The following is a 230,686-nucleotide window of genomic DNA, read 5'->3' as shown; positions in this document are numbered from 1 at the left end:
ACGGAAATTATCTCCCTTATTGACATGTGGCAGAAGGTCCTTGATATATAGCACACCCTTGATATTATCCCGCGAACCGGAATAAATAGGGATACGTGAATAAGCATTTTCAATGATACACTGCATCACTTCTTTGAAAGGGGTACGGACATCCAGATCGACCATATCAAGACGAGATGTCATCACCTCTTTCACAGTCTCACCACCGAAGCGGATAATTCCTTCCAAAATATTATTTTCCTCAGAAATTTCAGCTTTGTCCGTCAATTCCAATGCATGAGAAAGTTCATCCACAGAAATATTATGATTCTTCTTGGCAAAGTGCTTATTCAGAAAAGTGGTAGAACGCACCAGCATAGAAGCAACCGGATGAAACAGTTTTTCCAGAAAATAGATGCCCGGAGCGGAGAAACGGCAAAATGCCAATGTCTTTTGTGCTGAATAAATCTTCGGCATGATCTCTCCGAACAACAATAACAGGAAAGTCAGGATTACAGTCAGTATAATGAACTCCGCCAATGGAGAGTGAAACACGAATACATTCATGAAGAAGAAGTTGCAGAGCATGATAATGGTCACATTCACAAAATTGTTAGTGATCAGTATCGTAGCCAGAAGCCGTTCGGAATCTCCAAGGAGTGCGCTAATCTTTTCGTCAGCAGGATGATTGTGTTCGTCAATATCATTCAGGTCCGAAGGAGAGAGTGAGAAAAAAGCTATTTCAGAAGCCGAAGCAAAGCCGGAAGCAAGCAGGAGCACACCTGCCAGTACTATGGCGATAATAGCAGAGATTGAAGGAGTGTTTACGGTAATACCGTTGAAAATTTCAGCCAATTGGCTTAAATAACCATCTGAGTCCAAAGAGTATGTATTTTAGTTAAACAAAAGATAATGTGCCAATCAGCCATCAGCCTATTGACACATTATCACAGTATCTAAAACGGCAAGTCATCTGCCGGATTATCTTGTATCGGCTGTGCCTGTGACGGCTGCGCCTGTTGTTGCGGCTGTTGCATCTGCTGCGGCTGCTGAGCCTGTGTTGCAGACGGTTGAGGAGCCCCCGCACCTGTATTAGCCCCTTTCGGAGACAACATTTCCATATTGTCCACAAAAATCTCAGTGATATAACGCATAGCGCCCGACTGATCACTATATGAACGGGTTCTTATTTTCCCTTCCAGATACAGTTTGTCACCTTTGTGTACATATTTGTCCACAATCTCAGCCAAACGGTTGGATGCAACAATATTATGCCATTCCGTTCTTTCGGGAATCTGGGTTCCATTGGCCAATGTATAGCCACGATCAGTAGTAGCCAAAGGAAAAGTTGCCACTGCCGAACCTGTATCGAAATATTTCACCCTAGGATCTTGTCCTACGTTTCCTATCAATATCACTTTATTTACTGACATACATATATCAAGTTTATGATTCTATTATTTAAATCTGCTGCCAAAATTAAACAGAATAACAATAGTATGCAAGTATTTTAAGTAATAAGTAAAAAGTAGGTAATAAGTAATAGGTAATAAGCTGCGCTATAAACCGAATGGTTAATACCTATTACCTATTACCTGAATTAAGATCTGCACCAACTTAGAAATCGCATACTTGTCCAATTCTTCCAATCGTATTTTCTGAAAGTTAGCGAAGGACTTCGTGTCTTCGGGCAAAGCCACTTCATACAGGTTGGCATAGATGACCCGATGTGATAACACGTGCTTCACATCCCGGCAGACTAAGCGTATCACCGGATTCTCACCCGATACTATTAATGACCTGAATTCCGGCAATGCAAGGAACTCCTCTTCGGACAACGCAACCGGAGTTTCTATCAGTGGCAGTTCAAACAAGTTCTTCCATATATCGTTTGCCGTCCGCTTATTTATATAGGTATGCGCGCCCGCACGTACATAGATATAATTAAAGTAACGGTTCGTTGTCTTTGTCTTGTGTTGTTTCACCGGAAGCTGAGTCACCCTTCCTGTTGAAAGTGCCGAACAACTATCCGCCAATGGGCAAAACAAACAATCGGGTGACTGTGGAGTACACTGTATTGCTCCGAAGTCCATAATACCCTGATTATAAAGAGCCGGCTGTTTCTTATCCAGCATTTCATCCGCCAGAGCAGCAAACAGTTTCTTTCCTTCCGTCGAGTCAATCGGAGTATCAATGCCGAAATAACGGGAAAGTACCCGATACACATTTCCGTCTACCACCGCATAAGGCATACCGTAGGCAAAAGAACAGATAGCTGCCGCCGTATACTCCCCTACTCCTTTCAGCGCCAGCACTTCGGGGTATGTTTCCGGAAAAACTCCATTCATACTTTTGGCCGCAGCATGCAGGTTGCGGGCACGAGAATAATATCCCAGTCCCTGCCAGTATTTCATCACCTCATCCTCGTCAGCGTCTGCCAATGCCTTCACATCAGGAAAACGTTTGATAAACCGGAGAAAGTAATCATATCCCTGCGCCACCCGTGTCTGCTGGAGAATAATCTCCGATATCCAGATCCGATACGGGTCCGACGATTCTCTCCAAGGCAAATCACGCTTGTATTCTTTATACCATTCAACTATAGCCTCACTAAAAATATTCATTCCTGATTTCGATCTATCATCTAACATTTATCTCGTATATACTATCCAAAAGCAGTACAAAAGTAACTCTTTTGTCTCTAAGAAAACTTAATGCCTCCACTTTTTTAGAAAAATGTGCAGAATATATTTTTTTAGGAGACCAAAAAGCTATATATTTGCAGTCCAAAAAATTAGCAAGAACCTAGTAATAATATTTTTTTTAAGGAAAAATGACTAAAGCAGATATTGTAAACGAGATTACAAAGAAAACCGGTATTGATAAGACAACAGTTCTTACAACAGTTGAAGCATTTATGGAAGCTGTTAAAGACTCATTGTCTAACGATGAGAATGTATACCTTCGCGGGTTTGGTAGCTTCGTAGTTAAGAAAAGAGCTCAAAAGACAGCTCGTAATATTTCTAAGAATACTACTATCATCATTCCAGAGCACAACATTCCGGCCTTCAAACCGGCTAAGACATTTACAATTTCAGTAAAGAAATAATAAACAAGAGTATTAACCCATAAAATGTGAAGCTATGCCAAGCGGAAAAAAGAAAAAAAGACATAAAATGTCTACGCACAAGCGTAAAAAAAGACTAAGAAAGAACAGACATAAAAGCAAAAAATAATTTTTAAGTCTGATCAAACAGAATAAAGAACAAACTTGCGAAGCTACATGTCTTTCAAGTTTGTTCTTTGTTTAAGTAGCTAACCCTAAATGAACATTTTGTCAAAAAAGTTGTTCATATAAATGAGATTCAATCAATAATAAGAAAGCAAAACAGTGACAAGTGAAATTGTAATAGACGTACAGCCCAAAGAGGTCTCCATCGCCCTTCTCGAAGACAAGAGTCTGGTGGAACTTCAAAGCGAAGGAAGAAACATTTCTTTCTCAGTGGGCAATATGTATTTGGGACGTATCAAGAAATTGATGCCCGGACTGAATGCATGCTTTGTAGACGTCGGTTACGAGAAAGACGCTTTTCTTCATTATCTTGACCTGGGTCCTCAATTTAACTCACTCGAAAAGTTTGTAAAGCAGACTTTAAGCGACAAAAAGAAGCTGAACTCCATCAGTAAAGCAACCCTACTTCCTGACCTGGACAAGGATGGCACAGTGGCCAATACATTAAAGGTCGGACAAGAAGTGGTGGTGCAAATCGTTAAGGAGCCTATCTCTACCAAGGGACCGCGACTGACGTCCGAAATTTCGTTTGCCGGACGCTATCTGGTACTGATCCCTTTTAATGATAAGGTTTCCGTTTCGCAAAAGATTAAATCGAGCGAAGAACGTGCCCGCCTGAAACAACTGTTGATGAGCATCAAACCGAAAAACTTCGGTGTGATTGTCCGCACAGTGGCCGAAGGCAAACGCGTGGCCGAACTCGACGGAGAGCTTAAAGTCCTGATCAAGCATTGGGAAGATGCAATGGCGAAAGTACAGAAAGCCACCAAGTATCCGACGTTGATTTATGAAGAGACCAGCCGCGCCGTAGGTTTGTTGCGCGACCTCTTCAACCCTTCTTTTGAGAATATTCACGTCAACGACGAGGCTGTGTACAATGAAATCAAAGACTACGTGACACTGATCGCACCCGACCGGGCAAACATCGTGAAACTGTACAAAGGCCAGCTTCCCATTTACGACAATTTCGGTATCACCAAGCAGATTAAATCATCGTTTGGTAAAACAGTCTCTTACAAGAGTGGTGCCTATCTGATTATTGAGCACACTGAGGCGCTTCACGTAGTAGACGTGAACAGCGGTAACCGCACCAAGAATGCCAACGGGCAGGAAGGTAACGCACTCGAAGTAAATCTGGGAGCCGCCGACGAACTGGCTCGCCAACTGCGATTAAGAGATATGGGTGGTATCATCGTCGTGGACTTCATCGATATGAATGAAGCCGAAAACCGTCAGAAGCTTTATGAACGAATGTGTGCCAACATGCAGAAAGACAGGGCACGGCATAATATTCTGCCGCTCAGCAAATTCGGGCTGATGCAGATTACCCGCCAACGCGTGCGTCCGGCAATGGACGTCAACACGACCGAAATCTGCCCTACCTGCTTCGGAAAAGGTACTATCAAATCGTCCATTCTCTTTACGGACACTTTAGAGAGTAAAATTGATTATCTGGTCAACAAACTGAAGGTAAAGAAATTCTCGTTACACGTCCATCCGTATGTCGCCGCCTTCATCAATCAGGGACTCGTTTCCCTCAGACGGAAGTGGCAGATGAAATACGGATTCGGTATCAAGATCATTCCAAGTCAGAAACTCGCTTTCCTGCAATATGTGTTCTACGATACACATGGAGAGGAAATCGATATGAAGGAGGAAATCGAGATTAAATAACAGAAAAGGCGGCCCATTCAGTATGAGTCGCCTTTTTGTATAAAAGAGGATGTCCGTGGGAAAAAGGGAGACATCCTCCAACAGGAAATAGGTAAGAGAAAGGAGTACTTTCGCAAGCACCACCTTTCCAACTATTCCCCAATGTAATCTTCACATTTAAGTGAAGAAAGGGTTATTATTGCAGAAGTACGGACTTTCACAAGTACGGACCTCTTAAGATTCTCAGAGAGAACACCTTATATAAATGATATATATAAAGAAGTGGGGAAAACTCTCTCATGAGAAATAGGGAAATTTTAAATTCTTAATAGCCTTTGTGTGCCATATTTACTCAGCAATACAGATACTTACCCGATTTTCTTCAGGAGTATTATATGGCTGAACAGTATCACCTTTATAAGCAACTGTAATTCTATCGGCAGCAATACCTTTTGCTTTCAAAGCTTCCACTACATTATTCGCACGTTTTTCCGATAATTTGCTGTTGATTCTGGCATTACCAGTTCCTTTGTCTGCATATCCTGTCACGCTCACTTTAGCAGTAGCATTCTTCTCTAAATATTCTACCAGAGAAGCAATCTTGGCTTGCTGATCGTCCTGAATCTTTGCAGAGTTTATGGCAAAGAAAATATTCTGCTTCAACGGTTCAATCACCACTTCCTTTTTGGGTTGCGGTTGTTCTACTACAGGAGCCGGTTTGGGTTGTTCCGTCACTACCGGTTCCGGTTCGTAATAGACCGGAGCGGTTTTAGTGTAGCTTTTACCCAGTCTGATACTTACACCGACAAGGGCATTCAGTTGCCAGTCACAGTTACCGGCCTTCTTGGAGTTGAACTTATCAGACAAGGCGTTGGCATTCGCTTCGATGTTAATAGACAAGCGGTCATTCAAACGAAGGTCGCAACCAAGACCGAAACGTCCGGCAACGAGAAACTTACCTTCCTGCCAGAGATATTCCATCTCATAAGTACGGGTATCGAGCGCATTTGCTTCATCGTTGTCAAAACCACGGTTCAGCCCTGCTCCGGCAAAAAGATAGCCATTGAACACACGCTTCGGATTGAAACCACAGAACAAAGTACTGAGATCCGCCATGATGTCTACATTTCCTTGCAGATATTTATATTGGTAGGTCTGTTGCGGATTCACCCATCCCCCCTTTGCCTGCCAGCCACTTACACCAACACGTGCACCGAATGCGGGAGCAAACTTATAACCGACATTAAGAGCTGCTGCCGGAGAAATAAGATCAGTGAATTTTGCTTCACCTACGGTATGGGCTGCTCCTATTTGTGCTTGAATGAACCAATGAGGTTTGAAAGTAATCTTGCCTTCTTCCTTTATACGTGAAGATTGAGATTCGCTCTGTCCAAAAGTAGCCATCGTACTCAAACACAGAACAGCCAGGACCAAATTTCTTTTTAGTTTCATCTCGTTCGTTATATTTAAATTGTATATTAACTATTATGAAAAAAGGAGAGCGTGTCCTTCTTGTCACACTCTCCTTTTCCACACTTATATTTTCTCACAATAATGAGAATGCAACCTCTTTCTATACAGTATTTAGCTGCATTAAAAAAAGAGAGTAAGAGGTTGTGCATAAATCACAACCTCATTACTTCTTAGTCCAAATTATTTTGTAGCTTTAACCTGTACTTCAATTGTTTCCTCGATAGTACCCCATGTGTAAGTAATAGTCAAAGGAATGTAAAGCTTGTAGTCTTTAATCTCAACTCTGCTACTCTTGATATAAGATGCAGTACCAAAGTCAGGAACAGCAGTTACCTCAGCAGTAGTATAAGTAACATTCTTAGAAGTAATTGTTATAATCTGACTAGCCAATTCAGCACCAAATGCTTCCTTCAGTGTTTTTCTTGTTCCAGTCCAGTCTGTTTCAACTACATCTGCTATATTACCCTTACATTCAATCTTAGTTACACCATAATATCTATAGTAATCCAAATTAGCGGCGAAGCTATTCAGCGGAGAATCTTTTCTCCAGTCTGTAAAGGTAACAAGTTCACCTAACTTCAAGGTATTAGCAGGATCACCTTCGTTCAAACCGTCAGTAAAGAACTTGCTTGCATCAGAAGAAACATTAACCGGACGGATAAAGGCAAGGTTGAATTCACCGTTAGTAACTGGTACTGTCATGTCACAACCATTTTCATAAACGATGTCCATAACTGCATAGAAGCTATCAGCACCGCGGGCTTCTTTATTCAACAGATTCTTAGCAACAGCAGTATTCGCAAATGTAACATCATTATTATTAGCATCAGACAAGCTTGCTACCAAATTATCTGCAGTTATTGCACTAGCAACAGCAGTACCGGTCAAGTCTTTACCAACAGCATGCAATTCAGTCTTGTCAGCGTTCAACGCCAATTGATATTGTGTACCATCAACACCTGTTACCAAACCACGTGTAGCTTTCAAGTTCTTTTCAGAGAACACGAATGTATACTCCATATTATCAGCTACGAAGCTCGGGAACTTCCCAGCATCAAATGAGCTGGAATAATCGAACTGAACTTTACCGCCTACGAAGAGTTCATTCAAATCACCGATAATCTGCGTTGTGTTAGTAGTACCAGGAGTCTGACAATAGATAGAAGCTGTATTACCATTCCAAGCATTGGGCGCTTTCTCTTTAGCAGTTGCAGTAAAGTTGATAGGATCTACTTTTACAACATGCTTAATAGCAACATATTTCGGATACATTCCACCATTTGCAATAGAAACGATAACATCAGCATCTGTTGTTTTCTCATATACAGCATAAGCCACATAAGTTTTAGCCTCCAACGGTGCAGTTGTCAATTCGAATTTAGCTCCACGGTTAGCCTTATTATCACCAGCTGTCAGGATTTCTGTTACATTCCAAGTACCTACGTTATCAAATCCAACAACAGGAGCAGCAGCATATCCATAGAGTGTATGGAATTGTTCTTTACTCAATGCTGTCAATTTTTCATTTGTACTGAATGTATACACCTGAGTACTCATGAACTCGTCATTAGTTGACCAAGTGTAAGCAGAATTGTTGCAATCAATGCCAATAGTAGCATTTTCAGTGATAGTGATATCCGGTTCCGGTTTAGCAGCAGCGTCACCCACAATCAGTAATTTGATATAGGCAGCAGCAACGATTGCATTTCCATTATGTGAATCTGTCAATTTAGCCAGTACCATCGGAGCTTTACCAATACAGCTTTCATTCACATTACCATAGTTTACAGCCTTGAATGTTACACCATCTAAGCTCATATAGCGCTCTTGCGGAGTTTCATTAACTTTATAAGCAACAGCTTCAAAAGACAATGTGAGATCAGGATACTTAGTATAGTCAAAGAACTTATGACCAGCAGCATCCTTTACATTACATGCAGAAACAAGTTCTGTCAAGTTGATACCAGCAATAGCCTCAGAATAAGTAACATTCTGAACTAAAGCAGCATTTCCTGTCATCGGCATATTCTTATCATCAATCTTAGCCACCTGAGCTTCAGCATCAGCCTTGGTAATAGCAAAGTGATTAGCATCATCTCCCGGATTAGTAGCTGTTACAGCTTTATCAGTCAAGACAACATCAATCTCAGCATCTTTGTTGATAACACCTACATATTCAGTGGTAACTTTATTTTTTGCAGTTGTTTCAAACTGGAGAGCAATCATGTCCAATTTATCTGCTTCATCTTCAAATAAAGCAGGGTCAGCTTCCAGAGACACAGTCATTATGCCATTTTCTATTGTAGTTTTCTTCCAGTCAATAAATACACCCGGAGTTCTTGTTACCTGTTCTACAGTCTGTTTCAAAATCTGAGCTTTACCTTCTTCTGTCAATTGAGCAAGCGTAGCACTCGACGGATTAACTCGATATTGAGGAGCAGCTACATTTGACATATATAAAGTAGCAGTTGCAGATGTTTTAACTTCGTTAGCTACAATCGTTTTCTGTTTGTATGAGTTTTCTTCAAACACAATTACTCTTTCACCCCATCCGGCCAAAATCTTCGTTGGGATATATTCAAAGCTTGTGATTGGCAGTACATCCTGAATAAGCAACTTAGTTGAGAGAGGTTGATTATCTACTAAGATTTCCCATCCTACTACAACACCAGTCTCATCTTTATACTGAACAACACTTACAGTCGTTTTATCATGTTGCGGTTGTTTTGGAACAGCTACTCCTGTTTTAATAGAGTTTTCTTTATCATCCTTTGTTCCATACCACATCACACCTTCTGAGTCCATCCAGAACTTAGTAGGATCTAATTTAGTGTCTTGAGTTACTGTATCGTTATCAGTGATTGTAAATGTTTTGACGATCTTAGAATTGTCAGATCCTGTCAGAGTAACAGTAACAGTAGTCACATTTCCTTCTCTACTGCTAGTTACATCCAAAGTGTACGTAGTATTCGTATCGTTATCAGGGATCGTATAAGTAGTAGGAGTCCCCGATTGATCTGTTACTGTCAATACACCATTAGCAAAGGATACCGATTTCACATAAGCCAATGCTCCGAACTTGGTATTCAAGTCAGCTAATGTTTTTTCGACTGCATCCACACGTTCGCTCAGACCATTGATGTCGTCATCGTAGTCTTTACAAGATGTAAATGTGCCCGTCGAAGACGCTAATAACGCTCCAAACAGGACTGCATTTAAAAACTTTTTGTTCATAATAAAAAAACTTTTAATTTATAAATTAAATAATAAAAATATAATCTCTCGATGTCGATTCAATAATCCCATGTGTTGTCCCCATTCATTTTTAGTGTAACCTCCTTTTCTTTTTTTGTTTTACCTGTGTCCATGCTCCATAGAGGATGAACAAGAAACTTACTCCCAATACTTTTTGCCCGTTACTTCATAGGTAACGGGCAAACCTTTGTCCTGGCTCTCATGAAGCCTTCTTTATGAAAAACTGTATGATTTAGTAATGAAACTTATTTACCCCTGCTTCAAAGAGGAGGCAGAGGGGAGGGAAATCTTTGAATATAATTAGAAGGTTATAAAGGTCTAATAAAAAGAAATCCGCCGTTTTATCGTGTTATTTCTCTTTTTTTAGTAGTTTATCAGAAAAAATATCTTTTTTGTTTGCATGTTTTCCAAAATATCTCCATCTTTGCAACGCTGTTTAGCTCCGTTACCTATGAAGTAACAGGCTTAAATTCAACACATTGCTATTGAAATTGAGCGCTTTATAAAATCCACCACCTTTTTATTGGCTTCATCTATTTTCTTATTCCGAAAGGGCTTGAGATATGTCTCGGTCACTGTGATCGAAGAGTGTCCCATAGCTTCAGAAATAACGCCCGGATGAATTTCGCAATAGTAAGCTGTCGTTGCCCAAGTGTGACGCGCTGTATATGAACTAAGTTTATCCCCCAGTCCTAACATTTCACCTAGCAACATCAGCTGTCTATTAAAGTTGCGGAGAGCCAACTGGTATTCGTGATAAGCCTCCTTTGTCCCTTCCCGGCTATTTAATAACGGAAATAGATAAGGAGAAGAACTGTCACGGTTCATATACCTCTTTAATATGGCCATCGCTTCCGGAGTTAAAGTCACTGACAAAGGACGCCCGGTCTTCCGCCTGCGGTAAGTGATCACATTGTCGTGCAAATCACTTTTACGTAAATAGGCAAGATCGACAAAAGGCAGACCACGGAGCAGAAACATCAAAACGAACAGTTCCTGCGTACGACGCATGTCAGATGTCACGACGGACGACTGCGGCAATTTGGTGAATACTTTCTGCATGTCTTCAGTATCCAATGCACGCTTACGGTCCGCACGCGTGCCAGTATATACAGAACGAAACAGATGCGGTACATAAACAGCCCCACGACAATCTACCGCACGATTATAGACCGCACGAAATGTGCGTAAATAAGTAGATACAGTATTCCAACTGCATCCCCGGCCACGAAGGTGAATCTCGAAGCCCTTTAACCACTCAGGGGTTACCTCATGAAATGTAAAATCCCCTTTCCCACGATAAGCAATGATGGCATTGAGACTGCTACGGTAGACGTGCGCAGTACCAAAGTTTCCCTCCATCTGTAGTCCCTTGGCTACTTGCTTCATAAATGCTACTACTTTTAACATTTTAATCACTATTAAATAAATTATGCGATAAATATAAGGGTATTTTAGCATCTCTCCAAAATACCCTTCAGACATATACTCATTCATCGGCAGAATGATCCGACCAACAAATTTCCCCATGCGTCTGAGAGTAAAACAACAAAAAAAGAAACCGCTATGTTTTTTTCATAAAGTTTTCGCCACAAATAAATGGTTATTATAATTAACAAATATACCTAATTACAAATTTAAGGAAGTAGGTACATACATATAAATTTACAGATGTAAAAACGAAAAATAAAACTAAATAATTTTATACTATTCAATCAATTTATTTTTCATAACTTTGCGGAAAATAAACCACAAACAGTGGCTTATAAAAACTAAATACAAGAATATGATAAAAGTTGAAAAAGAAGTATCCAATGATTACATCATTAAGGGATTTAAACATTTTACCCAATTAGCTACGGAATACTTCCAAGGACATCCGGACTGCAATGCAGCCCGAAAAAGAATGCGCGACACAATAGATGCCAACTTGCAGCTCAAAGCAGAGCTCACCGCAGCAAGTTACACCGAACACACGACTTTGCTAAGTCCGAAGATGCAGCAAATCATCTGGGCGCACTGGGGACCACCCATCATTTCACTGTCGGAAAACCACGCAAACGAATCGGACAACAAACGAGTTTGAACGCCCAAAAAGCGAAAATCGAACTATATATTTTTAAATATATAATTTATTAGTTATCCCTTATTATGGTTCCGCCCTGCGTTTCAAAAGATTTTTCTCAACAGACATAATTCACTAGATGTCAGAAGATTACCTCACTCTCCAGAGTGTTCCGCTGTGCGTTCCACAAAAATGCCCTTTTTCCACCCTCAAACAGAGGCTCCAAAATGACCGAACAGAGGCTTCGTTTACTATAAACAGAGGCTCTGTTCGCATCAAACGAAGCCTCTGTTTCACAATCTTCCCCCAACGTGTAGCGCACAAAAACAACACATGCCAAAAGCAGCTATTTACGTCCCCGCAAGGAATATTACATCCCAACACGTCCAAACACGCACATCCGTTTAGGATTCCGGCAACGATCAACCTACTTTTGGACAAAATTTTAAAAACAGAATATCATATGCAAAAAATGGATTGTCAAGCCATCGGATATGGCTACATCATTATCCCCAAAGCTCTGCTGAAAGAGCAACTTATAGACTGCAGCCCACATGAAGGAGAAATAGAGGCTTTCCTGAAACTTCTTGTAAAAGTCAACTACTCGGAAACAAAGCTCACCGACCACCAAAGACGCACCATCGTGTGCAAAAGAGGTGAAAGCCTGCACAGCTACCGCAGCTGGAGCGCCATTTTCCACTGGCCAACGAGCAGAACCTACCGCTTCATACAACAACTGAAAACAAACGGGATCATCGAAATCATCCCTCACAACGACACCACCGCCCTGCATATCCGAGTGGTCAACTACGAAAACTGGACAAACATCTCGGCACTCCTCAACGAGAAAAAAGAAAACACACAAAAAGCCAGCAACGAAAAGTTCCGCCTCTTCTGGGACGACTACCACAACATCCTGCAGCTCCCCAAAGAGAACATCGCCAAGGCGCAGCGTATCTGGAAAAAGCTGAGCGAAAAAGAACAGCAACTCGCCATCGACCATATCGAAGAATATTATTATCATCAGACAAACATGAAATTCACGTTACATGCCTGCAGTTATTTATCCAATAAAGCCTTTCTGAATGAATATGAATACTGACAACAGAGTTTCTCCGCAGGCTCCGGAAATAGAAGAAGCCATACTGGGCGCCTGCCTGATAGAACAGGAAGCCATGCCGCTCGTAGCCGACACGCTGCGTCCGGAAATGTTCTACAGCATGCGTCACCAAGTGATCTACGCCGCCCTGCTGGCCATGTACCAGGCAGGAATGAAGATCGACATCCTCACCGTAAAAGAAGAACTTGCCCACCGGGGCAAGCTCGAAGAAGCCGGCGGAGCATTCGGTATCACGCAACTGAGCAGCAAAGTAGCCACCTCGGCACACATCGAATATCACATGCAGATCGTACACGAGAAATACCTGCGGCGGGAAATGATACTGGGACTCAACAAACTCCTCGCCTGCTCCCTGGACGAAACAATGGACATAGCCGATACGCTGATAGATGCGCACAACCTGCTCGACCGCCTGGAAGGTGAATTCGGCCACAACGACCACATGCGCGACATGGACGCACTGATGACCGACACAATGGAAGAAGCCGAACAGCGTATCGCCAAAAGCGTAAACGGAATTACCGGCATCCCCACCGGCCTGACGGACCTGAACCGCATGACGTCCGGACTGCAAAACGGAGAACTCATTGCCATCGCCGCGCGCCCCTCGGTCGGAAAGACCGCCTTCGCCCTCCATCTGGCGCGGCAGGCTGCCATGCAGGGACATGCCGTCGCCGTCTACAGCCTTGAGATGCAAGGAGAACGACTTGCCGACCGCTGGCTGTTGTCCGCCAGCGACATCAACCCTTACCGCTGGCGCACAGGCATCCCCAACCCGCACGAAGTAGCGGAAGCGCACACCACCGCCGCAGAACTGGCACGGCTACCGATACACGTAGACGACAGCACATCGATCAGTATGGACCATGTACGTTCCAGCGCACGGCTCCTTAAAAGCAAGAGTGCATGCGATCTGATCATCATCGACTACCTGCAACTTTGCGACATGAACACCGGACAGAAGAACCGCAACCGTGAACAGGAAGTGGCACAAGCCACCCGCAAGGCTAAATTGCTCGCCAAGGAACTGAACGTTCCCGTCGTATTGCTTTGCCAGCTAAACCGCGAGTCGGAAGGCCGTCCCGGTGGCCGGCCGGAACTATTCCATCTACGCGAAAGCGGCGCCATCGAGCAAGACGCGGATGTAGTGATGCTGCTCTACCGCCCTGCACTGGCACGGCTCACTACCGACCGGGAAAGCGGTTATCCGACCGAAGGACTGGGGGTAGTCATCGTAGCCAAACAACGCAATGGAGAGACAGGGAACGCATACTTCAGCCACAATCCTTCTCTAACGAAAATTACGGACTATACACCACCATTGGAAGTATTACTGAAACAAGCAAAATAAAAACATAATTAAAACAATATTATATTACATAATATTATTTCTAATATTTTCCGATTTTATTTCATATTTGCAATGAAATAAATGGCATAATGCTTGACTTCGCCTCTTATATTTCGTATATTTGTAATGTCATAGAGAAACAAAATAATTATTACTTAAACCTTAACTTTTTAAATTTATGAATGTTTCAGTAGAACGCTATCAGCGAAGAAAGTACGTAAGTCAGGAGAATTCCCCGATGCTGTATTACGTACGTCAGAAATCGGGTACAGTAAGAGTGATGGACGTCGAAAAACTGGCAGATGCCATCGAAGCCAACTCTTCACTCACAGCAGGAGATGTAAAACATGCTATCGAAGCTTTTGTAGAGCAACTCCGCCTGTCACTCACCCAAGGTGACAAAGTGAAGATCGACGGTCTGGGTACGTTTCACATCACACTGTGCAGCGAGGGGACAGAGAAGGAAAAAGATTGCACGGTCCGAAGCATCCGCAAGGTGAATGTCCGGTTTGTAGCGGATAAAGCACTGCATCTGGTGAACGCAAGTCACACCAGCACACGAAGCGAAAACAACGTGGAATTCGTACTAGCAAGCAAAGGTGACACGGAAGGCGGAAATGCCGGCGGAGGAAACACCGGAGGCGGAGGAAATAGCGAAGGCGGAGGAAACAGCGGAGGCGATGAAGAAGCTCCGGACCCGACAGTTTAACAGGACTTTTTTGGGAAAGAGCAGTACAAAACACTGGAGCAGCCCTCCCAATTGAAACTGACTAAGAAGTCAATAGTATCTCAATTCCCCTCCCTTTGGGAAGGAGGGGTGGCTGAAAGCCGGGGTGGTAGGTAAAACAAGGTTTATTCCTATTCTATTGTAAATAACAGAGTTATGCATTCACCTACCACCTCCCCCTACGGGGACTCCTCCTTCCCGAAGGAGGAGAATTAAGATACTACCGACTTTTAGTCAGTCTCAGGTTCGTCGCTTCGCTCAGAATGAGAGATACTATATCGAACTAACCTTAATGTACAACTCCCCCCATTATCAATTATCCATTATCAATTATCCATTAAAAAAAATGCTAGATAAAATTATCGAGATTATTATGACTATCCTCCCTTTCCTGGGTAATCGTAAAAAGCGTAAAGCGATGGCGCAAGACGTCAAAGAATTCAGCGAACTGGTGAAAGACCAGTATACCTTCCTGATGGAACAGCTGGAAAAGGTACTGAAAGATTATTTCGACCTGAGCGCGAGAGTGAAAGAAATGCACACCGAAATCTTTTCGTTGAGAGAACAACTGGCACAAGCTGCCACATTACAGTGCGTAAACAAAGAGTGCCTACAGCGTACACAAAGCGAGGCATCCATCTCTGAAGCTTAATGCCGGACAGATTATGAGAACGATCAACTTAATCGTAATTCACTGCTCCGCCACACGCGAAGACAAGGATTTCACGGAATATGACCTGGACGTCTGCCATCGCCGACGCGGATTCAACGGAGCGGGTTATCATTTTTATATCCGCAAAAACGGGGATATAAAGTCTACCCGACCGATAGAAAAGGTCGGTGCCCACGCCAAAGGTTTCAACAGAGAAAGTATCGGTATCTGCTATGAAGGCGGGCTCGACAGCAAAGGTCGCCCCAAAGATACCCGGACCGAATGGCAGAAACATTCACTGCGGGTACTGGTTCTTACTTTACTGAAAGATTATCCGGAATGCCGCGTATGCGGTCACCGTGACCTTAGTCCCGACCGGAATGAGAACGGAGAGATAGAACCGGAAGAATGGGTGAAAGCGTGCCCTTGCTTCGATGCGGAAAATAACTGGAAAGCATGAGGCAGAAATCAAGAAAAGTTTTAATTGAATAGCCTATAAACAAGAAAACTCCAATTGCCCGACCAAACTAAGTCGAAGCAGTTGGAGTTTCTACCTTTATAAAATAGATCATCAGGATATCTCCTCTGAAGGAAATCAATCAACAAGCCTATTATAATGCAATAAACCGAAGTACTGATGCTGTAAATAGTGGTATCTTCATTGACTTCATGCTACAAGAAATATACGAAACACTAAAGAAACGGCAAGGCGATCCTATAGTAACAATGAAAGCGACAAAGGATGTCGGTATAAATGTCGGTATAAACGAACAAAAAGTTCTGGAACTTTTGAGAAAAAACAATCAAATTACCGCCAAAGAAATCGCCGGACTTCTAGGTATCAGCCTAAGGCATAGCGAACGTCTGATCACATCATTAAAGCAAAAAGGTATGATTCAGCGAGTTGGATCAAATAAAAACGGATACTGGGAAATTATAGTAAAATAAGGCTACTTTTTATTTCCAACCTTCATCAAAGCAAGCCCTATCACAATCCAGACCATCTCACGCACGCGAGTGATCAATGCCGCATAGACTCCATAAGCTCCGGAAAGGGAAAGCCCGCCTACCGCAAGGGCAAATCCTCCCTCACGGCCACCCAACTGCATAGGCAAGAAGAACAAAAGATTGGCTAGTAAAGAAGAGAAGGCAGCAATCAGGCAGCAATCTGCAAAACTGACACTCCTTGTCAGCACATTGAGGATCAGCCAGATTTCCAGACAACTGACCACACGTGCCGTATATTCCAAGAATAAAGCCGCATAAAAAGCTCCCTTCTTCTGTTGATGAAGCAAGGCTATCTGTTTATCTATGTTCTCCAACTGTTCCCGATGGGAGTCGGCAAAACGGATTACTTTCTTTTTCAGAAAAGGAAGATGACTGCCCAGACGAACGAAAGTAACTGCCATCCCATGCTGATAGCCTTTTACAAACAACATAGCTACCAGCAGGCAGAAGACGGTGATCGTACCCAAAATGGTTCCCATCACCCACCCTACCGGATAAAGGCAAAGGTATAGCAAGACAGAACTCAGCCAAAAGCAGAAATGAGAAAAGATGTGCATCATCACGTAGAGAATCACCGAAGAAGTGGCTCTCTCCACTCCTATATACGGTTTCAGTTCCATGATGCGATACGGCTCACCGCCCATCAGTCCGACGGGAGTTACGTAATTCAGGGCAAAACCCGTAACGGTAAACTTATAAAGCCGGGCAAATGAAAACCCCGGCTTCCCTCCGCTACGTATAATGATGTACCACGATGTAGTATTAATCAGATAAACGAACAGCCACAGCAATAATACCAAAGGCAAATATACTCCTGCCCTTTTCAAGTTTGCCCAAAGTTCCTGATAATCCATATCGAAAGTGAATATCATGATCAGGACGGCGACAATGCCAAAAGCCAGGAATATATTGCGGTATTTGTTCTTCACTATTTAATATACTGATAATATCGGTCAAAGAAGTTTCTGAATCCGCGAATCTTCATCAGTCCGTACTCAAAGAACAGCCAGCCGAGCAGTGCACAGGAGATTCCAAGGAGTACATCTATAATATAGTGATGACAAGAGTAGATCGCTGTTCCCCAGATGCCTGCCATGATAACAGAGAAAAGGGCTATCACATACCATCTGCATTTGCCGATAATGGCATACACCAATGCCACAACCATATATGCCGCATGAAGGGAAGGAACGGCAGCAAAGACATTTGCGTTTCTTCCATAAATGGAGTCGAAGATAGTCACGCCAAAAATCTCGTCGAAGCGACCGAGACCCGCCACGTTACCCGGAGTATTCAGTATCGGTTCGAAACCGTAGTTGATAGCATACCAGGGGGGAGCAGCCGGATGGATATAATAGCCGGCAAAGCCGATTAAGTTGACAAACAAAAAGACTAATGCAAAGCGAAGATAAGTTTTTCTCTCTTTCTTAAAGTACAGGCAGAGCCCGAACAGGATAGGCACAGGGACCCAGCAAAGATAGAAGATGCCGGCGAAGACATCCGCCACCGCCCAATGATGCACGGCAAAGTATTCACAAGGAGTAACCAGCACACCATTATCCATCACTCCGAACAACGACTTTTCGAGATTATAAAGTCCGGCTACATCAATCGGATTTACTTCGTAATTGGGGCAGATACGCATCCAGTCATACGAGATCCCGAAAATGGCGAAAGGCAGTAAGGCCACTGCCAGCTTCCGGGTAGGTAGTCCGGCAAAAAATAAAACCAGATAGAGTGCCGCCATCAGCAGATGTTCGGAACGGAGTCCGATACAGGCAGCTGTCAGCAGAAGAAAAAGAGCCATGATGACAATAACGGTCAAGGTTTCTTTCTTCGACGGCATTTGAATTGTTTTTATCATTAAGGATGTTATTTTAATTAGTCATTCTTCTTTTCGTTCGCTGTCATCACCTTATAGCAATGTCTCACGCGTGCGAAAGCTGTGATATTGGCGAACACAGCAACGATTGTCAAAGGCACCATCAATATCAGCATCGGATCAAAAGCGGTAATATCCTTGAATACACCGCAGAACAAGGCTCCGAGACTTGTCAGAACCACACGCTCCGGACGTTGCATAAATCCAACCTTGCACTCAATACCCAGACCTTCGGCACGGGCACGAACATAGCTCACCATCAACGAACCGAGCAAAGCAAAGTATGCAATGATAGCGTAAATGAAATAATCTTTGACTGACAAATAGTAACAGATACCGAAGAAAGTCATCAACTCACTGTAACGGTCGAGCACAGAATCGTAGAGGGCACCGAATTTGGAACTCATGTTTCCCAGACGTGCCACACGCCCGTCCATCATATCGAACAATCCGGCAAAAAGGATCACACCTCCTGCCCATCCAAGGATGGACAAATCATTCTGTCCGCTATAAATACCGGCATAAACAAACATACCTGCCGCCACTACATTCAATATAAATCCGGTAGTAGTGATGAAGTTGGGGGTGATTCCTATTTTAATCATTCCATGTATCAAAGGATTGATAATCTTATAAATCACTTGTTGTAAGTAATCTCTGTAATTCATATACCTAAATCTGTTTTTATCTAAATCTTCTGTTTTCTTTCAATTTCTTTTGAACAAGCTTCTTATATCTATATTCCGGTAAACAAAGAAACGCTGCATATTATAATTCCAGAACAACGCCACAATGACCGCCACCACCACTTTAGGGATGATGAAGAAGTCACCGAAATATTGGCTGAGTGTATCACGTACCCACGGAATTTTCGCTAACGATTCCGTCAGAGTGTACGTCCCCCACGTATTCAGCCAAATACTGCAAACCCACACTATTATGAATTTTACAGCAACATGCGTTTTTTTCCCTTTCGATTTAAAAGTCCATTTATAATTGATAATGCAATTGATAATTCCTCCATAGATAGCGCCCGCCAAGGTAGCATATACATAGTAGACATCAAATAGCCTTACCAGAAGGATAGTCACCAGAAAGTCTGCAATAGTCGCCATTTGAGCCGAAAGCTGCGCCCTTAAAAACATAAAGACTCCACCCTTCTGCGAAATCATCCGTGCAACTCTTTTCAGCCAATCACCCATCGTACCACCGCTATCAAGATAAAACTATATACACCCGCCAGTACATCATCCATCATTACCCCTACTCCACCTTTAAAGCTCTCCATCTTGCGTACTCCCAATGGCTTTACGATATCAAAAATACGGAACAGAGCAAAAGCCGCTATCACGTACCAATACCACCGGTCATTATCGGGAACTGCCAGCAACGGAATCCACACACCTACCATTTCATCGACTACCACACGTGACGGGTCTTCGCCCCAAGAAGACTCCAACTTATTGGCAGCCCAAATACCTGCAAAGGTAAAAAGAACCACCAAAGCAGCAGTCGTCCATAATAAAGCAGTGAAAGGAAGCAGGAAGTAAAGTGCAATCCAGATGATAGAAGCCAGCAATGCCCCGGCCGTACCGGGAGCAAAAGGAGAAAAACCAGAGCCAAAGCCCGTGCCTATTAAAACAGGTAGAAAGGAAGGTCTCTTCATTAATAGTTGAGAGTTGAGAGTTGAAAATTGAGAGTGGAGGATGATTGGATGTGCTCCAAAATAAAAGTTGAAAGTTAAAAGTTGTCTAATGCCGCAATTACATTGCAACCACTTTCAACTCTCAACTTTCAACTCTCCACTTATTTAATTAAGCTAAATAATCAGGTTCTTTTTCACCAACCATGTTACGCAATGTCTGTTTTACCATTCTCCATTGTGTGAACAGGTCGTGTTCCGGCTGATGTTCGAAATCATGCATCGGGCTCTTGCAGAAGAATGACAACCAAGTCTGGATGCCACACATACCTGCACGCATAGCCAAGTCACTGAACAATACCAGGTCAAGTGCAATAGGAGCAGCGAGGATAGAGTCACGGCAAAGGAAGTTTACCTTGATTTCCATCGGATAACCCATCCATCCGAAGATGTCGATGTTATCCCATGCTTCTTTGTTGTCCTTGCGGGGAGGATAGTAGTTGATGCGTACTTTGTGGTAAACGTCTCCATAGAGATCCGGATATTTTTCCGGTTCGAAGATGGTGTCGATTACAGACAGCTTACTAACTTCTTTTGTCTTAAAGTTGTCCGGATCATCCAGCACTTCACCGTCACGGTTACCGAGGATGTTGGTAGAGAACCAACCGTTCACACCCAGCATACGAGTCTTGAACATCGGAGCCAATACGGTTTTCATCAGTGTCTGACCGCTCTTGAAGTCTTTACCGGAGATAGGAACATTCTTCTGTTTAGAGAATTCCCACATGGCCGGAGTATCCACACACAAGTTAGGAGCACCCATCACAAACGGAGCATCTTCTGCGATAGCAGCGTATGCATAACACATACTCGGAGAGATAACTTCTGTGTTGTTATCTTTCATTGCTTTCTCCAAAGCAGCGAGTGACATGTGTTCGTCTGATAACGGAATGTAGATTTCGGTACTTGCAGCCCACAGTACAACAACGCGTTCGCAGTTGTTGGCAGCCTTAAAGTCGCGGATGTCCTGACGGAGTTGTTCTACCATTTCCCAACGGGTAGCAGCCTTCTTGATATGTGTACCATTCAGACGTTTTGCCCAGTTGTGATCGAAAGCTGCCGGCATCGGCTTGATAGCTTCCAGTTCATCTTTCACACCGTTCAGGTCTTTTTCTTTCAAAACCTCGGCATACATAGCAGCTTCATATGCGTTGTCCGGGAAGATATCCCATCCACCGAAAACAATGTCGTTCAAATCAGTCAAGGGCACAACGTCCTTGATGAGTTTTTCTTCGTTGTTTTCCATGCGCATTGTGGCTAACTGTGTAATAGATCCTATCGGTTTTGCCAGTCCCTTGCGAGAGGCTAGTGTACCTACTATCATTGTGGTGGCAACCGCACCACCTACTCCAACTACCAACACGCCAAGACGTCCAGTAGCGGGTTTAATTTCTTGTTTCATTTCTATTCTATTAAAATTAAACTAAAATTGATGCAAAAATAAGATTAATTAATTACTAAAGCGACCTTTGTTTGCTATATAAACATTGCAATTAGCAGGATTTAACTTTTAGAAGGTCATGTGAAGACTTATTCTCAGGCCGGACTTGTCAATATCGGGCGAATCCCTATATGTGAGCCGCCAGACGTAGTCTAAACGTAATACCTTGAAAATGTTTTCAATACCCACACCCGCCTCCACGTAAGGTGTTTTTCCCATTGTACGGGTACTTGCTATCGGAAAAGCGAACAAACCCTGTGTCATATCCGGATTATTCTTATCACTCAAATGCCCATAAAGTCCACGACAGGAAACTATTTCCCTCCATTTCAGTTTTCTCAACAATGGGATACGATTGAACAGCCATCCGTTAAGGAAGTAGGTGACGTCCCACGAAAAGTATTCATCATTCATAAACTCCATAGCATTCATTAACGAATAAGATTCCGGCTGAATGGTGTAGGAAAGGTTCGCATTCGGCATAATGAGCAACGGAAAGGGAACTTTATCCCATACCTTCCCCGCTTTCAGGATAATATCCGTATAGCCGAAAGCGGAAAACCAGAAACGTTTCTGTATACCCGCTTCGGTATGATTATAGGTGTAATCACTTCCCAGCACTCCTTTTCCGGCAATGGTATGCGACAGCGTAAACACCGGAGCATCCAGCGATACGGGGAAGCGGTTCCATTGTGTCTGAAAGAATTTCTCGTTCGGGGCATAGCGCAGCTTCAACTCCGCCGCACTGGTAGAGAAGTCTTTGACCGGAGAGTAAACCTCACCGTCTTTCCGCAGAAAAGGAATCAGGTAGCTCGATTCATCCGTCCGCCTGCGTGCCGTGAGCTGGAAGGAGAAGCCGGAATAAAACTCATTGGTATAGGTCATTTCCGCTTGCCGGTAATAGCCGATACGATCATCCTTCTCACGCTTCAAGGCAAGGAAGACATTGTCTTTGCTTGTGTACAGATAGTTTTGTCCGTATTGATTAACGTCCGATTCATAACGTACTTTCAGTGAATGGATGGGAAATTCATTGGCATATTCCTTTTTCTTCTTGAAAGAGTATTCTACTTCCGCCAGTCCTTTCAGCCTTTCGTCTTTGAAGCCATAAGCGATATAGCCTTTGCCGAACAGATGAGGGTTGAGCCATGCGGTCGTCATTCCACCGGCACGGATACGCGGTCCTTCCAGCGTATTCCCGCTGATGGTGGCATTCATGGGACCGATATAGAAAAGAGGGGCTTCTTTGGAGGTCGGGATGTATCCGGTGAAGAGAATGGATAGCACCTTTTCCGTCCAATAATAGACCGGATAGCCACGCAGTTGCGCCATCAGGCGGTCTACGGAGTTCTCCTGTTGCGAGATGGCTGCTTGCGGACGATTCTCCGCCCAGAAAGTTTCGGGTCGGGACAGCGCTTCGGTTTCTTCGATGATACGTTCCGGTTTGGTGAAGGCTTTATCGGCTTCCTCGGTCGGAAGGAAAGAATAACGACTGTAATCCGCCACCCGACGGGCAAAGATACCATCCTGCCCTTCGGTCAGTTTGAATTCTACGGTGATACTTTCATGGTCGAGCAGACGGGTACCGTCTTCTGCCCGCTTAAACTCCTGTTCAAGCAGCATATAATCGACAAAGTTCAGATTGATCTTCTTCGGGAAGTTAAGCACGGCACGTTTGACAAAGTAGGTAGAGTCGAGCGTGACATACAAGTGCCCGTTAAAGCCGAAAGATTCGGAATTAAAGGGGGTGAAAGCAAGGTCCGCACAGGTTTCACCACCGATCTGCAAGGTATCCATCAGATAATATTTGTAGAATCCTGTCCCGATGCGGGATAAGGGGCTGACGAACTTATTGGTGAACAGGGAGATGTTGTTCTCGTAAATGTCCACGTCTTTAAAGACTTCATTAATAGCAGCCTGCATACCTTGTTTGGAAAGGAAATCATCGACTCCTGCCTGCTTGCGTCCCTTCACCCACTGCTTTTCGGAATGAGGAGATTTGCGGTAGTAGTCCGTAGCAAGAAGTTCACGGGCAGATACGGTCAGTATCGGTTTTCCGGTGACGGCAGAGGTGTCTACATATTCTGTCAGGAAATCAAATTTGCGGTATAGCCATTTCTTCTGTTTCTCTTCGTCGAAGTTGTTCAGCGCAAAGGTAGTCTTCTCATAACGGTCGCGCTGCCAGAAGTCTTTCTCATTAGGAGAATGGTCGTCACGATGTTCTATCATCCGACGGACAAACTCTACGGCGGGATTGTCTTTCTTACGGTAATGTTCGCGTTTAGGCTTCACCAATACTTCGTTGAGCGCGTATGTAGCGGGAGAAAGTGCTACTTTATACGAAAGATTACGTGCCGGATGGATCAGCCGGCTATATTCATTATAGCCTACGGTTGAGATCACAAGCACTCCTTCGGAGCGATGAGTTTTGAAATAAAAGCGTCCGTCACTTCCGGTAGTCGTTCCTTCGGTCGTGTTTTTCAGACGTACAGATACATAAGATAAGGGTTCTCTGGTCAGAGAATCAGTCACCACACCCTGCACTATGTATTGGGCACTTAGCGGAATACTGATAGCCAATAAAAGAAAGAGCGCTACTGCACCTTTAATTATTAATCTCATATCTTATACCTTAACATCCTATTGAATTGAGCGGGGCAAAGGTAGGAGGGATTTCAGAACAAAAAAAGGTCTATATAGCGGAAGAACTGTTCTCGTTTGACATTTGATCAGGGAAAAAGAATACGGAATCTGGTCAATCCGTCGGCATAAGTCCGCAGAGAGAAAGTGCAGCCGTGACGCATCAGAACCTCCCGGATAAAGATCAGTCCGATTCCCTGACCATTGGGCTTGGTGGAGAAGAACGGGCTGAACAGCTTCGCTTCCACCTCTTTGCTGATTCCCTTACCGTTGTCCACCACTTCGATAGTGGCAGGAGAAAGGGTGCGGACGATAATCTCGCCATCCTTTTCGATGCTTTCCGCAGCATTCTTAATGATGTTTACCAGTACCTGTTCGAAAAGGGAGGCATCCATTTTTACCTCTTTCAACGTTTCGTCTATCTCCAGACGAAGTTTTATGTTCCGGTCGGCACACATACCTTCCATAAAACGCTTGCAGGTAAATGCGAGGTCATTCAGGTCGACAGGCGTGAGCGTCGGTTCGGGAATCTTCACTACATCGGCAAAACGGGTGATGAAACGGCTCATAGAGAAACAGCGTTCGATACATACACGCATGACATCGCAAATATCATCCATACCTTCTTCAGTGGAAAGCGCCTGTTCTACTGTATCCAGTGTGGAGGTTATTCCGGCGGTAGTGTTATTCACTTCGTGGGCAATCATGCGGATTACTTTCTCGTAGGCTTTCTTCTCGGCCTTCATCACTTCGTCCGTCAGACTTTCTATCAGGAAGAAGGGGTGCTGAAATCCACGGTCAATAAAAGAGGAATGCGTACATCTATAAATATTCGAATCATTCAGACGGACGGTAGCCGTTTCTCCTTTCGGCACATTTGCCAACTCGGCGGCAAGCGGAGAATCTATCTCGTTCATCTTTTTGCCCAAGACATCTTCCTGACGGACACCCAGCATTTTCTGCGCCATCGGGTTCAGCTCGGAAAGGTCCTCGTCCAATGTGGTGAGGATGACTCCCATCGGAGAGGCTTTAATCAGCAGGTCAAGGAAGTTATTCTGTTCGCGAAGACGGAGACGTTCATTCTTTAGTTGCTCCATCATCCGGTTGAAGACGTTCACAATACGGTCGGCTTCATATTGCCCCACGGGACTTAACCGGCTGCTGAAATCCTGTTCGCGCAACAGTTCCATACCGCTTCCGATAGAGTTCAGCGGTTTCACAATCTTACGATAGAAAAACGGGAGATAACACAGGATAAAAAGGACTAACCCCTCTCCTATATAGAAATAGATCAGGTTCAACCGGCTTGAAAGGAAAAGCAATCCACCCCCCAAGACCAGAAGCAGGAAAACGAGTATACCAAAGAATCCTTTTATACGCATAATAATAGTAAGGTCTATCTGCTAAACACTGATTCCAAACTTCTCCAAACGACGGTAAAGGGCGGCACGACTGATGCCAAGCGCTGTAGCTACCTGACTCAAATTTCCCTTATGACGCTCCAAAGCCTGCAAAATCGTCTGCCGTTCTATTTCATCCAGAGTCATACCAGCAAAGGATGCGCCTTCGGCGACTTTCTGATCTTCGTGACGGATATACTGAGCATCAAAGTCGGCGGCATCAAGCGTCGGCTTTCCATTGACCAGAATCGTACGTTCTACCAGATTCTTTAATTCACGGATATTTCCCGGATAAGGTAAGCGACTCAGAAACTGCAAAGCATCCGCTGAAAATTCGGTGCGAGGAAAACCGTTGGCCTCTGCCTGACGATCGGCAAAGTGACGTACCAGCAAGGGAATATCCTCCCGGCGCTCACGCAAAGCCGGCAGTCTGACGGTAATCAGATTAATACGGTAAAACAAATCTTCGCGGAAAGTACGTTCGCCCACCATCTTGCGTAAATCGGCATTGGTAGCGGAGACGACACGAATATCCGTCTTACGGGGACGGCTGTCTCCCAATACTTCAAACGTCTGATCTTGTAACACCCGCAAGAGCTTCACTTGACAAGAAGGGTCGAGATCACCGATCTCGTCCAGAAAGATGGTTCCTTTGTTCGCCATCTCAAAGCGTCCGATACGGTCGGAGGAAGCATCCGTAAAAGCTCCTTTCTTATGGCCGAACATTTCACTTTCGAACAGACTTTGGGAGATTCCTCCCAAGTTCACTTTGACAAAAGGCTGTTTGGCACGCTGGCTGTTGATGTGTATCGCCTCGGCTATCAGCTCCTTGCCCGTCCCACTTTCTCCGGTGATCAGTACGGAAGCATTCGTCTTTGCTATACGGGCAATGGTATTCAGTACTTCTGTCAGTCCCTGACTACGGCCGATGATATGACGACGGTCGAAAGCGTCATTCTGTTCCTGCGTTGTCTCTTTGGGAGAGCCTGCCAGTTCCAAAGCCGTCTCGATACGTTGCAACAATGCCGCATTATTCCAAGGTTTGGTGATAAAATCGAAGGCTCCTGCCTGCATACCTTGCACGGCAAGCTGTATGCTTCCCCAGGCGGTCATCAGTATCACCGGAGTTTCCGGACGGAATATTTTCACTTGCCTGAGCAAAGTCAGCCCTTCTTCTCCTGTAGTAGAAAGGGTGAAGTTCATATCCATTAAGATTAAATCCGGTGCTACGGAACGCACCACCTCCATAGCTTCCCGGGGACCGGAAACCGTTTGTGCCTCATATCCAGCCCGTTTCAGCATAAAACTGAGTGAAGAGCGTACTGCGTTGTCGTCGTCTATTATTAAAATCATAGCTTAAATTACTTATGACAAAGATATTGTAAATACTCAATACAAGCAACAAATAACCCGATTAATCCCTATTGCCGCACTATTTCATCAAAATCTGCTTCCAACTCCGTGTTAGCCTGGAAATCCCAGAGAGTCAGACTACGGATCTGATAAAAGTAATACCAGTAATAATAAAGCTCGGAGATGTGTTTCCGGCGCGCCTCGTCTTTGGAGTTCTGGGCGTCATTCAAATCCAGTGTATTGATTTTACCAATCAGAAAGGTTTCAATACTTGTTTTGTAACGTTGCTGCGCTATGCCATCCGCCTCTTTGGCTATCTCCAATTGCTGTGCCTGATTATTGAAATGCTCTACCAGCAAGAATATGTCCTGATTGAAGTTGATCTGTTCCTGCCGTATCTTCGAAAGTACTACATCGCGATTGCTTTTTGCTACCCGTACCTTCCCGCGTCTCTTTCCCCAGTCCAGAATCGGAATCTGAACGCCTACCTGCACAATCTGATTATCCTGCAAGTTCCTGTAAACACTGGAAAGTTCACGACTCTCTCCCGTATATCCTACGCTGGCAAACAAATTAATGCTACGCAGATTACCACGCGCCGTAGCTACCGCATAATCGGCCTCCAACTGACGGCGACGAATATTCTGGGCAAAAGAGTTACGTTCCAGCGCTTTATTCAATACCATATTATATTCCATCTTACCACAATCTACTGATTCGGGAACGACAGGACGGAGGATTTCATCCTCTCCCACTCCCAGAAAGGCACGAAGCTGAAACATCTTGGCATTCAGATCACTTTCGGCTTCGGTCAACGCAGCCTTTGCATTCAATGCCGAAAGTTTTAACTGGAGAAGTTCATTTTCCGAAATCTGTCCCATCTTGCGTTTAGCTATAGCCACTTCGTAAAGCTGATTAGCATTCGTTAAATTCTGACGGGCAGTTCCAAGAGTCTCTTTCGCCAACAGCAGATCAAAGTAATAGGTAATAGCCCGCATCGTCACTTCTTCGGTAGCTGTGATAAATTCCGCTTTCGCTTCGGCATATCGCACAGGTTCTATACGCCTGTTCCACTTCACATTATTCACACCAAGAATAGGTTGGGTCAGTTTTAAAGTAACAGGAACGGACATCAGATGGCGGTCACCGCTATTACCCAGTTGCTTTAGGTAGTCGAGAGAAGACGTCAGTGAAAGTTGTCCACCGGTAAGCCAGATATTCTGGTCGATGGAAAGTTCACCGGAAAGACCTAAGGCGCTGTTGCGGACAAAGCTGTAAGAACCGTCCGGATTCTGATAGGAGCCGTAAGATTTATTGTAATTAGGCAGTGTTCCTTTCAGATTGATTTCCGGAAGAAGATCGGCACGGAATGTGCGATATTCCCAATAAGATGTTTTCAACTCATTCAAGGCAACAGCAGCGTCAACAGACTGCATACGCGCCATAGCGATAGCTTCGTTCAAGGTGATTTCCCTCTCTTTCTGTGCCGATACTGCCAAAGGCAGACAGATTGCAGCCAGAACAAACAATATACTTTTCTTTTTCATTATACACGGTATTTTCCAGTCAGATAGAATCAAACCATGTGCCAAAAGAATAATACATTTACTATCAACCGGTTAGAGAAATGTATCAGTGTTCATTTTCGGACACTATGCACAGAAATGAACGTTCAGTCTTATTCGCAGAAATTCGGGATACGTACAGTAAAGCGGGTTCCCCTGCCTACTTCGGAGGTCACAAAGATCGTTCCTCTCAAACGTTCGACAATCGTCTGGCAGATACTTAATCCAAGACCGGCTCCCTGTGTAAAGTTATCCACCTTATAGAATCGTTCGAAGATATGACGGATACCTTCTTCCGAAATACCGACTCCCGTATCTTCCACAAAGATTCGGGTATATCCGGGGTCTTCATCTTCCTCATATCCGAAAGTAATGGAACCGTAAGTCGTAAACTTGGCAGCATTATTGATCAGATTATTGACGACTTGTTGGAGACGGACATTATCTGTCACCAGGTATTTTTTCTCATTATCGGGCATACGAAGCAGTAGTTCCACTCTCGGAGGCATATTCAGTTGTTGAGAATCATGTACTGTCTTCAGCAGCAGAGGCAAATTATGATTGGCAAACATAAATTCCATTGTTCCTGACTCGATACGAGACAAATCGAGAATATCATTAATCAATGCAAGTAACAATCCGCAATTCTTATTGATCGTTGCTATAAACTGTGCTACTTCTTCTTCGGAAAAGCCGCTTGTATCGCTCAGCAAGTCGGAGAAACCGACAATAGCATTCAGTGGTGTACGGATTTCGTGACTCATATTGGCAAGGAAAGCAGATTTCAGTTTGTCAGCCTGAAGTGCTTTATCACGCGCCTCTCTCATTTCCTGTTCTGCCGTCTTATAGCGTTGGATGCTTTGGCATACACCTAATATATTATATAACGAATCTCTCGTCAGACCGGAAATAACAGAGGAACGGTATTCCCACCATTCATATTCACCATTGGCATTGCGCTGACGGAAATTCAAACGGGTATTGGTTTCTTTTCCCGCCAATGTTTTATCAAAGAGAATACGCATTTCCTTCAAATCCTCCGGATAAACCATACGATCCATTTCGTCGCGGGTGATGGAAGTAATCGACTCATCATAGCCAAAGCGGACAAGGAACCCTTGCGGGAAAATGAAGCTATTACTCTCCACATCAAACTGCCAGGGATATATGGAACTCTCCTCCACAGCCATATCAAAGAAACGTTTCTGCATTTCTTCATCCGATACGTTGCGTGCCGAAAGTGCCATACCGGTAATCTGTCCGCCGGAATGAATCGGAACAATTTCTCCGGAAACCGGGAAATAATGTTCGCTATGCACTTCTTTCATAAAAGCTCCATCGGGAATAATGACACTTTGCCCGGTTTCTCCCACCTTCTTCAATATCTTGTAAAGGATATCCTGACCGTTATAGTATATTTTGAAAATACTGCCTGCCATCATTCCTTCATAATTCCGTCCGCCCGATTCTGAGGGTAAATGAAGGATCTTCAACAGAGAACGGTTGGTAAAGTGAATATGAAGATCAGTATCATACGTGATCACCCCGTCGCGTATAGAGTGGAAGATATTATCAAACTCATTCCGCTGTTCCACCAGTTTATTCTGTACCAACAAGCGGGTCTGGGCATGTATCCGTCGTTTGGCTTCGCGACGGTTGACACGAATGAGCCACACGATAGAGACGATCAACAATGCCAGGATAGATGGATAAAGAAGAATAAACAATAATTTATATCTTTCCCAATACGGCTGATTAACGATAATACCACTGGAGGAAACCTTATCCGGATCTATATGGAAGAAGTCCAGCTGTTTGTAATCGTAAATAAATCCCTGTTCCGTCTCCGTCACACCCAGTTTCAAGGGAGATTCACCCTTCAACACTCGCGACGCTTTCTTTGCAGCAGACATCGCAGAGGTATAGGCGTCTGCGTCATAAGCAGCAAACACACCGTTCATCAGCCCCACATTCTGACTGGAGAAGACCGGTGCTTTAGAGTTCTTGCCTACAAACGAAAGGAACGGTGACCATTTGGGAGCGACCACAACCCGCGCGTAGCTATTGCGGGGATAACAGATAGCCGCAATAATATGATTGGTTGATTCATGCTGGGTATTGTAGAGCTTCATCTTGTAATCCGGATTCTCTTCCTGAAAAAGCTGCCATTCTTGTTTGAAGTCCTCACGTCCCTTGTTACTCAGAAAACTGTTGTCAATCACACATATCACTTCTTTCCGTTGGGGAAATACCTTTTGTGCCTGCTTTAAGATCACATAAAAATCGGGATTAGCGGTGAATCCGCATACATTAGGAAGACTTGCTATAAGTTCTTTATCGGGATATTTGATTCCGAAAAACACAACCGGAACCTGATAAGGCAACGAATCGCCGGAAGAGAAAAGAGTATAGAAAGCCTCATCGCTTGATGTGATAATCATATCCGTCTTCCTGTCGCGGGCACGCTGACAAAAACGCCGCATAATCACCTTCTCCGAATTGAATGACCAGAAATCCGCATCCAGATATTCAGTAGTAATATTTACTGTCAGTCCATTCTCCTTGAACCCCTTTGCCAACCCCTCATTCAGGTCGTTGTGCCAGGGAGTTTGCGAGGTATACGATTGGATAAAAAGTATATTGTATGTATGTTCTGCTGCAGCCGCCCGGGCAAAAACAACGAAGAACAAAACTACTAACAAACAGTAATATTGTCGGTTCATAAGCAAAAAACAGCATTGTTTTCAACATTTAGCCCACAAAGATAAGTTATTATATTGAAAACAATGCAAATAGCCTCAGTTTTTTATTCCTCACGCAAGGCTTCTGCCGGCTGCACGCGGATAGCCTGCCGGGCAGGGAACCAGATGCCTATGAGTATCATCAAAGCCATCAAAAGACTTGTCACACAGAATGTGATAAGAAAACGAATGGTACTCCACTCTATACTACCTTCCGTCAGTTCCAGATAACCAATATTATAACAAAGAACAGCAGCGGGCAAAGCGGCCAGTGTCAGCAGCAACAATCCTTCTTTGTTAAGACGGTGCCAGAGCCCCATGCGGGTGGAACCGACTGCAACACGAAGTCCGAGTTCTCCACGACGATGCTGGGTACGAAACCAGAATGTACCGACTATTCCCAACAGGATATTCACCAACAAAAAGCCCATCATCCAAAACCGCGTCTGCATATGATTGACATTGGTACGATTGTAATCCTCACGTATCATCTCGTAATCGTGTACCTTCAGTATAAAAAGATTTCCCACACTGAACTGGGTATCCGACTGTTCCATCAGACGCTCCGGAAAGCCGGGAGCCGTATTCGGCTTTACACGCAGGCAAACTTCTGTATTGAGCGGATACAGGTCATCATTAATCTCGGCCAATTGTGCTTCCGTAAGAGGAATAGCCATATATCGGTCGCTGTAATTTGGCCAAAAATCATTGTAACGTACCTTAGTCGATACGGCAGCTATTTTATAGACGTCTGTAGAATCATCCACATTCACGACTTCTTTTCCCAGCAACGTGCGGTCACCTTTATAATCGTCGGGCCATATATTCTCGCTGAGAACCGCATTTCCGTTTTTTATAGCCTGCATTAAAGGCTGATATCCCTGTCCATCCGCACTTTGATAACGGAACACCTGAAAAAACTCCGGTGTTACCGGACGTCTCAACGGACTGCGCACCAGCGTATCAAGGCGAAAACGGATACCGGAATTGCTTCCTATATACGGACGTGCATTCACTGATATCGAGACAGCCTCCACTTCCGGCAAACGACGGAGACGGTTAGTCAGTTCGACAATGTCTTGTCCCGTCGTCGTTTCTTTCTGCCCCTTCGGAATATAAGAATCACTCTTATTGTTTTTCAGACTGAGTTCCAGATAGTAAGTATTGGTGATGTCATATCCCAGCGGTTCGTAATAAGTACGCGCTGTTGCATACGTCCAATCGACAATGTACCACAGCACCACGAAAACAATCAGCAATTCTGCCCACAGCCACCCGTTCGAGCGACGTTCGTTCCATATTTGTTTTAACAGTTGCATCTTCTTAAAAATTAGTTTGTTGAATGTTTCGGTTATCTCTCATTGATGGCATCCACAATATTTGTCCGTGTCACTCTCCATGCCGGAATAGCAGCACTCAATAAATTAAGTGCAAAGCAGGCAAAAAATGCGAGCAAGAACACAACCGGGTCAAACAGCAGATCCATACACATGGTCCGCAAATCCGTCACACCATTACCCATAAAGTCAATGGAAAACAGCATACTTCCCAAGAAGAAAGTTGCGCCATAACTCAGAATTAATCCGAGCACTCCACCCAACAGTGAATAAAGCATATTCTCAGAAAGTACCTGTATCATCAGTTCGCGTCTGGGCGCACCGAAAGCTTTTCGAACACCGATTTCAGAAAGGCGTTTGCGCATACGCGACAATGTCAGTCCGGAAAGGTTGACAGCAGGTACGATCAACAGAATGATTAACGTTATTATATACTGACGGACAGCCTGCTTCACAGCCGGAGGATTATTGGCTGAATATCGTTGCGCCGCCACAAAATAAGTATCCGGCTGGTCACGATAGAGCAATTCATAATCCGGATAACCTTCCATATATCTGTCCCTGAGACGTTCAGCTTCCATACGGATTGCCGGAAAGTCATCCTGAGATTTAGCCAGAATGTAGACACTCACCATTCCCATAATTCCATATTCACCCCAACTGGCGGTAAACGCATCTGTTGAACTTAAAGGAATCCAAATCTGGGCATAAGCATACCGTGCCAGTTTGGATACGGGACGCACAACTCCACAAATCATATAAGCGGAGTGATTTAAAAGGAATGTTTTTCCGACTACATCCGATGTTCCGAACAATTGCCGGGCTATATCCTCAGATATTACTGCTTTGGTTGCACCGGCATCAAAAGTAGCCTTATCAAACGGATATCCCGAAAGGAAATCGAACTTAAATACTTTCCAGAAATCATCATCCACCTGCAATACACTGCAACTAACCTTCTCTCCCGCTGGCTTGGCAGCCAGCATCGTTTCCGAGAAACTGCTGGTTATAGTAACTGCTTCAGGGGCAGCCATTTCTTTAAAACAGGCTTTCGCTGTCTTATAAGAAACAGGTCCGTTACTCTGCCAGTTCTCGTTTGTTTTATACTGAAATCCCGCATACCTGAAAATCAACATACGGTCACGATAGCTTTCCGGAGCAAAGGGTGCAATAGTAGCACGCAATGTGATCACAATCACCATAATCATAGCAATAGCCAATGCCGTACCAATGATAGAGATAGAAGAAAGTAACTTATTCTCCTTCAACAGGTGAAATGCTTGTTTGAAATAGAGTTTTATCATTGTAATCTCATTATCTTCTCATTCATTTTCATACTTATCAGAATCCCCAGCCTTTCGTGCTCACATCCGGGCATTTCAGGCCTTTATGATTGATTCTGCCTACTCCGTCACGCTTCAGAGAAGCTCTGTCTGCCTTGCCGGACAATTTGATATTTCCGACTCCATCCACTTTGGCTTTCACAGTATTGCAGTTTACATTGACATTCATATTCCCGACCCCGTCTACCATTAATTCCAACTCATCACAATGGAGCTTTTTCACCTCACAGTTTCCCACTCCATCGAGTTTGAAAGTTACATTTTTCAGTTTCAGGGTTTCTTTAGCATTGAAGTTGCCGACACCATCGATCTTTACACTCTTCAAATCAGGGGCTGTGATATAGAACGTCAGGTTCTTAACGTTTTTTACATTCTTCTGCTTATATTCGATAACCAATGTTTCTCCTTTTACCGTTACTTTTGTTTTATCGACATATTCAAAAGGACCTTCCATCCGACAGGAATAAGTATCGGACTGAGTGAAAATAATGTTACCTACCGACCGCAGATTGATAGCGGAAAATTCGCCTACTTTACAATCTTCACTCACATTTTGTGCCCAAAGCGGGCAAAGGGCTACACTTAATAATACCGCAACAGCAGTTATAAAAATATTCTTTGTCATGATTAGCTTTTTTAGAGTTTAAAAGGGGATTACTGTACCTGACGGCCATCGAAGAAACGGATAGTTCTTGAAGTCTGTTTCGCCTGTTCTTCATTATGCGTCACCATAACGATAGTTCGGCCGTCTTCCTTATTCAGCCGATGGAGAAGTTCCATGACTTCGGCACCCATCTTAGAATCCAGATTACCGGTAGGTTCATCGGCCAGAATTATCTCCGGATGACCGATAATTGCACGCGCTATGGCCACACGCTGACACTGACCACCGGAAAGCTGTGTCGGAAAGTGATTCATACGATGACTCAATCCGACTTTTTCCAGTACCTCCTTCGCCAAACGCTTGCGTTCACCGCTGCTGATACGACGATAGAGTAACGGTAACTCAACGTTATCCATCACATTAAGTGAATTAATCAGATGGAAAGACTGGAATACAAAGCCCAGTGTTTTGTTACGGAAAGCCGCCAGTTGCTTATCTTTCATTCCCTCAGTGTGCGTACCGTTAATTTCAACAGTTCCTGTTGTGGGTGCATCAAGCAGTCCCATAATATTCAACAAAGTAGATTTGCCACATCCGGACGGCCCCATAATGCTTAGAAATTCTCCGCGGTCTACGGTCAGATTCACGTTTTCCAGTGCTACCGTTTCAATCTCGTCCGTACGGTAAATCTTAGAGAGAGAAGTCAATGTTATCATAACTATAAGTATTTAATTTAGATCGTTTTTATCTCATTTTCAGCTTATTCTTGTTCTTATAAGAGCTCATATCACTGACTACCACTACATCTCCCGGTTGTAAGCCACTCACCACTTCCACATATTCAAAGTTGGAATCGCCCAGCTGTACTTTACGTTTCACCAGTTCGTCATCAGATGTCCGGACAAAAAGATCATACTCACCACGTCCCACATAGAAAGAAGCGTTTGCCATCCGCATCACATCTTCCTTTACGGCATTCATCACATAAACGTCCGTTTTCAGTCCCGAACGTAAACGGTGGTTATTATCGTCTTTCAACTGCACTGTAAAAGAAATGACTCCGTTTTTAGACAGGGGTGTCACACTGCTGACCGTTCCTTCCAGTTTGTCATTGCCTATCTTTACAACCGCTTTTCCTCCGGCAGCTACCCGGTCACCGTAGGTATCGGCTATTTCACCTTCTACCTTAAAATGGCTTAAGTCTGAGATGATGGCCACCTGTCCGCCTTGCGAAATCTGAGCACCGATCTGATTATTAATGTAGGTAAGAATCGCTTTACGCGGAGACCGAATCTGGGCATCGTCCAGTGTACGCTTCATTTCGGCAAGACTTTTACGGAAGATATTGAAATCCAGTTCCTGCACTTTCAGTTCGGCAGCCGCTACTTCTTTTTCGTTCTTATATTGTTGTTGGAGCTGTTCGTATTCCAGTTGTGCTACGTTATAGCTCAATTCTGCCTGACGCACTTTATCTGTTGTTCCCGCTCCCAGACTGTCCAGATAGTGTTCGTTCCGAAGTTCCACTTTCATGCGGCTCAATTTCATGGCAGAGACCTTAATCTGCATCGCCATATCGGAAAGTTTCGTCTGATTATTGACGCGAAGCTGATCCAGCTTATAGCAGCGCATCTGTTCTTCGTCAAGCAGTTTTTTATATTCCGTTTCCGTGCTCTGAAGGTCGAGTTTCAGAATCGGAGTGCCGATTTCCACACTATCCCCTCCTTTTCTGTATACCTCAACGATACGACTGTTAATGGGAGAATTGATGATTTCTTCAAATGCAGGGACTACCTTACCGGAGGCGCTGACACTAACTTCAATCATTCCCTTATCAACTGTAGAAAGTACCAGATCCTTCTTTTCCACTCCTGTCCGCATGACAGATATAAGTACACCGATAACAACTATACCGGCCACTCCTATCGATGAATAACGGATGATCTTTTTATTGCGTTCTTTGTTACGCACTTCTTTGGGTATTTCTCTGTCCATATCTAAGTATTTACAATTTCACTTTCAGTTGTTTTACCTTTTATTATACCAAATCTATGCCAAAAGCATAATCAACTGATTAACAGAGAATAATAAAAAAGAGAAGGTGTCCGATATCGGACACCTTGTACGAATTTACCGTTCAAAAAAACATGGTGTCACTATACTGTTGTTATAGTGTCACTATCTCCTTGTAATAGTGTCACTATACCGACCGGATAGTGACACCATCGCAAAACGGTGCTATACTATTTCTTTTGAGTTTGGTTGCGGTTCTTGTTTGGCCGGTTGCGGCTCCTGCATGAGGTCTTTCCCCCAATGGGTAGTTGCCTCAATTGCTTCCCGGTCACGGATCTCTTTCGCCTTGCGGGCATAGACAATCATTCTCATGGACTGATCATAGGTGAAGTAATTCCATACCCAGTTCAACAACACCACTACTTTATTGCGTACTCCCAGAATAGAGCGCAGATGCACTACCAGCCACATTACCCAAGCAAACCATCCCTGCATCTTCACCTTGCTGAATTCCGCTACGGCACGATTACGCCCGACAGTCGCCATCGACCCCAAGTTACGATAATGAAAAGGCTTCATCTCTTTTCCTTTTTCCAAGCGAATCAGATTCTTTGCCAGCAATTCCCCTTGCTGGATGGCAACTTGTGCCAGTTGAGGATGTCCGTTCGGATAATCTTCGTCACCGGAAAGAATACATAAGTCACCAATGGCAAACACATTATTCGTTCCTTCTACCCGATTGAAGGCATCTACTTTGATACGGCCTCCACGACCGATTACGGACGTATTCATATTCCCAAAAGAAACTCCGGTCACTCCACTTACCCAAATAAAAGTACGGGTAGCAATCTCACTGCCGTCTTCAAGTGTCACCTTATGGTCACGGTAATCCGTGACACGCTTATTTAAAAGAATGTTGACTCCCATTTCACGGAGGAACTGTTCTGCATGGCTCGATGAGTCTTCGGACATTCCGGCAAGTAGCCGCGGACCCGCTTCTATCAGATAAATATGCATCAGACTGCTGGGCATATCGGGATAATCATTCGGCAATACAAATTTCTTCATTTCCGAAAGTACTCCCGCCACTTCCACTCCCGTGGCACCACCACCTACGACAACGATATTCAGCAACTCCTGCTGTTCCTGTTTGTTGGAGCAGGTCACAGCACGCTCCAAGTTGGCGAGAAGCGCATTTCTGAGCCCCATAGCTTCGGACACGTTTTTCATTGGCATGGCCTCCTCTTCGATATGTTTATTACCGAAGAAATTGGTCGTCGTACCTGCGGCAAGAACCAGATAGTCGTATTCCGCCTTCCCTATGGAAGTCTGTATCATATTCTTTTCGGGGAAAACAGCACGTACTTCCGCCATACGGAAATAAAAATCTTTCCGATGCTGGAATATCTTGCGGAAAGGGAAGGAAATGGAAGTCGGTTCCATACCTGCCGAGGCCACCTGATAAATTAACGGAGGGAACTGATGATAGTTGTTCTTATCTATCAACACAACTTGAAAGCCTGATTTTTTCAGCTTATTAGCCAACTTCAAGCCACCGAAACCACCGCCTACAATGACGACCCGTTTCTTACTGTCCTTTGCAATATTTAGACTCATACTATTAATCATGTTTTATCATACATAATAACACATGAGTATGGCATAAAGTTTTCTAACGCAGACGCAAACGATCTCCTACCTCCGGAATATATTCTCCGTCCTTACGATTCATCTTGTACAGATTCTTGAGACGGATACCATATTTCTGCGAGATGGCATGCATAGAATCACCATCTTTCACAATATATACAGTATGAGGCTTGGATGCTTTCTTCTTTTTGCTCTTCAGATAGATGATATCTCCGGCTACTAAAGTATAATCACGCTGCAAGTCGTTATACTTCACCAACTTCTTCCAGCTGATATCAAATTCCTTACCCAAATCCTTGAAAGTATCCCCGCTGCGGGCCACGATATAAGCGATATCATTGGCGATATACACCGGATGCGGACTCAGCAGCCACGGGTTCTTTCGCAACTTGCGTTCCGAGTAGACACCTTTGCTGTCATATTTATACAGGTCGTAATCTTCGATAATCGTAATCAGTCGATTGGCATAAGAAAGGTCGGTGGCATATCCTGCCTTTTTCAATCCGCGGGCCCATCCTTTGTAATCGGTGATATCGAGTTTGAAAAGGAAGGCATAGCGGGCCCCCCTTTTCAGAAAGTCGGAATGATCTTCGTACGATTCGCGGGGATGCTTGTAGGCACGGAAACATTCATTGCGGGCATCGTCATCATGACGTACCGAACGTCCGCGCCAACTGCCGCCACACTTAATACCGAAGTGATTATTACTCTTGCGTGCCAACTGGCTGTTTCCGGCTCCGCTTTCAAGCAATCCCTGTGCCAGAGTGATGCTTGCGGGAATTTTGTGAAGCTTCATCTGCTCCACAGCCAAGTCACTATACTTATTTATATATTCTACATAACGTGCATTCCGTCTTTGTGCCTGTACTCCTACGGCAAAGAAGATAATGGCAGTTAGAAAGACTAGTCTATACAATTTGTTCTCCATTTTAACTTATATGTGGATTATCGGACACAAAAATCTGAAAAATAATTGGGATTATCAATCTCTTTTCTAACTTTGTAACATTAATAATGTAGAACTAACCTATTTACCGATATGAAGGACCTCACAATTACCGCTATAATCAAAGTATATCAATACGATGAACTGAACGAAGCTGACCGGTCATTAATGAAAACAGCCATGGAAGCAACCGCCCGCAGCTACGCTCCTTATTCGCATTTCTCAGTAGGCGCCGCCGCACTGCTGAACAACGGAACCATTGTGACGGGAACCAATCAGGAGAACGCAGCTTACCCGTCGGGACTTTGTGCGGAACGTACTACCCTGTTCTATGCCAACTCGCAGTATCCCGACCAACCGATAAATACCCTCGCTATCGCAGCAAGAACCGAAAAGGACTTTATAGAAACTCCTATTCCTCCTTGTGGCGCCTGCCGCCAAGTGATTCTGGAAACGGAAAAACGTTACGGCCAGCCTATCCGTATTCTGCTATACGGCAGAGAATGTATCTACGAAGTAAAAAGTATCGGCGATTTACTACCGCTGTCATTTGACGCATCAGCCATGGAGGAATAAATTATGTTACAACAGTATCACACCAAACTAAAAGGAACACTCGCTCTCACAGATTCTTATCTGACAGAGAAAGCTTTGCAAAAAGAAAAAGGACTCTATAAGTTTATATGGGTCCGCCAAGGAAGCATTACAGTAGAAATCGACCATCAAGAGATGGTACTTTCAAAAGACGACGTTATCTCACTGACTCATCTGCAGCATCTTGAATTTAAGTCCATAGATGGTGAATATATGACTTTGCTGTTCAACAGCAACTTCTATTGTATCTATGGAAACGACCACGAAGTGTCGTGCAGCGGCTTCCTTTTCAACGGTTCATCCCACCTTGTCCGCTTCACACTAAACGAAGCAGAGCGCCGGCAACTGGACCAGATTACCGAAGCCATGGAAAACGAGTTCACCGTTTCCGACAGCCTGCAGGAAGAAATGCTGCGTATCCTGCTGAAGCGTTTCATCATCCAATGCACCCGAATCGCCCGTCAGCGACTGGATATCACGCGCGAAAAGGAATCCGGCTTCGAGATTGTCCGCCAGTATTACAATCTGGTAGACGAGCATTACCGGACCAAAAAACAGGTACAGGACTATGCCGATATGCTTCACAAGTCACCGAAGACACTTTCGAACATTTTCTCAACATGTAAGCTGCCTTCTCCGCTAAGGGTCATCCACGAACGGGTGGAAGCGGAAGCCAAACGCCTCCTGCTCTACAGCAATAAGAGCGCGAAAGAAATTGCCGATATTCTGGGATTTGAAGACCAGGCTTCTTTCAGCCGTTTTTTCAAAAACATGACAGGACAGAGTGCCGTACAGTTCAGAAATACGGAAGTTGGGAAGAATTGATAAGTGAAGCGGAAGTATTGCCATTTCGGAGGTATGCAGAAAGCACGACCTTTGCGGTATAAAGTTAAACCCATAAAAAGACCGCAAAATGAAAGAGAAATTTATTGCTTTGCTTACCTTCACTTCCAGCTTGAAGAATTTCGGAATTAAGTTTATCCGTGTAGCTATCTTAGTCGTATTCGTATGGATCGGTGGACTGAAATATTTCCACTACGAAGCCGACGGAATTGTTCCTTTCGTAGCCAACAGTCCCTTCATGAGCTTCTTCTATGCGAAAGATGCTCCTGAATACAAAGACCACAAAAATCCGGAAGGAGCCTTCGTTCCGGAAAACCGCGCCTGGCACGAAGCCAATCGCACTTATACTTTCTCCTATGGATTAGGAGCGCTCATCATGAGTATCGGTATTCTGGTATTCCTGGGCATTTTCTTCCCGAAAGTAGCGCTGATAGGTGACACGCTCGCCATCATTATGACGTTAGGCACACTATCCTTTCTTGTCACCACGCCCGAAGTCTGGGTTCCGAATCTGGGTGGAGATGAATTTGGCTTCCCGCTATTGTCCGGTGCCGGAAGACTGGTTATCAAAGATATCGTTATTCTCGCAGGAGCCGTAGTGCTTCTTTCAGACTCGTCACAACGCGTACTCAAAACACTGAAAAAAAGTTGATTCTGTCCGCTACGGACACCTTTGCTTCCCGGATATGACGCAAAACAAATATACTCTTCATGTGTTATAATAGCTGAGTATAAATCGTTAATGAAAGGAAGTTATGAAACAATATGATGCAATTATTATAGGGTTCGGCAAGGCAGGAAAAACACTGGCTGCCGAACTTTCCAACAGAGGATGGCAGGTCGCTGTCGTCGAACAGTCCGATGAAATGTACGGAGGGGCTTGCCCTAACGTAGCCTGTATACCAACCAAAACTTTGATTCACGAATCAGAGATTTCCACCCTGCTTTATCACAATGATTTTGATAAGCAGAGTAACATGTATAGGCAGGCGATTGCCAGAAAAAACAAACTTACCTCTTTTTTAAGAGAAAATAACTACGAGAAATTAAGCAAACGCCCTAATGTGACTATTTACACAGGTAAAGGGTCTCTCGTTTCAGCCAATACGGTGAAAGTTGCTCTTCCCGAAGAAGAAATCGAACTGCAGGGAAAAGAGATTTTTATCAATACCGGCTCTACACCTATTATTCCCAATATAGAGGGTATTCAGCAAAGTCGAAATGTGTACACCAGTACCACTCTTCTGGAGTTGGATATTCTGCCAAAACACCTGATTATTGTAGGCGGAGGCTATATCGGACTGGAGTTTGCTTCGATGTACGCTGGCTTCGGAAGTAAAGTGACTCTTCTCGAAGCAGGAAACAGATTCATGCCCCGCAATGATTCGGATATTGCAAAAAGCGTTCGGGAAGTGATGGAGAAGAAAGGAGTCGAGATTCGTCTGAATGTCCGTACTCAATCGATCCATGATATACACGACGGGGTAACTCTGACTTATTCGGATACTTCGGACGGCACTCCTTACTTTGTAGACGGTGATGCGATCCTTATTGCCACAGGCCGCAAACCAATGATTGAAGGACTGAACCTGCAAGCAGCTGGTGTAGAAGTCGATGCGCACGGGGCAATTGTAGTCAATGACCAATTACATACCAATGCCCCTCATATATGGGCAATGGGAGATGTAAAAGGAGGAGCGCAATTTACCTATGTCTCACTGGATGATTTTCGTATTATCCGGGATCAGCTTTTCGGGGACAAGAAACGTGACATCAACGACAGAGATCCTCTGCCTTATGCTGTATTTATCGATCCGCCATTGGCACATATCGGAATTACGGAAGAGGAGGCACTGAGAAAGGGGTATTCTTTCAAAGTCTCCCGACTGCCGGCAACCTCCATTGTCCGTTCGCGTACCTTGCAACAGACTGATGGGATGCTGAAAGCTATTATCAATAGCCATAGCGGTAAGATTATGGGATGTACCCTATTCTGTACCGATGCTCCGGAACTGATCAATATGGTTGCAATGGCTATGCAGACAGGACAGACTTCTACGTTCCTGCGTGACTTCATCTTCACACATCCGAGTATGAGCGAGGGGTTGAATCAATTATTCGACGTATAAAATTAATAATAAACAGAGCCTGCAAATCTAGTAAACAGAGGCTCTATTAGTACTAAACAGAGCCTCTAAACTAAGAGAATAGAGTCTCTAAAATCATAGACTGTAATTCCCGGATTCCATATTTTTATTTATTTACGCAAGAATCTAAAGATAATCTTGTATATTTGTTAAATGGAATCTAATAGAATGCAGTATAATGGTATATAGAATATTCTGGCTACTTCTTATTACAACAACTTTATTAATGTTTCCCGTCCATGCACAAGATCGTCTGAAGAATTTAGAATTCAAACAATTCTCAACTCCGGACGGATTACCCAACAGTATGGTTCATCAGGTCTATCAAGATCGGGACGGTTACATCTGGATTCCCACCTTCTATGGATTATTCCGGTATGATGGTTATGAAGTCAGAACATATAAATCAAATCTTTACACTCCGGGACTACTGACCAATAATAATGTACTTTGCGTAGAAGAAGACTATTCCCACAGACTATGGATAGGAACTCATGAAGGTCTCTGTGTACTCGATAAGCAAACGGGACAAATGAGAAAAATGCAACTGGAAGGAATCAACAAACATCGTTTGAACGAAATCCACGTAACCAAAGAGAACAAAGTCTATCTGGGATATATCCGTGGAATGGCATATTATGATGCAGGACAGGATACATTGGTCTTGATGACACACAAGAATTGTAAAGGCGAAGTACCCGAACAAAAGAATGTTCAAACCATACTTGAAGATGAAAATGGTGATTTACTGATTGGTACCTGGCAAGACGGGCTCTACCGTTATCACATAAAAGAGAATAAGTTCACCCATTACCCTCCATTGAGCGAAAACAATTCCGTTTTGTCATTATTTCAGGATTCCAGAGGAGTTCTATGGGTGGGAACAAGCGGGTATGGTCTTTATAAGGTTAATTTCTCTTCGGACAAGCAGACATTGTCTATTGAAAAAAATTACAGATACGATCCTCTGAATATTTCCTCTATCCCTTCTGATTATATTTATTCTATCCATGAAGACTTGCAGACACATTCGTTATGGCTGGGAAGCCGGGATGGAATTGGCATTATGAATATGGCTAACGAAGGGACGTTCATCAATTACAAAGAATCGAACCCAGAACATTATTTGCCCGTACGCGAAGTGAACACCGTTTTTCGAGATAAAAACGGATTGATGTGGATTGGAACAAAAGGAACAGGAGTTTTTCATACAGATACACACGCACGTTCTTTTGATGTCCTCTACCCACGTGGTAACGAGAAGTTCTTTACTGATTTGATCTCTACCTTATATATAGAAGAGAATGGAGCTTCCTGGATTGGTTTCGGATATGGAGTGGATTACCAGTCGAGAGACAAGAAGATATCTTTAATACCCTCCAAACGTCCCTATCACATTTCCTACAGCCCTACTTCCCAAGAAGTGCTGCTCGCCATTCATGATGGCGGAGTGATGGCTTGTCAGAATGGAAAGATTATCCACCAATATAAGACTTCAAATTGTGGTTTCATTCCTCATGATCTGGTATATTGGGTACATGAAGACCATAAGGGGAATTGGTGGCTAGGCACCTATAAGGGAGTTGGAGTCCGATATAAGGATGGTCGTGAATATTGTTTCAATCGTATGCCTGGCATTGATGCCTTACTCTCTAAAGAAATTACCTGCATAATGGAAGATAATGACGGCTCCTTGTGGCTGGCAACCAACAATAATGGTATAGTTCATGTAACTGGAAATATGGAGCAACCGGAAACATTACATTGCCAAAACTACTGTATGGAGAACAAACTGTTACCGGTCAATACTCCCCTTTGTTTTCTATTGGATAAAAGCGGCAGAATATGGGTAGGCACAGAAGGAAGCGGACTTTGTCTGTATAATGTACAAGATGATTGTTTTGAATCCGTCCATCAAGCATACAATTTACCGGGAGATATGGTAGGCAGTATGGAAGAAGATAATCATGGAAACCTTTGGTTAGGCACTAATCAAGGATTGGCAAGATTGACTATCACCGGAGAGGAAAAAGGAAGAGTACGGACTTTTACTGTTGCAGATGGATTAGCAGATAACTTCTTTAATCAAAATGCATCTTTTTATCGCAATGGAACTTTCTATTTCGGATGTAGCCGCGGAATAGTTACTTTTGACTCCGAAATGATGAAAGAGAAACACTCTGATATTTCTTTGCGCATAACGGATATATTAATAGACGGCAAATCATTGGAACAAATACCGGAACAGCAAAAAAGCAAGATATCCTCTTTTACTGCCGATTATACAAAGACTCTCATCATCCCGTCAGCATATACCAATTTTACTATCCGCTTTGCATCGCTCACTTACAACCAGCCCCAACTGAACAAGTACGCATACAGGCTGCAAGGTTTTGACACAGACTGGCACTATGTGAATGCCGCCAACCGTAATGCATATTATTCTCAATTACCTGCGGGAGAGTATGTATTTGAATTACGAGCCACCAATGAGAATGGAGACTGGGGAGAAATGCGGACAATGGAAATCCTTATCGAACCTCCTTTCTGGGCTACCTGGTGGGCATATCTTATTTACGCTTTACTAACTGCATCTTTTTTAGGATTGATATGGTGGGAAATACGCCGAAGACTTATGTTGCGTAATCGGAAGTATCTGCAAAAAGGAGAAACAGACAAAGTACACCATATCAAACTACAATTCTTTTCGAATATTACTTCAGATGATGAGAAATTCCTCCAGGATGCCATTGACTGTGTAAACCGACATCTGGATGATCCTGAGTTTGACGTAACTCAATTTGTCAATGAGATGGCAACAAGTCGTACCACACTTCACAAAAAGATGAAATCACTCACAGGACTCAATACAACCAGTTTTGTACGGAGCATTCGTTTGAAAGCAGCCTGCAAAATCATGGATGAGAATAAGAATATCCGCATCTCTGATCTGGCATACAAAGTGGGGTTCAACGATCCTAAATATTTTTCGATCTGTTTCAAGAAAGAATTCGGTATGCAACCTACAGAATACTCGATGAAATCGGCAAAAAACACTTAATTGAATTCTAAAGAAAGAGAGTTGAAAGATGTTCCGAAAAGGTAGAAGGAACATCTTTCAACCTTATCGGGCAATGCCTCCCCCCTTTAATACTGACAGCCGGTTACCTTTGTGACATTAAAACTCTAATGTCTAATTTAAAAAGGTTGGCTTATGAAATCTAATTTTTATGGAAACAGAAAGTCGCTTATAGCGATATGCTTCTGTTCAGTTTTTCTTTTCGGAAATCGGATTGTTTGCATCGCAGCAAATCACAACGAGGGTGAGTTTGTCTGGTATAATGGAAAACAAGCAATAACCTATTCCGTATCCAAATCCGTATCTCCTGTGGTGACAGTTGCACTGGATATGTTTACCGGTGACATGAAACAAGTGACAGGAGTATTACCTCAAAAAACTCATACAGGAAATACAGCTATTAAGATTGTACAATTGGATAAGAATAGATCTGCACTGAAAGAACTTCTTAAACAGGATGTTCCTGTAGATAGCCTTATGAGTAAAAAGGATGCTTTTTTTATCAAAGTTACCGAAAGCTCCAATAAGAAACAATTGCTGGTGGTAGGCAGTGATGGCAGAGGGACTGCCTATGGAATACTCGAATTGTCCCGTTTAGCCGGTGTGTCTCCATGGGTATGGTGGGGAGACGTCACACCCATAAAGAAAAATCAATTAACATTGCCTGCCGATTATACAACCTTTCAAAGCCCCTCAGTAGAGTATCGTGGAATCTTTTTGAATGACGAAGACTGGAGTTTACAACCTTGGAGTTGGAAAAACTTCGAACCGTCTGACACAAAAGGACGAATCGGTGCCCGTACTTATAAAGAGATTTTCAAGCTGCTGATGCGTCTTCGTGCCAACGCCATCTGGCCGGGTATGCACGGAATTACGACTCCTTTCTACTTTGTACCAGGAGCCAAAGAGGCTGCCGATAGCTGCGGTATCGTTATCGGCACTTCTCATTGTGAACCTTTGATGCGTAATAATGTAGGTGAATGGAAAGTCAGCGAACGAGGCGAGTATAATTATATTACGAATCGTGAAAGTGTACAGTCCTATTGGACAGAACGCTTGAAAGAAGCCGGACGCTATGAAAACTTCTATACGATAGGCATGAGAGGTATTCACGACAGCGGTATGGAAGGAGTAAAAACTCTTCAGGAAAAAACCGATGCTTTGCAGCAAGTTATAAATGACCAACGCACCTTATTATCTAAATATGTAAAAAAGGATGTAGCGAAAATCCCACAGGCTTTTGTTCCCTATAAAGAAGTACTTCAGATTATGGAGAACGGTTTACAGGTACCCGATGATATTACACTCATATGGTGTGACGACAATTATGGCTACATGACTCGCCTGAGTGACCAGGAACAACAAAAACGCAGCGGTGGTGCCGGTGTATATTATCATCTCAGTTATTGGGGGCGTCCGCATGATTATATGTGGCTATGCACTACCCAACCGGGGTTGGTCTATAGTGAAATGAAACAAGCCTATGATTGCAATGCCCGTCGTCTGTGGATTGTCAATGTGCATGATTTAAAACCTGCAGCCTATGACCTGGAGCTTTTTCTGGATATGGCATGGGACATCAACTCTGTATCTCCCTCTACCCTCGTACAGCATCAGAAAAATTGGCTTTGCCGCGAATTCGGTACAGAAGCGGGAGAAAAGTTATTGCCGGCCATGCTGGAATTTTATCGTCTGTGCGGTATCCGCAAGCCAGAGTTTATGGGCTGGAACCAAGTAGAACTGGATAAAAAGAAATATATAAAAGGATGGTCTCCAATCAAAAACACAGATTTCAGTCTCACTGAATTCGGTGGAGAACTAGACCGTTATCTGGAATCTTATGAGTCAATAAAAAGAATCCTGTCCGAAGTAGAACCGATCATTCCTCAAGAGAGAAAAGACGCTTTCTTTGCACAAATTAAATATCCTGTATTCGGTGCAGCAGCTATGAGTACTAAAATGCTGGAAGCACAAAGGGCGCGCTGCATTTTTCCGGGAAGTTGTGATACTAACTTGTGGACTCGTGAAAGCCAATTGATGAATGCTTGTGCAAAAAGTATCAAAGCCTATCAGGAAATTCGTGACTTGACAGATTATTATAATCATAAATTAGCCGGTGGTAAATGGAAATATTCCATGTGTTACAATCCACGTGATTTATACGTATTTTATCCGCCTACCCTCCCTATATGGTTAACTGATCAGGAAATTGAGCAATATACTTTTCCTGAAAGTACCAAGTCGCTCCCCCTGAAAGAGGTATCAAAAGACAAATGTATTGTTGCCAATGCTTGCAACTATACCAAAGCAACAGACGGGGTGATCGTCATTCAGTCATTGGGACACAGCATGAACGCTGTATCCCTACCAAAAGGAAAAACAATCACCTTTGATTTTGAAAGTGCATGGGAAGGAGAAGCTATTCTGCGTACAGCCGTCATCCCGACACAGCCGAACGATAAAGGAGATATTCGCTTTAGTGTCAGCATAGATGGTGAAACGCCTCAGATATGTTCCTTTAAAGAAGGTTTTCGTACCGAATCCTGGAAGCAGAATGTTCTTCGCGGACAAGCAGTAAGAAATACCAAGCACAGACTGACAAAAGGAATGCACACTCTATCCATTACTGCTTTAGACAATCATGTATTAATAGACCAATGGATGATTGATTTCAAACCGGAAAGACAGTTTTATGTATTCCCTATAGAACCAACCTATCAATATTAAAGAATGAACCTATATGAAAACATTTATTTTTATAATCTTAAGTTGTTTATTCTCCTTAGCTGTAAATGCACAGACTACGGAAATCCAATATCTGTCGGGAAGCGGATATCAAGACACAAAGACATGGGAGTTTTATTGTTCCGCAGGCATGAACAGTGGCAAATGGAGCAAGATAGAGATCCCTTCGCAATGGGAATTACAAGGGTTTGGCGAATACACTTACGGACGTTTCTATTTGAATAAAGGAGCTAAACCCAGCGATGAAACCGGGCTATACCGATATCAGTTCAAGGTACCCGCTAAATGGAAAGATATGCAAGTCAGTATTGTTTTTGAAGGAGTAATGACAGATACTGAAGTGAAAATAAACGACATACCGGCAGGCGACATTCACCAAGGCGGTTTCTATCGTTTTAGCTATGACATAACAGATAAACTAAATTTTGGAAAAAAGAATAATCTGGAAGTAAAGGTATGGAAAGAATCTGCCAATAAATCAGTGAATGCTGCCGAACGACGTGCAGACTGGTGGCTCTATGGCGGTATTTATCGGCCCGTATACCTCAAAGCCATGCCCCAAACACATATCGAACGTATCGCAGTAAACGCGATGGCAAATGGAAAACTAGCAACAGAGCTACATCTGAGAAATATTTCCCAAGACTATTCAGTAGCGGCAACAATTACTCCTGTAGACAGTAAGACAAGTATTGGCAGGCAAATCATTTCACTGAACAGTGATGAAATACAAACTATAACTACAGAATGGAAAGGCATTCAGACATGGGACTGTGAAAACCCCAATCTTTACACTTTAAAGCTGGAACTTATCAATCCTCAGAAGCAAATTGTCCACATCCATGAAGAGCGTATCGGATTCCGTACCATTGAGTTCCGCCCCAAGGACGGCATTTATGTCAATGGAACCAAAATTATAGTAAAGGGAACCAACCGTCATAGTTTTCATCCTGATGGCGGACGTACAACAAACCGTGAACTCAGCCTGCAAGATGCCTTATTAATTAAAGAAATGAATATGAATGCCGTACGTTCTCATTATCCTCCCGACAAACATTTCCTGGAAATATGTGACTCGCTTGGCATATTCTATCTGAACGAACTTGCCGGCTGGCAGAATAGCTATGACACGGAAACAGGATTAAAATTACTGTCTGAGATGATAAACCGTGATGTAAACCATCCCTGTATCTTTATGTGGAGTAATGGAAACGAAGGAGGATGGAATAAAAATATAGATGCCCACTTTGCAGATTATGATCCGCAGAAACGTCATGTCATCCATCCGTGGGCTGATTTCAACGGGCTTGATACTCATCACTATCCAGCTTATCAAACAGGTCCTTACCGCTTGGCAAACGGATATAATGTATTTATGCCTACCGAATTTCTACATGGACTTTATGATCGCGGACAAGGAGCCGGCCTGGATGATTTTTGGGATAGCTATAAGTCTAATCCCTTATTTGCAGGAGGATTTTTATGGACATACGTTGATGAAGCCGTTAAAAGGACCGACCAAGGAGGGCGTCTGGACTCGGATGGTCCTAACGGTCCGGATGGCATTGTAGGCCCCAGACGGGAAAAAGAAGGAAGTTTTTATACCGTCCGTGAAGTCTGGGCACCTATACAATTCCAGAACCTCTTTATCACCCCATCTTTTAAAGGAGATTTCATGATAAGTAACAACTATCTTTTTACGAATCTGAAAGAGTGCAGTATGAAATATCGAGTCTATTCCCTTTCATCACCTTTAAAGAAGGGGACACAAACGCTGCTTTCCGAAGGTACAGTGCCCCTTCCGGATATTGCTCCGGGTGAAACCGGCAAGGTACATATGAAATTACCTGCTGTTTTTTTCCAAGGGGATGTGCTGGAACTGGAAGCTTATGATAAACAGGGGCATTCTATCTGCAATTGGACTTGGCCAATCAAATATGCCAATGAATATTTTGCAATGCAATATAATAAACATATTAGTACTTCATCCGCAAGTATTAAAAAGCAGAATGGAGAGGTCACTTTGTTTGCTAATGGTATCTCTGCCACCTTTAGAAATGGGATACTTATCGAAATAAAACAGAAGGATGAAATCATCCCGTTAAATAACGGTCCATTACCTGTCGGTATGAAAGCTAATTTTAAAGAAGGCTATGAGTACATGCAAGGTAATGACGCCTGTTACATTGCCAAATATGAAGGAGGAATAGATTCAATTGTCTGGCGTATGTCCGGAGACGGATTATTAGGTATGGAAGCTGTACTGCTGAATGATCCTAAAGGTCATGGTTTTGAGGGAGCCTTCTTTGATAAGAAAATATATAATCTCGGGCTCACTTTCTCTTTTCCGGAAAAAGAAGTGAAAGGCATGAAATGGATGGGACGTGGCCCTTACCGTGTATGGAAGAATCGTATAAAAGGTACCAATTATGGCATTTGGGAGAAAGAATACAATAATACCATAACCGGTGAAAGTTTTGATCATTTAATCTATCCGGAATTCAAAGGTTATCATGCCAATGTTTATTGGGCAACATTAGAATCAGATCGCGTACCTTTCACTGTTTACTCTGAAAGTGATGGCTTGTTCTTCCGTGTATTTACTCCGCTGGAACCTGTCCATCGACGTAATGGTGAAAACACAATGTGGGAATTCCCGGAAGGTGACATCTCTTTTCTTTATGATATTCCCGCCATGCGTTCCGGAAAATCCATTCCTGAACTTGGTCCCCACAGTCAGCCAAGCAGTATTCGCATTAAAAAAGGGGATGACGGTTTTAAAATGAAATTATGGTTTGATTTTCGAGTGAGAAAGATGTAATAAGTTAATAAAGTAGTTAGTGAAAATGAAGAGCGGGCCGTTTTTTAATTGTAGTTTCTGCTCTTCATTTTTTTATTCCACATTCTGAATAAGTTCAAAGAATCCATTTTTCCAGCCAAAACCAAACAATATTATAAAAGAAAGTACTATCTTTGCACCCAAGTTAAACTATATACTTACCGCAATGAGAATTTCTAAGTAAGACAACACTTCTAGTAAACATCACTTTTCATCCATGCTTTTTCTTTATCGTTAAGCATCACGAAATTCGTGTTGTTTAGCCAGTATTGTGTTTGTCGTTCCCCTGTCCCGTGATAATCCTCACCCAGTTTTCAACCTCAAACCCAATAGACCATCATGCCTATTAGTATTCAACAAATCAGCTATATCCATCCGGATAAAGAAGTATTATTCAGTGACCTTAACTTTGCCATCAGTAAAGGGCAGAAGTTAGGATTAGTCGGCAACAACGGCTGTGGCAAATCTACCCTGCTGCAAATTATTGCCGGACAACTAGCACCCTCTTCCGGCGTCATCGTCCGACCGGACGACCTCTATTATATTCCCCAACATTTCGGGCAATATGATTCGTTGACCATCGCGCAAGCCTTACAGATAGACCACAAGCAGAAAGCACTACATGCTATCCTTGCGGGAAATGCCTCAATCGAAAATTTCAGCATATTGAACGACGACTGGAATATAGAAGAACGTTCCGTCGCCGCCCTCGATTCGTGGGGATTGGGACAATTCCCACTATCCTACCCGATGAATCTGCTCAGCGGAGGAGAAAAGACACGCGTATTCCTCGCAGGTATGGACATTCATAATCCGTCCGTCATACTGATGGATGAACCGACCAATCATCTCGATTCGTCAGGCAGACAACGTCTGTATGACTGGGTGGAAAAATGGCGTTCCACGCTGTTAGTAGTAAGCCATGACCGTACACTGCTGAATCTTCTTCCCGAAATATGTGAACTGGAAAAGCATCAGATCAGCTATTACGGTGGAAACTATGAATTTTACAAAGAACAAAAAACACTGATGCAAGAAGCCCTGCAACAACGCATCGAAGAAAAAGAGAAAGCGCTCCGCACTGCCCGCAAGGTAGCCCGCGAAACAGCTGAACGGAGGGATAAACAGAATGTACGTGGTGAAAAAAGAAACCTGAAAAAAGGTGTTCCGCGTATTGTACTGAACGGTTTGCAAAGCAAATCGGAAAAGAGCACTGCCAAACTAACCGGTGCCCATCAGGAGAAAGCCGAGAAGTTTACTGACGAGCGTAACCAACTCCGAAGCTCACTCTCGCCGACAGCTGCACTAAAGACTGACTTTAACAGTTCCGGACTTCATACCGGTAAAATACTGGTTACGGCAGAGGAGATTAACTTCGGTTATCATCCCGATCAGCCACAACTTTGGCAAGCTCCTCTCAGCTTCCAGCTGAAAAGCGGGGACCGCCTTCGTATAGAAGGAGGCAACGGCAGCGGAAAAACAACTCTGCTGAAAATCATAACCGGGCAACTTCAACCACAGGAAGGTACACTCATACGGGCAGATTTCACCTATGTATATCTGAATCAGGAATATTCGATCATCAATGATCGAAACAGTATTCTGGAACAAGCCTATGCTTTCAATGGTCGCAACCTGCCGGAGCACGAAATAAAGATTATTCTGAACCGATATTTATTCCCGGCCTCCGAATGGGATAAATCTTGCCGGAAGCTAAGCGGCGGAGAGAAAATGAGACTTGCCTTTTGTTGCCTGATGATCAGTAATAATATGCCCGATATGTTTATACTGGACGAACCGACCAACAACCTGGATATACAAAGCATCGAAATTATTACTGCAACCATCAAAAACTACGCAGGTACTGTGATAGCCATCTCACACGATCATTATTTCATTCAGGAGATTGGAGTCGGACAGAGTATCCTGCTGAGTTAAAAATAAGGCAAAAAGACGGTAGTACCTTAAATCTCCTCCTTCGGGGAGGGGATTTAGAGATACTATTGCCTTTTTAGTCAACCCCATTTGTTCTCCGTCATATCATTCTCTTACACTTTCGGGGAAAGGTTTACTTATGGTATTTTCCTGTAGTTTCAACAGGAGTGATTTCGATAATACTTGTTGCCTGTATCATTTTCTCCGGAAAATTCAAATGAGATAACTGTGGCGTATATTTAATAACGATGGCGTGTAATATCTCTTCTTTCCGGTCTACCTCTTCTATCATCCTGGCAGTGCCTAAGATAATGACACTTCTATATTTGGTATTAGTGCCGCAAGAGTTCTCATAATCCGGCACGATTGCTCCCATTTCGTCTACTTCAAAACCTACTTTATCGTTTTTGAGCAGATTGGAAATCTTTTGCCCCTTGATAAGGCCGTGTATATACACCTTTTCTTCATAAACTACAAAGTGAACTGGAACTACGTAAGGATATCCATTTTCATTGTACGTAGCTATCCGACCTACCTGCGCATTTCTCAATACGTCATTCATTTCCTTTTCTGTCAACTGATGTTGTTTCATTCTTCCCTGCATATTTCTAATTTTTAAGTGATGATATTGCAAAAGTACGGGTTGTTTGGTCTACCTTTGTGATTCAGTTTCAACAAAAACAGATAGACCAGATGAACACCTCTTGGTTATTACAAATCAAAATTGATAAGTCCGCATCCAAAGCTGTCTATATGCAGATTGCAGATGAAATTATTCAATCAATCAAAAGCGGACAGTTAAAGGCCGGGGTTACTTTACCCGGCACGCGGCAGTTAGCTGTTGAATTGAAAGTAAACAGAAATACAATCATTCAGGCTTTAGAGATTTTAACCATCGAAGGATGGCTCATCTCGGAAGAAAGGAAGCGAGTGTATGTTTCTGACAAACTTTCCATATCGGCTCCCGTGCCAATAAAAGAGAACCGCCAGGAAACAACGGAGATTTTCAGACGCGACCTCATCTTTTTCGATGACGGACTGCCCGATACGGCGTGTACCCCTATGACAGAATTGGCAAGGGCGTATCGACGCATATTCAATAAAAAGGCACATTGGCAAATCATGAATCTTGCCAGTGAGTTCGGAGATGACAAATTCAGAGAAACCATCTCAAATATGCTCAATCAGAACAGGGGAATGCGAACTTCCCTCTCCGAAATCTGCATTACAAGAGGCAGTCAAATGGCTTTGTTCCTGACGGCACACTGCCTGTTGGAAAAGGGAGATGTCGTTTTAGTCGAGAATCCCGGTTTCAAACCTGCATGGGAGGCCTTCAGACACGCCGGAGCAACACTAATCCCTATAACAGTAGATCGTGAGGGAATTGATATTGACAAGATTGAACGTCTGGTCAGCAAGACAGCCGTCAAAGCCATCTATCTGACGCCTCATCACCAATATCCGACTACCGTAACTCTGAGTTTATCCCGCCGGCTGAAGTTGATCGAACTGTCCAATCAGTATCACTTCACTATCATTGAAGACGATTATGACAACGAGTTCCATTTCGGACAACGTCCTGTGATACCGATTTCGGCTCATGAAGGAATCAACAACTATGTTTATATCGGAACACTGAGCAAACTGATCGCACCTGCCATCAGAATAGGTTATGTAGTCAGTTCCGCTGAGTTTATCAATAAGATAGGCAAACTACGTAAAATTATAGATATGCAGGGAGACACCATCATGGAACAGTCTATATTAGACCTGATTATCTCGGGAGACATCCGCAGACATCAGAAAAGAATGTTGAGCCATTATGAGCAGAAAAGAGATTTCTTCGACAGCCTCCTGCAGCATTACTTAAAAGACAAAGTGATTTATAAAAAGCCGGACGGCGGACTTGCCTTCTGGCTAAAACCGACGGAAGAGATCGATTTATTTCAACTGAAACAGAAAGTAAACACCAAGTTAATCAGTTTTTATACTCCGGACAGATTCAGTTATGAGAATGATATAACAGGAATAAGGCTGGGATATGCCTCACTCTCGGAAGCGCAACTGGAGAAAGGAATAAAAGTGTTAAGTGAGTATTTATAATAATCTATTGATATTTTATCCAGTAAACCCTACATATATCGATACAGTTTTTATAACTTCGCAGCGCGAAGAAAATAGAAAAATATAAAATGAATCAAACAGCTGAATCCCTGTGGTTTGTCTTTTACAAAGACGAACTACTACTTGAAAAGGAGGGGAACGGTACATTTGCCATTCCCAGCGGAGAAATTCCTCCTATCCTGATCAAAGACAAGACTACAGTACACAATATCACCACACTGGAAGAAAGAAACTGCAAAGCCTATTCCGTGTCCCAACCTATTGAAGAGACAGAGCAATATGCAATGATAGGGCTTCGCGCTTCTTACGAATATCTTCCGCTGGGACATTATCAGGCAGCAGGCAAAGCCCACGAAATACTGCATTGGGACAGAAACAGTCTGTTCTGCTCGGCTTGCGGCACTGCGATGGAACAAAAGGAATCTATCATGAAACGCTGTCCGAACTGTGGCCGTGAAGTATATCCGGCTATCTCGACAGCCATCCTTGTTTTAGTGCGCAAAGGCGACTCCATACTTCTCGTTCATGCCCGCAACTTTAAAGGCAGATTCAACAGCCTTGTAGCCGGATTCCTCGAAACAGGCGAAACACTGGAAGAATGTGTAGCCCGCGAAGTGAAAGAGGAAACCGGACTGGACGTGAAGAACATCACTTATTTCGGCAACCAGCCCTGGCCCTACCCCAGCGGATTAATGGTAGGATTCATTGCCGATTATGCCGGAGGAGAAATCAAATTGCAAGAAGAGGAATTAAGCTCCGGTGATTTCTATACAAGAGATAATTTGCCGGAACTTCCACGAAAACTGAGCCTGGCACGGAAAATGATCGACTGGTGGCTGGAATGCTCCCACAAATAAACAGACATGGAGAACATCATCAAAGGAATCCGCAGATATTATCCGGTATCTGACAGCTCACTGGAAATGCTTTTCAGCCACATGAAAAAGCTGGAATTGCCAAAGAAACACTTACTGATACACGGCGGAGTATCAGATCGTCACGTCTACTTTATTGAGAAAGGATTTTGCCGCTCCTATTGCCTGCGTGACGGTGAAGAAATCACGATCTGGTTCTCACGCGAAGGCGATATCACTTTTGCGATGAAAGACTTATACCACAACCAACCGGGATACGAATATGTAGAATTACTGGAAGATTGTAAACTATATGCCATACGCATTGATGAATTAAATCAGATTTATGAAACAAATATCGAGATTGCCAACTGGGGACGCGTTATCCATCAGGAATGTCTGCTCTACATGGACATACACCACATAAACCGACTATATCTACCGGCCAAAGAACGCTACGAACAACTTCTACGCGAACAGCCGGATGTAATTCACCGTGCCCAACTGGGATATATAGCTTCCTTTCTTGGGATGACTCCACAACATTTAAGCCGCCTGCGCTCCGAATCCTGAGTTCTTTTTAATCTATGTGAATTTTTATATCACAGAAAAACTGTACTTTTACAGCCGAATACAAAAAAGAAACAGATAAACGTCGTGATCAACACATTAACATCTTTACGAATATTCTTTGCCTTGATGGTATTCGGAGCACATTGCTATGTTCTGGATACAAGTTTCGATGCCCACTTCTTTAAAGAAGGATTTGTTGGAGTCAGTTTCTTTTTTGTCCTCAGCGGGTTTATTATTGCCTACAATTATCAGGAAAAACTGCTGACAAAAACGACTACTAAACGCACGTTCTGGGTAGCACGCATTGCCCGCATTTATCCCCTGCATCTACTTACACTATTAATAGCCGCATGTATAGGAGGATATGTTCAATATAGCGATACGACGGACTGGATCAAACACTTTGTCGCCTCTACCTTTCTGTTACAACCCTTCTTCCCCTCTGCCGATTATTTCTTCTCTTTCAACAGTCCTTCATGGAGTTTGGGGTGCGAACAGTTATTTTATTTCTGCTTTCCTTTCGTGATTCCTTTCTTAAACAGCAGGCGAAAACTATTGGTTATACTCTCAATCTGTCTTCCGGTCATGCTGGCAGGTATGTATCTGACTGCCGACGAACAAATCAAGGCATATTGGTATGTCAATCCCATCACCCGCCTGCCGGACTTTTTTGTGGGAGTATTACTTTATCAGATCTATCAGGCATTACATAATAAAAAGATTTCTTATTCCACGGGAACATTGTCAGAAGTAGCATCCGTCGCTTTATTTCTTCTTTTTTATCTTTGTGCCGCAGATATACCTAAAGTATACCGTTATTCTTGCTATTACTGGTTACCTGTTTCTCTGATGATACTGATCTTTGCCTTTCAGAAGGGAGGTATATCCCGGCTATTATCCAATCGGTTTCTGATAATAGGTGGAGAAATCAGCTATAGTTTCTACCTGATACATTTGTTTATTATACTCACATATACGAAAATGGCAGCGCTCTATCAATGGCAGGTGTCGTGGATGATCAGTGTTCCCCTTATTTTCGGTATCACCATTACACTTAGTTTACTTTCTTACTATTATTTCGAAAAGCCCGCCAATAAATGGGTAAAACGAATACTAACTAAAAAACAATCATAAATCAGCCCCATGGAATTATTAAAAAAGACACCACGAATTGAAGTGGTAGATGCCCTCAGAGGATTTGCAGTTATGGCCATCCTCTTGGTACACAATCTGGAACATTTCATTTTCCCTGTTTATCCGGAGAGTTCTCCCGAATGGCTTAGCGTTTTAGATGCCGGAGTGTTTAATGCAATATTCTCATTGTTTGCCGGAAAATCTTATGCCATATTCGCCTTGCTTTTCGGATTTACTTTCTATATCCAATCGCATAATCAGCAGTTGAAAGGAAAAGATTTCGGCTACCGTTTTTTATGGAGACTGGTTTTACTTGCCGGTTTTGCCACTCTTAACGCGGCTTTCTTTCCGGCTGGAGATGTTTTGCTTCTGTTTGTTGTTGTCGGTATCATACTATTTATTGTACGCAAATGGAGCGATAAGGCTATTTTAATCACCGCTATCTTATTCTCATTACAGCCTATTGAATGGTTCCATTATATAATGAGTCTGTTCAATCCTGCCTATACCCTGCCCGATCTGAATGTCGGAGCCATGTATAGCGAAGTGGCAGATTACACCAAAAACGGAACTTTTTGGGAATTCCTCATTGGCAATGTCACATTAGGACAGAAAGCGAGCTTGTTCTGGGCCATTGGTGCCGGACGTTTCTTACAGACTGCCGGACTTTTCCTGTTCGGTCTGTACATCGGACGCAAAGAACTGTTCGTCACTTCAGAGTCTCATCTGAAATTCTGGACCAAAGCACTGATCATTGCAGCTATCAGTTTCGCTCCGCTTTACTCTTTGAAAGAGCAGATCATGCAAAGTGACAGCAGCCTGATTCAACAGACCGTAGGGACAGCTTTCGATATGTGGCAGAAATTCGCATTCACCATTGTACTGATTGCCTCCTTCATCTTACTTTATCAGAAGGCTAAGTTCCAGAAAACCGTTTCCAACCTGCGCTTTTACGGAAAAATGAGTCTGACTAACTACATCACACAATCTATTATGGGAGCTATCATCTACTTCCCATTCGGATTTTATCTGGCTCCCTATTGCGGATATACGCTCAGTCTGATTATCGGAATCATTCTTTTCCTATTACAGGTACAGTTCTGTAAATGGTGGCTGTCGAAGCACAAACAAGGACCATTGGAAACCATCTGGCACAAATGGACTTGGTTGGGAGCTAAGAAATAATGAAGAAAGCAGGCCACGAAGTACACACAAACTACAAACGAACAACTTATGAAAATGAAACGTTACGTATCACTCTAAAGCATCAACAAAACCGTGTATCCCCGTAGCCTGCATGTTTAAATTGAGATGATTTAGATAGAACAAGATTTCCATAAGAAGGATTAGCAAGGGAACTTAAAGAATGCAAAGGAAATGAAAGACCGATGAAAAGGCGGTTACATAAAAGAAACGCCTCCATAATCTTCGAGACTATGGAGGCGTTATTTATTGTTTCTCTATTCTGAAATATCAGAAGAAGAACGGAATCAAATACCTAATGACTTCTTTACTGCTTCAATCTTTTCCATTGCAGCAGCATCAGCAGAAGCGAAACAGTTGCGACAACCCATTTCTCCTTGTACTTCCATATAGAATTTGATCTTCGGTTCTGTTCCCGACGGGCGAACTGAAACTTTGCTTCCGTCTTCAGTGAAGTACTGGAGCACATTAGATGTTTCCGGCATATCAAGGTCAGTCACCTTGCCTTCTGCATCTGTCTGTTTCAGCGTCTTATAGTCTTTGCTCAGGATCACCTTGGAGCCACCCAGTTCTTTCGGAGGATTAGCACGGAAGTTTTCCATCATAGCTTTGATTTCTTCAGCACCGCTCTTGCCCGGTTTCACTACGTTCACTGTGAATTCTTTGGAGAATCCATATTCTACATAGATATCCAGCAACAACTGGTACAATGACTTACCGTTATCTTTTGCCCAAGCAGCTACTTCTGCAATCAGACAGCAAGCTGATACGGCATCTTTATCACGTACGAAGTCTTCGGCAAGGAAACCGTAGCTCTCTTCACCACCACCGATATATTTCTTTTTGCCTTCACGCAGACGGATTTCACGTGCGATCCACTTGAATCCGGTGTAGCAGTCGAGCATTTCGATGTTATTCTTATCAGCAATCTTCTTGATAAGTTCGGTAGTAACGATAGTCTTCACACAGAACTCATTACCCTTGATCTTACCCAATTGTTTGTACTGAGTCAGAATATAGTAAAGATACATCATACAAGTCTGGTTACCGTTGATCAGTACCCATTCTCCCTTGTCGTCCTTGCAGGCGATACCTACACGGTCGGCATCCGGATCGGAAGCCATCACAAGATCGGCATCAATTTCTTTAGCCAGATTGACAGCCATAGAAAGCGCTTCGGCATTTTCCGGATTCGGAGATATTACTGTCGGGAAGTTACCGTCTTTGATCATCTGTTCGGGAACAGTAAATACATTTTCGAATCCCCACATCTTCAAAGCGCGCGGAATCAACATCATACCTGTACCGTGAATCGGAGTATAAACGATCTTCATATCCTTATGACGGGCGATAGCTTCCGGATCAATAGAAACTGTCTTCACCATATCGAGGTAAATCTTGTCAATATCTTCACCGATGATCTGAATCAGATCCGGGTTCCCCTTGAACTTGATATCAGCAGCGGAAGCGATATTATTCACTTCATCAATGATACCAGCATCGTGCGGAGCCAGTACTTGCGCACCATCATCCCAGTATGCTTTGTAACCGTTGTATTCTTTCGGATTGTGAGAAGCAGTCAGGATAATACCGCTCTGGCAACCGAGGTGACGGATTGCGAAAGACATCTCCGGAGTCGGACGCATATCATCAAACAGATATACTTTGATGCCATTAGCTGAGAAAATGTTGGCTGAAGTTTCAGCGAACAGACGGCTGTTGTTACGACAGTCGTGACCAACCACTACAGAAATCTGAGGCAGATCTTTGAAGTTCTTCTTCAGATAGTTGGAAAGGCCCTGTGTAGCAGCACCTACCGTATAGATATTCATGCGGTTGCTACCTACTCCCATGATACCACGCAAACCACCCGTTCCAAATTCAAGATCTTTGTAGAATGCTTCGATCAATTCGGTTTTATCTTCGTTCTCCAACATGCGTTTCACTTCAGCCTGAGTTTCGGCATCATAAGCCGGGGTCAGCCATTTTTCGGCTTTCTCAGTGACCTGCTTGATAAGTTCCTGATTTTCCATTTCGATTATTGTTTATTGGTTAATGATTATTTCTCTATTCTCTGTCAATCCTTGAATATATGCCAAGTCTTGAGCACACAAATGTAAAAGAATAAGTTTATAAATCCTAGTTATTTAATGAATAATTGACAACTATTTCACCAAATATCTCTCTCCTGTCTGCTTCACATATTCCTCCAGAAACTCCTTCGGATATCCCGGACGAATGACACCGGCAGGCTGTCCGATAGAATTCCGTTCAAATTGTCCGTCCTTCACGCGCTTCACTACTCCGTCGTTGTACTTCACAATCAGGAAAGTGCCCAGTTGCTTCCAAGTATCAAAAGTACTCTGGGCGGTCATATTAGTATAGTTAGTCAGGAAAGCGATTGCGGCATTCTTATCTTTTGCCAGCAATTTGGCAGCCATTTCTTCAATACCTTCCTGCGCATTATTAAAGGTCGTTTCCATCTCTTTCTGAGTTGCACGCACGTCACCGATCATCAGATCATAACGTGGATAGACCATATTAGACACCCAGTTGAAAATCCAGAAAGCGGAATTCCAGGAGAAAGTGATGTAATCTGCGCCATCTACACGTGTATAGCATAACGGAGCTTTCGTCGTACAGCAATAAACAGGAGTAAATACGGCCATATTCGCATCGTCCACTCCAAACCAAAGAACTCCGCCTATGGGGTCCGGCTTGTTGGCACGCATTTGTGCAACAAATACGAAGCCACTTTGTTGAGTCGAAATCGGACGTTCGTTAAAATACTCCTTATCACCTACCTTGAAATTCAGTGGAGAAAGGCGGTACGGGGTTTTATAAGGACCGGCACCGAAATCATTGGAAATATCAAGCGGTGTTCCTTCGTAGTGGTCACGCATCATATCTTTCACGTCCTGTACGGAAAGTTTACGGTTCGGCTTTACGAAAAGAGGCATCGGAGTATCTGTCTTTCCTTCGATATAAGGAAGATAGTCATTTCCATGGTCAGTATATTTATTGAAATAGCTCCACACACGGGCTTCGCAGAAGCGACGGGCACCGAAATCAAGGGGCGCATAAGCCTCAGCAAAGCTGAAATCCTTGTTCACTCCATTGAAGTAACCTTTCTCGCGAGCGAAGGAAATCACATCCGGAGAAGTGATACAGTTTTCTTTGTCGTTCATGTCAAACTGATGAATACGGGATTGATTGGCATGAGCCGAAATACAGTCATCCGGTACACGTACAGCCACCCAGACGGCACCACGTACCCCCGGCCCCTTACCGATCATTTCCATAATCCAGATTTCATTCGGATCGGCAATCGTAAACGATTCCCCTCCACTATAATAGCCATATTGCTGTACCAAATCAGTCATGATACGGATCGCCTCGCGAGCAGAACGTGAACGTTGCAATCCGATATAAATCAGACTTCCGTAGTCGATGATTCCGGTAGAATCTGCCAGTTCCGGACGTCCGCCGAAGGTGGTTTCACCGATAGTCACTTGAAATTCATTCATATTGCCAGTCACATTATAAGTCTGGCGTGCCTGTTCGATTTCGCCCAAATACTTACCCGTATCCCATTCATAGACTTTCAACATCGTCCCTTTGGGATATGTAGCAGCCGGATAATGATAAAGCTCACCAAACAGGCCATACGAGTCGGCCGAATAGGAAACAATAGTCGAACCGTCAGTCGAAGCATTTTTGCCGACAATCAGGTTCGTACAAGCGAAAGAATTCGCCAAAGCCGCCAAAAACAGGACAGCAGATAGAATGATTCTTTTCTTCATATATAATACATTTTAATAGTTTACCAAACAAAGGTTTCCTTCGAAACGGTCTGATTTCCACAAGCATCCGTGACAGTCATTTCTACGGTATGCTTGCCGCCTTTCTTCACATGTTTCGGGTCAAGCACACATTCCCAGTAAGACTTTACAATATTGGGACGACCGAAAAGTGCATATTCACCGTCAATCGTTCCCCGATAGGAAGCGATACCTGCTCCTTCATCTTTCAGCCGATAGACAATCTTTCCGTTTCGTCCCCACAAGTTCTTGTTAACAGGTATAATTTCCGGAGGAACAGTGTCCAAAGCAACCGTATATGTGCCCAGTTCACGAATAGATGCTTTCATAAATCCATCTTCGTACTTCCCTCCTACGCTGTATTTAGTCCCTTTAGGGGTCACTCGCGCCACGTAATATTTCGTAGTGTCCGCCACTGGTTTGCGCCGCAATCCGATTCGCAATTCACAGCTTGCATGTAGCGGGACCGGCTTATCATTCAACTGATAGGTAAATGCGACCGCTCCGCTATCCGCTTTTATCTGATATTGAAGAGGTACATTATCATATAGCATTCCCTTCGGAACAACCAGACTCAACCCCGGTTCCTGCAGATAATTCGTCTTATCCCAGGCAAAGAAGTATTTTTCCCGATGATTCAATGGTTCAATCGGCTGTTTCTTGCCACGTACCGTAAAGTGATAGCGGGAAGTATTGCCAAAAGCATCTTTCAATGTATATTGAAACTGATAATCCCGTTCTTCGTCAATCGTTACCAAACCACGGTTATCGTTCGAGGCTTTCAACAACCGTAATGTATTTCCGGGATCAATAAAGGATTTCATGTACTGCCCATACGTCCAGGAGTTTATCATTCGGTTTTCTTCCTGCGAAAAGCGGTCTACGGTGCTACGGAACACTTCTGTACCATCTACTGTAAGTACTACGGAATACACTCCATAATGATTATTTACCCCGTCCATGTAGTCATACGCTTTGATACCTGTGCCGATTACCCCCCATGCTTCCACCGGATGTTCACTGTTCGGCAGAATCGTTTTATTTTCCTGACTTCCACTGACCACTCCTTTGCCAAGCTGCGGAAAAAGCATGATTCCATCCGCTTTCGGGGCACGTGTATCTTTCAGATTCTTTTTAAAGAAAGGCATAGGATCGATATAGTCTCCCGTCTCCGTCTCGAACACATCCAGATGAAGATGCGGTCCGAATGAGTATCCGGTATTCCCACTCAACGCAATCCGCTGTCCGGCTTTCACCGGATATTCATCGGGTTCGGGGATGATTTCTACTTCCCAGTTCTCATTTTCATATTGAAGTTTCTTTACCCTTTCGGCAATAGGAGACAGAAAAGCGCTCAAATGGCGGTTGATAGTGGAATAGCCGTTGTGATAGCAGACGTCAAGCACATACCCCGAACCATTGGTAACACGTATACGTGAGATATACCCGTCAGCAAGTGCCCGAACCGGTTTGCCGATTGTTCCTCCCGTCTTAAAATCTAATCCGCCATGAAAGTGATTGGAACGAATTTCTCCGAAGTTTCCACTCAATGTAAGGGGAAAGTCGAAAGGTGGCACAAAGGCAGCCTGCTTTTTTTCCTGTGCATACCCCTCCACGCAACAGGCCAATAATAAAGCAGCAATATATCTTTTCATTATCTTCTTCACTTTTTTACTCCTGCAAATGTACATTATTCCAACTAGATTACGAAATATCCGGGAAGAATGATAGCAGATGAACCTAGTTAATAATTCCTTTTATTATTATATTCGCAACTAAACTGTAATCATTATATTATTAATATTATTACTTTTGCGGCTGTTTTTAATAATAATTAAAAGTAAAAGGACTTAATGAGAATGTATGTAAAGGTAATGGCAGCGGTCATTGCATGTATATTGCTGAGTGGAGAAGCGTACTCAGCACTTGCAACTACCCCTGCTACAGAAAATCTGAGTTGGTTCAAAAAGAAAAAGAAAAAAAATTCAGAAGAAGAGAGAGTAAAAAGCGACTACGAGAAATTAGTGGAAGGCAGCAGTGTTAAAAAAGGGATGTTTGCCGTTTATCAAAAAAAGAACGATTATTATTTTGAGGTTCCCACATCATTGCTAGGGCGCGATTTACTTGTTGTCAACAAGTTACAACGAGTACCGGCTGAATTGAACGATGCTGGAGTAAACCGGGGTGTAAATTATGAAAATCAAATGATTTGCATGGAATGGGACAAAGCAACCGGGAAACTGATGTTCCGCCAACAACGCCCGTTACCTCTGGCTCCTCAGACGGATGCTATTTTCCGTTCGGTTAAGGACAATTTTATATCACCGCTTATTGCCGCATTCAAGATAGAGGCTGTCAATCAGGACTCTACAGCATTGGTGATCAAGATCAACGACATCTATGACGGTACGGAAACCAGCATTAATAATGTATTTACCAATATCAATCTGGGAACATCGGCTATTAAAAATCTATCACGTATCTTATCCGTGAAATCCTTTCCGAACAATGTAGTTGCCACTTCCGAGCTAACTACTAAAGTGACGGAAGGAACAACAAGCGTATATGTAACGGTAGAAGTCAGTTCTTCTATCCTTCTGCTACCTGAAACTCCAATGATGGGACGTTTTGATAATCAGAAAATAGGTTATTTCACCAATCCGCTATTGAGTTTCAGCGATGCACAGCAAAGAACGGATAAAAAGCAGTTTATCACCCGTTGGCGTATGGAACCCAAACCGGAAGACCGGGAGGCTTACCTGAAAGGAAAGGTGGTAGAACCCGCCAAACCAATCGTATTCTATATTGACAATTCCACACCTTATCAATGGCGCAAATATATAAAAAGAGGTATTGAAGACTGGCAGATCGCTTTTGAAAAAGCCGGATTCAAGAATGCAATCATCGCCATTGAAGTTACCGATAGTATGGAAATAGATATGGATGACGTGAACTATTCCGTACTGACCTACGCAGCTTCGGAAAAGAAGAATGCGATGGGACCTTCTTTGTTAGACCCCCGTTCCGGAGAGATTCTGGAAGCAGACATCATGTGGTGGCACAATGTGCTCTCTATGGTAAGCGAATGGATTACAGTACAGACCGGAACTGTTTGCCCGGAAGCACGCAGCGTGCAGTTGCCGGATTCACTATTGGGCGATGCTATCCGCTTTGTTGCCTGCCACGAGGTAGGGCACTCTTTGGGATTGCGTCACAACATGATGGGATCGGCAGCGTTCCCAACTGATTCCTTACGTTCCGCAACGTTCACTTCCCGATTAAATTCCACCGCTTCTTCTATTATGGACTATGCCCGCTTCAACTACATAGCCCAACCGGGAGATGGCGTGAAGGTTCTTTCCCCGCATATCGGTCCTTACGATATCTTTGCCATCGAATATGGATATCGCTGGTACGGAAAAAATAGTCCGGAAGAAGAAAAAGATATCTTATTTGATTTCCTGAGCAAGCATACCGACCGTCTTTATAAATATAGTGAAGCACAGGATGTACGTGATGCCGTTGATCCACGTGCACAGAATGAAGATTTAGGCGATGATCCTGTCCGTTCTTCCTTACTTGGCATTGACAACCTGAAACGCATCGTTCCGCAAATCCTTCAATGGACTACTACCGGAGAAAAAGGGCAGACTTACGAAGAAGCCTCACGCCTCTATTACGCAATTATCAATCAATGGAACAACTATCTGTATCACGTACTGGCCAACATTGGTGGCATCTATATCGAAAATACAGTCATAGGAGATGGTGTCCAGACCTACACATTCGTTGAGAAAGAGAAGCAACAGGCTTCCTTGAAGTTTCTGACAGATGAAGTACTGACTTATCCTAAATGGTTGTTCGATACGGAAGTAGGAAAATATACCTATTTGCTCCGTAACACCCCGGTTGGACAACAAGAAAACGCCCCGACGCAGATACTAAAGAATGCACAAGCCTACATCCTTTGGGACTTGCTTGGCAACACCCGTCTGATGCGTATGATTGAAAATGAATCAGTCAATGGAAAAAAAGCGTTTACCGTAGTGGAACTAATGGACGGACTCCACAAGAATATTTTCGGCATTACCGAACGAGGAGGTATTCCCAATGTGATGGAACGCTCTTTGCAAAAAAACTTTCTGGATGCATTACTCACAGCTGCCGCAGAGCCCGAAGCTGTGAAAATCAATAAAAAGATTGCAGACGATCATTTCTTGCTCGATCATGCCACTCCTTTCTGTAGCTGCTATGCGGCCGAACAACGTTCGCTCCGACAAGAAGATAAAATGGGAGCTCACCGAGTTCTCAACTTCTACGGCAGCCAACTGAATCGTATCTCGGATGCAATATCCGTAAAACGCGGAGAGTTACTGCGGATTAAGAAATTATTGCAGAGCCGCCTCGGAACGTCTGATACAGCAACACGTTATCATTACGAAGATATGATTTTACGTATCAATACAGCTTTAGGTATTAAATAATTCGATTCAATCACTTACGTTTATTTGCAATTAATGAATAAAAAACATCTTTGCATTATTATATGCTTCCTTGTTAACGCACTGGCAATGGCCAGTGCGGCTAATCGTACTATCACCGGGGTAGTAATCTCTGGTGAAGATAACGAACCGTTGATTGGTGCTTCGGTCTACGTTCATACGGATGAACTGAAAAAGGCAGGAGCATCCCAGACATCGCTAGGTACTATTACAGATATCGATGGTAAATTCTCTCTTTCCGTTCCGGATAAAGTAACCCGTATTCATTGTAGCTACATCGGATTTGAAGAACAAGTTATAGTTCTTCAGAGCGACAAAAAAAGCTACCGAATCGTACTTCAAACTTCAGCACATACATTGGGAGATGTAGTTGTAACAGGATATCAAACCCTAGAACGTAGAAAATTAACAGCTGCGATCTCTAAAGTTGAAGTTTCGGATGCTATGGTAGGTGCTGCAAAAAGTATTGACCAGGCGCTGACAGGACAAATTGCCGGTGTATCCGTGACAAACACTTCCGGTGCACCAGGATCACCTGCCAAAATTCGTATTCGTGGTACTGCATCAATGAACGGAACACAAGACCCATTGTGGGTATTGGATGGAATTCCTCTGGAAGGAACAGATATTCCCAAAATGGACAATAAATCTTCTGACAATGATATTGTCAACATCGGTCAATCATCTATCGCCGGATTAAGTCCAAACGATATCGAAAGCATTACCATACTGAAAGATGCAGCAGCAACCGCCATTTATGGTGCTCGCGCTGCTAATGGTGTAATTGTAGTTACTACAAAAAGAGGTAGAACAGGAAAGCCTGTTGTCAATTTTAATACTAAATTAACCTATACTCCTAATTTGGAAACCTCCCGCCTTAATCTCCTAAATTCTGAGGAAAAAGTAAACTTGGAACTTCAAATGATGAAAGAAGCACCTTTCAATAAATGGGGATTTTATCCGATACCTGTATATTCAGAAAAAGGAGGAGTAGCCGCTATATTAAAACAATACAATCTAATGGATATTTATCGGGAGAAAGGCTGGGAAGGGCTTACTTCTGAAGCTCAAAACGCAATCAACCGTTTAAAAAGTATTAATACTGATTGGAATGATATACTATTCAGAGATGCCATTACTCAAGAATATAATATCAGCATTTCCGGAGGTAGCGAAAAGGTGACTTATTATAACTCCCTTGGCTACACTCTCGAAAACGGGAATATTCCGGGAGTAAGCTTAAGTCGTTTTAATCTGACGAGCAAAACCTCTTATCAGATCAATAAATTACTGAAAGTAGGTGTTTCTATTTTTGCAAATAGACGTAAAAACACCACCTTTCTGACAGATACCTATGGGCTTACTAATCCTGTCTATTATTCCCGTATTGCCAATCCTTATTTCGAACCATTCGACAATAATAACAATTACTTGTATGATTATGATGTCGTAACAGGTAGCATGCCCGATCTTTTACAAGGATATAATATTCTGGAAGAACGTGAAAATACCAGTAATAAATCAATTACTACCGCTATTAATAGTATTTTCGATATAGAACTTCGCTTTAACGACCAATGGAAAGTTACTTCACAAGTCGGTGTACAATGGGATCAACTATCCCGGGAAGAATATGCCGGTACTAACAGTTTCAATCTGCGTAACCAACGTGAAAACTCTGCATATTACAAAGGAAACGACCGTATATATCTCATACCGGAAGGCGGGATGCTCAAATCGACCAATTCTACGACTTCCCAAATTACATGGAAAGTTCAGGGCGAATACAAGAACACATTCAATGACATCCACAACATACAAATAATGGCGGGATCAGAAATCCGTAAAAATTGGTACGAGAATCAAGCATCTACCGGATATGGATATGACCCCAAAACATTAACGTTCAAAAACCTGGAATTCAGAGATTCCAAACAAGCCAATGAATGGAAACTAAAGACTAAAAGTTTTAAGGAAAATGCTTTTGCGTCTTTCTACGCCAATGGTTCTTACACACTGATGGATCGCTACACTCTGGGAGGTAGCGTCCGCATGGATGGCTCCGATCTCTTCGGTGTAGATAAAAAATATCGTTATTTACCTATTTACTCAGTCAGTGGACTGTGGCGTATCTCAAACGAACCGTTAATTAATCAGTTCAAATGGATTGATAACCTTGCTCTCCGTTTGTCTTATGGTTTACAAGGGAACATTGACAAAAACACTTCACCCTTTATCGTTGGTACTTATGGAAATATAAGTATCTTGCCCGGTTCAAATGAAGAGAGCATCACTATCAATAGTGCTCCGAACAGTAAATTACGCTGGGAAAAAACAGCCTCTTATAATACCGGAATAGATTTCTCTGTATTTAATCAGGCTATCAACCTAAGTGTAGACTATTATTACAGAAAAGGCACCGATCTCATTGGTAACAAAATGCTACCATTGGAAAATGGATTTACCAGTATGGCTGTCAACTGGGCAAGTATGAAGAATCAAGGTATCGAAATAAACTTGCAAACACGTAACATTGCAACTAAAGATTTCTCATGGTATACTTCATTTAACTTTGCATACAACCAAAATAAGGTTTTGAAAGTGATGACTGAAAAGGATCAAGTAACTCCAAGTCTGGAAGGGTATCCGGTTGGCGCTATTTTCACCCTAAAAACCAAAGGGATAAAATCAGAGACAGGACAGATATACATTGAAAATAAAGATGGAGAAGCTGTCACTATTGAGGAACTATTCCAAATGGCAGACAAAGGAAATTTAGACGGAGAATACAGCATTGGCGTAGATAAAGAAACAGAGAGAGGTTTTTATAGTTATGCCGGAACGTCCGATGCTCCCTACACCGGAGGATTCATGAATACATTTAATTACCGTAACTGGGAACTGAACTTAAATTTCTCTTATAACTTAGGTGCACATGTAAAAACAGATCCTACTTATTACATAGCAGATCCCGATCCGGGACGCAATATGAATAGGGATATATTAGATAGATGGACACCAGAAAATAAAAATGGAAAGTTTCCTGCATTAACTAGCCTAAATACTAATCCGGCTGACTATTATTTATTCAGCACTCGGAGAGATCTCTACAAATCGCTGGATATATGGGTCAAAAAGTTAAGTTACATACGTTTACAGAACATACGCCTGGCCTATCATTTTCCTTCCGAGTGGCTGCATAAACTAAACATCGGTGGAGCAACTGTAGGTTTGGAAGCACGAAATCTCTTTGTTTTTGGTTCCAGTTACAAAAACTACATGGATCCGGAGTCAATGAGCAATCTTTATTCAACACCTGTTCCTAAATCAGTTACTTTCAATCTAAGTCTTAACTTTTAAACAAGAAAAATATATATGATCAAAAAAATATATTTCATAATGGTTGTCATAGGAAGCATCCTGCTATCTTCATGTGACAGCTACCTGGATATTCAACCTGTAGGACAAGTAATCCCTACTACACTAACAGAATATCGTGCTTTACTGACTACCGCTTACGGACTAAAACTCATCGACAAATCCGTCACTGAATTTCGCACAGACATAGCTATGGTAACAGATAACAGTAATTCTCAAAATTTCTACTCAGAGATTGAAAAGTGGAATGATATGAGTCCCAAAGATGGAACCCGGGAATTTGGCTGGGCAGTATATTATAGTGTGATTTATTATGCAAATGCTATAATAGCAAATAAAGATAATATAAAAGAAGGCAGTCAGGAAGACATTGATCAACTCGTTGGAGAAGCTTATTTATTAAGAGGTTACATGCACTTTATTCTTGCTAACCTATATGGACAACCTTATACTAAAGAGGGAGCACCAGAGACCAAATCCATTCCCATAAAATGGGACCTTGATCTAGAAGTGGTACTGCCACGAAACACCGTAAAAGAGGTCTATACTGCTATTCTATCCGACATAGAATCGGCCCGCGGCTTAATGCATCAAAAAGAATGGGAAGCCGTATATGCTTACCGCTTCTCCACCCTATCTGTGGATGCAATGGAATCACGTGTACGCCTGTACATGGGAAACTGGAAAGAAGCCTATGATGCGGCAGAACGCATATTAGTTCAAAAATCCACATTAGAAGACCTCAATGATCCGGAAGCCAAACTTCCCAATAATTATACATCAGCAGAAATGATTACTGCTTATGAGTTTTTCAATGATGACGTTACTTCAGCATCCATATTGATACCTGCGTTCATGGAAAAATATGATGCTAATAAGGATCTCCGCCGGAACAAATACTATAGTTTAAGTGGAGATAAGTACATCTCGAAAAAAAGCGGAAAAGCAGAGCATAACTGTACTTTCCGTACAGGAGAAATTTATTTAAACGCTGCCGAAGCAGCTGCACAAATGAATAAATTGCCCGAAGCTCGTACCCGCCTGCTACAATTGATGGAAAAGCGATACACTCCGGAAGGTTATGCAGAAAAGAAAAAAGCTGTGGACGCTATGAATCAAGTAGATTTAATTAAAGAAATTCTGGAAGAACGGGCTCTTGAACTTGCTTTCGAAGGTCATCGTTGGTTCGATCTACGTCGTACCACCCGTCCACGAATTGAAAAAGTGTTGAACGGACAAGCTTATCTATTAGAACAAGATGATTCACGTTATACACTACGCATTCCACAAAGTGCTATTGCTGCAAATCCGGGTTTATTAAATTGACCGAATTATATATAAGCATTCTGCTCTTAAACATCCCCTTGCGAATAACAACGTAAGGGGATTTTTCGTACATTGGTCCATGTTAAACCTTTAATATATAACAATATGATCATCGGAGTACCCAAAGAAATCAAGAACAACGAGAACCGGGTAGGCATGACACCTTCCGGAGTTGCCGAAGTTGTGAAGCAAGGTCACCAAGTATATATCCAGCATACGGCAGGTATCAATAGTGGTTTTCCGGATGAAGCATATCTGTCCGTCGGTGCACAGGTGCTTCCGACAATAGAAGATGTCTATGCCACAGCAGATATGATTGTAAAGGTTAAAGAGCCTATCGCGCCCGAATACCATCTGATCAGAAAAGAACAGTTATTGTTCACTTACTTCCATTTTGCTTCCGATAAGGAACTGACTCTTGCCATGATTGACAATAAGTCGATCTGTCTGGCATACGAAACCGTAGAAAAGGAAGACCATTCATTACCCCTGCTTATCCCTATGAGTGAGGTAGCCGGACGCATGTCCATTCAGGAAGGAGTACGCTTTTTGGAAAAGCCGCAAGGAGGAAAAGGTATCCTTCTGGGAGGAGTCCCCGGTGTGAAGCCTGCCAAAGTATTGATTCTCGGAGGCGGTATTGTCGGAAGTAATGCAGCGCAGATGGCTGCGGGAATGGGTGCGGATGTTACAGTTGCAGATATTAATCTGTCACGCCTGCGCTATCTCAGCGAGACATTACCGAAAAATGTCAAGACGCTGTACGCATCCGAATTAAGGATAAAAAAGGAATTGCCGGATGTTGATCTGGTCATCGGTTCCGTGCTGATTCCGGGGGATAAAGCGCCTCATCTGATTACCCGAAATATGCTTGCAATGATGCAGCCCGGTACGGTACTTGTGGATGTAGCAATAGATCAGGGAGGATGTTTCGAAACGTCACACCCCACGACCCACAGTGCGCCTACCTATGTGATAGACGGTATCGTTCATTATGCCGTAGCCAATATTCCGGGAGCTGTACCTTATACTTCTACGCTGGCTTTGACCAATGCTACTCTCCCTTATGTCATTGCTTTAGCAAATAAAGGATGGAAAAAAGCTTGTAAAGATGACCCGGCACTAGCACTCGGCTTGAATGTAGTGGAAGGAAAAGTGGTATATAAAGCAGTAGCGGATGTATTCGATCTAAAATATGAAAATATAAACCTATAAATTGATTAAGCAGCCAACTTTCTGAAGTAGTAAAGTTCTGAAGTAGTCAGGTTTTCCAAACCCGCTACTTCGGAACTTGTTTTTTTACCAATATTTCTTCTCCGCTGCCCGCTGCATAGCCTCCACCAATTCATTCATGACTTCCGCTACTGACTGCTGACGGGAAACAATAGCCGACACCTGCCCTATCTCCAGTTCGCCTTCTTCCAGATCCCCTTCAAAGATACCTTTCTTCGCACGACCTCTCCCAAGAAGAGTCCGCAATTCTTCGGCAGAAGCACCGCCATCCTCAGCCCTCTCCACAGCATCCCGGAAATTATTCCGCACTAAACGTGTCGGAGCCAGTTTCTTCAATAATAATTTAGTATCTCCTTCTCCCAAACCCAGACAATATTCTTTGAAGACCGGGCTGGCTGAACTTTCATCCGTCAACGCAAAGCGAGTACCGATTTGTACCCCTTCTGCTCCCAGCACCATGGCAGCAAAGATACCTTCTCCCGTACCGATACCTCCTGCAGCGATCAAAGGCAAAGTGGTCGCATTGCGTACCGCAGGAATCAAGCAGAAAGTGGTAGTTTCCTCACGCCCGTTATGTCCGCCGGCTTCGAAACCTTCAGCGACTACCGCATCTACTCCCGCCTCTTCACACTTCATCGCGAAACGGGAAGAGGAAACGACATGAGCCACGATAATACCACGTTCGTGTAGCCATCCGGTCCATGCTTTAGGATTTCCGGCAGAAGTGAAAACGATCTTGACGCCCTCTTCGGCAACAATCGCCATGATTTCTTCAATCTGAGGATACATCAAGGGAATATTGACTCCAAAGGGACGGTCTGTAGCCGCACGGCATTTCCGGATATGTTCACGAAGAGTCTCCGGATGCATAGAGCCTGCGCCAAGCAGTCCCAATCCTCCCGCATTACTTACTGCGGAAGCCAGACGCCATCCGCTACACCACACCATGCCACCTTGAATAATAGGATACTGAATACCGAAAAGAGAAGTAATTCTGTTCATAAATTAATCGTTTTTCAATGTGCTAATCTGATAACATGAAACATGAGACATGTCCATATTTAATAAAACAGTTTCAGCGGGCAATCTGTTCAATGGGGCGATTGATCAGTACAGTCGTCGAATCGCCATAGGTTCTCAACACTTCCAACGTACGCTCCCGACGTTCTTTTCCTTTTTTATCCCAGAAGTTTTTGGTAAAAACCGCCATCAGATCAAGTCCTCCGATAGTTCCTCCATTGATGTACACGCCGCTGCCTCCAAACAAAGGAATCGGGCTATCCATCACTACCGAATTAACCATCATTCCATTCGCCCGTTCGCTCAACTGACGGAAACGTACCCCGCTCGCCCGTATCTCCTCCAATGATTTGCGGACTCCTCCCGCCATCGGATTATGCGCCCAGTTGCTGTACGACCTTTGATGACGCATTTCGTAATGCGGATCTCCACGCCAGGTATTCTTATCCATTCTTATTTTCTTCTGAAAAACGGGGTCCCAATTATAAGGAGTATTTGCCTTATAGGGCATCAGACTCAATACCACTTTCGGTTTAGGCAATGCTTCGGGAAGCGACTCATCGGGCAGCATCCACTTCTTTTCCACCGACATGCGGGGAGTACCGACAGCGCTGCCGAAATCAATCTGCCTGACTGCATCCTGATTCAAATTCAGCTCCTGATCACTGTCCAGCAACTTTCTCAGACGCAAGGAATCCTCCTTCGTCCATTCCTGCGCATGTACCAGCAAAGCTGTCAAGCACAGTGTCATAGCTGTTATCAAACGTTTTATCAATTCACTCATCTTTCTACCTCTGTTTTCTATATTCCTCAAGTACCCCCATCGTACGTGTGCGCATTCGTTTCTTCCTGAACTGCCAGAACTCTCTCGTAAAGACCTGCAGTAAATCCAAACCGCTAAACGTACCTCCGTTCACTCTTACTCCATTCCCTAAAGATATTCCTTCGGGGGGAGGGAGCTTAAACTCCATCGCAATTTTCAATGTATCCAATGGCAAGTGAGCATAAACAGGCTTGTACACTTCAAGCATTTGAAGAGGAAGTTTCCCACCTGTTATCCTCCGTTTATCGTACAAAGTATCCGATTCGACCACAGCAGAAGGAGAAATCACACGCGGAAGCGACTCATCAAAACGCATCCATCGTTTCTCCTCATACACACGCGGATTGGCTGCTCCTGCATTCAAATCAATCTGTCTGACGGCTTCCTTATTCAGCTTCAGCTCTTCGCCCTCCTTCAGTGATTTCTTCAATCGCAGAGAATCTTCCTTCGTCCATTGGGCATAGCACGCCCCTGTCAGCAGTACAAAGACTGCTGATACAAATAAACGTTGCCTCATGTTTTTTAGTTTTTATGCCCCGAAGGATTTTTCTTTTTTTACCACCATCGGTATCCTGAGCCACAAAGCGGCTCGTCATAGCACGGATCAATCGTCCAGGTCGTCTTCGGATATTTCCGCCCTTCCCACCATCGACGATAGCAGGCTGCCGCGTCGAGCACTTCGTCGTCGGTCAGGAAATAGATGGCTTCGTAATTTTCGGCATTCGCCAGTACCATCCTGCAACCTAACGACGGGGCTGTTCCCTGACGGATCGATTCTATCACCCAAAGCATACATTCACCTAAACGGATTTTACCGTTATTCGTATTGTAGACTGACGGGAAAGAAGGAATAATAGTCAGATCTTCCGCATATTTCAATAGTTCGGGAATGTCCTCTTCAGTGAAATGAGGAACTTCCACGACCCCTTTTTCATTCTTCATATTATAGGTACCCGCTTTCAGCTGTTTCACAAAAACGGTTACATCGGGATTCTCATAGTCCATTTCTTCGCTGCTGCATCCCACCAGGGATACCATCAGGCTAACAGCCATCCACAGCATCATAAGTGTTTTTTTCATTTTCATAAGGATTAATACGTCATGCGAAGTCCGCAAAGTAAATTAAAATTAGTCGGCCGTTTCGTGCGTACCGTAGCCAGTTTCGAATCCGTCTTGAAATGATGGGAAACACCCGGCTCGGCAAAAACCGCCAATCGGTCATTAATTTTGTAAGTGATTCCGATACCGGCAGTAACTGCCAGTTGGATAGGTTCTTCTTTAAAACTGTTGTCCGGCGCACCGGCTATACATTTGTCCGCCACTCCGCCTACCGTAGCGTAGAGGTCGATTTTCTTTGTATCCATCAAGGTAATATTCGCTTTCAACGGGATGCCCAGATAATGCAGGTGCTGTCCTTCCGAGCGCAGATTCGAATAAAGCAGTCCGGTCTCTATTCCGAGATAGTCATTCAGTTTCCTCTCTACAGTGACTCCTGCGGAGATCGGCATCTTGTAGGCACCGTCCTCTGCCGGAAGTGCCGTCCCCATCTGCGCTTTCAGAGCCCAGCGATGTTTTTTTACGTTTTCCACCGGAGCAGGTGTACCGGTAGTATATTTTTCTTCTTGTGCGGCGGATGGTTCTGTGTTACCATTATTCGCCTGCCAATAACCGTTGCGACCTTGGTTGCCATATCGGTTGCCATTTCCCGTGGTGGTAGTTGCCGAGAAAGAGAAAGACATGGAGAAGGAAATGGAAACCGAGTCTCCCTCTTCCGGATACTGCGATAATAATCCAAATGATTTAGGTGCCGGTTTCGGCAATACAGGTTCCATTGCCGTCGGCAACTGATTAGCGCGTACACCATCTCCATCCATTCTTCCGCTGTTCGCCACCACGATTTTGGTAAACGCCTCCTCCATCTCTTCTTTCGGAGAGAGATACCAGAAAGTAGCTGAGGATGCAGCCAATACCAGCAACACAGATGCTGCCGCTGCCACACGGAAGAATATCAACCGACGGCGATGCTGGCAAGCCACAGGGATATCCTGCGAAAGCTCTTCCCAAAAGCCATCCCGAACAGTCATCCCGGCATCAGCGAGACGAGTGCGAAACAGATCGGTTATTTCATCATTTTCTTTCTTCATGATTTCTATATTCTTTTATTCTTTTTGCTAACAAATACTTGGCTCTGTGTAACTGCGAAGTAGACGAATGTTCTTTAATGTGAAGCATCCCGGCTATCTCCTTGTGCGATTTCTCTTCAAACACATAAAGGTTGAAAACGGTTCGGCAACCATCCGGCAATTCGGCGACAAACGCCATTAATTGTTCTTCGGAGATCCCTGCTCCTCCTCCCGACGACGAAATATCCGGTATGTCGGGAAGCTGCTCTTCATGCACTACCAACTGATTGACTCGTTTCTCCCGTCTCAGATAGTCCAGTGACTGTGTCACCATCACCCGTGTGATCCACGTACAAAGCGAGGATTCACCCCGGAACGAGAAGTTGGTAAAAATCTTGATGAAACCGTCATGCAGTACATCGTGCGCCGCATCCATATCGCCCGTATAGCGGTAGCATACCGCCAACATTTGTTTGGCATAGAGGGTGTAAAGTTCCTTTCGGGCTGAATCCTGTCCTGCCCGACAGCCCTTTATCAGTTCTATCTCGTTTTCCAATGCCAATTGTCTTTTTTAAATCGAACGTATGTCTGCGCCGTTTTTATCCTTTAGACGCAAGTATTTGAGGAATGCTGCAAAGAGTTTTGCTAAAAGAAGTTAAAGAAATGATGATTCGTAAATAATAAACGGTGAACAGCTGCAGCACGATAGCAACAGCACTGTTCACCGTTTATTTATTATCAGTTCATCACTTATAGATTCAGCATGCTTTGAAACTCATGTCAAGTCCTTTCACCGAATGAGTCAGAGCTCCTACAGAGATAAAGTCTACGCCACATTCGGCATAGTCGCGAAGGGTATCGAAAGTGATACCGCCGGAAGATTCTGTTTCGTATTTGCCGGCTACCATATCGACTGCCTTCTTAGTCATTTCGGGTGTAAAGTTGTCGAACATGATGCGGTCTACGCCACCCAAGTCAAGCACTTGCTGCAATTCGTCGAAGTTGCGTACTTCGATTTCAATCTTCAGGTCCTTGCCCTTTTCCTTGCAGTAATCCTTGGCACGGTTGATCGCTTTGTCGATGCCTCCAGCAAAATCCACGTGATTGTCTTTCAGCAGAATCATGTCGAACAGACCGATACGATGGTTTACACCGCCACCGATTTTGACTGCCATCTTTTCGAGGATACGCATTCCCGGAGTTGTCTTGCGGGTATCCAGCACGCGGGTGTGAGTGCCTTCCAGTACCTTTGCATACTTGCGGGTCATGGTTGCGATACCGCTCATACGCTGCATGACGTTCAGCATCAGGCGTTCGGTCTGGAGCAAGGATTGTACTTTTCCTTCTACGATCATAGCTACGTCGCCCGGTTTCACTTCAGTACCGTCATTGATAAACACTTCCACTTTCATGGAGGGGTCGAAACGGTTGAAGATTTCTTTGGCAACTTCGATTCCGGCCAGTACACCGGCTTCTTTGATCAGTAGTTTTGATTTTCCCATTGCAGTAGCGGGAATACACGAAAGGGTGGTATGGTCACCATCACCTATATCTTCTGCAAAAGCAAGATCGATCAGTTTGTCGATCAGTTCTTTTTCCTTATTCATTGATCTTGTCAATTCTTATTTGGTGTATTAAATATTGAGTCTGCACTTTTTTCAGGAAGCAGTTCACACGGAATTTCCCTTTTGTAGTCGTCAGCGTACCTATGACAAAACTGGATTCATCCCGTTTTCCCTGATGATTCACGTCAAATGCGTTGACCTTGTTTTCCGTGAAAAACTCTTGCATCATTGCTGTTGCTTTCTTCTTGTCAACGTTTGCCGAGCTGCCTTGGAGAACAAGGTTTACCTTGTCTCCCATATACTTACTCAGTTCCTGCGAGCTTCCCCGCTTAAATGCCGTAATCACTCCTGCCGGTATCTCCTGCGCCATCAGCAATGAGACAGAAAGAAGCAAAGAGGCCATTCCTAAAAGCACTCGTTTCTTCATAAATCCAAGCTTTTGGGTTGAAGTTTAAAGGCTTAAACTTTCAACTAATGATAGGCAAAGGTAAGCATTAATTGCAGAATAACATAAAAAATGCCTATTTTTGTGCTCGAATCAGAATATCAGACGCATGAAAACAACTTTGCTCGTCGTTGGACGAACCGTAGAACAACACTATATTACAGCTATTAATGACTATATTCAGCGTACCAAACGCTTCATCACTTTTGATATGGAAGTGATCCCCGAACTGAAGAACACCAAGAGCCTTTCGATGGAACAGCAGAAGGAGAAAGAAGGGGAACTGATATTGAAAGCGTTGCAACCGGGGGATGTGATCGTACTGCTCGATGAGCACGGGAAGGAAATGCGTTCACTCGAATTTGCCGATTACATGAAGCGGAAGATGAATACAGTGAATAAGCGGTTGGTATTTATCATCGGTGGTCCTTACGGATTTTCGGAGAAGGTGTATCAGGTAGCTAATGAAAAGATTTCAATGTCGAAGATGACGTTTTCACATCAGATGATACGGCTGATCTTCGTGGAACAGATTTATCGGGCGATGACGATATTGAATGGAGGGCCGTATCATCATGAATAACATGCCTCCATTCAACAGCAAACTCTCCTTATCCTGCTGAGTTTTCCGCTAAATATAATTTATCAAATACGGTCCGCAGTTCTTCCTCATTCTCCATCAACTGACGCAACTCCGCCAACCGTCCGGCATTATCAGACTGGGGTATCCATAACTTCAGATACCCTCCTTCTGCATATTTATCGGCAAGATGTTTCCGGAAGCGTTCATACTGCTGCTCTTTATCCATCTCCGGATAATGAGACAAACCATACTGTACGGTACGCCGCAGTGTTACTTCCGGATCAATAATCCGGTCTGCCTCAGCCACTATTTTCCCGTAGATACTTCGCGGAGCATCTCGGTTGGAGGCACGATGATCCTCTATCGCTTCCTTCATCTGCAGCATTTGTTCATCGGTAAACCACTGACGCAAAGTTTCATCCGCCAACAATATTTTGCCCGAAACGATATGATGAAATTCACGTCCCTCGCATAAACCCAAGTCGTGATAAGCGGCAACCGTATAAACCATTGCAGAATCGACTTCATAATGAAGAGCCAGCTTCAGACTTTCTTCGATCACTTTTTCTGCATGGTCAATCTGATGTGCTTTATCAAAGCCGGCATATTGCGGGATAATCCTTTCCTGCACGTATCTCTGCAATTCAATAGGTATATTATGAGTCATATTCTGCTCGTATTATTATTTTTATATCTGGTTATTCCCGATTCATCAACCGGTGCTCTGCCATCTGTTCGAACTTCGTTCCCGGACGGCCATAATTGGCATACGGATAAATCGAAATACCGCCACGTGGAGTAAAGATACCCGTAACCTCGATATATTTGGGATTCATCAGTTTTATCAAATCTTTCATGATGATGTTCACACAGTCTTCATGAAATGCACCATGATTACGGAAGCTGAACAGATAAAGTTTCAAACTCTTGCTTTCCACCATCTTAATGTCGGGGATGTAGCTGATACGTATTTCTGCAAAGTCAGGTTGTCCGGTTATGGGGCACAGGCTTGTAAATTCGGGACAGTTGAAACGTACCCAGTAATCATTTTCCGGATGCTTATTATCGAAAGCCTCCAATACTTCAGGAGCATAGTCTTGTTTATACTCCGTTTTTCTTCCTAATAAGGAAAGTTGGTCTTTTAATTCAGCCATTGTTTAATATAGTTTTAAACTCTCTTCATATAGAAAAAAACGCAAAACATCTTTCACCTGTCACCATATTCTCTGAAACGGCTTATCCATCGATGGTTCAGCGGTGAAAGATTGATTATTGCAATCTTTCACCGATCTTTCATCTTTCACCATCCGGTATTCCTATTATCATCCGGTACTCCTATTATCAAAACGACCGTTGCTTTTAGTCGTTTCCTATAAAGGAATGAAGTGTTTCACTATGATGGAACTCTAGTTTCAAAGCCTTGAAACTAAAAGTTTCGAGCGTATGAAACTATGGTTTCAAGTAATAGAAACTAAAGTTTCAAGCCTATGGAACTAAGGTTTCAAACCTATGGAACCAAAGTTTCAACCGCTTGAAACTTCTTGAAACAACCGGCAATGACTTCTTTACCCTTGCACATCCCGAAATGAAACGAACACCAATAATAGAATGGCAAGCAGCTGTCAGCAACAATAAAGGTGACAATAAAAAAGCATTTATCGGTTATTATCACCCTATTATCACCATCTATTATCACCCTTTATTCATTCGTAATCAAGGAGTTAATCTTCAAAAGTGACAAGTGACAATAAAAAACACGTTTTTAGTCTCTATGTAGAGATATTATTGATTCTTCTTTTTTAAATACTTCTCCAGTCCTTCACGACGCAGCGTACAGGCGGGACAATGCCCACAACCATCCCCCTGAATGCCATTATAGCATGTCAAAGTCTCGTTACGGATCAAATCCAGTACTCCCAATTCATCTGCCAAAGCCCAAGTTTCTGCTTTATCAATCCACATCAGAGGGGTATGAATCACGAATTGTTCATCCATTGCCAGGTTTAATGTCACATTCAAAGACTTAATAAACGCGTCCCGGCAATCGGGATAGCCGCTAAAGTCAGTCTGAGAAACTCCCGTCACCAAATGGTTGATGCCACGTTCGCGGGCATATACCGCAGCAATACTCAGGAAAAACAGATTACGTCCCGGAACAAAAGTATTGGGGACGCTGCCTGCGGGCTTTTCCTGATCCATTGCCATCGTGGTGTCAGTCAACGAATTATGTCCCAATGTTCCTATGAAAGACACATCCATCACATCAAATTCCACTTCTGCCTTTCGGGCTATTTCTCTGGCGAGTTCCACTTCTTTCTGGTGCTTCTGACCATAAAGGAAACTCAAAGCGTACACTTTTTTAAAGTTGCGTTTCGCCCAAAAGAGGCAAGTGGTAGAATCCTGTCCGCCACTGAACACAACCAATGCAGTCTCTCTGTTCATCATAAAATTCTCTTTATATTCTCAGCCCTCGAAGCAGGCCGGAAGAAGTCGTTTCATTAAATATCTTTGACTTTCAGTACGTTATAAGAAATATTAGTATCGTACACGTCACTGCCGTCTACCTTCTTAATCACTTTCACCACACGGATAGTCACCGGCAGGATGATTACTTCGTACATCGATTTCAGGACAATCTGAAGTCCCATCATGATAAGCAGTTCTTTCCAGGCAATGATGCCTCCGAAAGCTATCGGGAAGAAAATCAACGAATCGGCAGTCTCGCCGACAATCGTTGAGAGAATAGCCCGGGCAGAGAAGTTCCGCCCCTGACTGGCAATCTTCATCTTACTCATCACATACGCATTCAGGAATGAACCGACAAGGAAAGCCATCAAACTGGCTGCTACGATGCGGGGAGCCATACCGAATACAAAATCGAAATGCTCTTCGCCTTCCCAGAACGGAGCAGCAGGTATCGCAACAGCTATCAAGCCAAGCCCTACCACAAAGAAGTTCATGGCAAAACCACTCCAGATAATAAGACGTGCTTTCTTGAATCCCCAAACTTCGGCGATACAATCATTAATGATATAAGAAATAGGAAAAACCAATAATCCGGCTGTGACAGTCAGGCTGCCGACCTGAATTACTTTCGTTTCAAGAAGATTGGCTGCAATGAGGCATACATTGAAGAGAATGCCCAGCAACATAAAAGGTACTGATACTTTTTCTTTCATAACTCCTGTTTTTTACGTGGTGTTCTAGAATACACGACCGCTATTCACGGCATCATACATCTTTTTACTTGTTTCGGGGTGCAAAGGTAGAAGAAAAAAGCGAGAAGGCAAAGTTATCCGATAACTTTATTCGGGGCATGAACTACAACCCCGAAAGATACTCCTTCAGCGTCTCCACATATTCCTCCATCGCTTTCCTGCCTCCGGCAGTGATCCGGCAGGCAGTACGCGGCCTTTTGCCTACAAAGCTTTTTTCCACCTCGATATATCCGGCTTCACTCAGCTTATCCAACTGCACACTGAGGTTTCCCGCTGTCGACTGGGTCTTCTCTTTCAAGTAGACGAACTCAGCCTCCTCCACCGTCAGCAGAATCGACATTATAGCCAAGCGAAGCTGTGAATGCAAGATAGGATTCAGTTCTTTAAACATTGCTTCTTCATCTGTTTATTCATAATATGTCCGGGGACAATCATCATCACTATAAAGATGGCAGCAAACACCAGATATACCCCGCTTCCATGAATAAAAAGCATGGAAAAAGAAAGGGCGATACCAGTCATCCCTGCTATACTAAGCGGCTTGTACTTACATACCAACCCCGTAAGAGTAGCCCCCATCCCCATCAATAAGGAAATTACAAACAGAATATCAATACGGACAACAAATGCCATGCAAGACAGACAAAAACCTACTACTCCAAACACAGCCCATATCTGACCAGTCACCCGGTCTATGTAATTTTTTGCTCCCTTATTCTTGTCTTTCCTATTAAAAAAGATAGTCAGCGGTCCGGCAATGACAGGCAAAGCAAACCAGAGAAAATTGATCTGCCACACTCCCGTCTGCAAATAAAAGTACCATACCACAAGTGATATAGCCACAGTAGTATATCCCCATATCAATAATGGGTAGGCTGCATAACGGGCTGTATTGTCCTGCGTCTCCCGAATCATGCGGGCAATCAGTTCCAAACTCTCTTTCTCTGAAATTCTCTTGTCTTCCATATTCTATCAATTTTGTTTCAAAAATAATATTGTTTACGTAATAAACCAAAAATCCTTGTCTATTTTCCTTCGATACGGCTTCTTTCACTTGCCGATTTTTTTTCTACAGTCACCGCACCCGATTTCTTTCCATGATTGAAATTCCAGGTAAATGTGAGTTTCATCAGTCTTCCGCTCGAAGCCAGTTCAAAACGATTTTGAGATGAATAACTCGGTACATTGCTGAAATAAGAATTATATCGGTTGAAGATATTGTCTACCCCCAAAGTAGCTACACAACGCCCGTCTTTCCATTTTTTGCGGAGGTGCAGGTTGAATGTATGACGAGGATCGATCCCGCTATTACCGGAATACAACCGGCTAACTCCATTATATTGTGCTTCCAACGAATAGTCTGACGGTAAAAGGACCGTAGCATTAGCATTGGCGAAATAAAGGAAGTGCCCAAAGTAATCGTCCTCCCGATACATGCGGATATCTTGCCTCACTCCGATAAAGCTGGCATTCAGATTCAGCCAATTGAGCGGCTGCCAGGGAGCAGTGATGGCTACGAACCAATGGTTCTCACGATTGTGATTCTCATTGATGACATATGATATATCCGAATTCTCCGCATCTTCTTTACCAAACTGACGGATCAGATCATGGTGCAAATTGCCGCCAACAGTCAATGTATACCGGAAGTTATAGACCAGCGTAATACTGAATTTATTAATATAAGTAGGACGCAACATCGGGTTGCCTATCAGATAACTGTATTCGGAAGTCTGAATCCGGTTCGGGTTGAGAGCCGAAAAAGTCGGACGTTCTATATAGCGTCCATACTGACCGATAAGCATCCACTTGTGAATTTCATCAAAATAGAAATTTCCATCGATATGTGGAAACCAATCCCAGTATTTTCTCGTCCGACGTTCTGTTTCATTGGAGGTTTGCGTATATTCTCCCCGAAGTCCAATATGAACAGATCCTCTTTTCATATCCAGAGAATAAGTTCCGTATAAAGCACCGATATTCTCGTGATAATCGAGTTCATATCCATAAGCAACATTGGGCTTCCAACTTTCGTCAGGCTCCAGCCCTTCGTAACAGGCATCATCTTTCATTCCCGTATAGGTATATTTCATTCCTATCTGGAAAAACGATTTCTTATGTAACTGTTGTTTCCACGACAGATCGGCAGTTGCGATCTGATAAGTGGCATTAGAGCGGGAACGGTAAACGGTATCTTTATTTAGAGCACCTATCTCCTGAAAAATTTGATACTGATTTCTGCCATGCAGATCTTTAGAGATATAGTCGGTGACAAGCTTCAGCACCGAACCGTCCTTATCCAGTTTATGTATATAGTTGGCAGTAGCTGTATACATATTGTAAGTCTCTTTCTGACGATACACACCCTGACTTTCCATATCCAACGGTCCTACCGACAGAGTAGAGTAACTCTGAGACGGCCAGATGTATCCGCGACGAACATACTCCAGCTCTACTCCCAGACTATTGGAAGAGTCCATCGTATAAACTGTTCCCATCCGAATCGTCCCGTAACGCGAAGGCTGCTTCATACGGGCCAGACTGGAAAAACCTTTATCTCCCGCTACATAATCACGGGTAACATACAAATCTCCTTTATTCTGAGGAACCAAAGTACCGGAAGCAAATCCATAGGTATCCCACTTCCCACTATGATAATTCAAGCTACCGCTAGGCTGATAAGATTGCAAGAAAGAGGCAAAAGAAGCATTCATAGAAAGATTTCCCTGAAATCCTTTGTCCATATAACGTCTCATTATAATATGTATAGCACCTCCCTGAGCATCGGCATCCTTATCGGCTCCCGCCATTGGAAGCACTTCAACGCGGGCAATATCGTCCGATTTCAAAGAACGGAGATAGCCTATCAGCATCTCTCCGGTAAGTTTTATCTCCCTATTATCTACAAACACCTTCGTGCCGGAAGAACCATTGATGGAAATCCGCTCGTCGGACAACCATACTCCGGGCGCTTGTTGAAGGAGTTCGACTCCGTCTTTGTTCTGTGCAGGAGGGACGGACAGGATAAAACGGTCTGCCTTCCGTTTCACAGGACTTGTCCGTACCACCACTTCCTGCAACACATAAGTGGAATCTTCTGTCAGAGTATCATTCACAGCCATCGGCCGAGCAGTCGTCGAAGTCTGCCTCCAAGCAGTAACTCCGGTAAAGCCGGCCAATATCAGAAATATCAGGTATCGCATACTGTTAGTCATTTACCGGATAATACATCTTCATTTTAACGGTAGCCGAAGCATCCGCCTCTTTCTTGCATTTTTCCCGGGCATACCCTTCTACCGGTATTCCCTGTTCATTCATGTCCAATTCCCAGTTTCCGTTCTCATCATGGAAAAGAGAGATTAAAAACTTTTCCCATGGAACATCTTTTAGAACAACAGTCACTGTATCTTTAACAGCAGTAGCCATCGCATATACCGGCTTCGATTCCGAATCCTGTTGTGCCATGACCATAATAGCGCCTTTTGCACTACGAATACCCCGCACTTCTACTTTTACTTCTTGTGCAAAAGTAACAACGTGGTAACAAATAATCCCTAAAGCAATGAATAACAAGCGTTTCATCTTTTACTTTCCTCCAATCAATTAGTTGATACGATTTAATTAGTTTATTTTATAAACTATATATGGATTAAAAAAAGTAAGGAGCTGCGCATCTCTCTTACTCGATGCAAATATAAATAGGTTTATTTTATAAACCAAGTATTTCGGAAGAATATTTCAAATTAAATAAGCCTTCCTGTCATTCGTCGTATTTTGACAGGAAGGCTTCACTTTGACCTTAAAACACATCACTCAATTAGAAAGTTGCATCAGGAGAAGTCTTTCAATTCTTCTTTCAGACGCTTGCGGATAAAGAAAAGTCGGCTCTTTACCGTCCCCATCGGCAATCCTAATTTTTCGGCAATTTCCCTGTATTTAAATCCAGCTACAAACATCTGGAAAGGAACTTTCATATCTTCGGGGATGGAATGGATCACTCTATACAGCTGCTTCATGTCATAAGCAAACTCGAAACGGTCGCCTTCTTCATCTTCTATCAAACTTTGCTGATTGATGGAATAGGTATCATCAATCAAATTCATTTCACGGACCGTGCGCCGGTAGTTGTTGACAAAGATATTACGCATGATGGTAAACATCCATCCTTTCAGATTCTTGGCATGCGTAAATTTCTCATGATTATCCAATGCCTGCAATACACAATCCTGAACTAAGTCGTTGGCAGAATCACGGTCTGAAGTCAACTTATATGCGAAACGATGCAGGTCTGACTCCATCGCCAATATTCCTTGAGTAAAATCTACTTTTTCCATTCTCGTATTTTATTTATCTAATTAGTACGATACAAAGATCCGCTTTTTTAGAACGATTATAAATAGCAATTCTTCCGATAAGTTTGGCAATTTTTCCTTAGCCCCTCTCAACCATTTCTTTTTTTAGTTGTTCATTGGGCATTCACCTAAAACTTAACTGATAATGAAAACAAGCTTTAAAATGGTAGCTATGCTACTGGGGATCGGAATTTTCCCCGTCTGTGCTCATGCGCAAAAGAAAGTAGTCATCGAGGATGAGGAACCGAATTCCATCATGTTCGTCTCCAGGGACAAGGCCGGAGATGAAATCATCCGAATCATGAACGACCGCTCTCAGATGCGTTTTCACGACCCGAATGCTCCCCGCTTCCTTCTGACGGATCAGAAAGGAAAATTCGCCCTTGGTATCGGTGGCTACGTACGTGCGACGGCAGAGTATGATTTCAACGGCATCGTTGACGATGTGGATTTCTATCCGGCATTGATCGGACAGCCCGGAAAGGGAAATTTTGCCAAGAATCAATTTCAGATGGACATCACCACTTCTACCCTATTCCTGAAATTGGTAGGACGAACCAAGCATCTGGGCGACTTCGTGGTGTATACCGCCGGAAACTTCCGTGGAGATGGGAAGACGTTTGAACTTCAAAATGCGTATGCGCAGTTCTTAGGATTTACCATCGGATACAGCTACGGTTCATTCATGGACCTTTCGGCTCTGCCTGCAACAATTGACTTCGCCGGTCCGAACGGTTCCGCTTTCTATCGTACCACTCAACTGAGTTATATGTGCGATAAACTGAAAAACTGGAGATTCGGCGTTGCCATGGAAATGCCTTCGGTAGACGGTACAACGAATAGCGATGTATCTATCAACACGCAACGAATGCCGGATTTTGCAGCTTCTGCACAGTATAACTGGAATAGTAACAGTCATATTAAGTTGGGTGCAATCGTACGCAGCATGACTTATTCAAGTAATGTGCACGACAAGGCTTTTTCGACTACCGGATTTGGCCTGCAAGCATCTACCACCTTTAATGTAACCAAGAAGTGGCAAGTGTTCGGACAGTTTAATTATGGAAAAGGAATTGGTTCTTATCTGAACGACTTAAGTAATCTGAATGTGGACATCGTTCCCGATCCGGATAATGAAGGCAAGATGCAGGTTCTTCCGATGCTGGGCTGGTATGCGGGGTTGCAATATAATATTTGCCCGAATATCTTTGTATCCGGTACATACAGCTTATCCAGACTTTACTCTGAAAACAACTATCCGAGCGATAATCCGGAAGCATACCGAAAAGGACAGTATTTCGTAGCAAATGCTTTCTGGAATGTGACTAGCAATATGCAAGTAGGTGTTGAATATCTGAGAGGATGGCGCACTGATTTCAACTCTTCTACCCGCCATGCCAATCGGTTGAATATGCTGGTACAATATTCTTTCTAATCTATTACATATACATATATAATATTAGGTATATATAATATGAGAAGCCGCCTCTGAACAATGTTCGAGACGGCTTCTTTAATATAAAATCGTAGCGGATTAATATTAGAACTTATAGTTTACACTTACACCAAACACTTTGTTTGTACGACTATAAACATCTTTATCCATTGAAGCCATAGCCCCATCCAAGCCACGTGGATTTTCTTTGGTATAATCGCTGTAGGTAGTCCAGAAATAAGCAACATCTAAACTTAACGCCTTACTAAGATTAATACGACCGCCCAAACCGACTGAATAAGAATCACAAGAGAAACTTGTGTCTGTCTGGAAAGCATCGCTCAATCCATAATCAGTTTTCTGATAACCACCACTGACTGTGAATATTTTGTTTATATCCCATTCTACACCAGCCAGGTATTCGTGTGTTCCATGTTTCAATGTCTTCTGCTTGTTATCAGCCATACCTGCATTCTTGTCATCAAAGAAATGATACTCTACTGAAGCACGAAGAGAAGGCAAGAATTCATAACTTGCTGCTACAGATAACATAGAAGGGAGGTCACTTGGAGTATTCACACCATGCTGATAAGGTGCCATATAGGCAGCAGCAGCATCCGGAAATTCCAATTTATGTGTATTGTTCTCAATATTCATATTAGCTTTGAACTCATACTTCGCAGCCAAATTCAACTTACCGAACTTAGCGTCTACACCGATAATCGGCGTCAATCCCCAACCTGTCTGGTCACAATCCAGTTCAAGCTTCGTATCATTCAGTTTCTGAAGCATAGGTGCAGATTGTTCTTGTGCAATCTGCTGTGCCTGTTCTAAACTCAAATTAGGATTAGCCCCCATAATTTGTTGTACTATAGCAGCACCGATCTGTCCTGCTACTCCTTCTTTCAAGGCAATATTCAGAAAACCTTTATATCCACCTGTAAAGTAATTCATACGGGCTCCGGCAAAAACTGAAAAGTGTTCATTAATCTTATAGCTTGCCCCTAACTGCAAACCATAAATATATTGACGACCTTCCATGGCTGAATTGATATTGTACATATTAGGTTTCAACATATCACTTGTAGAATTTACCAAGCCGATAGCAGCTGCATCAAACATAGGCAAACCTGTATTGAAAGAAGCTTTTCCACCACCACCAACGATAGCGAAACTACCGGAAAATGCCCAGTCACCATTCTTATATACAGCATGTACAGAAGGGATAACGGGAGCCGAAGCTTTTCCTTCATAATTGCGCACGGAAGTCTGTCCATCCATAGTCCACAAAGGACTTGTAGCAGCAATATCACGAGTCTGATATGCACTCTGAATAGTCAGTGCTACCTGTAAACCGTTTTGGGGAAGGAATGCCAGTCCGGCAGGATTACTATAAACTCCATCAATATCAATGGAAGCGCCGCGGGCTATCATGCGCAAGAAAGCAGCATTCTGATTCGTATTAGTTAGATAATCTCCGGCAAAAGTTGGAATTGAAACGATTAACATTACAAATCCAATCAAGAAATTTTTTCTCATCTAAATCTTTTTTAAATTAATTCGGGCGCAAAGATACAATATTCCTGCACACGAGACGTATGTTTGTGCACTTATTTTCGTTTACCAGCTCATTTTGATTGAAAATAAAAACTGTTTCTAATGAAACAATTCACATTCAGAGCGGAGGTAAAGATAAACAAACCACCCTGTTTTTACGTTTATTAATAAGAATAAAAACAGAAAATATTATGGCCTATACAATTGCATTTTTCGGAACAAAGCCTTATGACGAAGCTTCTTTCAACGATAAAAACAAAGAGTTCGGATTTGAATTCCGTTATTATAAAGGACATCTGAATAAGAATAACGTGCTATTGACGCAAGGAGTAGATGCGGTCTGTATCTTTGTCAACGATACGGCCGATGCAGAAGTCATTCATGCTATGGCAGCCAACGGAGTAAAACTGCTGGCACTCCGATGTGCAGGATTCAATAATGTAGACCTGAACGCTGCCGCCACTGCCGGAATCACCGTTGTACGGGTTCCTGCATATTCGCCTTATGCCGTTGCCGAATATACCGTAGCACTCATGCTCTCTCTCAACCGAAAGATTCCACGCGCTTCGTGGCGTACAAAAGACGGAAACTTTTCCCTTCACGGTCTGATGGGATTCGACATGCACGGTAAGACGGCAGGTATCATCGGTACAGGAAAAATCGCCAAAATTCTGATTCATATCTTAAAGGGATTCGGAATGAATATACTGGCTTATGACCTTTATCCCGACTACAACTTTGCCAGGGAAGAACAAATCGTTTATACTTCTCTGGACGAATTGTACCATAGTTCCGACATTATTTCCCTACATTGCCCGCTTACCGAAGCCACCAAATATCTGATCAATGACTACTCCATCAGCAAAATGAAAGACGGAGTCATGATCATCAATACCGGTCGTGGACAATTGATTCACACCAATGCCCTGATCGAAGGCTTAAAAAACAAGAAAATCGGTTCTGCCGGATTGGATGTGTACGAGGAAGAAAGCGAATATTTCTACGAAGACCAGTCCGACCGCATCATCGACGACGACGTGCTTGCCCGTCTGCTCTCATTTAACAATGTGATTGTCACTTCGCATCAAGCCTTTTTCACACGTGAAGCAATGGGAAATATCGCCATGACCACACTTCAGAATATCAAGGATTTCATCAACCACAAGCCTTTGCTAAATGAAGTGAAGAGATAGAACCTTTACCTGACTTCCCTTGTTACAGAAGTATATAAACAATTAGAAAAGGAGAAAATTATGAAGAAAGTAATACATAAAGCAGATACAAGAGGACATTCCCAATATGACTGGCTGGATAGTTACCATACCTTCAGTTTCGACGAATACTTCGATTCTGACCGTATAAACTTCGGTGCCCTCCGCGTATTGAATGACGACAAAGTCGCCCCCGGAGAAGGGTTCCAAACCCATCCGCATAAAAATATGGAGATTATCTCCATTCCATTGAAAGGACATCTGCAACATGGTGACAGCAAGAAAAACAGCCGTATCATCACTGTCGGAGAGATTCAGACGATGAGTGCCGGAACGGGTATTTTCCACAGTGAAGTGAATGCCAGCCCTGTAGAACCGGTAGAATTCCTGCAAATATGGATTATGCCGAGAGAGCGGAATACACATCCTGTCTACAAGGATTTTAGCATCAAAGAGCTGGAACGACCGAACGAACTGGCAGTGATTGTATCGCCCGACGGCAGTACTCCCGCTTCACTTCTACAAGACACCTGGTTTTCTATCGGAAAGGTGGAAGCCGGAAAGAAACTCGGCTATCACTTGCACCAAAGTCATGGCGGCGTATACATTTTCCTGATTGAAGGAGAAATCGTAGTAGACGGCGAAGTGCTGAAACGTCGCGACGGAATGGGTATCTACGATACGAAAAGTTTCGAACTCGAAACATTGAAGGACTCACATATCTTATTGATAGAAGTACCGATGTAGAAATTTGGAATTAGAAATCATGAATCTTGAATGAATGAAGAATATAGCTGATATCCGGCAAGAATATACCAAAAGCGGGTTAAGGGAAAGCGAACTTCCCTGCGACCCGCTTTCACTTTTCAGCCGCTGGCTACAGGAAGCCATCGACGCAAACGTAGAAGAACCGACCGCCGTCATTGTAGGTACCGTATCTCCCGAAGGCAGACCCTCGACCCGTACCGTACTGCTGAAAGGACTGCATGACGGAAAGTTTATCTTCTATACCAACTACGAAAGCCGTAAAGGAAGGCAACTGGCACAAAATCCATACATTTCACTTTCCTTTGTCTGGCATGAACTTGAAAGGCAAGTACACATCGAAGGTACTGCCGCGAAAGTTTCTCCGGAAGAATCAGACGAATATTTCCGGAAGCGCCCTTATAAAAGCCGCATCGGTGCACGTATCTCTCCACAAAGCCAGCCTATCGCAAGCCGGATGCAACTGATACGCGCTTTCGTCAAAGAAGCTGCCCGATGGCTGGGAAAAGAAGTGGAACGCCCTGACAACTGGGGCGGATATGCCGTCACTCCTACCCGGATGGAGTTTTGGCAAGGACGCCCCAACCGGTTACATGATCGCTTCCTGTATACCCTAAAGACGGATGGAAAATGGGAAATCAATCGACTTTCTCCCTGATTTCACTGATTTTTCTTGCCAACTCCAACTAGAATACGTAATATTGCAACTGTAAAAATAATCAGCTCATGACACTGGATTATATTTATCATAGCGGTTTTGCCATCGAAGCAGAAGGTGTGACCGTCATCATCGATTATTACAAAGATTCTTCGGAAACTGAACATAACCGGGGAATCGTACATGACTACCTCCTGCAAAGACCGGGTAAACTCTATGTATTGGCCACTCACTTTCACCCCGACCACTTCAACCGTGAAATACTGACGTGGAAAGAAGCGCATCCCGACATCCGGTACATTTTCTCCAAAGATATTCTGAAAAGCCATCGTGCAAAGCCCGAAGACGCTACCTATATTAAAAAAGGAGAAACCTACGAAGACGAGACGATCCGCATCGAAGCATTCGGCTCGACCGATGTCGGCAGTTCGTTCCTGATCAATCTGCAAGACTGGAACATCTTCCATGCAGGCGATCTGAACAACTGGCACTGGAGTGAAGAATCTACCGAAGCGGAGATACGAAAAGCCAACGGAGACTTCCTTGCAGAAGTTAAATATTTAAAAGAAAAAGCACCGAAGATCGATTTAGCGCTGTTCCCAGTGGACCGCAGGATGGGAAAAGATTATATGAAAGGTGCAAAACAGTTCATCGAACAAATAAAAACTACTATATTTGTACCCATGCACTTCAGTGAAGACTACGAAGGCGGAAATGCCCTCCGTGATTTTGCCGAAAATGCAGGATGCCGGTTTGTCAGCATCACCCATCGGGGCGAAAGTTTTGAAATAACCAAATAAACACAATAATAATTATGAATAAGTTAACAATCCTGTTTCTTACCATGCTTCTCACATGCCTGCCAATGGCAATGAGAGCCGAATCGCACAAAGAAAAAAGAGATGATACCAGATACCTTGCGGGAGCTGTTCCTGTAGTAGATGGTAAAGTAGTATTTTCCAAGGAATTCCAGATTCCCGGAATGAGTCAGAAGCAAATCTACGACACTGTCATGAAGTGGATGAACGAACGTCTGAAAGAAAACAATAATCCGGACAGCCGCGTCGTTTTCAGCGATGAAGCACAAGGAACCATCGCCGGTGTAGGTGAAGAATGGATCACATTTTACTCCAGCGCCCTGTCATTGGACCGCACTTGGGTCAATTATCAGATCACTGTTACCTGCAAACCGGGCAGTTGCTTGGTAGAACTGGAAAAAATCCGTTTCACCTACCGCGAAACAGAAAAATACAAAGCAGAAGAATGGATTACAGATGAATATGCACTGAACAAAGCTAAAACCAAACTGGTACGCGGCTTGGCTAAATGGCGCAGAAAAACGGTAGACTTTGCCGATGACATCTTTATGGATGTAGCTGTAGCCTTCGGTGCTCCCGATACTCGTCCGAAGTCTGAGAAAAAGAAAAAAGAAGAAGAAGCACAGAAGCCGTCTATCGTTGCTGCTGCAGGTCCGCTGGTGATTGGTCAGGGCGGTAAAGTTACCACTGCAGAAGCAGATCAGACAACTACTCCTGCTGCTACTTTAACTCCTGCAACTCCTGTCGGCAAGGCTTCAGCAGATATGCCAGGATATACAGAAATCGATCTGAAGCAGATTCCGGGTGATGTATACGCATTGATGGGCAATGGAAAACTGGTGATCTCTATCGGCAAAGATGAATTCAACATGACCAATATGACAGCCAACGCAGGCGGCGCACTGGGTTATCAAAACGGTAAAGCCGTAGCTTATTGCACACTTTCTGCCGATCAGCCCTACGAAGCGATAGAAAAAGCAGAAACTTATACACTGAAACTATACGCTCCGAACCAAACGACTCCTTCGGCTGTTATCGAATGTAAGAAACTGCCTTCACAAACGACTCCGCAAGCCGGACAACCCCGTACGTATGTCGGAGAAATCGTGAAGCTATTGATGAAAAAATAACAAGATAGCAATCATGGAAATTAAAAGTAGATTTGATCACTTTAATATCAATGTAACGAATCTGGAGCGAAGCATTGCTTTTTATGAAAAAGCGCTTGGCTTAAAAGAACATAGTCGGAAGGAAGCTTCCGACGGTTCTTTCATCCTGGTCTACCTGACGGACAACGAAACCGGCTTCCTACTGGAACTGACCTGGCTGAAAGATCATACCTCCCCCTATGAACTGGGAGAAAACGAAAGTCATTTATGCTTTCGTGTAGCCGGCGACTATAACGCCGTACGGCAATATCACAAAGAAATGAATTGTGTCTGTTTTGAGAATACAGCCATGGGGCTTTATTTTATCAACGACCCGGATGACTACTGGATAGAGATACTTCCACAAAAGAAGTAACCTTATAAAAAGAAGCGGGGCAGGATGATCATCCTGCCCCGCTTCTTTTTATAAGGTTGTTAGCTATTCATGACATAACACATCCCCAAAATGCTTGAAATAATGAAAAAACATCCGGGAATAAATAAACGAACAAACAATCTTGTCAATTGCATTTTTTGCTCGACAAACATTGCATCATTATCCAAATTATACCAAACCGTAACTTTATCACCTATATGAAAATCTTTCGGGTAATATGAAAATTGTGTGATATCCTCCACAATAATATTGGGATTGATAGACCGACAGCATTTTTCACCCTCTCCTTCTAATGTAAATTCAACAGACGGGCGCATAAGAAGCTTTCCATCCTTCACATAAGTATCAACATCCACTACTATTCCATCTATCTTCTTAATGTATTTCGTTTCGACTCTCTTGATTAAAAGACAAAACATCCTCATCTTAATGATCAAACCAAGTCCATGGCCAGCCAGCAAAAGTGCTAGTATACAAACAATTGTTCCCATTTATTTTTTATGTCGGTTAGCTCTCTTTTTCCGAATATCCGCTTTCATCTTCGCGGCTCCGGAACCATGTTGTCCACGAATATAAGTCGCTTTCTTCGCTTTCGTCTTCACTTTCTCCTCCTCCTGGGGCTTATCTTTCTTACCTTTAAAGACGATTCCACCCATGATTGCATCTTCTATACTCATATATATTACATTGTTAGCATTCACATTTCTGATGCAAAGATAAGCCTTTTCTACGGAATTGTTTATCTTTGGCGGATAAAACAATACATAATCACCAAAATGGCAACAATAACCCTTTCCGCAGAAAAGGACCCGATGGGAGCTGCAATCTCCGATTATTTCAATCATCACAGAGCTGACCGCTTGCGAGTATTCTCTTCTCAATTCGAAGAAGATGAAATCCCCGTTAAGGAATTATTCCGAAGTATACAGTCCATGCCAGTCCTCGAACGCACTGCTCTGCAAATGGCTACGGGAAGAATATTAGATGTAGGAGCCGGAAGCGGCTGCCACGCATTGGCACTTCAAGAAATGGGAAAAGAAGTTTGCGCCATTGACATCTCTCCGCTTTCCAACGAAGTAATGAAACAACGCGGCGTCAAAGATTCCCGCCTCATCAATCTCTTTGACGAAACATTCACCGAAACATTCGATACGGTTCTGATGCTGATGAATGGTTCGGGCATCATAGGAACACTAAATAATATGCCTGCCTTTTTCCAACGGATGAAACGCATCCTACGCCCTGGCGGATGTATTCTGATGGATTCAAGTGATTTGCGCTATCTTTTCGAAGAAGAAGACGGTAGCATGCTTATCGATCTGGCAGGCGATTATTATGGAGAAGTAGATTTCCAGATGCAATACAAGGATGTAAAAGGAGATACATTCGACTGGCTATATATCGATTTTCAGACTCTTAGCCTATACGCCTCCGAATGTGGATTCAAAGCGGAATTAATCAAAGAAGGAAAACATTATGACTATCTGGCAAAGCTGAGCCTTGCCTGACAGCGTATTATTTTAATCAGAAAAAGCCCTATTCAGGATAGTGACACTATCACATCAGAATAGTGTAACCATACTAACGATATAGTGTCACCATCCCAGTATGATAGTGACACTATATTTATTGTGCCCGCATCCGGTTCAGAGACCGGCAATAAGCACTTATTTCAGCATTTCATTGATCTGCTGAACCAGTGAAGCGAACTCTTCTTCATTATACAGACGAGTCAGTTTTACAATCTTTCCTTCCCGGTCTATCAGCACATTCCGTGTGATTCCGGCATCACGCAATGCATATTTTGCAAAAATATCAGCTCCCGGATCCAGTCCCAGCGGGTAAGTCACTCCGGTAGACTTTGCGAAGGCAAGCACTTTTTCAAGCGGTTCGTCACGGTCTATTCCAATCAGTGCAAAGTCTGCATTATCCTTATGCTTCAGCCAAATGTCTTTTTCTATAAAAGGCATTTCCTTACGGCATACTCCGCACCAACTTGCTGTAAACTGCAACATGACAACCTTCCCACGAAGAGATGACAAAGTCACTTGTTTGCCATCCGTCAATGTAATCGTAAAATCAGGGGCCATCTCCCCTATTCTGACAATATATCCTGTACTATCAGCCTGTGCCGACGTCGCTTCAGCAGTCACTTTCACTGCGTCGGAAGCACTTTCAGTAGCTTCTGCTCCTTTCTTCTGGCCTGAACAAGCCAGTAAACTAACGGCTAATAAAGCCACACCACATACATTCATAATTTTCTTTTTCATCTTCTTGCAATCATTAGTGAGACTGCAAATATAAAAAAAGTACACGATGTATTTGCATTTTTAAAATAAATTCGTACCTTTGCACCCGCAAAACAGAAAACGCCTCTTTAGCTCAGTTGGCCAGAGCACGTGATTTGTAATCTCGGGGTCGTTGGTTCGAATCCGACAAGAGGCTCTCCTCAAAATTCAAATGCCGCTATATGCGGCATTTTTTATATCCTTTTCATTCGATGTTCACGAAACACAACCATGCTTACCCCCTCAACAGGCTCAAAGCAAACACAACTGCCAAATCCTTTCTTTTCAACCGAAAGTCACAGCCGGAAAATAATCCGAATATGATTAACACTACCGAAGCTATCCCCCAACGATAAGAAAGTACTTCGAAAGCTGAAAAACCGATCAGCAATAAAGTGATGAAAAAAACGGAGCCAGTCCAAAAGTGGAAGAGTGAAACTGCCGCATAAAGTATGCCTTTGATACGATTCATGAATATATTCAACTAAAATCCGATATTTATGACTGCAAAGATATAAATATAAATCCAAGAAGATACCAAACAGGAAGAATAATAGATTTGCAAATAAAAAACCTTCCATTTATTATTTGTTTTTAAATAAAAGAATGTATTTTTGAAACCATATATATAGCTAATATTATCATATATATTATTAATATACTATATATCAATATTTTAATATTATATTTATATATAAACAAATATCTTATAAAACAAACACTATTTTCAAGAAGCAATAAATAACCAATTAAAAAACAAAGATTATGGCATTATTTGTAAATCCCGGCAAAGATTGGGAAAAGAACATGAGTGAAGAAGACATCGCACAAATGGAATCACAAGGTTATGATGTAACAGAACTACGCGCCAAACGCGCGAAATCTACAGAGGAAGAAGAAAAAGAGCGCCTCCGCGAAAAAGAAGAGCGGGAAAACTTCAAGAATCCGACTAACCTGAACAAACTCGCCCCTTACCTGCAGACACCACGTGACATGAGCACTTCTTTTTTCAAAGCTACGGCAGGCAGCGCCCCCTGGCTATTCAAAGATCGTTGGAAAAGAAAATACACCGAGGCTCCCATTGTTTATGCCGCGGTAGTGCAAGCTAATACCGCCCTATGGATGCCCGGTAATAACGACTATTATCCTGCCGTATTTGTTTTTGCACTTGATCAAAAACACATTCACGACACCGAATGGCTAAAACAAATAGCAGAAGAAATAAATGTATTGCAAGATGCCGACCAAATCCCCGGTGATTGCCGCAAACTAATACAGACGTTACGTGATGATACCAGCGAATTCTGTTTTCGTATCGGCAAAAGTGTATGTGGTGACGCCAACGCATGGTGTGCCACCTATAAATTCGACAAACAGACAGCACTGCCACGCAAGGCTTTACCATCCGATGGCATCGTCCCTTTTCTATTAAAGTCCGCCCCGGTAGAAAATCAATTTGTTGATTTCAAACTAATCCCGACTGAATTTTATATCGGCTAAAAATAGATAAGCAGAAATAGGCAAACCGAAAATAAACAATATTTTTTTCATCATTTATAATTATATCTCACATAAGGAATATGCATGCATACATTATCCAACAACTAATAAGAATTATATTGTTTATCATTATCGGTTTGCCTATAGGACTAAAAAGTTTTGCCCAAGAAACAAAACGTTTCTATATGGAACTGGACACTCCCCGCAATGGAGCCAAAGCAGGACAAGAGCTTGAATTAAAATACATCAGCACAGCCGATTTCGATTCTGTATCTCCACCCGACTTCGGAACGCTTATAGAAACAGTTGAAGGAGCAACACCACACAAAGCTGGTCATACAGTAAAAAACGGCATATTGACAGATATCTACGAGCAGGGATTCAGCTACCGCATACGTTTCAAGAAGCCAGGAAACACCAAACTACCTCTGGCATCCATCAAGGCAAACGGAAAGGAATACGAAACACCTCTGACCAGTGTATGGGTACATCCGGTCGATACCAATATCGACAGTGTAAAATGCAGCATTCAGCTGGAGGATTCTTATCGCAAAGGAGTTTTCACTGCTATCGGGATCTGCCTCTTAATCGCTTGGTTATTGATCCGCTTATCGTTTCAGAAACAGAAGAAATAAAGAGACAGGATAAAAAACAAAGAATAATCCTATCTCATTAATCCCGCATTATCTACTTATTTATTTTTTAAGTATTCTCTTTAAATGTTCGACATCTAAAAGTAAATTCACTGTTTCAAAATTCCCTTTATAAAAAACGCCCCAGTTATTAAAAACACAAGGCAGGTCTTTCGCTTTTTGGAGTGTATCCACTTGAATTAAAGATACAGGAACGCTATTTGTTTCACAATACTGTTTTATCATTTCAATCTTTTGATAGACATAAGGGCATTGCATATCATAATAAATAGTCAGATCTTCGCTTTCAATTTTCATTTTCTTTGCATTTTGCGCAAATTTCGGCGTTGTCCCGTCAAAAGAAAGTGCAAGCAGTTCATATCCATTATCAGTCGTATCAACAACTTCAAAACCGAATTTCTTCGCAAACGATTGGTCAGAAAGCCAGTTCTTCTGTTTCTTTGATCCAAGCATACAAACACCGGATTTGCCTTTTTCTTCGGCATCTGCCAGGCAATATTCCATCAAAGCTCTTCCATACCCGTTTCCTTTTGGACTTCCTAAAACCCATAAGCAATACAGATAATAATAGTTATCACCAATGATGGGAACCCAAGCTGTCTCAAGAGGCGCATACTCAATAAAAACCGTAGCTTTTGCATTTAGCTTTCTAAAAACATGACCTTCATTTAGTCTGTCGGAAAGCCATTGCCGCTTCGCGTCAATACCTGCATGAGGCTTTTTACTGCGAATAATGCAGCATAGATGCTCATCACTGAGGTTTTCCTTTGTTAAGTTTACAAAATCTGTATTCATATACGCATTCGTTTTAAATTAGATGTCATCAATCAACCGATCTTAACGGTGCACTCCGTCATTTTGGCTGAATATTATAGCCCAGCCAAATCCAACCATTTGCATTATTATAACACCATTTAGCTATCGAAGTATTACCAATCAGCATTTGTATGCCATTGAGATCGAGACATTGATATTTATCAATAAACATTTAAATACGAACCATGAGCGATAATTAAAAAACTAACCCCTATATAGATATCCATTGATAATACTATCAATGGATGTAATGAGAGCGAGTAAGCAAAGAACTATTCTATCTCCTTGATTCGTTCAATCTGCCTATTCAGAAAATAATCAGTATATAGGCTGTAGTCTTCCATTTCGTAAAACGCTATCAGTCCTTTTCTGTAATTCAGAATATCCGAATCTTTGGCAGAATATACGGGAATGATGTCAGCATTCATCAAAGCAATACTTTCTATCATTCTTGCAGTCCGTTTGTTCCCGTCAATGAACGGTTGCAGACGAGCAAGATTACAATGCAAGTAGATAGCTTTCTCTAAAGGATTAGAATATTCGCCTTGCTGAAAAAGAATTTCATTTAGTTTGCTTACTATTTCTTGTTGATTCTTGGGTGGAGTATAATCCGTTCCGCTAATACGAACTGCCCGTGTCCGTAGCAACCCCGATTCTTCGTTAGATACCAACCCCGTAGAAATAGACTGATGTACTCTGAAAAGAGTGCGTTCGTCTATAATTTCTTGATTCTTTTCTTTATGGATATATTCTAATTCGGAAATAAAAGTATTGTAGAGGTTTTTAAGCATCTTGGCATCTTCGTATCGCTTTTCGGAAGTGATACCATCTTTCAGCAAGGCTTCGGTTTCAACGTAGGTATAAGTGTTCCCTTCTATCTTGCCCGAATAGTAGCACCAAACGACAGCCAAATCCTTTATTTCATTGGAATAAAGTTCAGACAACTTAGCCAAAGGGCTTTCCAAGATAAATGCAGCCTTCTTCTGTTGTTCTTCGTTGAATATCGGTTTCATACACCACGGACCTTTTAAGTTTAGCTATTGAATACTTCATCAGAGCAACCTGCACCCCAATTTAAGTACTTCAAAAATAAAAAAAATCTCCGAACCTTTTATAGGTCCGGAGATTTCATGAGGTTCCTGGCGCACTACTTCCAGTACTAATAACCAAGAATTTAGCTCTATAACGGGCTACAAAAATCACCGGACCCAAAATTAATTTCTATTCGGAGACAAACATTTTAGTTCGAACCAAACTTGATTTTTTATTGTTTTTTGTTCGGGAATTTCCCGCCTTTAATTATCTTCATCCTGTTTTACCTGCGGAATTATCAAGTAACTCCAGCCTAGTTCTCAGTGATGCATTTTCCGAGACCAACTTCCTATTTTCACACTCCAACTCTTTATTTCTATCACGCAAAAAAAAGATTAAACTATCATTATTATGCGTATTAGACATATAATCCGTGATTTCAGGAAGTTCTTCCACATACATAGTACCTTTACCGGTCATCAGCCAGTCTGCACTGAGACGTGGATAAGCACATAGAATACGTTCTATACTATCAGAATTCATTGATGACCTATTCTTCAAAGCTTTATTCACAAGTCCATTTGATAATTTAGCGCTAACAGTCAAGCTATTAGCGTTCAATTTCTCCATTTTCATAAAAGCTTCAAGACGATCTATGAATGCTTCTTTAGATATTGACATATTCTCCATATCATACCATTTTAGAACATTTCTCCATCAAAAGAGAAAATTTCTTCATTTCTTCATTGCTTATATAGAAATGTTCTATATATTTGCAACGTAGTTTCAAAATCAATGCAACAAATGTACAACAAAACTAGAACATGTGCAATAGCGAAAAAACGCTATTCCTTTAAAAAAGGATATCTGCAAGTCTCATTAGAGGAAAAAGATAAGCTCAAAAATGACTTGAAAGTAGTACTAAATAACCCTTCAAGATCATACTTCTCAAAGAAGCTAAATTCAGGGATTATAGATATTTCTGTTACCCTATTTACAGCAATTACGAATGTATTCCAAAAATACGGCATAACAGACTGCTGGACAATTGAAGATATATAACTATGAATCGAAACATCACACTAGCAAAACGAGAAAATGAAATAGCTGAATGCGTTGCCTGGGGAGGATCTTATAAAGAAACAGCCTCATTGCTTCAGATCAGTGTTCGGACTGTCGACAACACACTCCGCAGAATCAAAGAGAAATTGGGATTGAACAAGATCAATGAGATTTCAGCCTGGTGGTTCTGTACGCATCATGATATCAGCTTTGACCTATCTCCTTTCGCAAGGAAGATTGTCGCATCAACACTACTCATCGTATTTCTAGGAGGTGAAATTGCAATATTTACTGACTCAACATGTACGGTCCGCCGCCCTCGCAGAAATCGTACAGAATACCGTACTAGAAGACAGGAAACTTCTATTAATCAACCATATATCATTTAACTAAATACGCATAAGGAATGCGGCCGGTGCAAGTCCGGGATTTTATTTATACATTATATTCTACTCAAGAGAATAGAAGTTTAATCATTCCAATTATTAATCATTAAAACACCGTGTTAAGGAGACACGTAGGGTATCCAGTCCCTGGTTAAGGTTTGTTACACAAAGATTGCCGGGTGAAATTCCCGGCATACGGGTAGTGGTGTAAGGTAACACAACGGAGTTTTTCAGCGTTTCTCCGGTGATACGGGGTTCGATCCCCGAATGCCCACGATTTCTAGTATTAATTTTAAGAATAAACATTATGGGAAATTTAGACGAAGCAACAAAGATAATGGCTTCAGCAATGAATCAAATTTCAGAGATTATCACAACAAACGGGATGGATGCAATCTGCATCTTACATAAGGAAGAAGCCGGTATTTCCGCCACCCCATTAATCATCCATGGATCCTCTCTCAAAATCACACTAGCAATTGTAGAAAGCATGCTGAAATCTCCGGAAACTCGTAATCTGTTACGTGGGGCATGCGAATATTACAAAATCCGAGAAACAGAGAAAAGAACAATGACTGAAATGCCGCCTTATCTGGAGGAATTCATAGACGAATTATTAAAAAAGATGTAAGAGCAAGCTATGAAAGTTGTACACTCTCCCAGCCCATCCGCCAATCCGAAGAAAAGAGAGAAAATTAATCTTTTCGAGAATGATGATCCGGAAGAAGTTGCAGCTCTATGTCAGCAATCTGCTCAGCAGGAATCAAACAAAATATTGTTAAGAATAGACGCCCGGACGCAAGTTCTTGTAGATCCTAAAGATGCGACTTTGGAACATGCGGAAAAACTACGGCAGCGGTATAAATTAAATTATTGCCGCAAAGCCGTAGGGGGGCGTAAAAAAGCATAATACTATGTATGTAGACAATGACAGTCGTGGTTTTCTTGCGATTTATGATATTAGTTCTGAAGACGCATCACGCCTCGCACAAATTATTGAGCAAGCAGACAAGCAGCTTTTATCCCGTCCTATTGAAGGTCTCAGTAAACAATTACGTTCACAATTAAAAGAGTTTGTTTACACTGTACTAGATAATAAACCATAACTATGCATTTTACTGATGATGATATAAAGCGCATCAAGGATGCCTCTGAAAAGCATCTGATCGATGTAGTGCAAGACTTCCGAAACCTTCGCAAATCCGGTACCAGCTACGTCTGTGACTGCCCTATGTGTAAAGCTTCAAAGAAGTTTAGCATCAATCCGGCTAAGGATATTTATTCATGTTTCTCTTGTCACCAGATAAGTGGCTCCGGTGCGCTTGACTACTTAATGAGAGTCGAGAAGAAAGAATTCCCGGAAGCTCTCGAACATTTAGCACACAAGTTTAACGTCATATTAGACCAGCGTCCAGAACAGAAAAAGAAGCCAGTTACAAAAATGAAGCAAGGAAGCAAGAAGGCTAAAGGTAATGATACTAATAGCTTTTGTGCAAAAATGCTGTCTGCCTCCGGATTGACATTTGAAGATGTAACAGCGAGGATTTACAAAACAGATGATACCAAGTCTATTTTTGAAACACGTACTTTTCGCCCTGGTACTATCAATGATTCCGGTGTCATTGATCCTAAAGGAGATGATGTTATCATCGAATACTATGATTTAGAGGGTATGCCTGTTACCTATGCCCGGAAAGATCACCGCAAACGCGAAACAGGCGAACGGAAAGAATATTTTCGTGTTAGATGGCAGTTTCCGGATGCGCACCTTGACAAAGAAGGGAAACCATTCAAGTACAAATCCCCAGCAGGCTCAGGTACCCCGATTTATATCCCGGAAAAGCTCCGGAGAATGTATAAAGAAAAGAAAGAAATACCCAGACTCTTTATTCAAGAAGGAGAAAAGAAGGCTGAGAAAGCGTGCAAACATGGTATCCCATCTATTGCAGTCAGTGGCATTCAGAATCTTGGCAGTAAAGAGAACAATACTCTTCCGGAAGATGTAGTCAAGATCATAACGGCATGCAACGTTAAAGAAGTCGCATTCATTTTTGATTCAGACTGGGATGATATCAGCACTAACATTAAACTGAATGACCGGGTTGAAAAACGCCCATACTGTTTTTTCTACGCTGCTAGAAATTTCAAAGAGTATATGAGAACCCTCAAAAATCGAAATATATATGTGGAGATTTATGTTGGACATATACAAAAAAATGATGCCGGTGACAAAGGGATAGATGACTTACTTGCAAATTCTCTTAAAGATCACGAGAATGAACTGGCCGAAGACATTGAGTTTGCCTGTAATGCAAAAAAGGGGCTTGGGAAATACGTTGAAATGTTTAAAGTCACCACCTTGACCGATCACAAGATGCTGGAACTGTGGTGTCTTCATTCTAACGAAGCGTTCTCCGAGCGTCACAAAGACGTTCTTAAAAATCTTCCGGAGTTTGTTTTTGGAAGATATCGATGGAAGTTTGATGACACAGGGAAACTTGTCCTAGCACAACCTTTCGATGATGATGAAAAGTTCTGGGAGGAAGTAGATAAGGAAACTCGTTCCGGGATAAAAACCGAGTATCAGTTTTGCTATGTCAATTCCCACAACTTTCTTCAGAACCGGGGATTCGGGCGTCTACGACGTTTGGATAAAACTTATCAGTTCGTTCATTTAGATCCACCTGTGGTCAGGTCGATTGATGCTTCAGATGCACGTGACTATTTATTTCAATTCGCTAAACATTATTGTAAGAAGGAGGTAAACGAAATGCTAATTAAAGGAGTATCCCAATACGTGGGACCAGACAAACTATCGCTGTTGAATTTCATTGAACCAAACTTCATCAAGCCAAATCGCGAAAGCCAATATTTCTATTTTAATACGAAATGCTGGTATGTAACTAAAGACAATGTACAGGAAATAGGTTACGAAGTCATTGATCATCACATTTGGGAAGAGCAGCAAAAAATAATTCCTGCTAAATATTTAGGCTCCCCACTCATCCGCTTTAAGGTTGATCAAGACAATCAATATTCCTATACCCTCTCTGAGGAGGGTAAAAAATCACATTATCTCCAATTTCTGATCAATACAAGTAATTTCACTTGGCGTAAATCAAAGGACGATTTTTCACCTGAAGAAGAAAATGAGAATCATATTCATTTGCTTAGTAAATTATGTGCGATTGGATACATGGCAATGGAAGCAAAAGATAGCAATGTGGCTAAAGCAGTCATTGGTATGGACGGAAAACAATCCGAAGTCGGAGACTCTAATGGAAGATCCGGTAAATCCTTAATCGGCGAGTTATTGCGCTGTGTTGTTCCCACTGCTTATATACCTGGTAAAAGAAGCGATATCTTCAATGATCAGTTTATTTGGAATGATGTACTTGAAAACACAAAGTTTGTATTTATTGATGACGTTCTTCAGAATTTCAACTTTGAATTCTTGTTTCCTAATATAACAGGTGACTGGAGCGTCAACTACAAAGGAGGGAGACGAATCACTCTCCCATTCGAGCGTTCACCCAAAATATATATAGCAACTAATCACGCTATTCGAGGAAGAGGATCAAGTTTCACAGATAGGCAGTGGCTACTTGCCTTCTCTGACTACTATAATGACTCACATAAGCCTGTAGATGACTTTGGAATACGTTTTTTTTCAGAATGGGATTTTGATCAATGGAATCTTACATGGAATCTTCTAGCTAACTGCATACAACTTTATCTCCAGTATGGAGTGATTCAAGCTCCCGGCGAACGTTTGGAACAACGCATACTCAGACAAGAAATCGGTGAAACTCTTATTTCATGGGCAGATGAATATTTTTCTTCCGAGGAACATCTAAATCACCGTCTTGTCAAAAAAGACTTATATGACGCTTTTTGCATCTATGATCCTATGCAGCGGAAATACATATCTCCTACCGCATTCAAAAAGAAATTTATTATGTATTGTGACTGGAAAGGATACCTCTTTAATCCACACAAATATGATAGTAAAACTGGGAAACCTTTTAAGACAGATAAAGACGGATGTCCAGTTCTTGACGACAAAGCTGGAGGGGTGGAATATTTCACAGTTGGGACTGGAACCTGCACTGGTGACAGTTATTCTGCTGATACCAACTTTGAGGATGAACAGAAACTAATAGACTTTTAAAAGATAGCGATGAATATGGGAAAAATATTACTAAATGAGGTATTATCTCATGCTGATAAGTTAAAAGAGGAAATCAAGAAACGTTTAAAATGCGAGATTGTCGATTTTGAGATTGTAGAATATGAGTCCGGGGAAATAGGTGTGCATTGGAATGCTACATACAAAAGCGAAGCTTCATACGTGGATATTCCATATAAATGGATAGTGGCAGGTATTCATTGGGGTGAAGGACTTATTAGTATGTATGCAAACCCAACTGACTTTTTAGTATTTAACAAATAAAAATGAGCCTTGGGCGGGCTTTGTAAAACCCACATTAAAAAATATGGATAAAATTAAGTTAGGCGACAAAGTTCGTAGTAGTGTATCAGGTTTTTCAGGGACTATAACCGCAAAATGTGAGTATTTGCACAGCGCTACTCAATATTGTGTAACAGCTAAATGCAAAGATAATGACATCAAAGAAGCGTGGTTTGCTGCATCTGAATTGGAACTGGTAGAAGATTAACTGCTAAAATCCTATAGGTAAAGTATCCTGTAGAACTTTAATTAGAATTCAAAGTAGAAAGGAACAAAATTATGACATTAAAACAAGCCCAAAAATTGTATGAAGATTCAGTACAGGCAAAAATGACTCATGCCGACAACTGTATGACTCAATCGCAACTTGAATATATTGGCAGAACCATTTGGGGATTCACTCCCGACAAACAAGCAAAGGTGCTATTCACCAAGATAGGTAAGAGAGTATCTACTGTTATAGCATCAAAAGAAGCATTTATTAAAGAAGTTGGTAAACCTATTGTCTGCAAATGTCCAGTATGTGATATGTATTATTTGGCTTATAGAAAGCCCGTCGATGCTCACGATGAACTAACTGCTCAGTGTCCAAAATGCGATTCACTTGGTTGTGATTCGGATATTGTACACTTGGAGACAAACCGTAAGTTTTGGCTAAATGACAAGATCACTAAAATTCTTGTTCCCAACAAAGATCCGGAACGGGTAGCAACTATGTATGATTCGGCTGCGGAAGATTTCCCGGCACAATATGATATGCTACTGCCTGATGGTAAGAGATGTTCTGATTGCGTAAAAAGTAATACCTGTTGCAATGTATTTGGTCAGAAGGAAAGTGACACTACCTGCCAATGGCATCCTTCCAGATATTCACCGAAGGAATAACCCTCAAAACTAAGTAGATATGAATAAAGAGAAATTAAAGGAAGCCAATCGGCTAAATAAACTCATTGAGGAACATGAGCAAGCGTTAAATTGTTTCGAGTTTGATACCAATTACTATGCAAGAGATGAAGACCCCAACTTGCCTATTGCGTTGGAAAGTACTAATCCTATTCTAATTATAGAACATGATGATCCATTTGAGGGAGGACGGGAACAGCAGAGAATTCCAATGGTATTGAGTGATTTCCTCATTAATCTAATTAAGGATTCTATAAAAGGAAATCTGGAAAAGTTGAAAGACGAATTTCAAAATCTATAACTCTCAAAACAAGAACAGAAAGGAGCATTATGGGAAAGATTATAGGTGCAAAGGTTGTAACTCTTTGCCAACTAAAAAATAAAGGTGGGATAATCATTGAGAAAGGTGAAGTCTGCACTATTGTTCAAAGCTATCGTGGCTATGGCATACGTACCGATGATTATCGACAAATAAACAGAGTTGATAAATCACAAATAGATTTTATCAAACCACTAAAACCAAAAAGGATTGTGGTTACTCCTGATGAATATGAAGCTATCCGGTTTGCACTTTCGGAGATAGAGGTTTCTGTTGGTTATGGAAATTTCTCGGAAGAACAAGCAGAACTATATAAGGCAAATGAAGTGATACTCCGCAACCTTTTAGATAAAATCAATAACGCATAATAGAATAGAAAGGAGCTAATATGAAATGGAGAAGATATAGTGAACAAAAGCCTCCAATAGGAGAAGAAGTGATAGCCTATCATCCAGATTGGATAGATGAAGATAATAATCCGAAAGGTACAAGAATAGGATGGCAAGGAGATGAAGATTTTACATCGGCTCACTGGTGGGCACATCAAGATTGCTACATGACAATATCTCATTTTGAATGTGACGATAATCCGGCTTTCAGTGAAAAAACAAAGAAGAGTATTGAGCCGGAGTTATGGATTCCGTTAGCTTATTTAACTGATTATTTACCGTAAAACAAGATAGAAAGGAATTAAATCATGAAAGAATTTAGAGGAACTAAAGGTGAATGGTTAGTGGACGACATAGATGTTATATCTCGTGAAACAGGATTTGCCATTTGCCAAGTTTATGATGGATTGGATACCCATATTTCCGAAATGGATATGGAAGTAGTAAATGCAAATGCCCGACTTATGGCTACTGCTCCTGAATTGTTGGAAGCATTACAAGCAATGCTAGAACGATTTGATTACAAAGAGCAGTCTATCTATTCTTTTGCTGCCAAAGAAATTGATGTAGCAAAAGCAGTAATTAAAAAGGCTATTGAATAACCCTCAAAACATAAAACGGAGTGAATTAAACAAATACCTGGAACATGAATAGAATGAGATGGTTCGTCATCGGACTCCACCTATATGTATTTCCGCCAGAACCGGAAGTAGGAGACATCGAGGCTTTACACAACTGGATCCCACAAAAAAAAAGGAATCATTGAGACGCTAAAATTCAGGTTTCACACCGGTATTTGGAGCTATACAGCAGGGAATATAAATTATCAATTTTAATTGCACTATCACTATTCTGCACTTAAGCATGGGAACCTATCAAGAAATATTAGACGAAGTTCTTCCTCTATACCGGCAAGATCCGGAACGCTTCATGCGTTTCTATCACGCCGTCAATAACATTCTTGCTACAATACCTGAAGGCAAGAGTATTCTTATAGCTGACCATTGTAAGCCTGCATCACGTGATCTATTCATTAAAATAGCTTGTATGTATATTATTGAAGAAACAACAAGGAAAGATGTCTTGGATGACTTTTTAGAGTTTTCTGACGATTATAGCAGCATTCGGCATGTGCCTAAATTAGTGCCGGCACATGTCCGGCCACACTTCTACTCGAATCGAAGATGAGTAGATTATCCCAATTTATTACTCTGTAAAGATACTAATTTTCACTGATATACGCAACATTATGACAATAAAAAAAGAGAATAAAATAATGGTAGTAATAGCCCCATCGAGCGATGACCGGGAACTATTCATTTCCCGCCTGGCCGTTCGGCTAGGTTTTGCCAAAGTCCCTTCGGATGCTAAAAAAATCATCCGCAAGGATATCTATTCCTTTGACCTGCCTACTGCCTACTTCATTCTCTGCAGTAACTACAACTTTCGCGGCTCTGTCATCACAACACAGCGGCTCTACGAGCTTGCCGCAAGGGGTATCTGCGTAGTCGTTGGCGTCAAGTCACTACCGCGTGAGTACGAATTGATATCGCAAGTGTTTTATCCTGATGATTTGCGCTAACATAAGTCGAATCATTTATTGCCCGGTGATGCTTCTGTATTACCGGGCTTTCTTTTTCCGTTCCCCTCGCCTCCCCTTCATTCATCAAGAACGTTTTGAACAAATGTGCAGGGGGAGAGGCGCCAAGTGCAGACAGGGGGACATATATATTTTTTTTATTTTTCTTTCTTTCTTAAAAATACCCTACCTAAAAATAAGGGAAAATTTTGTGCTTTCGTGCAGACACCCTTTTTTCGGCATTTATTACATTATAAATCAGATATTTAAACACCGCACGATTTTCGTACAAAAACGTACGACTCGTACAAAAACGCACAAAAATGCATTTTGTACGGAGTACGAAGATTTTGTGCTAAAAAGTACACTATTTCGTACGCCCTTAACTATCTGATAAACAACACATAAATAGAAAGCATAGCTCATTTAGCACGATTGCACAAAAAAATAGTACGGTATCAGCAAGGGTTATATGTACAATACCTCGTTTTTTTATTGATAAAGGCAAGGATTACTCAGTTATATTTTGTACATTAGCTCCACACCTAAACCACTATGCTTTATATGATTACTACTAAGATTGAAGTTCCACAGCATCTTAAGGAGTATCTGATCGGAAAGTTCTGCAATTTGCAGGACTCTCCGATTCGCTTCCCGGATAAAACGGATATCTACCATTTTATCTACGATCTGTTAGAACGTCGTCCAGCCAACATCTTTAAGGATCATGGTAATCTCACCATCATCCTTCCTGAACGTACTACCGGGAAGGATCCTAAAACTTACAATTACCTGGGAATACGTTCACAGATAATTCTCATTCGCAAGATCGACCGCATGCTATGGGCAGAGGTGCATGATTACTTGGATGAACAAAAGCACACTTACGGAATCACCTATATCGACGGGATACACAACTTCATGACCTGCTATGGGATTGATTCTATCAGCGAAGATGCATTCAAGAAGAATTATTATCGATGGAGGGCTAATCTTCGACGAAAAGAGAAAAAAAGAGGCTATCACCGCACAAAAACATGACCGAGCAAGTGTAGTTAATTGTCCCTTTTTTGATCAAAAAATGTTCTAAAAATGCGTACTAATTGAAAATCAATAAGTTATGAATAATATCAATAATATGGGAGGCATATTATTTGCCGAAATCCTGAATACAGACGAAATAGCCCTGTTTGCAGTACATCAGAACCAAGCATGCATCAGAAGCAAGGAAGGACACGACTGGTATCCGCTTCCAACGCGAGGAGTCATTGAAGCTCCAACTGTCGCTTCCGATGATACTAAAGACGCAGGAATCACATATAAGCATTCAGCGACCATCCAGTTTCCCCGATCCGCATTAGAGGGGAATACAGCAAACAAGCTGCGCAATAAAGTTCAGACAGGCTGTGTTCTACGCTGTCAGGACACACAGGGACACAAGTATATCTATGGCACGAATGAATACCCACTCCTCGGAACCTTAAACCTGATTATAGGGAAAAAGGTAACCGACTTCACCGGATATGAGCTGAAACTTGCCGGGACCTCATTACATCCGATGCTCTCCTATATCGAAATTTAACCGTCCTTCTGCACCCTCACTAATAGGCGTATCATTGCACCAAAATCAGTGCAATGAGCCAAAAACGTATCATTCTTTCCGATTCATCGCTTAATCGTTACGGTTACCGGGTCCTTACCTCTGGAATGCTCCTCGAAGCATTCAAGAAGAACCCGGTGATGCTGTATATGCATTTTCGTGATGAAGGATCTCCCATTTGGGGAGAAACTAAAGCTATCGGGCATTGGGAAGATATACAGCTTGAAGGCGATGTACTTTCTGCCATTCCTGTTTTCGACAAGGTTGATCAACTATCTAAAGACATTGCCGCAAAATACGAAGCAGGGACTTACAACGCCGCAAGTGTCGGTATCCGCATCATTGCTACATCAGCCAACAAAGACCTTCTGGTACCTGGTCAGACTCGCGAAACAGTTACAGAGTCAGAGCTGATGGAAGCATCCATCGTGGACATACCGGCAAATTCCAATGCCGTTCGCCTCTATGATCGTTCCACATCCGTTCTTCTGGCAGCGGGTATGGACACGAATTCCGTGCCAGCATTATCAACAACTTCATTCAAAAACAAAATGACTCTAAAAGAATCATGGTCAGCTTTTTTATCTTTTCTGAATATCAGTCAAGATAAGGCAGTAACGACCGAATTATCAGCAGAGAACCTCGACTCCCTGCATAATGAATTCACCCGTCTGAAATCGGATAACAGTTCTCTTGTACAAGCTAAACAGGAGATCGATCAGAAATTATCTGATGCGACTACTGAAATAGCGACTCTCAAGACAACAGTAAGTGAAAAAGATCAAGAGATCGCTAATCTGAAAACCGAGGCAAGCGGCAAGGATTCAGAGATCACTCAACTCAAAGAACAAGTAGCCAATCTAAAGAAAGCTCCGGCACCGGGTGAACCAGTTCCTGCCCCAAAGGGTGAACCTGCCGCAAACGGAGGAAAAGAGGAACTGGCTGCCTACTGCGAGGAAAATGCCGGCAATTATCAGGGAATCACAGAACGCCTGAAGGCTGACGGACTCCTTTAATTTACTAACCTACCTTAACTATTAAAGAATATGTCTCAAAAATTAATTGACGTATCGAAACTGAACCAAACCTTAATCACATATGATAAGGCGCTTCGCGCTCTTCCATTTGCTACCCTGCAGGAAGTTGCCGCAAAATTGGGATTGAACGTGATGGACCTGCAAGGCAAACATGCCTTGATCAATGAACGCCGGCGTGCCGGTGGAACTCAGTCTTACAAGATTGGGAAAAATTTCCGCCTGGTTGATAAGCTGCTCGGCTATGAACCTTCCGTTATCGAACCGAAGGATGTTGTATGTATCACAAAGGAAAACTCTCAAAAATACGATGACGGTGAACTGTTGATCGTAGGAGGTCAGCCGGTCAGCAACATCAACAAGAAACATCCTCTTGAAACACGTGTTGCCTTCACATTGGTAAAATCTCATGTTGAAGATGTAGTATATACATTGTTTCATGCAGAACGTGATGAAGACTCAACTTCACCGTCAGGTGCATTTGATGGTCTGTTCACCAAAGCCGACATGCTGATTACAACAGGTGATGTCAATGCTGCTCGCGGCAACTTTGCTCCATCAGGTCTTTTTGCTTTGCCCACGAAGGATACAGACTCCGCCGCTTATGAAAATTTGGTTGAATGGATTGGTGGTGCCAACACTTACCTGCGTTCTTCCAAGTCAGGAATTCCACAGTTACTTTGTGCCGAAACGGTCTTGATAGCTGCACGCTCTGCTCTCCGCAACAAACTGAGTATGCAGGAATATCCTTCCATGCAACGCATGATTGAACTTTTGCGTGAAGACGCAATGTGCCCTGCGCTTGAAATCCTCTCTCACGAAGCATTGGGACAGGGATCACGCCTGGTTCTTCAGAAGAAAGGGAATATGGATGTTGCCTTCAATACCCAAGCCGCAACCAAGTTCTGTCAGATCCGTGATATCTACGAAGATCCCAACGAATGGCAATTCTGGCTGCAAACCGGTTATGACACCCGTATCCGCGACTGGCATGAAAAAGTATACCGCTGTAATGAGCAAAAGAATGAATCTCTTGACCTCGCAGGAGACTATTGCAAGACCGGAGGCGTACAAGTTGATATCACAGGAACGGAGAATGCCGCTTGGGCCATCAAAGGCAAAGTTGCTGAACGTAGCAATGGTCAATGCATCATTGGTCTGACACCCGGTAAGTACACTATCGAGTTTACTGCTGTAGACGGTAAGACTAAACCTGCCGATCAGGAAGTGACTGTAGTGGAAGGCGAAGTAACAACCGCAACCGGTGCTTACACCTAAACTGAGATAAAAAATGAGCGGCCATTTTTGGTCGCTCTATCCTATTCACTCTTAACAATTACACTAATGAAAAAATATACTTACCTAATTCTCTGTTTGTTATTTGTGGCTTTGGTTATTGCAATCCCAGAGCTGCACCCTCAGACATGCCATCTTGATGGAGATACATTGACCATGCTGGCAGCTGGTCCGGCTTTCGCACCACTGAAATGGAATGTCGGTCAAAATAATATGGGTGGATATAAAGGACGTTTGCTGTTCGTCCCATTTGATGCACCCAATACAGTACCCACCGTTCCGGATCCCGGCAAAGCTGCAGACAATGAAGCACTAGTGACGGCAGCCGGTGCATTTGCTTTTCCTGCAGAAGGAACATATAAGCAACCTATTTATCTATATAGTACAGATGCAACAGTCGAATATAAAGCGGAGCAACAGGGAGAAGCTGACGGGATCAGCTATAAACTGACGTTAAGCTTCTTCTTCCCTGGTAATACCCCTGAAATGCATGCATTCAATGCATTGGTAAAAAACACAGCAGGCTATTACATCTTTGAAGACTCCGACGGCAGGCAAATGATCATGGGACAGCCGGGATTATATGCTTCTACTGCTCCTTCCTTCAATGGAGGAAAAGCAAGAGGTGACCGTCGCGGTACCACCTATACGGCTACCGCCGATTCCAATTACTCTGCGATCTTCCTTGAGACTCCCATAGATATGGAAGTGATAGGCGGATTTAAACCAGCTCCCGCACCAGAATCATGATCAGACAAGAACAACTCAGCCAATGGTTAGGAGACCGTCAGCGCAAATATGCTGACGGCCTGGTTCTTTTCAATGCTCTCGCAAAGGAAGCTATGAAAAAGAAATTTGCTGCTTACCTGGCAGCAGCTCCGGAAGATCCACACATTTTTGATCCGCATTTCACCCAGCTCGTTAATTGCTTGTCCAAACTCGACAAGGAGATTAAATTCTCCCCTTCCTTATATCCTGCCGCAATGGAAGAAATTGTTGTAGTAAAGACCATGAGCGAGGATGATCGAAAAAAAACGATCGAATCCAAGCAAGCGAATATCGCCTCCCTGGAGGAGTTGGTCAATAACCTTCGATCACGAATTGACAGTTTAGAGGACGACAGTGAAAGTCACGCAGATGAACTTGTTTCCCTTCAGGAACAGTTTGACGAGAAGATGTCAGAGCTATCTGCCTTACAGAACGAAGTGAACGCTCTGAACACACCAGGCGTCAAAATCATCACAGAAGAATCACTCAGCCCGTCTATTCGCAAGGCTTATGCCCGTATCAAGGAAATCGCACCTCTATATGCAAGCCTGCATAACGATGTAGCTAATTCGGAGATCCCGGCAGAAGAACGGCAGCCTATAGCCGAAGAGCTCTGCAAGCTCGATGACGAACGCCGCCGGCTTTGGAAACAAATCGATGCCTGGGCAGAAGGAAAAGGTGAACTGAGCCTTAAAGAGAAACGACCGGTATACAGTGAGAATGGTGTAGTACGCGGTATTGAGATCGCCCGTCAGATTAAACGTCTGAAACAAAACATTACTAACAGCCAATCTGCTGCTAACCGCGCCGAATCTCAAGGTAAAAAGACTGTTATGCAAAATGCCTTAGATCGTGTTGCCGGCTACCAAGAAGAACTGGCAGCACTGGAAAAGGAAATTGCGACGCAACAGAGCGCAAGTAAGGAATAACATCAGAGGCATTGCCCCTGGATCTATGAACAGTTCATGCACAAGCGAGGGCGATACATCTAGTGTTGTCCTCGCTTTCGTTTGAATACAACAAACCACTATAGTTATGCCTAAGAAAGATCCCACATATGACCGGATAGAACGTGCCTTGTTCAAAGACAGAGAGGAAGCATCAAGCATCCTGTCCCAACGTGAAATGGAAATTAAAAAACGAATGATGCTATGTGTCAGCAAAAAAATGGAAGATCCTCTGATCCAAGACAGTGAACTTGTCAACTTCCTGATGAATGGATGCGGAGGTAACGCAGATGCCGTATCACAGTCACAAGCATACCGGGACATCGGCATGATCAACAGATTAGTTGGCAACATTCAACTGGCCGCAAAAGCCTGGTATCGGTACATGATTGTCGAAGGCGGGAAAAAAGCCTTCAATATGGCAATAGACAAAGAAGATGCCAAGGGAGCAGCTGCAGCGTTGGACAAGATAGGTAAATACACTCGCTCGGACAAAGAAGATGAGAAATTCGACTACTCCCAGCTCGTTCCTCCATCATTTGAGCCTTCAGATGATGTTACCCTTCTGGAAGGTCTGGAACCTATTGAAGACCTTGAAGGAACCAGGTCAGAAATGCGAAGCAGATTCAAAGGTATGTTGAGTAAAAAAGCGGTGGACATTCGTCCCATCGAAGAGGAGGAAGAAGAATGAGTACACCCCTCTCTCCTATCTTATCTGCCCGTGAACGCCGCAGAAAGCAATATGAAGTCGTAGACAAATTCTTCAATAAGATGCAGCGCCAGGCGATGGCCATCAACGCACATGACGAGTATATAGTCGCATCACGTGGTACCGGGAAGTCCGAAGGTATTGATGCCCGAATTATCCTCCGGAATATATGGGAAATGCCGGGATCTTTGGGTGGTCTCATCTCTCCGTCATACGCCAAGGCATGGGGAAATACTCTCCCGGCAATCTGCAAGGCTTTGGCTGAATGGGGATACATTCAAGGCATTCACTATGTCGTTGGTCATAAAGCACCGGCAAGCATGGGATTCGCCAAACCTGTCCGTCCTGTTCTGGGTGAAGGCTGGAGTAATGCATTCCACTTTTGGAATGGTACGGTCATGGTGATCCTGTCATTCAACCAGGGAATGTCTGCCAACTCCATGTCGCTGGATTGGGTGATAGGTCCTGAAGCTAAGTTTCTCAACTATGAGAAGATTAAAAGTGAGGTGGCTCCTGCCAACCGAGGCAACCGGCAATACTTCGGTGAATGCCCGCACCATCACAGCGTAAGCTATTCCACAGATATGCCGACCGCATCAATGGGAAAATGGATCCTGGACAAGATGGATGAAATGTCCCCACCTCACATCAACCTGATCAGAAACTTATATCTCAAACTGCAGGAGTACAAACGCAAGCCACTCACGGACCATGTGATGCGTCAGATCAAAGAATATCAATTTGACCTAGATCTAGCAAGGAAATATCAGCCTCCAATCAAACCGCAGCCGGGGAAAACTAAAGAATATACCGTTTTCTATGGTGAATACGACGTATTCGACAACCTTGAAGTATTGGGAGAAGATTTCATCTGGCAGATGTATCGTAACTCACCACCGCTAATTTGGCGTACCGCTTTCATGAACGAACGCCTGTTCCGTGTACCGAACGGCTTCTATTCTGCGCTGGATGATAATATTCACTTCTATATCCCGAAAGACAATGGACGCCTCCGGAATCTTGGGTGCAACTGGGGAAAACTGACCTCCTGCGGCTGTTTGGGAGACGGAGATCTTGACTTCGATCAGGAACTGCACCTGGCATTCGACTCAAATGCATCCATCTCCACAGCTGTCGTAGGCCAACTGAATGACCACACGATGCGCATTCTCAAGTCATTTTATGTCAAAACACCAGGGAAGCTACAAGATCTTGTCAAGATGATAGCCGACTACTACCGTCCGAAACTTAATCACGATATAGTAGTCTACTATGATCATACGTTCACCTGGGAGTCAGGATCCACTACAGAAACTTATGCCGATATCATTGAACGGGTATTCAAAGAGAATGGATACAACGTGACGATGGTCTATGTCGGTCAAGCCCCGAAACATGAGTGGAAGCATCTGAATATAGACTTGACTCTGAAAGGAGATCCGCAATTTCTGTGGATCCAAATAAACTTGCATCAAAATGAATTTCTGAAGATCGCAATGGAACAGACTGGTATCAAGCAAGGAAAGAATGGATTTGAAAAGGATAAAACGCCCGAAGGGAGCGATGACACTCCTGATAATCCGGATGAATATAAGACGCACATAACTGATGCATTTGACACGCTGTGGTTAGGTATGAACTTCTATTTCACGGCACCTGGATCAAACTCTAGTGGTGTATTCTTCCTGAATAATAAATAAAAAAGGTATGTTTTATTATTACTTTTTTTTGCTTTTCCCAAATATTATTCCAACCTTTGTTGCGCCCTAAATATTATTAACGACTCTTTTGGTTTTAATATTATTCACAAAGCTGAATACTACAATAAGAAGATCATGGGCCTATTATTACTAAAAGAGTTATGTAAGGAGATCCTATTATGAAACAACATAAATTTGGTGATATAGACTTATCCGATCCCTTTTTTGATTCGCTTAAAGAAGATTATCCTGAATTCACTGAATGGTACACCAAAAAAACTAAAAGTGGTGCCAAAGCTTTTGTCCAAAAAGATCAAGATGGAAAACTTCAAGGCTTCCTATACATGAAGCATGAAACAGAGGAATTAAATGATATAAATCCTCCAATGCCTGCTGCGAGTAGATTAAAAGTAGGAACATTCAAGATAGATGCACATAATACAAAGTTAGGCGAGCATTTCATAAAAAAGATTGTTGCAGCAGCTCTATATATGGGAGTTACCGAAATATATGTGACTATCTTCGAAAAGCATCAAGGATTAATCAAAATTTTACGAAGATATGGTTTTACTGAATATGGAACAAAAGGAGAAGGGGTTACTCCCGAGCTTGTTTTTATTAAATCTATGACAGATTTTACAGGAGATATGTTATCAGACTACCCCTTTATTCACACAAAGGATACACAAAAATTCATATTAGCTGTGAAGCCTGAATTCCATACTCCCCTATTCCCTGACTCTATATTAAATACCGAAGAAAGAAATAAAGAGTTTCTTGTTAGGGATGTTGCACATACAAATAGTATCCACAAGATATATCTATCCAGTATGAATGGACTGGATCAACTTAAGAAAGGAGATATATTAGTAATATACCGCACATCTGATGGCGCAGGTCCAGCAAAATACAGAAGTGTAGCTTCTTCAATATGCGTTGTTGAAGAAGTCAGAAAGGCAAAAGACTTTGCTACTCTTGAGGAATTTCTTCAATATGCTAACTTATATAGTATCTTTGACGAAGATAAGTTAAAGGAATGGTATACTACATATAATATGGTTGTTATTAAAATGACTTATAATGCTGCATTTGATAGAAGAATTACCAGAAACGAACTGATTGAGCAAGTCGGATTAAGTGCTGACTACTGGGGTTTCTTCCAATTAACAGATGAGCAGTTTAACAATATAATATCAAGAGGTAAAATAAATGAAAGTATTATTATCGATTAAGCCTGAGTTTGTTCGCGAAATATTTGCAGGTAACAAAAAATTTGAATATAGAAAAACTATATTTACAAAGAATGTAGATAAAGTTGTAGTATATTCCACAAAGCCAGAAGGAATGATAGTGGGAGAGTTTACTGTTGAAAAAATCATAGAGCAAGAACCGAAAGAATTATGGGAACAAACCCAAAATGCCTCTGGTATTACAAAAAAATTCTTCGACCAATATTTTGAAGGACGCAAAAAAGGATATGCATTGAAGATTTCATCTCCTAAGCTCTATGAAAACCCAATTAATCCTTTTGATTTATTTTCCTCTTTTGTAGCTCCGCAATCATTCAAATATTTAACAGGAGAAGATTTAGAGCCTACATTAAGTATATGATACTTTAAATAGAGTAAGATAAAAACTTCATCAATAGCTTTGCTATTACTTTGATAAGTTAGAAGGCTTCCACAAGTAGGAAGCCTTTTTTAGATCCTACATTACACAATAAAAAGCGTAATAAATACAGTGACGCTATACCAGTCATATAGTGTCACTATATTCATAAGATAGAGTAAGTATACCAATAGCATAGTGACACCATTTTTAAAGCTTATTTTCAGACTAAAAACTCCACATTTATTTTGTCTATTCAAAAAGAATCACCATCTTTGCAGTGTCTTCCATTTGATTCAGGCGAGTAGGCTCGCCATAATTGCTGCGGGCATTTTTTATGTCCATAGTATAAGATATAGTTCCGTCCCGTGTGGAGCGTTAATGCGCCCACTGCCTGAATCAGGTGGAAGACAACGGGGAGCGGAACTTTTTTAGTCCCTCTCTTTTAATTAATTAGCATATTGTTTCATTTTAAATTGTCTTCCAAAATGAAAAAGAAAACTCAAAGCGCTAACGGACGCTACATATCCGTAGAAAAGCTTCAGAAAGCTCTCTCCAACATCTGCCTAGAAGTAGCAGAAGACAATGAACAACTCCGAGTGAATAAATCACACAGATGCATTGTAATCCATGCCAATGGTGGCACAGTCAATATTACATTCAATGAGAAAGGAGGTAAAGCATGATAAAATACATAGAAAAGATCATACCATCTCAATGTCGTGTTATTAATAATGAGACAGGCTACATTCACTTAGAAGGCGAATCAATGATTCTCAGACCGGATGGCAGTTATGTCGGAACCGTAACCACGACTATCGGATCTATCAGAGAGAATCATATCGATACCGTTATTGAGATGCTTATCAATTACCAAAAGAAGATAGCATCGCCCAAAAGAGGACAAACTATTGGCAAAATAATCACGTACGATTTTAGAAATAAAATAAAAAGAGGAAGCCGCTCATGAGCCGTCGTCATCGTCGAGCTAAACGCGCCCGCATACAAGCCATATTAAACTTAGTATCTGTATATTATGTTTTTAACCAATTCAAATTCTAAAAAGGATGAAAAATAACATGCAGCAACAAATCTTCAAAAACTAACCAATATTCTATTATCAGAATAAACATTAATTCCATCAATAAAAAGCACAGGTAGCCATATATCTGTGCTTTTTTATTATCTCAAGCAATTCTCATAGAAAAAAAGGCAAAGAGCTGATAACCAATAAAAGGGGAGGAAAAAGAGGGAATATTTTCTCCTTTTTCTCCCGTCTGACCACGCACCGCCCTAAGAAAATGTTTCGATCTAAAGTTTTTTTTCACCCCTTATATGCTGGGCTTTGCCTCCTGTAAATAAATTTCATTTTATCATTTTTGGGCCTCTGCCATGTCCTTTACGACCTACTGCATACCCGATACCTTTGCTGAAAAACAAGACATGGACCCTATCCTTAAACAACAATTACTCGCATTCATACTTGGTGGTAGCTTCCTATCAACCATCACAGGATTCGTCACCCTCAAATACACTAAAAAGCAGGCAGAAGCTAAAGCCCTAAGCTCTGTACAGGACGTATATCAGGAACTCATAGCAGACCTGCGAGCTGATAAGGAAGCAATGAAAAAAGATAAAGTGGAAAGCGAAACGAGATGGACAATCCGCATTGAAAAGCTGGAAAGCAATCAGCAATCGCAGGATAAAAAGATAGCGGATAACGAAAAAGAAATAGCTGATCTCAAACGATTCAAATGTATAAACCTATCGTGTAACAATCGAAAACAATGAAACACTATGCACACATTCTTATTTGTACTGCCAGCCTTGCATGCGCTTGTTCTTTTTGTGGTTGCCGTGCTACTTATCAAAACGATAGTAGCACTCAAGAGCAAACCCGTCTTTCTATCTCAGACTCAGCTCTACGCATCAGAACTGAAGATGCCTGCTCCCGATTCAACCTTAATCAAGAAGAAGCGGGCAAAGGCTGGAAAGTCAAAGTTAACTTCGACACATCAAAGCCGGCAGATCCGGAGACCGGCTTATCCCCGATATCGAATATCGAGATTGAAGGGAACGAAAAGACAGTCAAGACCTTGCTACAGGAAGATGACACTATACACGTATCTGAGAGTCAAGAAACGAAGAATGATCTCACGCTTCAGCAAAGCAAACAGTCAGCCTCCCACAAAGATGCCGGCAGTTCTGTAGCTGCCGGGATAGACAACGGGATCAAGTATGGCCTGATCATCGGGATCCCCATCATTCTTATCATCTTAACATTAATCATCCATGCAAGATTCAAGCAAAAGGATCCATCAAAGTAAAATATGGAAGCTGATGGAACGATATGCGGATGGGAAGCCTATAGAGTTTTCCATCCAGTTCTGCAAGAAGAGTACCGGGGAACTAATCACTTATGAACGTGCTGTACTCACTTCATTTCATAGCAGCGGTAGTACAATCAATGTACTGCAAGCCGGTGAAGCCACACCACGCAAGATCCGGCGCTGCCTTATCACCCAGTTTAATCATCTCAAAGTATATTTTTAATATGGAATCAAAGCAACAACCTAACCTAGTTATGAAAGGGTACGAAACCTATGCAGTCCTGAAAGGAGGTGAGAAAGTTATCCAATTCAGCGATAACAGCGACATTGTGACTGACAAGGAGACATCAGCCGTTGAAGTCGTCCCCAAGGGAAAGAAAGATCCGATCAAGTTTATTCCGCGCGGAAGGAATAACGATATGATGTACGACATCATGCGTAAAATCGGCACCAACGTTACCATTGGCAGTAATGTTGAATTTAAGAATAAAGTCGTGTTTGGAGACAGCATCCTTGTCTACAGGAAGAAACGCGACGGAAAAACCCGCAAAATCATCAAAGAGGAAGTGCTTCCGGAAGAAGAACCCGAAATCTTTGAATTCCTTGAGAACAACAATTTCAACTTCATCCGTGTAGAGCTCGCTAATGATCTTGTCATCTTCTACGATGCTTATTTAGAATACATACTCAGTAATGATCCGAAATCGCCCAAGCTCGTACAGATCAAAGCAAAAGAGGCAACCTGCTCACGTATTAGCGAGATTGACGAGAAGACCGGTAAAAGTGAATGGCATGGATATTCAGCGGAATGGAAGAAAGGTACCCCTGAAGATCTTGTCGCCACTCCCCTGCTCGATCGCCAGACTCCTTTGCTGGATCTTAAGAAAAGGATGGGACTTGCTCCTGATGATGAAGGGAACCTCGTCATCGGGAAAGATCGCAGATTCATTCACAATCTGCGTATTTCGACGCCAGGACGTTTTTATTATAGCCGGCCCTATTGGTGGAGCGTATTTGCTTCAGGATGGTATGACTTCTCCTGTGCTATTCCCATCTTCAAGAAATCTCTGATTAAAAATCAGATGGCTCTCAGGTATATCGTATATATCAAGGATACATTTTGGGAGAAGCTATTTGCAGACGAAAAGGTCGTCAAAGATGATGAAAAAACTGCCCGCAGGCAAAAGTTTCTTGATGACATGAACGATTTCCTTGCCGGTGAAGAAAATGCCGGGAAAGGCTTTGTTTCACATTTCAGATATGACAGAGTAAGAGGCTACGAGGATAAGGACATCATCATTACTCCTCTTGAATCGTTCTTCAAAGGTGGCGAATATATTGAGGACAGCGAGGAAGTAAGCAACATGATGTGTTATGGAATGGGAGTACATCCTTCCATCATCGGATCCGCACCCGGTAAAGGTAAAAGTATTAATGGAACTGAAGCACGCGAACTGTTCACCATCGAGCAAGCTCTCATGAAAATGTACCAGGACGCAACCCTTGAACCTCTATACTTTGCCAAGGCCGTTAATCAATGGCCTTCGGACATCTATTTTTCTGTAACCAACTGCCAGCTCACCACCCTTGATCAGGGAACGGGAGCTACAAAAAACACAGGTCTAACTCCAGAAACTGAAGAAAAATGAACGCATTAATTCCCGATATTGAGACCTTAAAAAAGGTAGTCAAGATCAATTCATCATTGCCTTATGAATCTATTGAACCGTATATTGAGGATGCTCTTGATATCTATGTTAAGCCCTATATAGGGCAATCCGTCATTAAACAAGCTCTGACAGACCAAGGATCTGAGATGTATAGCAAATTATTGCGTGCGCTTGGCCCGTTGACCTTAATGCTTGCGACAAATGAACTAGGAGTCATGTTCGGGGATACCGGCATCACGGTCAGTAATGTACAAGGACAACGTTCTCCGGCCAGTGATTCAAAAATAGCGGCCGCAAAGGAGAATTTGTGCTTCCGGGGAATGCAAGCTCTTGACCGGCTTATAACCTACCTGGAAGAAAATAAGGAAGATTTTCCGGAGTACGCAACAGATCATATTTCCCCTTTCTGCTTTATCCGGAATGCACACGATTTTCAGGATCTTGGCATGGTAGACATCGATTACTCCACCCTGTCTTATCGTATCATGTACCCCACAATCCGTCAGCTTCAGGAACGAAATATTCGTGAAATGATACCGGACAATGTATATGCGGATTTAAGGGAAGCATACTCTAATGATACGCTGACACCCAAGCAGCAGGTTCTCATTGATCATATCATTCGTTTTCTTGCAAATAAGACGGCAGAGCTCTATACCTCACAAAAGACAACCGAGCAACGTGTCGCCAGCAAAGCAATAGAATATTCACCTGCCATCCGCCCGATTTATCAGGATCCGGACGCAAACGGTAATTTCTTTGCTAGTCAGGCAACCTACTATGCCGGGAAAATGCACACTTATCTGGCCGAAAATGCAGAAGAACTAGGCATTGAAACAAGATCCCAAGCTATTGACTTTAACTCCAAGAAAAAGAAGCTATTCACTTCAATATCATAATACTATGCATACGATACAAATCAATGACGATACATACACACTTCCTGGAAGCTGGGACGAGCTCACCCCGAAACAGCTCCTATACCTGGTTAAACTCACAAAATCGAATATACCGGTAGAACAGGTCAAGATCTACATGATGCTCTATTGCCTGAAAGCTCACGTATGCCGGCACAAGAAAATTTTCAAAGAATATGTCCGTATCAAAATTGGGCAGGAAAGTGAAACAGTCCGCTTCCGGATCCGCAGCCGTCGGTATCTCTTTCATCCCGAAGAAATTAGTCTGCTCTCTGATCAATTTCACTTCCTGATGCGTGAGGAAGAAAACCGTATCACTTCACAGAGGCTGTATCTCATTAATCCGGAACTGACAGTCAATCCTTACCCGACATTCCGCTTCCGGTGCCGGAAATTCATCGGACCGGAAGACCAGCTGTTCGATATCACCTTTGAGCAATTCATGTATATGCAAACCTATTTGGATGCGATGCAGCTGGATCCTCAAAAGATCAACCATCTCCTAGCCTGCCTGTGGCATCGTGGGAACGAATTTGATATCAATCGTCTGGACAAGGATGCAGCTATTCTGAAACGTCTTCCCGACGACAGGAAGATGATCATGTACTGGTACATTCTTGGAAGCCTCTCCTGCATGAGCGCAGCCTATCCACGAATATTTTCCGGAGAAGGGAAAAATAATGGGCGTATATTCGATGCCCAGCTGCGACTACTTGATTCCCTGGCACAGTCTGACATGACCAAGAAGCCGGAGATCCGGAAAGGTTTGCTGCTCGATGCACTATACTCGATGGATGAATCCATCAGGCGCAAGGAAGAAACAGAAGAGAACTTGAGAAATAGATAGAAAAGTTTGTTACTAGCAAACTTTTTATTCGATTTTGTTTGTTATTAACAAACTTTTATCTATCTTTGTAGAGTCATAAGAAACGCGGGTGACGTCCGCATAAGTTCTTTTATATTATGGAACAATTGTTCAAGGCTATCCAAGCGATAGCAGAAGCGAATCCCGATGGATTCACGGTTGACCTCACAACCTTAAAAAAGGTCACAAAAGGCATTTCAGTCGCCTATCTCGAAACCCAAGACAGTTTTGGAGAAGAAGGACTGAAAAGAGTTCTTAACCATGCTTTAATGCACGAAAAGAAAGTCGGTGGATGGTTCAACGAAGAAAACGGAATGTTCTACTTCGATTCTATCCGGATTTTCACTAATCTCGAAGAAGCCAAGCAATTCGGACGTGAAAATGGGCAGATCGCTATTTTCGACATTGGGCAAATGAGACTCATCAAATTGTGATCCGGAGGGGCGAAAGCCCCTCCATTACAAAGTATATTGTATTATTAAATACCCGATTATCAAAACGTAAATTGATGAATTATGAAGAATCTTGAATTACTACCTCTCCCTGCCGAGAGTAAAAAGCGGATCGACGAGTTCGCAAGGCAGTATCAGCGCATGGGACATATCTCTATTGAGGTTGTATCCTATAATGAAGGTCGCTTAATTGTTCGCGCTGAACAAAAAGACCTGGTAAATGACAAGTTCCTCTCCAAAAAGGAACTGACGGAACGTATCCGTGATATGTTTAAGGGAGAGATCCCGGACGACTGGAAGCTCACTGTGTCAGCCGTGAACTTCGATCGCAAAGATATCGACGGAATCACGATTGACTGGATCAAAAGACGGATGGAACGCTTAGGATTAAAAAGCAAACATCTAAGTAACTATACAGGCATTGACAAATGCACTGTGTCCTCGCTTCTTTCCGGAGACAAGGAACTGACTAAATGGCACAAGGTAGCACTATACTACTTTTTCAAATATTACGAAGTAGCCAACTTCTAACTTTTATTTGTAAGCGGGGTAAAAAACTCCGCTTACTTTTTGCCGAATCTGGAAAAGATTGTACTTTAGCACCTGCCCAATATCGTTATTAAAACATGAATCCTTTACCATAGTGTAACCAGACAGCTGGTTCCGGATAATAACACCGGTGGGCGCACTATAGTGAGGGATTCGCCATTTATATGCATGACAGAACAACAGGGAAAGATTGCGATATCCTTATTATCATATTTAGCCTCTAAAGACTCAGAGAGTACATTTACAGATGATTATTACTACTACCTAAAAAATAAAGGATATCGAGAGATCGAGATAGAACAAACAATATCTGTTCTTATAAAAGAAGACTATATATGCTACTTAGGAAATGATAATTATTGGATTATGATAACCGAAAGGGGGAAAAATTATTGCTCGCCCAAAAACAAACAACCAAAGTACACAACTAAAGACAAAATAGAAATTATAGGTGCAATTGCTGGAATTATAGGAACCTTAATCGCAATAATATCAGTCCTATGCTAAGAATGACAATGGCTATATTAAGGATCTTAAATTTCACCTCAAGCAGTTTAATGCGCTTTTGCATTTTTTCTATCAATTCTTGTTCATTCATATTCGGACTATTTTTGAGCTAAAATACAACATTATTTTAGTACATTCAATTTTATTCCTCTTATCTTTGCACTTGTAACAAATTAAAAACACGTACTATGAATTGTAAACTTGGAAAATTAGAAATCCCGGCTGACCAGCCCTTTCTAAATTGTAAATTAGGTCGAGAAAAGTACGCAGAAGTACTAAAAGCCATTATCACTACATATGAAAAAGGATTTGTCTTAGCTATAGACGGCAAATGGGGAACAGGGAAAACTACATTTGTAGAAATGTGGAAAGCATATCTTGAGTTAGATAACTTCCAAACATTATATTTTAATGCTTGGGAAAATGACTTTATTTCAGACCCTTTGGTAGGGTTGCTTGGCGAACTTACAAAAATAAACTCTTCTAAAAGAACAAAGGACTTAGCATCATCCATGATAAATACAGCGGGAAGAATTGTACTAAAGGCAGTCCCTGCAATGTTCAAGGGAGTAATTAAGAAATATGCAGGTGAAGAAGTAGTTGAGATTCTTCGTGATTGTGCCGAAGAAGGGTCTTCCATGTTAGAAAAAGAAATAGATAATTATGAAAGCCAAAAAGGAAGTCTACTAGAATTTCGGAAAGAACTCGAAAAATTTGTTGATGAAGTTTGCGAAAAGAAACCATTGATATTTATCATAGACGAGCTTGATCGATGTAACCCACATTATGCAGTAAAGGTGCTAGAAAGGATTAAACATTTGTTCAACATACCTAATATTATATTTGTCTTATCCATAGATAAAGAACAATTAAGTCACTCCATACGTGGATATTACGGGAGTGACCTAATAAATGCCAATGAATATCTGAAAAGATTTATTGATATTGAATATGCTTTACCTGATCCTGATGTAGATCGTTTTTGCCAGTATCTATTTGAATATTACAATTTCCAACCTTTTTTTTTCCAGGCACAAGATCTACCTTATAATAATGAGTCAAGTACTATTCTATCTTTTTTATCAACAGCATCAACCATTTTCAAATATAAGAGATTAACTTTAAGACAAGCCGAAAAGGTTTTCATAAATACCCGTTTATCCTTAAATATGTTTGGCGATACGCATGATAAGATACATGTCGATTTATTATGCTTACTAACCTATCTCCGAGTTTGTGAATCCGATTTCTATGAAAAAATATCACGTAGAGAATATAATACAATACAGGAACTTATTAATCAAATTGAGCTAATTTTTCCTCAACAAATATTCGACGCTAACCCTATTGATAGTTGGCCATACATAACTTTTCATGAAACAATAGCACTTCTGTTAAGACATTATGCGATGGAACCTGCAAAAAACGATAAAGAATTAATGATAACCGACATTAACGGAGACGAAAAGCTATGTTTCAAAACAAAATTCATTGATGAGAGTTCATTAATAGAAGCCATTCAAAGGGTTAATCAGCTAGAAGTTTATACATATTTAGAAACCATCATCGCTAAGATTAACTTATTGGATAATCTTCAAGTTCAATAGTTTTTACACAAAACAGAATATTATACAAACAAAAACTTTATCTTTGTCCCCTATAACAAATTAAAACCACACAAATGGAAACAAAAAAACTAACTGCTGCCGAAAGCACTTTGGCAGCTATGTCAAAAACAGTGCTAGTGTTAGGTATCATTGGTTCAGTATTCGCATTCTTTTCTTCGTGTATTGCATGGGAATATTCCAAATACTCCGGAGGTATAGTAGGAGTAGACGGAATTAACTGGCTAGGCTTCCCTGTTCTCATTTATTGCATCATGGGAACTTTAATCGGATGGGCCGTTCTCTCCATCCTCGTCGAGATCTCCGTCAACATCCGGACACAACAGACTCAATCTAGCTGGAAAAAAGACTTTGCCGTGATGGTGGCTGCCGGACAAAAGGAAAAGGCTAAAGAAGTACTTTATCGTGGCATTATGGAATCTAAGGAGTTTAAGCAGGTATTAACTGGTGGAAACGAAAACTACCATAAAGAATGCATAGATGCTTTAAACAAGAAATTCAGTGATCATCTCAAAGCTATCGGTGAGGATTCATTTATAAACACGGACGAGAACGAAATATATCAAGCATTCAAATAAAGACCTCTTCAAAGGGAAAAATTAAAACTACACAAATGAAAAGATTTATTCTATTTTTTGTGGTCATGACCGCAATGGTGTGCAGTATCTCCGCACAGAACGCAGATTTGCAAAAATGGACAAAAGGAGCAACGAATAGAAGTAACGGTATCCATCAAATCGAGAATCCCAAATCCGTAGGTAAGCTCAATGAATATTGTTCATTGATGGAAAAGTCCACAAAGTTTCAATGTGGTGCGCTGACATTCGCTGGCATTGGTACAGGATTATCTATTGCAGGAGCAATTCTTGGGTCTAAAGATAACCAAAAAGATTATGAAGATCTTACTTCTGAAGAGGTTTTAAATCAATCTGAGTCAGATCGTAAACTTAGAAAAAGTTTATTTATCGGAGCTGGAGTCAGTTTTGCAGTAGCCCTCTGCCTTGAGATTGTAGCTCTCGACTACAAACTTAAAGCCGGAAAATCACTTAGAGTATTTACAAATGGGACCGGAGGAGGATTAGCATATACTTTTTAAAAACAACTCTTTCTTTTTACACTATTAATTATGCTCGAAAATAAAATTCTAAATATAACATCTGAGGACGTACTAAAAAAAACGGACATTGACACTTTATTGGAATGGAGAAGAACTTTACTTCAATCAATAAATGAAATGAAAAGTCGATTGTTCTTACTTAAAGCAGAGTTAGATAAGAATGCTTCTGAAGAATTGAAATCAAAATACATTCGAACATCTGATGCCCGTAATTATAATCTCGCCTTTGTAGATGTCATAAATGAACAAATCCGAGAGATTAGGGGAACAAATATGAAAAGATATAATCCTAAATACAAAGCTAAGGATTATATCGATTATTTAAAGACATTCCGAAATTTAGTAAAAAATACGATTGATGAAGATTTATTCCAAACCCTCGATAATCAAGCAAAAGAATTATCAGGGTTTGATAAAAATCAAGAATAATACAGATAAGTATTTCAAATGTTTGGCACTCTCAAATATTATCCTCATATTTGTAGTGCCAAACAATTTTATTAATAACTAGAAGTGTCAAGCGAGACGCTCAATACGAAATTGAGCTTTTTTTATGCTCATCGATTACTTTTTTATCTGCTATCAGATATAAAAAGAATCTTCATACGAAATTACGGCTATCTTTCCCGACATAATGAATGACCTTCTGGTTTATTGATATGTTGTTTGGCGACTTTAGGGAACGGATAGCCGTTCTTATTTTTAATGCCAAACAACATATCAGTATGAAACAAAAAGACATGGGTACAACCTTCGTGCCCTCATTCTGTACCAATAGTACGGATGTAAACACGCTCCAAGAACGTTACTTCAGCGAACTTAAGAAAGACTGTGCTATCAACTCCGCATCAGATGCTTACTACGTCTCTGCCATAGCCTGTTTTTGCCTTACCTTTATCTTCCCTCCTGCCGTGATCGGTGCAGCCATCTGTGTTTATCGGGCAAAACAATGCAAGAAAGGAGGTAAGAAATGATATTCATTTATGATGTAAAGACCTACCGAAAGGTTAATAACAAAGGGCAGGAAATGTGTGAATTTGCCCAGGCATACGACCGTATCCTAGTACAGGATAAATGCGCAATGGATTCACTGAAGTGTGAATTTGAAGAAGTCGTCAAAAGACTAAACGAAAAATACCCTAACCAAAAGACGCTCATATTTAGAAGTAGTCATGAAACTTCCTCCGGAGGGCAATGGAGCTTTAAACTAGGAGATGACGATAGCACCCCTGTGTGCTTTATTTCTTATAGCAAAGTTCGTGGTCATTATTCTTTTGGAGAAGATACTTACCTATTAGAGCAGAAAGGAGATCAACCATGAAAAAATACATAGAGAAAATCATACCATCTCAATGTCGTGTTATTAACAATGAAACAGGCTACATCCACTTAGAAGGCAAATCAATGATTCTCAGACCAGATGGCAGTTATGCCGGAACCGTAACCACGACTATCGGATCTATCAGAGAGAATCATATCGATACCGTTATTGAGATGCTTACCAACTACAAAAAGAAGATAGCATCGCCCAAAAGAGAACAAACTATTGGCAAAATAATCACGTTCGATTTTAGGAACAAGATCAATAAAGGAGGTCGTCCATGAGTCGTCGTCATCGCCGAGCTAAGCGTGCCCGTATGCAAGCCATATTAAACTTAGTATCCGTATATTATGTTTTCAACCAATTTAAATTCTAGAAATTATGAATAGATATGAAACCTTGCAATTATCCGGATTAATCCATATATTGCTTCCTGAAACAAATAATAAAGAATAAGGATGATTACAATTATTTCCATAGGATGCACTATACTCATTTGCCTGGCACTCTGCAAAGCATCACGTTCGTGGATAGCCAAGCTTTGTTGGCTATCCCTCATGATATTAATACTCAGCTTACTAATCATACCATAACCTCACTTCTATAGTGTCCTTTATAGCCCGCTCACAGCGGGCTATTTTTGTCTCCATAACCTAAACATTATGCCGTTATGGGACAATACAATCATTTTCAATATGGCGAATCCCTCGCCAGTCAACTCAGATCAATAGCTCATACAGATGAACAACAACGATTCTTCCCAGCTACAGAGGAAGAACAATTCCTGTCAATAGAAGATCGTTTATCTAACATCAAAGGGACAATATTAATAGCAATCGACGGTTCTAATTCTGACTTTTCTTGGCAACCTGATAACATGACGGAAAAGCTACAATACTTCTTTATCGTATTGAAAAATACAAATTCCGAACGCACCGAAACCATAATGGACGCACAAAAAGAATGCCGCCTGATAGCTCATCAAATTATCGCTCGCATGATGAATGAGCAATTCTCATCAAGTTACAGTCTGACTACCCTAGATCCGGACAGCTTTACCATACGCGGAGTAGGTCCACTGGCCGATAATTTCTATGGAGTCTTAATTGGATTCAATTTATTAAACTCTTTCAACTACACTATCAAACCTGAATACTGGCTATGAGAAAAGACCTCGACGACTTCCTTCTGTCTGACTGGATAGAAGCATACACTTCCATGACAAAAGGTAATTTCAAGAAACTAAAGAATCTTGCCATCCGTAGCGGAATTGAAGTTCCCGCATTCGTTGCAGCAGGAAACAAGCCTTCCATTCACTTTCAATTCAAAGAAGACGGAGACACTGACCGATATCAACGCGCTCAAAATATAGATCATGTCAACTCATTTAAAAACGAGCTAAATGCATGGGCATCCAAAGTTGAAAAATACCTCAAAGCCAGCGTACTCCTGCATAAAACATATCGAGGTAAAAACGATGGAGAAAAGCTGTCAGAGAGCATTACTCACAAAATACATCTTGATAAGACATATCAAACAGAGCCAAGAAGCATTGGCTTCAAATTTGCCAGGCATGGAGTCTATTTTGCAAAAGGAGCTTATCGAGGTCACGGAGGTTTTATTGGTAGTAAATGGACGGACAAATACGGTACACTAAAACAAATGGATCCGGATAGCCGTGGTAAAATAGGAGAAGGGAAACGCCAAGCCGTAGACTGGTTCAATCCCATCATATCAGACCATATAAAAGAATTAGAAGATATCGCTGCCAAATATTGTGCAGACATGACTCTAGACCTAACTCACATATTCTTACGATAATCCTATGAGCAAAGTAGATAACAGAGGCATTAAAATATACCTCGATACCACCAATTACAAGCAAGGTATTAATGAAATAGTATCTCAAACCGAAAAGTATAAAAAGAAGCTGGAAGACTTGGAGAAATCCGGCAAAGGTACTACACTCGCCGCACAGAAGTTACGGAGCGAGATCAGTAAGCTACAACAGCAGGAAAAAGAACACAGAGGACAGCTTAAAGAGACAGAACGTATCCTAAACAATCTGTCCGGGGTCACCTACAATGAATTAATTGCCGTTAAACGTAAGCTGCAAAACGAACTTCGCTTAGAACAACGCGGCACAGAGCAATACAACACAACTCTTAGACAATACAAACGAGTTTGTACCGAAATCACATTGGCACAAAGAGAAATGAATATTGAGATCGGTTGCCAAGGTACCGCATGGGGGAAAACGGCCAATTTCATTAATAAATACATCGGACTAGCCGGGACGGTACTCGGTATGATCACGGGTATAAGCCTAAAGCTAAACCAGCTCAGGGAAAAGCGCAATGAACGTGAAGATGTCAAAGCCGATGTTCAAGCACTGACCGGTCTGTCCGAGGAGAGCATTGGCTGGCTGGAACAACAAGCTATCCGCCTCTCCACTACAGTGACAGAGTCGGGCATTCGTATTCGCCAATCTGCAACGGAGATCATGGATGCCTACAAACTGGTCGGATCTGCCAAACCTGAACTTCTTTCAAATAAAGAAGCCTTGGCCGCAGTCACAGAGCAAACACTGATCCTGGCTTCCGCTTCCGGGATGACCCTGAAAGATGCAGTTGATGCCGTTACTCTGTCACTTAATCAATACGGGGATGGAGCTGATCAGGCTGCACGCTATGCTAATGTCATGGCTGCCGGATCTAAATACGGATCTGCTGCTGTCGAATCCGTAACGAAGTCTATCAAAAGTTCCGGAGTGGCAGCTGCATCTGCCAATATTCCCATTGAGCAGCTAGTCGGTACAATCGAAACTTTAGGCGAGAAGGGTATCAAGGATGAGATCGCAGGCACCGGCTTAAAGAGGTTCTTCCTCACCCTTCAGACAGGTGCAGACGATACCAATCCCAAAATTGTCGGTTTGGAAACGGCCTTGGACAATCTACAGAAAAAACAGTTATCAGCAACGAAGATCAAAAAGATGTTCGGTGAGGAAGGTTATAACGTCGCATCTGTTCTGATCAATGAGGCGGAGAAGGTCAAATACTATACCGAAGCTGTTACAGGAACTAGTGTTGCTATGGAACAGGCAGCAACCAAATCGGACACAGCGGCGGCAAAATTAGCACAGGCTAAGAACAAGATGAATGAAATGGGAATAGAGCTAATGGAAAAACTCAATCCTGCCATTGTCAGTGTTATGAACAGTACGACAAGCTGGACTGGGAAACTCGTCGATCTTATCAGCTTCTTGGGCAAGCATTCCAGTGCCATCATCACTCTAACAACCATCATCGGGATCTATATTGCCGCTCTAAAACTTGAAAACTTCTGGACAGCGCAAACGACAGTTGCATCGAAAGAATATATCGCAATGCAAAAGTTAAGACTGTATTGGGATAAAATAGTTACTGCTTCAACATTAATCTACACAGCTGTTACTGCAACATTAACAGGGAATTTGAAAGCAGCTAAAGTAGCAATGAAGGAATTGTTTCTTATAATGAAACTAAGTCCGTTTGCCCTAATAGCCTCACTCATAGTTGGAGTTATTGCCGTTTCATATAAATGGAATAAAGCTATCCGGGAACGCTATGATATCCAAAAAACCATGAATAAACTTCATGAGAAATCAGCAAAACTGTATGAGGAAGAAAAAGAACAGGTTGGAAAGTTATGGAATACGATCCATGACGGGAACAAATCTTTAGACGAAAGAAGAACCGCAATTACCAAACTTCAAGAAATTATGCCTGAATACCGGGCGCAAATCAATGAAGAAGGTAAAGTTATCAATGAGACGACAACAAAGCTGGATGATATGAATGCAGCGCTAAACAGGAATATTAAACTCAAGACATTGCGTGAAGAACTCTTCGATCGTTATAAATCAATAGAAAAATTAGAAAGATCTCCTGCACTAAAAGACAATTCATTAATGGGATCTATGGCTAGAGAAGATGTACGCACAAAAATAGCTGATGAAAAGAAAGTTCTTGAAGCACTAAAAAAAGAATATAGTGCAGTATTCTCCGAAAAGTTCAAAAAGAAAGAGCCTGGAGTGGGAAATGGTACCACCACTACAGTCACCCCGACTGGAGGCAATAATGATGAAGACAAATTAAAAAAACAGTTAGAGAAAGAGAAGATGCTCTATGCTCAGAAGCAAGCCTTCCTGAAAGAAATGTACTTGGAAGGAGGAGATGAAACTCTGCAGACCGAAAAGCAATTTCAGAAAGAAATGGAATGTCTTCAGATGGAATACCTGGAACGTTCATTGAAAGTCACCGGTACAAAATCTAAAGAAGGCATTGAGATCCAAAATCAGATCAATGATCTGAAGCTGAAGATGCAAAAAGAACATACCCAAGAACTGATTGATCAAGAAAAAACAGACTATGAACGTCAGCAACAGGAATTAAAAGAGTTATATGCTTCCGGAAAGGATGAGAATCTTAATTCCGAGACTGCATACAATGATGCGATGGAACAGCTCACCGTCATGCACCTGGAACGTATGCTTTCTCTTGCAGGATTAAATGCAGAACAACGGAAGCAAGTAGAGAAGCAGCTGCTGGACTTCAAAGTCAAATGTCTGAAAGAAGAACAAGCTGCACATGCTAAAGCAAAAGAAGCTGAGCAAAAGAAGACCGAAGCACAGACCAAGAAAGAACAGCAACAATACCAGGAACGTATCAACACATATAAGCAATATGGATCCGAGTTAGGATCTGCAGTGGGTAACCTGATCTCCGGACAAGAAAATGCCATGCAAGGCTTTGCCGATACCATGATCGATATCATATTCGATGTGCTGGGTAAGATTATTAATGCAGAAATTATTAAAGCGACAGCGACAGCTACCGGTGCAGTAGCCAGATCTACGGCAGAAGCAATGGCTATGCCCGACTCTGTCGCAACATTCGGAGCTTCCGGTGCCGCACGCGCCGCCATCCTCTCCGGATTGATCATGGCTGCACTTGCTACAGCCAAGTCCACACTAAAAGGACTGGTAGGCGGAAAGCATTCATCCAGTTCTTCTAATGATACTGACTCCACCGATTCTACCAAACGGGCAACAGTCAGCGTATCACAATGGGCGTCCGGACGCTATGATGTGATCGGAGAAGATGATGGCAAGAACTACCGTAATGTACCTTACATCGGATCCTCCCCTACCGGAATCGTCCGACGCACTTCCCTGATTTCCGAAAATGGTGCTGAATTAATCATTAACGCTGAAGATCTTGCCAGACTACAGAAACACATTAACTATCCTTTGATAGTGGATGCCATCGAAGATGCCCGCAGCGGACATATTCCCCAGCGTGCCTCCGGAAATTATTCGGTTGTTGACAATTACAAAGAGAACAGCAAGGAAACTGGCAACGCAGCACTATCCGCTACCGAACTTGAAGGATTGCTCAAAGAGATAGGCCGCCTCATTAGTACGCTTAAAACCTTGAAAGCATACGTCACCCTACGCGATATCCATAAAGCAGAAGAGCTGGACGAAAAAACAAAGAAACCGTTTACCCGATCAACTAAATAAATCAGTCATGTCACTCAAAATATCTAACGCCTCCGGAACTTTCGACCTACAGAAAGATTTCAATACAGAGATAGAAGACAGTTCTCCTATCTATAATGAGCGCGGTTCCCAGTCCATCGCAGCCACCATACCGGGCACAAAGAAGAACCTTCGCCTAAACAAGCACATTGAGCGAACCGACATTGATACCGCTCCTGCCAAAGATGATCGTATCACGATTGCCGATGGCGTATATCACCGCGTCGGGAAGATGAATGTGGTAAGCGCATCCGAGGAAGAAGGTATTACCTTTAATGTTGGTTTTAGTGAGTCCGAATTATACAGCATTTGGAACGCAGTTTCCCTGCAATCTCTGGACATGCCGGTCTACAAACCGGAAGGAGGAGTATCTGCTCTCGTTTCCTATATTTTAGATAATAGATCAAAAGAAGACTCTCCGTTTTGCCTTTTTCCTATAGCCGTATCTTACAACCGTAAAGTAGATGAAGAGACCATAGACTATCTAGAATATCTAAACAACTATAACGGATCATTCGGAGCAGCCCGAACAGAAACTTTTTTCATAGATGACGGGCCGGTAGAAGTATCACTACCCGAAGGTTATGGAGTCACACCATTCCTAAAAGTAAGCTACATACTTGAAACCATCTTCGCAGCCTATGGCTACACCATCATCGAAAATCCATTCACTACACACCACCAGCTCAAACAGCTGGTAGTACTTAATAATGCCGCAGACTGCTGTGTCAAAGGTATCCTGAAATATTCCGAATTGATGCCGGATTGCACCATCAATGAATTCATGCAAGCACTTTGGTGCCGTTTCGGTCTGCTCTATTTTGTCGATGGAAACACCCGCAGCGTCCGGCTTAAATTTATACGAGATATCATCAACGCTCCTCACTCTTCAGACTGGACACTATTGAAAGCATCAAAACCGGTCATTAATTTTGAAGAGCCACAGCAACTTAAATTATCAGCTTCAACTAATGTGAAAGGCCCGACGGATGAATCTTCCGCTGCACCCGCCGCCGAATCACTGGACAAATTTCTCAAGCCATACAATTATATCGTAACGACTAAAGCTGGAGGATATCTAGTCTATAAGCCTCAGTATGCAGCCTATTACAAAACAGACAATGTCACCCAACAAACTGAATTTGTATCCTCCGAATTCTTTTCTTGGGACAGAGGAGCAGATATGGCATACAAAGAGATCTCCTCTGTTGATGAATTCCTCCCGTCCAAGCTGGCTATGTTTAAAGTAAGCACAACCAAAATTATCTCCGTCCCGCTTTATCTTTTCAGCAAAGTACATCGCTATACTACTATTACAAGTTCAGACGTCGACATATCCGAGAATCTGGAATACCAGACTCCACTCGCTTTTTGCTTCTCGTTTTTTGACTCAGACAGCTATTTGGTCTACGGTTCACAAAACTGTTTAGATTCACAAGGTAAGCCGGCACTGGATAAGCAGTATGGTGAAGCCTGTCACATATCACTCACTTTTGTTGGCCAATACGGATTGTTCAGTCATTTTTGGCGTGATTACGATGCAATACTCCGGCATGCCAATCATGTGGTCGAGACTGATGTGCATCTGTCTGCACAACAATGTATGAATCCGAGCTTCCTGTCCCCTATCCTGCTGGATGGTCAACGTATGTTACCTGATTCAGTCCGATATACACTCCCATATCGATCCTCCGATCCGGCTAAAGTAAAGCTGCGAACTATCAAACTACTTAAGCCTTTTGATTTAGACAAAGAGCAAACTGTACCTATTGTTGAACAACTCTATACATGGAAACGATTCGATAATAGATCAGCCGCTGTCAACGCTGCGACCAAGAGCCAAGTAGATGAATGGAGAAGTAAATTGGGAAAAGACCAAACCATTTATGATCTGCAGTACAAGAACGCATCAACGGATGCTCCTAACGCAAAGATACCTTTGTCTGTACCGACTGAAGAGGACTTCAATAATAAACAAGAATACTTTATTTATAAGGCAACGCACAGTTTTGATCTATACTACCGGGTACGGACATATCTAGGTACATCAGGTGGTACCATGCATTACGACATCAGCGATCCTAAAGGAGGAGTGCATTACGATGTGCAATATGACCAGTTTGTGCGTGCCGAACTGTTTTAGTTGTCCTTTATCACTCATGTTATAATCTTCAATTTTGCAATTATGAATAATCAAGTGACCATTACAGCAGCTATACAATCCGCCGACATCGAACAAATGTTGCTTGCGTATAAATCGTATTCAGGGAATGCCTCTGCTACTTCTGATGAGTTCTTTGAGTTCCTCACCCTTCCGACTGCGGAGCGGGAGGCTTTCTTACAGCATCAATGTGCTTGTGATTATCAGGTACAGGGATCTATTGTTATACCTAACTACCAAGTAAAATGAGCCTACTATCAGTAAACATATATCCGGCCAGCATGGCTTTGACCGGGAACCCGATTAAGCTATCGATCAGTAGCAGCTCGCGTGCAACCTATACCATTTCAGCTGATGGAAAAGAAATATTCACCGGCAGCGGAGAAGGCGACTTCTTTGTCTTTCTACAAGACATCCTTGCTGATGTCGTGCGACCGGCACAATTATATAATGAGTCTGAGAAGATCCTGCTCCAAGCAGATAGTTGTGCCAAAAGCATTACAATCAACGTTTCAAACGCAAATGGGGAAACAAAGGTTTTATATCTAAACGTGTTTATCGGAGGAGTCAGCAAGCGAATGCTCCGGCATCTGCATGAAGAAAACAAAAGCGTCTTTCTCTGGAAGTTAATGAATCCGGAAGTGAACTTCTTCCAGACTACACGAACGACCGGAAAACTTATCACGATCAGGGAAACGGAGTTGCTGCCTATGCCTTTCATCTATCCGGAAGGAGGAGTTATGAAAGTCCTCACAAACGGAATAGAGACAACGATAGAAGGATCAGCCGGGCAACCGGTCGCTTTGAATATATATCGCCTCCGGAAGCAGTTGTTTGATACACATCATATTCTGGCTTCCGTATTTGATGTGTATGTAGGAGAGAAAAAATCTTGCACGATCGTCATTACGCCGGGCACAATCAGCCGCGAAAGATATCTCCTGCAGTTTCTCAATTCATACGGTTCCTATGAGTTAATCGAAATCACCGGTATCGGTACCATCAAGCGCGAAGCTGACGAAGAGAACGCATTCAATGTGTATGATGAAGTTATAGACGACTACGTAGAATCTTGGGAAAGATTATCCGGGAAAGAATCTATGACTGTAGAATCAGGATACCGGACGAATGATGAACTAATTTTTTTGATCGATATGTTATCCTCTGAAGACGTCCGTATCCTCGGCATGGACGGACGAAATATCAGAGTTAACGTCACAGCTGAGAACCTGACCAGAGCAGCTCGCGCCATTTCTCCGGAGAGTGTCAAGTTAACCTTGCATTTTAGTGATTCAGAGCAAAGAGTTGGATCATTCGGTGATGATGATTTCGGATCCGCACGCATACATACCGAACAATTCACTTCACAATTCAACTGACATGGCAGATAACCAGGAAGTCATAGATAAACTCATTGATTACATTGATCAAGCCATTCTGAAGAACAGTGTATCTAACCGGGATGTGGCAGCCGTATTATCTTTCCTGAATGAAAGATATAAGAATATGCCCGGATCCGGAGGGAGCCTGACCAAGGATATCCGCGTCACAGCTCCACAAACCGGCTACATTAAGCCCGGCGATGTTCTGAAACAAGGAACAACATACGAAAGTCTCTTCAGGACAATGCTCTCACATGCAGAGTCGGCATCTCTAGTAGGACATCTGTCAACGTCCAATGACGTCGAATATGGGACGGCTAAGGGACAGATCACTTATATAGCAAGCAGGTATGGTAACGGTGAAATGATCAAAGCATATTATGATTACAATGAAGCATTCAAAATGGAATTCTCAGCAGAGAGCAATGGCGAGCAAAGAGCTGTACGAGTCTTAGACGGATACTATACTCAGGGGGAAACCTATGCTGCCACAGTAGTTTATGCTGCAAGCGCAGATAATACCATACCGCAGCAAACTTTAAATAATAAGATTAGTGTAAATGTGAGGCGTAAATGGTTCGCAGGGGTATGCTCCTCTATTCCTCAGTCATCTGCTGATATAAGGGCATTGGGCACAAGTGGATTCTATACCGGTCCCGGTACCTTTAAGTTCCCTGCATCAAACTGGAAAATAGTGGCTGTATGTGTTCCTTCAGGCACACTGTCAGAACTGTCTCTGACTTCTTATCCCGCCAACTTTGCAGAAGATAAAGAATACTGTATAGGTCCTATCAAGATATCAGTAGAAGGCGCAAACAGTAGCGAAGCTATTGATTATAATCTATGGTACCTGCAAACCGGTGGACTCAACGACCCGGATACATTCACTTTTAAAATAGTATAAGGATATGGTAAAACTGAATATAAAAGGTTCAAGCTTCGCCGCTCAATATAGAAGAACAACGGATCGTTTTATCGACTCCACGGATGGCTGGGAATCACTGGAGGAAGCAACCCGATATGCACAGAATATTGAAGAAGAGGAATATTTTCCGATTGATGGACAAATTATAACAGTCAAGGAAAATGGGAAAACAAATGCTTATATACTCGTTCCTGATGAATCAATTCCCGTTACTAATAAGCGTAAGCATTACAAGCTCGAACCCATCTCCTCTAAATCATTCGGTGATGATCGTTATGCACGTAAAGACATCAAAGATACTTTCAATAAAGGCTTTACTTCTAAAGAAGGCTGCGATATCGAGGGCGGCTTGAATGTCGGTAAAATGACCCGGCTGTCCGGTGGTGTCGTCGTGATGGCCGACACCGATTATGGAGTTACAGAATCAGAAAAAGAAAATCCCGAAAATAGTAATGTTATGGCAATAGGATTAACAGAAGTTCCTAAAAACAGTGGATTCGGTTCTACCTCACTAGGTGAGATGGATAACACAGATGAATCATTCGATCTAGTTCCGGACGGCAACTATATGATGCAAAAACGAGCAGGTGTATTCTATCCCGTGAAAGCAGCTGCAGGCGGCGGAGGAACAAAGCTCACGCTTGCCTTTGTCACTCCGTCAAATGCAACGGCCGTTCATGGTAAGGAGACACTGATCAAGTACACATACTCATCTACTTTGTCCGGCGAGGAAACCGGCGAAGGTATCGCAACCTATACCTTAAACAATAAACAGGTAGCCTCTGAAACAATCAACCAAGGCGAAGTCTCATTCAATATAGGCAAATACCTGTCTTTAGGTGACAACATCCTCGTCGTACAAGTTACCGACAGTTACGGAGCTACCCGCAAACTGACATTCAAGATCAACGCAGTAAGCATCTCAGTCACTTCTACATTCGATGATTCAAAGGCTTATGTCGGAGCGATCTCATTTGTCTATACCCCTGTCGGATCACTAACCAAGGTTATTCACTTTAAGATCGACGGCAAGGAAATCGGTACCGTTGAGACCGCTATCAGCAACCGTCAGCAGACATACAGTATTCCGCCTCAAGCGCATGGTGCACATATCTTAGAGGTATATGCAACCGCTACCATTGATGAAACAGACATCGAAAGCGAGCATCTGTTCTATGATATTATCTGTATTTCATCCGGAAGCAATACTCCTGTCATTGCATCCTCATTCAAGATGACAGAGATCGAACAATACGATACCCTGCTCATCCCGTTTATCGTTTATTCTCCTGCTTCATCCAGTAGCGAGATTACATTGTCTGCCAATGGTCAGGTAGTATCAACGCAAACCGTAGACCGTACAAGGCAGTCATGGAGCTACCGTGCGAACGATGCCGGTGCGCTTACTTTAACCATCACCTGTGGAAATACTTCGAAAACATTTAATGTCAACGTAACTGAATCACCCATTATCGTAGAACCTGAGACGCAGGACCTGGAACTCTATCTTACTTCGCAGAACCGGAGTAACTCCGATACCAACAAAGAAGAATGGAAGTTCAATGACATCACCGCCTCATTCTCCGGCTTCAACTGGAAGAACAACGGCTGGGTGAAAGACGATAACGGTTATTCCTGTCTCCGTATCAGCGGTGGGGCATCGGTTACTCTTCCGCTGCATCTCTTTGCCTCCGATTTCCGTGCGACAGGCAAAACGATTGAATTTGAATTTACCGTGCGTGATGTATACAACTACGACACACCTGTCATCTCCTGCTGGTCCGGGGATCGTGGTATTCAGATCACTTCTCAAACAGCCTTGCTTAAATCAGAGCAAAGCTCTATTGACACACGATTCAAAGACGAAGAACGTATCAGATTAGCTTTTGTCGTAGAGAAGAGAGCAGATAACCGATTAGTAGGTATCTACGTAAACGGTATCAAGTCCGGTTCCATGCAGTATCCGGACGCGGACAATTTCATGCAATCGGTTCCTGTAGATATTGCCATCGGCTGTCCTGACGCAACCATAGACATCTACAATATCAGATCATACAACAATAACCTGAACCGGTACCAGCTGCTTGACAACTACATTGCCGACATGGACGACGTAGAGAAGAAACGTGATCTGTACCTGCGCAATCAAATCTACGACGACTATGGCAGTGTATCCTTTCAGAAGGTAAACAAGATGATCGACTGTCTTGTATTCGAAGGTGACCTGCCACAATACAAGGGAGACAAGAAGACGAATAAGGTCTATCTGTTCTCTTCTGTCGATTCATCTCTTAACTGGGTGGCAGACGTTAAAAATAACGTTCAGGGTACATCATCCCAATACTACCCCCGCAAAAACTATAAATTTGAGCTATTGGACGGCATCACCTACACGGAGACAGGAATGAAAGAAGATACCTATCAGGTAACGGAAGACGTGCTTCCGGCTTCCATCTTCTGTATTAAAACCGATTTTGCAGAATCTTCCGGTACGCATAATACAGGAGTGGCTAACATGATCGACACCATGCTCAAAGAGATGGATATCCTGACCGAAGCGCAGAAAACAGACTCAAAGATCCGCACTACTGTTGCCGGCCGGCCATTCCTGCTATTCCACAAGGAAACAGCGGACAGCGCACCTGTATTCATCGGTAAAATCAACCTGAATACGGATAAGGTGGCAGAGAATACATTCGGATTCAAGGAGGGAGATGAAAGCTGGGAGTTCTCCAATAACACATCTGATCTTACCCTATTTAAGACCGGTGACATGACCGGATGGGAAGATAACATAGAAGCTCGGTATCCTGACGGTGGTACCGACATCACGAATGTTCAGAAGATATTTGAATGGGTGAATAGCTGTAAAGGGAACGTGGAAAAGTTCAAGTCAGAGTTTAGTCAATACTTCGATAAGAAACCCGTTATTTTCTACGCATTAACAACCTTGGCACTTGGTATGACCGACCAGCGTGCCAAGAACCAGTTCCTCACCCGGATAGGGAGCAAACTATGGCTGTTAATCTTCTATGATAACGATACCCTGATTCCTATCAACAATGAAGCATTAATCGCATTCCTGTATAATGTCGAGATTTCAGACGTGATCGGAAATAAGAATGTCTGGAATGGTGCCGACTCAGAATTATGGAAACTCGTAGAGGAAGCGTTCTCTGATGACATTCGTGAAATGTACTATACAATGCGTCAGCGCGGCATCCTGTCGTATGACCGCATGATCGAATACCTGTACAAGCGGCAGGCGGAGAAATGGAGTGAAGCTATTTATAATGAAGACGGTTATTTCAAGTATGAGCAACCTTTGATTGAAGGTTACCTGGACTACTCCCAGTCTCATGAGAATCCTCAGATTGTCAAGACCGGAGCTTATCTGTATGCCTTGCAGGGAAGCCGTGAATTATACGGCAAATGGATATGGAAAAACCGTTTCCTGTATCTCGACAGCAAGTTCCTTGCCGGATCGGTCCTGGGTGACACTGCTGTGTTCCGTACCTATACTCCTGCGGTATGGACAGGAATTGCACCATGTGCCGACATCACACTGACCTCATTCAACGCTATGTACTTCAACGTTAAATGGGGATCGGTCACTAGATCACAACGTGTCGGATTTAATGACAGCTTCAAAATGGTCGCTCCGGAAGGAATGACTTTCAACGACACGGAAACGATCATCTATGGTGCTTCATTGATTACCTCCCTGGGTGATCTGTCTGCTCTGTATCCCGGATCGGTCGACGTATCAAAGATGACACGGCTTAAAGAGCTAATCATCGGTTCAACTGTCGAAGGATATCAGAACCAAAATATGACGGTTTTATATGTCGGCAATAACCGTATGCTCAAACTGCTCAACATGGCCAACTGCCCGAACTACACGCAGCCCATCGATGTATCCGGATGCGACAACCTTGAAGAACTATATGCACAAGGTTCAGCTACTACTGCAGTACTTCTGCCGGCTGCCGGGAATATGCGTACAATGCACCTGCCGGAAACCGTTACTAGCCTAACCATGCTCAATCAGATCAATATTACTGATACAGGATTAATCCTTGATGGTGTACAGAATCTTTCGACAATCAGATGGGAGAATACTAACAAAGCTAATGTCTTGTCTATCATTGACAGATGCTTTGCGCTTGATACTATGAAGTTAGAACGTGTACGCTTGATCGGTGTAGACTGGAATATATCGACATTGGACATAATTGCTAAGTTGATCAAATTGAAAGGTCTCGATGAAAACGGGAATAACACAGATAAGGCTATTGTTAGCGGGAAATGTTACGTCTCTGTAGCTTCACAAGCACAATTGGCGAAGATCAATGCAGCATCCCCGGAACTGACTATCACATATGGCCAGCTAAAGCCTACACCAGTCACAACATTCACATTCTCATCTTCACAAAGCAAAACATTGACAAACTCAGTATTCACCTGTAATGTTGAATTTGAGAAGGTTAGTGATACGCAATATAAGGTAGCAGTTGAAGATGGTACTAAAGTGGAATTTACATATCAGGCAGATAACCATGAACTGCTGTCGCAGACATATACAACTGCCGGCACAAGAACTCAGAGTTACAAAGTGACTTATATCCCTGTACGAAAGATAAGAGTAAAAGTCTACAATCAGTCAACGTATGTACAAGGAGCTAGTGTTGTCATCGGTGACCAATCATATATTTCCGACAAGGACGGTTATGTGACTTTACCACGTTCCGGAGCTGCTGTCTCCGGAAGTGTATCCGCATACGGATATGCCGGGAATACATTCTCATTCTCTTCTATTACATCAGACACGACGAACACTATAGAAATCTATGCAGCTGTAGATGTGAAATTCATCGTGAAATATGGCACTGCTCTTATTGAAGGAGCGACAATTAAATCAGGATCACAAACATCTGTCACAAACCAGTACGGTGAATGCACTTTATCATTGGGAAAAGGAAATCAAGAATATACAGTAACTCATCCCAGTTATTTTGATTATTCTGGATATGTAACAGTCGGTACATCTGCCATTTCAATAAACATAACACTCGTACTTAATATTGCATCCTTTAAGCCTAAAGAGAATGGGAATATTCAAATGTTGCTACAAGGAGGTAGTTCGAGGGTTACTCTCGTGCTCTCTCATACCAATACTGATTTTATTATTGATTGGGGAGATGGTAGCACGACAAATGGGAGCTCAACTGATTATTATTATCATACTTATGGTGATTCTAATTTTTATCAGGTAGAGATTAAAAATGCAGAAGGTGTAAAAAAATGTTCGCCCCCAACATCAAATTTGAAAGCTTTCTGGAGTATAGGAAATAGCGCGATTAATGGTATGAGATTTAATGCTTGTTATTATCTGGAATACGTCGGGGGAAATATATTCAAAAACGATAGAGACAGAAATGACCTTTCAGAAGTGTTCCTAGAATGTAATAGTCTGATTTCGATTGATTTAACGTCGATTGCCGTCATGACTAAAGTTACGAGCTTATCTAACATGTTCGCGGGGTGTTCAAAATTGACATCTATTGATTTATCACCATTGTCGGGTATGGCAGGAGTTACGAGCTTATCTAACATGTTCGGACGGTGTTCAAGTTTAACCGCTATTAATTTATCGCCATTGTCGGGCATGACAGGAGTTACGAGCTTATCCAGTCTGTTGTATGGGTGTTCAAGTTTAACCGCTATTGATTTATCGCCATTGTCGGGCATGACAGGAGTTACGAGCTTATCCAGTCTGTTGTATGGGTGTTCAAGTTTAACCGCTATTGATTTATCACCATTGTCGGGCATGACAGGAGTTACGGACTTATCCAGTCTGTTGTCTGGGTGTTATGGATTGACATCTATTGATTTATCGCCATTGTCGGGCATGACAGGAGTTACGAACTTATACAGTCTGTTGTCTGGGTGTAATGGATTGACATATATTGATTTATCACCATTGTCGGGCATGACAGGAGTTACGAGCTTATCCAGTCTGTTGTCTGGGTGTTATGGATTGACATCTATTGATTTATCGCCATTGTCGGGCATGACAGGAGTTACGAACTTATACAGTCTGTTGTCTGGGTGTTCAAAATTGACATCTATTGATTTATCACCATTGTCGGGCATGACAGGAGTTACGGACTTATCCAGTCTGTTATATGGGTGTTCAAAATTGACATCCATTGATTTATCGCCATTGTCGGGCATGACAGGAGTTACGAGCTTATCCAGTCTGTTGTCTGGGTGTTCAAAATTGACATCTATTGATTTATCACCATTGTCGGGCATGACAGGAGTTACGGACTTATCCTTCCTTTTTTATAATCATAAAACCCTGAGAACAATCGACTTGTCCCCGCTATCTAATCTGACCAAAGTTACTGATATATCATATCTTTTCCGTGGATGTACAGAGTTGACTTCAATAGACCTCTCCCCTCTATTAACTATGATTAATGTTAATAGAATTAGTGGCATATTATATGGATGCTCAAAATTAGAACGGGTGATTGGTGAAGAATTTGAAACTTTTACAAAAGTATCTACAGCTGAAACGATGTTTTATGGCTGTAGACTTATCACTAAAGTTAATTTACCTATCCCTTTCCCATCATTGACCTACAATGCATATACAGATTGCAAATCTTTAAAGTATATCAAATCTAGGAAAATAATTCCTCACAGTATTTCTAATGACGTATTTAATAATACCAATAACTGTCCAATCTACGTCCCTGATGAAGCTTTAGACGCCTATAAAACAGCAACCAACTGGACAGCAATAGCAGACAGAATTAAGCCTATGAGCCAATTCGCAATCGATTTCCCTAACGAGGAAGTATAATATGAAAATAGATGAATTAAACAACAACCATATCACTGCGGAAGAAGGCAAAGTACTCCGCAGAATTTCCGACAGCCAGCTGTTCGGGAATGAAATCTATCTCGGATACACCTACTACTTGTCAGGTGAAAAACTAGAAGAACCGTTTTTGGAACTCCCTGAACACTATGAGGAGATAGATGATCCTGCTGACGAAGAAACTATCCTCATCGATGAAGATACACCGCTAAAGGACACAGATATCGAAGAAACAGAAACTATAGAGGATGAACCAAAAACTGATGTCGAACAAAAAAAGAGAATCACCGTAGCTGACTACCATAAACTAGAAAAGCAGGTGGCAATGCTTATACGAATAATGGGAGGAACAGAATGGCAGGACTAATCAATACCGGGATTTGGGGATTTATCTCCTCCGCTAAAGCAACAGGGAAGAAGATACTGAATGCTGCCGGTGAAGAAGTAGACGAATGGGTAAGTACATTCGTATCAGGCGTCTCAGGTTGGCTGATTGACAAACTCGGCAATGCGGAATTTAAATCCGTATTTGTCCGTGAGAAGTTTACAACTAACGAATTTGTCTATAACCGAATCCGAGTAACAGAGGATGAAGAGATTGTTACAAGCAGCATTAAAATAGCCTCTTACTTCGATAACGGAGATGGAACATTCACCGTTTATCCCGATTTACGTGAAGCGGACAATAACCCACTTGCCGACAGTGATCTATTGATAGGGTATTATCATAATCCCGGTAACACCGGAACAATCTACTCAGTTCAACAGTTTACCGCCATTTCTGATCCGGGCAGCGATCAGTCTATTCTCCTTGAAGCTGAAGGCGACAGCATCCCTTACCAGCACATGATCATTGCACGTGTCGGAAATCTCATCGATGCAGAACGCCAATCATTCATCCGTATTTCATCAAGGACAAACTGCCAGTATTTTTATGACGGTATCGACAGCTGGGCAGCTTATTCAGACCCCGAACACGTTAGATGCACACTCGGTCATGCGGATATCGGTCTGATACCGGCATGGGCAAAAGAAGCAGTAGGCGGAGTCAAACGCTGGTTCGGTTTGATCGCCGACGGAGTGATAATTCGTGGCACATTCATCCTGCACAATGACAAGACTATCGAGGATGAGTTGAACGGTCGTGAGATTCAGATAAGAGGTGATTTCGAGATTCGGGAAGATGGGATCACCGGCAAATGGCAAGAAGTCATCAAGTACGCGAAGGAAGCTTCTGATTCTGCTAGCTCTGCTGCCGGATCAGCTACCACCGCAGGTGAACATGTGACCAAAATCGAAGAACTTTCTTCTGAATTTAATGTCAATTATGAAAAGTTGTCTGCTGACTTTACCCATAAAGTCGAGACTGAAACGACGAATGCTCTGGGTGCTATCACTACAGCAACAGAAGAAGCAACCGGTACACTTCAGCTCACTGCAAGGGACTTTGTACTTGCATTCACTAATCTCGTAGATACTAAAACAGAAGAGGCAACCGGAGCGATATCCGAAGCGAAGAAATCCGCAGAATCATCCCTAAAAATGACTGCCGAACAGCTTGATCTTCAATTCAAGAAAACAGTAGAAGAAAAAACAGAAGAAGCGACCGGAGCGATCACTGATAAAAAAGAATCTGCTGAATCAGACATTCAGGCTTCAGCGGAAGAACTAACAGCTACTTTCAATAAGAATGCAGAGGAAAAGGTAAAGGAAGCCGACGGAGCTATCACGACATCTAAGAATGCTGCTAAATCGGAAGTAGAACTCACCGCTAAGAACTTGACCGCAACCTTTGAGGAGAATGTTCAGAAGAAAACGATATCAGCAAAAGATGAGATTGACACAACAACAGAAAGCCGCAAATCTGAGCTTAACTTGACCGCAGAAGGATTGATCACCAAGTTCGAGGAAGCCGTTACTGATGCCGAGGGAGACATCATTAAAGAAATCGGTACCCAGGTTACTCAGAATGCAAAAGAATGGAAAGTGGAGATCATGGGTGAAGACAAGGACGGTAATCCCAACACGATTCTTGCTGCTATCAATGCCGATGGATCAGGAATCCTGATCGAAGGTAAAAAGGTCCAGATCAGCGGACAGCTCCTAGTTGATGCTATACTGACTACCGGTATTAATATTGATGACAAGTTTGTCGTAACTGTAGATAAAAATAAGAAAGCAAAAGTTGCTGTGAACGGTGAAATTAATGCCACAAGCGGAACATTCTCCGGATTCTTGAAAATACCATTTAAAACTTTTAAAGAAGGAGCTATCCCAAATGCTGCTACCGGAGAATATACCGTATCTGACTATTTCAATCTCGAAGCAAAAGGGGAAGATACAGCTACTCGTCTAACTCTCAATTTACCTACTGATGAAAAGTATATTGGTACGGTCCTTACCGTCTATGATAATCCTGTAAAAACAAGAATAGCCCCTATCGTCGAGATTAAAGGAAGGATGTATCACCCTTTAAATGTCGATGTTTACGGACTAAAATTAGTAACCAAAATAGAAACAGGTAAAGGAGGAGTAATACAGTTTATCGGAGTTAGTCGCTACGATGGATGCGTATGGTATGTTATTACTGACAGCCTGGGAGAAAGTATCAGGACATAAATAATACATTATTAATCACTAAAAACAGAACTTATGAAAAAGGTATTTTATGAATCATGGATCGCAAAGCATCTGCTTGGATGCACTTCTGTTAAAAAGAAAAACCGCCTGCTCATCACGAGTTAGCGGCTGACAAACACAAACAAAACAAACATTAAGGGAAATATTCCCTTACAGAATTGGTGCAAAGGTAATATTAATAATTAAAAGAAAAAATCAAATGAACAACATCGACTCAATTATTATTCATTGTTCTGCTACTAGAGCCGGGCAAGATTTTAAAGCAAAAGACATCGATCGTATGCATCGTGCACGTGGATTCAATCAAATCGGATATCATTTTGTGATAGATTTAGACGGTACCATTGAAGAAGGTAGACCTCTCAAAATAGAGGGAGCACACTGCAACACAAAAGGATCATCCGGTTTATCATACAATAAACACAGCATTGGAATTTGTTATATCGGAGGTCTTGATATGACTGGGCAAGCAGCCGATACTCGTACCGATGCTCAAAAACAATCCATGCGTGATCTCGTAATGAGACTCAAACAGGAATATCCCATTGTTGAAGTTCTCGGCCATCGAGACACATCTCCGGATCTGAATGATAACGGGATTGTAGAGTCGAGCGAATGGATCAAAATGTGTCCCTGTTTTGATGCAGCTCAGGAATTTGGATATTGTCCGACAGTATTGATTCGCCCATAAATCGTGCAGACGCACTATTTTCGTACCAAATTGTACAAAAATAGTGCGCCTGCTATTATCTAGAGATCAATGAAATAACTCCATTCCGTACGAAAGTACAATTTAAAAGGCAAAACTGTTGAAGCACTGTACTCCTTCTTGTTTACTCTCATTCAACACATGAGCATATACTAATGTCTCCTTCAGATCCGAATGCCCAAGGATCTCCTTCAGAGAAGCGATATCCTTTGTCTTACGCAAAAAGATGGTTGCAAAGGTATGCCTGCCGACTTTATGTGTTATATGCTTTTCTATCCCGGCAATAGCAGCTATCTCTTTCAAATACCTGTTCATCGTCTGATCAGCACACAGCTTCTCAAAAACAGGTCCCTTCTTCCTAGTACCAACAATGTTTCTTAATAACTGCCGAAGCGGATCTGAGATTGGTACCTGGATTGGCATTGGCTTCCTCTTCTTCAGTTTCATGCGAAAATAAGTGAAAGTTGTCTCTGAGAACTGTTCTAAAGCCAACCCTTTTGCATCCCCTATATGCAATGAGCTGAAGCATAAGAATAAAAATAACTCAAGAGTTTTGTGATATCTGTATTCCAGCTCTCCGGAAGTATACAGTTCCATCAACTTCTGCAGTTCATATTCATACAAGTACTCTCCTGAAGGAAGCCCCTTCTTGATTGACCATTTTTTGAAAGGATTTTCATCCATGTAGCCTGCGTTGAAAGCAGCCAAGACATATTTCTTGATTGTGGCCATATTCTTGTTAGCTGTATTTTGGTTATTCTCCAGCTTATGCATTAAATGGAAGAAATACTCGTCAAGCCACTCACTTGTTATATCATCAAAATAAAGGTTAGGATTATACTCCTTCAATTTCTTTATTACTGATAAATTAGTCTTGTAGGTAGAATCTTCAAGTTTTAGAGACTCCTTCTTCTGATAGTCCGTCACAAAGTCAAAGAAAGTGTTATAATCAGTCGGGCGATGATATGCTTTAAGAAAAGAGTCCCTGGTAAGTTTCCTGTCACGGAGGCGATACTTTACAAAAACATTGTTTACTCTGGCTAGAATAGTTTCTATAATCAAGTTCTTATCTTTTGCCAACTTGTCTCCTGCCCCAACACATTTCTTCTTATCGTTCCAGTCTTTGATGTCAACTGAAACTTTCGTAGAAAAGTTCACCTTTTCACGATTAACATAAAAGGATAACCACACGACTCCATTATCCGGGTCGCTCCCATAGGTTCTTAGATATATTTTAATGGTTACCATGATCTACAATGGTTCCGTTTGCAGGTGAGAATTGATCTCCGGTCTACACCTGCACAGTTTGTCACACAAATGAAGAGGTAGCTAATTAACTGAATATCAATAAATAGCAAATGCCGGACACATTGCTGTATCCGGCATTTTGACCACTTCGAGGTTCCTGGCGGATTCGAACCGCCGTACACGGTTTTGCAGACCGCTGACTAAGCCACTCATCCAAGGAACCATTTTTTCTCGTTTGCGGTTGCAAAGGTAGTACAAATTTTGAAACTACCAACTATCCGCAGCAATTTTTCTTTGTACTTTTTTTCTTTACACCGCACTCTTGACGCTTCTTCTCCATCATATCCTTTAAATCACAGCCACTTACGCAGCTATCACAAGGATTCTCACTTTCTCGTGTACGACGAAAAAAAAGATAAATTCCATATATTACACGGGCAATACAGAGTACAATCAGTACTCCGACTACCCATTCCTGCCAATTATTCATACAAACAATCTTCCAATCTGATAAACTGAAAATGCCACCAGCCAAGCCAGTCCTGTGGTATAGCAAGCTGCAAAGAGCGCCCACTTCCAACTGCCGGACTCTTGCTTAATAGCTGCCAATGCTGCAATACAAGGGAAGTAAATCAGCACAAACAGCATATAACAGAACGCCACTAAAGGAGTTATCGGAATCCGTTCCGCCAGGCTAGCCTCATCGGCCTCCGGATCATCTACATACAAAACACCCAGCGTACTAACGACCAGCTCTTTTGCCCCTACTCCGGAAATCAAACCGATACCCAGCTTCCAGTCAAAGCCCATCGGCTTTATCACCGGCTCTATAGCCCGTCCCAACTGGCCGATATAAGAATTTTCCTGTTGTTCGGCTACTGTCTCATACGCCTCATGGTTCGGATAATATCCGAGGAACCAGATGATAATAGAAGCAATCATAATAATCCCTCCCATTTTTTTCAGATACTGCGCTCCCTTCTCCCACGTATGACGGAATATGGATTTTGCCGTCGGCATTCGATAAGGAGGAAGCTCCATCACAAAAGGAGTATCGTCACCCTTTACCAAAAACTTGCTAAACAGACGCGCCAACAGCACAGCCAGAAAAATTCCGATCGCATAAATACTTAACAACACCAAACTCGCATTGTTCGGGAAGAAAGCCCCTACCAACAAAAGATAGATGGGCAGACGCGCGCTACAAGACATCAACGGGTTAATCAGCATCGTAATCAGACGGCTTTTCCGGTTCTCAATAGTACGGGAAGCCATGATAGCAGGCACATTACAACCGAATCCCATAATCAACGGAATAAACGATTTTCCATGTAAGCCCATCTTATGCATAATTTTATCCATTATAAACGCTGCACGGGCCATATAACCGGAGTCTTCCATCAGCGAAATACAGAAATACAGAATCAGAATATTGGGCAGAAAGACGATAACACCGCCTACACCGCCTACGATACCGTCAACCAGCATATCCTTCAACGGCCCCTCCGACATGTTATTGCGAATCAGGTCACCGATTTGCCCCACCAGCCATTCAATTCCCATCATCGGATATTCGCCGAGAACAAACGTCCCCTCAAACATCAGGTACATGAAAAGGAAAAAAATAGGATACCCCCAGATACGATGAGTAACGATAGCATCCAGTACCTTCGTCGTCTGCGCCTGCTCCAGATGATTATCAGTAAACGTCTCTTTCAGCGCACCACTGATAAAACCGTATTTGGCATCCGTTATGGCGGATTCGCAATCCTCGTTCATCGTATCCTGAACGCGCTTGGCCATCTTGTCGCGGATACGGAAAATCTCTCCCGCATTGGGCAGTGTCCGCACAAAGCTCTCTATATCGGGATCGTTTTCCAGCAACTTGATAGACAGAAAGCGGGTAGAATATTTATGGCGGATAAATTCATTCTTGGATACTTCCTCTTTTACAGCGTCAATCGCTTTTTCCAGATCGGGACCATGATTGATATGGATATGACGGAATACACGCCCTTTCCTTTTATGTTCGCGCACGTAATCCTCCAGATGTTCTTCCTCATGATTCTTCCGATCTTCCAGAGAATCATGCCATTCGGTCAGGTCTTTCAGAACTTCCGGATTCATATTTCCCTGCTTGTCAAAGAAATCGACCCCTTCATAAAGGTTGATTACTACATGAAACAAGGTATCCAGTCCACGATTCTTCTTGCTGACAGTAGGCACCATCGGCACTCCGAACAATTTACTCAACAAATGATAATCCAATGTATTACCGCTGGATTCAAGTTCATCGTAAATATTCAAAGCTACCACCATACGGACATTCATATCAATCAGTTGGGTAGTCAGATACAGATTTCGCTCCAGATTTGAAGAATCGATTACATTGATGATTACGTCCGGCGTTTCATCAACAATGTGACGGCGGACATAAATTTCTTCCGGTGTATAAGCTGACAGTGAATACGTTCCCGGCAAATCGACAATACGGAAATGATAACCTTCGAAATCGAAATATCCTTCTTTGGCATCTACAGTCACACCGCTATAGTTTCCTACATGCTCATGAGCGCCGGAAGCCAGATTGAAAAGAGAAGTTTTGCCTGAGTTCGGATTCCCGACCAGAGCAACGTTGATAGTACGGCGCTTACCTAACGCCAACCGTTTCATATCTTCTTCTTTTACAGAAACATCTTCGGGCAGACCTTCGTGATATACAGCTTTTTCGGCTTGTTTTTTTGCTTCTTCCTCGCTGACTACCTCAATCATTTCCGCTTCCTGACGACGAAGAGATATTTCATAACCTAAGACTTTATATTTAATCGGGTCTTTCAGTGGAGCATTCAACAATACTTCAACAGTTTTACCTTTGATAAAACCCATCTCCACAATACGTTTACGAAAGCCTCCGTGTCCCAAGACCTTAACGATGACACCTTTTTCACCTGTTCCTAATTCGGATAAACGCATAACTATCTAAATTTTCGGCAAAGATAATTCATAACTTCCGAGCACGCAAATTATTTAGAATGTTTTTAAATAGCAGAATTTTCGTATGCTGACGGTATCTAAATAAACCCATCAAAAGTTCAAGTCACAACAGGTAACTAATTCCCTGCCTACATCTATTGAGTTTACATGCAACAATTAGTTCGTGCCACTATAGTGGTACGCAAGAAGTACTATAGTTCCCCTTACGCCCTACTATAGTGGCACGAAAGAGGAACTATAGTAGAACGAATTAGAAATCGCTAAAGAAAAAATTAATTTATGGGAGTTTTTTCCTTAGCCAGTCCGATAAAAACAATTAGCATTCACTTGAGATACCTCAATAAACTATTATCTTTGCAGATATGATACAACAACGGGTTATACGATATATAGAGAAAGAGCATTTATTCTCGCCGGACGATAAACTTCTGGTTGCCCTGAGTGGCGGAGCCGACTCGGTTGCCTTGCTGCGCGTACTCCATACAGCAGGTTATCAATGCGAAGCTGCCCACTGCAATTTCCATTTACGTGGTGAAGAATCAAACCGTGACGAACGGTTTGTCCGGCAACTTTGCCAAAAATACGGCATCCGCCTGTATACCATCGACTTCAACACGACTCAGTACGCAACAGAAAAACGGATCTCGATAGAAATGGCAGCCAGAGAACTCCGTTACAACTGGTTCGAAAAGATAAAAGAAGAGTGCGGAGCCCATGTAATCGCCGTAGCTCACCACCAGGACGACAGTGTAGAAACGATGCTGTTCAACCTCATTCGGGGTACAGGCATTACCGGTTTATTAGGAATCCGCCCCCGAAACGGAGCAATCGTACGTCCGCTGCTCTGCATCAACCGGGAAGAAATCATCCGCTACCTGCAACAGATCGGACAAGACTTCGTAACAGACAGCACCAATCTGGAAGACGAATATACCCGTAATAAAATCCGCCTCAACCTGCTTCCACTAATGCAGGAAATAAATCCGTCGGTCAAAAACAGTCTGATAGAAACAAGCAATCACCTGAATGATGTAGCTACTATATATAATAAGGTAATAGACGAAGCCAAAACACGGATTATCACTCCGGAAGGTATCCGAATCGATGCTCTACTGGACGAACCCGCTCCCGAAGCTTTCTTGTTTGAAACATTGCATCCACTGGGATTCAATTCGGCACAAATCAAAGATATAGCCAATTCGCTTCACGGGCAGCCGGGGAAACAATTCGTCAGCAAAGAATGGAGAGTCATTAAAGACCGGAATTTGCTGCTACTGGAAACCATCCGGCCGGAAGACGAACCTGCCCTTCCCTATCAATTAATAAAAGAGGAAAGAGAATTTACGCCCGATTTCCGGATTCCACGGGAAAAAGGAACCGCCTGTTTCGATGCAGATAAATTAAATGAGGAAATTTACTGCCGCAAATGGCAAACGGGAGACACATTCATCCCCTTCGGCATGACGGGCAAGAAAAAAATAAGCGATTATCTGACCGACCGTAAATTCTCCATCAGCCAGAAAGAGCGCCAATGGGTACTCTGCTGTGGTGAACGCATTGCATGGCTGATAGGCGAACGGACAGATAACCGCTTCCGGATAGACGAAACGACTAAACGAGTGATTATCTATAAGATAGTCTGAGGCAATTTCTGTTTCTTGAAACACTCGGACAGCAAAGACGCGAAAGGAGTATCATATTTCCTTGCCTTCTTTGCGCATGCTTTCACACAGGCGCAGCATTTGATACATTTTTCGGCATCCGTGTTCAGTTCATCCCCTTTGGTGATCGCTCCTGCCGGACAACGAGCCGCACAGATACCACAATGAGTACACAAGCTCTCATCTTCTATCCAAGGGGTACGGGGAAGCGGAGTACCGCTTTTGCGCAACTTGATTACCTTCCTCAAAAAGCGGAATAAGGGGAAAAACGGCTGACTGGGACGTTTAATGGCACGCACATCCACCTGATAAAGAGTATCGGGTCCGTCAGCTGCCTGAATTTTCTCCATTATCTTTTTTCCGAAATCTTCTGCATAATCCAAATCCGATTCATTCGGGCGACCGTCTGCGATGGGACATTTATCGGTGCTATATGAATGTTCACCTATGAAGGTTGCTCCGGCAATCACCTTCAATCCGTGAGGGATGGCAAAAGCGTCCAGTTCCATCAACGCCTTCTCGTAGGCACGGTTTCCGTAAACCACGACCAATACGGCAGGAGTATCCAGACCGCGAATACTTTCCAGACGTTCCATAGCCAAAGGAGCTACATGGCCTCCATATACAGGCACTACGATAACAGCCAATGCAGACGTAGGAATAACGGTTTCCTCGACAGTCTGCAATGTGAGATTCATCGGAACGACATTTTTTATACCGGTTCCGTGAACAATTGCTTCGACTACTTGTTTTGATGTGTGTGTAGGCGAAAAATAAATTAAACGAGCTTCATTTACTGTCATACTATTTTCTTTTATACAGCAAAGATACGTTTTTACGCTGAAAAAAGTGTTTGATTGTTCATGAAACCAAAAATATTTATTATCTTTGCCCCGTTGAAACATTCTACGATTCAACACATACATCCCTAATTCATAATTAAAAACAAAACATATGCTCGCATATCTGCGGTTATTACGCTGTAGTAATGCTGTCCATATTTCATCAAGACAGAAATTTTAATAACTTACCATACTATATGTATAACATTATCCAATTGAACGACAAAAATCTGTCGGAACTTCAAGTTATTGCCAAAGAGCTAGGCATCAAAAAAGCAGACTCATTTAAGAAAGAAGAACTTGTATACAAGATTCTCGATGAGCAAGCCATAGCCGGAGCCACTAAGAAAGTTGCCGCAGAGAAATTAAAAGAAGAACGCAAAGGAGATAAAAACAAGCGTTCGCGCACAGCCGCACCTAAGAAAGAAGAGAAAGTAGCACCTGCAGCCAAAAATGCGGAAGTTACTAAAAATAAAGAAAATGCTCCTGCAGCCAAACCTCAGCAACAGCCTAAAGAAGAGGCTGCCAACAAAGCCAAAGAAGCTCCCGTTGCTGAACCGAAGGCAGAGAAAGTTGCTCCTAAGCGCAAAGTAGGCCGTCCCCGCAAAGACGCCAATATCGCTGAAAAAGCAGAAAACAAGGAGGTGGAAAACGCAAAACCGATAGTGAAACCAACAGAAGAAAAAGCTGTTGCGGAAAAAGCGGTAGTTGCACCGGCGGCTGAAAAAGCAATTCCGGCACAGGAGACAGAAAAGAAAGTAAAAGAAAACAAACCTGCCGTTGCAGAAAAACCGGTAATAGCCAAACCGCAAAAGAAATCGGCACCGGTGATCGACGAAGAAAGCACCATCTTGTCCAGCGATGACGATGATGACTTTATCCCAATCGAAGACCTGCCTTCTGAAAAAATAGAGCTTCCGACCGAACTCTTCGGCAAATTCGAAGCGACCAAGACAGAAACAGCACAAGCCGCCCCCGAGCAAGCTCCACAACCACAGCAACAACAGCATTCACAACCGCAACAACGCCAGCGCATTGTCCGCCCGCGCGACAACAACAATAACAACGCCGGCAATAACAATGTAAATGCTAACAACAATAATAATTTCCAGCGTAATAATAACAACAACCAGCGTCCTCCGATGCAACAACGTCCTGCACAACAGCAGAACAACGCTGCCGAGAACCTTCCGCCTGTACAACAACAGCCGGAACGCAAAGTGATCGAGCGTGAAAAGCCTTACGAATTCGACGATATCCTCAGCGGAGTAGGCGTACTGGAAATCATGCAGGACGGATACGGATTCCTCCGTTCTTCCGATTACAATTATCTCTCTTCTCCGGACGATATTTATGTATCACAGTCACAAATTAAGTTATTTGGTCTTAAGACCGGTGACGTGGTAGAAGGCATCATCCGTCCGCCAAAGGAAGGAGAAAAATATTTCCCGTTAGTAAAGGTGTCAAAGATCAACGGACGTGACGCAGCTTTCGTTCGCGACCGTGTTCCTTTCGAACACTTGACTCCGCTCTTCCCGGACGAGAAATTCAGACTCTGCAAAGGCGGTTATTCAGACTCCATGTCTGCCCGTGTTGTAGACCTTTTCGCTCCTATCGGTAAGGGACAGCGTGCACTGATCGTAGCACAGCCGAAGACAGGTAAGACCATCTTGATGAAAGATATCGCCAACGCCATCGCAGCCAATCATCCGGAAGTATATATGATTATGCTGCTGATCGACGAACGTCCGGAGGAAGTAACGGACATGGCACGCAGCGTCAACGCAGAAGTAATCGCTTCTACTTTTGACGAACCGGCAGAACGCCACGTAAAAATCGCAGGTATCGTACTCGAAAAAGCAAAAAGACTGGTAGAATGCGGACACGACGTAGTGATCTTCCTTGACTCTATCACTCGCCTGGCACGTGCTTACAATACTGTATCTCCCGCATCCGGTAAAGTACTTTCCGGTGGTGTGGACGCTAATGCACTTCACAAGCCCAAACGCTTCTTCGGTGCTGCCCGTAACATCGAAAACGGCGGTTCGCTGACTATCATCGCTACCGCACTGATCGACACCGGTTCTAAAATGGACGAAGTTATCTTCGAAGAATTCAAGGGTACAGGTAACATGGAGTTGCAGCTCGACCGCAACCTGTCCAACAAGCGTATCTTCCCTGCTGTCAATATCACCGCATCCAGTACTCGTCGCGACGATCTGCTGCTTGATAAGACAACACTCGACCGTATGTGGATATTACGCAAATACCTTGCAGATATGAACCCTATCGAAGCAATGGATTTCGTAAAAGACCGTCTGGAAAAAACAAGAGACAACGACGAATTCCTGATGAGCATGAATAGCTGATCAAGAATAAACGATCATAAATAAGGAACGGTGAATAGACTGGACGATGAATAATCGCAGTTTATTCACCGTTCCTTATTTATGATTCCCATTAATTCTTTTCATTGATTATCCATCGAGGCCTTCGCTGTTCCTCACGAATCGTTCATCGCGTATTTCATTTTTGTACAAATTACTTTCATTTACGTCCAAAACCACTCCCCCGCCCTTTTTTGCTTTTTGTTTTTTCCTACTTTTGCTACCCAATCAATTACTTAATTCTAGCCAAGAATGAAAACAATTTATCCATTCATGGGATTAGCCCTTTGTGGCGCAGCAGCCCAGGCACAAGAAAAGCCGAACTTCCTGATTATCCAGTGCGACCATCTCACACAACGTGTCGTAGGCGCTTACGGACAGACACAAGGCTGCACACTTCCCATTGACGAAGTAGCATCAAGAGGAGTTATCTTCTCTAACGCTTATGTAGGCTGCCCCCTCAGCCAACCTTCACGCGCAGCATTATGGAGCGGCATGATGCCTCACCAGACCAATGTACGTTCAAACTCCAGCGAACCCGTCAACACCCGCCTGCCGGAAAACGTGCCGACACTGGGTAGTCTCTTCTCCGAAAGCGGTTATGAGGCCGTACACTTCGGCAAGACTCACGACATGGGCTCACTGAGAGGCTTCAAACATAAAGAACCGGTAGCCAAGCCATTCACCGATCCCGAATTTCCGGTCAACAATGACAGTTTCCTGGATGTAGGAACCTGCGAGGATGCCGTTGCCTACCTCAGCAATCCTCCGAAAGAACCTTTTATTTGCATTGCAGATTTTCAGAACCCGCATAATATCTGCGGATTCATCGGCGAAAACGCAGGAGTACACACCGACCGGCCGATCAGCGGACCACTGCCCGAATTGCCGGACAACTTTGACGTGGAAGACTGGAGCAATATTCCGACTCCCGTACAATATATCTGTTGCAGTCACCGCCGCATGACACAGGCTGCCCATTGGAACGAAGAAAACTATCGTCACTACATCGCCGCCTTCCAGCATTACACCAAGATGGTGTCCAAGCAAGTAGACAGCGTACTGAAAGCCCTCTACTCCACCCCTGCCGGAAGAAACACGATTGTCGTAATTATGGCGGACCACGGCGACGGCATGGCATCCCACCGCATGGTGACCAAGCATATCAGCTTCTATGATGAAATGACCAACGTTCCGTTTATCTTTGCCGGTCCCGGCATCAAGCAGCAGAAGAAACCCGTAGACCACCTGCTGACACAGCCGACCTTAGACCTCCTGCCCACCCTTTGCGACCTGGCAGGCATCGCCGTTCCGGCAGAAAAAGCCGGCATCAGCCTTGCACCGACTCTAAGGGGAGAGAAACAAAAGAAAAGCCACCCTTACGTTGTCTCCGAATGGCACAGCGAATATGAGTACGTTACCACTCCCGGACGCATGGTGCGCGGACCGAGATATAAATACACCCATTATCTGGAAGGCAACGGAGAAGAACTGTACGATATGAAAAAAGATCCGGGTGAAAGAAAAAATCTTGCCAAAGACCCTAAATACTCCAAAATACTCGCCGAGCATCGTGCTTTGCTGGACGATTACATCACACGTTCCAAAGATGATTACCGCAGTTTGAAGGTAGATGCCGATCCCCGGTGCAGAAATCATACTCCCGGCTACCCCAGCCACGAAGGTCCTGGGGCACGGGAGATCCTCAAAAGAAAATAATTCTATAAAAAAGAGTGAAGATTGCTTGCCAGTCTTCGCTCTTTTTATTTCTTTTGCACATCACCATACGAGCAAACAAAATAGTGAATAGTAATTTACAGCATATAATAGCACTCATTGCAGCCATATTCATATCGGCGGCTCTCCATGCAACAAACCTGAACAAAGAACGACTTACCTTACTCCAGCCACTTGTCGAGCATGATCTTTCTTTCAATACAAATATCGATATTACAACGGACAGCATCATCTTATGGGAAAAGCTCTTAAGCCCCGAACTTGAAAAGCAGCAAGAATATCATATTCTGTTTCCATTGAAAATGATGGCAGTTCAGGCATTAATTACAGAAGGAAATATCAGTCTGGCAGTCAACAACGCCAACTCAATGTATCAGCAAGCCAAAGCTATAGATTATCCTTTCGGAACGGCACTGGCATTGCGTGCCCTTGCAGACACCTACCAAAGTTCGGGAAATCCCCAGTCTGCTATAGAGTCTTATGAGGAATCCTTGAAAATAATGCAAAAAATTCCGGCAAGTATTCCATATCTTAAGACAAGCATGTTTCATTTGATCCTGAGCAAACTCAAATACAGGCAAATGACAGATATCGAAAAAGATTTTGCCTATCTGGAGTCTCTTTACCATAAAGAATCAGGTTTGCCCGATGACTTCTATCTGCCTTGCAGCTATGCCTATTATTATATACAGACAAACAACCTTCCAAAAGCACTGGAGTATCTGAAACAGCTGGACTCCATCTACGAAAAATATCCGTATCCCTACTATTCTTCAATCAGCAACTATATGTATGCCGGCTATCATATTGAGTCAAAAGAATATGATAAAGCGCTGAAAGAATATGAAGAATTACTCACCATAACAAAGAAAACGGCTTTATTCAGACATGTTCAGTTATTACAGGAACGCGCCAAAGTCCTGGTACTTATGAATCAGAAACAAGAGGCGTGCAAGATTTATGAGGAGATTAATCATCTCAAAGATTCATTGGACGCCCAAAGTTATCTCAGCCAGATAAACGAACTGCATACCCTGTATCAGATAGATAAAAGCGAACTTAATTATATCAACATACAAAAAAATCTCTATTATTGGAGTCTGTCTGTGATCTTAGTGATCGTAGTACTGATCATCATTGCCATTTTCCGCATCAAGCGCACCAACAATCGTCTTCTGCAATCACAACAGGAACAGGAAAAAGCCAAGAAACAAGCAGAAAAGTCTATCCACACCAAAAGCCTTTTTCTCTCCAATATGAGCCATGAGATTCGTACTCCGCTCAATGCTTTATCTGGTTTTTCAGCTATTCTGACAGAAGAATCCATCGACAACGAAACGAAACAACAGTGCAACGATATCATCCAGCAGAACTCAGAACTGCTGCTCAAACTGATTAATGATGTAATTGACTTATCCAGCCTTGAAATTGGAAAAATGCAATTCAAATTCAACGAGTGTGATATTGTAGCGCTATGCAGAAATGTCATCGACATGGTAGAGAAAATAAAGCAGACTCAAGCGGAAGTACGGTTTTCCACCTCTCTCAGTTCACTGAAGCTGACCACGGACAGTGCCCGCCTGCAACAAGTACTGATCAATCTGCTTATCAACGCCACAAAGTTTACTGCACAAGGCACTATCACCCTGGAACTGGTGAAACAAACGGAAGATACGGCCCTTTTCTCCGTTAGTGATACCGGTTGCGGAATCTCCAAGGAGAACCAGAACAAGATATTCAACCGCTTCGAAAAGCTCGATGAAAACGCACAAGGCACAGGACTCGGATTATCTATCTGCCAGCTTATCATTGAGCAACTGGGAGGCAAAATATGGATCGACCCGGACTATGACAAAGGAGCACGTTTTCTGTTCACACACCCGATTTGCCATGCGCAGATAAAGAAGGAGGAAACACGATGAAACGACTGATATTACTGATCATCACCTGCTATGGCCTACTGTCGGGCTATGCAAACACCGATACAGCCTCAGACAGTCTGCTGCAAGTGTTGCAAACACTGCCGCATGACACCACACGCCTCTCTACCCTGAACGACATTATCAAGATAGAGCAGAACAACTACAAATGTATCCAGTATTCGGATTCGCTGATGCAGGAAGCGTTAAAACTGAAAAATGACAAGTATGCCAGTTTAGCCGCTTATTATCATTTGTTGTATTATTACAACCGTTGCGAACAGGATAGTGTAGCCAAATGGATAGTCAAGATGGAACCGTTGGTACAAAAATCCGGTTTATGGGATTATTTCTTCGACGCCCGACGCTTTCAGATTGACCTATACACCTTTACCGAACAATATGAGCTTGCCATCAGCGAAGCAAACAAGATGAAACAGAAAGCCCTTGATATTGACAATAACCGTGGAACGGTAGCTGCTTATCAGTGCCTGTCCAACGCATATATCGGCAGCCAGCGCTGGGACGAGGGGCTCAAAGCATTGGAAGAAGCCTACAGGCTGCTTCCAAAGAATGGCAATGCAGTAGTCCATATCTCCGTCCTGTCACAGCTCATATCCGTAACCAAAGAAATGAAGGACAATTACAGGCAACTAAAATACCTGCAAGAGTTGGAAAATGTACTCCGTAAATTCATCATTGACAATCCATCTCTAAAAGACGGATTTGCAGACGTATTCATTTTCAATGAGATTTTCTATGCGCATTATTACCTGAATACCAATCAGCCCCAAATTGCTTATTCACATATAGAAAAGTCTAAAAAGTATCTGACTGAAAATACCTATTTCATGTATAAGGTGCTCTACTACGACATCTATGCGAAATACTATCAGAGTATCAAACAATATCAGCAGGCATCAGCCTACATCGACACGACATTAACTATGCTCAAGAAAGATTTCACCAGCGACTATGCCGAACAACTGCTGAAACAGGCTAAAATATGGGTGGAAGCCGGAGATAATAACAGAGCGACAACTCTCTACCAACAGGCACTGGCCATCAAGGACTCAGCTGCCATGGCACTCTCCAACACCCAAATGGAGCAAATCAAAAAAAGCTATAATCTGGATAAGATAGAACTGGAACAACAAAAGCAGACCAACCAAATACGTCTGATCAGCCTGATCGTAATCAGTGCCATTCTGATCGTATTATTTATTTCCCTATTCCGGCTCTCCAAAATCCGCAAAGCCCTGAAATATTCCGAGAGCGAAATACGCAAAGCAGCGGAAACGGTACGGGTAACCAACGAAATAAAAAATCGCTTCCTGTCAAACATGAGTTATAACATCCGGACCCCGCTCAACAACGTGGTAGGTTTCTCGCAACTCATAGCCAGCGAACCGAATATAGATGAAAAAACAAGAGAAGAATACTCGGCGATCATCCACCAAAGCTCAGAAAGATTAATGAGACTGGTCAATGATGTACTCGACCTGTCTCGTCTGGAAGCCAAAATGATGAAGTTCCAGATACAAGACTATGATGCTGTCTCACTTTGCAACGAAGTATGCTACATGGCACGCATGAATAATGAAAAGACAGGCATTCAAGTCCGCTTCACTCCGGAAGTCGAGTCACTGTCCCTTCGCACAGATACCACCCGATTGGGATACGCTCTGCTCAGTACCCTGACCTATCCGCATGAACATGAAACAGAGGGACAACAGGAGGAACGGATTATCCGCTTTACATTAAGCCGGAAAGGTGAAATGCTTTATTTCCGCATTCTCAACTCTCCATTGGCGGACGAGGCTTTCACCTCACAGGAGACCGGCATCAGGCATGAGATCAACCAGTTATTGCTGGCTTACTTCGGAGGAAGCTATCAGGTAAACGCCCGGGGAACGGAAGGCCCGGAAATTGTTTTCACCTATCCCATTGCTTCAGAATCGGAATAAAGCGCTATCTTTGCAAACTGTAAACTTAAACGCTTAATTATGTATACCAACAAACAGATTTGGAGTGTCAGTTACCCGATACTACTCAGCTTGCTGGCGCAAAATGTCATCAATGTCACCGATACCGCATTCTTAGGGCACGTTAGTGAAGTGGCCCTGGGAGCTTCGGCTATGGGTGGACTATTTTATATATGTATATTCACCATCGCTTTCGGATTCAGCACAGGATCACAAATTGTCATTGCACGACGCAATGGAGAAGGACGCTACAGTGATGTAGGTCCCGTAATGATTCAGGGGATTATGTTCCTCCTGTTGATAGCTATATTGATGTTCGGCTTCACCAAAGCGTTCGGAGGAAATATCATGCGGTTGCTGGTTTCTTCCGAATCCATCTACGAAGGCACTATGGAGTTTCTGGACTGGCGTATTTACGGGTTCTTCTTCTCGTTTGTCAATGTCATGTTCCGTGCCCTGTACATCGGCATCACACGTACCAAGGTCTTGACCATCAATGCTGTTGTCATGGCATTAACCAACGTCATATTGGACTATGCACTGATTTTTGGTAAATTCGGTCTGCCGGAAATGGGAATCAAGGGAGCTGCCATCGCTTCTGTACTGGCGGAAGCCTCTTCCATTCTCTTCTTCCTTATCTATACATATATCAGTGTTGATTTGAAAAAGTATGGTCTGAATCGTCTGCGCTCGTTCGATCCGGCATTGCTGATGCGTATTCTCAGCATTTCTTGCTTCACGATGCTTCAATATTTCTTATCGATGGCGACCTGGTTCGTGTTCTTTGTTGCCGTAGAACGGTTGGGACAACGGGAACTGGCCATTGCCAATATTGTCCGTAGTATCTACGTCGTACTGCTGATTCCGGTGAATGCACTGGCAACAACGACCAACAGCCTTGTCAGCAATGCCATCGGCGCAGGAGGTATCCAATACGTCATGCCGCTTATCAATAAAATAGCCCGATTCTCGTTCTTCATCATGCTAGGACTGGTGGGATTGTCGGTTTTGTTTCCTCAGTTCCTCCTCTCCGTATATACCAGCGAAGCAGCGTTAATCACCGAGTCCGTACCTTCGGTATACGTTATCTGCTGCGCCATGCTCATTGCATCAGTAGCCAATGTCGTATTCAACGGCATCTCCGGAACAGGAAATACGCAGGCAGCCCTGTTGCTCGAAACCATCACGATTGCCATTTACGGTTCCTACATCGTTTTCGTCGGAATGTGGCTCAAAGCACCGATTGAAATCTGCTTTACGATTGAGATTCTGTACTATACCTTGCTGTTGATAACAAGCTATATTTACCTCAAAAAAGCAAAATGGCAGAATAAAAAGATATAAATACAAGAGATTTTTGTACATTTGCAGGCTCAAATAATTAATTCGTAATTAAACAACTATGTTCGATAATTTAAGTGAAAGACTAGAACGGTCATTCAAGATTCTGAAAGGTGAAGGCAAAATCACCGAAATTAACGTGGCGGAGACGCTGAAAGATGTACGTAAGGCATTGCTTGATGCCGACGTTAACTACAAGGTTGCAAAAACTTTCACTGACACGGTGAAGGAAAAAGCCATCGGTCAGAATGTACTTACGGCTGTGAAGCCAAGCCAGTTGATGGTGAAGATTGTGCACGACGAACTGACCCTGTTGATGGGTGGCGAAACGGTAGAAATCAACCTCGAATCCCGTCCGGCAGTAATCCTGATGTCAGGTCTGCAAGGTTCGGGTAAGACTACTTTCTCCGGTAAGTTGGCACGCATGCTGAAAACGAAGAAGAATCGCAAACCATTATTGGTAGCCTGTGACGTTTACCGTCCGGCAGCTATCGAACAGTTGCGTGTACTGGCAGAACAAATTGAAGTGCCGATGTACTCAGAACTGGACAGCAAAAATCCGGTAGAGATTGCACAACACGCCATTCAGGAAGCCAAAGCCAAAGGATATGACCTCGTAATCGTCGATACAGCCGGACGTCTGGCCGTAGACGAACAAATGATGAACGAGATCACCGCTATCAAAGAAGCGATCAATCCGGACGAAATTCTGTTCGTGGTAGACTCCATGACAGGACAGGATGCCGTCAATACAGCCAAAGAATTTAATGAACGTCTGGACTTCAACGGTGTGGTACTGACCAAATTGGATGGTGACACCCGTGGTGGTGCGGCTCTTTCTATCCGTTCGGTAGTCAACAAGCCGATTAAATTTGTGGGTACAGGTGAAAAGCTGGATGCTATCGACCAGTTCCACCCGGCACGTATGGCAGACCGTATCCTCGGCATGGGTGACATCGTTTCGCTGGTAGAACGTGCTCAGGAACAGTATGACGAAGAAGAAGCAAAGCGTCTGCAAAAGAAGATTGCCAAAAATCAGTTCGACTTCAACGACTTCCTCAGCCAGATTGCCCAGATCAAGAAGATGGGTAATCTGAAAGAACTTGCATCCATGATCCCGGGCGTAGGCAAAGCTATCAAAGATATTGATATCGACGACAATGCTTTCAAAAGCATCGAAGCTATCATCTATTCCATGACTCCGGCAGAACGTTCCAATCCGGAAATATTGAACGGCTCACGCCGTACACGTATTGCTAAAGGTAGCGGAACAACGATTCAGGAAGTAAACCGTTTGCTGAAACAGTTCGACCAGACTCGCAAAATGATGAAGATGGTAACCAGCAGCAAAATGGGAAAGATGATGCCGAAAATGAAAAAATAAAAAGAATTTTATTCTTTTTCAGATAGAAGGAGGAGGCTTAGGCTTCCTCCTTTATTTTTGGTATTACAGATTTCACTTTCCTATACCAATCAGCCTTTTACCTGGCAACTTCAACTTTTCAAGTTTTCACTTTCCACAGGCTCTTGTAGTGATTACTCCCGCCATGATAAACCCAATATAAAACACTGCGTTTTACAAGGTATAAAGCTATGCTTTAGGGAGTGAAAAGCATAGTTTTATACCTTGTAAAGCGTAGCTTTAGCTTCCATATCCCCTCTCCTTTCGCCAACAACTACACTGAAAGATTATCCTAAAAGCATATTAATATCACTATTTACTTGTAATGATTACAATTTTATAAAGATTTTATATGAATATTCATTTTTATTTCTTTACTTTGCAAAAGATAACAAAACAGAAGCACGAATATGTACTATGTATATGTAGCAGGTTACATTTTATTTGCAGCAGCCATGCAGCTGTTCACAGGAAACTTTCCTGTTTCTTTTCTCGCCTTTCCGCTGAATATCATCTTTGCGGCGATCTGGCTTTTCCTGTTATGGATACTATATAAAGAATATAATAATCTAAGAATCACCCGTTTTCTCGGTTCATCCAAAGCCAGCGTTTTATCTATCAGCCTGTTTATCGGTGGTTGCCTGATCATAGGACTTTTCCCCCAACTATCTGAACCGGAAGCAGAAATGCGCAATGGAATATCAGCCTCATTGGGATGTTACAATTTCATGACTTCATGGATATTCATTTCTATACTCTTATTATTATTAAGCAATCTGGCGATGATCACCATCCACGCCTGTCGGCATCGCAAACAAGCACGCTGGCGCTTTATTCTGAACCATACAGGTTTATGGCTGGCTCTGTTTGCCGGATTTCTGGGTAGCAGTGACACGCAGACATTACGCATACCTTTATATAAAGGTGAACCGACACATGAGGCATTCGACATGAATGGCGCATCTTATTATTTAGATTATGATATGGAACTCAATTCGTTCGCTGTAGAATATTACCCGAACGGACGTCCTTCCCGCTTTTCCGCCAATGTACGTTTGGGGAATGAGAACGTTCTGTTGGAAGTAAACCACCCCTATTCTTACCGTCCGGGGGAAGACGTCTACCTCACCGGATACGACGTTACGAAAGGCAACGAAAGCAATTACTGTATTCTACAGGTCGTAAAACAACCCTGGAAGTATGTGATGGTAGCGGGTATTCTGATGATGCTTGCAGGAGCAGTTCTTTTATTTGTAAACGGAGCTAAAGCGTATGATAAACTGGGATAACTTCTATGTATTTGCAGCAGTATCCATCTGCTTATGGTTGGCAGGAGCTGTATTTGCCCTTCGTTCATCATCGAAAAGTAAGGTGGCAATCGGTTTTACTTCCGGCGGCATTATTATATTGGGAGTATTCATTGCCGGATTATGGATATTCCTCCAGCGCCCTCCATTACGCACTATGGGAGAAACCCGCTTGTGGTATTCATTCTTCATGGGAATAGCAGGATTGCTAACCTATATCAGATGGAAGTATCGCTGGATTCTCTCTTTCTCGACGTTACTTTCCACAGTTTTTGTGATCATTAATTTGATGAAGCCTGAGATACACGATCAGTCATTGATGCCAGCGCTGCAAAGTGTATGGTTCATCCCGCATGTGACCGTATATATGTTCTCTTATTCCGTTCTGGGATGTGCTTTCATCATCGCCCTGACCGGACTGTTCCGTCATAAAGAAGAATACCTGCATACAGCAGACAATCTGGTCTACGCAGGCGTCGCTTTTCTTTCCATCGGTATGCTGCTAGGTTCTCTCTGGGCAAAGGAGGCTTGGGGAAACTACTGGAGCTGGGACCCTAAAGAAACTTGGGCAGCCATCACCTGGATGGGATATTTGCTCTACATTCACCTCCGCCTGTTCAGAAGAACCGGACGGAAAACACTCTACGTCCTGCTCATTATCTCCTTCCTTGCTTTACAAATGTGCTGGTATGGAGTCAACTACCTGCCGGCAGCCCAACAAAGCGTACATTTATATAATCGTAATAACTAACCTCAAAAAACAAATGTGAAATGAAGAGAAGTACAAAACTAATCGTAGCATTTTTGGTAGTCGTGGCGGCATTGGCAGTCACTTACCGACTGATGCACCGGGTGCCTTCTGCCGATTTGGAAGCAAACGTGCAGATGCAACAGATTATTACGGATGCAGGATGCCTGAGATGCCATACCTCGACACCGGAACTGCCGTTCTATGCAAGTATGCCTGTCGCCGGAAAAATTGTAATGGAAGACGTGAGCAAAGCCTATCGCGCTTTCGACATGACTCAGATGGAGAAAGACATGAAGGAAGGCCGCCCTGTCAATCCGGTTGACCTGTCCAAAGTAGAAAAAGTAATCCTCGACGGAAAGATGCCGCAGGCAAAGTATTACCTCGTACATTGGGGAGCTTCTTTCAATGATGCAAAGAAAGAGGTAGCACTGAGCTGGGTAAAAAATCACCGCATGGGACTGTATACCGATGTAGCGGTAGCACCTGATTTCATTAACGAACCGATTCGTCCTATTGCCGACTCGATCTCAGTCGATGTACGCAAAGTGGTTTTAGGAAATCTGTTGTATCACGACACCCGCTTATCGGCAGACAACACCGTTTCATGTGCCAGCTGTCATGGCCTGGATACCGGTGGCGTTGACAACAAGCAGTATTCTGAAGGAGTAGGCGGTCAGTTTGGCGGTGTCAATGCCCCGACCGTATACAATGCTGCCTATAACTTTGTTCAATTCTGGGACGGACGTGCCGGAACTCTGGCAGAACAAGCTGCCGGCCCTCCATTGAATCCGGTAGAAATGGCTTGCGAGTCATTCGATCAGATCATCAGCAAACTGGCAGAAGACAAGAATTTCGTAGTAGCATTCAACGAAGTATATCCCGACGGATTGAGCGAAAAGAATATCACAAATGCTATTCAGGAGTTCGAAAAGACATTGCTGACTCCTAATTCACGCTTCGACCGTTATCTGAAAGGACAGAAAGATGCCATCACCGCAGATGAAATCGCCGGATACGACCTTTTCAAGAAATATGACTGTGCGACTTGTCATGTGGGAGAAATCCTCGGCGGACAATCTTATGAACTGATCGGTGTACAGCATGATTATTTCGCAGACCGTCAGGCAGAAATGACTGAAGAAGACAACGGACGATTCAAGCAGACAAAAGCAGAGCGTGACCGCCACCGCTTCAAAGTGCCGGGATTGAGAAATATCGAACTGACCGCTCCTTATTTCCACGACGGCAGCATGGCTACTATGGATGATGCGGTTCGCGCCATGGCCAAATATCAGTTAGGCATCGACCTGCCACAACCGGAAGTAGATAAGATTGTCGCCTTCCTCCGTACACTGACCGGAGAGTATAAAGGCAAATTACTGACGAATAAGAACATGATCTGACAAGACCAAACAGAGGCTCCATTTCACCCGAACAGAGCCTCTGATTGATGTAAACAGAGCCTCCGTTTCACTTGAACAGAGGCTCTGTTTTTCTTGCCTGAAAATCAGAGCTTTTCCTTGTTCTTTTTGCCTTCTTTCCTACTCGCATTCCAATATGTTCCGCTGTCCCCTCTCCACAAAAAGTCCATTCCTTTTGGAGAGTTCAGTTATTTATTTTACTTTTGTCCATCACCAATAAATACTCTGAAAATATGACTCTGATAGACGGAAAAGCCATTTCCGAACAAGTGAAACAAGAGATTGCAGCCGAAGTAGCCGAAATTGTTGCTCGTGGCGGCAAACGCCCGCATCTGGCAGCAATCCTTGTAGGACATAATGGTGGCAGCGAAACGTATGTAGCCGCCAAAGTAAAAGCCTGCGAAGTATGTGGATTCAAATCCTCCCTCATCCGTTACGAAAGTGACGTGACCGAAGAAGAACTACTCGCCAAAGTACGCGAACTGAACAATGACGACGACGTAGACGGATTTATCGTACAGCTCCCGTTACCCAAACATATCTCCGAACAGAAAGTTATCGAAACGATCGACTATCGTAAAGATGTAGACGGATTCCACCCTATCAACGTGGGACGCATGTCTATCGGACTTCCCTGCTATGTATCCGCCACCCCGAACGGTATTCTCGAACTGCTGAAACGCTATGAGATAGAGACGTCGGGAAAGAAATGTGTTGTACTCGGCCGCAGCAATATTGTCGGCAAACCGATGGCTTCACTGATGATGCAGAAAGCGTACCCGGGAGATGCAACCGTCACTGTATGCCATAGCCGCAGCAAAGACCTGGTAAAAGAATGTCAGGAAGCAGATATTATTATCGCTGCTTTGGGACAACCCAACTTCGTGAAAGAAGAAATGGTAAAAGAAGGTGCAGTAGTAATCGACGTAGGTACTACCCGTGTTCCGGACGCCAGCAAAAAATCCGGCTTCAAGCTGACAGGCGATGTGAAGTTTGATGAGGTAGCGCCTAAGTGCTCATTCATCACTCCCGTACCGGGCGGCGTGGGTCCGATGACGATTGTATCATTAATGAAAAATACACTTTTAGCCGGTAAAAAAGCTATTTACAAGTAGAATATTGAAGGACAGTGAAATGTGTTTCACTGTCCTTTTCCTTCCCTTAATCTGACAGTTATGAAAACAATTACGACTCTCCCTCTCTTATTATGTCCGTTTCCTGCCTAAGTAACAATCATTCTCGAAAAGACATTATAATCCTCTTGAACGTATGAAAGAACTATTAGTATCCCTTCTTCTGGTTACACAATTCTCTTGTATCAGCAAAGCGCAAGAAAATGATACTACCACACAGATACTGACAACTGACAGCCTGCAAACAGACACCCTTTCGCTTCTTTTTGCAGGGGACCTTATGCAGCATCAAGGACAAATTAACGCTGCACGTACTGCGACAGGAGGCTACGATTATTCCAGCTATTTTGAATATGTCAAAGACGAAATTCAAAGTGCTGACTTTGCCATAGCTAATCTGGAAGTTACTCTCGGAGGAAAACCGTACAAAGGCTATCCCGCTTTCAGCGCTCCCGATGAATACCTGACCGCTATCCATAATGCCGGATTCAATGTACTGATAACCGCCAATAACCATAGTCTCGACCGTGGCAGAAAAGGCTTGGAACGCACTATACAATTAATAGACTCCTTAAAAATTCCACACGCCGGAACGTACCTCAACGCTGAAGAGCGTGAAAATAAATACCCTCTTTTATTAGAAAAAAAAGGCTTCCGCATTGCCATACTCAACTATACATACGGAACAAACGGAATCCCTGTCACTCCGCCCAACATCGTCAATTATACTGATACGACCATTATATCCAAAGATATCGAAGCAAGTAAAACAATGAATCCCGATGCAATTATTGCTTGTATGCATTGGGGAATCGAATACCAGTCACTCCCTGACAAAGAACAGAAGTTTCTGACCGATTGGCTGCTTCGAAAAGGAGTAAATCACATAATCGGTTGTCATCCTCATGTTGTGCAGCCTATCGAAGTTCGCGAAGACAGTCTGACAAACGGGAAGCATCTGGTAGTATATTCACTGGGGAATTATATTTCCAATATGTCCGCCCGTCGCACGGATGGCGGCCTGATGGTAAAAATGGAATTAGTAAAAGATAGTACCACCCGACTCAACCATTGCGAATATAGCCTGGTATGGACAGCCCGTCCCGTTCAATCAGGAAAAAAGAATCATCAATTACTACCAATTAATTTCCCCACTGACTCCATTTCCGTAAATGCACGTAACTCTCTGAGAATCTTTGCAAATGATGCGCGATCCCTCTTCAGCAAGCATAATCGGGGAATAAAAGAATATCTTTTTTATAAAAAAAAGTAGCAGAATCTTTTGGAGATTTAAAGATAATATCTATCTTTGCACCGCGTTAGAGAAACGCAGACATGGTGGATGTAGTTCAGTTGGTTAGAGCGTCAGATTGTGGTTCTGAATGTCGCCGGTTCGAGTCCGGTCTTCCACCCCCAAGAAATTTTAAAAGACAAGTCCTGTAAAGCGAAAGATTTACAGGACTTATTTTTTATTAATACAATCGCTTTATGGAAAACAACAAAAAACTGACTCGTTCCAGAAAGGAACGAATGATAGCCGGAGTATGCGGAGGTTTAGCCGAATACTTCGGATGGGACCCTACTTTAGTAAGAATAGTCTATGCACTAGCCACCATCTTCACTGCTTTTGCAGGAATTATTATTTATCTTATTCTATGGATCATTATGCCGGAAGAAAGGTATAGCGACGGATACGGTGACAGAATGAATCAACGTTTGCATTAGTATTGCTTTCATAGCCATCCGGAGCATTTACTTTAAAGATCCGGATGGAAATCTTATAGAAATCAGTACATTAATATAATTCGAGTCCGAACTCATCTTTCAGTTGCATCAGCGCCTGATTCTTCTGTGCCATCATCTGGAACTTCTCGACACGACCAACCGCCCGAACAGTTTCTGCAGGTTCACTTACCCGCACTGTCATCGCCACTTTGCTGTTCTTCAATCTTCCACGAAGATAAGTCTGTAATTCCGGAATCAAAGCTGTAAAATCTTTAGCAGCAATCTCATTATCGACCACTACTTCAAAAGTAGTCGAATTATTCAACAATACCGGACGTATCACTTGCATACGCTTTGCAATGGCCACCTGTTCTTTGGGTAACTGTCCCGCATATTCCTGCCAGTAATAATTCAAATCTCTGTCATTGAAAATAAAGTCTTCTTCCGGCTGTGTTTGCACCTGAGCAACATTGGTTTTGGCTGTATTCTGAGCAGCCTGATCACGTTGCGGATTTTTGATAGATACTCCCAAACTAGACATCTTCATCACAGGAATCTTCCGTTCCTCTTTGGAAATCGAAGAGATTCCAACACTCTGTGACGGCGCGGAAGCAGTATTTGCCGGAGCAGCAGCCCCCGAAGCAACAGATACCTGCGGTTGACGCACAGCAGTATTAGCGGCAGACGGCGCAATAGCCGGAGACGAAGCAGTATGAACAGTAGTCTGTTGAGCAGACGGTGCAGAAGCGACCTGCGGCTGCTGAGCTGCGGCAGGTTGGGTGAATACGGGTTTTATGGTCTGCTTAGGGCCACGCCCACCACTTACGTCATCCCCCTCGGTGGTAAGCTGGGCAACCTGTATCAAGGTCAGTTCCACCAGTAAGCGCTTGTTCTTGCTGGCACGGTAATTCAAATCACAATCATTGCAAAGTTTCATCGCACGGTAAAGAAACTGCAACGGGCATTTCTGCGCCTGTTCCTGATAACGCTGACGTATGCTCGCCCCTACTTCCAGTAATGGCAAGGTAGCTGCATCCTTACTGACCAGCAAATCCCGGCAATGAGAAGATAATCCGGTGATGAAGTGACTACCGTCAAATCCTTTATTCAGCACATCATTGAAAAGCAACAAGGCATCACTTACCCTGTTTTCTAAAAAACAATCCGTCAGACGGAAATAATATTCGTAATCGAGAACGTTCAAGTTCTCAATAACACTCTTATAAGTAATATTCCCTCCCGTAAAACTCACTACCTGATCGAAGATAGACAAAGCGTCACGCATACCTCCATCCGCTTTCATTGCAATGACATTCAGCGCTTCGGGTTCTGCCGTAATATTTTCTTTTGCAGCAACGTACGACAAATGATTCACCGTATCTTCGACACTGATCCGGTTAAAATCATAAATCTGGCAACGGGAAAGGATAGTCGGAAGAATCTTATGCTTCTCCGTCGTAGCCAGAATAAAGATAGCGTGGCGGGGAGGTTCTTCCAATGTTTTCAGGAATGCGTTGAAAGCGGAAGCCGAGAGCATGTGCACCTCATCGATAATATATACCTTATATTTACCGATCTGTGGCGGGATGCGCACCTGTTCCACCAATTGACGGATATCATCCACCGAATTGTTGGAAGCGGCATCAAGTTCATGGATATTATACGACCGCTGTTCGTTGAAAGCCACACACGATTCGCATTCGTTACAGGCTTCACCATCGGCAGTAGGCGTCATACAGTTGATGGTTTTGGCGAAGATACGTGCACAAGTAGTCTTTCCCACCCCGCGCGGTCCGCAAAACAAATAAGCATGAGCCAATTTCTGGGTAGCGATTGCATTCTTTAATGTAGTAGTCAGCGCTCGTTGTCCCACCACCGATTCGAATGTGGACGGACGGTACTTACGAGCTGATACAATATAGTTCTCCATATCCGGGATTCTCTCTGTTTTTTTTGATTTTTCGCTTTCAGTGCAAATGTACACAAAAAAGTGATAAGTAATAAAGGATAGAGAAAGAAGTTTTGAACCTAAAGCGGTAAGTTTTTAAGTTATTAGTTTTATCTTTGCGGATATAAAAAAGAGAAATTATGGATAAACTGATCACTATCTGGAGTTTCATATGCCGGCGCAAGTATCTTATCACCGTCGTTGCATTTGCTGTTATCATTGGTTTTCTGGACGAGAACAGCCTGTTCCGCCGTCTGGGATACGAACGCGAAATCAGCCAGCTGAAAGAAGAGATAGAAAAATACCGGGCGGACTACGAAGAGAACACCAAACGTCTCAACGAGCTGAACAGCAATCCGGATGCTATCGAACAGGTGGCACGTGAAAAGTATCTGATGAAGAAGCCCAACGAAGATATTTACGTTTTTGAAGATAATAAATGAAACAATTAGTACCCGCACTTTTCGCCGTAGGCGCAATCATGGCTCTCACAGGGGCTGCCGTATACATCACCGGATGGAACTATGCTCCTTATATCTATACCATCGGAGCCGGATTCATTGCTCTGGCACAAGTAAACACACCGGTTAAAGGAAAAAGCAAAATATTAAAACGTCTGCGTATCCAGCAGATATTCGGAGCACTTGCGCTGATACTTACGGGGGCTTTCATGTTTACCACTCGCGGAAATGAATGGATTGCCTGCCTGACTATCGCTGCCGTACTTGAACTTTACACCGCTTTCCGCATTCCACAGGAAGAAGCAAAAGAAGAGAAATAAAAAAAACCTGTTCAAAGCTTCTCAGTCTTGAACAGGCATCAATTTATTAAAATCATGAATGCCCTTAGGAAACCCAAGGGCCTAAAAAAACATTTTTATTTCTTAGCAGATGAATATCTGGCATTCAATCCATCTACAATTTCTTTTGTGATATTATATGCACTATCAGCATAAAGCAGATTATCGAAACCTGTGTTGCTGAAGATCAGGCTATATCCACGAGTTTTATTATATTCTTTCAGGAAAGCGTTGATAGAATCACGGAAAAGCAGACTGTTAGCATTATTGTCTTCCATCAGGCCATTTTGAAGTTTATTGCTCAATTCCTGCAAATCCTGTTCCATTTTAGCCAAACGATTGTATTCCTGCTGAGCTCTTTCGGGTGAAAGGAAAGCATTGCTTTCATATTTCTTTTGGAATTCCTGTTTTTCTTTGTTCAAAGCTGTCATCTTCTGGTTCAGCGTCATGCGAACATTTTCGCTCTTCTTTACCATAGCCTCATTCAAGTCAATACAGAAATTGTATTTAGCCAACAAGGTATCTATTTCAACATAAGCTATTTTCATTCCAGACAATTCTGCATTAGCCGAAGCCGGAGTAGTTGCAACTTGATTATCAGCTTTGCCGGCGCATTGTGAGAATAAAACGATAAACGCAAGTGCAGCTAAACCGTTCATGAGGTAGTTTATTCTATTCATAACTCTAAAATATTGTTTTTAATTAATTAGTTCATACTATCGTTCAAGGCTTTTTCCAACTCATCAATAGAAAAACGTGATTTCTTTTGTGCTTCACGATCCTGCGACTGCGCACAACCGATTCCTTTCTTACGCAACTCTTTATTACCGCTCACATGACCATTAGGGAACTTCCCCCCCTTCGTAAAGAATACTTTCACCCCCAATAATAGCAGGGAAATAGCAACTATTAACAAAGTTATCAGTATAGTCTCAACCATTTCTATTAATTTTGTGAGTGCAAAGATAGGCTTTAATGAGAAATGAGTTCAGATAAGTCAAGCAAATTAACCATATTTAGCAATAAGAGGAAGCAAAATGAACCTCCTATTCCTATTATAAAAGAAAAAAGCATGGAAAAAAAAGACCTTAAGCCGGCTGGCGTATTCAAGTATTTTGAGGAAATCTGCCAAGTGCCGCGTCCTTCCAAGAAGGAAGAGAAAATAATTGCCTACCTAAAGGCATTCGGAGCAAAACATAACCTGGAGACCAATGTAGATGAAGCAGGAAACGTACTGATCAAAAAGCCTGCCACTCCGGGCAAAGAAAACTTTCAGACTGTCATATTGCAATCGCACATCGACATGGTGTGTGAAAAGAACAATGATGTACAGCACGACTTCCTCACCGATCCCATCGAAACAGAAATAGACGGAGAATGGCTGAAAGCCAAAGGAACTACCCTCGGAGCTGATAACGGTATCGGTGTAGCTACCGAACTGGCTATCCTGGCGGATGACAGCATCGAGCACGGCCCGCTGGAATGCCTGTTCACCGTAGATGAAGAAACCGGTCTGACCGGAGCTTTCGAGCTGAAAGAAGGTTTCATGAGCGGTGATATTCTGCTGAACCTCGACTCCGAAGATGAAGGAGAAATCTTTATCGGATGCGCCGGAGGTATCGACTCCGTTGCAGAGTTTAGTTATAAAGAAGTAGAAGTCCCCGCAGGATATTTCTTCTTCAAAGTAGAAGTAAAAGGACTGAAAGGCGGACACTCCGGTGGTGATATTCACTTGGGACGGGGCAATGCAAACAAGATACTGAACCGATTCCTGTCCCGAATGGCTAACCGTCAGGATCTGTATCTCTGCGAAATAAACGGAGGTAACCTGCGCAATGCCATCCCCCGCGAAGCATACGCTATCTGTGCAGTTCCCGAAGATGCCAAACATGACGTCCGCACGGAACTGAATATCTTCACCAGTGAAGTAGAAAACGAACTGGCCGTTACCGAACCGGACCTGAAACTGGTTCTTGAATCGGAAACTCCCCGTAAGATGGCTATCGATCAGGATACTACTACCCGCTTGCTGAAAGCATTGTATGCTGCTCCTCACGGTGTATATGCCATGAGTCAGGATATCCCCGGACTGGTAGAGACTTCAACCAACCTTGCTTCTGTCAAAATGAAACCGAATCATATTATCCGCATCGAAACCAGCCAACGCAGCTCTATCTTATCTGCACGCAATGACATGGCGAATACGGTGCGTGCCGTCTTCCAGCTGGCAGACGCTGATGTGACCTTCGGTGAAGGTTATCCGGGATGGAAGCCGAATCCTCATTCAGCTATCCTCGAAGTGGCAGCAGAATCTTACAAACGACTTTTCGGTGTAGAGGCGAAAGTGAAAGCAATTCACGCAGGACTGGAATGCGGTTTGTTCCTCGACAAGTATCCGACTTTAGATATGATCTCTTTCGGACCTACTCTCACCGGAGTACACTCTCCCGACGAACGGATGCACATTCCTTCCGTTGAGAAGTTCTGGAAGCACCTGTTGGATATTCTGGCACATGTTCCTGCCAAGAAATAACAGTCAGGTAAGATATCATAGAAAAGATGATGGTGATAGCAGAAAAAGATTTGCTATGACCGTCATCTTTATTATAATGCTCTTTTTCGTGCCCTCTTATATCATAGGGCAAACTTCCCTTACCGAAAAAGAATCGTTCAGCAATAAACAATCTGTTTCCCAGAAGAAGTCTTCCGCCGAAGAACGAATTCCCTTTCGTGTCATGAGCTGGAATGTAGAAAACCTCTTTGACACTCACCACGATACACTAAAGAACGATAATGAATTTCTCCCCGACGCTATCCGTCACTGGAACTACACCAAGTACAAGAAGAAACTGGCTGATATGGCCCGTGTCATCACTGCCGTCGGTGAATGGAATCCACCCGCCCTTGTAGGTCTTTGTGAAGTAGAAAACGACAGTGTACTACGTGATCTCACACAACGTTCTCCTTTAAAGGAACTGAGTTACCGGTATGTTATGACAAGTTCTCCCGATCTGAGAGGGATTGATGTTGCTTTATTATATCAACGTGACCTATTCAAATTATTATCTTTCCGGTCTATCCCCATCCCCTCATTCAAGCATCATCGCCCCACAAGAGATTTACTGCACGTCAGCGGACTATTATTAACCGGAGATACACTTGATGTAATCGTCTGCCATCTGCCTTCCCGGTCCGGTGGAGCCAAGGAATCCGAACCTTACCGGCTACACGCTGCCCGAATACTACGCACAGAAGCCGACAGTCTGCTGAATATCCGCCTTCATCCACAACTGGTCATCATGGGAGATTTTAATGACTACCCAACCAATAAATCCATCAAAGAGATATTAGAAGCTACTGATCCCCAACAGTCAGTCACCTTCCCCAATCCCCGGAAACTCTACCATCTGCTTGCCCGAAAAGCAACATCCCGCCATTTTGGCTCCTATAAATACCACGGAAAATGGGGATTGCTCGACCATTTGATCGTATCCGGCAATTTACTCGATACTTCCTCTAAATTCTTCACCGGTGAAGACAAAGCAACTGTTGCCCGCCTCCCCTTTCTATTGACAGAAGACAAGAAATACGGTGATGATGAACCTTTCCGTACCTATAAAGGAATGAAATATCAGGGAGGAATCAGTGACCATCTTCCTGTTTACGCAGATTTTGAACTCATTTTATACTAGCCGAAATACAAGGAGGTTATAAATCCACTGTCAACCACTCCGCCGGACATAGCCGGAAAGAAAAAAAAGAGTTTTTTATGTTAATAAACGGGGTTCGATACAAAATTTACTTATTTTTGCAGGGTTTACAGCATTTACAAAAAATACCCCCAATGGAAACCTTTGACGAAAAACAACTTCTGAAGGCTATTAGCGAAGGAGATGAGAAAGCCTTTAAAACTTTCTTCCTATACTACTATCCCCGCATCAAAGGGTTTATCAACGGACTACTGCAATCGCAAGAAGAGGCCGAAGATTTATCGCAGGACATCTTTCTTACGTTATGGAACAACCGCTCATCCCTCCATACCATCAATAACCTTAAACCTTATCTTTTCCGCATTTCCAAAAATGCGGTGTATCGGCACATCGAACGCACACTACTGTTCAGGAACTATCAGCAGAAAGAAACCGAAAAGTATATCCCGCCACTGGAAAGCAACGAAACCGATGACAACATCCACCTCAAAGAACTCGAACTATTGGTGACAATGGTTGTAGAAAAAATGCCTCCGCAACGACAGAAAATATATAAGATGAGCCGGGAATCAGGAATGAACAACGAAGAAATAGCCCGCGAACTAAGCATCAACAAACGAACAGTAGAGAACCACCTTTCACAAGCACTTACCGACATCCGAAAAGCATTATTCATAACCTTTATTCTATTTTTCTAAAAAAAAGTAGAATAGAGGCTGTGCGTTATTAATCTGTTACGTATCTTATATATGTAACCACACCTAAAATGCGCTAATATGTCGAACGCTCATAAAATAATTAAAAACTTTACTTCCGATAAGTTCAGTCCGGAACTTAAAGAGAAGTTATGGAAATGGCTTGTCGACTCCAGTGAACAGGCGGAGAAAGATGAAGCATTGATGGAATTATGGGAAGATCAGAATTTCAAAGCCGATGCAAGTACTGAACGTTCCTATCAGAACTTCCGCAGGAAAATTGCGCCCCAACAGCGGAAGGCAACTGCAAGGTATACCTTGCGCAAATGGCTGCAGGTGGCGGCTGTATTACTGGTTCCCCTGCTCTCTATGGTGGCATCCTACCTATATATACAATCGAATGAAGAGCATACAGAACTTGTCGAGTACTATGTGCCCAGAGGCGAACAAAAACAGGTTACCTTGCCCGACGGCACCACAGCATACCTCAACTCAGGAACTTTACTGGTCTATCCGCAAAAGTTCACCGGGGATATCCGTTCGGTATATCTGATAGGAGAAGCTAATTTTGACGTAAAGAAAGATAAGCAACATCCATTTATCGTCAAGACCAACCATCTGAAAGTAAAAGTATTGGGAACTAAATTCAACGTACACGCTTATGCAGAAGACAAGAAGACAACCACTACTTTGGAATCGGGTTCCGTAGTCGTTCAGAAAGCAAACAATGAGGATATCATCACCCTCACACCGAACGAGCAACTGGAATATGACAACCCGTCCGGAGAATTTAATAAAAAGATTATCGACGCCTCTGTCTACTCCGGCTGGACCAGAGACGAGCTGAACTTTGCGGCAATGACTCTCAGCGATATTTTCATTACGATAGAGAGAATATACGACATACACATCATCGTCCCTCCGCATCTGGCTACCACCGATGTATATACCATCAAGTTCAAACAAAAAGCTCCTATCAAGGAGATCATGAATATCGTGACCAAAACCATAGGAAACATAGACTATAAAGTCGAAGACGAAAACATTCTCTTAATTTATTCACCCCTAAATAAGAAAGGAGGCCGATAGACAGAAAAAAGGGAGTCGATATTTCGCGGATACCAACTCCCCCAAATCAAAATTACTTCATTTAAATTAGTTGTGTACACTTAAATTAGTATTAATGATTAACTCACAAAAGTATGAAATTTTATAAATTGTCGGGCATAGGTTATCCCGTAAAAATTCATAAATTTTATATATTGTTATTCGCTTTATGTTTTTATAACATAGCCTATGGGCAAAATCAGCCAATAACGGTATCTATGAAAAACCAACCTCTATTAAAAGTATTCGAAATCATTGAAGATCAGACCGATTTTAGTATCGCTTATAATCAGACGAAACTGGACGTGAAACAAAAGGTCAGCGCCAATTTTGTCAGAGAAGCAGTCTCTTCCGTTCTGAACTCCGTACTCAAAGGAACAGGATTCACTTACAGACAGGAAGGTAAGCATATTATTATCATTCCTGTCCCGGCAAAGGCAGAAGCAGCCCCCAACAACACTACTTCTACCCAGCAGTCCATAAAAATACGGGGAACCGTAACAGATGCGCAGGGCGAACCTCTGATTGGAGCAAATGTTCTGGTTGACGGCAGCAAACAAGCGACCATTACCGACATGAATGGGGAATTCTCACTGGAAGTACCTGCCAACAGTAAGTTACGGGTTACTTATATCGGTTACGTCACACAAGAAGTAACAGTCAAAAACAAGACACTTTTCAACATACAGCTACAGGAAGATACCCAGACTATGGATGAAGTGGTAGTCATCGGATTCGGAACACAAAAAAAAGTGAATATGACCGGCGCTGTAGCCTCTGTAAATATCAAAGAGTCGTTGGGCGACCGCCCGATTACCAACGTTTCGGCTGCCCTGCAAGGAGTCGTGCCGGGACTAAAAATTGAATCGACAACGGGAACTCCGGGAGACGACATGACGTACAATATCCGTGGAACAACCTCCATCAACGGTGGTGAGCCTCTCGTATTGGTAAACAACGTACCGATGGATATCAACATGATTGACCCGCAGGATATTGAATCTGTCTCTATTTTGAAAGATGCCGCTTCCGCAGCTATCTACGGTGCCCGCGCAGCTTTTGGTGTGATTCTGATTACAACGAAGCAAGGTAAAAAGGACATGGCTCCCAGATTCAATTACAACAACAACTTCTCTTTCTCGAAAGCATCAGAGCTTCCGCAGAAAGCAAGTCCGCTGGAATCGGTACTGGCGTACAAGGAAATGGGATGGGCAAACGATACCTATGTAGACGGAAAAAACATCACCCAATGGGAAGGCTACATACGAGACTATCAGGCGAATCCTTCCAACTATCCGAACGGATATATTTTCGACGATCAGGGCAACCTGTTCCTTATGCGGGAGAATGATATGTTTGCCGATATGATGGATAACTTCGGATTCATGCAGAACCACAGTTTCTCCGTATCGGGAGGCAGCCAGCGTACCAGCTACCGACTAAGCCTGGGATATACCGGTGAGGACGGCATTCTGGTAACGGACAAAGACAAATTTGACCGTATCAATATGTCCAGCTTCCTGAGTGTCGACGTAAACAAGTGGCTAACTACCCAACTGGATATCAGATATGCAAACTCTACCCAGAACAAGGTGGAGCAAGGCGGACGAAACGGTGTCTGGGGAAGTGCCATGCACCTGCCGTCCTACCACAACATCCTGCCGTACGAACAAGACGGCATCGAATATCCTGCCGAAACGTCCGCTACTTTCGTACGCTACGGAGAACCGAGGGTGATCAAGAAGACCAACCTGCGTACTTTGGGACGTGTCATCATCTCTCCGCTGAAAGGACTGAAAATAACAGGTGAATATACCTACAACCGGATCACCGAGTACAACCGGATGTACGTCAACAAATACAAGTATATAGGATTCAACTTTACAGGGCTGCTGAACAATGTAGAGAACTCACGTTATGCCCTGACGCAAGGTTTCACCAATTACAACGCTATTAACGCATTCGCCAATTACGACTTTTCAATAGGTAAACATGATATCTCTATTATGGGTGGTTACAATCAGGAAGAGAGTCATAAGGAATCGCAATGGTCGCAGCGCACGGACGTATTACTGGAAAATCTGCCGTCGCTCTCCGGTTCTACCGGAACGGCATCCGTCACCGACAGTTTCGATGAATATGCTATCAGAGGTTTGTTCTACCGTGTCAATTACACTTACGACGGTAAATACATGTTCGAAGCCAACGGACGTTACGACGGTACATCCCGTTTCCCGAAAGACAGCCGTTTCGGTTTCTTCCCTTCTTTCTCCGCCGGATGGCGCATTTCGGAAGAAGCATTCATGAAGAATACCAAAAGCTTCCTGTCAAACTTGAAACTACGTGCCTCATGGGGCTCTATCGGCAACCAGATCATACTGAAGCCGGACAACACTCCGGAAAACTATCCCTACATCCCTTCTATGTCACCTTACCTGACGGAATGGCTGGTGGACGGACAAAAGACGACTACACTGAATGCACCGGCAATGGTCAGCAGCAGTTTCTCGTGGGAAAAGGTATATACACTGGACTTCGGAGTCGATTTCGGATTCTTCGACAACCGCTTTAACGGTACTTTCGACTGGTATCGCCGCGACACCAAAGGGATGCTGGCACCCGGTATGGACCTACCGTGGGTAGTGGGAACCACCGCCGCCAAACAGAACGCCGCTGACCTGAAGACGTACGGCTGGGAACTGGAACTGAACTGGAGAGACCGCATCAACAAGGACTGGAGCTACCGGATCGGATTCAACCTGTACGACTCACAAAGTGAAATCACGAAATACAATAATGAGACCAACCTGCTAGGCGACAAGATTTACCGCAAAGGCATGAAAATGGGAGAAATCTGGGGATATGTCACCGACCGCTTCTACACGGAAGACGACTTCAACGCAGACGGTACACTAAAACCGGGAATCCCCATTCCGAAAGGAGCAGGAAAAGTTTTTCCGGGAGACGTGCTGTATAAGAACTTCGATGACGATACCGAAACCATCTGGAGCGGCGAAGGAACCGCCGACAATCCCGGCGACCAGCGTATCATCGGTAACTCGACTCCGCGTTTCCACTACGGCATCACCGCAGGAATCAGCTGGAAAGGACTCGACCTCTCTATCTTCCTCCGAGGCGTAGGCAAACGGGATTATTGGCGCACCGACCAGATCGCATGGCCTACCGGAGGCTGGGGAAGCCTGTTCAAAGAAACTCTCAACTTCTGGACTCCGACTAACACCAATGCCTATTATCCGCGTGTGTATTCCAACGACGGGGTAAACACAAGCTACAACCACTGGAAACAGTCGAAGTATCTCGCCAACGCCTCTTACCTGAAACTGCAAAACATCACGCTTTCCTATACCTTGCCCAAAGTATGGTCCCAGCGTCTCTACTTCGACGATGTGAAAGTATTCTTCAGCGGAGAGAACCTCTACACGTGGGATCACCTGCCGGAAGGACTGGAAACCGATATGCTGTCAAAAGGTGCCTGGGAATATCCGTTCATGAGAAAATTCTCTTTCGGTATCAATGTTACATTCTAATAACCAATGTATTATGAGAAAATATTTAATCTTTATATGTACAGTTTTGTTAGCAAGCTGTCTCAATAACGATTTCCTGGAAAGGTATCCTTTGGGAGACCCGACTGCCGAAACGGCTTTTGAAACATACGACAATTTCAAGGCATACGCCTGGGGATTGTATGAAACCCTGCCTTCATTGGGCTATGGCTCGGAAAATTCTACGGACGACATCTCGTACAACCAGACAAGAGGAACCAGCGAAAGCAACTGGATCAGAAAACTGGTGACCATCCCCGACAAGAAAGACAATACTTCCTGGAACTATTACAGCTATATCCGGAGGGTCAACCTGATGCTCGACCGCATTGACGGTTCGAAAATGACGGATGTAGAAAAGGCGAACTGGCGTTCCGTCGGTTACTTTTTCCGTAGTTACCGCTACCTGTCTCTCCTGTCGGCTTACGGTGGCGTACCCTGGATTGATCATGTGCTGAGCGACGACGAAACAGAACTGATCAAAGGCCCTCGTGCCTCCAGAGATGAAATAGCCGGTCACATTCTGGAAGACCTGCAATTTGCCGAAAAGAATATCAACGTGAACGGAGAAGGCAGAAACACCATCAACAAGGCTTGTGTACAAGCTTTACTCTCCCGCTTCTGCCTTTTCGAAGGTACCTGGCGCAAATATCACGGACTCAACAACGCCGAAACTTATCTGCGGGAATGCAAACGGGTATCCGCCGAACTGATGCAGACTTATCCGAACGTGGCGGACTGCTACGACGATCTGTTCTGTTCACTGGAACTGAAAGATGTTACCGGTGTCATTCTGTACAGAGAATATTCGGATGCTGTCGGTGTAGTGCACGCTGTCAGCATCGGGGGAACGACCGCCACCTCCTTTTACAATCCGACCCGCGACTTAGTGGACAGTTACCTGTGCACGGACGGAAAGCCACGCTGGACGAGTGACGCCTATCTGGGTGACAAGGATATATACGACGAGTTCAGCAACCGTGACCATCGTTTGTGGCTGCACGTCACTCCTCCTTACCGGGTAGACCGTTCGGCTTCCAGCACAGCCTGGGACAATAAATGGAAATTTACGGATAACTCCAAAGACCGCAGTTTTATCGACAGCCTCACCGTCCGCATGGGAATCGGGTACGGCACCAGCAAGGAACGACAGAAGTTATTGCCATTCCGTCAAGGATATGACGGTGGTATTTTGGGTGCATCGCCTCACTTTGACTTCTATCTGGAGAACCAGCCGTGGTACAAGTCTGCCTTCGGATATAACAACTGGAAATACTATTGCTGCTACCTGAGCATGGGCAGCCAACGAAATGAAGAGACAGATATGCCTATCTTCCGCATCGAAGAAGTCATGCTGAACTACGCGGAAGCCATGTGCGAACTCGGCGAGTTTGACCAGACAGTTGCCGACGTCACAATCAACAAACTGCGCCCGCGTGCCAATGTAAAACTCATGAAAGTCTCGGAAATAAACTCAGCCTTCGACCCAAAACGTGATCTCGGAAATCCGGATTATCCCAACGACTACGAAGTGAGTCCGCTATTATGGGAAATACGACGGGAACGACGCATCGAACTGTTCTCCGAAGGATTCCGTTTCGACGACCTGAGAAGATGGAAGAAATGCCACTATGCACTGAAGAAGAAACTCGGACAATACGTACGTGCATCCGACTTCACGGCAGGAACCAATGTGACTATCGACGGCGGCGGCTCCGAAGGATATCTCGAATTCCATCCGAAACAGAATCATCTATGGCCGGATTACTATTACCTCAACCCTATTCCACGCAACGAACGGGTACTGAATCCCCAACTCGAACAGAATCCGGGATGGGAGGAAGGAAATTAACCGGTAATCCATCACCAACCGGATAATCCAGAACTAACCGGAAGAGGCTGTGGCAAATATTGGCTCTTCTTGACAGTCATCTCAATGACAGGACAAGCATTTCGTCATTAGCGTGGCTGAAAGACCTTGATATTTGACACTGCCTCTTCCCTTTTTAACTGTATTGATTTCGTAAGTTTACTCAAAAGAATAATTGAGTATTTGAAATTTATTCGTATTTTTGAGACATCAGACTAATACGGGTAATCCTTTTGCCGACTCTTACAAAATCTAAATAAACACACTGTACCCCATGAAGCACCTAATTTTTACAGCTCTCTTTCTTCTATCGTACACAGTCGCCGTCCGCGCCCAAATCGTATTTCCTACCCCCAATCAAGTGGAAATGCAGACAGGCAACCTGATTTTAGGGAAAAAGGTTTCTATGTACGCCGAAGACACTACCGCTTTTTATCTAAACCTTTTTCGAGAAGAAGTACTCTCCCGCACTCCCATCAAATGGCAAAAAAAAGAATCCAAAGCCGATATCTGCTGGATAACCGACTCATCCCTGCCCCCCGAAAGTTACCGGATCAGGATTCATCCGCAACAGATGGTAATCAGCGCCTCCGACAAAGGAGGATTCACCTATGCCGTACAAACGCTACGCCAATGGGTAGCCGGTTCAGCAGGATCTATCACCTTTGCCTGCGCAAGCGTGACGGACTATCCCCGCACACAGTGGCGCTGCTTCTTACTGGACTCCGGACGTCAGTTCCAAAAGGCTGCCACCATCAGAAAGTATATCGACATGGCTTCACTGCTCAAAATGAACTACTTCCACTGGCATCTGACAGAAGGACTGGGATGGCGCATCGAAATCAAGCAATATCCGCACCTCACCCGGACTGGCGGTTCGGTAGGCAAAGGAGAAGAACAGCAGGGATTCTATACACAGGAAGAAATACGGGATATCATCGAATATGCCCGTCAACGGAATATCACCATCGTCCCCGAAATAGATATGCCGGGCCATGCCGAAGCTGCTCTCTCTGCCTATCCGGAGCTCGGTTGTTTCGGATTGCCGGTAGAGATACCGCAAAGCGGATTTACCCAGAACATATTTTGTGCAGGAAAAGACGGAACTCTCCGTTTCCTGAAAAACGTACTGGATGAAGTATGCGCCCTCTTTCCTTCTCCCTACATACATCTGGGCGGAGACGAAGCCCCGAAAGGCAACTGGGATCAATGCCCGGATTGCCGGAAAAGGATTACCACAGAAGGACTCAAAGACAGTCACGACCTCCAGCTATGGTTCTCTGCGCAAATGGCAAACTATCTGAAGTCGAAAGGACGGAAAGCCATCTTCTGGGGCGACGTAGTCTATCATGACGGCTACCCGTTGCCGGACAATACCGTTATCCAGTGGTGGAACTATCGGGGACACAAAGACCTCGCGCTCAGAAACGCCGTCAAACACCATTATCCGGTCATTTGCAGTTCCAACTACTATACGTATCTGAACTTCCCCGTCACCCCGTGGAAAGGATATACGGAAGCACGTACGTTCGACTTGAAAGATGTCTATCTGAACAACCCTTCCGACAAAGCCATCAGCGAGAAAAATCCGCTGATACTTGGCATGAGCTGCGCATTATGGACCGACGATGGAGTCACGGAACGAATGATAGACCGACGACTTTTCCCCCGCATCCTCGCTCTGTCCGAACAGATGTGGCACGAGGGGGAAGCGCTTGACTTCGACCGGTTCTACCGGAACATCCTTCACCGCAAAGCATGGTTCGAAGAAGCTGGATTCGAATTCGGACCGGCTCTGAAAGAAGATGTAACGAAAGATTATAAATGGGATTAAAAAAAAGAACATCATGAACAAAAGAAATTTATTGATCGCAATACCCGCCCTGTGCAGCGGTTACCTGCACGGACAAACCCAACCCGCATCTCCCAACGTTATCTATATTTTAATGGACGATCTGGGATATGGAGATATCGGCTGCTTCGGACAAGACAAAATAGAAACACCCCATATCGACCGTTTATGCAGCGAAGGCATCAAACTGACACAACATTATTCCGGTTCCCCCGTATCAGCTCCGGCACGCTGCGTACTGATGACAGGTATGCACTCCGGTCATGCGCAAATCCGCTTCAACAATGAGTTAGCCGAACGCGGAGCAGTAAACAACTACGACTCGGTGTACGTTCATAAAGAGCTGGAAGGGCAATTCCCCCTACAGGCGAACACGATGACTATCGGGCGAATGATGCAACAAGCGGGATATACCACCGGATGTTTCGGCAAGTGGGGACTGGGATATCCGGGTTCCGAAGGAACTCCCAACAAACAGGGATTCGACCGATTCTACGGATACAATTGCCAGCGCCAGTCGCACACATACTATCCTCCTTTTCTGTATAATGACGAAGAACGTGTCTACCTGTCCAACAAAGTGACAGACCCTCACCGAAGCCCTTTGGATAAAGGTGCCGATCCGAACGATCCCGCCAGCTACGCTAAATATACGCAAAAGGAATATGCCAACGATCTGATCTTTGATGAACTGATGGGATTTGTCGATGCCAATAAACGCAAACCGTTTTTCCTGATGTGGACCACTCCCCTGCCGCACGTCTCGCTTCAGGCACCCGAACGCTGGGTACAGCATTATGTAGAGAAATTCGGGGACGAAAAGCCTTACACCGGACAAGCGGGATATCTGCCCTGCCGGTATCCGCATGCTACCTATGCGGCTATGATCAGTTATTTCGACGAGCAGATCGGCCAACTGATCGAAAAACTGAAAGCGGAACATCTGTACGAAAATACCTTGATTGTGTTTACTTCAGATAATGGTCCTACGTTCAACGGAGGCAGCGATTCTCCCTGGTTCAACAGCGGGGGACCTTTCAATTCAGCATACGGATGGGGCAAATGTTTCTTGCATGAAGGAGGTATCCGTGTCCCCGCCATTATCACATGGCCCGGCAAAATAAAACCCGGTACGCAAAGTGACCACATCTGCGCTTTTCAGGACGTTATGCCTACGCTGGCAGAACTGGCAGGCATCACTTGTCCGCCAACGGACGGAATCAGCTTTCTGCCCACATTGCTCGGCAAAAAAGGGAAACAAAAAGAACACACTTATTTATATTGGGAATATCCTGACCCAAGGATTGGCAACAAAGCAATCCGCATGGGAAAATGGAAAGGAATCATCACGGACATCCGGAAAGGCAATACGCAAATGCAGCTTTATAATCTGGAAACGGACATCAGAGAAGAACACGATGTGGCTGCGCAACATCCCGATATCGTAAAACGCTTCGAACGACTGATGAAAGAAGCTAGAAACGGTCCGGACTTTTAACGACCTTCCTTGCTAACTAACGGGACATACCGGAGCATCATCCGTAACATCCCTGCGAAAGACTTGTGCCAACGCTTTGGCACAACTATGCCAATAGCTTGGCACGGCCGTGCCACAGGCGTGGCACAGTTGTGCCAAGCCTGTGGCAAAGATGTCCCCTATAGAGTTAGTCAGAATACTGGTATACCTTCAAGTCGAACTTCGGCACCATCGCCAGCAAATGGTCGAAGATATCCGACTGAATCCGCTCGTACTCTTTCCACACCTTATTGCGGGAAAAGAAATAAACCTGAATAGGAACTCCGTACATGGTAGCCTCTTTCTGACTGATAATCAAATCCAAATCCTGATTCACCACCGGCAGACTGCAAAGATACCGCTCGATATACACCCGATAAACCTGTGAATTGGTGGGCACCACTCCTTCCTCCGGCTGATAATCCGCCATGAGTGGAATCTCTTTCCGATAACGGTCGAGCATCTCCGGCGTACAAAACTGGAGTGTCGTCAGGTCCAGTGTAATATTCTTCATCACCCGCCGCCCACCGGAATCCTTCATGCCACGCCAGTTCTGAAAAGGACTGCTGACCAGCGTATAAGGCGGAACCGTAGAAATCGTATTATCAAAGTTCTGAATCTTGACCGTGTTAAGCGTAATCTCCTGCACCGTACCATTCGCGGCACCGGAAGGAAGCGTGATCCAGTCTCCCGGACGCACCATATCATTGGCAGAAAGCTGAATACCTGCCACAAATCCCAAAATGGAATCCTTGAATACCAGCATCAGGATGGCTGCCGAAGCACCCAGTCCCGCAAACAGACTAGCAGGCGATTTATTTACAAGGATAGAGATAATCACAATCCCCCCGATAAAAAACAAAAGTACCTGAAGTACTTGAATGAATCCTTTCATCGGTCGGTTCTTCATTGTCTCCTTTCCATCGTAAATATCCATGATCATCAGCAGAATCCCATTGATAGCCAGCAGCAAAGAAAAGATGATATAAATGGCACAAGCCTTCTGCGAAATAACCAGCAGTTCCTTGCCACGCATGAAAGCCATCGGCAACAGGGCATAGACAAGGATGGCGGGAATCGTATGAATCAGATTATGAAACACTTTACGTTTCATCAGCAATGTATTCCAAAGATGCGGTTTCCTGCGGGTATACTGCCTCATTCCTCCCACCAGAATTGCCTGACAGAGATAGTCCACCCCTACAGCAATGGCTATCATCAGTATAGCAATAATTGTTTCATCAAAACGATCGGCAACCTTCGCATCTATCCCCCAATCTATCAGGATTTTGTTCATCCATTTTCCTAAATCGACTACTAACATAAGTTCTTTCTTTATATATCATTTATATAGAAAGATAACAGTGAAAACCTACGTTTGGTTTAAAAAAAGACTGGCGTCCGATTTACTAGAAATCAAGACCGCCAGTCCCACTGCTACTCTCTAAGCATTTCTTTTATAGTGGCAGACCGTAGCGTCCATCTACAATTTTCTCCAACTGTGCTGCCATCTTCTTTACCAGTTCCGGATTCTGACCCGCCACATTATTCTTTTCTTTCGGATCTTTCTTCAGATCGTAAAGCTGCGGTTCCTTACTGTTTCCCAACTCGATATTCACTGCTTTCAGATATGCCGGTCCATTTCCCGGACGGAGATATTTCCATCTTCCGTCTGTCACCGACAGGTTATTCTGTGCATTCTGAAGTACCAGCCATTCGCGTCCCTTCTTTTGCTTGCCTGTCCACGCTTTCAGCATCGGTTCACTATCCGGTGCCGCACCTTCCGGCAAGCGGACATTCAGCATTTCAGCAAAAGTAGCAAACCAGTCTATCTGACAGAGCAATGCATCCGAAACTGTTCCCGGACGGATCACACCCTGCCAGCTCCAGATACAAGGAATACGTGTACCCGCTTCGAACGAACTGTACTTTCCTCCGCGATAAATGCCGCCCGGAGTATGATCGCCTAGCAATTCCACTGCCTGATCCTTATATCCGTCGTCCACTACCGGACCGTTATCACTGGAAAGAATCACCAGTGTATTCTTATCCAATCCCAGTCGTTCGAGTGCATTCAGAATCTCGCCTACCGACCAGTCAAATTCGAGCAGACAATCGCCGCGAGGTCCCATGCCGCTCTTTCCTGCGAACTGTGGAGACGGAACACGGGGAACATGCGCATCCTGCGTGGCAAAATACAGGAAGAAAGGAGCAGACTTGTGTCCTTCAATAAAGGAAACAGCTTTTCCTGTCAGCATCTCCGCAATCTTCTCATCCTGCCAGAGAGCCGACTTTCCGCCCTTCATATATCCGATACGGGAAATACCGTTCACGATACTCTGGTCGTGTCCGTGAGAAGGATGCATTTTCAGCAACTCCGGATTGTCCTTCCCGGTAGGTTCTCCCGGAAAGTTCGCTTTGTAACTTACCTGAATCGGATCATTCGGATCAAGGTTGATCACCTGATCATTCTCTACAAATACACAAGGAACACGGTCGCCCGTAGCTGCCATGATAAAGGAATATTCGAAGCCGATATCATTCGTTCCCGGCTGCAAAGGCTTGTTCCAGTCTTGTTCTCCGCCCTTGTCGCCCAGTCCCAGATGCCATTTGCCTACGACTCCGGTGTTGTATCCGGCATCCTTGAACAGGTTCGCCATTGTATAGCGTTCCGGACGGATAATAGCCGCAGCGTCTCCGGCAGCAATACCTGTTCCGGCTTTGCGCCATGCATATTCACCGGTCAGCATCGCATAGCGGGAAGGCGTACTGGTAGCAGCTGCACTGTGCGCATTGGTAAAACGTACTCCCATTTTGGCAAGACGTTCCACATTAGGAGTATGAATAGTCTTGGCTCCGTTACAACTCAAATCGCCGTAACCGATATCATCCGCATAGATAAAAACAACATTCGGACGCTGGGTTTGTTTCTCCTGAGCAGTGGTCTGAGAAGCCAGACAGGAAGTTAACGCTAAAGGTAATATACCATAAAATTCTTTTCTCATTTTGTCTTTTGATAATTATTAGGTTAGAATGAATAAGTATCTATTCTCAAAGTGATGTACTTATTAAGTTAAAATTCAAAGCTTCGTCAAGGAGCTACGGTCACTCCGATTTCATTCATTTCTACTTGCGCCGTTGTAGCCGTAGGGGTGGTAGCTTCCAGCTTGATAAAGCGTGCCTTTTCCTTCTGACCGAAAGTGACAGTCTGCGGCAACGGATTATGCATGATATTGCTGAACTCACCGTTGGCAGGCACTTCCTTCCAGTTCTTGCCATCTGCGCTCACGTAGAATTTGTAACGGAAAGCCATCGTCGGTTTCGCTTCCGCTTTCAGAGGTGCATAAGTAAATGCGGAGAGTTCGACTTCTTTGCCCAAATCAATGGTCAACGGAGAAGCAGCCACCTGTTTCCATGAAGCACGAGGCAGATTGTTCCAGTTTTCCGTCCGGTTCTCTTCTTCCAAAGGGTCTGCATAGTAGGCTGCCACCTGACTGATGTGAGCCGTCAGACGACATTCGTTGATCTTCACCCGAAGCTGGGTAGCCTTTACTGCCGGAAAACGAACCATACGCTTATAGCCTACAGTCGTTCCTTTCGCCACTTCCTGCCAACCTTGTTCCGTCAATGCCTCTACGGTGAAAGACTCCACCCGTTGCCCTTTCGTGATATCTTCCTGCAACATCACAACGTTGATTTCCGACTCCGGTTTCAAGGAATAAACAGTTTCACTGCCGGAAACAGCCTCCCAGTCTTTTCTTCCTTTCTCTACCCGGTTGTTCGTAAATATCTTCTCCCGATAAGCAGCAAATTCGTTCAACCGCTGCACATCCGCTTCATTAATCAATCCTCTGCGGTCGGGAGGAATATTCAGCAAGAGCACCGAGTTATAGCCTACCGACTGGAAATAGATATCAGCCAGATGTTTTAAGGATTTCACTTTGCTGTCTTCTTCCGCATGATAAAACCATCCCGGACGGATAGACACGTCTACTTCCGAAGGATACCAGAATAACTCCGTTGCCTTTTCCAGCATCGCACGGCTTCCTAAATCTTCGGCTTTGCTAAAGACGCCCAGTCGTTTGTTGTTTTCTTCGGAACGAGCATAAATGCCCGGAGTCAGCACCGTTGCACTCCATTCCGTTTCGCGTCCCAATCCTTTTTCATTACCTACCCAACGGACATCATCGCCCATAATTGCCATCACCGCTTTCGGCTGCAACTGTTGGATAGTCTTGTAGAACGCATCCCAGTCATAGATTTGTTTCTTTCCGTTCGGTCCTTCTCCGTTTGCGCCGTCAAACCACACTTCGTGCACTTCGCCGTAATTAGTAAGTAATTCCGTTAATTGCCGAATAAAGAATTCGTTGTATTTAGGAGAATCTCCGTAGCATTCCGCATTCCGGTCCCACGGAGAGAGGTAGACTCCGAATTTCATATCATATTTATCGCAAGCGTTACGCAGTTCTTTCACTACGTCGCCCTGACCGTTTTTCCAAGGGGAAGAGGCTACCGAATGTTTCGTGGTAGCTGTAGGCCACAGACAAAAGCCGTCATGATGCTTTGCCGTGAGAAGTACCATTTTAAATCCGGCGTCTTTCAAGGTGCGCACCCATTGTTCTGCATCCAGCTCTGTAGGGTTAAAGATAGCAGGGTCTTCCTGACCATCGCCCCATTCGCGTCCGGTGAATGTGTTGATACCGAAATGCAGGAAAGCAGTCAGCTCCATTTGTTGCCACGCAGCCTGCTGGGGGGTAGGAACCAGCCTTGCTGCCATATCGATTTTTTGTTCGAGGGTTGCATCCTGTGGAAATTCAACATGCTTCACATAGTAGTTTTCTTTCGTCAGTCCACATCCGCCCAACGTTATCACAGAAGATAAAAAGAGAGAAGTAAGTAGTTTGTTCATCATAATAAATATTGATTTAATGCTAATGAGACAAAGATAAATATAAAGGAGCAAATTTCATGGCTTTCCCGAAGCGCTTTTCATTAAACTTCGCTAAATCCATGCCATTCGCTCCCCTATATTCTATCTCAATGCAATATTTCTATCCAAATGCAATCAGTTTCAGGCTATTTTACCGGATAAAGCGTAAATTCAAAACTCTGCTTTTTCACCGATACCAGATATTGCGGCAATACACCCGGTCCGCAGGTAGCCGTACCTACTCCTGCCTGTTCGGCATCCAGATGTATGGTTATCATTCCGTCACGCTCCAGTTCATTAATGTGGTGCGCCTTCTCTAATAATACATCCGAGAAAGGAATGATACTAAACTGGAAAGGACGATTCGATTCCATAAAGACACCTTCGCCTGCCTGATCCGTCAGTTTCGCCCAGCGTACATCTGTCCGGTTAGCTGTAGATTGTGGGGTAGCGTAATAGTGGAACATCCGTTCTACCGTCGTATCATACAGTCCTATCCTACCGGACTGGTTGCGGTCGATATACGTTTCATGATCGCCACGTCCCAGATAAGATACTTGATTATAAGCATCTGCCATGCGGAAGGTCAGCCCCAGACGAGCCATCGACTTCACAATCGCCGTATCCGGCTGGAAGGTGGTGCGAACCTTCAATGCCCCGTTCTTGTCGAGTGCATAAACAAAATCCGCCATTCCTACTTTCTGTCCTTTCCCATTAAGAATCTCAGCACGGACCGTTGCCGATGTCTTTTCTTCTTTCAGTGACACCACTTTCTGTGTCAGATTGTTCAAACCTGCCTTGCGCCACAGACGGGCTCCGTTCCTATCCCGGTTATCATTATCCGTAGCCGGACGGAACAGGCTCAAAGTGATTGGTGCAGCCAGCAATTCCTTTCCATCCAAAGTCAGGGAAGAAAGTGCCCCGGTATTCTTGTCCACAACGAAAGCTGTTTCTCCCGCCTTCTGTGGACGATAAGCCGTCGTATTCTTATTACCGGCAAGTACAAACTGGTCGTATGCCACTTCCCAGTCGGTATCCACTAGCGGAGTGGCCTCTTTACGGCTCCAGCTTAGGTTCAGATAGGCTTCCCGAACGGTATTCGGAAGTTTGACGGCACCCAAAGTGACATCTACCGTAGCGTGCGGCTCGCAGTCTACTTCCTTCGTGCCTTCGGCAAGTACGGTTCCATCCTCCCCTTTCACATTCCAACGCAGGATATATTCATTCAGATTAGAAAAGTCATACCAGTTCTTTATGCAGACTTTCAGATTCTTCCGGTCTGACAAAGTCGCTTTGATGTTCTGATATATTTTCTTCACTTCGAGTAGATGAGGATGCGGTTCACGAACAGCATTCACCAGACCGTTGCCACAGAAATTACCGAAGCTGGGGATTCCTTCCGGTCCGTAATCGCCTCCACAAGTCCAGTACCATTTTCCGTTTTTGTCTATTTCACGGAAGTTCTGATCCACCCAGTCCCAAATGCAGCCACCTTGTGCCATCGGTTCATTTTCAAAGACATCCCAGTATTCTTTCATTCCACCGCAACTATTGCCCATTGCGTGCAGATATTCGCAGAGTATGAAAGGACGGTAAATATCCTTCTTACCCACGTATGCCTTAATTTCGTCCACACTGCGGTACATACGGCAATAGATGTCCGTGTTGTAATTCAGTTCAGCACGTTCATATTGCACGGGACGGCCTTTCTCTACCGATTTCAGCCAGTCGTAAGTACGTTCGAAGTTGATACCGTTGCCGGCTTCATTGCCCAGTGACCAGATCACGATAGCCGGATGATTCTTGGAACGTTCGTACATACGGTGTGTACGGTCCATGTGAGCGGTCAGCCAAGTACTGTCTTTGGCAAGGGAGGCAGGCCCGTATCCCATGCCATGCGATTCGATATTCGCCTCATCAATCATATACAGCCCGTAGCGGTCGCAAAGCTGATACCAGTACGGATGAGTCGGATAATGTGAGTTACGCACCATGTTGATATTATGCTGTTTCATCAGGCGGATATCCTGTTCCATCAGTTCTTTGCTTACGGTACGTCCCAGTTGCGAATGTTCGTGACGGTTCGTCCCTTTCACCAGCACCGGAACACCGTTAATACAGAAACGTCCGTCCTTGATTTCCGAAGTACGGAAACCGACTTCACAACCGGTCAGTTCGGTTACTTTTCCTTGCGCATCTTTTAATTCGAGTACCAAGGTATAAAGGTTAGGATGCTCCGCATTCCATGCTTTTACTTCTGCAATCTTCTTCTCATCGAAAGCGATAAAGTTACTCAGTCCACGGGACTTGATGTTAATGGCATCCTGCAATACTGCCTTTCCGGAAGCATCCTTCAGTGTATAAGCGATAGAGCTGGCAGTAGCAGAAGGGCCTTCCACCGTCACTTCCAGATTGAAGATACCTTCTTTGTATTTCTCTTTATCAAGGGAAGCACTTACTTTATAGTCAGCAATATACTGTTTGGGAGTGCTATACAGATAAACATCCCGTTCGATGCCACTCAGACGCCACATATCCTGACATTCCAGATAAGCACCCGAACTCCAGCGATATACTTCCAGAGCTACCACATTCTCTCCTTCACTCAGTACATCGGTAATGTCCCATTCGGCAGCCGTCTTCGATCCCTGATTATAGCCAAGCAACTTTCCGTTCACCCATACATAATAGAAAGAGATCACTCCTTCGCAGCAGAGCACTACCCGACGTCCTTTCCAGTCGGCAGGCACCTTAAACGTGCGACGATAAGAACCTACTTCATTCTCAGCAAATGGAACCAATGGCGGATTCTTCTTGAAGTTGAACATCTTGTCGTCAAACTCATAAGTTTCGTTGACATAGATAGCTGTTCCGTAGCCTTGCCGTTCCCAGTTGCCGGGAACATTAATATCCGCCCACCCTCCGGTATAATAAGAGGGCTGGTAAAAGTCCTTCGGACGGTTGTCCGGGTTCTTCACCCAGTTAAATTTCCACTTCCCGTTCAGACTCATATAATAAGGAGACTGTTCATATCCTCCCGGCTTTCCAATATCGGAAGCGTCGGCGTAAGGCCATACATAGGTATGAGGAGCGAGTTTATTCAGTCCTACCGCATACTGGCTCTGCCACTCCGGCAAAGGCTGTTTCTGAGCCGAAGCGAAGGTAGCAGTCAGTGCTGCCATCAAGATTAAAAACGTTCGTTTCTTTAATTTCATCATTATTATATTGTTTTTTGGTGACTGGTTATTCAATGATCAGTTCATCGAAACATACTCTTGATTCTTGTCCGGGACGTACATGATTTGCCGGACATTCTCCCGCTCCTTCCGTTGTAACCCGCACATAACGGGCAACGGTTCCTCTCATATCTATCGACAGGTCTTCGATGAAAGTTCCTTCACGGAATATCTCCTCGGGAGTATATTCCAATTCGTTGATATCCCGATAAGTCGCATTATCGTCCGACACGGCTACCCGGATTGATTTCGGTTTGTGCACTCCCATTCCATAGTTAGTGATACAACCGATTGTCAGCGTATTCATTTTCTCCTTTTGCAACAGATCGACGGTGAAGGAAATACGGTCGCTACTTCCCCAACTGCACCATTCAAAGTCCGTTTGCTTCAGACTTCCTCTGACTCCGTTGTTCAGGACGGCTTCATTCACTTTATTACCCAGCAACGGTTTTGCCGTAGCCTTGTTCCAGTGTACCGGAAGCGTCAGTGTTTTCCCCATCTGCTGTCCATCGGCAAACGTTGCGGCATTGACTGTTTGAGCTTCTTTTACCAACAATGGTTGTTCATAGAGCGGTGAAGCGGCGGTCGGCTCGCTTCCATCCATTGTATAACGGATTTCCACATCCGGACGGACACATTCCAGTTTTACTTTCAGTGCTCCGTCTTCCGGTCTCACGGTATGCTGTATATTGTACATCGAACGGGCATACACTATCCCTTTGGCTGCGAGATGTTCATTAAACGAATCCATGCCTTCCAGGAACGAAGTCCAGTCTTTCTTTTCCGGTTGTGTCCATGCCACTTCCGCCAATGCCGCCAGGCGTGGGAATACCAGATAATCCACATCCTCCGGCTTATTACAGAACTCTGTCCACATACAAGCCTGTACGCCCATCAGCAAATCCGCATATTCCGGTTTCCAGTCTTTCTGAACCGGCTCATAGTCATACACATCTTTCAGCGTATTATTGCCGAAATACGTCAGCGGCTCAAACCACTGCGGTCCTTGATAACGAATCAGGTACATGATGCGTGCGGGAGTCATGATGAAGCGATGTCCCTTCTCGGCAGCCTTCAGTGCAGCCTGTCCGTATCCCTGCCAACCCAGAATAATGGCATCGTCCGGCAAAAAGCTACTGTTCGTCAGCTCATCCCAGCCTATCACCTCGCGCCCTTTGCTACGTACATATTCGCTCATCCGATTCATGAAATAACCTTGCAAATCCTCTTCATTGGCAATCTTCTCCTTTTTCATCCGTGCCTGACACAGCGGGCATTTCTCCCAATAAGTTTTACGGGCTTCATCGCCACCGATATGGATATATCGGGAAGGGAACAATTCCAGAATCTCATCCATCACATCCTGAAGAAAGGCATAGACACTGTCATTTCCGGCACAATAGATGATCTCGGAATTTCGTCCTCCCAAACCGGGGAGCACTCCGATATATTCCTTCACTACCGGACAAGCTAAATGAGGATAAGCTGCCAATGCCGAATTACTGTGTGCCGGCATATCGATTTCCGGTACCACTTCAATCTGACGTTCAGCCGCATAAGCCACCATTTCCTTTATTTCTTCCTGAGTATAGAAACCTCCTACCGGAGTGGGTTCTCCGGGTTCCGGATTCCGCCGGGCAGGAAAAGGCAGGTCCGTACGAGCCACTCTCCATGCACCTACTTCCGTTAAACGGGGATATTTCTTGATTTCCACACGCCAGCCGTTATCATCTGTCAGATGAAAGTGAAGCGTGTTTATTTTGAGCATTGCCATACAATCGATAATGCGCAATACATTCTCTTTGGGAATAAAGAAGCGTGACGCATCCAGCAATAACGCACGGTAACCAAAACGCGGTTCGTCCTGAATACTCACTGCCGGAATACTCCATTTTACTTTTTTATCCGACACTTCCTCTTTTTCGATGGATGCCGGAAGTAACTGGCGAATGGTCTGCAAAGCATAAAAGAATCCTTTTGCATCCGATGCTTCGATAATGATTTCTTTCGGAGACACTTGCAGCGTATATGCCTCACTTTTCAAGGTTGCATCCGTCTGGAAACGAACATTTCCCTTTTCCGCATCGCCTACCGTCAACTTCGGAGTAAAGCCTGCCGCACGGGTAAACAAAGCTATAAAGCTGCGTGCCACTTCCGCCTGCTCCTCGTTCTCTACGGCAAATACCGTTTTACCGGAGAAAAGGTAGTTCCCGCTGCCCGGCACTATTTGCGCCGGGCGTGGAACCAAGGGTATGTCATGTGTCAAGTTAGTATCGCTACATCCGGCTACTATCGAAGATAGAAAGCCTATCAGTAATATTAAAATCGTTCTTGTCATTGTATTATTCGGGGGTTATTCCTTGTCCCTTTCCGGAGAAAAGCGGACGGGATCATTATATTGTTCCTGTAGTTTCAGCAATTCGTCTTTCAGTTCCTTTACTACCGGTTCATACTCAGCCTCACCGTAGAGGTTGTGCATTTCCGACGGGTCTGCCTGCATATCATACAGTTCCCACCAGTTGATATCATTATAGAAATGAATCAGTTTATAGCGTTCCGTACGTACACCATAGTGACGTTTCACCATGTGTTCGGCAGGATATTCATAGAAGTGGTAATACAGAGACTTTCTCCAGTCCTTCGGATGCTCACCCTTTAACAGAGGCAGCAGTGATACTCCGTGGATATCTGCGGGAATTTCCGCTCCTGCCAGTTCAAGGAAAGTAGGTGCATAGTCGATGTTCTGTACCATTTCGGTGATATCTCCCCTGCGGTCGAAACCTTTCGGCAGACGCATGATAAGTGGTGTGCGCATAGATTCTTCATACATGAAACGCTTGTCGAACCAGCCGTGTTCGCCCATGTAGAAACCCTGATCGGAAGTATAAACTACCAGTGTATTGTCCAGCAACCCTTTTTCCTTCAGATAGTCGAGCACACGTCCTACGTTATCATCAAGAGACTTCACGGTTTTCATGTAGTCGCGCATATAACGCTGGAACTTCCAGTTGGCCAGTTCTTTTCCTGTCAGATTCTGTTTGTAGAAATCATCGATAATCGGAGCATAGAACTTGTCCCATGCGGCACGCTGTCCTTCGTCCATGCGTCCGAGGAATCTTTCATAAAGTGATCTCAGGCGTGATTTCTCATTCGGACGAAGCATCTTCAGGTCGTAAATCATATCCATGTCCTTCACGATACTCATTTCCTGAGCAGCCGCAGCAGGGCGACCTTCATAGTCGTCAAAGAAATTATCCGGCAACGGGAATGTCTTGTCCTCGTAGAGGGCAAGGTTACATGTATCCGCCATCCAGTTACGGTGAATCGCCTTGTGATGAATCAGCAGGCAGAACGGTTTCTCCGGATCTCGCTTGTTTTCCATCCAGTCGATAGCATCATCGGTAATCAGATTCGTGATATATCCGTGTTTCTGGATGGTATCATTATCTTGTGTAATAAAGGCAGGATTATAGTAATCCCCCTGTCCGGGTACTATCTGCCAGTAATTAAATCCGGATGGCAAACTTTCCAGATGCCATTTGCCGACCAGCGCAGTCTGATAACCTACCTTTTGCAGCAGCTTCGGGAATGTCTGTTGAGAACTGTCGAATACGCAAGTCGTATTATCGTAGAATTTATTGGCACAGCTATGCTTACCCGTAATCATACAGGCACGGCTGGGACCGCTTAATGAATTGGCAACGAAGCTTTGAGTAAAACGTACACCATCCACCGCAATGCGGTCAAGATTCGGAGTTTCCATGTAGCGGGTGTCATAGCAGCTCATCATCTGGGCTGTATGGTCGTCTGTCATAATATAGACGATGTTCAGCGGCTTTTGTTCTGTCGTTTTCTGCTTGTTTGTACAAGATGCAAGGGAGGCAACGGCGGCTACTCCTGCCAAAGAATAGAACAAGTTTGATTGCAGGTTTTCCATAATGATTAATTTATTTAGATTACATGGCAAAGATAGGGAAGATATGTAAAAAGTATGTCTACAAATAGCTAATGTATTTACAATATTCTCTATTTCCACCCGAATTAGCAGTAAATGCCGGAAGTAAATCGCTGTTGCACGATGGCCTTCCGGCATTGAACTTATTTCATACTATTGAAAACGGTTCGTCAATATGACAGATTAATAGAACTGGTAGAACTTACCAGGAATTGAGACTTTATAGTCTCTATTCACAAGTTCATTCGCTTCCCGTTTATAGTTATCATTTACATAGAAACGAATCCAGTCTATTATCATTCTTGGTCCTTCTGTTGCATAATTTGCAGGATTAATTGACTTCAGTTCAGTATCCCAACCTGCCGGAAGTTCAGAAGAAACACTATTACCTTCTCCGAACAAGTCCATTCGCATTACTAAATAAAGACCTTTCGCTCCAACTGATGTTCCCGTAGAAGCTTTGGTAAAAGGCCATGAATCCAACATATCCCTTGTGACTTCCAAGGTTGTAGAACCATTAATACCTAACTTTATTGTATTTTCATCGACTAGTTCGACCCAATAAATATTATAATCTTCTACTTTAGGAATAGCAGATACTACGCTCTTCGCATCACTGACAACCTCTCCCCTCACCGATTGGGTGATTGCAGAGCCGGAAACATTCTTAAGTATACAGATTGATTGCTTAGCTTCTTTACATGTAGTAGCAGTTGCTGGATTCTTCACCTCTATCATCGGTACAAATCCTGTTCTATTACCTCCTAAACGAACTTTCATTTCAATACGCATACCCGGATATATACGTGTAACATTTTGTGCCCACATCTGCCCTAAAGACTTACAGCAATGTATTCCTGCTGTTCCATAATTAGTACCTTCTACACCTACACAAATATTCAATTCACCTTCATCAGTAACTTTTGCGTATTTGGTCCAATCAATCTTTAAAACATTTCCTCTATTGGCATCCGTTGCATTACCTAATTTTTGATAATCTCCCGATGTTGAATTTTTATGGAACTCAATAGCATAATCAAACTTCCACTGACTGCCCAATTCGGCATTCGGATGTGCTGTTCCTTCGTCCATCTTAGCTGTTTCTTTACCCGTAAACCAGTCATCATCATAAGAAACAAACATGATGTTCGGATTCTCATATACAGTAGTCATATCATACAAATCAGGATCAGCCATTGATTCCAGGTCTGTCATGGTAATAGTCAATGCAGGAGCAGTCATCGGATTGGAAGAAGAATTACTTTTCAGATTCAATACCAACTGCAAGTCGCCTGTCATTTCATAGTCCTGTTTGATAGTCACAGCAGCACTTTTGACCGAAGTTCTTCCTGCAGGAATAGTTAAAGTAGAAGGTAGATTGTCATACCTGCCCTCTTCCCCTTCCTTCGGAGTAATAGTGACTTCGAGTGGCACAGAACTCGGTTTGTCTACTTTGGCAACCAATACAAACTTACCGCCTTCTGTCACCACATTTTCTGTATTATTTTCCAGAGACATGGATATCCGATAATAATCAGATACCTTGATTCCCTGACTGGAATTAGCCATCTTATAACCACGTGCGAAAGCAACAAACTCCATCGTAGTAGTACCAACTAATCCGGAAGTCTTAACCGGAAAATCCACCTGAATCTGCTTCTCTCCTTTCGGGAAAGTAACAATACTACTAAATGGTTCGAACACATTCGCTACATCTTCCGTTCCGGCTTTTGCCGTAAAGTAAATATCGAAATCTTCGTTAGCTACCACCTCATTACCATCAGCATCTGGTTCCACTTTAATATCTACTTTCAAGTGTTCTCCCATCACAAACGCCTTTTCATTGATGCTCATTGTCAAAGGTACAGCTTCCGGCAGAGGACGATACTTGGTCTCATCCTCACATCCTGTCAAACCGATGGTCAACAAACATACCGGAAGTATTTTATATAATATGTTCTTCATATCTTTATCTATCTAATTATCATAAATGAATCTTGTTCCATTCTCCTATTTCCGTTGCCAGCCCGGATTCTGTTTCAACTCATGATTCAACGATATCTCACTCGGAGGTACCGGCAACAGGTAATCGCGGTTAGCATCAAACTGATAGCCTCTCGGAAGAAGTTCCTTCTGTGGGTCGAGCCAGCCGTCTGTAGTCAGAATCGTTTTCAAGTCCGCTGCGTTTTTAGGATCGAATGCTTTGTACAATACACCGTCTGTACCAAAATAAGCACCGGTTCCACGTTTTCCCTGAATCAGTTTATGAGCTCTCCAACGCATCAAATCATCAAGACGAAAACCTTGCAAAGCCAGTTCTGCACGTCTTTCCCGACGGATTTCCTGCAAATTGGCAGAAATGGTATAACCAAAATCGGTGAAATTAGGATCGATTTCAGACGGGTCTTTGTACGTCACCCCAGCGCGCTCGCGCAATGGTTTTAAAGTTTTTTCCAAAACAGCAGGAGTACATTTTCCCAATTCTTCCGCAGCTTCCGCATAAGCCAGCAGAGCTTCCGCATAACGGATCACCGGAAGAGACGTCTCGCCCTGACCGCTTACATATGTAGTATCGATACTCATACGGATGTGATAACCGGTAGCATTACGCGCAGGACCGCCTTCAGTCAGATAAGGGGGGCGAACTATCTGTTTGTTTTCTTCCGAATATTCCTCTACCAGCATCGCTTTCGATTTTGATTCCGGTGAGGTTGACTTAAACTTACAATTTGAATGCATAACCGTCGCCAGCAAACGTCCGTCACGGCCTTTAAAAGTCAAATTGAAATCTTTAAAAATGCCGTCAGCAGGATTGATAGGTGTTCCGTCAGCATTCAAGTAATTATCAACCAACGACTGAGATAAACCTGCCGGTCCGCTGTTATCTACATAACCCGCTCCCAGATTACTGCTCAGATTATGAATCACACCATCTGCTATCGAATATTTCTTCCAAAATACAACCTCTGTCATATCCGACAGGTCTTTCGAGTTGAATACATGCGCATAAGCATCTTCTATATTCACTGCATTCTTATCGGTAGCTTTTGTGTTCAAAGCAAGTCCCATACCAAACAGTTCATCGCCCAGTGTCAGCACCTGTCCCAGTAAGTCTGCCGATTTATCTTCAGCAGCGGCAAAGTCTGTTCCTTTGTGATATTTCTCCCAGGTACCTTCATAAAGGGCCACTCTCATAGCCATAATAATAGCGGCCTCCTTACACACTCTCAAACCTTTATACTGGCTACGCGAGTGAAGTAATCCCTTAGCTGTATTCAGATCGTCAAGAATAAACTGCGCCACTGCGGAACGGTCACGCGGAGGAATCTGCAAACCGCCGACAGTTGCATTGCCGTCCCAGAATCTATCCATCACAGGAATACTTCCAAATCTGGTCAGCAAATAAAAATGCCAGTATGCACGGAAAAAATAAGCCTCACCTTTCATTGAAAGTACATCTTTCGTCTCTTCTGTTTCCGGCACTTTATAGTATTCAAAGAAATAATTCACATTACGCAGGTTCTGATATCCTTTCTGCCATTCCGTAGTACCTCCTCCGTTTTCCTGCAATTCTCCGTTCAGACGTTTGTCATAAACCTCCGCAACGATATTATCACTGTTCTTCTCTTCTCCACGAACTCCCATATCGTAAGTCCCGAAAGAAGGAAGTGCTATATACAAACCGTTGATATAGTTGTTCACGGCACTTGCATTGGAAAGGAATGTCTCACTATTGGGTGTTGTCAAAGGCTCTCTGTCCAGGAAGTCCGAACATGCCGACATCATGAAACTTGCCCCAACCACTAATAATATATATATTTTTTTCATCGTCATTCTCTAATTAAAAGGTGAAATCAAGTCCGAATACGAAGTTACGGTTCATCGGGTATACCATACCGTTACCATTCTGCTTCATAGGAGAAGTCAGACCCGGAGCCGTATTTTGAGCATCACCGCCAGCCGACATATTCACCTGATTCAGTGTTTCCGGATCAAATTGTTTCGGCAGTTTCGTTACGGTGAATAAGTTATCGCAAGTCACATATACTTTCAGATTGCTGATACCAATATGTTTCAGTTGTTTTTTGTTGAAGGTATAAGCAACCGTCAGATTCTTCATACGCATGTAAGCAGCGTTCAACAGATAACGTGTGGTGTTATATCCGGTATTCACCAAAAAGTCTTTGTCATCCTTCCAGCCGGTCAGACGCGGCAAGTATCCATTCGGATTCTCTGTGCTGAAATAATCGAGATGTTCTTTGAAATTGTAGTTGTTTCCACCAAACATATAGTTACTTCCGGAAATCGGAAAATCTCTCTTAGCCACACCTTGCAACAATGTAGATACTTCAAAACCTTTATATCCCAGATTCAAGTTGATACCGAACGAATATTTGGGAGTCGTATTACCAATAATCTGCAAATCTCCGTGATCAGCCAAAGTACCTTTACCACCGTCTACTCTACCATCCCCATTGGAATCGATATATTTTAAGTCACCGCGACGCCAAAGGTCATTCGACTTGAACGCTGTCAGATTTACATTTCTCAGGTAATCATCAATTTCACGGTTCGACAGGAAAAGATCGTCTGCGCGATATCCCCATATTTCACCAATATCCATACCTTCATAATAACCTTTATTGGCAGCCAGACCTGTATGATTATTGTAAATGATACCTTCAGGATTATTATACTTGGTCACGACAGCCTTGTAGTTAAATACATTGAAACCGACTCCATAGCTAAAACCACATTTCAGTTTATCATTCCAACTTACAGAAAGTTCCCAACCACGGTTACGCAAAGTGGCATTGTTCACTTTAGCACGGTCATCCGAAGCAATGCCACTGATGCTTGGGATAGACTCTGCCGGACCAATCATGTCACGTGTCGTACGTTGGTAGAAGTCGGCAGTTAGTGACAAGCGGTTTTTTAATAACATTAAGTCAAAACCTAAGTTGGCATTATCCACTTTCTCCCAGGTGATGTATGGGCTGATCATTTTCGGAGTCTTGGCAATTGTTCCTTTGGACGCCGTGGAAGACGAAATTCCAGGCAGCAGCCAAGCGTTGGTCCCTTGTGCATCCAACGGCATTTGAGCAATGTAATCATATAGACCTGCACCATTCTGATTTCCCAGACGACCATAAGATACACGTACTTTCAACTGAGACACAGGAAGTGCCAATTGCTGGAAATAAGGAGTGCGTGCAATATCATAACCGGCAGAGAATGACGGGAAGAATCCCCAACGGTGGCCTGGAGCAAAACGGGAAGAACCATCATAACGTCCGCTGAACTCCAGAAAATAAATATTATTGTAGTTCCAGTTCAGACGAGTATAGAATCCCATCGTAGCCCAGTGTGAACGGGCTTCACCTGCTATCACATTTCCGCTGGCATTATCAAATGAATAAATATCGTTACTCAACATACCGTCTTTATACATATATTCTTCCGAATACTCCTGCAATTCCATCTGGTAACCCGCCATTGCCTTAAAGAAATGATCTCCCCACTGGTGAGTATAAGAACTTGACAGATTAGGCGACAGATAATAATTAAACATGCTACCACGTGTGTAAGAGCCGAAATACATGTTTTTCCAGCTAATGCCCGGATAAGCAAATCCTTGTCGCTGATTAGTAGCATCGCCCGGTTTGAAAGTGCCTGCAGGAGTTTCGTACTTCTGGTCATCTTTCATTTTCAGGTTATTATTTTCAACATCAAAACGTATTTTCATTTCTCCGGTGATATCCCAACCTTCCAAAGGAGTTACGGTAGCCGAAAACGACAAGGCATCCGAAATACGGTTTCTCTGATAATTGGAATTTTTCAGATACAACATTTCATTCCAGCTAGGTATATTATATTCTGATTCAACTGGCAGTTCAGTCACCTGAGTCGGACGGTGGCTACCGATCTTATTATACAGAATCATCTGATTAGCCATTGGGCGTTTGATCATCTGCAAAGTAATATTGTTATTCAGGTTGAAGCGCAGCCAGTCACTTGTCTTAAACTGCAACTTGGTATTCAGGTTATATTTACTCAGATCATCCTGTACCTTATCCAGCAAACCTTCCTGATAGGTGTATCCCATACCAATATAATAGTTTACTTTATCAGAACCTCCCTGCACGCTCAAATTGTGAGAATGGCGGACAGATTTGTCTTTGAAATAATATTCAAACCAGTCTGTATTACCGTATTGATTATAATAAGCACCTGCCCAGTCATCACCGGTGGTATTCGCTTCAATCCCCGGGAACTCAGCCGAATAAGGATTCTGCATAAATCCCTTAATCTTCTCAATTGTCTTATCCGAAATCTTTTGCAAACCGGATGAAGCTCCTCCATTATCATACTGTTGGTTATTATACGCAGCGTATTCCAACGCATTCATCATTTTAGGCATATTGATAGGTGCACTGAAACCTACCGTGCCACGATAAGTAACACTGGCTCTTTCTTTTTTACCGCTCTTCGTTGTTACCAGAACCACACCATAAGCAGCACGCGCACCATATACAGCAGAAGCAGAAGCATCTTTCAGTACACTGATACTGGCAATATCGGCCGGGTTCACATTCTGCATGCTCTGCTCCACTCCATCCACCAATACATAAGGCTCGCCACCGTTAATAGAACCGATACCGCGAATACTGAATTTAATATCGGCACCGATTTCACCACCGACACCACCGCCTACTGCATCCGAAGCAAAGTTCAAACCGGCTATATTACCTTGCAAAGCACTGGTAACATCCGTCACAGGACGATTCACAATCGCGTCATCTTTCAATGTAGCGACAGCTGCCGTAATGGTATTTCTTTTTTGTGTATCCATACCTACCACCACAACTTCATCCAGCACCTTAGCATCTTCCTTCATCACCAGTCTGTTACCTTCCTGTTTAGTGACTTTTACCTGCAATGGGGCATATCCCACATATGTAACAGAAAGAGTGCTTCCTACTTTTCCTTGAATAGAGAAATTACCGTCAATATCTGTAATCGTTCCTCCGGTTACACCTTTTACCATGACTGTAGCACCGATAATAGGTTCTCCCATTTCGTCTACCACCTGTCCCTTTATCAATTTTTGTTGTGCCAACGCACCCAGAGGAAATAATAACAGGAGCATCAGAAACAGAACAAAGCGTTCTTGTTTTCTCACGAACTTCTTTTTTTCCATAATATTATATTTACTAATTAAGATTCTATTTTATTCTACAGTAGGATTGGCATAGTAATCAAGCTCTTCTTTCACTGCTTTCAACAAAGACATCTCATGCGTCACGTCTACGTCTGTAGCCAAGTCCCAGCTCATGATTCCTCCAAAACCATTCTCACACACATATTGTGTCTTCTGGCGAATCGTATTCTGGCTGTTGAGCGTATAGTTCTTTCCTTCATAACTCCATGTGTCTGCAGAAGTATTAGTCAGGTTACCCTTACCGACAAGATCAAAATAAGCAGCCTGCTCGCCGGCAGTACCCGTAGTCCCGTAGAAAGGTACTCCCATGACCAGTTTATCCTGAGGTATTCCATAATCGACTGCAGCTTTACCATCCGATTTGAAACGTTCCATAGAGAAAAGTTCTACTGAAGGTCCATAGCATTGCAACGAGATAAAATCGACTGCTGCAATAGCTTCCGCACTTATTTTGTAAGAAACAGGATGTAGGGATACGGTCAAAAATACATCTTTCCCCAATACTTCACGCAATTGCACGATGGCTTTACTGTAATTGGCTAAATCAGTACCTGAATAAGCCCATTCAAAGTCGAGGTCCGCACCATCCAGATTATATTGCTCGATCACCTTCTTTACGTTATTGGCAAAGTTAGTACGGGCAGTTGCGTTGCCGACCATTTTCAACCATTCGCCGCCAGCAATACCCAAACGTATCTTCCGGTCACCTGCCTGTCCATTCAAGGCAGTACGAATCTGCTCCAGACGAATAGCCCATGTATGCGAGTCCTTACCAGGTTTTGCAGCGTCATCATATTTCCAGTAAGCAAGTGTTTTCGTGTTATTCCAATTATCAAAAGAGATGGGATTTCTTCCTAATGTACCCATCAGCAGACTGTTCACAAATGTTTCATCCAGATAACCTTTCAGGTTCTCTCCCATCACAAAGTCAGCACGGGTATTAGGAACCGAAGCAGGCAGAGAGCCTGTAAAGTCAGTGGCAGTATTGTTCGTATCTATATATAACTTAGCAGCGCCACCATCATAAGTCACCGCTACATAATGCCATGCTCCTGATTTCAATGCGCTATTCGTCACTGTGGCCGTAGCACTTCCGACAGTCAGTTTCAAATTACCTTCCGTTGCTCCCAACTGGAAAGCGATGACAACAGAACCGCCGTCTACCTTTTTAAACAAGCAAGCTCCGTCCACCCACTCGCTGACATATATATAAGTACCGAATGTGAATTTCTTGAATGCTCCGTCCGGTGAATGCAACAGACCGTCGCCGGCGTTCATCTTGCCGGTACCATCCAATTTGAGTACTCCGTTGCGTCCATTATAAGAAGCAGCATACGTTGCTGCCCCTGTAAGTGTTGCATCATTCACGGGTAAGTCAAAAGTCAGATCACCATCAGCATAAGGACGTGCCGTCAGATAAATCAAATCGTTGCAAGCACCCATACTTGCTCCCGAAATTCGATTCGTTTCAAAAAAATCACCACGGATATAAGAACAGTTGATAAATGTTTTATCTGTAGGATCAGGATCATCGGGTTCTTCTGTTTCGCCCGGTTTTCCCGTAACTGAACCTTCGGGAGGAGTACCGGTAGGAACATCTACCCATTTTGTGTCTTTGCAAGCTGTCAACATTCCAAAAAGGAAGAGACAAAGAAATAGGAATTTGCTTCTCATAAGTTTATTAATTAAGATTACCTTTTATATAAGTAGCGAAGTCTTTCCTGACATTCACTGCCACAAATTTAGGTTATATCTAAGATTTAAGATGTTCGATTTTGGCTATGATTCTTCCAAAAATGTCTAAAATAGTCCATTTTATCGCATTTTTCGAGGTCAACAGACATTATCAGACAACTTTCGAGACAAAAAAAGAAAGGCGGCAATATCCGTTTCCGAATATCTCCGCCTTTCATTAACTCTAATTACCCGAATATACTCATGATACTATATTCTCTCTTAAAAACTCTTCCGCCCGTGCCAACGTCTCCGGCTTGCCGATATCAATCAGTTCCAGCTTTTCCGTAAGATAACCGCAATAATCCGTTTGCCCGCAGGTAGCCAGATAAAAGTCCATAATAGAGAACTTGCCTTCCCAGCACGGCACTTCCATCAACTGGAAGACAGCAGGCGAAAAAACATGGATACCGCTAAAGGCATACTCTCTATACAGCGACTCATCATATAGGAAACCTTCGGGCCTCACCTGTCCCGTATCTTTGTTGATCCATCCGCACAATCTTTGTTCCGCATCAAAAAGCAGATAACGGGAAGTTTTACGCCGGCTGGCGAGCAAGGTGGCTACACTTCCGTTCCGCAAATGAAAGTCATACAGTTCTTTCAGATTCATATCCGAAAGAATATCCACATTATGCACAAGGAAGGGTTCATCGGAATTTTCAAAGAATCGACGGGCTTTTCTGATTCCTCCCCCCGTATCGAGCAGCAGGTCCCGTTCGTCGGAAATATGCAACGTCAGTCCGAAATCATTGTTAGCTTTCAGAAAATCAATAATCTGCTCACCGAAATGATGGATATTAATCACTATTTCGGTAAAACCGGAAGCTTTCAGTTTCAAAATCACATGCTCCAGCATCGGACGTCCGACCACGGGAACAAGGGCTTTGGGCATCGTATCGGTCAGTGGTTTCAGCCGGCTACCCAACCCGGCTGCAAATATCATTGCTTTCATTACACAGTTGCCTCAAAAGTACGTTCTATATTCTGTTCGCGGTGCACCAGCTCCACTTTCACGCCAAATTTGCGGTTCAGGTGCTCTGCCAGATGCTGCGCCGAATAAACCGAACGATGCTGTCCTCCGGTACAGCCGAAGCAAACGGACAAATTACTGAAGCCACGTTCCATATATCGCTTCACCGAAGCATCTACCAACGCATAGACAGAGTCGAGGAAACGGAGAATTTCACCATCTTCTTCGAGAAAACTGATCACCGGTTCGTCCAGTCCCGTGAAAGGTTTGTAGCGTTCGTACTTACCGGGATTGTTCACGGCACGGCAGTCAAAGACATAACCGCCGCCATTACCGGTAGGATCATCGGGAATCCCTTTCTTATAAGCAAAACTCATCACTTTGACGGTAAGCTGCCGTTTCTTGAGATCGTCGGTGAATTGCTTGAGTTCGGTAAGTTCGCGTAGCACATTGCAAAGATACGGGTATTCAGGGTACGCCTCTTTGAGCAAGTCACGCAGGTTCTGGATAGCAAAAGGAACACTCTGGATAAAATGAGGTTTCTTCTCAAAATACCCCCTGAAACCGTAAGCTCCGAGCACTTGCAATGTGCGGAAAAGAACAAAATGACGAAGCTGACTATAGAAATAGGGCTCGTCGATAGGCTGATATTTGCGCAGGACATCGATATACTCCTTCAGCAATTCCTGACGGAGACTATCGGGATACTTCGCCTTTGCCTGCCACAGGAAAGAAGCGACATCATAATAGAACGGCCCTTTTCGTCCGCCCTGAAAGTCGATAAACCACGGTTCACCGTCTTTGATCATCACATTGCGGCTCTGAAAATCGCGGTACATAAAAGTAGCGGAAGAACTGCGCAGCAGCACATCACTCATCTTCTGAAAGTCGTCCTCCAGTTTATCTTCCTGAAATTCCATGCCGGTAGCCTTAAGGAAACAATATTTGAAGTAATTCAAATCCCAAAGGATAGAACGCTGATTGAACTCCGGCTGCGGATAGCAACGGGAAAAGTCGAAGCCGTCGGCTCCGGCAAACTGTATGGCAGGAAGCAAACGGACCGTCTTGCGGAGCAACTCTTTTTCCTCTTCGGAAAATACGCTGGTAGCACGTCCTTTCTCGATTGCATGAAACAAAAGGGTATCTCCCAAATCTTCCTGAAGATAGTAACTCTTATTTTCGGAGACGATATGAACTTCGGGTACAGGCAGGCCGGACTTGCGGAAATGGGCTGCCATATAAAGGAAAGCATCATTCTCCTCGACAGACGTGCCACATACGCCGATCAGGGTTTTCGCACCTGTCAGCCGGAAGTAGCGGCGGTTGGAACCGGAAGATGGTAATTCTGTTATATTCTCTGCGGGAACTCCCGTATATTCCTGATATAGTTTCTGTAGTTCTTCGGTAATCATAGTCGTACATTTTCGAGCAAAGATAAAGATTATAGATAAATTAATATCATCTTTGCTCAAAACTCTATATCATTTTATTCAATATTCATCCGAATGTATTATCTTTGCTTCTGTTTACTCGACCTAATTCAATGAAAGCAAGACTCTATATCGTCCTATGCATCGCATTTATCACACAAATGGCCGGTGTCCTTCCTTTACAGGCGGGGCATTACTATTACAAGCAGATTTCTCTGAAAGAAGGACTACCTTCCACCGTCCGGTGTATCCTTACGGATGAACAGGGATTCGTGTGGATAGGCACCCGCTCCGGTCTGGGACGGTTTGACGGCCACGAACTGAAGAAATACATCCATCATGCAGACGATCCGCATTCGCTGCCTCACGACCTCGTTCTTCAGATTGCAGAAGACGAACAATACAATATCTGGATCTTGACTGATAAAGGGGTGGCACGCTACCAACGGCAAAGTGACGACTTCTACCTGCCAACCGACGAAAAAGGAAAGAACATCACCGCATATTCCACCTGCCCTACCCCAGAGGGGTTATTATTCGGAGCCAAAAACAAAATTTACTTTTACAGCTACCGGGACGGTTCTTTCCGCCTGCTGCAGGAATTCGACCAGACACCGGATTTCAGAAACTTCAATATCACGATACTCAGCCTTTGGGATGAAGAAACTGTACTCTGTTGCAGCCGCTGGCAAGGGCTGCTCCTGCTCAACCTGAAAACCGGAGCATACAGCCGCCCGCCTTTCGACTGCGGAAAGGAGATTATGAGCATGATCATCGACTCGAAGAACCGGATATGGATTGCCCCCTACAATAACGGGCTCTACTGTTTCGACCGGAACGGAAAACAACTGGCATCATACACCACCCGCAACTCCTCGCTGAGCAACAATGTCATACTCAGCCTTGCCGAACGGGAGAACAAACTATGGATCGGAACGGACGGAGGCGGTATCAACATCCTCGAACCGGAAACCGGACAGCTTTCCCTGCTGGAACACATCCCCGGCAGAGACAACTATTCGCTCCCCGCCAACTCCATCCTCAGCCTCTACAACGACCGTAACAACAATATATGGGCAGGAAGTATCCGGAACGGACTGATCAGCATCCGCGAAGTGTCAATGGTGACCTACACGGACGTAGTGCCCGGCAACGACCGTGGACTGAGCAACAACACCATCCTCAGCCTCTATCAGCAGTCCGACGATAAAATATGGATCGGAACAGACGGAGGCGGAGTCAACCTTTTCAATCCTCTCACGGAGAAGTTCACCCATTATCTCTCTACGTGGGAAGACAAAGTGGCATCTATCTGTCAGTTCACTCCCGACAAACTACTGATCTCGCTCTTCTCACAGGGAGTGTTCGTCTTCAATCCGTCTACCGGAGAGAAACAACCGTTCACAATCATTGACGACGAAACGACCACCCGCCTCTGCAATCGGGGAAAAGCGGTCAACCTGTATCAAAACAGCCCCGACAACGTGCTGCTGCTCGGCGACCACGTCTATCAATACGACCTGAACAAACGCACTTTCCGGATTGCCACCGAACAGGAGGGACAGGACATCATCGGCGCTCTTCTGCCCATCACCAATCACGAAAACTATACCTATCTCAACGATACGAAACGTATCTACCAACTGGACAAACGGAACAACCGCCTGACGTCTCTGTTCCGTTGCTTCAACGATACGGTCATCAATTCCGTTGCGCGTGACGAATACGGAGACTTCTGGATAGGGAGCAACTACGGACTGATCCACTATAATCCCGCTACCAAAGTACGTACTCCCTTTACCACCACGCTATTCACGGAAGTAACGCTCATCGTGTGCGACCAGCAGGGAAAAGTATGGTTCGGAACGAATGACATGCTTTTCGCATGGCTCATCAAAGAAAAGAAATTCGTACTGTTCGGCGAATCGGATGGTGCCATTCAAAACGAATATCTTTCCAAACCCCGTCTGCTGAGCAGCCACGGAGATGTCTACATGGGCGGCGTCAAAGGACTGCTGCATATCAACAGCAATCTGCCGCCGGCTACTTCCGAGCTGCCCAAACTGCAATTATCGGATGTCATCGTCAACGGAGAATCCGTCAACAATGAACTGTGCGGTGACCCGACCGGAATTTCCGTTCCCTGGAACAGTAATATAAGTATCCGTATCATGTCCAAAGAAGAGGATATCTTCCGGCAGAAAGTGTATCGGTATCAGATAGAAGGGCTGAACGACCAGCAGATCGAATCGTACAACCCGGAACTGGTCATCCGCTCGCTTCCGCCCGGCGATTATCAGATTATGGCTTCCTGCACAGCAAAGGACGGCAGCTGGATTCCCAGTCAGCAGATACTGGAACTGACCGTACTCCCTCCCTGGTACCGCACATGGTGGTTCACGCTGGGCTGTGCCTTGTTAGTAACCGGAATGATTGTCGAAACTTTCCGGAGAACACTGAAACGAAAAGAAGATAAGTTGAAATGGGCCATGAAGGAGCACGAGCAACAGGTGTACGAAGAAAAAGTACGTTTCCTGATCAATATCAGCCACGAACTGCGTACTCCACTGACACTGATCCACGCTCCGCTCAGCCGCATATTGAAGTCCTTATCCCCGACAGATACCCAATACCTGCCGCTGAAAGCGATTTACCGGCAGTCTCAGCGAATGAAGAATCTGATCAACATGGTGCTCGATGTGCGCAAGATGGAAGTGGGAGAAAGCAAACTGCTCATACAGCCTCACCCGCTCAACGAATGGATCGAACATGTATCGCAAGATTTCGTCAGCGAAGGGGAAGCAAAGAATATACAGATTCATTACCGGCTCGATCCACGCATCAAAATAGTGAGTTTCGATAAGGACAAATGTGAAATCATTCTGAGTAATCTGCTGATCAATGCACTGAAACACAGCCCGCAAGACACGGAAATCACCATCACTTCAGAACTGCTGCCCGAAGAAAAAAGAGTACGCATCTCCATTACCGACCAAGGTTGCGGATTGCAGCAGGTAGACACACAGAAGCTCTTCACCCGTTTTTATCAGGGCATGGGCGAACAGAGCGGAACGGGCATCGGCTTGTCTTACTCCAAGATTCTGGTGGAACTGCACGGCGGCTCCATCGGCGCACGGGACAATTCGGAATCGGGAGCCACCTTCTTCTTCGAACTACCGCTGAAACTGGAATCGGAAGAGATCATCTGCCAGCCCAAAGCATATCTGAATGAATTGATGAGCGACGACAGCGGCAAGCAGTCACAAGAGGAAGACAGCTTCGCCACCGCCCCCTACAGCATTCTGGTGGTAGACGACAATCCCGACCTGACGGACTTCTTAAAGAAAGCACTGGGAGAATACTTCAAACGTATATTGACTGCCTCTGATGGTGTAGAGGCACTTCAGCTTATCAAAAGCCATACTCCCGACATCATCGTAAGTGACGTCATGATGCCCCGCATGAACGGATATGAGCTTTGCAAAAACATAAAGGAAGACATTGCGATCAGTCACATCCCCGTTATCCTGCTGACGGCAAGAGACGACAAACAAAGTCAGATGAGCGGCTACAAAAACGGTGCGGACGCCTATCTGACCAAACCGTTCGAAGTGGAAATGCTGATGGAACTGATCCGTAACCGACTAAAAAACCGTGAACATACCAAGAAGAGATATCTGAACGCAGGACTGATCCCCGCTCCGGAAGAAAGCACCTTCAGCCAGGCAGATGAAACGTTCTTGCTCAAACTGAACAAGATCATTCAAGAGAATTTGGACAGTAGCCGATTGGATATTCCTTTTATCTGCAAAGAAATCGGCATGAGCCGGGCCTCTCTTTACAACAAACTGAAGGCACTGACGGAGATGGGAGCCAATGACTATATCAATAAGTTCCGGATGGAGCAGGCAATTCTACTGATCACCGGCACGGAAATGTCATTTACGGAAATTGCGGAGAAAGTGGGATTCACTACTTCCCGTTATTTCAGCACGACTTTCAAGCAGTACACGGGCGAAACACCGACTCAATATAAAGAGAAACATAAGAGAGAGACATCAAAAACAATTAATCAATAAAACCCCTAATATATAAATTTCTTAACACATTATTTTTATGAACTACAAATTATTTTCTTTAGTAAGCGGTACGCTTATTCTTTCCAGTCTGTCTGCCAGCGGACAGAAAAACAACACAAAGCCGAATATCCTCTTCATCCTCTGCGATGACATGGGATATGGCGATCTGGGATGCTACGGTCAGCCATTCATCCGCACCCCCCATCTGGATGCGATGGCAAGCGAGGGTATGCGCTTCACACAGGCATACGCAGGAAGTCCCGTCAGTGCTCCTTCCCGAGCTTCATTTATGACAGGGCAGCATACAGGACATTGCGAAGTACGGGGCAACAAGGAATATTGGACGAACGCTCCCACAGTAATGTATGGCAACAACAAGGAGTATGCAGTAGTCGGTCAGCATCCTTACGACCCCGATCACGTTATCCTGCCCGAGATAATGAAAGAGAACGGATATACCACCGGTATGTTCGGCAAATGGGCGGGAGGTTATGAAGGTTCCTGCTCCACTCCGGACAAACGCGGGATAGACGAATATTTCGGCTACATCTGTCAGTTCCAGGCCCACCTTTACTATCCTAATTTCCTCAATCGCTACAGCAAGGCATTAGGCGACACAGGCGTAGTACGTGTCATCATGGACGAGAACATCAAGTATCCGATGTATGGTGCCGATTATCAAAAACGCCCGCAATATTCGGCGGATATGATTCACCAGAAAGCAATGGAATGGCTGGATGAGCAGGACGGCAAACAACCGTTCTTCGGAGTGCTGACTTATACCCTGCCCCATGCGGAACTGGTTCAGCCGGAAGACTCTATCTTAAATGAATATAAAGAGAAATTCAATCCTGACAAGAGCTACAAAGGCAGCGAAGGATCGCGATACAACGCGATCACGCATGTACACGCACAATTTGCAGGAATGATTACGCGACTGGACTACTACGTCGGAGAAGTACTGAAAAAGCTGAAAGAGAAAGGACTGGACGAGAATACACTGGTCATTTTCTCCAGCGACAACGGCCCTCACGAAGAAGGCGGAGCTGATCCTACATTCTTCGGCAGAGACGGTAAACTGCGTGGCTTGAAACGCCAATGCTATGAAGGAGGTATCCGTATCCCATTTATCGCCCGCTGGCCGGGACGTGTACCTGCAGGTACAGTGAACGACCACATCTGCGCTTTCTACGACCTGATGCCTACTTTCTGCGAGATCATCGGCGAAAAGAATTACGTAAAGAAATATGCGAACAAAGACAAAGAAGTAGATTACTTCGACGGCATTTCCTTCGCCCCGACATTACTGGGAAAGAAAAAGCAGAAGGAACATGACTTCCTTTACTGGGAATTTAATGAAACAAATCAGATTGGCGTACGCATGGGAGACTGGAAGATGGTAGTAAAGAAAGGGATACCTTTCCTTTATAATCTGGCAACGGACATTCATGAAGACAACAATGTGGCCGACCAGCATCCGGAGATTGTAGAAAAGATGAAGGCAGTAATCTTTGCACAGCACACGCCTAACCCAAACTTCTCCGTTACACTACCGGAGAAGAAATAAGGTAACAAAAGTTTATCATTTAGGCACAGATTTCGCGGATTACACGGTTTTCAGAGTTGAGTAATTAAAAAACGTGTAGTTCCGCGAAATCCGTGCCTGACTGTTATCAATAGCCGAATAATCCGTTATTGATCCGAGAATTTCCGTGCGGATTCTTTTTCTTCCTCCTGTCTCTTCCTATACCGGATATACCGCAGTGACCACTCATGCATTTTCTTCAGAAACTCCTCTTCTGTGAGCGTATCATAGTAATAATTAAATATACGCTCGTAATAGTTCAAACACTTATCATCCCTTTTTTTAGCATTTCGTAAGTTCCCTTACTCATGCCTATAGCTTGACACATGGCTGAAATACCCACTTTCTCACATTTAAGTACCTCTTCGATAAAAAGGCCGAATGCAAAATGATGATACTCTTTTTTCATTTTTTCTTGTTTTAAACGTTAATAATAATTTAGTTGTTATAAAAATATTCACATTAGTTCGGATATGTCCGAACTGCCGTTATATCATTTTGTCCTAATTTTGCGCTGCGTTTCAAAAACAGAACCGCATTATTAAAAGAATTAACGATAAATGTTATGACAAACAATTTCAGAATGTCTTATTTCATGCCCCCGATTGCTCCCATCAGGAACGAACAAGGACAAACCGTTACACCCGCCACACTCACTCCCTTCTGCGAAGTTTCGGTCGAACAGGTATATCAGATGATCACCTGCAACGAAAACCTCAAAGCACTGACCGAACAAGTGCGAAGTGCCGGAGACCTGCGAATGGCAAAAGCCTCTTTACTCCCCTACGTAACCCCATGCGGCATATTCATCCGCCGGAGTAGTAAATTCTTCGCATCGCCTTCCGGGCTCGTAGTGGTAGATATAGATAACCTCGACTCCTATCATAAAGCTGTGGAAATGCGTCGTACACTGTTCGACGACCCTTTCCTCTGTCCCATACTTACATTCATCAGTCCCAGCGGCCGGGGCGTGAAAGCATTCGTACCTTATAGCAAACTTTACGCAGACGATCAGACACGGAACGCAAAAGAAAGCATAAACTGGGCAATGCAATACATAGAAATAACCTACGGAGCAGAAATGAACGACTCCACAGAAACTCCGCCAAAAGCCGTAGACACCTCCGGCAAAGACATCGTAAGAGCCTGTTTCCTCAGCCACGACCCACAAGCACTATTCAGAGAGTATTGAACAGTCAATCTTGAATAACCAACAGTGAACTATCTATTATCAATTATCCATTAAGAAAATGACCAATATTGAATCTTTACGCCTCATCACTGAGGCAGTCGAAACGGCAGGTACCGACATTGCACCCTCTTACGCCGAGTACGTACAATTAGCATTCGCCATCGCAACAGACTGTGGCGAAGCAGGACGCGAGTTTTTTCACCGCCTGTGCCGGATATCCGCCAAATATCAGCGTGAGCATGCCGAACGAATGTTCTCCAACGCCCTTATAAAGCAGCATGGAGAAATACATCTGGGAACGGCTTTTCATCTCGCAGAATCGACAGGAGTGAAAATCTGCCGGGAGGAAGTTATGAACAGCCGAAAAAATGCAGAAAATGCACTAAATGCACCCTACAATTTTCCCACACACAGGCGCGCGTATAATAAGGTGGAAGAGGAAGAAAACGACAACGACGAAAACACCAATGCTCCAGAAGAACTCTCGACAGACAGTGATCCTCTACAACCCCTGCCTACTTTCCCCGAAGCAGACTGGCCTAAAATCCTAATGCTCATTATGAGCTATGCCACTTCTCCCACACAACGGGACATACTCTTGCTCGGAGCACTGACCGCACTAGGAGCTACGATGGAACGCTATGTGAGATGTTCCTATTCCGGAAAATACCAGTCTCCTTGTCTGCAAACCTTCTTTGTAGCCCCTCCTGCTTCGGGAAAAAGCGGACTTTCACTTATCCGCTTGCTCGTGGAACCTATTCATGACAAAATTCGCCAACAAGTGGACGAAGAAATGAAAGCCTACCGGAAAGAAAAGAAAAACTATGAGTTGCTGGGCAAAGAGCGTGTCAATACAGAAGCACCTCAGATGCCTCCCAACAAAATGTTTCTTATCTCGGGCAACAACAGCGGCACCGGCATTCTGCAAAATATCATGGACGCCAACGGAACAGGACTCATCTGCGAAACCGAAGCGGACACCATCGCCTCCGCCATCAGTTCCGAATACGGCCATTGGAGCGACACGCTCCGCAAAGCCTTCGACCATGACAGACTGTCCTACAACCGACGTACCGATCAGGAATACCGGGAAGTGAAGAGAATCTTTCTTGCCGTCCTACTTTCGGGGACACCCGCACAGGTGAGAGCCCTCATCCCGTCGGCGGAGAACGGACTTTTCTCCCGCCAACTGTTCTACTACATGCATGGCATCTATACATGGGCTGACCAATTTGCGTGCGGAGAGATAGATCTGGACGAAATCTTCAGGTCCATAGGCAGGGATTGGCAACTAAAGCTGGATATACTGAAAGAACACGGTATCCATACGCTTCGCCTCACCGACGAGCAGAAAAAGGAATTCAACGCTCTCTTCTCCGATTTGTTTTTCCGTTCGGACATTGCCAACGGCAACGAGATGAGAAGTTTCATAGCCCGTCTGGCTGTCAATATCTGCCGCATCATGTCAACGATAGCCATGTTACGGGTGTTGGAAATCCCCCAACCCTATCAGCTTAAGAGTTCTGACAGATACGCTCCTGTTCCGGACAAGGAAATTCCCACAGATAACGTCAAGGACGGCATTATTACCCGTTGGGATATAACTATCACTCCTGAAGACTTTAAAGCTGTTCTTGGGCTTGTAAAGCCTCTCTATCGGCATGCCACGCATATATTATCTTTCCTTCCATCTTCGGAAATCCCACACAGGGCCAATGCCGACCGTGACGCCTTCTTCGATGCGTTGGGTGACGAGTTCACCCGTACACAGTTGACGGAACAGGCTACAGCTATGGGAATCAAACCAAACACCGCACTCTCCTGGCTGAGACGTCTCGTAAAAAAGGGCCTCTTTGTCATGAAAGAAAAAGGGACTTACGTACGCGCACGTGTGTGCGTGTGTTAGAGATGCCCCGTAAAAGTGCATTTTTGCATCGGTTGATAACTTTGCGTCATAGGGAAATAACGTTTTGTAGAAGCTAAAGCACCGCTTTAGATACCGTAAAGCTATGCTTTAGAAGTCGTAAAGCATAGCTTTAGCTAGGGTTCTCCCAGCGCATCCACGATCGCCCTCACCTCCAACGGAGTGTAAGAACGGTGCTGCGGCTGATAACCTAAATCGGACAGGCGTTCCTGAAGACCGGGGCAGCGGACAATCCATTTATTCATTTTGCGGTAAGCAGCAATGCCGGTAAGTTCGGGAGAATAAAGCTGTGCCAGTTCCATACGACCATAAGCACGTATTTTGAATTCTATCATGACAAATAAGTTTCTGTTTTACAGTCACAAAAGTAACAAAATATATTCACATTACCTACATTTTATCAGGGAATAACAGACTATAACCGACAACAATTGCACATTACCGACTGTCACTGTACACAACCGATTTTCCCGAGTCACAGCATACTATCTTTGTGTCATCGAAAGGGAGAAATCCTCACGAAAGTATGTTTAACTCTTTAAAATTATTATTTTATGATTCGTTACAAAATTTATCAGAACCAACAGAAGAAAGGCTTGAATGCGGGCAAATGGTTCGCCCGGGCGGTAAGCGACGAGACATTCGACCTTGCCAAACTTGCCGAACACATGTCGAAACACAATTCACCGTATTCCAGTGGGGTGATCAAAGGCGTGCTCACTGATATGGTGGACTGCATCAAGGAACTGCTGCTCGACGGCAAAAGTGTGAAAATTGATGATCTAGCCATCTTCGGTGTAGGAATCCGAAGCAAGGCTGCCGAAACGCTGGAAGAGTTCTCGCTGGAGAAGAACATCACAGGTATGCGGCTCAAAGCACGTGCCACTGGAAACTTATCAACGACCAATCTGAAGCTCGACAGCCAATTGAAGCAGCAGGCGGAGTATCAGAAACCGACAACGCCCGGAGGAGGAGGTTCCGGTTCAGGCAACACTCCCGATCCGAAACCTAATCCGGACGAAGGAGACGAAGAAGCACCGGACCCGACTGTTTAAGTCATAACCTGAACACTGGCAAAGTCTTTAGCTTATCACAGCTAAAGACTCATTAAAAATCAATATTTTTTTCATTTAAAATCAAAAACTATGAGTAATTCATCATCCCGTTCCGTTTGGAGTTTCATTATCAAAGTAATCATCACTGTTGCTACTGCTGTAGGTGGTTTGATAGGAGTACAAAGTTGTATGTAAACTTATGCGGACCATCACACTGATTATCATTCATTGCAGTGCCACGCCGGAGGGAAAAGCCCTCTCGGCGGAGGCTTGCCGACAGGATCATATCCGACATCGGGGATTCCGTGACATCGGTTACCATTTCTACATCACACGTGATGGGGAAATACATCCGGGACGACCACTAGAGAAAGTCGGAGCACATTGCCGGAATCATAACGCACATTCCATAGGAATCTGTTACGAAGGAGGACTGAATGCAGAAGGACAAGCGAAAGACACACGTACGCTAGAGCAACGAGGGGCGCTGTTAGCTCTGCTCCGTGAGCTAAAGAAAAAATTTCCAGAAGCGTTGATTATAGGACATCATGATTTAAATCCGATAAAGGAATGTCCGTGTTACCCTTGCGTAGAAGAATACAGGGAATTGTAGGTTAGTATCTATAAGCACTCATCGCTATGCAATGAGTGCTTTTGATTTTTATAAATACATTGCAATTTTCCCTGCTAGAATTTCTTGCCAAAACAAATATTTATAAATGTCTTCACCAAGATCTTAAAATCAAACCACCATGAGCGATGCTGCAAATAAAACAAATCATAGCGAAGACGACGCAACATTTTATCCATCGTATCCGTGTACCCATTATATAACGTAGCATACGAAGTAACACCCGGTCGTATCTGATACAAAAATACGTAACGAGGATCGTGTTCCATTATCTGATCAATGAAATATTTCCGTTCGGGACGAGGACCAATAAAAGCCATCTGCCCGCAGAAGACATTCCAAAGTTGCGGCAATTCATCCAAATGATGTTCACGCAAAAACTTACCCACTTTAGTCAATCGTTTATCTTTCCCACCCCTATATAGCGCAGGACCCATTTTTTCCGCATCCCAACGCATACTGCGGAACTTATAAATATAAAACGGACGGCCGAAACGACCGATACGTTCCTGTTTGAAAATAGCCGGACCACCATCTTCACGTTTCACAGCTATATAACAGATTAAAAATAAAGGAGAAAAAATAATCAGTAATATGCCCGCAATAATGCAATCCCCAATTCGCTTTACATTGCGCTCAAAAGCATTCATTCCGTCGGGAATGAAAGTTGTTTGTTGTTCCATAAATTATTAATTATAGTTTGGTTAAAGACTATTTTCTCAGAGCTTTTTTATACAAGATTGCTCGTAAAGTATTGGGCATCATCCTAGTAATCACCCGTATAAAGACATTATAGAGATATTCAGAGGAAGTTATGAATTCTAAATTTCTTAGTTGATTTTGAAAACGTAGTTCCGTTGTCACATATTTTAAACCGCCTCTCCGTTTAAACATAGCCGGTGAAAAGCGAAAATATAATAAGCTCTCTTGGATATTGTAAAATTTAGCACCGTTCTGTAGCATACGTATCCACAGATAGTAATCCTCAAAAAGAGGGAAATGTTGATATCCACCTGCTGCTAATACAGCTTGCTTACGAAACATAATTACCGGATGATTTTCTGGATTACGCTTCTTTGCAAATTGACAAATATCATCATGAACCTCAGGTAACTTTCTTGTAGAAATAATATTTGAAGTAGTTTCTTCAAACTCATCGATCCATGCTCCTACTACATCTAATTCCGGATGCTCTTGAAAAACCCTTATTTGTTTCTCAAAACGATCAGGTTTGGCAATATCATCTGTATCCATTCGGGCAACTAAATCGTAGGAGCAATGCTTTAAGCCTTCATTCAGTGCTTTACCAAGTCCTTGATTAACAGGTAAAGAAACAATCTTCAGTTCAGGGTATCTCATCACATATTCAGCAATAACTTTATCCAACTCCTCTGTTAAAGGACCATCTTTTAATAAAACGACTTCTGTAGGAGGTAACTTTTGGCGGAACACACTAGTTAAACTTTGCCGTAAAGACAAAGAATTCTCCTTGTTATAAACAGAAATTAGCACTGAAAACATTTAATTCGAATATTTGATAATTTCCTATCTAATTACCTAGAACTATAATGAAAAGTAAGTGACGGCAAAACGCAAAATAGAGAAATAAGCTTTATATAAAACGATCTTTTATTATACGAATTATACGGATAACTTTATTATGCTTAACTCTCCCTATAGTCAAATACAATGCCTTATGAATGTTTTTTTTAACAGAATATTTCAATCCCCGTTTTAACCATTTACCATCAAAATGATGAATACAATATGTACTCTCTTTTATATCTATTTTACCAATATTGTAATCTTTAGGAGAAAAATAATAGTATGGCTTAATATCCAATCCTTTACCTCCAACTACTGAGTTTATTAACAGAGGGACAGGCCGAGTATCCAATCTACCATTTGATTTTATAAAAGGTCTGTCTCTATAGTAATCCAAACATTCTTTCACCCAAGAACTTCCTTTTTCAGCTCCTATTACAGCAGCTTCAATATCACCACCTGCCTCTTCGCCCAAAAAATAGTGTTCACCTAATAACGGATTAAAAGATTTCAGAACTTCTACATCGGCATCAAGATATATTCCTCCATAATAATATAATGCATAAAAACGAATATAATCAGCAGCAAAAGCATATTTCTTTTTTTTAAAGGATTGTTCTAACCACAAATTAGAATGAATATCAATCTTTTGAGTATCCCAAAGAATAATTTCATAATCTGGTAAAATTAACTCCCATGATTTTATACATTTACAAACCAACTCAGGATATGTTTCACCACTCAACCAACAAAAATGAATAACCTTCGGTATCATAAAAATAATACTATAAAAATAGAATATCAAAAGAATAAGGTATCCCCCAATTACTTTTTATAAGAAAACTCAAGAAACCCAAACAACAACCTACTAATACTATAACTTGAGAAGTCAGCTTAAACTTTCGTAAGTAATAAGGAAAAAGAACCACTATATAAGGGAAAAAATAAAGATACAAGCGACGTGCAGGCATAAATAAATAGAAAGTATTATATAATACTAGCCCAATAATAACCATATTTACAAATACATACTGCGTTTGCACTCGCTTAGTATATAATAACAAAGTAAATCCCCCCAACAAATTATAGAAAAGTTTAAGTATCCCAGTATTTATACCTGAATCAAAGTCCTCTACAGTATATTGATATCGACCTAATTCCATCAAAGAAGGCATAACATAGCTAACAATCAGATTTAACAAATAAGTCCCGCCAAAATAACTGATGCATAAGATGATAGCTAACAGCCAATTAGAATATCTAAAACGACTTAACAAAATGAATGGAAAAATTACCAACACACTATAATGGAACAAAGCTGCTAGCAAAACACACAATAAATATTTTATATTCTCCCCGTTCAAAAAAAAAGTAAATGCTACAAACAACAAAGATACAGCTACATATTGCCGAACAAGATTCATAGAATCAAAATAGAATCCACACAAAACAAACAATAAAATGGAAATATAAAAATTAGGAGACATCCTCCGAATCCCAACATAAAATCCCCCCATTATCATTAATGAAGTGAGAAAAAAGAATGCTCGTGAATTCAATCCTAAAGTATACAAAACTTTATTTATTATAAGCCACACAGGCTCTATGGAATAAGTATATACAGAATAAGGGTCATTATAAATATCTTCATATACAGGATAATCCACTCCCACATTATAACGCAATCCCGCAATTATTACCAACCCCCAAAATACAATTATATTTAAGTTAATTTTCCTAACCAGTATACTCTCTATACTCCAAACTCCGAGTATAACAGATATTATAAAGAAAATAAGCCCAATCATTGCACTTTAATTTATCACTATATCAAACAGTAATTAATGAAATTAGCTGTCTACCAAAGTGATACACTTTTTTCAAAGTTTTATATATGAACTTTCGTATATAAAAGGGAAAAGCCACAAAATTTAGCAACAAT

Annotated in this window: 199 protein-coding genes, 3 tRNA genes and 1 pseudogene (2 of these 203 cut by a window edge); 123 read left to right on the top strand and 80 right to left on the bottom strand. The window is 43.3% G+C overall.

From position 1 onward, the window contains the following. From NBH01_RS01505 to mutY, 3 genes are all read right to left on the bottom strand, one after another. Positions 1 to 861: the 5' portion of a gliding motility-associated protein GldE gene (locus tag NBH01_RS01505; protein ID WP_008762280.1), read on the bottom strand. The gene continues 492 nt to the left of window position 1, outside the view; the window shows 861 of its 1,353 coding nt (coding positions 1-861); its start codon is at positions 859 to 861; the stop codon falls past the left edge of the window. A 74-nt stretch (positions 862 to 935) separates the two neighbouring features. Beyond that, positions 936 to 1,412, bottom strand: coding sequence for a single-stranded DNA-binding protein (locus tag NBH01_RS01500; protein WP_008762279.1), 477 nt, complete (start codon positions 1,410 to 1,412; stop codon positions 936 to 938). 141 nt (positions 1,413 to 1,553) lie between these two features. Continuing rightward, positions 1,554 to 2,603: an A/G-specific adenine glycosylase gene (mutY, locus tag NBH01_RS01495; protein ID WP_250699946.1), complete on the bottom strand. Its 1,050-nt coding sequence runs from the start codon at positions 2,601 to 2,603 to the stop codon at positions 1,554 to 1,556. 209 nt (positions 2,604 to 2,812) lie between these two features. Between mutY and NBH01_RS01490 the strand changes: the two genes are divergently transcribed. Then, positions 2,813 to 3,088 carry an HU family DNA-binding protein gene (locus NBH01_RS01490; RefSeq protein WP_008762277.1) on the top strand — a complete coding sequence of 92 codons (276 nt, stop codon included), beginning with the start codon at positions 2,813 to 2,815 and terminating at the stop codon, positions 3,086 to 3,088. A gap of 282 nt (positions 3,089 to 3,370) precedes the next feature. Beyond that, positions 3,371 to 4,945 carry an Rne/Rng family ribonuclease gene (locus NBH01_RS01485; RefSeq protein WP_008762276.1) on the top strand — a complete coding sequence of 525 codons (1,575 nt, stop codon included), beginning with the start codon at positions 3,371 to 3,373 and terminating at the stop codon, positions 4,943 to 4,945. A gap of 327 nt (positions 4,946 to 5,272) precedes the next feature. Here the strand turns inward: NBH01_RS01485 and NBH01_RS01480 are convergent, their stop codons facing one another. From NBH01_RS01480 to NBH01_RS01470, 3 genes are all read right to left on the bottom strand, one after another. After that, on the bottom strand, positions 5,273 to 6,376 hold the full coding sequence (locus tag NBH01_RS01480; protein WP_048696180.1) for an OmpA family protein: 1,104 nt from the start codon (positions 6,374 to 6,376) through the stop codon (positions 5,273 to 5,275). Between the two features lie 201 nt (positions 6,377 to 6,577). Then, positions 6,578 to 9,631, bottom strand: coding sequence for a hypothetical protein (locus NBH01_RS01475; RefSeq protein ID WP_055229331.1), 3,054 nt, complete (start codon positions 9,629 to 9,631; stop codon positions 6,578 to 6,580). 492 nt (positions 9,632 to 10,123) lie between these two features. Then, positions 10,124 to 11,062, bottom strand: coding sequence for a tyrosine-type recombinase/integrase (locus tag NBH01_RS01470; RefSeq protein WP_250699945.1), 939 nt, complete (start codon positions 11,060 to 11,062; stop codon positions 10,124 to 10,126). 376 nt (positions 11,063 to 11,438) lie between these two features. On the opposite strand from NBH01_RS01470, the gene NBH01_RS01465 reads away from it, so the two are divergent. The 7 genes from NBH01_RS01465 (at position 11,439) to NBH01_RS01435 (ending at position 16,515) form a co-directional block, all read left to right on the top strand. Beyond that, positions 11,439 to 11,738, top strand: a complete 300-nt coding sequence (locus NBH01_RS01465) for a DUF4248 domain-containing protein (protein ID WP_011107832.1) — start codon at positions 11,439 to 11,441, stop codon at positions 11,736 to 11,738. 442 nt (positions 11,739 to 12,180) lie between these two features. Further along, a complete protein-coding gene (locus NBH01_RS01460) occupies positions 12,181 to 12,819 on the top strand; it encodes an LvrA C-terminal domain-related protein (RefSeq protein ID WP_011107833.1) in 639 nt (212 codons plus the stop codon). After that, the gene (dnaB, locus tag NBH01_RS01455; RefSeq protein WP_072066537.1) at positions 12,809 to 14,188 is read left to right on the top strand and encodes a replicative DNA helicase; all 1,380 of its coding nucleotides are present in this window, start codon (positions 12,809 to 12,811) and stop codon (positions 14,186 to 14,188) included. Before NBH01_RS01460 ends, dnaB begins: the two co-directional genes overlap by 11 nt. 178 nt (positions 14,189 to 14,366) lie before the next feature. Next, a complete protein-coding gene (locus NBH01_RS01450) occupies positions 14,367 to 14,897 on the top strand; it encodes an HU family DNA-binding protein (protein WP_016267119.1) in 531 nt (176 codons plus the stop codon). Between the two features lie 364 nt (positions 14,898 to 15,261). After that, entirely contained in the window at positions 15,262 to 15,567 is a 306-nt protein-coding gene (locus NBH01_RS01445) for a hypothetical protein (RefSeq protein ID WP_011107836.1), read from the top strand. 13 nt (positions 15,568 to 15,580) lie between these two features. Further along, complete coding sequence (locus NBH01_RS01440; protein WP_011107837.1) at positions 15,581 to 16,027, top strand: N-acetylmuramoyl-L-alanine amidase; 447 nt, start codon at positions 15,581 to 15,583, stop codon at positions 16,025 to 16,027. Positions 16,028 to 16,293: 266 nt separating this feature from the next. Beyond that, on the top strand, positions 16,294 to 16,515 hold the full coding sequence (locus NBH01_RS01435; protein ID WP_225018373.1) for a winged helix-turn-helix transcriptional regulator: 222 nt from the start codon (positions 16,294 to 16,296) through the stop codon (positions 16,513 to 16,515). 2 nt (positions 16,516 to 16,517) lie between these two features. Here the strand turns inward: NBH01_RS01435 and NBH01_RS01430 are convergent, their stop codons facing one another. From NBH01_RS01430 to NBH01_RS01345, 18 genes are all read right to left on the bottom strand, one after another. Beyond that, positions 16,518 to 17,504 carry a lysylphosphatidylglycerol synthase transmembrane domain-containing protein gene (locus NBH01_RS01430; protein ID WP_250699944.1) on the bottom strand — a complete coding sequence of 329 codons (987 nt, stop codon included), beginning with the start codon at positions 17,502 to 17,504 and terminating at the stop codon, positions 16,518 to 16,520. Beyond that, positions 17,504 to 18,439 carry a phosphoinositol dihydroceramide synthase gene (locus NBH01_RS01425; RefSeq protein ID WP_055221127.1) on the bottom strand — a complete coding sequence of 312 codons (936 nt, stop codon included), beginning with the start codon at positions 18,437 to 18,439 and terminating at the stop codon, positions 17,504 to 17,506. Before NBH01_RS01425 ends, NBH01_RS01430 begins: the two co-directional genes overlap by 1 nt. A 17-nt stretch (positions 18,440 to 18,456) precedes the next feature. Beyond that, positions 18,457 to 19,125: a CDP-alcohol phosphatidyltransferase family protein gene (locus NBH01_RS01420; RefSeq protein ID WP_062694802.1), complete on the bottom strand. Its 669-nt coding sequence runs from the start codon at positions 19,123 to 19,125 to the stop codon at positions 18,457 to 18,459. A gap of 39 nt (positions 19,126 to 19,164) precedes the next feature. After that, a complete protein-coding gene (locus tag NBH01_RS01415; protein WP_008764781.1) occupies positions 19,165 to 19,629 on the bottom strand; it encodes a GtrA family protein in 465 nt (154 codons plus the stop codon). Between the two features lie 14 nt (positions 19,630 to 19,643). Further along, positions 19,644 to 20,123: a phosphatidylglycerophosphatase A family protein gene (locus tag NBH01_RS01410; protein WP_225693725.1), complete on the bottom strand. Its 480-nt coding sequence runs from the start codon at positions 20,121 to 20,123 to the stop codon at positions 19,644 to 19,646. 148 nt (positions 20,124 to 20,271) lie between these two features. Then, positions 20,272 to 21,561: an inositol-3-phosphate synthase gene (locus NBH01_RS01405; RefSeq protein WP_008764779.1), complete on the bottom strand. Its 1,290-nt coding sequence runs from the start codon at positions 21,559 to 21,561 to the stop codon at positions 20,272 to 20,274. Between the two features lie 108 nt (positions 21,562 to 21,669). Then, positions 21,670 to 24,222, bottom strand: a complete 2,553-nt coding sequence (locus tag NBH01_RS01400) for a DUF5686 and carboxypeptidase-like regulatory domain-containing protein (protein WP_250699943.1) — start codon at positions 24,220 to 24,222, stop codon at positions 21,670 to 21,672. 107 nt (positions 24,223 to 24,329) lie between these two features. Next, the gene (locus tag NBH01_RS01395; RefSeq protein ID WP_143919483.1) at positions 24,330 to 25,622 is read right to left on the bottom strand and encodes a sensor histidine kinase; all 1,293 of its coding nucleotides are present in this window, start codon (positions 25,620 to 25,622) and stop codon (positions 24,330 to 24,332) included. A gap of 21 nt (positions 25,623 to 25,643) precedes the next feature. Next, entirely contained in the window at positions 25,644 to 26,993 is a 1,350-nt protein-coding gene (locus NBH01_RS01390) for a sigma-54-dependent transcriptional regulator (protein WP_250699942.1), read from the bottom strand. A 68-nt stretch (positions 26,994 to 27,061) separates the two neighbouring features. Next, positions 27,062 to 28,540: a TolC family protein gene (locus NBH01_RS01385; RefSeq protein WP_055299338.1), complete on the bottom strand. Its 1,479-nt coding sequence runs from the start codon at positions 28,538 to 28,540 to the stop codon at positions 27,062 to 27,064. Between the two features lie 131 nt (positions 28,541 to 28,671). Continuing rightward, positions 28,672 to 31,281: a sensor histidine kinase gene (locus tag NBH01_RS01380; RefSeq protein ID WP_225678865.1), complete on the bottom strand. Its 2,610-nt coding sequence runs from the start codon at positions 31,279 to 31,281 to the stop codon at positions 28,672 to 28,674. 83 nt (positions 31,282 to 31,364) lie between these two features. After that, entirely contained in the window at positions 31,365 to 32,618 is a 1,254-nt protein-coding gene (locus NBH01_RS01375) for an ABC transporter permease (protein ID WP_055221145.1), read from the bottom strand. Between the two features lie 32 nt (positions 32,619 to 32,650). Then, positions 32,651 to 33,940 (bottom strand): ABC transporter permease, encoded by a 1,290-nt coding sequence (locus tag NBH01_RS01370; protein ID WP_008764773.1) that lies wholly within the window; start codon positions 33,938 to 33,940, stop codon positions 32,651 to 32,653. 37 nt (positions 33,941 to 33,977) lie between these two features. Then, positions 33,978 to 34,604, bottom strand: coding sequence for a GIN domain-containing protein (locus NBH01_RS01365; protein WP_008764772.1), 627 nt, complete (start codon positions 34,602 to 34,604; stop codon positions 33,978 to 33,980). A 29-nt stretch (positions 34,605 to 34,633) separates the two neighbouring features. After that, positions 34,634 to 35,299, bottom strand: a complete 666-nt coding sequence (locus NBH01_RS01360; protein ID WP_008762231.1) for an ABC transporter ATP-binding protein — start codon at positions 35,297 to 35,299, stop codon at positions 34,634 to 34,636. A gap of 28 nt (positions 35,300 to 35,327) precedes the next feature. Beyond that, the gene (locus NBH01_RS01355) at positions 35,328 to 36,575 is read right to left on the bottom strand and encodes an efflux RND transporter periplasmic adaptor subunit (protein ID WP_011107845.1); all 1,248 of its coding nucleotides are present in this window, start codon (positions 36,573 to 36,575) and stop codon (positions 35,328 to 35,330) included. Between the two features lie 243 nt (positions 36,576 to 36,818). Further along, positions 36,819 to 38,210, bottom strand: coding sequence for an NAD(P)/FAD-dependent oxidoreductase (locus NBH01_RS01350; RefSeq protein WP_008762230.1), 1,392 nt, complete (start codon positions 38,208 to 38,210; stop codon positions 36,819 to 36,821). A gap of 55 nt (positions 38,211 to 38,265) precedes the next feature. After that, a complete protein-coding gene (locus NBH01_RS01345) occupies positions 38,266 to 39,171 on the bottom strand; it encodes a glucosaminidase domain-containing protein (RefSeq protein WP_225678863.1) in 906 nt (301 codons plus the stop codon). Positions 39,172 to 39,282: 111 nt separating this feature from the next. Between NBH01_RS01345 and cdd the strand changes: the two genes are divergently transcribed. The 8 genes from cdd (at position 39,283) to abc-f (ending at position 53,374) form a co-directional block, all read left to right on the top strand. Beyond that, positions 39,283 to 39,765 carry a cytidine deaminase gene (cdd, locus tag NBH01_RS01340; protein ID WP_022470256.1) on the top strand — a complete coding sequence of 161 codons (483 nt, stop codon included), beginning with the start codon at positions 39,283 to 39,285 and terminating at the stop codon, positions 39,763 to 39,765. Between the two features lie 3 nt (positions 39,766 to 39,768). After that, a complete protein-coding gene (locus tag NBH01_RS01335; RefSeq protein WP_008762227.1) occupies positions 39,769 to 40,608 on the top strand; it encodes an AraC family transcriptional regulator in 840 nt (279 codons plus the stop codon). Between the two features lie 88 nt (positions 40,609 to 40,696). Continuing rightward, positions 40,697 to 41,278, top strand: coding sequence for a DUF417 family protein (locus NBH01_RS01330; RefSeq protein WP_008762226.1), 582 nt, complete (start codon positions 40,697 to 40,699; stop codon positions 41,276 to 41,278). 103 nt (positions 41,279 to 41,381) lie between these two features. Further along, a complete protein-coding gene (locus NBH01_RS01325) occupies positions 41,382 to 42,755 on the top strand; it encodes an FAD-dependent oxidoreductase (protein WP_225678862.1) in 1,374 nt (457 codons plus the stop codon). Between the two features lie 244 nt (positions 42,756 to 42,999). Then, complete coding sequence (locus tag NBH01_RS01320) at positions 43,000 to 45,834, top strand: ligand-binding sensor domain-containing protein (RefSeq protein ID WP_373150960.1); 2,835 nt, start codon at positions 43,000 to 43,002, stop codon at positions 45,832 to 45,834. A gap of 153 nt (positions 45,835 to 45,987) precedes the next feature. Then, the gene (locus tag NBH01_RS01315; RefSeq protein WP_250699941.1) at positions 45,988 to 48,579 is read left to right on the top strand and encodes a glycosyl hydrolase 115 family protein; all 2,592 of its coding nucleotides are present in this window, start codon (positions 45,988 to 45,990) and stop codon (positions 48,577 to 48,579) included. Positions 48,580 to 48,592: 13 nt separating this feature from the next. Beyond that, entirely contained in the window at positions 48,593 to 51,418 is a 2,826-nt protein-coding gene (locus NBH01_RS01310; RefSeq protein WP_225678859.1) for a glycoside hydrolase family 2 protein, read from the top strand. A 357-nt stretch (positions 51,419 to 51,775) separates the two neighbouring features. Next, positions 51,776 to 53,374, top strand: coding sequence for a ribosomal protection-like ABC-F family protein (abc-f, locus tag NBH01_RS01305; RefSeq protein WP_225678858.1), 1,599 nt, complete (start codon positions 51,776 to 51,778; stop codon positions 53,372 to 53,374). Between the two features lie 130 nt (positions 53,375 to 53,504). Here abc-f and NBH01_RS01300 read toward each other — a convergent pair whose 3' ends face one another. Beyond that, entirely contained in the window at positions 53,505 to 53,963 is a 459-nt protein-coding gene (locus tag NBH01_RS01300) for a pyridoxamine 5'-phosphate oxidase family protein (protein ID WP_225678857.1), read from the bottom strand. A gap of 101 nt (positions 53,964 to 54,064) precedes the next feature. On the opposite strand from NBH01_RS01300, the gene pdxR reads away from it, so the two are divergent. The 5 genes from pdxR to NBH01_RS01275 all read left to right on the top strand — a co-directional run bounded on the left by pdxR (position 54,065) and on the right by NBH01_RS01275 (position 59,241). Beyond that, positions 54,065 to 55,474: a MocR-like pyridoxine biosynthesis transcription factor PdxR gene (gene pdxR / locus NBH01_RS01295; protein ID WP_225678856.1), complete on the top strand. Its 1,410-nt coding sequence runs from the start codon at positions 54,065 to 54,067 to the stop codon at positions 55,472 to 55,474. An 89-nt stretch (positions 55,475 to 55,563) separates the two neighbouring features. Beyond that, the gene (nudC, locus tag NBH01_RS01290; protein ID WP_225678855.1) at positions 55,564 to 56,352 is read left to right on the top strand and encodes an NAD(+) diphosphatase; all 789 of its coding nucleotides are present in this window, start codon (positions 55,564 to 55,566) and stop codon (positions 56,350 to 56,352) included. 6 nt (positions 56,353 to 56,358) lie between these two features. After that, entirely contained in the window at positions 56,359 to 56,922 is a 564-nt protein-coding gene (locus NBH01_RS01285) for a Crp/Fnr family transcriptional regulator (protein WP_008767967.1), read from the top strand. Positions 56,923 to 57,006: 84 nt separating this feature from the next. Continuing rightward, on the top strand, positions 57,007 to 58,056 hold the full coding sequence (locus tag NBH01_RS01280) for an acyltransferase family protein (protein ID WP_008767966.1): 1,050 nt from the start codon (positions 57,007 to 57,009) through the stop codon (positions 58,054 to 58,056). A 9-nt stretch (positions 58,057 to 58,065) separates the two neighbouring features. Next, entirely contained in the window at positions 58,066 to 59,241 is a 1,176-nt protein-coding gene (locus tag NBH01_RS01275; RefSeq protein WP_008767965.1) for a DUF418 domain-containing protein, read from the top strand. Positions 59,242 to 59,546: 305 nt separating this feature from the next. On the opposite strand, the gene NBH01_RS01270 is transcribed toward NBH01_RS01275, so the two are convergent. The 3 genes from NBH01_RS01270 to NBH01_RS01260 all read right to left on the bottom strand — a co-directional run bounded on the left by NBH01_RS01270 (position 59,547) and on the right by NBH01_RS01260 (position 64,735). Then, complete coding sequence (locus NBH01_RS01270; protein WP_008767964.1) at positions 59,547 to 61,292, bottom strand: phospho-sugar mutase; 1,746 nt, start codon at positions 61,290 to 61,292, stop codon at positions 59,547 to 59,549. A gap of 132 nt (positions 61,293 to 61,424) precedes the next feature. Beyond that, positions 61,425 to 63,062: a C69 family dipeptidase gene (locus NBH01_RS01265; RefSeq protein ID WP_008767963.1), complete on the bottom strand. Its 1,638-nt coding sequence runs from the start codon at positions 63,060 to 63,062 to the stop codon at positions 61,425 to 61,427. A gap of 20 nt (positions 63,063 to 63,082) precedes the next feature. Then, positions 63,083 to 64,735: a M23 family metallopeptidase gene (locus tag NBH01_RS01260; protein WP_008767962.1), complete on the bottom strand. Its 1,653-nt coding sequence runs from the start codon at positions 64,733 to 64,735 to the stop codon at positions 63,083 to 63,085. A gap of 198 nt (positions 64,736 to 64,933) precedes the next feature. Here NBH01_RS01260 and NBH01_RS01255 point away from each other — a divergent pair, with 198 nt between their 5' ends. From NBH01_RS01255 to ald, 4 genes are all read left to right on the top strand, one after another. Continuing rightward, positions 64,934 to 67,564, top strand: coding sequence for a zinc-dependent metalloprotease (locus NBH01_RS01255; RefSeq protein ID WP_011107854.1), 2,631 nt, complete (start codon positions 64,934 to 64,936; stop codon positions 67,562 to 67,564). 33 nt (positions 67,565 to 67,597) lie between these two features. Continuing rightward, positions 67,598 to 70,942: a SusC/RagA family TonB-linked outer membrane protein gene (locus tag NBH01_RS01250; protein WP_061473364.1), complete on the top strand. Its 3,345-nt coding sequence runs from the start codon at positions 67,598 to 67,600 to the stop codon at positions 70,940 to 70,942. 15 nt (positions 70,943 to 70,957) lie between these two features. Beyond that, positions 70,958 to 72,286, top strand: coding sequence for a RagB/SusD family nutrient uptake outer membrane protein (locus tag NBH01_RS01245; RefSeq protein ID WP_072066507.1), 1,329 nt, complete (start codon positions 70,958 to 70,960; stop codon positions 72,284 to 72,286). Positions 72,287 to 72,391: 105 nt separating this feature from the next. After that, positions 72,392 to 73,498, top strand: coding sequence for an alanine dehydrogenase (gene ald / locus NBH01_RS01240; protein ID WP_225678854.1), 1,107 nt, complete (start codon positions 72,392 to 72,394; stop codon positions 73,496 to 73,498). 84 nt (positions 73,499 to 73,582) lie between these two features. Here the strand turns inward: ald and NBH01_RS01235 are convergent, their stop codons facing one another. From NBH01_RS01235 to NBH01_RS01200, 8 genes are all read right to left on the bottom strand, one after another. Beyond that, the gene (locus NBH01_RS01235; RefSeq protein WP_008767957.1) at positions 73,583 to 74,518 is read right to left on the bottom strand and encodes an NAD(P)H-dependent flavin oxidoreductase; all 936 of its coding nucleotides are present in this window, start codon (positions 74,516 to 74,518) and stop codon (positions 73,583 to 73,585) included. A gap of 73 nt (positions 74,519 to 74,591) precedes the next feature. Then, positions 74,592 to 75,287, bottom strand: a complete 696-nt coding sequence (locus NBH01_RS01230; RefSeq protein ID WP_162303197.1) for a DUF4858 domain-containing protein — start codon at positions 75,285 to 75,287, stop codon at positions 74,592 to 74,594. A gap of 37 nt (positions 75,288 to 75,324) precedes the next feature. Beyond that, positions 75,325 to 75,876, bottom strand: coding sequence for a DUF4858 domain-containing protein (locus NBH01_RS01225; RefSeq protein ID WP_008762210.1), 552 nt, complete (start codon positions 75,874 to 75,876; stop codon positions 75,325 to 75,327). Between the two features lie 38 nt (positions 75,877 to 75,914). Beyond that, positions 75,915 to 76,439 carry a DUF4943 family protein gene (locus NBH01_RS01220; protein ID WP_008762209.1) on the bottom strand — a complete coding sequence of 175 codons (525 nt, stop codon included), beginning with the start codon at positions 76,437 to 76,439 and terminating at the stop codon, positions 75,915 to 75,917. An 11-nt stretch (positions 76,440 to 76,450) separates the two neighbouring features. Beyond that, positions 76,451 to 77,503 carry a putative outer membrane beta-barrel protein gene (locus tag NBH01_RS01215; RefSeq protein ID WP_008762208.1) on the bottom strand — a complete coding sequence of 351 codons (1,053 nt, stop codon included), beginning with the start codon at positions 77,501 to 77,503 and terminating at the stop codon, positions 76,451 to 76,453. After that, positions 77,487 to 78,038 carry an RNA polymerase sigma factor gene (locus NBH01_RS01210; protein WP_032850560.1) on the bottom strand — a complete coding sequence of 184 codons (552 nt, stop codon included), beginning with the start codon at positions 78,036 to 78,038 and terminating at the stop codon, positions 77,487 to 77,489. Before NBH01_RS01210 ends, NBH01_RS01215 begins: the two co-directional genes overlap by 17 nt. Before the next feature lie 202 nt (positions 78,039 to 78,240). Then, positions 78,241 to 79,089 (bottom strand): carboxylating nicotinate-nucleotide diphosphorylase, encoded by an 849-nt coding sequence (gene nadC / locus NBH01_RS01205; RefSeq protein ID WP_055221186.1) that lies wholly within the window; start codon positions 79,087 to 79,089, stop codon positions 78,241 to 78,243. Continuing rightward, positions 79,082 to 79,474, bottom strand: coding sequence for a DUF4783 domain-containing protein (locus NBH01_RS01200; protein WP_011107862.1), 393 nt, complete (start codon positions 79,472 to 79,474; stop codon positions 79,082 to 79,084). The genes nadC and NBH01_RS01200 overlap by 8 nt, the downstream gene beginning before the upstream one ends. Positions 79,475 to 79,601: 127 nt before the next feature. On the opposite strand from NBH01_RS01200, the gene rlmH reads away from it, so the two are divergent. Beyond that, a complete protein-coding gene (gene rlmH / locus NBH01_RS01195) occupies positions 79,602 to 80,075 on the top strand; it encodes a 23S rRNA (pseudouridine(1915)-N(3))-methyltransferase RlmH (RefSeq protein WP_008762204.1) in 474 nt (157 codons plus the stop codon). A gap of 28 nt (positions 80,076 to 80,103) precedes the next feature. On the opposite strand, the gene NBH01_RS01190 is transcribed toward rlmH, so the two are convergent. Both NBH01_RS01190 and queF read right to left on the bottom strand, forming a co-directional pair. Continuing rightward, positions 80,104 to 80,742 (bottom strand): HD domain-containing protein, encoded by a 639-nt coding sequence (locus tag NBH01_RS01190; protein ID WP_118337330.1) that lies wholly within the window; start codon positions 80,740 to 80,742, stop codon positions 80,104 to 80,106. A gap of 31 nt (positions 80,743 to 80,773) precedes the next feature. After that, entirely contained in the window at positions 80,774 to 81,229 is a 456-nt protein-coding gene (gene queF / locus NBH01_RS01185) for a preQ(1) synthase (protein ID WP_008762202.1), read from the bottom strand. Positions 81,230 to 81,606: 377 nt separating this feature from the next. On the opposite strand from queF, the gene NBH01_RS01180 reads away from it, so the two are divergent. Beyond that, entirely contained in the window at positions 81,607 to 81,813 is a 207-nt protein-coding gene (locus tag NBH01_RS01180; protein ID WP_011107865.1) for a hypothetical protein, read from the top strand. 44 nt (positions 81,814 to 81,857) lie between these two features. On the opposite strand, the gene queC is transcribed toward NBH01_RS01180, so the two are convergent. The 7 genes from queC to NBH01_RS01145 all read right to left on the bottom strand — a co-directional run bounded on the left by queC (position 81,858) and on the right by NBH01_RS01145 (position 87,627). Beyond that, positions 81,858 to 82,517, bottom strand: a complete 660-nt coding sequence (gene queC, locus NBH01_RS01175; RefSeq protein WP_072066536.1) for a 7-cyano-7-deazaguanine synthase QueC — start codon at positions 82,515 to 82,517, stop codon at positions 81,858 to 81,860. 56 nt (positions 82,518 to 82,573) lie between these two features. Beyond that, entirely contained in the window at positions 82,574 to 83,254 is a 681-nt protein-coding gene (locus NBH01_RS01170) for a queuosine precursor transporter (protein ID WP_008762200.1), read from the bottom strand. Between the two features lie 142 nt (positions 83,255 to 83,396). Further along, positions 83,397 to 83,684 carry a winged helix-turn-helix domain-containing protein gene (locus NBH01_RS01165; RefSeq protein ID WP_008762199.1) on the bottom strand — a complete coding sequence of 96 codons (288 nt, stop codon included), beginning with the start codon at positions 83,682 to 83,684 and terminating at the stop codon, positions 83,397 to 83,399. After that, entirely contained in the window at positions 83,669 to 84,259 is a 591-nt protein-coding gene (locus NBH01_RS01160) for a hypothetical protein (RefSeq protein ID WP_008762198.1), read from the bottom strand. Before NBH01_RS01160 ends, NBH01_RS01165 begins: the two co-directional genes overlap by 16 nt. 59 nt (positions 84,260 to 84,318) lie before the next feature. Further along, positions 84,319 to 86,496: an outer membrane beta-barrel family protein gene (locus tag NBH01_RS01155; RefSeq protein WP_117979916.1), complete on the bottom strand. Its 2,178-nt coding sequence runs from the start codon at positions 86,494 to 86,496 to the stop codon at positions 84,319 to 84,321. A 4-nt stretch (positions 86,497 to 86,500) separates the two neighbouring features. Continuing rightward, positions 86,501 to 86,875 (bottom strand): DUF2141 domain-containing protein, encoded by a 375-nt coding sequence (locus tag NBH01_RS01150; protein ID WP_008762156.1) that lies wholly within the window; start codon positions 86,873 to 86,875, stop codon positions 86,501 to 86,503. A gap of 248 nt (positions 86,876 to 87,123) precedes the next feature. Continuing rightward, on the bottom strand, positions 87,124 to 87,627 hold the full coding sequence (locus NBH01_RS01145) for an RNA polymerase sigma factor (protein WP_008762155.1): 504 nt from the start codon (positions 87,625 to 87,627) through the stop codon (positions 87,124 to 87,126). A 163-nt stretch (positions 87,628 to 87,790) separates the two neighbouring features. On the opposite strand from NBH01_RS01145, the gene NBH01_RS01140 reads away from it, so the two are divergent. Next, entirely contained in the window at positions 87,791 to 89,080 is a 1,290-nt protein-coding gene (locus NBH01_RS01140) for a DcaP family trimeric outer membrane transporter (protein WP_008762154.1), read from the top strand. Positions 89,081 to 89,185: 105 nt separating this feature from the next. Here NBH01_RS01140 and NBH01_RS01135 read toward each other — a convergent pair whose 3' ends face one another. Beyond that, a complete protein-coding gene (locus tag NBH01_RS01135; protein ID WP_011107869.1) occupies positions 89,186 to 90,619 on the bottom strand; it encodes an OmpP1/FadL family transporter in 1,434 nt (477 codons plus the stop codon). A 209-nt stretch (positions 90,620 to 90,828) separates the two neighbouring features. Here NBH01_RS01135 and NBH01_RS01130 point away from each other — a divergent pair, with 209 nt between their 5' ends. The 6 genes from NBH01_RS01130 (at position 90,829) to NBH01_RS01105 (ending at position 95,613) form a co-directional block, all read left to right on the top strand. Then, positions 90,829 to 91,830 carry a 2-hydroxyacid dehydrogenase gene (locus NBH01_RS01130; protein WP_008762152.1) on the top strand — a complete coding sequence of 334 codons (1,002 nt, stop codon included), beginning with the start codon at positions 90,829 to 90,831 and terminating at the stop codon, positions 91,828 to 91,830. Between the two features lie 60 nt (positions 91,831 to 91,890). Further along, entirely contained in the window at positions 91,891 to 92,595 is a 705-nt protein-coding gene (locus NBH01_RS01125) for a pirin family protein (RefSeq protein WP_055229339.1), read from the top strand. A gap of 34 nt (positions 92,596 to 92,629) precedes the next feature. After that, a complete protein-coding gene (gene pdxH, locus NBH01_RS01120) occupies positions 92,630 to 93,271 on the top strand; it encodes a pyridoxamine 5'-phosphate oxidase (protein ID WP_008767942.1) in 642 nt (213 codons plus the stop codon). Between the two features lie 68 nt (positions 93,272 to 93,339). Next, positions 93,340 to 94,071, top strand: coding sequence for an MBL fold metallo-hydrolase (locus NBH01_RS01115; protein WP_055229340.1), 732 nt, complete (start codon positions 93,340 to 93,342; stop codon positions 94,069 to 94,071). 14 nt (positions 94,072 to 94,085) lie between these two features. After that, a complete protein-coding gene (locus tag NBH01_RS01110) occupies positions 94,086 to 95,219 on the top strand; it encodes a DUF4468 domain-containing protein (protein ID WP_008762149.1) in 1,134 nt (377 codons plus the stop codon). Positions 95,220 to 95,232: 13 nt separating this feature from the next. Beyond that, positions 95,233 to 95,613, top strand: a complete 381-nt coding sequence (locus tag NBH01_RS01105; RefSeq protein ID WP_048698209.1) for a VOC family protein — start codon at positions 95,233 to 95,235, stop codon at positions 95,611 to 95,613. 59 nt (positions 95,614 to 95,672) lie between these two features. Here the strand turns inward: NBH01_RS01105 and NBH01_RS01100 are convergent, their stop codons facing one another. Both NBH01_RS01100 and NBH01_RS01095 read right to left on the bottom strand, forming a co-directional pair. Beyond that, positions 95,673 to 96,125, bottom strand: a complete 453-nt coding sequence (locus NBH01_RS01100; RefSeq protein ID WP_008762147.1) for a hypothetical protein — start codon at positions 96,123 to 96,125, stop codon at positions 95,673 to 95,675. Continuing rightward, positions 96,126 to 96,311, bottom strand: a complete 186-nt coding sequence (locus NBH01_RS01095) for a hypothetical protein (protein ID WP_008762146.1) — start codon at positions 96,309 to 96,311, stop codon at positions 96,126 to 96,128. A 99-nt stretch (positions 96,312 to 96,410) separates the two neighbouring features. Between NBH01_RS01095 and NBH01_RS01090 the strand changes: the two genes are divergently transcribed. Next, the gene (locus tag NBH01_RS01090) at positions 96,411 to 97,142 is read left to right on the top strand and encodes a class I SAM-dependent methyltransferase (RefSeq protein WP_008762145.1); all 732 of its coding nucleotides are present in this window, start codon (positions 96,411 to 96,413) and stop codon (positions 97,140 to 97,142) included. A gap of 159 nt (positions 97,143 to 97,301) precedes the next feature. On the opposite strand, the gene NBH01_RS01085 is transcribed toward NBH01_RS01090, so the two are convergent. Then, complete coding sequence (locus NBH01_RS01085; protein ID WP_011107875.1) at positions 97,302 to 97,904, bottom strand: TlpA family protein disulfide reductase; 603 nt, start codon at positions 97,902 to 97,904, stop codon at positions 97,302 to 97,304. A 101-nt stretch (positions 97,905 to 98,005) separates the two neighbouring features. On the opposite strand from NBH01_RS01085, the gene NBH01_RS01080 reads away from it, so the two are divergent. After that, positions 98,006 to 98,079 (top strand) — tRNA-Thr (locus NBH01_RS01080). An 84-nt stretch (positions 98,080 to 98,163) separates the two neighbouring features. Here the strand turns inward: NBH01_RS01080 and NBH01_RS01075 are convergent. Further along, positions 98,164 to 98,394, bottom strand: a pseudogene (locus NBH01_RS01075) (DMT family transporter); the annotation flags it as partial. Between the two features lie 293 nt (positions 98,395 to 98,687). Between NBH01_RS01075 and NBH01_RS01070 the strand changes: the two are divergent. Both NBH01_RS01070 and NBH01_RS01065 read left to right on the top strand, forming a co-directional pair. Continuing rightward, positions 98,688 to 99,422: a hypothetical protein gene (locus NBH01_RS01070; protein ID WP_008767933.1), complete on the top strand. Its 735-nt coding sequence runs from the start codon at positions 98,688 to 98,690 to the stop codon at positions 99,420 to 99,422. 185 nt (positions 99,423 to 99,607) lie between these two features. Next, positions 99,608 to 100,057 carry a hypothetical protein gene (locus NBH01_RS01065; protein WP_225693665.1) on the top strand — a complete coding sequence of 150 codons (450 nt, stop codon included), beginning with the start codon at positions 99,608 to 99,610 and terminating at the stop codon, positions 100,055 to 100,057. Between the two features lie 60 nt (positions 100,058 to 100,117). Here the strand turns inward: NBH01_RS01065 and NBH01_RS01060 are convergent, their stop codons facing one another. The 3 genes from NBH01_RS01060 to NBH01_RS01050 all read right to left on the bottom strand — a co-directional run bounded on the left by NBH01_RS01060 (position 100,118) and on the right by NBH01_RS01050 (position 102,613). Further along, positions 100,118 to 100,870 (bottom strand): GNAT family N-acetyltransferase, encoded by a 753-nt coding sequence (locus NBH01_RS01060; protein WP_225693666.1) that lies wholly within the window; start codon positions 100,868 to 100,870, stop codon positions 100,118 to 100,120. Between the two features lie 293 nt (positions 100,871 to 101,163). Further along, positions 101,164 to 101,904: a Fic family protein gene (locus NBH01_RS01055; RefSeq protein ID WP_225693667.1), complete on the bottom strand. Its 741-nt coding sequence runs from the start codon at positions 101,902 to 101,904 to the stop codon at positions 101,164 to 101,166. 292 nt (positions 101,905 to 102,196) lie between these two features. Next, a complete protein-coding gene (locus NBH01_RS01050) occupies positions 102,197 to 102,613 on the bottom strand; it encodes a hypothetical protein (RefSeq protein ID WP_195382396.1) in 417 nt (138 codons plus the stop codon). Between the two features lie 114 nt (positions 102,614 to 102,727). Here NBH01_RS01050 and NBH01_RS01045 point away from each other — a divergent pair, with 114 nt between their 5' ends. The 53 genes from NBH01_RS01045 to NBH01_RS00785 all read left to right on the top strand — a co-directional run bounded on the left by NBH01_RS01045 (position 102,728) and on the right by NBH01_RS00785 (position 152,319). Beyond that, the gene (locus NBH01_RS01045; RefSeq protein ID WP_151210902.1) at positions 102,728 to 102,985 is read left to right on the top strand and encodes a hypothetical protein; all 258 of its coding nucleotides are present in this window, start codon (positions 102,728 to 102,730) and stop codon (positions 102,983 to 102,985) included. A 2-nt stretch (positions 102,986 to 102,987) separates the two neighbouring features. Continuing rightward, positions 102,988 to 103,374 (top strand): response regulator transcription factor, encoded by a 387-nt coding sequence (locus NBH01_RS01040; protein ID WP_117578452.1) that lies wholly within the window; start codon positions 102,988 to 102,990, stop codon positions 103,372 to 103,374. 304 nt (positions 103,375 to 103,678) lie between these two features. After that, positions 103,679 to 104,002 (top strand): hypothetical protein, encoded by a 324-nt coding sequence (locus NBH01_RS01035; RefSeq protein ID WP_234141768.1) that lies wholly within the window; start codon positions 103,679 to 103,681, stop codon positions 104,000 to 104,002. 9 nt (positions 104,003 to 104,011) lie between these two features. After that, complete coding sequence (locus tag NBH01_RS01030) at positions 104,012 to 104,281, top strand: hypothetical protein (RefSeq protein ID WP_119200404.1); 270 nt, start codon at positions 104,012 to 104,014, stop codon at positions 104,279 to 104,281. Between the two features lie 4 nt (positions 104,282 to 104,285). Then, a complete protein-coding gene (locus NBH01_RS01025; protein ID WP_211461878.1) occupies positions 104,286 to 104,477 on the top strand; it encodes a hypothetical protein in 192 nt (63 codons plus the stop codon). Positions 104,478 to 104,479: 2 nt separating this feature from the next. Beyond that, entirely contained in the window at positions 104,480 to 107,542 is a 3,063-nt protein-coding gene (locus tag NBH01_RS01020; protein WP_234141769.1) for a CHC2 zinc finger domain-containing protein, read from the top strand. A 15-nt stretch (positions 107,543 to 107,557) separates the two neighbouring features. After that, the gene (locus NBH01_RS01015; protein WP_119200406.1) at positions 107,558 to 107,824 is read left to right on the top strand and encodes a hypothetical protein; all 267 of its coding nucleotides are present in this window, start codon (positions 107,558 to 107,560) and stop codon (positions 107,822 to 107,824) included. A 43-nt stretch (positions 107,825 to 107,867) separates the two neighbouring features. After that, entirely contained in the window at positions 107,868 to 108,050 is a 183-nt protein-coding gene (locus NBH01_RS01010; protein WP_119200407.1) for a hypothetical protein, read from the top strand. 71 nt (positions 108,051 to 108,121) lie between these two features. Further along, positions 108,122 to 108,727 carry a hypothetical protein gene (locus NBH01_RS01005; protein ID WP_119200408.1) on the top strand — a complete coding sequence of 202 codons (606 nt, stop codon included), beginning with the start codon at positions 108,122 to 108,124 and terminating at the stop codon, positions 108,725 to 108,727. Positions 108,728 to 108,746: 19 nt separating this feature from the next. Continuing rightward, positions 108,747 to 109,046: a hypothetical protein gene (locus NBH01_RS01000; RefSeq protein WP_195577617.1), complete on the top strand. Its 300-nt coding sequence runs from the start codon at positions 108,747 to 108,749 to the stop codon at positions 109,044 to 109,046. A gap of 29 nt (positions 109,047 to 109,075) precedes the next feature. Continuing rightward, entirely contained in the window at positions 109,076 to 109,432 is a 357-nt protein-coding gene (locus tag NBH01_RS00995; protein ID WP_234141392.1) for a hypothetical protein, read from the top strand. Positions 109,433 to 109,452: 20 nt separating this feature from the next. Then, positions 109,453 to 109,737 (top strand): hypothetical protein, encoded by a 285-nt coding sequence (locus tag NBH01_RS00990; RefSeq protein ID WP_234141390.1) that lies wholly within the window; start codon positions 109,453 to 109,455, stop codon positions 109,735 to 109,737. Between the two features lie 24 nt (positions 109,738 to 109,761). After that, a complete protein-coding gene (locus NBH01_RS00985; protein ID WP_119200410.1) occupies positions 109,762 to 110,055 on the top strand; it encodes an XkdD/Y8K6 family phage-associated protein in 294 nt (97 codons plus the stop codon). 647 nt (positions 110,056 to 110,702) lie between these two features. Further along, a complete protein-coding gene (locus NBH01_RS00980; RefSeq protein WP_225658190.1) occupies positions 110,703 to 111,035 on the top strand; it encodes a hypothetical protein in 333 nt (110 codons plus the stop codon). A 561-nt stretch (positions 111,036 to 111,596) separates the two neighbouring features. After that, positions 111,597 to 112,073, top strand: coding sequence for a hypothetical protein (locus tag NBH01_RS00975; protein WP_117578463.1), 477 nt, complete (start codon positions 111,597 to 111,599; stop codon positions 112,071 to 112,073). A gap of 79 nt (positions 112,074 to 112,152) precedes the next feature. Further along, positions 112,153 to 112,614, top strand: coding sequence for a hypothetical protein (locus NBH01_RS00970; RefSeq protein WP_234141388.1), 462 nt, complete (start codon positions 112,153 to 112,155; stop codon positions 112,612 to 112,614). 53 nt (positions 112,615 to 112,667) lie between these two features. After that, positions 112,668 to 113,648 carry an HK97 family phage prohead protease gene (locus NBH01_RS00965; RefSeq protein ID WP_117578426.1) on the top strand — a complete coding sequence of 327 codons (981 nt, stop codon included), beginning with the start codon at positions 112,668 to 112,670 and terminating at the stop codon, positions 113,646 to 113,648. Positions 113,649 to 113,678: 30 nt separating this feature from the next. Continuing rightward, positions 113,679 to 114,944: a carboxypeptidase regulatory-like domain-containing protein gene (locus NBH01_RS00960; protein WP_195382387.1), complete on the top strand. Its 1,266-nt coding sequence runs from the start codon at positions 113,679 to 113,681 to the stop codon at positions 114,942 to 114,944. A gap of 66 nt (positions 114,945 to 115,010) precedes the next feature. Beyond that, a complete protein-coding gene (locus tag NBH01_RS00955; RefSeq protein ID WP_234141382.1) occupies positions 115,011 to 115,712 on the top strand; it encodes a hypothetical protein in 702 nt (233 codons plus the stop codon). Continuing rightward, positions 115,709 to 116,659: a hypothetical protein gene (locus NBH01_RS00950; protein WP_195382385.1), complete on the top strand. Its 951-nt coding sequence runs from the start codon at positions 115,709 to 115,711 to the stop codon at positions 116,657 to 116,659. The genes NBH01_RS00955 and NBH01_RS00950 overlap by 4 nt, the downstream gene beginning before the upstream one ends. A 106-nt stretch (positions 116,660 to 116,765) precedes the next feature. Next, positions 116,766 to 117,368 (top strand): hypothetical protein, encoded by a 603-nt coding sequence (locus NBH01_RS00945; RefSeq protein ID WP_234141381.1) that lies wholly within the window; start codon positions 116,766 to 116,768, stop codon positions 117,366 to 117,368. Beyond that, positions 117,365 to 119,086: a hypothetical protein gene (locus tag NBH01_RS00940; protein ID WP_234141380.1), complete on the top strand. Its 1,722-nt coding sequence runs from the start codon at positions 117,365 to 117,367 to the stop codon at positions 119,084 to 119,086. The genes NBH01_RS00945 and NBH01_RS00940 overlap by 4 nt, the downstream gene beginning before the upstream one ends. A 179-nt stretch (positions 119,087 to 119,265) precedes the next feature. Beyond that, the gene (locus NBH01_RS00935) at positions 119,266 to 120,318 is read left to right on the top strand and encodes an N-acetyltransferase (protein WP_234141379.1); all 1,053 of its coding nucleotides are present in this window, start codon (positions 119,266 to 119,268) and stop codon (positions 120,316 to 120,318) included. Next, positions 120,296 to 120,697, top strand: a complete 402-nt coding sequence (locus tag NBH01_RS00930) for an ASCH domain-containing protein (RefSeq protein WP_234141378.1) — start codon at positions 120,296 to 120,298, stop codon at positions 120,695 to 120,697. The genes NBH01_RS00935 and NBH01_RS00930 overlap by 23 nt, the downstream gene beginning before the upstream one ends. 485 nt (positions 120,698 to 121,182) lie before the next feature. Beyond that, entirely contained in the window at positions 121,183 to 121,380 is a 198-nt protein-coding gene (locus NBH01_RS00925) for a hypothetical protein (RefSeq protein ID WP_234141377.1), read from the top strand. 83 nt (positions 121,381 to 121,463) lie between these two features. After that, positions 121,464 to 121,664, top strand: a complete 201-nt coding sequence (locus NBH01_RS00920) for a hypothetical protein (RefSeq protein WP_234141376.1) — start codon at positions 121,464 to 121,466, stop codon at positions 121,662 to 121,664. 473 nt (positions 121,665 to 122,137) lie between these two features. Then, positions 122,138 to 122,485: a hypothetical protein gene (locus NBH01_RS00915; protein ID WP_147326385.1), complete on the top strand. Its 348-nt coding sequence runs from the start codon at positions 122,138 to 122,140 to the stop codon at positions 122,483 to 122,485. Continuing rightward, positions 122,482 to 123,021, top strand: coding sequence for a hypothetical protein (locus NBH01_RS00910; RefSeq protein ID WP_234141374.1), 540 nt, complete (start codon positions 122,482 to 122,484; stop codon positions 123,019 to 123,021). Before NBH01_RS00915 ends, NBH01_RS00910 begins: the two co-directional genes overlap by 4 nt. A 13-nt stretch (positions 123,022 to 123,034) precedes the next feature. Continuing rightward, positions 123,035 to 123,247 (top strand): hypothetical protein, encoded by a 213-nt coding sequence (locus tag NBH01_RS00905; RefSeq protein ID WP_117578404.1) that lies wholly within the window; start codon positions 123,035 to 123,037, stop codon positions 123,245 to 123,247. Between the two features lie 31 nt (positions 123,248 to 123,278). Further along, the gene (locus NBH01_RS00900; protein ID WP_234141373.1) at positions 123,279 to 124,673 is read left to right on the top strand and encodes a hypothetical protein; all 1,395 of its coding nucleotides are present in this window, start codon (positions 123,279 to 123,281) and stop codon (positions 124,671 to 124,673) included. Beyond that, positions 124,670 to 125,593 carry a DUF6712 family protein gene (locus tag NBH01_RS00895; RefSeq protein WP_234141370.1) on the top strand — a complete coding sequence of 308 codons (924 nt, stop codon included), beginning with the start codon at positions 124,670 to 124,672 and terminating at the stop codon, positions 125,591 to 125,593. The genes NBH01_RS00900 and NBH01_RS00895 overlap by 4 nt, the downstream gene beginning before the upstream one ends. 4 nt (positions 125,594 to 125,597) lie before the next feature. Then, the gene (locus tag NBH01_RS00890; RefSeq protein ID WP_234141369.1) at positions 125,598 to 126,458 is read left to right on the top strand and encodes a hypothetical protein; all 861 of its coding nucleotides are present in this window, start codon (positions 125,598 to 125,600) and stop codon (positions 126,456 to 126,458) included. A gap of 116 nt (positions 126,459 to 126,574) precedes the next feature. Next, a complete protein-coding gene (locus NBH01_RS00885; RefSeq protein WP_117578396.1) occupies positions 126,575 to 126,910 on the top strand; it encodes a hypothetical protein in 336 nt (111 codons plus the stop codon). Between the two features lie 81 nt (positions 126,911 to 126,991). Further along, positions 126,992 to 127,459 (top strand): hypothetical protein, encoded by a 468-nt coding sequence (locus NBH01_RS00880; protein WP_117578394.1) that lies wholly within the window; start codon positions 126,992 to 126,994, stop codon positions 127,457 to 127,459. A gap of 186 nt (positions 127,460 to 127,645) precedes the next feature. After that, entirely contained in the window at positions 127,646 to 127,984 is a 339-nt protein-coding gene (locus tag NBH01_RS00875) for a hypothetical protein (RefSeq protein ID WP_234141367.1), read from the top strand. 188 nt (positions 127,985 to 128,172) lie between these two features. Then, positions 128,173 to 129,591, top strand: coding sequence for a KAP family P-loop NTPase fold protein (locus tag NBH01_RS00870; RefSeq protein ID WP_250699940.1), 1,419 nt, complete (start codon positions 128,173 to 128,175; stop codon positions 129,589 to 129,591). Between the two features lie 74 nt (positions 129,592 to 129,665). After that, positions 129,666 to 130,187, top strand: a complete 522-nt coding sequence (locus tag NBH01_RS00865; protein WP_234141364.1) for a hypothetical protein — start codon at positions 129,666 to 129,668, stop codon at positions 130,185 to 130,187. Between the two features lie 35 nt (positions 130,188 to 130,222). Then, positions 130,223 to 130,705 carry a hypothetical protein gene (locus NBH01_RS00860; protein WP_234141363.1) on the top strand — a complete coding sequence of 161 codons (483 nt, stop codon included), beginning with the start codon at positions 130,223 to 130,225 and terminating at the stop codon, positions 130,703 to 130,705. A gap of 30 nt (positions 130,706 to 130,735) precedes the next feature. After that, positions 130,736 to 131,155: a hypothetical protein gene (locus NBH01_RS00855; RefSeq protein WP_234141362.1), complete on the top strand. Its 420-nt coding sequence runs from the start codon at positions 130,736 to 130,738 to the stop codon at positions 131,153 to 131,155. Between the two features lie 296 nt (positions 131,156 to 131,451). Beyond that, positions 131,452 to 131,700 (top strand): hypothetical protein, encoded by a 249-nt coding sequence (locus NBH01_RS00850; protein WP_225678947.1) that lies wholly within the window; start codon positions 131,452 to 131,454, stop codon positions 131,698 to 131,700. Beyond that, positions 131,697 to 132,047, top strand: a complete 351-nt coding sequence (locus NBH01_RS00845; RefSeq protein WP_225678948.1) for a hypothetical protein — start codon at positions 131,697 to 131,699, stop codon at positions 132,045 to 132,047. Before NBH01_RS00850 ends, NBH01_RS00845 begins: the two co-directional genes overlap by 4 nt. A gap of 83 nt (positions 132,048 to 132,130) precedes the next feature. Next, positions 132,131 to 132,331 carry a hypothetical protein gene (locus tag NBH01_RS00840; RefSeq protein ID WP_225678949.1) on the top strand — a complete coding sequence of 67 codons (201 nt, stop codon included), beginning with the start codon at positions 132,131 to 132,133 and terminating at the stop codon, positions 132,329 to 132,331. A gap of 386 nt (positions 132,332 to 132,717) precedes the next feature. Then, the gene (locus NBH01_RS00835; protein ID WP_225678950.1) at positions 132,718 to 133,212 is read left to right on the top strand and encodes a hypothetical protein; all 495 of its coding nucleotides are present in this window, start codon (positions 132,718 to 132,720) and stop codon (positions 133,210 to 133,212) included. Further along, positions 133,209 to 133,868 (top strand): hypothetical protein, encoded by a 660-nt coding sequence (locus NBH01_RS00830; RefSeq protein WP_225678951.1) that lies wholly within the window; start codon positions 133,209 to 133,211, stop codon positions 133,866 to 133,868. Before NBH01_RS00835 ends, NBH01_RS00830 begins: the two co-directional genes overlap by 4 nt. 4 nt (positions 133,869 to 133,872) lie before the next feature. After that, a complete protein-coding gene (locus NBH01_RS00825) occupies positions 133,873 to 137,610 on the top strand; it encodes a phage tail tape measure protein (protein ID WP_225678952.1) in 3,738 nt (1,245 codons plus the stop codon). A gap of 7 nt (positions 137,611 to 137,617) precedes the next feature. Further along, positions 137,618 to 139,771, top strand: a complete 2,154-nt coding sequence (locus NBH01_RS00820) for a hypothetical protein (protein WP_225678953.1) — start codon at positions 137,618 to 137,620, stop codon at positions 139,769 to 139,771. A 42-nt stretch (positions 139,772 to 139,813) separates the two neighbouring features. Beyond that, complete coding sequence (locus tag NBH01_RS00815; protein WP_151210896.1) at positions 139,814 to 140,038, top strand: hypothetical protein; 225 nt, start codon at positions 139,814 to 139,816, stop codon at positions 140,036 to 140,038. Then, entirely contained in the window at positions 140,035 to 141,168 is a 1,134-nt protein-coding gene (locus NBH01_RS00810) for a hypothetical protein (protein ID WP_225678954.1), read from the top strand. The genes NBH01_RS00815 and NBH01_RS00810 overlap by 4 nt, the downstream gene beginning before the upstream one ends. 1 nt (position 141,169) lies before the next feature. Beyond that, the gene (locus NBH01_RS00805) at positions 141,170 to 142,075 is read left to right on the top strand and encodes a hypothetical protein (RefSeq protein ID WP_225678955.1); all 906 of its coding nucleotides are present in this window, start codon (positions 141,170 to 141,172) and stop codon (positions 142,073 to 142,075) included. Positions 142,076 to 142,079: 4 nt separating this feature from the next. Beyond that, on the top strand, positions 142,080 to 148,970 hold the full coding sequence (locus NBH01_RS00800; RefSeq protein ID WP_250699939.1) for a leucine-rich repeat protein: 6,891 nt from the start codon (positions 142,080 to 142,082) through the stop codon (positions 148,968 to 148,970). A gap of 1 nt (position 148,971) precedes the next feature. Beyond that, entirely contained in the window at positions 148,972 to 149,355 is a 384-nt protein-coding gene (locus tag NBH01_RS00795) for a hypothetical protein (protein WP_225678957.1), read from the top strand. After that, a complete protein-coding gene (locus NBH01_RS00790) occupies positions 149,343 to 151,607 on the top strand; it encodes a hypothetical protein (RefSeq protein ID WP_225678958.1) in 2,265 nt (754 codons plus the stop codon). The genes NBH01_RS00795 and NBH01_RS00790 overlap by 13 nt, the downstream gene beginning before the upstream one ends. A gap of 220 nt (positions 151,608 to 151,827) precedes the next feature. Further along, complete coding sequence (locus NBH01_RS00785) at positions 151,828 to 152,319, top strand: N-acetylmuramoyl-L-alanine amidase (protein ID WP_225678959.1); 492 nt, start codon at positions 151,828 to 151,830, stop codon at positions 152,317 to 152,319. Positions 152,320 to 152,421: 102 nt separating this feature from the next. Here NBH01_RS00785 and NBH01_RS00780 read toward each other — a convergent pair whose 3' ends face one another. The 4 genes from NBH01_RS00780 to feoB all read right to left on the bottom strand — a co-directional run bounded on the left by NBH01_RS00780 (position 152,422) and on the right by feoB (position 156,558). Continuing rightward, positions 152,422 to 153,585, bottom strand: a complete 1,164-nt coding sequence (locus NBH01_RS00780) for a site-specific integrase (protein ID WP_117578352.1) — start codon at positions 153,583 to 153,585, stop codon at positions 152,422 to 152,424. 151 nt (positions 153,586 to 153,736) lie between these two features. Then, positions 153,737 to 153,808: transfer RNA gene (locus tag NBH01_RS00775), tRNA-Cys, on the bottom strand. A 51-nt stretch (positions 153,809 to 153,859) separates the two neighbouring features. Then, positions 153,860 to 154,075, bottom strand: a complete 216-nt coding sequence (locus tag NBH01_RS00770) for a hypothetical protein (protein ID WP_008762135.1) — start codon at positions 154,073 to 154,075, stop codon at positions 153,860 to 153,862. Next, entirely contained in the window at positions 154,072 to 156,558 is a 2,487-nt protein-coding gene (gene feoB / locus NBH01_RS00765; RefSeq protein WP_250699938.1) for a ferrous iron transport protein B, read from the bottom strand. Before feoB ends, NBH01_RS00770 begins: the two co-directional genes overlap by 4 nt. Before the next feature lie 383 nt (positions 156,559 to 156,941). Between feoB and tilS the strand changes: the two genes are divergently transcribed. After that, a complete protein-coding gene (gene tilS, locus NBH01_RS00760; protein ID WP_225678960.1) occupies positions 156,942 to 158,222 on the top strand; it encodes a tRNA lysidine(34) synthetase TilS in 1,281 nt (426 codons plus the stop codon). Here the strand turns inward: tilS and NBH01_RS00755 are convergent. Further along, positions 158,207 to 159,043: a 4Fe-4S binding protein gene (locus tag NBH01_RS00755; RefSeq protein WP_225678961.1), complete on the bottom strand. Its 837-nt coding sequence runs from the start codon at positions 159,041 to 159,043 to the stop codon at positions 158,207 to 158,209. The genes tilS and NBH01_RS00755 overlap by 16 nt on opposite strands. Positions 159,044 to 159,279: 236 nt before the next feature. On the opposite strand from NBH01_RS00755, the gene rho reads away from it, so the two are divergent. From rho to NBH01_RS00690, 13 genes are all read left to right on the top strand, one after another. Beyond that, the gene (gene rho / locus NBH01_RS00750) at positions 159,280 to 161,451 is read left to right on the top strand and encodes a transcription termination factor Rho (RefSeq protein ID WP_225678962.1); all 2,172 of its coding nucleotides are present in this window, start codon (positions 159,280 to 159,282) and stop codon (positions 161,449 to 161,451) included. Positions 161,452 to 161,721: 270 nt separating this feature from the next. Then, positions 161,722 to 163,188 (top strand): sulfatase family protein, encoded by a 1,467-nt coding sequence (locus NBH01_RS00745; protein ID WP_032841463.1) that lies wholly within the window; start codon positions 161,722 to 161,724, stop codon positions 163,186 to 163,188. 83 nt (positions 163,189 to 163,271) lie between these two features. Next, entirely contained in the window at positions 163,272 to 165,128 is a 1,857-nt protein-coding gene (locus NBH01_RS00740) for a tetratricopeptide repeat-containing sensor histidine kinase (RefSeq protein WP_032813270.1), read from the top strand. Continuing rightward, positions 165,125 to 167,092, top strand: coding sequence for a tetratricopeptide repeat-containing sensor histidine kinase (locus tag NBH01_RS00735; RefSeq protein WP_048698085.1), 1,968 nt, complete (start codon positions 165,125 to 165,127; stop codon positions 167,090 to 167,092). The genes NBH01_RS00740 and NBH01_RS00735 overlap by 4 nt, the downstream gene beginning before the upstream one ends. Before the next feature lie 39 nt (positions 167,093 to 167,131). Beyond that, complete coding sequence (locus NBH01_RS00730; protein ID WP_008767919.1) at positions 167,132 to 168,454, top strand: MATE family efflux transporter; 1,323 nt, start codon at positions 167,132 to 167,134, stop codon at positions 168,452 to 168,454. 58 nt (positions 168,455 to 168,512) lie between these two features. Further along, entirely contained in the window at positions 168,513 to 169,835 is a 1,323-nt protein-coding gene (gene ffh / locus NBH01_RS00725) for a signal recognition particle protein (protein WP_250699937.1), read from the top strand. 428 nt (positions 169,836 to 170,263) lie between these two features. Beyond that, a complete protein-coding gene (locus tag NBH01_RS00720; protein WP_234141360.1) occupies positions 170,264 to 171,142 on the top strand; it encodes a cytochrome c biogenesis ResB family protein in 879 nt (292 codons plus the stop codon). Then, positions 171,126 to 171,911: a cytochrome c biogenesis protein gene (locus NBH01_RS00715; protein WP_195211551.1), complete on the top strand. Its 786-nt coding sequence runs from the start codon at positions 171,126 to 171,128 to the stop codon at positions 171,909 to 171,911. The genes NBH01_RS00720 and NBH01_RS00715 overlap by 17 nt, the downstream gene beginning before the upstream one ends. 20 nt (positions 171,912 to 171,931) lie before the next feature. Next, on the top strand, positions 171,932 to 173,314 hold the full coding sequence (locus NBH01_RS00710; RefSeq protein ID WP_225678965.1) for a cytochrome c peroxidase: 1,383 nt from the start codon (positions 171,932 to 171,934) through the stop codon (positions 173,312 to 173,314). Positions 173,315 to 173,565: 251 nt separating this feature from the next. Continuing rightward, positions 173,566 to 174,447 (top strand): bifunctional methylenetetrahydrofolate dehydrogenase/methenyltetrahydrofolate cyclohydrolase FolD, encoded by an 882-nt coding sequence (gene folD, locus NBH01_RS00705; protein WP_117860257.1) that lies wholly within the window; start codon positions 173,566 to 173,568, stop codon positions 174,445 to 174,447. A 154-nt stretch (positions 174,448 to 174,601) separates the two neighbouring features. After that, positions 174,602 to 175,738, top strand: coding sequence for a CapA family protein (locus NBH01_RS00700; protein ID WP_225678966.1), 1,137 nt, complete (start codon positions 174,602 to 174,604; stop codon positions 175,736 to 175,738). Between the two features lie 64 nt (positions 175,739 to 175,802). Next, a tRNA-His gene (locus NBH01_RS00695) sits at positions 175,803 to 175,881 on the top strand. Positions 175,882 to 175,953: 72 nt separating this feature from the next. Continuing rightward, positions 175,954 to 176,190, top strand: a complete 237-nt coding sequence (locus NBH01_RS00690; RefSeq protein ID WP_008762121.1) for a PspC domain-containing protein — start codon at positions 175,954 to 175,956, stop codon at positions 176,188 to 176,190. Between the two features lie 70 nt (positions 176,191 to 176,260). On the opposite strand, the gene NBH01_RS00685 is transcribed toward NBH01_RS00690, so the two are convergent. Next, positions 176,261 to 178,120, bottom strand: a complete 1,860-nt coding sequence (locus NBH01_RS00685; protein ID WP_250699936.1) for a DNA polymerase III subunit gamma/tau — start codon at positions 178,118 to 178,120, stop codon at positions 176,261 to 176,263. 158 nt (positions 178,121 to 178,278) lie between these two features. Between NBH01_RS00685 and NBH01_RS00680 the strand changes: the two genes are divergently transcribed. Beyond that, a complete protein-coding gene (locus tag NBH01_RS00680; protein WP_008762119.1) occupies positions 178,279 to 178,581 on the top strand; it encodes an FtsB family cell division protein in 303 nt (100 codons plus the stop codon). Continuing rightward, positions 178,578 to 178,919 carry a hypothetical protein gene (locus tag NBH01_RS00675; protein ID WP_008767910.1) on the top strand — a complete coding sequence of 114 codons (342 nt, stop codon included), beginning with the start codon at positions 178,578 to 178,580 and terminating at the stop codon, positions 178,917 to 178,919. Before NBH01_RS00680 ends, NBH01_RS00675 begins: the two co-directional genes overlap by 4 nt. A gap of 95 nt (positions 178,920 to 179,014) precedes the next feature. Here the strand turns inward: NBH01_RS00675 and NBH01_RS00670 are convergent, their stop codons facing one another. Both NBH01_RS00670 and NBH01_RS00665 read right to left on the bottom strand, forming a co-directional pair. After that, complete coding sequence (locus NBH01_RS00670; protein WP_008762117.1) at positions 179,015 to 179,617, bottom strand: OmpH/Skp family outer membrane protein; 603 nt, start codon at positions 179,615 to 179,617, stop codon at positions 179,015 to 179,017. Between the two features lie 26 nt (positions 179,618 to 179,643). Continuing rightward, positions 179,644 to 179,877 carry a hypothetical protein gene (locus tag NBH01_RS00665; protein ID WP_008762116.1) on the bottom strand — a complete coding sequence of 78 codons (234 nt, stop codon included), beginning with the start codon at positions 179,875 to 179,877 and terminating at the stop codon, positions 179,644 to 179,646. Between the two features lie 132 nt (positions 179,878 to 180,009). Between NBH01_RS00665 and NBH01_RS00660 the strand changes: the two genes are divergently transcribed. The 8 genes from NBH01_RS00660 to NBH01_RS00625 all read left to right on the top strand — a co-directional run bounded on the left by NBH01_RS00660 (position 180,010) and on the right by NBH01_RS00625 (position 193,235). Next, complete coding sequence (locus NBH01_RS00660) at positions 180,010 to 181,470, top strand: aminoacyl-histidine dipeptidase (RefSeq protein ID WP_225678967.1); 1,461 nt, start codon at positions 180,010 to 180,012, stop codon at positions 181,468 to 181,470. After that, a complete protein-coding gene (locus tag NBH01_RS00655) occupies positions 181,451 to 182,629 on the top strand; it encodes an endonuclease/exonuclease/phosphatase family protein (protein ID WP_225678968.1) in 1,179 nt (392 codons plus the stop codon). Before NBH01_RS00660 ends, NBH01_RS00655 begins: the two co-directional genes overlap by 20 nt. A 152-nt stretch (positions 182,630 to 182,781) precedes the next feature. After that, on the top strand, positions 182,782 to 183,345 hold the full coding sequence (locus NBH01_RS00650; RefSeq protein ID WP_016267049.1) for an RNA polymerase sigma-70 factor: 564 nt from the start codon (positions 182,782 to 182,784) through the stop codon (positions 183,343 to 183,345). Between the two features lie 78 nt (positions 183,346 to 183,423). Continuing rightward, positions 183,424 to 184,431, top strand: a complete 1,008-nt coding sequence (locus tag NBH01_RS00645; protein WP_250699935.1) for a FecR family protein — start codon at positions 183,424 to 183,426, stop codon at positions 184,429 to 184,431. A 113-nt stretch (positions 184,432 to 184,544) separates the two neighbouring features. Then, positions 184,545 to 187,997 (top strand): TonB-dependent receptor, encoded by a 3,453-nt coding sequence (locus NBH01_RS00640; protein ID WP_250699934.1) that lies wholly within the window; start codon positions 184,545 to 184,547, stop codon positions 187,995 to 187,997. Between the two features lie 13 nt (positions 187,998 to 188,010). After that, complete coding sequence (locus NBH01_RS00635) at positions 188,011 to 189,867, top strand: RagB/SusD family nutrient uptake outer membrane protein (RefSeq protein ID WP_011107894.1); 1,857 nt, start codon at positions 188,011 to 188,013, stop codon at positions 189,865 to 189,867. A 292-nt stretch (positions 189,868 to 190,159) separates the two neighbouring features. After that, the gene (locus tag NBH01_RS00630; RefSeq protein WP_048698052.1) at positions 190,160 to 191,719 is read left to right on the top strand and encodes a beta-N-acetylhexosaminidase; all 1,560 of its coding nucleotides are present in this window, start codon (positions 190,160 to 190,162) and stop codon (positions 191,717 to 191,719) included. Positions 191,720 to 191,732: 13 nt separating this feature from the next. Further along, on the top strand, positions 191,733 to 193,235 hold the full coding sequence (locus NBH01_RS00625) for an arylsulfatase (RefSeq protein ID WP_061473378.1): 1,503 nt from the start codon (positions 191,733 to 191,735) through the stop codon (positions 193,233 to 193,235). Between the two features lie 166 nt (positions 193,236 to 193,401). Here NBH01_RS00625 and NBH01_RS00620 read toward each other — a convergent pair whose 3' ends face one another. The 12 genes from NBH01_RS00620 to NBH01_RS00565 form a co-directional block, all read right to left on the bottom strand. After that, positions 193,402 to 194,577, bottom strand: coding sequence for a mechanosensitive ion channel family protein (locus NBH01_RS00620; protein WP_008762107.1), 1,176 nt, complete (start codon positions 194,575 to 194,577; stop codon positions 193,402 to 193,404). A 133-nt stretch (positions 194,578 to 194,710) separates the two neighbouring features. Continuing rightward, on the bottom strand, positions 194,711 to 196,258 hold the full coding sequence (locus NBH01_RS00615) for a sulfatase family protein (RefSeq protein WP_250699933.1): 1,548 nt from the start codon (positions 196,256 to 196,258) through the stop codon (positions 194,711 to 194,713). Positions 196,259 to 196,344: 86 nt separating this feature from the next. Next, positions 196,345 to 198,162 carry an alpha-L-fucosidase gene (locus tag NBH01_RS00610; RefSeq protein WP_011107898.1) on the bottom strand — a complete coding sequence of 606 codons (1,818 nt, stop codon included), beginning with the start codon at positions 198,160 to 198,162 and terminating at the stop codon, positions 196,345 to 196,347. A gap of 167 nt (positions 198,163 to 198,329) precedes the next feature. Continuing rightward, positions 198,330 to 201,401: a glycoside hydrolase family 2 TIM barrel-domain containing protein gene (locus NBH01_RS00605; RefSeq protein WP_165360421.1), complete on the bottom strand. Its 3,072-nt coding sequence runs from the start codon at positions 201,399 to 201,401 to the stop codon at positions 198,330 to 198,332. Between the two features lie 25 nt (positions 201,402 to 201,426). After that, positions 201,427 to 203,757 (bottom strand): glycoside hydrolase family 20 protein, encoded by a 2,331-nt coding sequence (locus tag NBH01_RS00600; protein WP_061473380.1) that lies wholly within the window; start codon positions 203,755 to 203,757, stop codon positions 201,427 to 201,429. 15 nt (positions 203,758 to 203,772) lie between these two features. After that, positions 203,773 to 205,356, bottom strand: a complete 1,584-nt coding sequence (locus tag NBH01_RS00595; protein ID WP_061473381.1) for a sulfatase family protein — start codon at positions 205,354 to 205,356, stop codon at positions 203,773 to 203,775. Between the two features lie 201 nt (positions 205,357 to 205,557). Further along, positions 205,558 to 207,339, bottom strand: a complete 1,782-nt coding sequence (locus tag NBH01_RS00590) for a DUF5006 domain-containing protein (protein WP_016267040.1) — start codon at positions 207,337 to 207,339, stop codon at positions 205,558 to 205,560. Between the two features lie 45 nt (positions 207,340 to 207,384). Continuing rightward, positions 207,385 to 209,202 carry a RagB/SusD family nutrient uptake outer membrane protein gene (locus tag NBH01_RS00585; protein ID WP_016267039.1) on the bottom strand — a complete coding sequence of 606 codons (1,818 nt, stop codon included), beginning with the start codon at positions 209,200 to 209,202 and terminating at the stop codon, positions 207,385 to 207,387. Positions 209,203 to 209,215: 13 nt separating this feature from the next. Next, on the bottom strand, positions 209,216 to 212,575 hold the full coding sequence (locus NBH01_RS00580; RefSeq protein WP_055299271.1) for a SusC/RagA family TonB-linked outer membrane protein: 3,360 nt from the start codon (positions 212,573 to 212,575) through the stop codon (positions 209,216 to 209,218). Between the two features lie 30 nt (positions 212,576 to 212,605). Next, on the bottom strand, positions 212,606 to 214,270 hold the full coding sequence (locus tag NBH01_RS00575; RefSeq protein WP_074856554.1) for a glycosyl hydrolase family 18 protein: 1,665 nt from the start codon (positions 214,268 to 214,270) through the stop codon (positions 212,606 to 212,608). A 262-nt stretch (positions 214,271 to 214,532) separates the two neighbouring features. Beyond that, positions 214,533 to 215,285: a nucleotidyltransferase family protein gene (locus NBH01_RS00570; protein WP_250699932.1), complete on the bottom strand. Its 753-nt coding sequence runs from the start codon at positions 215,283 to 215,285 to the stop codon at positions 214,533 to 214,535. Continuing rightward, complete coding sequence (locus NBH01_RS00565) at positions 215,285 to 216,715, bottom strand: RapZ C-terminal domain-containing protein (RefSeq protein WP_074856551.1); 1,431 nt, start codon at positions 216,713 to 216,715, stop codon at positions 215,285 to 215,287. Before NBH01_RS00565 ends, NBH01_RS00570 begins: the two co-directional genes overlap by 1 nt. Positions 216,716 to 216,846: 131 nt before the next feature. Here NBH01_RS00565 and NBH01_RS00560 point away from each other — a divergent pair, with 131 nt between their 5' ends. Together NBH01_RS00560 and NBH01_RS00555 are read left to right on the top strand one after the other, a co-directional pair. After that, positions 216,847 to 220,812: a two-component regulator propeller domain-containing protein gene (locus NBH01_RS00560; protein ID WP_074856548.1), complete on the top strand. Its 3,966-nt coding sequence runs from the start codon at positions 216,847 to 216,849 to the stop codon at positions 220,810 to 220,812. A gap of 37 nt (positions 220,813 to 220,849) precedes the next feature. Continuing rightward, positions 220,850 to 222,379: an arylsulfatase gene (locus tag NBH01_RS00555; protein ID WP_008762095.1), complete on the top strand. Its 1,530-nt coding sequence runs from the start codon at positions 220,850 to 220,852 to the stop codon at positions 222,377 to 222,379. 277 nt (positions 222,380 to 222,656) lie between these two features. On the opposite strand, the gene NBH01_RS00550 is transcribed toward NBH01_RS00555, so the two are convergent. Then, complete coding sequence (locus NBH01_RS00550; RefSeq protein ID WP_008762094.1) at positions 222,657 to 222,806, bottom strand: hypothetical protein; 150 nt, start codon at positions 222,804 to 222,806, stop codon at positions 222,657 to 222,659. Positions 222,807 to 222,962: 156 nt separating this feature from the next. On the opposite strand from NBH01_RS00550, the gene NBH01_RS00545 reads away from it, so the two are divergent. Both NBH01_RS00545 and NBH01_RS00540 read left to right on the top strand, forming a co-directional pair. Then, on the top strand, positions 222,963 to 223,589 hold the full coding sequence (locus NBH01_RS00545) for a BT4734/BF3469 family protein (protein ID WP_061473385.1): 627 nt from the start codon (positions 222,963 to 222,965) through the stop codon (positions 223,587 to 223,589). Positions 223,590 to 223,647: 58 nt separating this feature from the next. After that, complete coding sequence (locus NBH01_RS00540; RefSeq protein ID WP_061473386.1) at positions 223,648 to 225,495, top strand: DUF3987 domain-containing protein; 1,848 nt, start codon at positions 223,648 to 223,650, stop codon at positions 225,493 to 225,495. A gap of 134 nt (positions 225,496 to 225,629) precedes the next feature. Here the strand turns inward: NBH01_RS00540 and NBH01_RS00535 are convergent, their stop codons facing one another. After that, positions 225,630 to 225,848 carry a DUF4248 domain-containing protein gene (locus tag NBH01_RS00535; protein ID WP_008767886.1) on the bottom strand — a complete coding sequence of 73 codons (219 nt, stop codon included), beginning with the start codon at positions 225,846 to 225,848 and terminating at the stop codon, positions 225,630 to 225,632. A gap of 219 nt (positions 225,849 to 226,067) precedes the next feature. On the opposite strand from NBH01_RS00535, the gene NBH01_RS00530 reads away from it, so the two are divergent. From NBH01_RS00530 to NBH01_RS00520, 3 genes are all read left to right on the top strand, one after another. Continuing rightward, positions 226,068 to 226,568, top strand: a complete 501-nt coding sequence (locus tag NBH01_RS00530) for an HU family DNA-binding protein (protein ID WP_011107946.1) — start codon at positions 226,068 to 226,070, stop codon at positions 226,566 to 226,568. 90 nt (positions 226,569 to 226,658) lie between these two features. Then, positions 226,659 to 226,763, top strand: coding sequence for a smalltalk protein (locus NBH01_RS00525; RefSeq protein WP_008767884.1), 105 nt, complete (start codon positions 226,659 to 226,661; stop codon positions 226,761 to 226,763). Between the two features lie 4 nt (positions 226,764 to 226,767). Beyond that, positions 226,768 to 227,181, top strand: coding sequence for an N-acetylmuramoyl-L-alanine amidase (locus NBH01_RS00520; protein WP_129655954.1), 414 nt, complete (start codon positions 226,768 to 226,770; stop codon positions 227,179 to 227,181). Positions 227,182 to 227,255: 74 nt separating this feature from the next. On the opposite strand, the gene NBH01_RS00515 is transcribed toward NBH01_RS00520, so the two are convergent. From NBH01_RS00515 to NBH01_RS00495, 5 genes are all read right to left on the bottom strand, one after another. Then, the gene (locus NBH01_RS00515; protein ID WP_250699931.1) at positions 227,256 to 227,882 is read right to left on the bottom strand and encodes a sugar transferase; all 627 of its coding nucleotides are present in this window, start codon (positions 227,880 to 227,882) and stop codon (positions 227,256 to 227,258) included. A 28-nt stretch (positions 227,883 to 227,910) separates the two neighbouring features. Beyond that, on the bottom strand, positions 227,911 to 228,720 hold the full coding sequence (locus NBH01_RS00510) for a glycosyltransferase family 2 protein (protein ID WP_074859889.1): 810 nt from the start codon (positions 228,718 to 228,720) through the stop codon (positions 227,911 to 227,913). A 91-nt stretch (positions 228,721 to 228,811) separates the two neighbouring features. Continuing rightward, on the bottom strand, positions 228,812 to 229,519 hold the full coding sequence (locus NBH01_RS00505; RefSeq protein WP_074859894.1) for a glycosyltransferase family 32 protein: 708 nt from the start codon (positions 229,517 to 229,519) through the stop codon (positions 228,812 to 228,814). Between the two features lie 10 nt (positions 229,520 to 229,529). Next, complete coding sequence (locus tag NBH01_RS00500) at positions 229,530 to 230,552, bottom strand: EpsG family protein (protein WP_074859886.1); 1,023 nt, start codon at positions 230,550 to 230,552, stop codon at positions 229,530 to 229,532. 22 nt (positions 230,553 to 230,574) lie between these two features. Further along, positions 230,575 to 230,686: the final stretch of a glycosyltransferase family 2 protein gene (locus tag NBH01_RS00495; protein ID WP_074859883.1), read on the bottom strand. 863 nt of this gene lie beyond the right edge of the window; 112 of the gene's 975 nt are visible here — the last part of the coding sequence; its start codon lies off the right edge, out of view; the stop codon is at positions 230,575 to 230,577.

The sequence above is a fragment of the Bacteroides sp. B1-V-101 genome (assembly GCF_023656585.1).
GTDB classification, from domain to species: Bacteria; Bacteroidota; Bacteroidia; order Bacteroidales; family Bacteroidaceae; genus Bacteroides; species Bacteroides thetaiotaomicron.
Note: the sequence above shows the minus strand (reverse complement) of the source record. Positions and strands in the feature narration are given on the sequence as shown.

What these genes read in the sequence shown, in the direction of transcription:
- NBH01_RS01500 (WP_008762279.1), bottom strand. Translation starts at nt 1,412, where the DNA reads ATGTCAGTAAATAAAGTGATATTGATAGGAAACGTAGGACAAGATCCT.
- mutY (WP_250699946.1), bottom strand. Translation starts at nt 2,603, where the DNA reads ATGAATATTTTTAGTGAGGCTATAGTTGAATGGTATAAAGAATACAAG.
- NBH01_RS01490 (WP_008762277.1), top strand. Translation starts at nt 2,813, where the DNA reads ATGACTAAAGCAGATATTGTAAACGAGATTACAAAGAAAACCGGTATT.
- NBH01_RS01480 (WP_048696180.1), bottom strand. Translation starts at nt 6,376, where the DNA reads ATGAAACTAAAAAGAAATTTGGTCCTGGCTGTTCTGTGTTTGAGTACG.
- NBH01_RS01475 (WP_055229331.1), bottom strand. Translation starts at nt 9,631, where the DNA reads ATGAACAAAAAGTTTTTAAATGCAGTCCTGTTTGGAGCGTTATTAGCG.
- NBH01_RS01470 (WP_250699945.1), bottom strand. Translation starts at nt 11,062, where the DNA reads ATGTTAAAAGTAGTAGCATTTATGAAGCAAGTAGCCAAGGGACTACAG.
- NBH01_RS01465 (WP_011107832.1), top strand. Translation starts at nt 11,439, where the DNA reads ATGATAAAAGTTGAAAAAGAAGTATCCAATGATTACATCATTAAGGGA.
- NBH01_RS01460 (WP_011107833.1), top strand. Translation starts at nt 12,181, where the DNA reads ATGCAAAAAATGGATTGTCAAGCCATCGGATATGGCTACATCATTATC.
- dnaB (WP_072066537.1), top strand. Translation starts at nt 12,809, where the DNA reads ATGAATACTGACAACAGAGTTTCTCCGCAGGCTCCGGAAATAGAAGAA.
- NBH01_RS01450 (WP_016267119.1), top strand. Translation starts at nt 14,367, where the DNA reads ATGAATGTTTCAGTAGAACGCTATCAGCGAAGAAAGTACGTAAGTCAG.
- NBH01_RS01445 (WP_011107836.1), top strand. Translation starts at nt 15,262, where the DNA reads ATGCTAGATAAAATTATCGAGATTATTATGACTATCCTCCCTTTCCTG.
- NBH01_RS01440 (WP_011107837.1), top strand. Translation starts at nt 15,581, where the DNA reads ATGAGAACGATCAACTTAATCGTAATTCACTGCTCCGCCACACGCGAA.
- NBH01_RS01435 (WP_225018373.1), top strand. Translation starts at nt 16,294, where the DNA reads ATGAAAGCGACAAAGGATGTCGGTATAAATGTCGGTATAAACGAACAA.
- NBH01_RS01425 (WP_055221127.1), bottom strand. Translation starts at nt 18,439, where the DNA reads ATGATAAAAACAATTCAAATGCCGTCGAAGAAAGAAACCTTGACCGTT.
- NBH01_RS01420 (WP_062694802.1), bottom strand. Translation starts at nt 19,125, where the DNA reads ATGAATTACAGAGATTACTTACAACAAGTGATTTATAAGATTATCAAT.
- NBH01_RS01415 (WP_008764781.1), bottom strand. Translation starts at nt 19,629, where the DNA reads ATGATTTCGCAGAAGGGTGGAGTCTTTATGTTTTTAAGGGCGCAGCTT.
- NBH01_RS01410 (WP_225693725.1), bottom strand. Translation starts at nt 20,123, where the DNA reads ATGAAGAGACCTTCCTTTCTACCTGTTTTAATAGGCACGGGCTTTGGC.
- NBH01_RS01405 (WP_008764779.1), bottom strand. Translation starts at nt 21,561, where the DNA reads ATGAAACAAGAAATTAAACCCGCTACTGGACGTCTTGGCGTGTTGGTA.
- NBH01_RS01400 (WP_250699943.1), bottom strand. Translation starts at nt 24,222, where the DNA reads ATGAGATTAATAATTAAAGGTGCAGTAGCGCTCTTTCTTTTATTGGCT.
- NBH01_RS01395 (WP_143919483.1), bottom strand. Translation starts at nt 25,622, where the DNA reads ATGCGTATAAAAGGATTCTTTGGTATACTCGTTTTCCTGCTTCTGGTC.
- NBH01_RS01390 (WP_250699942.1), bottom strand. Translation starts at nt 26,993, where the DNA reads ATGATTTTAATAATAGACGACGACAACGCAGTACGCTCTTCACTCAGT.
- NBH01_RS01385 (WP_055299338.1), bottom strand. Translation starts at nt 28,540, where the DNA reads ATGAAAAAGAAAAGTATATTGTTTGTTCTGGCTGCAATCTGTCTGCCT.
- NBH01_RS01380 (WP_225678865.1), bottom strand. Translation starts at nt 31,281, where the DNA reads ATGAACCGACAATATTACTGTTTGTTAGTAGTTTTGTTCTTCGTTGTT.
- NBH01_RS01375 (WP_055221145.1), bottom strand. Translation starts at nt 32,618, where the DNA reads ATGCAACTGTTAAAACAAATATGGAACGAACGTCGCTCGAACGGGTGG.
- NBH01_RS01370 (WP_008764773.1), bottom strand. Translation starts at nt 33,940, where the DNA reads ATGATAAAACTCTATTTCAAACAAGCATTTCACCTGTTGAAGGAGAAT.
- NBH01_RS01365 (WP_008764772.1), bottom strand. Translation starts at nt 34,604, where the DNA reads ATGACAAAGAATATTTTTATAACTGCTGTTGCGGTATTATTAAGTGTA.
- NBH01_RS01360 (WP_008762231.1), bottom strand. Translation starts at nt 35,299, where the DNA reads ATGATAACATTGACTTCTCTCTCTAAGATTTACCGTACGGACGAGATT.
- NBH01_RS01355 (WP_011107845.1), bottom strand. Translation starts at nt 36,575, where the DNA reads ATGGACAGAGAAATACCCAAAGAAGTGCGTAACAAAGAACGCAATAAA.
- NBH01_RS01350 (WP_008762230.1), bottom strand. Translation starts at nt 38,210, where the DNA reads ATGAGTCTAAATATTGCAAAGGACAGTAAGAAACGGGTCGTCATTGTA.
- NBH01_RS01345 (WP_225678863.1), bottom strand. Translation starts at nt 39,171, where the DNA reads ATGGAGAACAAATTGTATAGACTAGTCTTTCTAACTGCCATTATCTTC.
- cdd (WP_022470256.1), top strand. Translation starts at nt 39,283, where the DNA reads ATGAAGGACCTCACAATTACCGCTATAATCAAAGTATATCAATACGAT.
- NBH01_RS01335 (WP_008762227.1), top strand. Translation starts at nt 39,769, where the DNA reads ATGTTACAACAGTATCACACCAAACTAAAAGGAACACTCGCTCTCACA.
- NBH01_RS01330 (WP_008762226.1), top strand. Translation starts at nt 40,697, where the DNA reads ATGAAAGAGAAATTTATTGCTTTGCTTACCTTCACTTCCAGCTTGAAG.
- NBH01_RS01325 (WP_225678862.1), top strand. Translation starts at nt 41,382, where the DNA reads ATGAAACAATATGATGCAATTATTATAGGGTTCGGCAAGGCAGGAAAA.
- NBH01_RS01320 (WP_373150960.1), top strand. Translation starts at nt 43,000, where the DNA reads ATGTTTCCCGTCCATGCACAAGATCGTCTGAAGAATTTAGAATTCAAA.
- NBH01_RS01315 (WP_250699941.1), top strand. Translation starts at nt 45,988, where the DNA reads ATGAAATCTAATTTTTATGGAAACAGAAAGTCGCTTATAGCGATATGC.
- NBH01_RS01310 (WP_225678859.1), top strand. Translation starts at nt 48,593, where the DNA reads ATGAAAACATTTATTTTTATAATCTTAAGTTGTTTATTCTCCTTAGCT.
- abc-f (WP_225678858.1), top strand. Translation starts at nt 51,776, where the DNA reads ATGCCTATTAGTATTCAACAAATCAGCTATATCCATCCGGATAAAGAA.
- NBH01_RS01300 (WP_225678857.1), bottom strand. Translation starts at nt 53,963, where the DNA reads ATGAAACAACATCAGTTGACAGAAAAGGAAATGAATGACGTATTGAGA.
- pdxR (WP_225678856.1), top strand. Translation starts at nt 54,065, where the DNA reads ATGAACACCTCTTGGTTATTACAAATCAAAATTGATAAGTCCGCATCC.
- nudC (WP_225678855.1), top strand. Translation starts at nt 55,564, where the DNA reads ATGAATCAAACAGCTGAATCCCTGTGGTTTGTCTTTTACAAAGACGAA.
- NBH01_RS01285 (WP_008767967.1), top strand. Translation starts at nt 56,359, where the DNA reads ATGGAGAACATCATCAAAGGAATCCGCAGATATTATCCGGTATCTGAC.
- NBH01_RS01275 (WP_008767965.1), top strand. Translation starts at nt 58,066, where the DNA reads ATGGAATTATTAAAAAAGACACCACGAATTGAAGTGGTAGATGCCCTC.
- NBH01_RS01270 (WP_008767964.1), bottom strand. Translation starts at nt 61,292, where the DNA reads ATGGAAAATCAGGAACTTATCAAGCAGGTCACTGAGAAAGCCGAAAAA.
- NBH01_RS01265 (WP_008767963.1), bottom strand. Translation starts at nt 63,062, where the DNA reads ATGAAGAAAAGAATCATTCTATCTGCTGTCCTGTTTTTGGCGGCTTTG.
- NBH01_RS01260 (WP_008767962.1), bottom strand. Translation starts at nt 64,735, where the DNA reads ATGAAAAGATATATTGCTGCTTTATTATTGGCCTGTTGCGTGGAGGGG.
- NBH01_RS01255 (WP_011107854.1), top strand. Translation starts at nt 64,934, where the DNA reads ATGAGAATGTATGTAAAGGTAATGGCAGCGGTCATTGCATGTATATTG.
- NBH01_RS01250 (WP_061473364.1), top strand. Translation starts at nt 67,598, where the DNA reads ATGAATAAAAAACATCTTTGCATTATTATATGCTTCCTTGTTAACGCA.
- NBH01_RS01245 (WP_072066507.1), top strand. Translation starts at nt 70,958, where the DNA reads ATGATCAAAAAAATATATTTCATAATGGTTGTCATAGGAAGCATCCTG.
- ald (WP_225678854.1), top strand. Translation starts at nt 72,392, where the DNA reads ATGATCATCGGAGTACCCAAAGAAATCAAGAACAACGAGAACCGGGTA.
- NBH01_RS01235 (WP_008767957.1), bottom strand. Translation starts at nt 74,518, where the DNA reads ATGAACAGAATTACTTCTCTTTTCGGTATTCAGTATCCTATTATTCAA.
- NBH01_RS01230 (WP_162303197.1), bottom strand. Translation starts at nt 75,287, where the DNA reads ATGACACTGTGCTTGACAGCTTTGCTGGTACATGCGCAGGAATGGACG.
- NBH01_RS01225 (WP_008762210.1), bottom strand. Translation starts at nt 75,876, where the DNA reads ATGAGGCAACGTTTATTTGTATCAGCAGTCTTTGTACTGCTGACAGGG.
- NBH01_RS01220 (WP_008762209.1), bottom strand. Translation starts at nt 76,439, where the DNA reads ATGAAAAAAACACTTATGATGCTGTGGATGGCTGTTAGCCTGATGGTA.
- NBH01_RS01215 (WP_008762208.1), bottom strand. Translation starts at nt 77,503, where the DNA reads ATGAAGAAAGAAAATGATGAAATAACCGATCTGTTTCGCACTCGTCTC.
- nadC (WP_055221186.1), bottom strand. Translation starts at nt 79,089, where the DNA reads ATGAATAAGGAAAAAGAACTGATCGACAAACTGATCGATCTTGCTTTT.
- NBH01_RS01200 (WP_011107862.1), bottom strand. Translation starts at nt 79,474, where the DNA reads ATGAAGAAACGAGTGCTTTTAGGAATGGCCTCTTTGCTTCTTTCTGTC.
- rlmH (WP_008762204.1), top strand. Translation starts at nt 79,602, where the DNA reads ATGAAAACAACTTTGCTCGTCGTTGGACGAACCGTAGAACAACACTAT.
- NBH01_RS01190 (WP_118337330.1), bottom strand. Translation starts at nt 80,742, where the DNA reads ATGACTCATAATATACCTATTGAATTGCAGAGATACGTGCAGGAAAGG.
- queF (WP_008762202.1), bottom strand. Translation starts at nt 81,229, where the DNA reads ATGGCTGAATTAAAAGACCAACTTTCCTTATTAGGAAGAAAAACGGAG.
- queC (WP_072066536.1), bottom strand. Translation starts at nt 82,517, where the DNA reads ATGAACAGAGAGACTGCATTGGTTGTGTTCAGTGGCGGACAGGATTCT.
- NBH01_RS01170 (WP_008762200.1), bottom strand. Translation starts at nt 83,254, where the DNA reads ATGAAAGAAAAAGTATCAGTACCTTTTATGTTGCTGGGCATTCTCTTC.
- NBH01_RS01165 (WP_008762199.1), bottom strand. Translation starts at nt 83,684, where the DNA reads ATGTTTAAAGAACTGAATCCTATCTTGCATTCACAGCTTCGCTTGGCT.
- NBH01_RS01160 (WP_008762198.1), bottom strand. Translation starts at nt 84,259, where the DNA reads ATGGAAGACAAGAGAATTTCAGAGAAAGAGAGTTTGGAACTGATTGCC.
- NBH01_RS01155 (WP_117979916.1), bottom strand. Translation starts at nt 86,496, where the DNA reads ATGCGATACCTGATATTTCTGATATTGGCCGGCTTTACCGGAGTTACT.
- NBH01_RS01150 (WP_008762156.1), bottom strand. Translation starts at nt 86,875, where the DNA reads ATGAAACGCTTGTTATTCATTGCTTTAGGGATTATTTGTTACCACGTT.
- NBH01_RS01145 (WP_008762155.1), bottom strand. Translation starts at nt 87,627, where the DNA reads ATGGAAAAAGTAGATTTTACTCAAGGAATATTGGCGATGGAGTCAGAC.
- NBH01_RS01140 (WP_008762154.1), top strand. Translation starts at nt 87,791, where the DNA reads ATGAAAACAAGCTTTAAAATGGTAGCTATGCTACTGGGGATCGGAATT.
- NBH01_RS01135 (WP_011107869.1), bottom strand. Translation starts at nt 90,619, where the DNA reads ATGAGAAAAAATTTCTTGATTGGATTTGTAATGTTAATCGTTTCAATT.
- NBH01_RS01130 (WP_008762152.1), top strand. Translation starts at nt 90,829, where the DNA reads ATGGCCTATACAATTGCATTTTTCGGAACAAAGCCTTATGACGAAGCT.
- NBH01_RS01125 (WP_055229339.1), top strand. Translation starts at nt 91,891, where the DNA reads ATGAAGAAAGTAATACATAAAGCAGATACAAGAGGACATTCCCAATAT.
- pdxH (WP_008767942.1), top strand. Translation starts at nt 92,630, where the DNA reads ATGAAGAATATAGCTGATATCCGGCAAGAATATACCAAAAGCGGGTTA.
- NBH01_RS01115 (WP_055229340.1), top strand. Translation starts at nt 93,340, where the DNA reads ATGACACTGGATTATATTTATCATAGCGGTTTTGCCATCGAAGCAGAA.
- NBH01_RS01110 (WP_008762149.1), top strand. Translation starts at nt 94,086, where the DNA reads ATGAATAAGTTAACAATCCTGTTTCTTACCATGCTTCTCACATGCCTG.
- NBH01_RS01105 (WP_048698209.1), top strand. Translation starts at nt 95,233, where the DNA reads ATGGAAATTAAAAGTAGATTTGATCACTTTAATATCAATGTAACGAAT.
- NBH01_RS01100 (WP_008762147.1), bottom strand. Translation starts at nt 96,125, where the DNA reads ATGGGAACAATTGTTTGTATACTAGCACTTTTGCTGGCTGGCCATGGA.
- NBH01_RS01095 (WP_008762146.1), bottom strand. Translation starts at nt 96,311, where the DNA reads ATGAGTATAGAAGATGCAATCATGGGTGGAATCGTCTTTAAAGGTAAG.
- NBH01_RS01090 (WP_008762145.1), top strand. Translation starts at nt 96,411, where the DNA reads ATGGCAACAATAACCCTTTCCGCAGAAAAGGACCCGATGGGAGCTGCA.
- NBH01_RS01085 (WP_011107875.1), bottom strand. Translation starts at nt 97,904, where the DNA reads ATGAAAAAGAAAATTATGAATGTATGTGGTGTGGCTTTATTAGCCGTT.
- NBH01_RS01070 (WP_008767933.1), top strand. Translation starts at nt 98,688, where the DNA reads ATGGCATTATTTGTAAATCCCGGCAAAGATTGGGAAAAGAACATGAGT.
- NBH01_RS01065 (WP_225693665.1), top strand. Translation starts at nt 99,608, where the DNA reads ATGGAACTGGACACTCCCCGCAATGGAGCCAAAGCAGGACAAGAGCTT.
- NBH01_RS01060 (WP_225693666.1), bottom strand. Translation starts at nt 100,870, where the DNA reads ATGAATACAGATTTTGTAAACTTAACAAAGGAAAACCTCAGTGATGAG.
- NBH01_RS01055 (WP_225693667.1), bottom strand. Translation starts at nt 101,904, where the DNA reads ATGAAACCGATATTCAACGAAGAACAACAGAAGAAGGCTGCATTTATC.
- NBH01_RS01050 (WP_195382396.1), bottom strand. Translation starts at nt 102,613, where the DNA reads ATGGAGAATATGTCAATATCTAAAGAAGCATTCATAGATCGTCTTGAA.
- NBH01_RS01045 (WP_151210902.1), top strand. Translation starts at nt 102,728, where the DNA reads ATGTACAACAAAACTAGAACATGTGCAATAGCGAAAAAACGCTATTCC.
- NBH01_RS01040 (WP_117578452.1), top strand. Translation starts at nt 102,988, where the DNA reads ATGAATCGAAACATCACACTAGCAAAACGAGAAAATGAAATAGCTGAA.
- NBH01_RS01035 (WP_234141768.1), top strand. Translation starts at nt 103,679, where the DNA reads ATGGGAAATTTAGACGAAGCAACAAAGATAATGGCTTCAGCAATGAAT.
- NBH01_RS01030 (WP_119200404.1), top strand. Translation starts at nt 104,012, where the DNA reads ATGAAAGTTGTACACTCTCCCAGCCCATCCGCCAATCCGAAGAAAAGA.
- NBH01_RS01025 (WP_211461878.1), top strand. Translation starts at nt 104,286, where the DNA reads ATGTATGTAGACAATGACAGTCGTGGTTTTCTTGCGATTTATGATATT.
- NBH01_RS01020 (WP_234141769.1), top strand. Translation starts at nt 104,480, where the DNA reads ATGCATTTTACTGATGATGATATAAAGCGCATCAAGGATGCCTCTGAA.
- NBH01_RS01015 (WP_119200406.1), top strand. Translation starts at nt 107,558, where the DNA reads ATGGGAAAAATATTACTAAATGAGGTATTATCTCATGCTGATAAGTTA.
- NBH01_RS01010 (WP_119200407.1), top strand. Translation starts at nt 107,868, where the DNA reads ATGGATAAAATTAAGTTAGGCGACAAAGTTCGTAGTAGTGTATCAGGT.
- NBH01_RS01005 (WP_119200408.1), top strand. Translation starts at nt 108,122, where the DNA reads ATGACATTAAAACAAGCCCAAAAATTGTATGAAGATTCAGTACAGGCA.
- NBH01_RS01000 (WP_195577617.1), top strand. Translation starts at nt 108,747, where the DNA reads ATGAATAAAGAGAAATTAAAGGAAGCCAATCGGCTAAATAAACTCATT.
- NBH01_RS00995 (WP_234141392.1), top strand. Translation starts at nt 109,076, where the DNA reads ATGGGAAAGATTATAGGTGCAAAGGTTGTAACTCTTTGCCAACTAAAA.
- NBH01_RS00990 (WP_234141390.1), top strand. Translation starts at nt 109,453, where the DNA reads ATGAAATGGAGAAGATATAGTGAACAAAAGCCTCCAATAGGAGAAGAA.
- NBH01_RS00985 (WP_119200410.1), top strand. Translation starts at nt 109,762, where the DNA reads ATGAAAGAATTTAGAGGAACTAAAGGTGAATGGTTAGTGGACGACATA.
- NBH01_RS00980 (WP_225658190.1), top strand. Translation starts at nt 110,703, where the DNA reads ATGACAATAAAAAAAGAGAATAAAATAATGGTAGTAATAGCCCCATCG.
- NBH01_RS00975 (WP_117578463.1), top strand. Translation starts at nt 111,597, where the DNA reads ATGATTACTACTAAGATTGAAGTTCCACAGCATCTTAAGGAGTATCTG.
- NBH01_RS00970 (WP_234141388.1), top strand. Translation starts at nt 112,153, where the DNA reads ATGAATAATATCAATAATATGGGAGGCATATTATTTGCCGAAATCCTG.
- NBH01_RS00965 (WP_117578426.1), top strand. Translation starts at nt 112,668, where the DNA reads ATGAGCCAAAAACGTATCATTCTTTCCGATTCATCGCTTAATCGTTAC.
- NBH01_RS00960 (WP_195382387.1), top strand. Translation starts at nt 113,679, where the DNA reads ATGTCTCAAAAATTAATTGACGTATCGAAACTGAACCAAACCTTAATC.
- NBH01_RS00955 (WP_234141382.1), top strand. Translation starts at nt 115,011, where the DNA reads ATGAAAAAATATACTTACCTAATTCTCTGTTTGTTATTTGTGGCTTTG.
- NBH01_RS00950 (WP_195382385.1), top strand. Translation starts at nt 115,709, where the DNA reads ATGATCAGACAAGAACAACTCAGCCAATGGTTAGGAGACCGTCAGCGC.
- NBH01_RS00945 (WP_234141381.1), top strand. Translation starts at nt 116,766, where the DNA reads ATGCCTAAGAAAGATCCCACATATGACCGGATAGAACGTGCCTTGTTC.
- NBH01_RS00940 (WP_234141380.1), top strand. Translation starts at nt 117,365, where the DNA reads ATGAGTACACCCCTCTCTCCTATCTTATCTGCCCGTGAACGCCGCAGA.
- NBH01_RS00935 (WP_234141379.1), top strand. Translation starts at nt 119,266, where the DNA reads ATGAAACAACATAAATTTGGTGATATAGACTTATCCGATCCCTTTTTT.
- NBH01_RS00930 (WP_234141378.1), top strand. Translation starts at nt 120,296, where the DNA reads ATGAAAGTATTATTATCGATTAAGCCTGAGTTTGTTCGCGAAATATTT.
- NBH01_RS00925 (WP_234141377.1), top strand. Translation starts at nt 121,183, where the DNA reads ATGAAAAAGAAAACTCAAAGCGCTAACGGACGCTACATATCCGTAGAA.
- NBH01_RS00920 (WP_234141376.1), top strand. Translation starts at nt 121,464, where the DNA reads ATGATTCTCAGACCGGATGGCAGTTATGTCGGAACCGTAACCACGACT.
- NBH01_RS00915 (WP_147326385.1), top strand. Translation starts at nt 122,138, where the DNA reads ATGGACCCTATCCTTAAACAACAATTACTCGCATTCATACTTGGTGGT.
- NBH01_RS00910 (WP_234141374.1), top strand. Translation starts at nt 122,482, where the DNA reads ATGAAACACTATGCACACATTCTTATTTGTACTGCCAGCCTTGCATGC.
- NBH01_RS00905 (WP_117578404.1), top strand. Translation starts at nt 123,035, where the DNA reads ATGGAACGATATGCGGATGGGAAGCCTATAGAGTTTTCCATCCAGTTC.
- NBH01_RS00900 (WP_234141373.1), top strand. Translation starts at nt 123,279, where the DNA reads ATGAAAGGGTACGAAACCTATGCAGTCCTGAAAGGAGGTGAGAAAGTT.
- NBH01_RS00895 (WP_234141370.1), top strand. Translation starts at nt 124,670, where the DNA reads ATGAACGCATTAATTCCCGATATTGAGACCTTAAAAAAGGTAGTCAAG.
- NBH01_RS00890 (WP_234141369.1), top strand. Translation starts at nt 125,598, where the DNA reads ATGCATACGATACAAATCAATGACGATACATACACACTTCCTGGAAGC.
- NBH01_RS00885 (WP_117578396.1), top strand. Translation starts at nt 126,575, where the DNA reads ATGGAACAATTGTTCAAGGCTATCCAAGCGATAGCAGAAGCGAATCCC.
- NBH01_RS00880 (WP_117578394.1), top strand. Translation starts at nt 126,992, where the DNA reads ATGAAGAATCTTGAATTACTACCTCTCCCTGCCGAGAGTAAAAAGCGG.
- NBH01_RS00875 (WP_234141367.1), top strand. Translation starts at nt 127,646, where the DNA reads ATGACAGAACAACAGGGAAAGATTGCGATATCCTTATTATCATATTTA.
- NBH01_RS00870 (WP_250699940.1), top strand. Translation starts at nt 128,173, where the DNA reads ATGAATTGTAAACTTGGAAAATTAGAAATCCCGGCTGACCAGCCCTTT.
- NBH01_RS00865 (WP_234141364.1), top strand. Translation starts at nt 129,666, where the DNA reads ATGGAAACAAAAAAACTAACTGCTGCCGAAAGCACTTTGGCAGCTATG.
- NBH01_RS00860 (WP_234141363.1), top strand. Translation starts at nt 130,223, where the DNA reads ATGAAAAGATTTATTCTATTTTTTGTGGTCATGACCGCAATGGTGTGC.
- NBH01_RS00855 (WP_234141362.1), top strand. Translation starts at nt 130,736, where the DNA reads ATGCTCGAAAATAAAATTCTAAATATAACATCTGAGGACGTACTAAAA.
- NBH01_RS00850 (WP_225678947.1), top strand. Translation starts at nt 131,452, where the DNA reads ATGAAACAAAAAGACATGGGTACAACCTTCGTGCCCTCATTCTGTACC.
- NBH01_RS00845 (WP_225678948.1), top strand. Translation starts at nt 131,697, where the DNA reads ATGATATTCATTTATGATGTAAAGACCTACCGAAAGGTTAATAACAAA.
- NBH01_RS00840 (WP_225678949.1), top strand. Translation starts at nt 132,131, where the DNA reads ATGATTCTCAGACCAGATGGCAGTTATGCCGGAACCGTAACCACGACT.
- NBH01_RS00835 (WP_225678950.1), top strand. Translation starts at nt 132,718, where the DNA reads ATGGGACAATACAATCATTTTCAATATGGCGAATCCCTCGCCAGTCAA.
- NBH01_RS00830 (WP_225678951.1), top strand. Translation starts at nt 133,209, where the DNA reads ATGAGAAAAGACCTCGACGACTTCCTTCTGTCTGACTGGATAGAAGCA.
- NBH01_RS00825 (WP_225678952.1), top strand. Translation starts at nt 133,873, where the DNA reads ATGAGCAAAGTAGATAACAGAGGCATTAAAATATACCTCGATACCACC.
- NBH01_RS00820 (WP_225678953.1), top strand. Translation starts at nt 137,618, where the DNA reads ATGTCACTCAAAATATCTAACGCCTCCGGAACTTTCGACCTACAGAAA.
- NBH01_RS00815 (WP_151210896.1), top strand. Translation starts at nt 139,814, where the DNA reads ATGAATAATCAAGTGACCATTACAGCAGCTATACAATCCGCCGACATC.
- NBH01_RS00810 (WP_225678954.1), top strand. Translation starts at nt 140,035, where the DNA reads ATGAGCCTACTATCAGTAAACATATATCCGGCCAGCATGGCTTTGACC.
- NBH01_RS00805 (WP_225678955.1), top strand. Translation starts at nt 141,170, where the DNA reads ATGGCAGATAACCAGGAAGTCATAGATAAACTCATTGATTACATTGAT.
- NBH01_RS00800 (WP_250699939.1), top strand. Translation starts at nt 142,080, where the DNA reads ATGGTAAAACTGAATATAAAAGGTTCAAGCTTCGCCGCTCAATATAGA.
- NBH01_RS00795 (WP_225678957.1), top strand. Translation starts at nt 148,972, where the DNA reads ATGAAAATAGATGAATTAAACAACAACCATATCACTGCGGAAGAAGGC.
- NBH01_RS00790 (WP_225678958.1), top strand. Translation starts at nt 149,343, where the DNA reads ATGGCAGGACTAATCAATACCGGGATTTGGGGATTTATCTCCTCCGCT.
- NBH01_RS00785 (WP_225678959.1), top strand. Translation starts at nt 151,828, where the DNA reads ATGAACAACATCGACTCAATTATTATTCATTGTTCTGCTACTAGAGCC.
- NBH01_RS00780 (WP_117578352.1), bottom strand. Translation starts at nt 153,585, where the DNA reads ATGGTAACCATTAAAATATATCTAAGAACCTATGGGAGCGACCCGGAT.
- NBH01_RS00770 (WP_008762135.1), bottom strand. Translation starts at nt 154,075, where the DNA reads ATGAATAATTGGCAGGAATGGGTAGTCGGAGTACTGATTGTACTCTGT.
- feoB (WP_250699938.1), bottom strand. Translation starts at nt 156,558, where the DNA reads ATGCGTTTATCCGAATTAGGAACAGGTGAAAAAGGTGTCATCGTTAAG.
- tilS (WP_225678960.1), top strand. Translation starts at nt 156,942, where the DNA reads ATGATACAACAACGGGTTATACGATATATAGAGAAAGAGCATTTATTC.
- NBH01_RS00755 (WP_225678961.1), bottom strand. Translation starts at nt 159,043, where the DNA reads ATGACAGTAAATGAAGCTCGTTTAATTTATTTTTCGCCTACACACACA.
- rho (WP_225678962.1), top strand. Translation starts at nt 159,280, where the DNA reads ATGTATAACATTATCCAATTGAACGACAAAAATCTGTCGGAACTTCAA.
- NBH01_RS00745 (WP_032841463.1), top strand. Translation starts at nt 161,722, where the DNA reads ATGAAAACAATTTATCCATTCATGGGATTAGCCCTTTGTGGCGCAGCA.
- NBH01_RS00735 (WP_048698085.1), top strand. Translation starts at nt 165,125, where the DNA reads ATGAAACGACTGATATTACTGATCATCACCTGCTATGGCCTACTGTCG.
- NBH01_RS00730 (WP_008767919.1), top strand. Translation starts at nt 167,132, where the DNA reads ATGTATACCAACAAACAGATTTGGAGTGTCAGTTACCCGATACTACTC.
- ffh (WP_250699937.1), top strand. Translation starts at nt 168,513, where the DNA reads ATGTTCGATAATTTAAGTGAAAGACTAGAACGGTCATTCAAGATTCTG.
- NBH01_RS00720 (WP_234141360.1), top strand. Translation starts at nt 170,264, where the DNA reads ATGTACTATGTATATGTAGCAGGTTACATTTTATTTGCAGCAGCCATG.
- NBH01_RS00715 (WP_195211551.1), top strand. Translation starts at nt 171,126, where the DNA reads ATGATAAACTGGGATAACTTCTATGTATTTGCAGCAGTATCCATCTGC.
- NBH01_RS00710 (WP_225678965.1), top strand. Translation starts at nt 171,932, where the DNA reads ATGAAGAGAAGTACAAAACTAATCGTAGCATTTTTGGTAGTCGTGGCG.
- folD (WP_117860257.1), top strand. Translation starts at nt 173,566, where the DNA reads ATGACTCTGATAGACGGAAAAGCCATTTCCGAACAAGTGAAACAAGAG.
- NBH01_RS00700 (WP_225678966.1), top strand. Translation starts at nt 174,602, where the DNA reads ATGAAAGAACTATTAGTATCCCTTCTTCTGGTTACACAATTCTCTTGT.
- NBH01_RS00690 (WP_008762121.1), top strand. Translation starts at nt 175,954, where the DNA reads ATGGAAAACAACAAAAAACTGACTCGTTCCAGAAAGGAACGAATGATA.
- NBH01_RS00685 (WP_250699936.1), bottom strand. Translation starts at nt 178,120, where the DNA reads ATGGAGAACTATATTGTATCAGCTCGTAAGTACCGTCCGTCCACATTC.
- NBH01_RS00680 (WP_008762119.1), top strand. Translation starts at nt 178,279, where the DNA reads ATGGATAAACTGATCACTATCTGGAGTTTCATATGCCGGCGCAAGTAT.
- NBH01_RS00675 (WP_008767910.1), top strand. Translation starts at nt 178,578, where the DNA reads ATGAAACAATTAGTACCCGCACTTTTCGCCGTAGGCGCAATCATGGCT.
- NBH01_RS00670 (WP_008762117.1), bottom strand. Translation starts at nt 179,617, where the DNA reads ATGAATAGAATAAACTACCTCATGAACGGTTTAGCTGCACTTGCGTTT.
- NBH01_RS00665 (WP_008762116.1), bottom strand. Translation starts at nt 179,877, where the DNA reads ATGGTTGAGACTATACTGATAACTTTGTTAATAGTTGCTATTTCCCTG.
- NBH01_RS00660 (WP_225678967.1), top strand. Translation starts at nt 180,010, where the DNA reads ATGGAAAAAAAAGACCTTAAGCCGGCTGGCGTATTCAAGTATTTTGAG.
- NBH01_RS00655 (WP_225678968.1), top strand. Translation starts at nt 181,451, where the DNA reads ATGTTCCTGCCAAGAAATAACAGTCAGGTAAGATATCATAGAAAAGAT.
- NBH01_RS00650 (WP_016267049.1), top strand. Translation starts at nt 182,782, where the DNA reads ATGGAAACCTTTGACGAAAAACAACTTCTGAAGGCTATTAGCGAAGGA.
- NBH01_RS00645 (WP_250699935.1), top strand. Translation starts at nt 183,424, where the DNA reads ATGTCGAACGCTCATAAAATAATTAAAAACTTTACTTCCGATAAGTTC.
- NBH01_RS00640 (WP_250699934.1), top strand. Translation starts at nt 184,545, where the DNA reads ATGAAATTTTATAAATTGTCGGGCATAGGTTATCCCGTAAAAATTCAT.
- NBH01_RS00635 (WP_011107894.1), top strand. Translation starts at nt 188,011, where the DNA reads ATGAGAAAATATTTAATCTTTATATGTACAGTTTTGTTAGCAAGCTGT.
- NBH01_RS00630 (WP_048698052.1), top strand. Translation starts at nt 190,160, where the DNA reads ATGAAGCACCTAATTTTTACAGCTCTCTTTCTTCTATCGTACACAGTC.
- NBH01_RS00625 (WP_061473378.1), top strand. Translation starts at nt 191,733, where the DNA reads ATGAACAAAAGAAATTTATTGATCGCAATACCCGCCCTGTGCAGCGGT.
- NBH01_RS00620 (WP_008762107.1), bottom strand. Translation starts at nt 194,577, where the DNA reads ATGTTAGTAGTCGATTTAGGAAAATGGATGAACAAAATCCTGATAGAT.
- NBH01_RS00615 (WP_250699933.1), bottom strand. Translation starts at nt 196,258, where the DNA reads ATGAGAAAAGAATTTTATGGTATATTACCTTTAGCGTTAACTTCCTGT.
- NBH01_RS00610 (WP_011107898.1), bottom strand. Translation starts at nt 198,162, where the DNA reads ATGAACAAACTACTTACTTCTCTCTTTTTATCTTCTGTGATAACGTTG.
- NBH01_RS00605 (WP_165360421.1), bottom strand. Translation starts at nt 201,401, where the DNA reads ATGATGAAATTAAAGAAACGAACGTTTTTAATCTTGATGGCAGCACTG.
- NBH01_RS00600 (WP_061473380.1), bottom strand. Translation starts at nt 203,757, where the DNA reads ATGACAAGAACGATTTTAATATTACTGATAGGCTTTCTATCTTCGATA.
- NBH01_RS00595 (WP_061473381.1), bottom strand. Translation starts at nt 205,356, where the DNA reads ATGGAAAACCTGCAATCAAACTTGTTCTATTCTTTGGCAGGAGTAGCC.
- NBH01_RS00590 (WP_016267040.1), bottom strand. Translation starts at nt 207,339, where the DNA reads ATGAAGAACATATTATATAAAATACTTCCGGTATGTTTGTTGACCATC.
- NBH01_RS00585 (WP_016267039.1), bottom strand. Translation starts at nt 209,202, where the DNA reads ATGAAAAAAATATATATATTATTAGTGGTTGGGGCAAGTTTCATGATG.
- NBH01_RS00580 (WP_055299271.1), bottom strand. Translation starts at nt 212,575, where the DNA reads ATGGAAAAAAAGAAGTTCGTGAGAAAACAAGAACGCTTTGTTCTGTTT.
- NBH01_RS00575 (WP_074856554.1), bottom strand. Translation starts at nt 214,270, where the DNA reads ATGAGAAGCAAATTCCTATTTCTTTGTCTCTTCCTTTTTGGAATGTTG.
- NBH01_RS00570 (WP_250699932.1), bottom strand. Translation starts at nt 215,285, where the DNA reads ATGAAAGCAATGATATTTGCAGCCGGGTTGGGTAGCCGGCTGAAACCA.
- NBH01_RS00565 (WP_074856551.1), bottom strand. Translation starts at nt 216,715, where the DNA reads ATGATTACCGAAGAACTACAGAAACTATATCAGGAATATACGGGAGTT.
- NBH01_RS00560 (WP_074856548.1), top strand. Translation starts at nt 216,847, where the DNA reads ATGAAAGCAAGACTCTATATCGTCCTATGCATCGCATTTATCACACAA.
- NBH01_RS00555 (WP_008762095.1), top strand. Translation starts at nt 220,850, where the DNA reads ATGAACTACAAATTATTTTCTTTAGTAAGCGGTACGCTTATTCTTTCC.
- NBH01_RS00550 (WP_008762094.1), bottom strand. Translation starts at nt 222,806, where the DNA reads ATGAAAAAAGAGTATCATCATTTTGCATTCGGCCTTTTTATCGAAGAG.
- NBH01_RS00545 (WP_061473385.1), top strand. Translation starts at nt 222,963, where the DNA reads ATGACAAACAATTTCAGAATGTCTTATTTCATGCCCCCGATTGCTCCC.
- NBH01_RS00540 (WP_061473386.1), top strand. Translation starts at nt 223,648, where the DNA reads ATGACCAATATTGAATCTTTACGCCTCATCACTGAGGCAGTCGAAACG.
- NBH01_RS00535 (WP_008767886.1), bottom strand. Translation starts at nt 225,848, where the DNA reads ATGATAGAATTCAAAATACGTGCTTATGGTCGTATGGAACTGGCACAG.
- NBH01_RS00530 (WP_011107946.1), top strand. Translation starts at nt 226,068, where the DNA reads ATGATTCGTTACAAAATTTATCAGAACCAACAGAAGAAAGGCTTGAAT.
- NBH01_RS00525 (WP_008767884.1), top strand. Translation starts at nt 226,659, where the DNA reads ATGAGTAATTCATCATCCCGTTCCGTTTGGAGTTTCATTATCAAAGTA.
- NBH01_RS00520 (WP_129655954.1), top strand. Translation starts at nt 226,768, where the DNA reads ATGCGGACCATCACACTGATTATCATTCATTGCAGTGCCACGCCGGAG.
- NBH01_RS00515 (WP_250699931.1), bottom strand. Translation starts at nt 227,882, where the DNA reads ATGGAACAACAAACAACTTTCATTCCCGACGGAATGAATGCTTTTGAG.
- NBH01_RS00510 (WP_074859889.1), bottom strand. Translation starts at nt 228,720, where the DNA reads ATGTTTTCAGTGCTAATTTCTGTTTATAACAAGGAGAATTCTTTGTCT.
- NBH01_RS00505 (WP_074859894.1), bottom strand. Translation starts at nt 229,519, where the DNA reads ATGATACCGAAGGTTATTCATTTTTGTTGGTTGAGTGGTGAAACATAT.
- NBH01_RS00500 (WP_074859886.1), bottom strand. Translation starts at nt 230,552, where the DNA reads ATGATTGGGCTTATTTTCTTTATAATATCTGTTATACTCGGAGTTTGG.